This window comes from Aliikangiella marina (assembly GCF_007004765.1).
GTDB lineage: Bacteria > Pseudomonadota > Gammaproteobacteria > Enterobacterales > Kangiellaceae > Aliikangiella > Aliikangiella marina.
The window spans coordinates 115,344-311,392 of sequence record NZ_VIKR01000007.1 but is presented as its reverse complement, the minus strand read 5'-3'; the positions used below and the strand labels follow the sequence as shown (position 1 = coordinate 311,392).

The window sequence follows — 196,049 nt, the reverse complement described above, 5'->3', positions numbered from 1 at the left end:
CAACGAATATTACAGCTCGCTACTATCTTCTCTATCGAAGTTTACAGTTATGCCGTGATGCATAACCATTATCATCTAGTGATTTATTCTGACCCTCTCGGACCGTGTCAGTGGAGTGATTTAGAAGTCGCAGAGCGCTGGCTACAACTATTTCCTGGTAAACTAGATAACCCTCAATTTAAACTCCAGCGAGAACTCAAACTACAAGCTATAGCCAATGATGAAACACTGTTAGCTGAGTATCGACAACGCTTGGGCTCAATCTCATGGCTCATGCGCTGTATAAATGAGCCTATTGCTAAACGCAGTAATCAAGAAGACTTTGTCAAAGGACACTTCTGGGAGTCTCGGTTTACCTCTCAAGCCTTATTAGACGAATCGGCTGCTTTGACGTGTATGGCCTATGTCGACCTTAACCCCATTAGAGCAGGGATAACCGATAAACTGGAAGAGAGTGACTATACCAGTATTCAATCACGAGTAAGCTCGATGACTGAAGAAACATTAAACCAAGCATTAAAATCACTTGCAGGTAAGGTCAGGCAAAGAACCATGGTAATGCCGCTAAAAGACTATATTGAACTGGTTGAATGGACCGGCCAATCAATCAAACATCCGGATAAAGCCACAATTCCCACTCACTTAAAGCCGATATTTCAACGGCTCAATATCAACCAAGATAATTGGCTCAATCAAGTTAATCATTATGGTCGTAACTACTACCGCGCTGTTGGGCCCCTTCATCTTATTCAATCGTTTGCTGATAAACTGAAATCACAATGGGTTAAAGGCGTTTCGAGTATTCGGAGCTTGTACCTCTCCACTACCTGAGTACCAACGATAACATAACCTTGGATTTATTCTTAAACGAGAAGGTTATCGATTACCTGAAAATCGACCAGTTCGCTAAGTCAAGCTTTAAACCAATAAGTTTTTCACTCGCGTAGTTTAATTTAAATCGCCTTGATACTGTCGCTAAGGAATATTCGCAAGTTTGTGTAAGTCTTTTGCCTAATAGTGACTGTCTTTAATTATTAAACTAAAGTACCCAAAATAATAATAATCAATTATTTATATCCTAACGGCTGCTTTTTGCCGTTATTACTATGTTAACAATATATTGAGCGTCCATTCTGTGATGAACTGCGCCAGCCAAGCCTAGTTTCGAACTGCATTATCAAAATCAAAAACCTGCTCAATTTCACCTATATTTATCTGACCACGTCCTTCCAGGATTTCTTTCGTTCCAACGTGCAGAATTACTTCTCGAACTACTCTATTAGTAACAATAGCTTGGCTATTAGAGGACCAACGCTCTTCATCTACCTTTTTCCAATCGTGGTGATAGTTAGTGGTTCCGACAACTCTACAATCACTGTTTTCAGAGGACCATATAACTACGGTTATCCAGCCATCATTTCCTGTTGCTCTCCATCTGAACTCATGTTCATCGACAACTATTTTTCTGCTTCCCTTCTTGTTTACAGCCATAATTAATATCCAAGCAACGAACTATTAAAGTTGAGTAAGTTGAAGTTCCATTGTATGAGCTTCATTAAAACCTGAAATTCTAGGCTCTTGAGTTGCGTAATGATAAGCCATTTTCATTTGTTGAGCACACCTTTTCGGAGGCAAGCTTCCCACACCTGTTCCGAGCCCAGGACAGACTAATGAGTCAATCTTGCGAGACGAGCTTGATAAGTTATGCTTGATGACCGAAGTTAATATCGCTCTAAAGGCCAAATAAGCATTTAATGTGTTAGATATATTTTTTGGAACTCGCATAGTCGGAGCACATATTAAAAATGGCCAATCATCGTGTTCTGTTTCGACAATTTCCGCCAAACCGACTGGTAACTCACCATAATGTTTATCAAGAATCATATTCTGAACAATTGTTTCTATTTTTTCTCCAAGTTCATATCTAATGGCTAAATCTAAACCGCCGTCCATATAGCCGAAACTATTGGCAGGACTAACCATAGCATCTGTTGGAAATGAAAAGAAATCACCGTGGAAAACCTCAACTTCAGACCACTCCAAAAATGCTTCTTTCCAAGCAGATATAAGTTCAATATTTGCGTCAATTAGGTATATTTTACTGGGTAAGTTACTCATATTTATTATCAATGACCGCTTTTAATTATGGGTTGGTATTATAACAAATTATGAGTGGCTTTTTTGTGATGTTTAGAGTCTAACTTTCCTGTGTGTTTGTAGCATCAACAGCTATATTCTTGTTATGTCCCTTAAAATCCCAGTCATCTTTCTCGTTGAGTTCAGTAGGTTCGTCATCGTCAAACCAAGTACCTGGTATAGGTGTTCCAAATACTTCATCATATAAACAAGAATATCCACCACCAGTATCGCAGCATGACTTAGTTAAAATTGCTTTGTAAAATTTAACACTAGACTGTCGATGTTTCATCAGGCCGCAGTTCTCATTTGGAGCTTGATCCATAAGAACCCTAAACTCCTGCCCTTTTTTAAAGAGATTATTTTTATAATTAGTATTTAGAGGCTCATTCGCACTAAATAAATATAGATCCTTAATTGAAACAGCTAACAAGAGCCTGCTTTCTTTTACTCCATCCCATTTTGTAACGTCTACTACTTTGCATGCAGAAACTTGCATATCAGCTATAGCCTTTGGCCAGCTTGGACATTCAGCTAGAACTGAAAATGGAAATAATAGTAATACGAAAATAATTTTCATGATATCAATTACTTTATAGTTAAGTTTGGCCTCTTTGAGCCGACAATTGAAGGATGTTTTTATTTATTAATACCAACTTCTGATAGTGCATTTAATGAGGCGATTTCTCTATGATCGGTGGCTAGGTAATGCTAAGAGCCACTGAGACAGCACTATTTTACTTTACAATTTAAGTGTTAGTTGAAATCGTTCTCACCAAAAATTCCACCATGTTTTCTTTTTATCTCTACCAGATAGGTTTATCTTAATGCTTTTCTCAAGGTTTAAAAGCTGCAATCTGATTTTCGACAGTGGATGGTCTGGAAATAGTTCATCGTATTCCTCATCCTCAGAGAGGTTTCTTAAGCACGGACCATCGTGCTCAGGAAAGTATGGATCTTGAGCCCACCCAATCATTTTTCCAGTAGATTCTTCAGTTTCAAATTGTTTACCTTCTGACATAAGTTTAGTTAGAATCGCTGTATCACGAATTCCTGTTACACCTATCTCTTGAGAAAATAATGAGAAAACGAAAGACTGGTCTTCTAGTGGTACAGCTATTGTTCCAACATATAGTCCAGGCTGACCTTGTTCGATTTTCTTACCGATAGCTTTAGCAGAAGGAATATCATCAATAGTCGTACTTATGCATTCAACAAGCCCCATACCCTGTTCAGTAAAGTTAGCTCTGTAATACTCACGAACTTTATTTACATCAGAAAGCCTCTCTCTAAGCTCAGCATCCACTCCAATTTGGTGGATAACTAGTTTTACACCGTTTCCGTCGTGAAACTCGACGAGCCCACTATCATTTTCCGGAAGCTGTTTCCATACACTTTCATCTATCTCAATCAACTCTACATATCCTTAGAACCTTTACATTCTTATACCTAAGTCACATCACTGTTTACTTCAGCGTCCGCTTTTTAAGGACTTTTAATAAAATATTTGGTTGTGAGTGTCGGCAAAGTGATGATTTCGAACTCTCGACTATCTATCTAAAGGATCTGCTTGAATTACAACGGTAATTTCATCTCGTGTAAAAGGCCCTGAAAAATAAACTCCATTCTGCAATTTGTAAAAACCTTTTAAATCACTCCAAAACGAGCTCTTACTTTCAGTTATGATTGTAAAATACACAAAGTTATTATCGCTACAATTAATTTTTATTTTTCCGAAACCGAAATCCACTTTTTTCAATATCCTTTCTAATTGCTCGATATTAGTACCTAACTCAATCCTGGGAAACTTGTTAAAATCAAAAATCTCGTCAAAAGTACTTTTCTGCTTAACAATATCAGCTCCGACTCTTTTAGTACTGAACTCAGCACAATTGTCATCGCTAGCAAAAGAGGCTGAACTGAAAGCTAGTATAGCTAATGTTAGGTACGAATTAATTTTGTTCATATGATAATCTCATACACTAAAGCCACCCTTATACACATTCGAGTAAATTAGGGTCAGAGTCAAATTAATCTCATAGCGCTTTTTAAGCTAAAAATAAATTGACTGTAGAATAATCTGAATCTAACCCTAATTTCTAGTCTCTGCTCGTTGATAAAATTCAGAATCATACTTACCTATCTCTTTATAACCAAGCAGCAAGCAGGTAACAATAATTGCTATTGCAGTCCAAGTCATTGCACTGCTATCTAGCGCAAGAAAATACTCTAACGCCAAATAAGTAATTAGTACAAAAAGCCCACCGTATATATAAGTGTTCACTCTTCGATTTATTTTAAGGACTGGAATGTTATTTAATAAGCCATCGCAATTCGGACAATAAAATTCTGAATATGATTCAAACTTCGTTAATCGCTCCAAGCGCAAATAGCCAAACTCTTCATTACAGATAGGGCATTTCATTGGTATTCCTTTAATTCAGGGTTAGCAAACCAGGGTCAAAATCTCGTTGATTTTATCACACACATCACACTCAAAATAATTTGACTCTGACCCTAAATTCATACGCATTAAAATAACGTGATCGTAGTCTTTCATTATAATGACGCTTCTCATAAACCGCTATTGAACAATGAAGTAAATTAAGAGTAGTATTATTCAGTAATTTTAATGGTTCTAGCGAGTAAAATATTATATGCGCGTTCTAATTATTATCAGCACTCTAGCATGCTTATTAACTTCTGCGAAAGATGCCAATGCCCAATCCCAAATCAATAACAAACTCAACAAGACGATTTCCACAAAAAATATAAAACTACAAGCATTACCACAAGGGAAGAATGCTTATGCAGACGCAGTAGTACGATTTAACAATGGCAAGCCTGCCTCTGCACCTGAATTCGCTGATCCTAAAAACGTTATAGGTGCTCCAGATTATAATAAGAAAAAAAGATCTGGCTTTTTATCGATGGGCTGCAATGGCGAGCTGATCGTAAAGTTCACCGATAACGTTTTGTGGGATGGCCCCGGAAAAGATTTAGCAATTTATGAGATTGGTCCAGTCGCCGAACAAACTTTAGTTGAGCTCTCTACTGATGGAAATGACTGGGTTGAAGTCGGCCAGGTGAAAGGAAAAATCAAAAACCTGGATTTTTCCGGTAAGGTCGATCCAGCGGAAAGATTCCGTTATCTTAAGTTAACCGATATGGGAGTTCGATGTGATGGTAGAACGCCCGGCGCAGATATTGATGCCATCGCTTCACTATCGCCTCCTGCAACGCCTAATAACAATGCTACTAGTCGCACAAGTCCTCAACTCAGAGATAACAGAATTAACAGGCCTCTTTTACCGATAAAAGCGCAACTCGCCAGCGCTTCACAAAAAGCAGCGCAAGATAAGTATCTGATCAATGTAAAGGCTAATAAACCGCTACCTTCACGTAAAGACTCTTACAAACTTAGACTCACTCAGATTTTACCTGCCAATGAACGCTCTGTTGATCTACCAATATCTTCTTGGGGGGGTAAAAACCTCATTGCTGACATTAATCAGAGCCGCTTTAACAGTCCGTTCTCAACCCTAGAAGGAAACTTTCGCGTCGCGATAGTCGATACGGCCAATCAAAACTACCTAAGTAATTTTATCAATGTCAGATCAGCACCTGGCAAACTACAAAGTAAGGTTAATCAATTTACGGCTCATTTGCTGGCTATTGATAATCGGTTAGCCCTACACATAACCGGTAAAGATTTACCTTCAAGAATTGGCGGCAAATTAAGAATTCTCGATGGGTCCACTCAACTTGTCATCACGACTACCGCAACATATCGAGCAGATGACTACAGATTTAGATACGAGGCTAGCGCCGAGAACTCACGACTAATGCAACTCAACAGAGATAAAATAAGGATAGAGCTAGAATCACCCGATCTTAATAATCAAACGCTGAGTACTGGCATTACAGTTTTTGAAGCGCGCGATGCTGATGGTGATGGCAGTATTGACGTGACCCAGGGTGGTGATGATTGCGACGATAGCGATCCTAACCGCTTCCCTGGAAACGTAGAAGTAGCAGACCGTGAAGGCCATGATGAAGATTGCGATCCAAGTACTTTCGGTTTTGCGGATAGTGACGGCGATGGATTTCATGCCAGCTGGGCATTTAACCGCGATGAAGCCGGAAACATTATCGCTGGTCGTGATTGTGATGACTCAAGAGCTAATATCAATCCAACTTCAGTTGAAGCTTGTGATAATATCGACAATAACTGCGATGGTCAGGTAGATGAAGGCTTGTTAGTCACTTATTATCTTGACGCAGATGGAGATTTATACGGCAACCCTGCTAACACAAAAATGATGTGTCCTGGGCGTGGAATGGTTGATGGCCAGAGCTGGGTCACTAACAACCTTGATAGTGACGATACTGATCCCACTAAAAATCCTAGAGCATGTGATCAGTAGATAATCCGGTAAAACAAGGTCAGAGTCAAATTAGTCTCTTAGCGCTTATTCATGCTAAATATATAGACTCTAGGTTAATTTGACTCTGACCCTAATTTCAAGCTACGAACTAATAACCTAATACGTATATTTATCGACACTCTGACTTAAGCATCATCATCTTTTTTGTTATTATCTCTAGTCGGTGCTTTTTTCAGTAATCCACTATTTGGGTTAGCCACTATAATAGCCTTAATAATCTTATCCGAAAAAGGTCCAGACCTATATTTTTCGCCAACTATTCTATAAAACCCTTTAATTTCACCAGTTTCTGTAGATATAGAAAAATGTAATGCATTTTCTTCCAAACAACTTATAGTTACATTGTAAGGGCCGGACATGTCCCTTAAAGTTTCGACCATATAGTAGTAACCTGTGGTTGAATCGAACAAAGGCATTTGGTAGAAACTGTTTAACCATTCATCAAACTCTCCACCCAATTGAACTTCCTTTGCTTCCATCCTTTCAGTATGAAGCGCACTGCAATCTTGAAACCTAATTCGTTTGGATATGACCTCTGTATTGTCACACGCAGCCAAAATTAACAACAAAATAATTAGTTTAAAATAACGCATATATTTCATTTTGACCATAATTGTTCAGTCTGCAAAGGATTCTCTCCCCAGCTAATGGTAATGCTTTCAATTTTTTCTTTAGACTTAGCTAAACCGCCGAAACGCATAACTAATTTATCATCAAAACAACCGCCGATTAACACTGATTGATAAGTGACGTTTATCGATTTAAAATCAAAACCTACTAATTCAGGGTAGCTTTTGTCTGCTTCTTCTTTGCTAATTGAATAACTATTGCTCTCTTTGAATACTTTTGACATCTGCAGGTATAAAACACGTAACCTTTTATCAGAAAGATTCTTATAAGTGCTAAGTTGCTTTTGATATGAACAGTTTCCGAAGAACAAAAAATTAAATACGAACACAAAAGCCATAATACTCAGGGCACCTATCGCTATCGTTCCACCGGTTACTTTCAATATTTTAATAATTATCATCGAAATAACGAACGGGAAAAAGAAAATGGTGGGGTCAGAATAAAATACTTAGCCTGAACCGTGATCGACAAAACCTAACCCCAAATGACTGTTGTTTTTAATTGCTTCTTAACACTGAATATCATACTTCTCCGACCAAACCCGCAGGTCTTCTAGAATTTTCAAAGCGCTGCGACCAAATTCGGTTAATTCATAAGTTACCGCCACCGGGCGATCATTGATCACTTTACGAATCACCATCCCTTGCCCTTCGAGTTCCTTTAGCCGCTGGTCGACCATTTTTTTACTCGCACCGCCTAACATTCGGGTTAAGTCATTAAATCTTACCGGCTCATCTTTCAAGTGATAGATAATCGATCCTTTCCATTTACCGCCAATTAAGCGCATTCCTTTCTCAATCGAGCAGGGTTCTGTACACGCATTGAAAACTTTTTTCCGGCCGTTAGCCTCTGTTTTTATTACACTTTTCACGGATTCACCATCAAAAGTAACCAGGTTACTAAAAGTATACTAATTGATTTTTTGATTTAGGTTACCAAAATATACCACATCACAGGGTTTAAACGAAAACCAAATTTTCAGTGAACTATCGCTACCTAAATCACCCCGAATCGATTTAGGTATCATTTTAATAGCAGGATTAACCATGAAAAATATATTAGTGATAAATGCCCATCACCCCTACCCGTTTTCCGAGGGAAAGCTGAATCAAACCTTTTCCAATAAAGCTGAATCACTTTTAAAGAACAAAGGCTATCAAGTGAGAACGACACAAACAGCAGACTCGTATGATGTTGAACTAGAGCTCGACAATCATCAGTGGGCAGATGCGATCATTTTACAAACTCCGGTCAACTGGATGGGTGTGCCCTGGAGTTTCAAAAAGTATATGGATGAGGTCTATACTGCAGGTATGGGCGGTCAGTTATGTGAAGGCGATGGCCGCAACAGCACGCAGCCTAAAAAGAATTATGGTTCCGGCGGTACTCTTACTGGTAAGAAATACATGTTATCGTTAACTTTTAATGCGCCCGAAGAAGCTTTTAATGATCAGGCAGAATATTTATTCAAAGGCAAAAGCGTTGACGATTTGTTCTTTCCTATGCATATGAATTTTCGTTTTTTTGGTATGGAACCGCTTGAAACATTTGCCAGCTACGATGTGATGAAAAATCCTCAAATTGAATCAGACTTACTCCGTTTTGAAAAACATTTAAATACTCACTTTTAAATCAAGGATCTCATAATGTACACTCAAAAACTCCATGCAGGTAGCAAGTTTCCCGACATCACAGCGACTACTCTGACAGGTGAGCAGTTAAAGCTCTCAGATACAGGGCCCGATGCCGATTGGAAGCTGGTTGTAGTTTATCGTGGTAAGCACTGTCCTCTCTGCACGAAATACTTAAATCAACTCGAAGGCTATCAAGACAAGCTCATTTCATTGGGAGTAGAAACGATTGCCGTTTCGGGTGATAGCAGAGAGCAACTTGAGCAACATCTCGCGAAGCTTAATATTAGTTTCCCAATTACCCACGGCTTATCCATTGAACAAATGAAAACCTTAGGCTTATATATTTCAAACCCTCGTTCACCTGAGGAAACCGACCATCAATTTGCCGAGCCTGGCCTTTTTGTTGTAAATGAAAAAGGGAATATTCAAGTCGTCGATATTTCTAACAACCCGTTTGTACGTCCCGAGCTAGAGGCATTAGTATCAGGCATTGCTTGGATCCGAAATCCGGAAAACAACTACCCTATTCGGGGAACTTACGCGGATTAAAAGCCGTTAGCGCTTTTTACTTGCCAGGTTGGAGAGACTTGATCATTCCAACCTGCTTGTAAACTTTTAATGGAAGCTGAGCCAATAAAAGATACCTTACCAGTTAAGGATTGTTTACCACTTTACAATTCCGCGAGTGACCTTTATTCCACCAACTAGCATTGATCCACCATAATCTTTAGCAAGCCGCAGTAAAGTGTCATGAAACCCTAAATTTGGAAAGGCCGCTTCAACCTCCTTAATCATTGACCTACTAAGTCCTTTTCGAATCAAACCTTTAGAAGCATCAACCCAATCGGCCTTTCTGCACGCCTCAATGACTTTTTCATGAGGCCCTTTGTAAGACAATATTTTGTGATGCCAATGAATTGCGCCTCGCAACGCTTCAGGATCTAACCCCCAGTTAAATTTTTCATTGTCTGCTAAAGCAACCGCTTCTGAAGGCTCCAAATAAGCTAATTCACGATCGGTCCAAAGGCCTATATCATGATAAACAAATGCAGTTTCAACGAGTTTCTCTTGGCTTAAATCGCCATTTAAAAAATGCATTGCATAAGTAATGGTTCGATAAACATGATTTCGATAACCTGGGAAATCCTTGCCTATGACTGCTTGATAAGGTTTAAACAATACTTCAACATTGGGCCGTTGTAATTTGATTTCAATCTCTGCCATTATTCTAATTCCTAGCGTATCGAAACTTTTATAAAGTCTTATTTGTTTCTTATCGGTCGCTGATTAATTTTTTCCACTTCGACGACTTTTGCCACTGAGCCCCCGCCAAATAATAATTTTTGCAAAGTGATTCTTGCTTTGATCGTATATTGTTTCCGTTCCATATCAAAAGGACTTTCGGGCCAGAGCTTCTTCTTGTCCTTCTCCGATACGAAAAACATCCCTTTGTCGACCAGTCTTATTGGTTTATTCCCGAGAATTCCTTCAAACAAACTTCTATTGTTTAAGGTAACTTCGACCATTTTATATTGCACTTCTCCGACAACTTCATATCGACTATCAACATTAACCAATCGATAGCGCACAGCACTAAAAACAAACCACAACAACAATGCCAGAAAAAGCAGTAAAGTAATCCCGTTAATCATCTTGATAATTAAACTCATGTGAATCAACTCGCAATAGAATAGTATTGATGAGCGACTAGATGACTATGAAAAAGAGTGGCAATAACTATCAACGATTACTTCTCCTCTTAGTATGCACCACCCAAGCGAGTATCCACCTTGGCCGTCTGGCTCATCAAACCACTCCCATTCCCATAGCTCGTCTTTGGCTTCCATTTGCGAAACAAGTTTGCAGAACGCTTCCTTTAATTCTTCATCTGTTATCTCTTGTCGAGCCAAATGAATATTCACAAGACGTCGAGTAAGATAGTCTTTTAAACCTTGCATCTGTTGATGTTCATTCATAAGAGTATTGCTAGTTGACTTTATCCCGATTACTTTTCAGACTCAGCTGAAGTCTTAGTCATGCTTATTCGCTGTGACTTCACCTAAATTTTACTTACTTTAATTTAACCTTATCACAATTGGGTGAGCTCTGCTTTCACCAGCGTCTTATAAACCCAACGGTTCTTCTGACATTCGACTTTTAAGGGGAAAATTAGTGTTACGGTTCACTGTTATTTTAGCTTTTATTTTAACCACAACAGGCTGCGGAATAATCAACAGTATTAAACTCCGCAACTCTAACGATCACCTAAAGCCTCTATGGCCAACTGGAATACAAACAGTGGGAATTGAAACTCATTATCTCGGAGAAAAGCCCTACATTGATGTGACTTTAAATGGTGTCGATGGGTTTAAGTTTTTAGTCGATACAGGAGCGTCGGTTACCATCGTTATGGATACCCCTAAAATAAACGCATTAGGCTTAACTCGCGGCTATGATCTAGCTATGGCCGGATGGGGTGAGGAAGAAAAATCTCCCGCCTATCAAACTCAAGTGGACACATTGTCTCTTTCGGGAATCGGTTTCACTAATGTGAATTTAGCATTTCTTCCGACCTCAACAACCAAATATTTTTTAGACCCATCAGAAGCGATCTATGATGGTGTCATTGGTCATGACATCATGCATCACTTTAGTTGGCTGTTTGATAAAAAAGCAAATAGGATAGCGATTAGCCAAACACCTCACACGCCCTCTGATGAAGCAATCGAAATCCCATTTGATACTTTTTTTAGTAAGATTGATATTGAGGGTAAAATTGATTTTGGTAATGGTCAGACAATCAGTCATAAAATTATTATCGATACTGGTAGTCGGCATTATTTAAAAGTAGCCAGTGCATTAATTGATAATGAAGGTATAGTCCTGCCAGGTAAGCCTATAACTGCTGCAGATTTTGGACTAAGCGGACGAGATGTTCACCAAAGAGTAACCCTTCCGTCGCTCAGTTTAGGTGAATTAAAGTTAACCAATATTAAAACCAACTTAATTGGTGGTGATTTTGAAGATGACTTTTCTGTTATTGGGAGTGCGTTGCTTAATCAATTTGTGAGTGTGATTGATTATCATCGCGAAAAGCTGTACCTAATTCCCTACAGCGATCAACCTTTTAAAACCAAATATAACTTACTGGGATTAGAGTTACGAAAACTCGTCTCTGGAAATTTTATAGTAAGATTCGTTTTTCCAGACATGGTCACAGCACATCAAGATTTTCAAGAAGGCGATCTGATTACCAGTATTAATGGAAAACCCAGTCAACAAATCAGCTTAGCCGACTGGTTAAATCTATCGGCTTCACCAGACACTTATACTATTTGTCGCTTGAGACAACAAGAACTTTGCGTAACCTTAACCTCCGGACAGATCGAGGGTTACTCTATTCCGGTTAGTTCTGCTAAGCCAACTATTTCTTCTACTCCATCACTTTGACACCATCAATGAAACATTTTCAGCGTGTCTTGGTTAATCGGTTACGCATCAACAAGAGAGTAATCGATATCAGTAATAAAACCCAATAGCTCAATCCTCCACCGCCGCCGGTACCTAATTGCGGCGGTGGTGGTGTCGCCACTCTAATGGTTACAGAATTAGTGACCGAAAGGTTTGGTGTACCGTTGTCCGTTACAGTAGCAGTAATCGTGTAATTACCAATTTCCATATTTGTAGGATTAAATGCGACACTCGAACCATTTACTGTAGGGTTAACTAATTGGTTCACATCCCATGTGACTTGGTGAGTGTCTGAGGCATTTTCATCAAAGATTTCGACGGTTATTGTGACGGGTCCGCCTTCGTCTTCAACAATCGTGCCTTCAACACCTTGTTGAGTGACTATAAATGAAAATTCTGGCGCTTCATTGAGTTCTTGTGAGACGGAGCAACCATTAACATCAACACTTTGACCCGGCGGCGTATCAGGACAAAGATCATCATTATTGTTTACGCCATCGCCATCATCATCGTTGGTCGTTGAGACTGAGTCATTACAATAAAACCTATCATTGGCGCTGGTTGTTGAGCAGTGAGCAACATAATCGATTTCTAGCACGGCTTGGGTGAGGTTAGGATCAATTGCGCCGCCTAAGTTTCCTCCCATAGCAACATTAAGCAAAACAAACATAGGCTCTTTGTACTGAGTGCAACTACTAACATTATGCGAAACGACTAAAGTATCATCGACATAAAAACTAATATCATCTTCATTCCACTCGATTGCATAAGTATGCCATTGGGTTACATCAACAGGTCCATTGGGATAAGTGTATCGCACCTCGCTTCCGCAACCACTGGTATTAAAAAAGTTGGTAATGTAACTATTGGGACCGTTACCAAACCATTCCCATACATCAATCTCACCAGCACCTGGATTTGGCCAGTTTACGAAATCATTATCTCCGGCAATCGGCTGCTCTGCGATACGATTTTCTAACATCCAAAATGCTGGCCAAGTCCCACCTTCTAAATTCAGGAATCGTAAACGTGATTCAATTCGGCCATACAAAAACTCTTGTTTATCTTTACTGTTCAGGCGACCGGAAGTCCAAGTTTTAGTCTGCCCACCTAGGGTGGAGCAACTCAATGTCTTTTTGCGCGCGATTATTTTCAAAGTCCCTTCGGAAACATCGTAGTTACGCTCAGACGAACTATCATCGTCGGTATAACACTGAACTTCATTGTTGTAATTTGCTTGGGTTTGCGCCGTCCAATTGCTCCAGTTAACGCCGTTGCCATCAAAATCATCAATCCACTCCAACTGCCAACCGGCATGTACCTGGTGTACCGATAAAGTAGCAAGACTAATCAAAAGATACTTGATGGCCGAATTAAATTTTGCAATAAACATATTGAGCCGCTAGATAAGACTATTTGACCTCACTATACCCACTAACAGATAAAATGACAACGCTGTCATTTATTGACAGCATCAATGGCGTTAATTGGCAGATCTGATCTTAATTACTGGCCTCATCGAGTTGCTTAATCAGCGCCTGTTTCATCCAGTCGACGAATACTCTGACTCGTGTTGACATCAGTTTGGCGTGAGAGAATACGATATTGATGGGTCGGGGCGAAGGTTCAAACTCTTGAAGAATGACACTTAAAGAACCATCTCGGATAAGATCATTGACTTGATAGGCTAAGAACCAACCGACTCCGACCCCAGATGCCACCATTCGCTTAGTGGTTGCTAATTGATTACAGGTCAAAGGGCCAGAGACTGGTACTTTAAAAGCGCTACCTTGGCGGTAAAAAGTCCAATGATTTCTCAGCCCAAATCCACTAAAGCGAATGCAAGGCAGTTCACTCAAGGCTTCTGGTTCGTTTACTGGCGGATACGCTGCCAGCAACTCCGGCGAAGCACAAGTAATTCGCCGTGTTTCCGCGACTTTAATAGCCACCATTGAAGAATCAACTAAATCGCCAATTCTAAAAGCAACATCAATACCTTCTTCAATCAGATCGATATTACGATCTAACAACAGCATTTCGACTTCCATTTGAGGATTTTCTTTCAGAAATTGCGCAATCAACGGCGTAAGAATAAAGTTCCCAAAAGTCGTCGATGCGGTAATTTTAAGTTTGCCTGTTGGTTTTACCTGTTGCTCAGAAAGTGCAGATTCGGCTTCATCGATGTCTAGCAGTATCTTTTTACAGCGCTCGTAGTAATTACGGCCCTCAACGGTCAAGGTTATTTTACGGGTGGTGCGGTTTAACAGTCGGGTGGTTAAATGCTCCTCAAGATTGGCTAAGGTTCTGACCACAGTAGGCAAGGAGGTACCAAGCGCCTCAGCTGCTTTGGTTAAACTGCCGGTTTCTACGATGCGAACAAACATATTCATTGCGACTAGTTTATTCATATGGTATCCCAATATTAATCAATACCACCCTATTACTCCATTATATGAAATAGTCTTGTTTATTTTAGTCTATTTATTCAACAATATAAAACTTCGATAATGACATTCAGACGGTACATCGTCGCTCTTACTAACCCCAAAAGACTTATTTAAAGATGAAAGGAGAATGTCATGAAAGCAGCAATTTTAGTTTTATCCGATCCCAATCACGGTCAAGAAGAAGCACTAGGCCGCGTATTTAATGCGTTAGCCACAGCCTTTGACTACAAACAGGCGGGCGCTCAAGTTCAAATCGTGTTCAATGGTACGGGCACTCGCTGGATTGGCGAGTTAAGTAAACCAGAAAACCCAGTTCACGAATTATTTGAAGCCGTGAAAGACTCGATCGCAGGCGTTTCTTGCGGATGCGCTGATGTATTTGGAGCCGCTGAAGCAGTCGAGAAGTCGGGATTTGATTACCTCACAGAAAACGCGATTCCAGGTACCAGAGGCTTACCAAGTGTTCACCGACTTGCTAGTGAAGGTTACTCAGTATTGACCTTTTGAGTCAGTCCCCTAAAACGACCAATGCTCGTCTCATTAACCTCATTGAGGAGGCGGGCGTTGATCTTCCAATTGAATCGGAGGTTTAAGATGAATAGTCTATCGCTCTCAGCTGATACTTCACCCTTTCACAAAGGTGAGAAGATCGTACAATCTAAGGCCGGTGAAGTTGAAAGCGGCAATCGCAATGGAACCGTAATCTCTAACCAGATTATCCCCGGAGCGATTCCTTTTATCGCTCAACAATCAATGATTGTTGTAAGCCACATTGATCCAACGGGAAATGTTTGGGCATCGGTGCTTTTTGGCAAGCCGGGTTTTATTAAAGCGATCAATCGCAGCCTCATTGAATTGGATAGTTCAATAATTGTTAGTCACACTGACGATTCTTTTTGGGGGAATATCGATATAAACCCCACTATCGGATTGCTAATTATCGAATTAAGTACACGCAGACGTTTGCGTATTAATGGAAAGATCGAGAAAATTGACAATTATCGGTACCAGATAATGGTTGAACAAACCTACCCCAATTGTCCTAAATATATTCAGCGTAGAAATTTATCACTCGATACTGACAACAATCGATCGTTGCTACCAAAAGTGGAAAGCGGTAATCAACTTAAACCTGACCAAGCTCAGTTAATCGCTAATGCTGATTCATTTTTTGTCGCCAGTGCTTGTCAACTTTTGGAATCAAATGCTAGTGCCACTGACTTTTCTTCACCCTTCACTGCAGACGCTTCACATCGTGGTGGATTTCCAGGTTTTGTCGAAGTAAAAGGCAATCGGTTGAGAATTCCTGACTATCCCGGCAATAGTATGTTTAATACGCTAGGCAATATCGAAATGTATCCGCATGCAGGCTTAGTATTTATTGATTTCGACAATAGTAAACTGATTCAAGTGAGTGGCAGTGCCAAAATACTTTGGGACGAGGAAGATCTCACCAATCAAAGTGACGGTACGCAACGTTTTTGGGAATTGTACATTGAACGTTGGCAAGAAACGCCAATACCGGCTTCAATAAGCTGGCAGTTTTTTGATTACTCTCCCCACAATCCTCGTTCCAATAAAGCTGAGTCAAACAATACTGAAACTTTAACATTGCAAGTTAGTAAGGTAGTCGAGGAAACAAAAGCGATTAAAACCTTCACCTTAGTGTCAAATGATCATGGCATTTTACCTGCTATTGAAGCGGGCTCTCATTTACCAATCGTTCTAACTTTGCCCTCTGGCAAGCAAATAGAAAGGCACTACTCAATTATATCTTCTAGTGACGAAAATCGCTTTTATAAAATCGCCGTGCAAAAACAAAGTCGGAGTCGGGGTGGTTCTGAGTTTATTCATAATCAGTTAGTTGCAGGTAGTTTATTGTCGGCAAAAGCACCAAAGAATGCATTTCCACTTGGCAATCATAGTGGCTGCACCCTTCTGGTAGCCGGTGGAATTGGAATCACGCCAATCTTATCAATGATTCAAACATTGAAATCACGCAATCGGCCATTTGAGGTTCACTATGTAGCAAAAACCCAACAAGATATGGCTTTTTATGAAAAGGTAAAAAAAATTGCTCAAGGTCGCGCTTATTTCTATTTTTCGAAAGAACCAAGTTCACCTAAGTTAGATGTCGTTGCGTTAATGAAATCAGCGACTGAAAATACGCATCTTTATGTATGCGGACCGACAAAGCTAATCAACGCAATTCGCGACACTGGCAATATACTTGACTGGAACCCCGAAAAAATTCACTTTGAAAGTTTCGGGACAAACAACAAAGATAATAAAACCTTTCAAGTCAATCTAACTAAAACTAACGCTGTAATTACCGTGAAACCTCAGGAATCAATATTGGATGTATTGATAAAGAAAAAAATTAATGTTGCCTACGATTGTAAAAGGGGTGAGTGTGGTATGTGTGCGGTCGATATCATCAAGGGCGACGTCGAACACCGTGATTTTTACTTAAGTAAATCGGAACAAAACGCTCAAATGTGTATTTGCGTTTCTCGGGCGAAAGACAGCAAATTGGTGTTAGCAATATGATATTGTGTCGTACACAAATGCTATCTAAACAGATACTCAATAAATTATTTTTTCTTAGCGAGTTTTATGATTTTGATTTTCATTATTACTTTTTTCGATGAATACCTATATTCAAGAAGTCAACTCAACAGAAATTGGAGCGACTTTAAAAGGCGCTCGTTATTAGAAATAACTAAGCGCCTTTTAAATATTTGTTTATAAATCCGCTGGCACTCGGCCTGGTGTCCAAGGCGCTTTGATTTGTTCCATCTCACTCTCTAACAGTTGTAGTTCCTGATCAAGCTGTTGCATTTGATTTGCAACTCGCTGATACTCGGCCTCAGCAATTGACAGTGAAGCTAAATGATTACCTGAAACATCAAATTGACTATTAGCAATGCTTCGATAAATAAAAGTGGTTCTTGCACTAACTGACCAAGGCACTGGTTCTTGTCGCGAACTAATGGTTCGATCGCCTCTTAGTAGCGTACTAATACTGGTCAATTTTTGGCTCAGCACTCTTACTTTTTGCGCTTGCTGTTCAGTCGAATCTACCGTTTCACTAATCGCTTGTTTCACATGATCGATGCGCGACTTAAGTTCAGCATAAGCCTTTGTTGCACCTTGAACTCGACGATACAAATCTCCAGCTCTCATTTGCGCGGCTAACAATGCCTCTCGATCAGTTGCAATTTCAGGGCTGTTGTTTAATAACTTCACAGTAAACTTTTGTGGTTTACTGAGATCTTCCACTTTGCCAAACTGTCTTTTCTTTAGTGTTGCGGTATATTCACCGGGCAGGGCGATCGGACCTTTCGGAGGATGTCCCCATGGCGGAATATAACCACTCGATTTTTTCAATTGAATGGGGGCCAGCGAAGGATATCGCATATCCCATGCAACTCGGTGAAAACCTTTTTTGGTACTTGCTGAAACACGTCGAACGACTTTCCCTTTACTGTCTTTAACCTCTACATAAACGCTAGGGGATTCCTCATTGTCTTCTTTGCGTAAGTTTTCCCAACTTGGATAAGGGGTATCTTTTAGTTGTTTTTCTAACTCCTTCTCTTTTTCTCGACGCTGTACTTTTAGCGTTTTAAACCCGTCTCTTAGGTAGTAAGAAAAGACCGCTCCATAAGTTGGATTATCGGCGGTAAACAACTCATTGCCATTTGCGCCTTTTTTCTCATTACCATATTGATTTCTTTCTAGATACAACCAAGGGTCTTTCACCGGAAATAAGGTTGCTTCAAACGCTCGCAACTCCTTAGGCTTAGTTCTTAATGGACTATAATCATCAACGATATAAATGCCACGCCCAAAAGTACCGACAACTAGATCGCTCTCTCTTCGTTGTATTTCAATATCACGAACAGAAATTGTCGGCAAACCTCCGGTCATTTTCGACCAGTTTTTACCACCATTTTGCGTTACAAATAATCCATATTCGGTTCCCACAAATAAAAGGTTAGGATCTATATGATCTTCCGCAATCGTGTGTGCCGATCCCCATTTAGGTAAATCGTTGCTGATCAGTTTCCAACTTTTACCTTTATTAGTGGTTTTAAACACATAGGGCTTATAATCACCTCGCTTGTGATTATCGAAAACTGCATAAGCAACATTTTCATCATGCAATGAAGTGATAATGTCTTCAACCAACGACATATCAGGAACACCTTTAAAACTATCCTCTTGGCGCCAGTTTTTACCATTGTCTTCTGTGACACTAATCACGCCATCATCGCTACCTACATAAATTAACCCTTCTCTTAGCGGACTTTCACTGAGCGCAATGATTGAACCCCATTTAGACGTTGATACGTTCTTGGCAATTGTATCAACGCTCCAAACTCTTCCCATCACCTTAAGTTTATTACGATCAAGTTGACGCGTTAAATCCGGACTAATCGCCTGCCAATTTTCGCCACGATCATCAGACTGAAAAACTTTTTCAGCGGCGTAAAACAGTCGAGTGGATTTGTGCGGGCTTATTAATAAAGGCGTATTCCAATTCCACTTATATTGATTTTCACCACTTTTAGGGTGAGGCGTTATCGAAATCAGCTCTTTAGTCCGTTTGTCATAACGGGCCAAACCACCATATTGGTATTGAGCATAAATGGTATTGTGATCGGTCGGATCGATTTGCGGTTTGTATCCATCACCGCCGATAACAATTGTCCAGTCCGCATTAGTAATACCATGAATTACCTCAGTTCGAGAAGGTGCGCAAAGCGAGTTATTGTCTTGAGTTCCGCCACAGACATTGTAAAAAGGTTCGGCATTATCGGGTTGTATTCGGTAGAACTGAGCGAGGGGTAAATTCTGCGCATGACGCCATAGATTGCCGCCATCCCAACTTTCGTAAACACCACCATCTCCACCTATCACTAAATGGTTAGTATTATTTGGATCTATCCAAAGCGCATGATCATCCACATGACGAAACTCGCTGGATAACGGAGTAAAAGTTTTTCCGCCATCTTCAGATACCTTAGTGTAAGTATCGAGTGAGTAAACCTTATTAGAATTTTTCGGGTCAACGACTAGTTCATTATAATACTGAGGACTGCTTGTCATGTGGCTTGAACGTTTCTTCCAGGTTTGACCAAAGTTTGTTGAACGATAAACACCTTGTTCTTTTTTACTACCTTCAATAATTGCATAGAGAATATCAGGCGCTGAAGGTGCCATGGCGAGACCAATTCGTCCCATATCTTCAGTAGGCAAACCTGCGCTAATTTTTTTCCAGGTTTTACCACCGTCAGTCGTTTTATGGATATCACTACCCGGTCCACCATTGATCAGTGTCCACACATGTCGCCGCCGCTGATAACTGCTAGCCACAATATTATTGAAGTTTCTTGGATCGACGACGAATTCATTAACGCCAGTGTATTGATCAATCTCTAGAATGAGCTTCCAATTTTTACCACCATCCTCAGTCTTATATAAACCGCGATCGCCGCCATCACTCCACAGCGGTCCTTGGGATGCAACCAAAACTTCATCGTGATTAGTTGGATTAATCCATATCTGAGAAATATGCCCGGAATTTTTTAGTCCCATATTTTTCCAGCTCTTTCCGCCATCTTCTGATTTATAGACACCATCACCATTAGCAACTGAGCGCTGTGAATTATTTTCTCCGGTACCAACCCATAATAAATGCTTATTACCTTGAGCCATTTCGATAACACCTAACGCGTAAGCGCCTTCTTTCTCAAATAGCGGTGTCCAAGTTGTCATATTATTTTCAGTTTTCCATAAATTACCTGAAGAGGTTGCAACATAGAATTCTTGGGGACTTTCAGGATTAAACGCGAAATCCGAAATACGACCTGAGATCATCGCCGGACCAATGCTTCTCATCGGAATAGAAGCCAGTGGACTTGCATCATTCTTTTTATCCTTTTCTTTAGCGACTATGGGTTGCGAAAGCGCCATAAGAAGACTACTCAATAAAAATACTGTTTTTCTAAAATTCATATTAATGCCTGCATGAAGTACAGTGATGATTTGACAAATGATCACTATTATTGATTTATGGCCTCACGTTAGCCGACCATAATATTGATTAATCTGGGCTGCTACTGATAAATCGAGCAATTAATCATGGGGTTAATACTGAGCCTTATTTATTCGAACTCAAATATATCACAACTTGATACCTCAACAAGTAGGTTTGTCAATTCTTTCTCATTGTGTCTATATCTCAAAAAAACCAATGTTTAAGCTAGTTTAGCACCGTTACCAATTTCGCTATCCGGCACAGCCAAAACAACGTTTCCATCTGTTCTATGGAAGCCGGTAATAAGACACTCTGACATTACTGGTCCGATTTGTTTTGGTGGAAAGTTGACTACCGCAATCACTTGTTTTCCCAGTAGCTGTTCCTTCGAGTAAAGTTCGGTAATTTGCGCACTCGATTTCTTAATACCAACGTCGCTGCCGAAATCCACTTTCAATCGATAAGCAGGCTTTCGCGCTTCTGGAAAATCTTCGACATCAACTATCGTTCCAACTCTCAAATCAACTTTCTCAAAGTCTTGCCAATCTATTATATTCATCTGTAATACCTTAAGAATTTATAGTTAATCATTCAATTTTTTAATCACCACCACAACCGGAACCACAGTCAGAATCAAAATCGAATTCTATCCCGTTAGTCGATATATCTTCATAAGCCTGGAATCTTTCTTTGTCTTCTTTGCTGTATCGACAACCATCTTTTATTTCTAACCACTCATCAATGGCAAATAATAACGGTAAAGTGGCCGCGGCTTTAGGATCGATTCCATTATTCAAACAGGAGTAATGCCAGGCGTTGCGGGTTCCTAACTGGTTTGAATTTGATGACGCCATCGCTTCTGTTGGAGTATGATGCAAAAATCTGCCAAAAGCGTTTTGACAAAAACTATTATACTGTTTTGTGAAAAGAATAAATTCATGCCATGCTAAATCGACAACTCGAGAGGGCATTGATGCTTGATAGTTTTTAGATTGGCGACAAATTATAAAATACTCCTTTAAGCCGTCTAGTACTTTTTCAATTTGTCGCTCTGAGAGGTGAGAATATTTTTCTTTTATTTTTATCCTAACTTTTTCTGGAAACAAATAATTATCGATGTAAGCTAACTGGCTTGCTTTTTTATTTCTCAAAAACAAGAGCACAAAAAAGACAAGAAGGGTGGCCGTCAAAATGACGATAAAAACCCAATACGATTCCATAAACATTCCTTTTTTGATTACAACTTTCCCTGTTAGCGCTTTGCCTTATACAAAATTCCTTTGAATCATATCAGAGATATTCACCGTAATTAGCGAAGTTATTGTATAGATTAATAGCGACTCAAGTCTTTTTTATTTGGTGACTTTACAACGCTTAACACTACTAATCAATTCCAATCAATTTAATAACTGTATTGGAATATAGATGTCAGTTCTTAAATTTTGCGCTATGACTTCTTCGGGGTCATCTAAATAATGAAACAAACATTGACTATCTGCAAGAGACACCAACTCTTGGGTTAGTATATTTCGATAGGCTTCATCGAGTGTCTCATCGAGTCCCTCAAAGGCACCATTGTGTCTAACGCGAATAAACTGGCCGCCCGAAAATTGTTTGTCGACAATCGACTTATCCTTAGGCGTCCAACCATTTTCAAGTAATAGACCACAATCAAATAGGGCCCCCGGACCATTCAGTTGACCGGCATTACAATCCGGTATACCGAGAATCGCTCGAACCTCATTCGGATCCCCCACACTATTGAATAACTGATGATAAACTTGGTTAAGCTCAGGGTAAGCGCCCTTAGTGGGGATCGCAATATATTGAAAAGGATCTAATGAAGTGAGTTCTAAAGCAATTAGACCAACCGCCGTTTTCTCGGGATTGGGTAGACTAAAAAAGGCTATCGCTTGGGTTAATCTGTCTGGTTCGTTTTTGAGTTGCGTCGCCGTTACTGAAACCTCTCTTTTTAATGCTTTAGCCAACGATTGGCTCGATTCAAAACCTGCATTCATCGCAGCCTCCGTAATAGAAATCCTTTCTTTGGCCAACTGATGAGCGGCGATTGATAATTTAATACGGCTAACTGTTTGTTGAAGTGTTTCCCCAGTCACTAATTTAAAAACACGATGAAAATGATATTTAGATAATCCTGCAACGCGTGAACAGCGCTCTAGGTTGGGTGTTTCTCCGTTTGCTAATGTGTCAGCGATGAATTCAATCGCCGTTTCAACTCGATTTTGATAGTACTTTGTCGCTTTCATTGAGAAATTCTCCTTTGTTTTTTCTCAATAGTACCCAGTCATTAATCGTTATTCGTGTCCCGGCTTGCTGTTTAGACTATTAATTAATCTTGGTTTGTTGCCTCACCATACTCGATACAGCCTGCTTAGCAATCTTCTCCAACTGCGCTTTCGGCGCTCCAGTTCTTGCCATCACGGCGAGTCCAAACTGTTGCACCATTAAATAATCCGCCAATTCCTCTGGAGAAGATGTTGCTGTGACGTTTAGTGACTCTTGGTTAAAAAACTCGACCAAAGCTTCTTTAGTTTGTTGGTTTATTTGCACTAAGCGGTCTACCGCTGACGAAGGCAGACAATCGCTACCCGCTTCGCAGGTCGTCCCGGTAATAAAACATCCACCAGGTAACATCTGATCAGAAACCATATCAGAAATGGAAAGCAGATAGCCTTCTAACCGCTCATCAAGTGGCATATTCTTGACGTTCAACTGTTCGGCATGAACTTTCCCAAAGTTTTCTAAATAATAATCCAGGGCTTTAGTAAACAATGCTTCTTTGTTACCGAACGCTGCATACATGCTCGGTTTGTTAATATTCATCGCAGCCGTTAAATCTGACAACGAAGTCCCGCTATACCCGTTCTTCCAGAAGACCTCCATCGCCTTTTTTAATGCGGTTTCTTTATCAAAACTTCGATTTCTACCTGCAGCCATATCCAGTTTCAAACATCTTTATCGAGTCATGCTTGACATTATATACCGATTGGTACAACATTCACAATATATACCGATCGGTACAATATTAATTTTATTAGAAGAGGAAAGTAAGCATGAGCGATTTATCAAATAAAAATGTTGTAATAACTGGAGGAAATAGCGGGATAGGGCTTGCCTCGGCCAAAAAATTTAAGGAATTAGGCGCAAATGTCATCATCACCGGACGCAACCCTGAAGCAGTCAACCAAGCAGCGGAGTCTTTAGGTGTGACAGGATTGGTCGCTGATCAAGGGGATTTAGCGGCAATCGACGGTTTAGTGGAGCAAGTTAAAAAAGAGTTTGGCAAAGTCGATGCATTATTTATTAACGCGGGTGTAGCGGCGTTTGCACCCATTGAGCAGCTCGACGAATCGTCATTTGATAACATGATGAACATCAATTTCAAAGGTGCATTCTTTACCCTGCAAAAGTTTATACCGATTTTGGCTGACGGCGCCTCTGTCATTAACCTTTCATCAATCAATGCCTATACAGGAATGCCCAACACCTCGGTTTATGCTGCTAGTAAAGCCGCTTTAAACTCAATCACGCGAACTGCAGCAACAGAGCTGGCTCCGAGAAAAATCCGAGTTAATGCGGTGAATCCTGGTCCAGTCAATACATCGATATTCGGCAAACTGGGTATGCCAGAAGACGCTATCAACGAATTTGCTGGCGCAATGCAAGAAAGAATTCCGCTTAAAAGATTTGGAGAGTCGGAGGATATCGCTAATTTGGTAGCATTTTTAGCTTCAGATGATGCCAGTTTTATCACGGGCGCTGAATACAACATCGACGGAGGTACGAATATCAATCCTATTCTTGCTTAGGATTGAACGATTCGTTGAGTTGAAGTGAGTTTTTCAACTCACTTCGACCCGAATCAGTGCTGAATATTTTGGAGACTAGTTGTTTGAGCTTGTAAAATAATTAATCCGAGTGTGTCACTCATCGTTATTCACTCATATCAATAAAGTTTAATGGATCTAAGTGAGTATTATCGATTAAGACTTCCATGTGAAGATGTGGCCCAGTTGATTTACCAGTGTTACCCACTAAACCAATCGACTCTCCGGTACTCACAGTATCACCAACTGCGACAGTAATTTTTGAAAGATGAGCATAAAAAGACCGCACACCATTTGCGTGTTGTAAAACCACAACATTACCGTAATTCGGGTTCATCGTTGTGTCGTCTGCAACCAGTACTCTACCATTAATCGGCGCTATTATTTTTGTTCCAAGCTTTGCATTCAAATCGACCCCGAGGTGCGGTTTATGATTTCTAATTGCATGAACGGCTTTAAAATAGGAGTTTACTTTTTTTGTGTTTGTCTCAAGCGGATATACCCAAGGTTTTTCCGATACCGGTTCTGCTTGAACGCTCATCATATAGATTGGCCAGCATATAATCGCAAAACTCCAACACACTAAAGCCTTTATTTGTTTTCTGTTAAGTTGAGAAGGGTTACTCATAATTTCTAAGATCCTATGTTTGACGAGTTGATGTTGATGAGACTGAACACTGCCCACGAGAATCCTATGGGGTAATGCGATACGGGCACTTTTAAAAACACTTATTAGTGTTTCAGCGTATTCATTTGGACTCACCTTTCGGATTATCTGACGGTCAACTCGCAGCTCCATTGCTTGTGTCATTTTAGTAAGATAAACCCAAAAGATAGGGTTGAACCAGAACAAACAATTGATAAACTGTATAAATAGGATCACTTGTGGATCTTTATAACGAATATGAGTCAACTCATGCTCAATAATGAGACGTCTCTGTTTTGGTGGTAAATTGTTTATATAACCCGGTACAACAACACACGGTTTAATTAAGCCAAACGCAAAAGGTGAAATGGCTGTATCACTTTGAAGAATTGAAATATTTTTTGATTTAATCGTTTTGCTTAATTTGCAACCCAACTCACTATCGATTTCATAGGGTTTAGCTTTACTAATTAATTGTTTTAGCGAGACAATTTTTTTAGTGAAACCGAAGAAGCAGTATAAAGTCCCGCCAAGATAGATAAGCCAAAGAAAGATAGCCACTATAGAAAACCGTTCAGAGAGAACCGATTTTTCTTCCACCACTTTTGAACTTTCAACACTCATTGGATTTAGCCAACTGGACGGCATAAGAAAATTGTCTTCGGGTAAAACTGAAATCGTAAGCGGTGCTAAGGCTAATAAATTTGCCACTACCAGCAACTGCCAAAACTCGGGGCGTTTAAAAATACTTCGATCGCTATAAAAAATGACGACGAGAATGACGGCTAAACCTAAACTAACCATCACAAATTGACTAAGCATGTTCAATAAATCCCACTCAAAATTTATCATTAGCTTTCCCAGATTAACCTTTATTGAGATTGTTTTTTACGCTTCGCGTTATTAAGCAGTTGTTCTAGTTCTTCTACTTCCTCTTTCTCTAGAATTTGACTGCCAGTAAACATCGCTGCGGGAATAGGGCCATCAATTTCAAGTACTCGCTTAGCAAAGTCTTGCGCAAATTTTGCCAACGTTGCGACCTTACTCACCTTGGTTGCGTAAATATTTTTATTTTCTTGCAAGCTAATGCTCACAAGTTTTTTCTCTCCCATTCTCTCTAGCGTTTTTCGTGTTGAAGAATAACTCCAATTGACCGTTCCACTTAATTGGGTATGGATTTCTTTCGCGGTCAAGGGTTGCTCTTTCCATAACAACTTTAAAATTTCTAATTCAGGATTGGTCAGTTGCATTATTAAGTCCAGGGTTTGTCTCTTGGGGTTATATTGCGACACTTGTCGCACCACGTCAACCATTTTATGCGACACCAGTCGCACTTTGTATCCTACTGAACTTTGCCTGGTGCTTGAATTGGACTGGAGCTAGCACTGAAACCATTACTGGAACCAGTACCGATATTAGAATTGTGAGGGAGAATTTCGTTACTTTAGTAATCAGCACAGACTAGTATGCTCTATATAAAACGACCCACTACAAGTAGAATAAATTTTTATTATTCTGCTTATAATCATTATTTAACGATGGCGCGTTAATATCGATTTTAAAACAAATGCTTTATCTGTCTGGTTTTACCTTCTTTTGCAAGGACTGCCATAAATGTCGCACCGAGGCTATTTGCAGCGCCTAATGGACAGGTATCTGAACGATCTACCCTGTGACCTTTTAGTATAAGCTCTGCAATCTCATCATGATTAAAATCAGCTAGAACAATGGTGTCAATCTCCAGATAATCTTCAACTTTGCCACATTCTAGTTTTTTTGTCGCAATAACGATTTCAACTCGATCGAGATAGGTTGATACTTTATGCAACCTCAAGTCTTTCAGTCGTTTGTCTTTAACTAATGTATCTCGCTTTCTTTGGGAAGTTTTCCAAGATTCATCACTATAAACACCTCCTGAAATGGGAATTATCGTTGCCGGTAAATCTTGCCACCAAGTCTTATTATCTAACACAAAATAACTCTTTTTCGGCGTTTGAGTATTTCTCAGTTTGTTAAGTTCTAGACAGTTATCAGAGTACCGGCTTTCTGATCGCATTGCTGCTGTCGAATAACCATAACAACCCTGTTCTCTCAATATTTCAAAACTACGACAATCTGCAAAAGCGGTTTCACTATTTTTATCTGGACAATAAAGATTACCCCCTCTTTTTTCTAAAACTAACAACGCCTCTTTATATTCTTTTATCGAAATATGTTGATATCCATCACTCCAAGCCAAGGCGAATGGTAAAAACAAAAAGCTTGTTATGCTTCCTAAAAACAATCTTTTTAAAACAGCCATTAGTCCCTCATCTCAACTGATTTTGTTTTTTATCTGATTTAAACAGACTCATTAATTTCTTCTTGCAACGTTTCAAGCTGATCAAGAATGCGGATAAATTTTTCACCAAATGGTGTCACCTCATACTCAACTCTTGGCGGTAATTCGTTGTAAGTAATCTTATCGATTATTCCAAACTCAATATTGCGCTTTAAGCAAGAATTAAGAACTTTGGTTGTCAATCCATCGACACTTTTTACCATTTGACCTGGTCGGTTAATGCCATTTGCAATCAGCTGATAGACAGTTAAAGACCATTTACATCCATAAATCGTCTCCACCATACGAGCAGATTGAGCTGGCGCCACTTTTTTTGAAAATTTTTTATCGTTATCAATCATAAAGATGTACCAAAAAGTACCTACCCTACCATTTTGTGCTTACTGTTTTTAATCACAGACAATCCATATGATAAGCACCAGTTAATCATATATTTTTAGGAGAAATTGTAATGAAATTCAAGTATTCAGGTCTAGCAGTTATTGTCGGTGGATCGAGCGGAATGGGATTTGAAACAGCGAAGCTACTGGCTGCTGAAGACATCGAAGTCGTAATCATCGGTAAAGACGAAACAAAATTAGAATCAGCAGTCGCGCACCTCAATAGTATCGGTAAGGCGACAGCCCTACAAGGCGATCTATATGATCAAGGCGATGTTTCAAGAATTATCGAATACATCCAATCACTCGATACCCCTCTGAATTATCTCGTTAACGCCGCTGGTTATTTTAATCCAAAAGCCTTTTTAGAGCATACTCTAGATGACTATGAGATTTATATGGGACTCAATAAAGCGACTTTCCAGATCACGCAAGCTGCTGCAAAAGCGATGGTCGCAGCTAAGGGCGGGAGCATTGTGAATGTCGGCTCTATGTGGGCCAAACAAGCAATTAAAACAACTCCTTCTTCTGCTTATTCGATGGCTAAAGCAGGGCTTCACTCGTTAACCCAACATTTGGCAATGGAGCTAGCTGATTTTAACATTCGGGTTAATGCCGTTTCGCCAGCGGTTGTGAAAACCCCGATATATGAAGCTTTTATAGCACCAGAAGAAATTGATACGGTAATCGACGGTTTTAACGACTTTCATCCAATTGGTCGTGTTGGTACGCCTCAAGATATCGCTAAAACCATTAGTTTCTTACTATCAGATGATTCTAGCTGGGTAACCGGTGCAATTTGGGATATTGATGGTGGAGTAATCGCGGGTAGGAATTAATAATTGCTAAGTTGGAGGACCGACTAATAGCTTTTCATCGATAATATTTTTCGTCCAGAAAACTTTATCGCTATTTTTCACGAAGCCAGGTTACTTCATAACCTGGCTTTTATTATCAACCGTCAACAGCTATAAGCAGCAGCTTTGCGATACCATAGCTGAGTAGTATTAGTCCTAGATTAATCAATCCCCGTATTACCAAGGGAAATGTTGTGTATGTGATTTTTAAACGACTCAAGCTTACAAGAACAGCCCCCATGATAGAAAACCAGATTGTGATAATAAATGAGAGCTTTTGTGTCAGCAACACAATGGCGAGATCATGAAGCGCGCCACTAATCGCAAAAGTTAGAATAATTGACAACCATACTGGGAATATTTTTTTTAAAGGAAGAAAGCTATATTTCGCTAAATAATAACTCCAGATTGGGTTCCAGAATTTCCAAAAATCCTGAAAAGAGCCCGCGCCCAAAGAACGATACAGCATCTCTCTTAAGGCGCCTTTTCCGCCCAGCGGAACACCATTACGGCGTTTAACATATTGAGCAAGCGATGTTTTAAGTTGCTTAGATTTTGCTAGAAACAAATCCTGGATACTCGCTTAGTAACTATAATTAATTGCCTAAAACAAGGATAGATCTTAATTTGGCTTAAGTTTGAGTCTAATTTCGTTCTCTTAAGTCTCGCAAAGCTATCCCCTATCTTAGTCGAAACAAAAATTATTTTATTACAGATTTACTCAAGTTATCCGAAACCGCTCACTATCTATTTCGCCGTTTCCAGACTAGCCTCTGATTGAACAGCAAAAGTCGATAAGTGACGTTTGCCAGCATACCAAAGCGTAAACATTGTTGGCGTAAAGTAAAAAGAAACAACAGTCGACAACAAAACGCCACCCGCAATCGCCATTGCAAACGGCGGCCAAAATCCACCACCAGCAAGTATTAATGGAAGAAAACCACCAAATGTGGTGGTCGTGGTCGAAATGATATGTCTCGAAGACTGAAATACCACCCGTTGAATCGCGTTTCGATCACCCGCCATAGCACCTTCATCGGCTTGCAGCGCCGTTAAAATAATAATCGCCGCATTTATTGAAACGCCAATAGAACCAATCACTCCTATCAAAGCTTGAATACCAAACGGATAATTCATAACCGCCAGCGATAACATGCTTAGACCAGCGGACAAAATACACACTACGAAGGTAATTATTGACAACCGATAAGAACGAAAGGTTAACACGATGGTCGCGATAGTTAAGGTAATGATTAAGCCCATTGAAGCCATAAGATTGTTAACGGTTTCATTTCTAGCGTCCGCGTCTCCACCAACAACAAATCGATATCCCGGCGGTAAATTAACCGGATCATCAGCCATAACTTGTTGCAGTTGCTTAAGCACCTCTTGGGGTAATAATCCTCGTTGAATATAACCTTGAACCGTATTGATACGTTCTCCATTTTCTCTAACGATAGCATTTTCACTCGGTTGCAAAACTGCTTCCCCAAGCGCAGATAGTGGCACTAACCTTTCACCTTGTTCTGCCGAACGAACCGGCAAGGTTAAATGACGAAACCAATCCATTTCGGTTCTCAAATCATCAGTCAATCTGACAATAATTGGTAACTCTTCAGTTTGCTCTAATATGCTACCTGACCGAATTCCAGTTAAACTCGCATTCATTAAGTCAGCGATTTCAGTTAATTGATAACCAGCTCTTTGTACCTTTGCTTCATCTAGTTTGAAAACAAACTTTGGCGCGCCAGCATTGAGTGAGTGACGCGTGTGAGTGATATCGTCAATACGGCTCATTCTCTCTCTCACTTCATCGCCTAGCATTGAAAGTTGCTGCAAATTTGGTCCGACGATTTTTATTTCGACTGGTGCATTGACCGGTGGGCCTTGGACCAAGCCTCTCACTAAAATCTGCGCTTGCGGAATCGCTTGGTCTAACTGTCGCTGTAAAATAGGAATTAGATTTTCAGTTGTTTCGGGCGATCGTGTCGTAATTAGCCCCTCAGCAAAACCAGGATCACTATCCCTGTTTCTGATCATGTTGTAATAAAATGCTGGTGCATTTTGACCGATAACCCATTGATGATCCTTGACTCCCTCTTGCTGGTCTAAAATATCCGAGATTTCAGTTACCGCAGTTTTAGTTTGCTGAATTGAGACCCCTTTACCCATATCGACTTGAATATAAAACTGATCTCGGTCGACGCCGGGAAAAAATTGCGCCGTCAAAGTTGGAAATAATAAAAAGCCTAACACAGGCAAAATCAAGGCGACCGCCACCGCGGACTTTGGATACTGCATCGACCAAGATAGCGATCTTTTAAACTTCTCCGCTAAACCAGGCATGCTGACTAACGGATTAGAGGCTTGATGAAGTAACCAACCAGCTAAGCTTGGCGTCACAGTTAATGCGAGCACAAATGAGCTCACCAACATAATCACCACACTAATCGCTATCGACCCAACAAAATCACCAGCTGGACCGGGCAATAACACCATCGGAATAAATGCCAAAGCTGTAGTAGCTGTCGATGCCAAAAGCGGTATTTTGAGACGATCAATCGCACCTGATATTGCCGATAATTTTGCTTCACCACGCGCAATCCGCTTACCAATATCATCAGTCATAACAATAGCGGCGTCGACCAATAGCCCGAGCGCTACAATTAGCCCTGTTACTGACATTTGATGGATCGGAATACCCATAAATTGTAAAACGCTTAACGAAAGGAGGCTGGTTAGCGGCAATACAATTGCAACCACTAAAGCTGCTCGCCACCCCATAGAAATTAACAACACGGCGACAACCAGCGAAACACCGATCAGCATATTAATAAAAACTTCTGTCAATCTTTGTGAGGTATAGCTCTGTTGCGAAAATACCAACTGGTGTTCAATATCAACCGGTAATTGTGATTTGAATTCATCAATTTTACGATTTATTCGTTGAGTCCAATGATCAACCCGTAGATCGGGTTTCATTCGAGCGGCAATTAATACAACTTGTTCGCCATGACTCAGCCCTATCGAATTTTCCGGATTAGCAACGGTTTTTTCAAACTCTGCAATATCGCCTAATAACAACTGTTGTTGATTAAAGGTCTTGATCGGAATGGATTTCAGACGTGAGAGACTTTTCGCTTCTCCATCTATTTCAATAACTAAAGAAGACTGTGCTGTATCGGCTTTACCTGCCGAGTTTTTTACGTCGGCTTGTTGAATGATTCTCGCCACTTCTGGCGCAGTAAGCTGAATCGCATTTAATTTAACCGGGTCTAGTTTGACATAAACCACTTCCTCGGGCTCACCGAAGAGTTCGACGTCTTTCGTTCCAGAAACTAACCTAAGTTGATCTTGAAGCTGTTTTGCATATCGGCCCAGAATAGCTGGACCGATTACATTCCCTTCTGCTGGTTTTATCAGACTTATTGAGGTAAAGGCGCCGGTACGATCATTGTCAAACTCTGTTGGTCCAACACCCGCAGGCATACCAGTTCGAGCATCCTCGATTGCATCGCGGATTTCCGCCCAGGCTTGCTCTATTTCTTGATCATTAATAAACTGCGAAAGCTCGACATTGACGATAGAAATACCCGTTCTTGAATTTGACTTGACCTCTTTAATTTCTGGAATCGTTTTTAATTCATCTTCTAACTTTTTACTCACCAAAGCCTCCACTCTCTGCGGATCTGCCCCTGGGTACGGCGTAATTACCGTGGCGAACAGGTTTGTGATGGTGGGATCTTCTTGTTTACCGATAGTCAGGTAAGAGGATAAACCAAGCACCATAATGGTGCCGACTAACAGAGCAAAGAGGCGCGGCTCACGATATAAAAGTGTTTTTAATGAAGCAGCATTTTTCACTGGCTTGCTCCCACGCTGAGCGATTGAGATGAGTCTAGGTCAGCCTGGTTGGTATTTTTTGAAGCAACGTTATTTGAATTAAGATTGAAAGTTTTTTCTTCGATAACAGCCACTCGGTTAGCCAATCGATGTACGCCATTAATCACCACTTTCTGACCGCTTTTGATATTCGCTTGGACAAAGCTATTGGGATTACCCGGGTAAATAATCGAAACGGTTTGTTTATTCACTCGACCTTCATTATCGATCACGAATATTTGCCAAAGACCTTTTTCGCCCTCGATTAAAGCCGTATTTGCAACCCATAAACCTTCTGTTTCCTGGTAACTCGGTAGCTTGAGTTTGACAAAGTCACCCGGAACTAACTGGCTATCACTTGGTAACGTAAATTTAACGCCTTGTGTTTGAGTAACACTATCAATTCTAGGCAAGATTGCGATAGCTTTGGCGGTAATAGTTTGGTTTGCTTGAATAAATTGGTATTGGCGCGATATTTCTATCTGTTTCACCAGTTGGGTTGGCAATCCTACTTGAATTTCTAAAAGGTTATTGTCGACCAGCTCAAAGGTGTTTAATCCGGCATTGATTACAGCCCCAATATCAATATTACGCTTTTGGATTTGCCCAGCGAAAGGTGAATAGATGGTTGATTTATCAATTCTTATTTGAATATCTTTAGATTGCGCTTTGAGGCTTGCAAGCGATGCATTTAACTGGGCGATCTGTGACGCCAGAGCATCGATCGTATCCTCCGAGCTGAAGCTATTCTGATTGAGATTTTTTTGCCGAGTCAGTCGCTTCTCTGCTAAATCAATATCCGCACGCACCGATTCCTGCTGCGCAGCGAACCTAGCTAGTTGTTGCTCCAAAATGAGCGTATCTAGCTGAAAGAGCTTCTGTCCCTGTTCTACCCTTTCTCCATCATCAACAAATATTGCGGTAACTTTTCCAGCGACTTCGCTTGCCACAGCAACGCTTTGCTGAGGTAAAACTTGAGCTGAAAAATATCGATCAATATAGTAACCGGGCAAAACCTCAACCACTTGGCTATTAACAACTAGCTTGCGCTCGGCGGGTTCGATATCTGTCTGAGAGAATGCTTTTAACGCAATACCACTGGCTAAAAATACTAGGCCCGCAAGAAGATAAATAACGATACGCCGACTTGCATCGCTCATTATCAGCTTTCCTGCATTATTTGGAATATTCATGATTTTCCTCTATTCCTGATAGTTCGTTACACGTTATTCACTAATTAAAACGCGATTGGTCAGAATTTAAACCATGTTAACACCGTTAACATAACATGTAAACCATGTTAACATTATCTATTGTATACGTCTTTAATTACGATTAAGATCGGGTATCAGCGGGAGATTACTCATTTGAACAAGTCAGACTCTGTAGCAGCAGCAAAACAACAGCGAGACCACTATCACCATGGCGATCTGCGGGAAAGTTTAATTAGTGCAGCGACGCAGCTTGTTAGAGAGAAAGGACCAGATAAATTTTCAATGGCCGATGCTTGTAAACTAGCCGGTGTGAGTAAGGCCGCCCCGTACCGACATTTCGCTAATAAAGAAGATTTACTCAAATCTGTAATTGCGGTTGGCTTTGAGGAAATGCGCCAAGATATGCTGGCTGCTTCTAATGGGCTCGTATCGGGTAGTAATCAACGCATAACGGCTATCGGTCTTACCTACATCGCATTCGCTATTAAAGAGCCCGCCATCTTTAAACTCATGTTTGGCAATAGCATGAATATTAAAGAGCCTGACAGTGAAATGATTGGTAAACCGACGTTCCAAATCTTGCTTGATGAAATCATCGCCAGAACTCAGCTGCACGATGTCGACAAATTAATGGCTATCGCATTCCCGTTGTGGACTTTAGTACATGGCGCTTCTATGCTGACTATCGACGACAGCTACAAGCGAATTTATCCTGGCAGTAATACTGATCAAATGATTATCGACTCAACAGAATTACTACTCTCAAGCTTTCCGGAGCCAGTATAAAGTTGAGAGTTCTGTCTACTGGTTAAGACGCTGATAGCGCAACAATTAGACTAGAAAAACCTATCAAAAAGAAAATGACCCACGCGTAGTGCTTGCCTTTTGAAGCCACAACAGTAATAAAACCAGATATTAAGAAAGTTATCGCGATAACCAGTAGTACATTCGTAGAGTTTAAGGCGCTCTGTGCAGTCAAGACTATTATGCCCGCCAACCCCCACCAAGCGATGGTGGTTATATGCCATGCAAACCGCAAGGTTTTGATAGTAAAGTCGGCACTGCCGAACAAATGGGGAATATTGTCCCGTCTAAACAGCCTTATCAAGATATACTTTTCGCCAAGGTACGAGTGTGTAATCCCAATAAGAATGGTCAAAAAAGCAGCCGCGTACAACAATAAATCCATTCGTTTTAAACCCTTTTACTGATGACATTCATTCAGCGTTTTAATATGTTCATCAAATCCTGGAAATTGTGAATGTCGTTCAGCATCTAAATTTGACGCTTCCCAGTCGGCTTTATCCGCTAAAAATATATGAGAAACGATTTCCATTTTTTCATAGCCCTCTAATAGCCCTGCGGGGATCCAAATATACCCAGTATCTCTTAAAGGATTAGGAACCGGTGAACCGCATTGACAACAAAAGTCTGATCGAAACCCGGTGTCTTTTACCCAGCTTTTAATAAAGTCGTGGCCACGAGTAAACTTAAACGAATCATCAGAAACTATCGAAGCCGCATTCGAATAGGTACCACTCTGTTTTCGACAAAGTGTGCAATGACATTGATAGAGCTTTAAATAACTTTTATCAATTTCAAACGCTACTTCTCCACACAAGCAAACACCTTTCATTTAATACTCTCCAACTAAGAATTTTCAAGCGAACGAATAACTATCATGAAAACCGGAAACATTAGATGTTATTTTCGATGTTGCTAGAGCAACCCCTTAAAAAAATCATAGTTATTCTGACTCATACAAACTTAAGCCACAGTTTTGACAGTTATCTTTACCAACACTTATCACATATTTTGATTTGCTGCCAAAAGGCTGTAAGCACTTTGGACACGGGGAATGAGCAGCTGAATGTAATTTTCGATAAAAAATAATAAATGCGGTGACGACCAAAATAGGTGTCATAAACGGGACATAAGTCTGACTAAAACCAGCGAGCAAGATCAGCACAACGATAGGCATGTCTAGTCGATAAACCGCTTTTCTTTTTTCAATTATCTCATTACGTTCTTTTGCAAACTTCATCTGACTATTCTATCTACCGTTAAGTTCTTTGATATTATCGGACAAACGATATTTATTGAGCGCATTTACGCGCCCTCAATTACCCCCTAATCTAAAGAGGCAATTCCTGCATAGTTAACCCCTGATAGCAGCGCCATCTCTCTATTCCAAGTGGCGAGATCCTGTTTATTAAACTGGGCCAAATCGTCATGCCCACATGCCCTCGCCATAACTTGCATCAGTTCAACCGAAGCTTGGAAAAAGTTGCTCAACTGCGATGCTGACTTTTCAACATTAAGCCGTTGTCTTAAATCCGCTTTTTGCGTTGCTATACCAGCAGGACAATTATTGGTATTACACATACGAGCGGCGACACACCCTATAGACTGCATTGCACTATTTGATACCGCAATCCCATCCGCGCCCAATGCCATAGCTTTAACAAAATCCATAGGAACTCGTAAGCCACCAGTTATGATTAAAGTCACGTCTCCGCTGACGCCTTGCTCATCGAGATAACGTCTTGCACGAGCTAGCGCGGGGATAGTTGGTACACTGATATGATCGCGAAACATTTCCGGTGCTGCACCGGTTCCACCACCGCGTCCATCCAAAATGATGTAATCTGCACTAGCATCTAATGCAAATTGAATGTCTTCCTCAATGTGATTAGCGCTTAACTTAAATCCGATTGGTATTCCACCCGTGACTTCACGAACTCGGTCAGCAAACCGTTTAAAATCTTCAGCGGTATTCAAATCGCTAAAAGTTGGAGGAGAAATCGCGGGTTCACCGGTTGGTATACCTCTAACTTCAGAAATTTTACCGATATTTTTTGTTCCCGGTAAATGTCCACCAGTGCCAGTTTTTGCGCCTTGTCCACCCTTGAAATGAAATGCCTGAACATTGGCAAGCTTTGCTTCATCATAACCAAACTGAGCACTCGCTAATTCATAAAAATATCTCGAATTGGCTTGCTGCTCTTCGGGTAACATTCCGCCTTCACCCGAACAAATTCCAGTTCCTGCAAGCTCAGCGCCTTTTGAGAGGGCAAGCTTTGCTTCTTCAGACAGCGCACCAAAACTCATATCAGACACAAACAACGGAATTTTAAGTTTCAATGGTTTTCGAGCTTTTGGACCAATAACGAGTTCACTATTAACCACAACATCGTCCATTAATGGTTTTGTCGCCATCTGCGCCGTCATGATTTGAATATCATCCCAATGAGGCAATAAATGGCGGGGAACGCCCATAGAGGTCATCGGACCATGATGACCCATTTTAGAAAGACCTTCTCGAGCAAGTTGATGAATAAACTCTACGGTCGGTTCCTCTTTGGTAACCTTAGCTGTAGGCGCGCTATCGCTACTGGTTTTAACACCAGGTCCTTCTTTGCCGATTAATGACGCATCAAATTGTTTGTGGGTACCATCACAAAATGGTAGGTTTTGAGAATGTTTACACTGACAGAGATAAGCCTCTCCGGACTCTTCAGCTTTAAACGGTTTAGGTTTAAATTCAGTGCCAGCATGAGATCCATCGCAAAATGGCTGTTTACTTGAACGACCACACGCACAAAAATAATATTCCTCGCCCTCTTTTAATTCAACTTTCGCTGGTTTGTTATTCGCAATAACAGGGTTCATCATCAAAACTCCAATTACTCATTTAACATTATCAATAAGAGAGGCCAAGGGATGCACCTCTGTTTAGTGGTGACTACAGACTTGCTCGAGATATTCGCTAAAAACGATACCTTATACCAATCGCTCCATCGACTTCAAACCCTTCGTCATTATTAAAATCATAATTGGGGACTGCTTGAATGTAGGCTTGCAATTCTCTTGTGATACCTAAAGTTATGCCAACAGGCGCTCTTAACCCGACTCTGTCATCACGTGTTGAATCATTTCCGTCATAGTTTTCTATAAAACCGCCGAGATCAATGTAAACATGGAGAGACTTTTTATCATTAGTAAAGTTTTCTAATCGCCAGTCGATTGCTAACGCATCACCATTGATAAAAAAACTATATCCCCGATATTGCGCAGTGATTCCACCGTCCAAATCGTAGCCTAGACCCAGTTTAAAGTTCGAGCTGCTACTTGCATCGGCTGGCGAAGGCATAAAAAGCGTTACGGTTAATACGATAAAAAGGAACAATCTAAAAAATTTCATTTATTTTCTCACATTTCATTAAAAGTCGATTCGTTGCCAGTTCGAACAACACCGGCAGAGTGTTAATCAAAAACATCTCAATTGTAGCGGATGCTAATTTTAGCGCCCGTTAATTAATTTTGTACCAGTGTAAGGATTGTAATTATAGTTTCCCGGAAACTCCTCCTTCGTATTAGGGTCAAATTTTGCTGGCATCAAGCTAGCCAAAGGTAATCGCCAACTAAAGACCTCGCCAAATGACTCAAAAGTAAAACTCCCCTTTTTACTCGCATCGATCAAGTATCGGTCAGCAGATTTATTGGGATAAACGACAAAATGCATACTTTTTCCAAATTCACCAAGCATTTGTCCCATTAACGGCTTCATTAGATTAAAGAAAGCTCGCGCATCGGCATTCAAAGAGTCAAGCGCGATGCTAGGAATTTCCTCTCCATCGATGAATAACTGAGTATTCTGATCCACCTGCTGCTTAGTTTTAGCCGACAACCCCCCAAAAACATCTGTATCAGCATTGATAACAGCGAAAACCATATACACCTCAAGTACATCAACAAATTGATTTCGTTCTTTGTCGCTAATCTGTTGGTCTTGTTTTAAAGTCTCACCCCAAAATTCTTTGGGAATCCACCAGACCATATTGATATTTTCACTCGTTTGTTTCGCCTTTTGTGTTTCAATGATTAACCTATTGATATCAATTGCATAGGCGTTACTCAATTGGGTCCATAGAAGAATGATGCCGATTAGTTTTTTCATTTATTTTTCCTTATTATTAATACGTAAATCTTAACATATTCGCCCATAAAGCGATTTCTAGACGATATGAGTTTTATCCTTTCTCAGGTAAATGATATATTGTTCCTTTCAGGTTAAACATCATTTGGGGACTCTAGTTCGACTAGTCTTTAATCTCCCAAAGGTTTCTATGACAACAATTGAAAATACACTCAAACACGCAGAAGAGCATTGTCGAATTAATGGCTCTCGACTTACCGAGAAGAGAAAAAGCGTATTAACCGGCTTATTACAGTCTGAAAAAGCGCTTTCGGCATATGAACTGGCGGATTACTGCGCTAAAGAACTCGATCAACCACTTCCCGCAATGTCCGTTTATCGTATTCTTGATTTCTTACAGGAAGAACAGTTGGTTCATAAGCTAAGCTTAGCCAATAAATACGTCGCTTGTTCGCATATAACCTGTGATCATGCCCATGATGTTCCCCAATTCTTAATTTGTAGTCATTGTCAAAAAGTGACTGAAATTGGGGTAAATAAAGCGATGATTCAAGATCTAAAGTCTAATGTCGAAAATGCAGGGTACAAACTCCAAAGTCCTCAGCTAGAGATGAACTGTATTTGCGAGTCCTGTGCGCAAAGTACCAGCTAGCAAAAGCGACTGGTCCATTCGGCAGTTTGCAAAGTTTTATTTCACAAGTTGATGCTTAACGGATTGAAATTTAAATCGTCGCTACAAAAACACTCAAATATATCAGCCGTCGCCTATTGATTGATAAACGACGGCTTCTCATCACTATTCAAAGTTTGTTGGAGCGGGAGGAGCTTGAATTGATTTACGCGGGTTAGCGGGTAAATTTTTCAAGAGTTCAGTAACGGCTCTCTCGAGAGATGGATCTTTCCCCGCATGAACAAGTTCTGGTCGATCGATCACTTCGATATCCGGCGAGACGCCGACATTTTCAACGACCCAATTCCCTTGTGTATCCATCGTTCGGAAAGTCGCTGCTAGTAAAAGACCGCCGTCGGCAAGACTGGGATTACCACTGATACCAATCAGCCCTCCCCAGGTTCGAGTACCGATTAATTTCCCTAGTCCAAGCTTACGAAAGTAGTAAGGTAATGCATCGCCACCGGAACTGGAATAACCATTAATCAACATGGCTTTTGGTCCATCGTGGGCAATGAGCGGAGTCGCATTGGGTTTTAATCCTCGGAATTTCCAATAGTTTAAGGTCTTACGCGATAACAGCTCAATCATTCGATCAGGTATAAAGCCACCGCCATTGTATCGATCATCAATTATCAGTGCGTCCTTAGTGATTTGCGGTAAGAATCGCTTGAACAGTTCACGATTACCGTCCGTGGCAGTATTCGGTAAATGCAAATAACCGATGCGGCCATTAGACAATTTTTCTACCATGGCAGCGCGTTGGTTTACCCATTCTAAATAACGAAGGTTGTGCTCTCGAGCAATGGGTTTTACCAGCGCAGTCCAACTTCCTTTCATGCGCGGCCTAGAGTTTAAAGTTAATGTGATTGTTCGGTTTTGGGTATCCTCTAACAATTGGTAAATGTTTTTGACTTGCTGAGTCGACTTACCATTAATGGCTAGAATGAAATCACCTGGTTTCGCTTTTACACCGGGCTCAGTAAGTGGTGACCGAAATGCTTCATGCCAATTTTCTCCTGGTAAGATTTTATCGATTCTAAAGTAACCCGACTGATGATGAGAAAGCTCAGCACCTAATAAACCATGTTGTCTAGGTTCTACGCGCGGCTGATCACCGGCATTAACATAAACATGCCCAGCATTGAGTTCGCCCGCAATTTCTCCAAACACATAATCTAAATCCGTTCGATGGGTTGCAGCATCCACCCAAGGTTGGTATTTCTCGCGAACTTGTTGCCAATCCATTCCATGGGTATTTGGGTCGTAAAACCAATCTCTTAAAATTCGCCAACCATCAACATACATCTGTTGCCATTCAACCATTGGATCAATTTTTAAACTCAAATTTTTGAGATCGAGCTTTGCTTCTTTAAATTTTTGATCCGCCTTAGCGTCAACTATCGCAAAATCATTTCCGCTGCGCAGTAACAGTTTTTTACCATCATCCGATAAAACAAAATCTCTAATATTCTCTGCAACTGTTTTTGGCTTATCATCTTTTTCAAGACTGATGACCTGCAAGTCGTTTTGATTATTTTGATTCTTCAAAACAAAAACCTGAGCACCATTGGCTTGTAGATTATTATAATTCCCCGCTTCGCCGGGTAACGCAATAACTCGCGAATCAAAGTTCGTAAAGTCGATATCAACCTTTACGGTTTTAGACGCATCATCTTTGTTATCGTTTTCTTTAGAAAAGGATACTTCATCACTTTTATGAGGGTATAACGCAGGAACTTTGTCATTTAGCTGAGCTGCATAAACCCGAGTAGCCTGGTGATAGAGATAGTTAAATTCGTAACTACTAAAGGATAAGTTGTAATCTCGATTTGATAAAAAGAAAAGGTAATGACCGTTTGCGCCAAAAACAGGCTCCTGCTCACTTGTATCCGCTGAGGTTAACTGTCGCGCTTTTTTGGTTTTTATGTTGGCAACCCAAATCGAACCATAACCACTATCTTCTTGTTTGGTATACGCAATCCATTGACTATCGGGCGACCAAGCGTAATCTTCAATATCATTAGTCTCTGAACGATCGAGTTTAGTCAGTTTTTTAGTTTTTACATCAAGCACCCAAAGCGTTTGATTTTTATCGCTGAATGCTATTTTCTTGCTATCTGGTGACCATATTGGGGTAAATCGCCAAATTGCTCCATCAGTGGTTAAGCGCTGCTCATCGCCTTTACCACTTTGCGCTTTAATATAAATTTCATACTCCCCACTTTTATCACTGAGATATGCGACATTTTTTCCGTCTGGCGACCAACTTACGGAGATTTCTCGCGCAGTCGGTGTGTTCGACACATTACGAATTTCTCCATTCTTCGCAGGTACCGTAAACAACTCGCCTCTGGCACCAAAAACCGCACGACTGCCATCTTTCGCAATATCCATCGATTCGATTTGTGCAGCGACATTTTTAAATTGAGGCATTCGATATTTAGCATTGCCCGCTACATCTATATTTAATTTTGTCGATTGATTGGACTGCGGATCAAAGCGCCATAGAAACCCGTTTTGTTCATAAACAACGGCTTCTGGACCTGCTGAAGCCCACAGTGCATCATGATCTTTATGTTGCGTCAGCTTTTTGGGGGCAGAATCTTTTTGATATTCAAATAGGTTCAAAGTGTACTCCCGATCGCTTAAGAAAAAGATTCTATCGCCGACCCAAACCGGCTGATTATCCGTCGCATTATGTGTGGTTAATTGCTCGCTGGTATTTTTTTCTAGATCGTAGATCCAAACATCTTGAGCTCTCCCACCGCGATACCGCTTCCAAGTTCGGAATTCTCGATCAATTGGTGTATACAAATATTTGGTACCGTCCGGCGATAGCATGCCACCGCCCGTTTCAGGTACCGCTAATGGCTCTGCCAAACCACCATTTACAGGCACTAGGTAAGGTCGACCCATTCGCACGCCCCAAGGCAATCGATTACCACGAACCAGTACGTGCTTGTCATCTGCTGACCAATCCATCACCCGATAGTCATAACCACCTCTGGGCGGCATCGGCCCAACATCGTTATAGTAAGTAATTTGCTGAATATCACTGCCATCGATATTCATCGTGTAAACTTGACGACTACCATTAAACTCGGCAGCGAAAGCAATTTTCTCCCCATTACGCGAAAACTTTGGGAAAGTCTCCAGACCTTCATGGGAAGTTAGCCTGGTTGACTCACCGCTATTGATATCCGCTACATAAATATCGCCTGAATAAACAAAAGTCACTTTATCCTTGTGAATATCCGCAAACCTTAGTAACCGAGTCGAGTCTTCGTTTGCCGAAACAGATGTCGACAAAAAAGCAACTCCCGCTATCGTCGACCAAAGCTTTTTATTCAGCTTGAAAGTAGAATTTTTTTTCATACATGTCGCCTTTAAATAGATTATTTAAAATTAATGTTTAACTTTTTCTTTTCATCTAACGATTAAGCTTTCGCTTTGCTGTAAGCCTTCATTGAAGGGATAATCGCAATGAGTATTGAAGCGATGATTATTCCTCCACCAAAATACAAAGCACTTTGCGATAAAATATTACTGCTAATGTGCAAGCCAAATTGCGATACCAAAAAGTCCTGCGATACTAGTAGAGCAAACACTAATAAGCTGGCCCCTAAAACCAAACTTAAAATTGTAATAAACAATGCTTCTAACTGGATCAATAAAAATAAAAAGTACGGTGGTGCGCCTATTACTCGCAATAACTTTATTTCATGTTCTCGGTCTCGAATTGATGATAAGAGCATGGCACTTAAGCCAAGTAAGGCAGCAACAAATACCAATAAAGCAACTAACAGTAAAGTATTCTCTAGTACTGCCATCATCTGCCAAAGCTCGGATAAAACAACACCGGGTAAAATCGCTAATAATGGCTCTTTGGTAGAATCATTAATTTGGCGCTGTACGCGAAAAGTTGCCATTTTAGCGTTTAACCCGACCATTAAAGCGGTAACACTTTCAGGTACGAGTTCGAGCTGATTAATTTGCTCGACGGTAACATTTCTCCCGGGTATTTTAACCCCTTGTTGCCAATCAATATGAATTGCTTCTATGCCTTGCAAGCTGACATAAAGTGATTGATCGATGGGGGTTCCTGTACGAGCTAAAACCCCCACTATACGGAATGGCTTATCATCGTGACGACTAAAACTCGTGCTCGCCACCCCGTGCGATAAAATAATTTCATCACCGATAGCATAAGACAGTTTCTCAGCAACATCAGCACCTACAACAACATCAAATATTTCGCTAAAGGCACGACCTTGTTTAAATGCTAACTTATGTTTATTCCCATAGCTGAAATACTCAAAAAACTCTGCCGTCGTACCCGTAACTCGATAGCCTTTATGCGAATCTCCAAGCGCAATAGGAACTACCCATTTTACATTCGGGTTTTGGGTAATTTCTTCGGCTGTGTCCCACGATACATTGTTAGTCGGCGAGCCTATATGAAAAACGGAATAAAGTAATAGATTCAAACTACCGGTTCTCGCACCCACAATAAGATCAACGCCGGAAACCGTATTGGCAAAATTTTCCTTAGCTTGATAGCGAATATGCTCAACGGCGAACAATGTAAACACACTTACCGTCATTGCCATGAGGGTTAACAACACTGAACCTTTGCGACTTAATAAACTTTTAATGGCCAAATTAAAAAACATCAGCTTGCCTCACTTCCGCAATTGATATCTGACAGAGCGTCTATTCGAGAAAAGTACTGTGACAGGGACTTGTCATGACTGACGAACACTAAAGTCGCTTTGTTTTCGTCAACTAATGACATTAAAACCGACATAAAGTTATCTCTGTTATCTTGATCCAAAGACGATGTCGGCTCATCAGCAATTAATAATTCTGGTTTATTGATTAAAGCTCTAGCAATGGCTACCCGTTGCTGTTGTCCGCTACTTAAGTGGATAGTTTTTTTGTGCCAGTGCTCACTGGATATATTTAATTTTGCTAATAGCGCTTCTATTGCATTGAGCGTTTCATTTTTCTTCCCATGCTTAGCAAAGTGAGTTGCTAACTCAATGTTTTCCACCGGACTTAAATAAGGGATCAAATTAAACTGCTGAAAAACATAGCCAATATGCGCTGCTCGGAACTTATCGCGCTGACGACCACTCATTTTGTCTAATTTTTTTCCAAGTATTGATACCTCTCCACGGGTCGCAACAGACATGCCACTGAGTAAATTTAATAGTGTTGATTTCCCGCCGCCCGAAGGGCCCTGAACGAAAACATGCTCTTGTGGTGCAACCGACCAACTCGGTATATCGAGAACCGGCTTGTCAGGTGAATCCGGATACTGGAAACGAACGTTTTTAAGGTTTATTGTCATTTTTTTTCTATGCTTTGTTTTGCTTTATTCGTATTAAATTAGAGGGTACAAATTGTCTTCTACGCTCGATATAATGTATCATTTTCCTATTAAACTTAAAATCTTTGCCGTCTATGAAACTTGTAAAAATAAGTAACACACGATTATTGCTGCTTACCTCATTCTTAGTGCTTACGATTACCGCCTGTAACGATTCTAGTCAGAGCGTTGAAAATGACGCTCAAGTCGCTAATGGGGTTGAAGACAAAAGCAGTGCTTCTTCAAAAGCGCAATCAGTCAAACTGGATAAAGAGGCATACACAGAAGTCGAATGGATCGATCTGATGCCAGAAGATGATTTAGAAGCACTCTCTAACCCCCCAGGCTATCTTGATGAAATTGAAGACGGTTCACCTGAAGATCAAATTAGTAGCCATATACAAAGTACAATTGCTGCGGCAACCGATGACCGCTACCAACAAGCTTTAGTATCGACCAAAGTGAAGTCAGAGATGAACGGCCAACCAATTAAAATTCCCGGTTTCATTGTACCGGTCGAATTTAACGATGAGCAAATCGTCACTCAATTCTTCTTAGTACCATTTTTTGGTGCTTGTATTCATGTTCCACCACCACCGCCCAATCAAATTATTTTTGTCGAATATCAAGAAGGCCTGAAACTTGAATCACTCTATGAGCCCTTCTGGCTATCCGGGGTTCTGGAAACAACATTAGTGGAAAATGATATTGCTACCTCAAGCTATTCATTAAAACTTCATCATTACGAGAATTACTACGATTACTAAATAGACGTTTATAGGCTAAAATACTGACTCAGATACATTAGAAGCGACAGAACATACTCATGAAAAAGATAAATGGTCATGGCCACTTATTGCCTTACCCAAAAGACATTCCACAGTTTATGCAAGACCAAAAGCACTTTTGGGTCAGCGAAGATGGAAAGTTTATGTGCCAAGGTGATTGGACGAGACCAATAACTGACGAAAGTTTTTTTCTCAACGAAAAGCTTGCCTGGATGGACAAACACGAAATTGCTCATGAGGTTGTTCTTACCTTATCACAACTCTATTGCAATGGGCTTAATGAACAAACTTGCTATGATATTATTCGATTTCAAAACGATTTCAATGCTAAAGTTCAAGCGGAACACTCAGATCGCTTTACAACAGGGTTTGTCGTTCAACCCGCTTACATCGATCAGTCGCTCAAAGAAATTGAGCGATGTGTGGCGCAACACCAATTAAAATTATTGTGTTTATCAACGCATTTTTTAAATCAAGATGGTGAGTGGGTCTCTGTTGCAGACGATTCAGTGGCGCCTATTTTCGAGCTTGCCGATCAGTACCAGCTCGCTATAGAAATTCATCCTTATGACGCAGACAAGCTTGTTAATATGAAGAATACTTTCTGGCGTCATCACTTGGTATGGATGATGGCCCAGACTGCCGACACTTACATGATGTACGTTTTTAACGGTCTCGCGCAAAAGTATCCCAATATTAGAACATGTTTTGCTCACGGTGCCATGCTGGCACAAGCTAATCATGCTCGAGTTATACAAGGATTAGAGGGCCGTCCCGATCTTTTTCCGGGTGCCCATCATCCCAATGAAGTACTCGGCCATAAAAATATTTATTTCGATACCCTCGTTCACGATCCTTATACCTTGCAGCTGATGATTAACCGACACGGTTCCAATCAAATTTTATGCGGAATCGATGATCCGTATCCTCTGGGTGAAATGGAGACTGTACCCGGCTGGTATCCAGGCAAACTCTTAGATGAAGCGGTAGATAAGGAGATTATTAGTCAAAAGCAGCGAAGTGATATTTGGTGTGACAATGTTCTGCGCTGGATTGGTGGCTAATACAAACCTTTTAAAAATAGACTATCTAATCTATCCATGCGATCGAAGAGTCATATCGAGTGACGTTAATTTGAAACTCGCTGACTGTATCGGAAATTTTTGAAATGTCCGTATGCGATAACGAGAGAGCCAATTGTAGTCAGAATTACTTCACCGGTTTTCCCTAAAAATAACGCTCCAACGGAAAGTGCTAGCACTAAAAAAAGAAGCCCACAACCAACCACTCCCATGAGATAGAATTTCTTATGCTTTTTGCATCCTGATGTCACCGCATAGATACTAATCGGCAGCACCGCTAAAACCATCCACAAATGAAATAGTTCATCATTTAATTGGAGTATTGCGATACTCGGGGCGATAACCAATAATAGTGGGATCCCCAAACAGTGTAATAAACAAAGCAATGACAGTCCAATTGCGGACTTATCACTTAATGACTGAAACGATTTCATTATTTTTTCCTAATTAGTATTTTTTGAAAATTGACAATTCGATAAATCGACATTGCTTGAGTTTTCTACTCGGCAAATACTTACAAAAATCAAACTACTCTTCACTATCAGTGCTATCGCTAGGTTTCACCCTATTGATTAATTCAACGAAATAACATTATCTTTTGCAGTAATCAGTTTCGCGCCTTGTGTGTCATTATTTATCCACATCACATTTATTTCTTCAATTCGCGGGAAGTAAGCAAACAAATTTATCGAGATTGATTCCAGTCGCTGAGTTGATTGGCAGTCGTATAAATAGCCAACCACAATGTCTTTGTGTTTGTGTTTGTGTCCACGAGCATCATGTGTGTGAGTGTTATTTTTTTCATGCGAATAGTGTTTTTCGTGACTGTGGTGATCTGTGTTTTTTGGGTTACGATTGATAACGAAAGACGATAGGTTGACTCTTGCTGTTTTTAGTGCGCACGCTTCATTTTGAAAAGTAAAGAGTTGGTCAGGTTTATTAAGTAGCAACTCTGTTTGATTTAATTTGCTTTTATCTTCTTCTGTACGTACTTGATGTTCAAACCCAAGTAAACTGTCCGCAGGTGACTCGACTTCTATCTCTAGTAAGTTATTTTCAATAACAACCGTTATAGATGCTAACCCATGAACATGAGCTCTTTGCTCTACTGCTAAAATATTTTTTTGACTCAGACTTAAGCCAATTAAAACAATAAAAATCAACCTAATCATTTTATGCCCATCATAAAAACTTTAACTAAACAAAATCCATTGTTAACAACAATCGTTTGTCGCCCTCCGACAAAGTTGGCGATCGATGAATAAGCCCTGCGTTTTCATTACCGGGCCAAAGCTCACCTTTCAATAATGCAACATCACCGCTGGTTAGTTGTTGTATGCGATTAATATTATCAAATAATCCGGACTCATGATCAGCTAACCCACTACTACCATGACCGAGTTTAGCGCGATCAGCAAACTCATTGGCTAACCATTCTGTTGCCTCACCATAATAAGTGCAAATTAATCGAGTTGGTACCCTATCGACATGAAATTTGGGACACATTGCTTTATCTAACACGGTTAATCTCAGACCCACGCGTTTTAGATCAAATAAACAACAATACATATCAACAAGTTCAACGATATCCTTATTTAAATTTTGGTAATCGTTTGTGCCAAGAAATGACCGAATAGCTAACCCCATATTTTGCAGACCAAGTGTCATGGATTTTTGAAATTGGGGTCTATGTTTTAAGAACTCTCCGACTTCTGATTGAGTGTCACTAGAAAGTTCTCTTTGCCAAACAACTAAATTGACCTCGTCTCGATAGATATCGGCAAGGACCTCTATATCTTCGCTTTGTACCGACTGCCGAGTTATAGTTTGCTTGTTAATAATAACAGGTTCATTTTCACTTGAATTAATTGCCTCAGCTATCATTTTGCTTGCTCCCAAAGTGGAAAAGGATCACTTAATGTTTTCCAGTGCGCCTTGCCAAGTAAAACCTCATCTTCTTCAAGCAGACAATAGTCGAGCGCACTACAAATACTTTCTTGCTTTAAATCTTGACCAATAAACACTAGTTCTTGGCGCATATCACCAAAAGGTTCTTCCCAAACATCTTGTATTGATGCGAGGTAGCTTTTGTCTTCTGGCCACTGTTCTTTCGGCACCGCTTTCCAAAACATTCCACCAAAACCATAATGAGCGATTCCACCCGCTTGACTCCACTGGCCAGCAAACTCTGGACGCGATGCTAACCAGAAGAATCCCTTTGATCGGAGTAGCTTGCCGTACTGTTTTAAATTGTGCAGAAATTGGTAAAACTTTTCTGGGTGGAAAGGTCGTCTCGCTACATAGCTAAAACTGCTTATGCCATATTCTTCAGTTTCAGGGATATGCTCTCCACGCATTTCTTTGAGCCAACCAGGCGCTTGTTGCGCGCGTTCAAAATCAAATAGCGCTGTATTAAGAATCGCATCGATCGCTACTTCTCCCTGAGCGATCGGATAAATACGAGCGTGAGTGTTGAGCGTTTTTAAAATCACCGTTAACCGCTCTAGCTCTCTTTTTTCGACTAAGTCGGTTTTACTGATCAACAACACATCTGCAAACTCAACCTGATCAATCAACAAGTCAGCGACACTCCGCTCATCATCATCACCTAAAGATTCGCCAGCTTCTTGTAAAGACAATGCTTGATCATAATCTTTTAAAAAATTAACGCCATCAACCACAGTCACCATTGTGTCGAGTTTAGCGACATCAGATAACGAGATACCATCCTCATCAGAAAAAGTAAAAGTTTCTGCAACCGGCAGTGGTTCTGAGATCCCTGTTGACTCTATAACTAAATAATCAAAAAGCTGGTCTTTTGCGAGTCTCGTAACCTCTTCGAGTAAATCCTCACGTAACGTACAACAGATACAACCATTACTCATTTCTACTAGTTTTTCTTCGCTACGATTAAGAGAAACTTCGTTTTGAATCAACGAGGAATCGATATTTATTTCACTCATGTCATTAACGATCACAGCAACCTTCTTGCCTTGGCGATTGTTCAAAACATGACTCAAAACGGTGGTCTTGCCCGCACCGAGGAATCCCGACAGTACAGTGACTGGTAATCTATTGAAGTTCGTCATTCGCTTTTCTCAACTTTACTCACTATTAATCCAATAAACCTGTTTAATCCCGTCAAGCTAGTTAATCCTGTAAATCTTGCAAATCTTGTAAATCTTGTAAATCTTGTAAATCTTGTAAATCTTGTAAATCTTGTAAATATTTAGATATGATACAACATATCATATAATCATCAAACTATTACCGATTAAGTAATAGTCGATGCTACAAATTGATGGTCTTTTGGGTCTGGTTTGACAATAGCGCTACCGAGCGGGATTTTTCGGTATCTATTCCCTCTACATTGATAATATTTCTTTGCGCTGGCCAAATATCCATCAAGGCATCAAACTTTACTGATACTCGCTGAGGTATTTGGGCGTACTTTACTTCTTGATAAACCCAAAAGAACTTGCCTTTGACTTCCTGTCCCAACAATTCCAGTATCAATGGAGAGTCACTATTAAACTGAAGTGAAAAACGCTTTTGAACATATTGTGCAAAAGCGGATTGAGTTTGACTCTGTTTAATTAAATCGGCTTGTTTTCCGAGGATCTGTTTTATCGCGTGCTCTGCATCATGAATATAGAAGCGGTGCGCTACTTCCACATTACCCGTTCTTTCGTTAAACAAAATGGTTGTGATCGATTCTTTTTGCTGGTGAGCTTGAACTTGCCAAACAGCACCAGCCACAAGAACAATAAGAAAACCTAAAAAATACTTTGATGTGCGAATCATTTACTTCTTTCTTTTTTTCTTTTTAGGTTCTTTAACCTTGGTTTTAATGTCTTGCATAATATCTCTTCGTACTGGCTCTTCACTACGCTTTTGCTTAAAAGCTTCGATTCGAGATGGAATAATCCGCCGGGGATAATAATTATTTTCAATATCAACATCAGCAGTTTCCCATTGAGGATCCAGTGTTAAGGATTTAATTTCTCGATCGGTTACGATCAATTTACTTACACTGTGAGGCGAGCGTCGCCAAGTTTCCGCGGGGAAATGCATCAATTCTTTTTCATCATCAGCATAGGTTACCTCCAACAAAATCGGCATAACCAAACCACCAATGTTACTAAAATCGACAACATAATAATTTTTATCTTCTTTGATCGCCCGCTCGAGTGCTTCTCTTTCTTTCACTTCCAAGTCAGCTAAGAATTGTTGATACTTATTTCGCTCTTTGTTGGTAACTGTAAAACGATCATTCTCATCGTAAAAATCTCTGACATCTTTATTTTTATCAATCCAAAGCTCGCGACCTTCTTTTCTGTTTCTCTCAACAAATAGTGAAGTCGGTTTGTCTGCTTCTTCTTGGCGGAGGCGTTCAAAATCAATATCTGGATTTTTCGTATCTAGTCTGAGTTTATAAACTTTATCAATTGATATATCTACGTGATCGGTTGTATAAAACCAACCATGCCAGAACCAGTCTAAGTCAACACCAGAGGCTTCTTCCATGGTCCTAAAAAAATCTGCTGGCGTCGGTCTTTTAAATTTCCAACGTTGCGAAAACTCTCTTAACGCGAAATCAAACAGTTCCCGTCCAAGTATTACTTCTCGCAATATATTTAGCGCCGCGGCCGGCTTCGTGTAAGCGTTAGGGCCAAGCTTAAGAACACTGTCTGATTGCGTCATTATCGGCACTTGAATATCTGACTTCATATAATCAACAATATCTCTCGGCTCTACTCCCCAAGGGATATCGGGATCCCATTCACGGCCGGCGACACCATCAAGAAAACTATTAATCCCTTCATCAATCCAAGTCCATTGACGTTCATCGGAATTCACCACCATAGGAAAATAGATATGCCCTATTTCGTGGATAACAACCCCGATTAAAAACCGTTTTTCAGCAAGAGTGTAGGTTCGACTACCATCTTCTTGCCAAGTTGTTCTTGGACCATTGAAAGTAATCATTGGGTATTCCATACCGCCGACGGGACCGTTCACACTCTGAGCAACAGGATAAGGATAATCGAAAGCAAAACGACCGTAGACTTCCATCGTATGAATCACCGCTTCAGTGGAGTACTTTTTCCACAGATCTCCCCCTTCTTTTGGGTAGAATGACATCGCCATAACAAAAGGGACTTCATCACCACCTTGTTGATAGCCTTTTGCATCCCACATAAATTTTCTTGACGAGGCCCAAGCAAAATCGCGGACGTTCTCTGCAGCAAACCTCCAAGTTTTCGTCTTATTAGTACCTGCTTTTTCGTTTTCTAACGCTTCCTCCGCAGTGACAACAAATACCGGTCGTTTTGCCGTCTTTGCTTTTTCCAATCGATCTCTTTGTTGTTTGGTCAATACTTCATTGGGATTCTGTAATAGACCTGTCGAAGAGACAATATGATCAGCTGGCACTGTTATATTGACTTCATAATTACCAAACTCCAGCGTGAATTCTCCTCTGCCTAAAAACTCTTTGTTGTGCCAAGCTTCATAGTCGCTGTATGCTTGCAGTCTTGGAAACCACTGCGCTAGTAGGAATATATCGTTACCGCCTTTGCGCGCATCGTCTGGAAAATGTTCGTAGCCCGCTCGCGCAGACACCGCATTTTCTTCGAGAATGTTGTAGGCATACTGCATTTTAAATTGAGTCTTTTCTCCCTGCTTTAAAGGAGCCGGCAAATCAATGCGCATTTGCGTACCGACTACCGTGTAAGGTAATGGCTTGCCGTTTTTATCACTCACTTCTAAAATTTTATAGCCCGGATCATTGTCAGCTAACCACTGTTGCCGTCGCAGCTCTCCCAAACTGATACCCGCCGGTTTGTTATCGGTGACTTTTTTGGTCGAGGGTCCGCGACGACCAAGTCCGCCAAATTCAACTGAGCGCTCAGCCAATGAGTCTGCTTTAAATCGATTTTGGTCTAGTTGTAACCACAAATAGCGTAGGGAGTACGGTGAATTATTATGGTAAGTGACTGATTGCTCAGCTTTTAACGATCGCTTATCTTCATCCAAAGTCACATCAATTTGATAGTCTACTTGTTGCTGGAAATAAGCAACTCCGGGTTCTCCGGCCGCGTTACGGTATCGATTCGGTGTCGGTAGAATTTCATCCAACTGGCGGAACTTATCCACAAAATCGCCTTTGGTTTGCTTTACAGCCGCCCAAGACTGCGGCAATGGCAACATCCCCACGAGAATAATCAAAGTGATTATTTTTTTCATTCTTATCTACCCTTAATAACTGCGCAACCTAAGTGTTATGCCTAGGATTACCGATTTCACCCAAAACGACCAAAATGTTACAACATATCATTTAATAAAAAAACCGATCACCAATTAAACTTTGTTTCAGACTTTTTCCGATCGGAATTAAACCTGAACTGAATTAAATATGATCCGCTTCAAATTTCAGTTTCCCCCTTTCAATCAATTCCAAACCGGTCATCCAACCCACCATTCCGACCCACCATTCAAGCGGATAGTTAGTTGATTAGCCAGACTATGTACTGATTCCGTAAAGGGGTTTTACGAAATCGAACACTATAACACTTTCTTGATTAGCAACAAATTCGTAAATAGGAGAATTTTATTATTAAAAACAGTAACTTAATAATTTTTTTCTTTTTTGGCACAGGATTCGCAACTGTCGTTAACAAATCAACAAAAGGGTCGGGTCTAACTATCATCCGACGACCGGAGGATTAACATGGACATTCCTGTAGTAAAAACTAAAAAACGTATCGTTACACCTTCATTGAAAAAAGGTCTACTAATTGGAGGGCTACTTATTGCGGTACTTTTTTCAACCCGTTTCTTGGATGTTGCTGTACCAACCGTAAACCAAACCGATGTGTGGATTAGCCAAGTTAAACAAGGAGAGTTCGTTCGTGAGGTTCGTGGTGTTGGTGTGTTGGTCCCTTCAGAAATTCGCTGGATTGCCGCTGCGTCTGCCGGACGAGTAGAAAGAATCTTGGTCAAGCCAGGCGCTTATGTCACCAATGATACTGTGATAGCAGAATTATCGAATCCAGAGCTGGTTAGCCAGTTACAACAAGCCATCTGGGAACTCGATGCTGCCGAAGCAAATTTACTCGCCTTGGAAGCGCAATTGCAAGAACAAACACTCGAACAGGAGCTCTATGTTACTCAAGCTAAAATGGCTTTGGAATCTGCAAAACTTAAAGAAAAAGCAGAGCGACCATTAGCGGAAAAAAATATTGTTTCTGCTATCGACTTCGCCAATACACAACTGAGTACACAGCAAAAACAAACAGAGTTGGCCATTAGACTAAAATCTCAAAAACGCCGAGCCGATGTGGTAGAAGCGAAATTGATTGCGGAACGCGCTAATGTGCGTAAATTTAAAAATATGGTTAATCTTTTTCAAACTCAGATCCGCGCACTGACAATTACCGCGGATATTGAAGGGGTACTACAGCAAATTTCAGTTGACGTTGGCCAAAGAATTAATGTCGGCGGAAATATTGCCCGTGTGGCACGTCCGGACTCACTGATGGCAGAGTTACAAATCCAAGAAAATATGGTTCAAGATTTACAACTCGATTTTCCGGTAACAATTGATACAAGAAATGGGTTGGTTGATGGCCTAGTGAAACGCATTGATCCAAGAGTACAAAATGGCAATGTTTTAATTGATGTAGAATTAATTGGTAAATTACCCAAAGGGGCTCGTCCTGATTTAAGTGTAACCGGCACGATTATTGTCGAAAATATTCCAAACACTTTATACATTGATCGACCTGCCGGAACTGCAGCGTTGAGTGAAACACGACTATTTACTTTAAGCGCTAATCAAGACTTTGCAGAACTACGCAAAATTCAACTAGGAAAAGCCTCTGTTTCTTCTATTCAAGTAATTGCAGGTTTACAAGATGGCGACGCAGTGATCGTCTCTGATATGTCAGAATTTGATCAGCATAGTTCAATCAAAATAACACAATAGTTTTAGAATTCAGGAGAACCTCATGACAACTTCACATCCGATTATCTCTTTACAAAATGTCGGCAAAATTTTTCGCACTGATGAAATTGAAACTCATGCACTATCTGAAATCCAATTTGATATTAAAGAAGGCGAGTTTATTTCAATAGCGGGACCTTCGGGGTGCGGAAAATCTACGTTACTTTCTATTCTAGGGTTACTTGACGTGCCTACTGTTGGTAGTTATCGAATTAACGGAGAATCAACAGAAGACTTAGATCTCGATCAACGAGCGTTGTTGCGCTGTAAGTCAATCGGCTTTGTGTTTCAAGCTTTTAATCTGATAGGCGACCTTAGTGTTTTTGAAAACGTCGAGCTACCCCTAACTTATCGCAACGACCTCAGTCGAGAAGCGCGTAAACGTAAAGTCGAAACCGCGCTTGAAAAAGTCGGTATGGCGCATCGGCAAAGACACTTTCGTGGTCAATTATCAGGTGGCCAACAACAACGTGTTGCCGTTGCACGGGCTCTCGTCTGTGAACCCACATTATTGCTGGCTGATGAGCCTACCGGAAATTTGGATTCAAAAAATGGTGAAGCTGTTATTCAATTGTTGAACGAGTTAAATGAGCAAGGAACAACGATTTGTATGGTCACCCATGATACGCGATATGCGGATCTCGCTGATCGCGTCATTCAGCTGTTCGACGGCAAAATGGTCGATGAACAAATTCCTATGCACCCAATGGCGGCAAATCAATAGGAGATTATTATGGAACGTTTATTTGAAGACATTCGTTTTGGATTTCGGAGCTTAAGAGCCAATCCAACATTCTCATTTATCGCGATATTGACCCTAGCGATGGGGATCGGAGTGACAACAGCTATGTTTACTTTGGTCAATAGCGTGTTGTTAAAACCGCTGCCATTTGTCGATGCCCATGAGTTAGTTTATGTGACTTTAGAGAACAAAAAAACCGGTGAACTAAGCGGAAGAACAGATATCAGTTTTGTTGAAAGAATTGAAAAGCTTGATAGTCCATTGCAAGAACTTGCTTATTACGCCTACAACCAAGTAACTCTTGGCAAAGGTGATATACAAACACCTTATACGGTATTGATCACCAGTCAAAACTTTCTGTCTATGCATGGCGTTAAACCAATAATCGGACGCTGGTACGAAGCAAAAGATTTAAATACTCAATCCGTCGTAATCAGCTATAACATGTGGCAAAAGGAGTTCGCTGGCGACCCAAATATTTTGTCACGCGTGATCAAGTTGGATAACAGAGACTATAACGTTTTAGGTGTGATGCCACTAAATTATTCTTCGACTGGATTTACCTCTATTGAAGTTTGGAAGCCAATAAATAAACTTGATCGCCCTGTACAAATCGTCGGTCGTCTTAAAACAGGCCTGAGCACCGAACAAGCCAAACAACAATCAATGGCTATTGAACGAATCGTAGATGAGATATTGGGTGAGAAAGACAGTGTATGGGAAATCAAATATACAACGGTTCTCGAGAGTATCGTAGGAAATTCAAAGCAATCTTTGTACTTATTACTGGCAGCGGTTTTAGCAGTATTTTTAATAGCGGTATTAAATGTCGCTAACCTGACCTTCGCACAATACACCAATAGAGTCCAAGAGTTTGCTGTACGTGTTTCGGTAGGCGCTTCCCGAGGTCGTCTTTTACGTCAGTTAATTACTGAGAGTGCATTATTTTGTCTCATTGGCGGATTAGCCGGACTTTTATTGGCCGCATGGTCGTTAGAGTGGATTCGAGAATTAATGGGATCTCGTTTACCAAGACTGCATGAAATTAGCTTAGACCAAACCGCGGTTCTTGCTGCTTTAGCACTAATCAGTATTTCAGCCTTAACAACTGCTTTAATTCCGGCTTATTCATTGGTTAACCCTAACAAGTTAACGGATGCCATTAAGCAAGCGGGCCAGAAAATGACGGGGGATAAAAATAGTCAGAAGGTGCGTCGTTTTATGGTATCGAGTGAAGTTGGCATCGCTGTTGTTTTATTGGTCTGTGCCGGTTTGTTAATTCGCAGCTATATCAATCTGGCCGATCAAGATACAGGTTTTAACACACAAAATATTGTCACTGGACATGTATGGTTACCTGATAACTTTAAACCTCAACCCAATCGTCATAGCTATTGGTTAGATCTAGTTGAAACCATTAAAAATCAACCAGAAGTGATCGCCGTGGCAGCAAGCTCTACAATGCCGATGGGTATGACAGGTATCGATTACCCAGTAAATTACTCCTATCAAGGCGCCCCAGTTGTTCCTCGAGGTGAAGAGCCAACTGCATCAGTTCGCTCGATAACAGCCGACTATTTTTCACTTTTGGAAGTACCTATTTTGGCGGGTCGCGAGTTTGATTACCGAGATACTGCAAACGGCCCTAAAGTTGTCGTCATTAACGACTATTTAGCTAAAACGATTTGGCCAAATGAAGTCGCAATCGGCAAAACGTTAACTTTACCAAAATGGATGGGCGGTGATCATCGAATCGTGGGGGTTGTCGGTAATGTTAAACATAGAGGACTACGGGCCGTCCCATTACCAGAATTCTTTTTACCCGTTACACAACATAATTACCCGGGAATGTCCCTATTGGTCAAGACTAATAGCAATGCGAATGTCGCTACAATAAAAAGTATGATGCTTAAAACATCTATCGAAAAACAAGCAACAGCACCGATGATATTGCTTGAAACCATGCAAGACTTAACTGAAGGCTCAATCGTTGGGGAAAGATTAATATTAATCGTGTTAAGCGTTTTTGCAGGCGTGGCATTACTACTCGCCAGTATTGGTGTTTATGGCATTAGTGATAATATGGTTAGTCAAAGAACCAGCGAGATAGGGATTAGAATGGCTATTGGCGCCCGCCCTGCGCTAATCCGACGTTGGATAGTTTGGAATGCGTCAAAGCCTGTTATTATCGGCGCGGTCGTCGGCGTTTTAATGGCATTTATTTTCGGTCAGTTTCTTGCTAGTGTGTTGTATGGCGTGAAGATTTTTGATCCGATAACATTTGCTGCGGTACCTTTAGTTTTAGTATTCGTCGGTATTATTGCGACCTGGCTTCCAGCGCGTCGTGCAACAAGAATACACCCACAGCAAGCGCTGCATTACGAATAATGAAGGATAAAGATATGCCCGCAAGCCGGATTTTGATTGCAGATGATCAAGCACATATTCGCGACTCACTCAGTTTGCTCCTTGAACCAGAGGGCTATCAAATAACTGAAGCTGAGTCACCGAATACGGTTATCTCGTTAATCGAAAATGAAAGTTTTGATGCCTTCATTATGGATATGAATTATGCCAAAGACACCACGTCGGGTGACGAAGGCATAGAACTTATCCAGCAAATTCGAAAGCGTGACACGGATGTTCCTATTATCGTCATGACCGCTTGGGCAAATATTGAATTAAGTGTCAAAGCGATGAAGTTAGGCGCGAATGATTTTATTGAAAAGCCATGGAACAATAGCAGGTTACTTTCATTACTCGACAATCAGATTTCACTGGCGCACGAAAAACTCACTAATCAGCGATTATCTGAATTAAACAAACAAGATAATAGCTCGACCAGCGTAATAGCCAATGCCCCCAGTATGCGACCAGTTATGCAGATCATCGAGCGTACTGCAGCGAGTGACGCGAACATATTGTTAACTGGCGAGAGTGGTGTTGGTAAAAGTTTGTTCGCGAGTCTCATCCATAACTTGAGTTTACGAAAAGAGGCACCATTGGTCAGTGTTAATATGGGAGCATTGTCTGACTCCTTGTTTGAGAGCGAATTATTTGGACATCAAAAAGGCGCATTTACCGATGCCAAGGCCAACAGAATGGGCCGCTTTGAAATGGCTGACAAGGGTACATTGTTTCTTGATGAAATCGCTAATATCCCAAAAGCGCTTCAGGCCAAATTACTCCGAGTTCTCGAATCGGGTGAATTTGAACAACTAGGCTCTTCAAAAACCAAACGAGCCGATGTTCGGGTGATATCAGCCAGTAACGTTGATTTTGATAGTGAAATTGAAGCAGGTCGATTTAGGCAAGATCTACTCTATCGACTCAATACTATTTCGATTGAAATCCCCGCCTTGAGAAATAGAGCCGAAGACATTATTCCAATATCAGAACTTTTTTTACAACAGCTTAAAGCAAAGTACCGACGATCTGAGCTGTCTTTATCTGAACCCGCCAAAAGAGCATTAGAAAAATATCATTGGCCAGGTAACGTACGCGAATTGTCCCATTCAATTGAACGCGCCGTTTTAATGGCAAACGATACCAAAATAGCTGTCTCGGATCTTGGTTTAGACTCGACATTACCAAAAGTCGAGCTAACCGATATGACCCTTGAACAAGCCGAGCATTTATTAATTTCTACAGCATTAGAAAAAAATAACGGCAATATTCAACTAGCTGCAGATCAACTAGGTATATCTCGAGCTGCTTTATATCGACGTTTAGAAAAGTATGGTGACTCGATCCAATATGATGTAAAGGGATAACCGACAATTAGTCCATTGAATAAAACTAAAACATCAACCAGTTTGGAAGCAAAAGTCTTTCGTTGGGTATTTGTATCCGGACTTATCTTTGTTGCGATTATTATCTTTCTATTATGGAAGCTTGAAGTAAGTCGTCTCGCATTTTTGACCGCTATCCCTTTTCTGATAACGATTTGGTTATATGTTGCTTTTCATGTAAAAAACGAACTAGTTCGACATTTTTTCAGCCTGGCGAATGTAATCGAAAGTTTGAGACTCGGCGATTATAGTCTACGTATCGCTTCTAAAGATGAAAATAGCGCATGGAGCGAAGTTTATCGAGAGGTTAATTTATTCGCTGAACAACACCAACAAAAACGCTTACTCGATGTAGAGGCCAATATTTTACTCGATAAGTTACTCGCTGAGTTTGATGTTCCCGTTTTCATATTCGATCGAAACAATATTCTAAAAAACTGTAATGAAAAAGGTTGTCAGTTATTCATCAAACCAAAAACTGATTTAATTGGCTTAAACACCACCCAACTTCACCTTGAAAAACTCCTACAAAATCAGTCAGGCACGGTGGTTCAGCATTGGTTTCCGAGTCAAGTGGGTCGTTGGGAGTTGCGCAAGAATTTCTTTATTCAAAATGGAAAACGTTTCTCACTGGTATTGATTAATGATTTATCTCGTACTTTAAGGGAAGAAGAAAGAAATGCTTGGAATCGTTTAATTAGAGTTTTGGGGCACGAGCTCAATAACTCATTAGCCTCATTAATCTCAGTCAGCCAAACCTTACTTACTCGACTAGATGATGAAAAAGACGACCAGTGGCATAACAGGTTTGAAAAAGCCTTAAACTTAATCCACGAGCGAAGCGATAGTTTACTGCGGTTTACCGACTCTTATACCCGCCTAGCTAAACTCCCCCCCCCAAATAAAAGTTCAATAGAACTTTCCTCGATGATAAAAAAACTCACCGAATTAGTCGACGGTCAATTTGAGCTCAATAACTCACACCCCATACAAATTAATGCTGACCCTGACCAGCTTGAGCAAATGCTAATAAACCTGATGAAAAATGCCTTTGAGGCTAGCGCGATAGATAACCCCATCAAAATTGAGTGGCAAAAATTTCAACAAGGTATTCGAATTCAAATTATCGATTCGGGAATCGGTTTACCAAGTTCTGATAATTTGTTCGTGCCTTTCTATACAACCAAAGAACACGGTAGTGGCATAGGCTTGTTTCTATGCCGGCAAATTGTCGAAGCTCATGATGGCACACTACAATTAGTTAATAGAAAAGACGAGCAAGGTTGTATCGCTGAATGTTGGTTGCCATTTGACACAAAAAATAACTAAAACCAAATAACGCAAATTTTTGACCTTTGAAGCTACCAATCGTTAAGAATTCTAAAATTATCTAGAAGCAGAAAGAGTAGTTTTTTATAAGTTAGTACTCACTACCATAAAATACATTAATTTCAAACTTATATAAAAAAGGGCTCGTAAAAGAGCCCTTTTAATTTTATTGCGATTAACTACACATCCAAATTTGCCACAGCCAAAGCATTTGACTCAATAAAGTCTCTACGCGGTTCAACCTGGTCACCCATTAAGGTAGTAAACAGCTGATCAGCGGCAACCGCATCTTCGATAGTCACTTGCAACATTCTGCGTGCCTGAGCATCCATCGTCGTTTCCCAAAGTTGTTCTGGGTTCATTTCTCCCAAGCCTTTATAACGCTGAATTGAGAGCCCTCGACGAGATTGTTGCATTAGCCACTCGAGCGCTTCTTCGAAGCTAGAAACTTCTTGTTGGCGAGCTCCTCGCTGTATGTAAGCACCCACTTCCATCAAACCCTTCAAGGTATCGCCGAGTGTCACCATCTTGGTGTATTCGCCAGATGAGAAGAATGGTTTATCCAACGTATAATAATTTGATAATCCGTGATGGGTGACTTTTACCTGAGGAAGATAACGATCTCGCTCTTCATCTTTGACAACTTCAACCGCATAACGAGTAGCGCCAGCTTTTAAATCACCTTGAATCGCTTCATTAAGCAAATTAGCCCAAGCTTCTACTTTTTCTTTATTAGAAAGCTCATCGACAGATAAACGATCAAGATAAATAAGTTCTTTCAATACTCGAGGATCGTAAAGCTGTGCTAATCGACGAATATCTGCTTCAACAGAGCGATACTCACTGACCAATTTCTCCAATGCAGCTCCTGACATAGCCGGCGCATCAGGGTTTACGTGTAACGATGCTTCATCCAATGCCATGCTCGTTAGATATTCTTCAAGCGCAACATCGTCTTTTAAATAAGTTTCTTGCTTACCTTTTTTGATCTTATATAAAGGCGGTTGAGCGATGTAGACATAACCGCGCTCAATCAGCGGCAACATTTGACGATAGAAGAATGTCAGTAATAAAGTCCGGATATGTGCACCATCAACATCCGCATCGGTCATAATAATGATTCTATGATATCGGGTCTTGTCTGCATCAAACTCATCCCGACCGATCCCGCAGCCTAGCGCGGTAATCAAAGTGCCGACTTCTGCAGAAGAAAGCATCTTATCAAAGCGAGCTTTTTCAACATTCAGGATCTTACCCTTTAGTGGCAAAATAGCCTGGTTCTTACGGTTACGTCCTTGCTTAGCTGAACCACCCGCAGAATCACCCTCCACGATATATAGTTCAGAAACAGCCGGATCTTTTTCTTGGCAGTCGGCTAATTTACCCGGTAAACCAGCAATATCAAGCGCACCTTTACGACGTGTCATATCGCGAGCTTTTCTTGCCGCTTCGCGCGCACGGGCTGCATCCATCATTTTAGTTACAATGATCTTAGATTCTTGAGGATTTTCCAAAAGGTATTCATTCAAGTTTTGCGACATCGATTGCTCTACCGCACTCTTTACTTCCGAAGACACTAATTTATCTTTAGTTTGAGAGGAGAACTTCGGATCTGGAACCTTAACTGAAATAACCGCAGTTAAGCCCTCCCTCGCGTCATCACCCGTTGTAGAGACTTTGTTCTTAGCGCTCGCTATTTCCTTCTCAATATAAGTATTCAAAGTACGGGTTAATGCTGCGCGGAAACCTGCTAAGTGAGTACCGCCGTCTCGCTGAGGAATATTATTGGTGAAGCAATAAATATTCTCTTGGAAACTGTCATTCCATTGCATGGCGATTTCAACAGTAATCCCATCATCTTTTTCAGCGGTAAAGTGAAACATCTTTTGGTTGATTGGCGTTTTGGCTTGATTGAGGTAACCGACAAAAGCTTCGATCCCCCCTTCATACATAAAGTGATCTTCTTTACCACTGCGCTCATCTTTTAAACGTATACTCACTCCTGAGTTAAGAAATGATAATTCTCTAAGACGCTTCGCTAAAATGTCATAATGAAAATTAATATCACTGAATATTTCTGGACTTGGGTGGAACCTTAACTCTGTACCGGTACGCTGCGTGTCACCTGTCACCGCAAGTGGTGCTTGAGGTTCTCCAAGAACATAGCTTTGTTCATGGACTTTACCTTCGCGCCGGATTGTTAGTGTCAGCTGATCGGATAAAGCATTAACGACTGAAATCCCAACACCATGCAATCCACCCGAAACTTTATACGAGTTATCATCAAATTTACCGCCCGCATGCAGTACCGTCATGATAACCTGGGCAGCTGACACCCCCTCTTCAGGATGAATACCAACAGGTATTCCTCGCCCGTCATCAGTGACGGATACAGAATTGTCAGGATGAATGATGACATTAATGTCATTACAGTGGCCGGCTAGCGCTTCATCAATTGAGTTATCGACAACTTCGAATACCATATGGTGAAGACCAGTTCCATCATCGGTATCACCGATATACATACCCGGACGTTTTCGGACTGCATCGAGACCTTTTAGGACTTTAATACTGGAAGAGTCGTAACTATTGTTTTCAGAACTTGAGTTATTATCAGTGTCATTAGTATCAGACATTCAGTGATCTACCTTCTATTTCTTCTCAATTCTTGTTCGTAAAGCACACGCATCTTTAGTGATTATATTCAACCACATTCGATTTAAGAGTGCTCACTTGAAGTGTTGTGAAACTGTTCGATTGTTCCATGTTTCACGTGAAACATATGAGCCATATTATACCTTGTTTTCAACCAGTTGAGTGAGTCTAGATGCAAACAAGAAACAATAATTTGCACATTCTCTTGCTGGAACAAGGTAGTTAATAAAGCCTGTTGATTATCGTTATCCAATTCCGAAGTAAAGTCATCAATTATAAAGAGACTATCCTTACCGGTCGCATTTTTAAGCAGCAATGTTTGAGCTAAATACAACAGGTTAATTAATACCTTTTTTTGGCCTCTTGATAAATAATCCTTGGCGAGATGCCCTTCTATCTTTATTCTTAAATCAGCTTTATGAGGTCCAGCGCGAGTATTACCAGATTTAATATCTAGTAACCGGTTATCTAATAATTTCGCTTTGAGGTCGTTCGAGTATCCGGGGTAATACTCAAGCGAAATCAATTTACTAAAATCTACAGTTAAGCTTTGAAGAATTGACTCTAACGCAAGGGATAGTTGCTTTAATACGTCCCTTCTATACTCTGAAATCGCTTCGGCGGCCTCACATAATTGCTTATCCCATATATCAAGTTGCGTTTCGATCTCTGGAATAAGCTTACCTTTCGCACTTCTGAGTAATGCATTTCTTTGCTTTAAGATGCTCGAGTACGATTTCCAGACGGGATGAAACATATGTTCCACGTGGAACAAACACCAATCTAAGTATTTTCGTCTCTCACCGGGACCAGAATCTATCAGGTGGTAACTTTCGGGACTTAAAACTTGCGTTGGGTAATACTGAGTAAGTTTGGATAGGCTGTTAACGACCTCTCCATTTATCTTTATCGCCTTTTTTTTGTCTTTCTTGAAGTATCCCAAGCCAAACCTTTGGCCGTCATCAGATCCAGCAAAAACAGAAAAACTATCAATAGCTTCATTAACCACAAACTCTAAGCGACTAGTTCTAAAAGAACGCCCGGATGTTACTAAACCGATAGCCTCTAATATGCTTGATTTACCCGCGCCGTTATCGCCAAAAAACACGTTGAGTTGCGACGATAAATCGAACTGGCAAGTACTTAAATTACGTACCCCTTGGCATTTAAAGTGCTTTAAATACATTGAATGTTTGTACTAGCAGTACCTATAGTCTCATCGGCATTACGACATACAAACAATCGTCTGAATCAGCATTTTCAATGAGCACACTACTATTGGCATCACCAAGATTAAACCGGACATTTTCGGACCGGATAACGTTGAGCGCATCAAGGAGGTAGCCAACATTGAAGCCAATTTCTAAATCTTCGTCGTTGTAATCGACATCAAGCTCTATTTCAGCTTCTTCTTGCTCTGGGTTGTTTGCGTGTATGCAAAGCTTATTGGCATTAATATTTAGACGAACCCCTCTAAACTTTTCATTACACAAAATCGACGCCCTCGAAAATGCGTCTTTTAATCTATCTTTTTCAGCAACCAACAATCGTTGAGAGTTTTTGGGTAAGACTTTATCGTAGTCGGGGAATCGCCCGTCGATAAGCTTTGAGGTGAATACATACTGCCCTAGCGTAATTCTCATGTGATTATTACTCATTTCTAAAACACAGGAGTCTTGTGCTGAAGACAGTAGTTTACCTGCTTCGAGTATGCCTTTGCGGGGAACGATAGCTTGAATAAGCTCATCATTGACCTTTTCATCAAGTTTTAACGTCGCTAATGCTAGACGGTGGCCGTCGGTTGCTACTGAAGAGAGCTTGTCACCATTAAGCTCGAGCAACATTCCGTTAAGATAATATCTGACGTCTTGATGCGCCATTGCAAACTGAGTCTTATCGAATAGACTCTTTAACTCTAGCGAATCGATGTTTAACTTGAGGTTAAACATTGCTTCTTCAATGTTGGGAAATTCTTGCGCAGCGATTGTCGAAAGCGAAAACTTACTTCTTCCTGAGGATACCTTTAAACGATTTTCATCGAGAGAAACATTGATAGGATTTTGTCCTGATAGGCTCTTACAAATATCAACAAACTTGCGCGCAGGTACTGTGATATCCCCTTCGATATACTCGCCTTCAAGCGCAATATTAACGGCCATTTCAATCTCGAGATCGGTTGCCGTAATCACCAATACCCCATCGTTAACTTTTAACAGTAAATTACCAAGTACAGGTAACGTTTGGCGCTTTTCTACAGCACCAGAAACCAGTTGCAAAGGTGTAACTAAATCATCTTTACTAACCGAAAATTTCATCGTTATTAGCTCCTATTATGGGTTTATCGCCCTTTAACTTGATAATGTTCTCATTAAATTAGTGTAATCCTCATTGATATCTTGCGATTCTTCTTTTAAGGATTTTACTTTTCGACAGGCGTGTAACACGGTTGTATGGTCCTTGCCGCCGAACGCTTCGCCTATTTCTGGAAGGCTATGATTAGTCAGCTCTTTCGCAAGCGACATTGCTAGTTGTCTTGGTCTTGCTATTGAGCGATTTCTTCGCTTAGATAATAAATCAGACACTTTGATTTTATAATACTCAGCGACCGTCTTTTGTATATTTTCAATACTAACTTGTTTGTCTTGTGCCGCTATAAGATCTCTTAGTGCATCTTTAACAAACTCTACAGTTATTTCTTTACCAGTGAACTGAGCGTTCGCTATTACTCGCTTGAGTGCACCTTCTAATTCTCTGACATTTGATCGAATACGCTTTGCGATAAAAAATGCGACCTCGTGAGGTAACTCTATACCTGATTCTTCCGCTTTAGAGATCAAAATGGCAACTCGTGTCTCTAGCTCAGGTGGGTCGATTGACACGGTTAAGCCCCACCCAAATCGCGATTTCAAACGCTCTTCAACCCCGTCAATCTCTCGTGGATAACGATCACATGTTAGTATAACTTGTTGATTTCCTTCAAGTAATGCATTAAACGTATGAAAAAACTCTTCTTGGGAGCGCTCTTTATTTGCGAAAAATTGAATATCATCAATAAACAGCGCATCGACACTTCGGTAGAACCGTTTAAACTTTTCTATCGAATTAGTTTGTAGTGCTTTAACCATATCGGCGACAAACCGTTCTGAATGTAAGTACACTACCTTACCTTCTGGTTTATTCGCTAAAATCTGATTACCAACAGCCTGCATCAAATGGGTTTTACCTAGCCCTACTCCGCCATAGATAAATAAAGGGTTGTAGGCAGTTCCTGGATTTTGAGCGACTTGCTTAGCGGCGGCCATAGCCAGTTGATTACTCTTACCTTGAACAAAACTATCGAAAGTGAAATTTCTATTTAAATTACCTTTACGAGTATTATCAGTGACGACATTGGTGTTGTTGCTGTGAGGCTCAACTGGTGTCGTTGGTGTCTGAGGTTTATTAATTCTATTAACTGGGGTATTGTTATTTTCTTTAGTTTCATAAAGTGGATTAACTGAAACTATACCTAGTTGTATTTGAATTGGATCGTCACCTTCGGTAGCGAGTATTTCGCGAATTCTTGGTAGATATTTTTCTCTTACCCAGTCGAGTACAAAGCGGTTAGGTGCTTTAATGTGAAGTTGCTGATTTTCGAGTGTGGCTTTTAGTGGACGGATCCAGGTACTGAATTCCGTTGGCGGCAACTCATCCTGGAGATATCTTTGACACTTATTCCACATCTGCAATTAATAAATATTTTTGTTTGACTGTTTTTTAGGGCAAGTAATCTTTCACACTTACTGTTGTCTTTTAGATTTATTGTGAAAGAGTTGAGAATTTTAGATCGAATTAAAAAATTGATCCACAGATTTCGAAAATAAATTTTAAATGTCCTACTTTAGTCGTATTTTCTATCCGGGGAAAAATTGGTCAAGAATTTGCTTTTTTACCGTTATTTGCGCTTTCCTTGTTAACTAATTGTATAAAAATGTGTGATTATCTTTTTAATCTTAAATTATTCTTCTTTTGTACAGGTTTGATCACGTTTTATAACGACCTTTTTCGGTCCTTTTAAACATACTTATAAACCGAATAAATTACTGTTTTTATTCAATAAAAATGACTTACCCACAGAATATAGCTTGACTAATATCTATAATAATAAGATCTTTTTATTTATTATTATTATTTTAGGCTTGTAGATAACTTTTAATCTAAAGTTACTTAGGTTGCTTGTACTTTTTAGCATCATCGGTTCAATTTTAACCATAATCGTTATTTTACTAACTTTTGTAAAATATTTTAGGAATTTCACTTATCCACAAACCGTACCGCTAAACTTATCATAAATAGAACATATAGTGGTAAAAGGCTAACCGTATCCATATATATAGTGATCATATTTAAGGTTTGATAAATCACATTGAGCGGATTTGCTCAATTAGTCTAAAATGTAGCCACAAAAGGCGTTGACACTATATTTTGGATGACATAGAATTTGCGCCCCTTGGAGCAGGCTGTTACCGAATATGCCCGCCTTGATTAACATTAACTGATAACGGATAGACTGATGAAACGTACATTTCAGCCTAGCACTTTAAAGCGTAAGCGTCGTCACGGTTTTCGTGCACGTATGGCAACTAAAAATGGTCGTCAAGTAATCAACCGTCGCAGAGCGAAAGGTCGTAAGCGTCTTAGCGCTTAATTACTCGATAGCTGCTTTATTGCTATTTAAAAGAATTTGTTGCTCTTGTTGAGAATTGTGGATGAATACGCCATCCTTCGGTTTCCAACAAGAGCTTCGTCTTTTAAGCGCTAAAGATTTTAGTCACGTCTTTGATCAAGCGTTTAAAGTCAATAATCGAGCCTTTACCCTCCTGGCGAGAGAGAATCAACTAGGACATCCGCGTCTTGGGTTGGTCATAGCAAAGAAAAATCTACGATTCGCCTATCAACGCAATTATGTAAAAAGGATTCTTCGGGAAGGTTTTAGGCTACAACAGTCTACACTGAATTCTTACGACTTGGTTATTCTTACCCGGCGGGATATTGCTGTATTACCTAAAACAGATATAATCCGTCATCGTGACAATTTATTCGATAGATTCCGAAGAAAATGCAGACAATCCTGATAGGTTTTATCAAGCTGTACCAAAAAACTTTGAGTAAGTTTATTGGCGGATCCTGTCGTTTCTATCCAACTTGTTCCAGTTATGCGATTGAAGCTATACAAACCCACGGTAGTATGAAGGGATCATGGCTGATGATTAAGCGCATTGGTCGTTGTCATCCGCTAAATCCAGGAGGAATCGATCCTGTGCCTCCCACCCATCAATGCCAGCATAAGCATCATTAAGAGAAAACTAATATTATGGAATCCGCCCGTACCTTTTTATTTATTGCTTTTGCAGTACTGACGTTTTTGCTTTATTTGGAGTGGCAAGAATACAATGCGCCCCCTCCGGTGGAGAAAGCGCCTATAGTCTCTTCACTTAACACGCCAACAACGATTCCAACAACTGCTGATCCGGTGGCTTCATCCTCATCGACTGATGATATTGCAGGCGAGTTGCCTACTTCATCATCAACTCCAGAGATTAAGCCGAGCAATACGAATAACCGAGCGCTTATTATGGTAACCACCGATGTACTTCGGGTTACCATTAATCCCGTTCAAGGCGATCTAGTTTCAGCCGAGCTATTGAATTACAAAGAAACGTTGGAAGAAAACTCTCAACCGATCAATATCTTAGAGAACCGAAATGGCCGAGTTTACGAAGCTTTATCGGGTCTTTATGGTGAAAATGCGCCGAACTTTCCCGGTAATGTTGCTATCTTTGATTCGTCGCAGCGTAATTATGAGTTGACTGAGGGCGATGACTCAATCGATGTGGATTTAACTTGGACTAACGCGAAAGGCGTTGTTTATACCAAACGTTATACCTTCTCCCGCGCGAAATATAATGTTGAAGTGAAGTATTTGGTTAATAATCAAAGTGGTGAAAAGATAGCAAATCGAATGTTTACTGCGTTGAAACGTGACATGCGCGAGCCAGAAGGGCAAAAGTCTGAGGGGATCGGTATGACTTCTTACATTGGCCCAGCTTACTCAACAGAAGAATCTAAATACGAAAAATATGATTTTGAGGATCTTCAAGAGGCTGATCTCAATACCCAAACCCAGGGTGGTTGGGTCGCGATGTTGCAACATTACTTTGTCTCCGCTTGGGTGCCTCGCAACAATGATGTGAATAAAATTGATACAACAACAGATAACCTCGGAAAATCAGGTTTAGTTCAAATACGCATTACCCAGGATTGGCAGTGGATAGAGCCTGGTCAAACTGGTGAATACGCGGCGACTTTTTATGTCGGACCGAAAATTCAGGCAGAATTAGAGCAAATAGCGGATGGATTAGAATTAACCGTTGATTACGGCTTTTTGTGGTGGATTGGACAACCAATTTTCTTCCTACTACTTTTCTTCCAAGGATTTGTGATCAACTGGGGGGTTGCGATTATATTGGTAACGTTTGCGATAAAAATGTTGTTATATCCTTTAGCACGCGCCCAATATCGTTCATTTGCCAAAATGCGGTTACTTCAACCCAAATTAACCGCAATGAAGGAGCGATATGGCGATGACCGTCAGCAATTCTCAATGAAAATGATGGAATTGTACAAAAAAGAGAAAGTAAACCCACTGGGTGGCTGTTTCCCGCTTTTAGTTCAAATGCCGGTATTTATCGCGCTCTATTGGGTACTCATGGAAAGTGTCGAGCTTCGCCACGCCCCATTTATGTTGTGGATAGATGATCTAGCGGTTAAAGATCCTTACTGGGTTCTGCCATTGTTAATGGGCGCGAGTATGTACCTGATGCAAAAAATGCAGCCGACTTCGCCAACGATGGATCCAATGCAGCAGAAGATTTTTCAAATGATGCCCGTATTTATGACGGTTTTCTTTGTCTTCTTCCCTGCTGGTCTGGTGCTTTACTGGTTAATGAATAACTTGATCTCAATTGCTCAGCAGTTGTATATCACTAACCAATTTAATAAAGAGCAAGAAGCGAAAAACTTAGCCAAAGGTAAGTAACACTTTGGTGTTTGCTCGAGTAAGCTAAATGACTGAGCCCAGACAAACCACAATCGCCGCTTTAGCGACTCCTCCGGGAAAAGGCGGCGTATCTATCATTCGAGTCTCTGGCCCTCTTTGCCAACAAGTCGCACAAAAAATCTTGGGAAAGCCCCTTAAGCCGCGATACGCTAATTACCTCCCTTTCTTTGATTTACAAGGTACTCAACTCGATCAAGGGATAGCCCTATTTTTTGAAAATCCGAATTCTTTCACCGGTGAAGATGTGCTGGAGTTTCAAGGACATGGCGGCCCTGTCGTTATGGACCTAATACTGGAAAATATTCTTCAATGTGGGGTCCAACTTGCCAAGCCAGGTGAATTCTCCGAGAGAGCGTTTTATAACGATAAGTTAGATTTAGCACAGGCCGAGGCAATCGCAGATTTGATTGATAGCGGATCGAGACAAGCAGCGCGCTCTGCACTGCGCTCGTTAACCGGAGAATTCTCTGAGCGAATTAATGAAATAGTTGAGAAAGTCGTCTATCTGCGAATGTATGTAGAGGCCGCAATAGATTTTCCCGATGAAGAGATAGATTTTCTGGCTGATGACAAAGTTACTTCCCAACTCAAGGAAATCCAAGAGTTGGTGGATAAATTATTAACCAATGCGCATCAAGGCAGTCTCCTGAGAGAGGGAATGAAGGTTGTCATTGCTGGCAAGCCAAACGCTGGCAAATCGAGTTTGCTAAACGCGTTATCCGGCAGAGAGTCAGCCATTGTCACTGATATTGCTGGAACAACACGCGATGTACTATCGGAGCAAATTAGTATTGATGGATTACCTTTGCACATTATTGATACTGCTGGTTTGCGACAAGCAACGGATAAAGTGGAACAAATTGGCATCGCCCGTGCCTCAAAAGAAATTGAACAAGCGGACAGAGTGTTGTTGGTGGTTGATTCCACCGATGGTGAAATCAACCAAGTCGCCCAAGAAATAAAACAATACATCGACCCCGCAATTCACCTACCACCGATAACTCTCGTGAAGAACAAGTGCGATTTGACTAACCAAGCACCTGAACTTCAGGCAACCGACTCTGAGGTTGTTGTCACCCTGTCTGCTAGCAATGGCGATGGGTTGGGGTTACTCAAGACACACTTAAAAGATGTGGTCGGCTATCAAGCATCAGAGTCGGGAACATTCATGGCTCGGCGTCGGCATATCGACGCGATGCAGCGAGCACAAGCGCATTTAAGGACGGGGTTTGAGCAATTAACGGAAATGGCTGCGGGTGAAATATTGGCTGAAGAGCTAAAATTAACCCAAGATTGTTTGAACGAAATTACCGGCGAGTTCACGTCCGATGACTTACTAGGGAAGATATTTTCGAGCTTCTGTATCGGTAAGTAGCCGTTAATTAGTTTTATTTGTTCTGTTATAAGTCCTATCGATTACCATTATCTAACTCAATAAAACTAATATCTGTAAAGTTATACGGTAAAACAGATCTTCCACCAAATTTATATTCACTTAGAAAGATTCTTTTCGGCGTTAAGCGAGCAATTTCGCCACCGACTTGCTTGCGATTTTTAAAATGTAGTATGACTTGGCTGCCGATAAAACGTCGTAATCCCTGATAGTTCACGGGCAGATAACTGGTCGTTGCGACCGGTGTAGACTCTTCTTCTTGGGTTTTACGGTCCCGTTCAAAACCTAAGTAATCGACAGAGGCGATTAGTTTGTCGACCTCAGACTGGTTTAAGCCCAGGGTAATTGTCGATTTTTGAGTAATTTCGTGGAGCGGCAGTTTTTGAATACTCTGCCAGGATTGGTCGATTGCTGGTGAAAAAGCAAGGCTAATTCGCTCGGGTAGGTTGATGAAATCACGATATTGATTCACCAAATTATTACTCAGCACATAGTGATTGTCGTTAGCCACTTGATTGAGTTGACTGACGAAAGTCCTCGCCAACTGTCCTATCTCTGATTGTCCGGTTGTTTCTCGGCAGCGATTAAGAGCTTGTTGTAACCAGACAAAATCGTTTATCTGAAATTCGATTTGTTCTAAAAAGCCCGACATGAATATCTCATTCTCAATATCACTGATCAGCCCTTTAACGTTTAAATCTGCCAAAGCAATGGTGTCGACGTTGATATCAAATAGGAACTGACGGTTGTTGTAGTCATATTTAAATTCTGCTTCGCCATTAAATCCGACTGCAGCAGGCGTTTGAGTGAGAATATTTTTACAGGCGTCAGGTATGATTTCGGTGTTAAAAGGCAAATTTAGCTTTTTCAATCGAGAAAATAACATAAAAGTGTCGCTGGTTTGGACTGCTTCTACTGTCAGGTTTAGCTTAGGTGGGAACACTTGATATGCTGCGTATTCAGACAAATCGATAAGATTGCTTGTTGAGTCAAAGTCTGCATGAAGACTTCCAACTGTGACCACTGGATATTCGCCTTCTTCATAAAACTCAATTTCGCTAATGTACAAATTACCACTTAAATCGGCCCAGGCTCGACCGTATTCAATGTCGAAATTATTACTCATTCTGTCGAAGAATTGATCGACGCTACGATTGACATACCAGATAAAACCAAGGTAAACGGCCATTCCTGCGAGGAAAAGCATCCGCAAGACTTTTTTGACCATTTTTTTAGCTTTAATTCTGTTCATTAAGATGTCGATTAAAGGAACATTTTTCCTGTAAAATCCATAGGATAGCTCAATAATGGCACTATAAACCTTATTGCGCGAGAAGTTTGGCATAAAAGTCTCAAATTTCCTAACAAAGATCGTTCATTTATTAGCCACTTTTAGGTAAGATCCCCCTCCTTTTTAGATTCAGCGGTACAAAGCATGTTATTTGATGAAAGTTTTGATGTGATAGTGGTTGGTGGAGGCCATGCTGGTACGGAAGCGGCCCTAGCTTCTGCACGTAAGGGTGCCAGCACATTATTGGTTACTCACAATATCGAGACTTTGGGTCAAATGAGTTGTAACCCAGCAATCGGCGGCATCGGCAAAGGTCATCTCGTTAAGGAAGTCGATGCTATGGGCGGTGTGATGGCTAAAGCGATCGATCATGCCGGCATTCATTTCCGAAAACTCAATGCCAGTAAAGGGCCCGCCGTTAGAGCGACCCGTGCTCAAGCCGATAGAACTTTGTACAAGAATTTTGTGAGAGAAGTTTTAGAGAACCAACCTAACTTGAAGTTATTTCAGCAAGCGGTTGATGATTTGATTATTGAAAACGACAAAGTGGTCGGCGTGATGACTCAAATGGGATTGCGCTTTAATGCTAAAACGGTGGTTTTGACCGCTGGAACTTTTTTAGACGGCAAAATTCATATCGGCTTATCAAATTATTCTGGTGGTCGCGCGGGCGATCCGCCGTCAGTTGGTTTGTCACAGCGATTGAGGGAGTTACCGTTTCGCGTCGAGCGACTTAAAACCGGAACACCACCACGCATAGATGGAAGAAGCATTAACTTCGACGGTTTGGAGGAGCAACACGGTGATACGCCCGTGCCGGTTTTTTCATTTACTGGTAATGCATCTCAACACCCGAGACAGATACCTTGCTATATAACTCACACTAACTCGAATACGCATGACATTATCAACAGTGGCTTAGATCGTTCACCCATGTTTAGCGGCGTTATCGAGGGTGTCGGTCCCCGATATTGTCCTTCGATTGAAGACAAAGTGACTCGTTTTGCTGAGCGAGATTCCCATCAGATTTTTATTGAACCGGAAGGACTGAACACTCACGAGGTCTACCCCAATGGGATTTCAACGAGTTTGCCTTTTGATGTACAAATGGAGTTCGTTCGCTCGATTAAGGGATTTGAAAATGCGCATATCACTCGTCCCGGATATGCGATTGAATATGATTATTTTGATCCGCGCGAGCTAAAAGCTTCACTCGAGACCAAACACATAGACGGCTTATTCTTTGCCGGTCAAATCAATGGTACCACGGGATATGAAGAGGCTGCAGCGCAAGGATTAGTTGCTGGATTAAATGCGGCGCTTAAAGTTTTTGGTGAAGAAGCTTGGGGGCCGAGTCGGGAAGATTCCTATATGGGGGTGATGATCGACGACTTAGTAACACGTGGAACTCAAGAACCTTACCGAATGTTCACGTCTCGCGCTGAATATCGTCTCATTCTACGAGAAGATAATGCCGATCTGCGGTTAGCAGAAAAAGCTCATCAAATGGGATTGTTGAGTGACAGTCAGTGGAAAGTCACTGCTGAGAAGCGAGAGTCGATTGAGCGAGAGTTACAAATCATGCGCTCAACCTGGATTCAATCCAATTCAGAGGCCGCAACTAAATTAAACGCGCATTTAGACAAACCGCTCAGCAGAGAATATAGCTTAATGGACCTATTAAAACGTCCGCAATTAAACTATCGGTTGATTGAAGAAAGTGTTGATAGCATTGGAGAATCAGTTTCTGACGATGTGAAGGAGCAAGTTGAAATTCAGGCGAAATATGCCGGATATATAGATCGCCAGAAAGACGAAATCGCCCGGAATAAGAAACAATTGAATATGCCGATTCCAGCCTCGATAGACTATAAAACCATTGGCGGATTATCGGCAGAGATTGTGCAAAAGCTAGAAACCGCGCAACCGGAAACCATTGGCCAGGCAAGTCGAATATCGGGGGTAACGCCGGCGGCGATATCAATGTTGCTGATTACGATTAAAAAGCACAAAGTAAAATTGGCTAAGCAAGCTTAGGTTTTAAGGAATATGTTGAAATCTATTGATCTGCTTAACCAAGGGATCGCGACTTTGGGGCTTAATCTTGAATCGAACCAAGTTGATCAGTTGGCGGAGTTATTGAGTCAGCTCCTTAAATGGAATAGTACTTACAATCTGACAGCGATTAAAGATGAAGAAGAAGCACTCAAACTTCATTTGCTTGATAGTTTATCGATAGTGCCACACTGGTCGTTTTCGAAAACGCTGGATGTCGGCACCGGACCTGGATTCCCCGGGCTGCCACTTGCCATAGCGCTACCGGAGCAAACTTTCCATTTACTTGATAGCAATAGTAAAAAAGTCCGCTTTATTCGACAACAGATCCACCATTTAGGATTAACTAATGTTACTGCCTGGCATAGCCGAGTTGAACAACATCAAATAAACAGCGATGAAAACCAGAAATATGATGCAATCGTATCTCGAGCTTTTGCTTCGTTAGCGGATATGGTGAAGTTAAGCGAGCACTTACTTAGTGATGATGGCCGATGGATGGCGATGAAGGGGGCGTACTTAGAAGACGAAGTGGCCGAATTGCCGGAATGGGTGGAACAAGTTGGCGTTACGGAGTTAGTCGTTCCCGGCGTACAAGCTGATCGATGTTTAATCGAATTGAAACGAGGAAACCGTTGATCCCTGTGTCGATCAATCTATAATGGATCGCTCGCCCTGAGATTACAGCACTGGGTGAGCGCGTAGAACAACCGATAATAAAGCGCTAGAAAACAGCAGAGTTTTTAAAATTTTATTGAATTCAAAATGTTAGCCTTACTTTAGTAGACACCATACCGTCAATTGGCGAACTTAAAGAATATAGACCGGTAAATAATTAGAGGTATCTTGTGGGAAAAATCATCGCAGTAACCAATCAAAAAGGTGGCGTTGGCAAAACAACCAGCAGTATTAATATTGCTGCTTCGCTTGCTGCGACAAAACGCAAGGTTCTTCTGGTTGATATGGATCCGCAAGGTAATGCCAGCAGCGGTTGCGGTGTGGATAAAGATGAATTAGAGCTTCAAGTTCTGGATGTGCTTTTGGGTGAGAAAAGCGCGCGCGAATGTATGATTAACGCGGAACAAGCCGGAATTTATGTGTTACCCGCTAACTCTGATTTGGCGGCGGCAGAAGCGCATCTATTAAATGCTGATAGTAAAGAGTCTCGCCTCAAAGATGCCCTTGCTCCCTTAGTCGAAGAGTTCGATTACATCTTTATTGATTGCCCGCCTTCGCTCAGTATTTTAACGGTTAATGCGTTAGTCGCAGCGAATAGCGTAATGATACCGATGCAATGCGAATATTATGCTTTGGAAGGATTGAGCGCTTTATTACAAACCGTCCAGCAAATTACCGAACACGTCAATCCAGAACTGGAAATTGAGGGAATTTTAAGAACGATGTATGACCCGAGAAACCGTCTAGCGGTAGAAGTATCGGGCCAGCTCCACGAGCATTTCGGCGAGAAAGTCTACCGTACGGTGATTCCTCGTAATGTTCGATTAGCGGAAGCTCCGTCATATGGCCTCCCCGCGTTACTTTATGATCGATTGTCACGGGGCGCAAAAGCTTACTTAGCGCTTGCCGGTGAAATGATCCGCCGTCAGGAAGCTTACGCTGAGTCAGCGTAGAATACTCAATAATAAAAGAGGCTCGCTTTAGCGCCTTTACGACTAGCAATATTTTTAATCGAGAAACTTCATGAAGAAAAAACTGGGCCGTTCACCGTTAGACGCTTTCCTCAGCAAGCCAAAGGCGGGAGAAACCGGAGATTCAACCGAATCGAGCATTCCAAAAGGCGAACTCCGCAAGCTACCAGTAGAAATGCTCCAACCTGGACAGTATCAGCCGCGTAAAATTATGACCGACGAAGCGCTGGAAGAGTTGGCTAACTCAATCAAAGCGCAAGGTGTCATTCAACCGGTAGTTGTTCGCTCTGTTGGAAAAGACAAGTATGAAATCATTGCTGGAGAGCGACGTTGGCGAGCTTCGCAGCTAGCTCAACTCGATGAAATTCCGGTTTTAGTCAAAGAGATCCCTGATGAAGCGGCCATCGCGATGGCGCTGATTGAGAATATTCAACGCGAAGATCTTAATGCGATGGAAGAAGCAACGGCGCTTCAGCGTTTGATGCAAGAGTTTAGTCTGACTCACCAGCAAACAGCAGATGCAGTCGGCAAAAGTCGTACGACTGTCACCAACCTCCTAAGATTACTCACATTAACGGAACCATGCCGAGTCATGCTTGAGCGAGGTGATTTGGAAATGGGACATGCTAGAGCATTGTTATCGTTAGGAAATGAAGAACAAACCTTGGTCGCCAGAACGGTTGTCGCTAAAGACCTAACGGTACGCGAAACTGAAAAGCTGGTCCGTAAGCACCTTTCTCCCGTAAAAGCTAACGCCAAGGAAAATAAAGTCGATCCTCATATTGAACAGTTGGAACGAACAATTGCGGATAAACTGGGTGCAACTATCGACATTCAGCATGGTGCAAAAGGCAAAGGTAAAATTGCTATTCAGTACAATAGTTTAGATGAGCTCGATGGAATTTTACGACACATGGGGATCGAGCAGCTTTAGTCTGTGTGATGGTCAAATGATGGCTTTAGCCACCGAATAAGCAACTCTTCAATTCGTATTCATCAATTATAGGGACTCTTTGTTTGTTACTGAGTCCTTTAAATTAAACTTAATAATCATGTTAATTACCGATCTCAATCAACTTCAAGCCCTCGAGTCATGGTCAACCCGTAAGACAAAAGCGGTGTGCGTAAATGTCATTCAAGAAACCCACGATGTTAAAACTTTTCAGTTTAGAGCGGAGCCGCAACATCTATTCCATTTTAAACCAGGACAGTTTATTGGAATACAGTTAGAGATTGATGGTGAGAAACACAACCGGTCATATACGATCGCTTCGTCGCCGACACGCCCTCACCTCTTGGATTTGACCATCAAGTTAGACCCAGCTGGCTCGGTTTCGCCATGGCTACACGCCAATATTTCGATTGGTAGTGAGTTAGAGTTACGTGGCCCAGCTGGCAGGTTTAATTGTTTTGATATTCAATCGGAAAAAGTGTTACTGATTTCCGCGGGTTCAGGTATTACGCCGATGATGTCGATGGCGCGTTTTTGGTGTGATCAAGCGGCCGATAAAAACATCCAGTTTTTAAATTGGGCGCGTTCAACCCAAGATATTATTTTTCGTCGAGAAATTGGCTTGTTGGATCACCAATATCATCAGTTTGCGGCAGAGGTTATTTTGACCCAGCCAGGGTTGAGCGAAAACTGGTTAGGTCGTCGAGGCCGAATAAACGCAACGACCTTGAGTGATATGGTACCGGATCTCAATGAACGCACTGTTTTTTGTTGCGGGCCTGATGGTTTTATGGCGCAAGTTAAATCCTGTTTGGCAGAGTTGGGTTTTGATATGGCTAACTACCATGATGAAACTTTCGATCCAGGCGGTAAGAAAAAAGCCAAAGTAGCCGCATTAAAAGCAGAAGCTGAAAAAACGGTAACCGCGGAAACTAAAGGTCCATTTCAACTGACTTTTAAAAAAACCGGTAAGATAGTGGATGTTGAAGCGAATGAAATCCTGTTAGAACGCATTGAAGCAGAGGGAATCGCTATAGAGTCAGCGTGCCGAGCTGGAAATTGTGGTGCCTGCCAAGTGAAGAAACTAACCGGCGAAACAAAATCTGCTAATGAAATTGGCTTACATGAAGATCGCCGCGATGAAGGATACATTTTGACTTGCACGACACATATTGAGTCGGATGTAGAGCTTGATATCTAAGCCTTTCAATTTAAAAAAGGGAGCGATTGCTCCCTTTTTAATCGCACGACATTAAATACTCCAATCGCTCTGGTATTTAATCCTTGTCCTCGCCGACCAAGGTGTAATCAGCGGGTATTTCGAGTGAGAATAGAGACTCCTCAATCGAAATGTTAAGTTCCAGGTCTGCTTGCATCGTGAATATTGGTTGGTCGCCCCCGTTATCACTGGACATCGCAAACCTTACTGGCATATTAGTCTCAGTATTTGCCCATATAGATATAACAATATCATTGTTCGCAAATCGAAACCCTTCAACATTTTGTGCATTAACGACGTCGGTTCCAAGATATTCAGCCTCGCCCTTGAATTCTTTTGCTAATTCAAACCAGTGTAAAGGATTCTGTTCAATTGACTGTGCGGCTTTATCGACCGAGAAAGCAAAAGGTATCGCGAACTTTTGAGCGGGGATCAAAGTTAATCCCTTACCGTGTTGAGAGTGAATAATATTAATCATTTGCGCGCCGGCAGGGTTATGCTGGTCTGTTTGGCTTGCAGGTGTGGTTTCCACGCGGACTTTATCAGGTGTTTTATACAAAACTTTTAAAGACATTAACGGGTTACCGTTAGCAATCATATTAGCTTGGTATTGCATTGTATTAATATTTTGCAGGTGACTAATCACCTGGGCAAACGCCGATTGCGTGTTAGAGGTAAATAAAAGTAAGCTCGAAACTACAAATGCTAAGGTTGCAAGACCTCCCGCGAGAATCCTTTGCGGCTGAAATATCGCTTTGAATACTTCGAAAAAAGTACGCTGATTTGCATCCGTGGTATCGTTTTCAATATTTGAGTGACTGTGAGCGTGTTGTTCGATTGCACTCAATAGCCTATCTTCCATTGCTTGGTAGGTCGCTTCATCAGGTTCAAGTGCTTTCATTTGTTGCAATGTGCTGTCCAGTTTAGGATCAAGTGGTTGGTTCTGATTCATTTTAAGCTCCTGCTAATTGGGGGTTAGCCACTTTCAGATTAATTTTTTCTATGCCACGTTTCAGTGTCACGCCAACTAGACTCGAACTAATCTCGAGTTGTTCGGCAATTTCCTGATAAGTGAATTCATGGAGAAAGCGTAGAATGATTACTTGGGCCTCTTGGGATGAAAGCTCAGAGAGATGATGTCGAAAAACTTCGATATCCTGGTTTAATGAAAATTGCTGTTCAGGGTTAAGCGTTGTGTCTATTGCTTCAGTTGGCTCATATGCTTGTCGATTATTATCTTCATGACGCACTTTGAGTTTGCGTAAAAGATCAAGTGAAGTTCGGGTTGTTAAAGTGGTTAAGTAAGCAGCCCAATTCCTCACGTTGCCTTCAAGTAACGCTCTGTTGCTAAATAATTTGATGAAGATATCTTGTGTAATATCCTCCGCTCGTTGAATATCACCAATCACTCGGTAAGCGGTGTTAAATACCAACCTACCGTGGATTTTGGCGAGTTCAGCAATTTTGTTTTTGACCAAAATGGGATCCAATGTCCTTCTCCTTACGTCGTTCTCATAAGGTTGACGTGCGAGCGGTCAGAAATCTTACAAGGTTTTTATAAAAAACAGAATTTCTTGGTTAAAACCAATCTGTGGTCGAGGGTGAAGGGATTGAAAGAAAAGTCGATGGAGTTGTTTCAGGTATACAGCTCAAAATAGAAGGAGAGTTTTTCAATCATTGTGTCTGTATTGATTGGTTTAACGATATAGTTGGACACGCCGGCTTGGATTGCTTCTTTGACCGCTTCGGCGCTCGAATTACCGGTACACATAAAAAAGGTAATATCTTTATTTAACTCAGATTTTCTCACCTGTTTTAAAATTTCATTGCCGGTGGCACCAGGCATATCCCAATCACAGACAATCAGATCATAGTGCTCATCGAGTAGTTTTTTGAGTGTCGAGTCACCCTCTTTCGTCGCTGTGATATCGGTAAAACCGACTTCTTCTAATATCGCTTGGAGCATCTGTCTCATTGTGCCTTCGTCATCAGCGACAAGGACTTTCGCTTTGCTAGCTGCTATCGGTTCTTGGGTGTCTGTGGTCAAAATACTCATAATGGCCGTGGTTATTTTCTTGTTAGTCAATGATTGATGAGATTATTCATCATTAACTCTAAGCTTAGATATTTATTGGCGTATTGCCAGTAAATCGGCTCAAAACTTATTATTGAGGAGGTCTTGCCTTAACTGTCCTGGGAGTTTTTCTATTGCGGTACGTAATAAAGTTCGCGGCATGTCACCATATCGCGGCTTAAGATAGTCGAGTAAACAAGACTCATTTTGTTGACCGACCAATTTGAGCATCCAGCCCACAGCTTTGTGAATCAGATCATGGTGATCATTTTGTAATAAGTTTGCAATCGCGAGGGTATCTTTAAAATCCCCTGCCTTGATAAAGTGATAGGTTGCAACGATGGCAATCCGTCGTTCCCAAAGATTGTTAGACTGGGCCAACTGATAAAGCACATCGCGGGGTTTATCTTCAAGAAAAGGACCGACTATTTTATAACAGGCACAATCGACCAAATCCCAGTTATTGATGTACCGTAAATTAGCCATATAGCTTTGGTAAACTGCTGTCCTCCTGTCGTTTTTTTTGCAATTAAAAATCTCGACCATAGCGAGTAGCGCAAACATTCGAACTTCGTGGAATGGAGAACTAAGCAGTTTTTCACAAACGGATAAAGGAACGGGTTTAAATTGCTTAACTTGCTGACGAATAACCGGCACTCTGATCCCGATAAATTGGTCACCTTCTCCATAGCCGCCCGGTTCAGTCTTAAAAAAACCGCTGGCTGACTGAGCTAACGCGTGATTAGCCAAGTTGTGCAGCGATTTAAGTATTTCAGATTCCATGCTATTGAGAGGCTCGGTCATTAAGTCGCTGAATCGTTGCTATCAGTTGGTCAGGATCAGAAAAAGGTAACAAATGTTCTTTGCTGTCGAGATGAATGTATTGACCGTTGACTGACTCATCTGCTAACTGTTGATAAAACTTGGCGGCCTCCGCCTTCCAGCGTCGTAAACCTTGCTTATCAGCGTCTTTCTCAGTTTGAGCAATATAGTTATCCTCAAAATCGGTATCGAAAACCACTAATGGTATGTCTTTAGGCAATGTCTGCTTGGCTGCGATATCTAAATCCTCACCGTAACGCGCGATTTCTTTAAATAGATTTTGCAAGCTGATAATCGATAATCGAGATTGAAATGTTTTCTCGACATAACGCCAATCCGTCTCGGGATCCTTTGCATTGATTGACTGCAGGTGCTTATATTCAGTGTCATTCTTTTGTTTAGCCCGGGCCGCGTATTTACCAGCACCAATATATTCGATGTATTTTTCAAGATTATCTTTAAAAGGCTTAGCATCTGATTTATAGCGGTTAATTGAGTATGGTAGCAGCACGTCCGGATCAATTAAGGTGATCGACAAGGTTTCGGTGCTAAGCGTGCCTGACAATAACTGATTGATGGCAATATTAGCGCTCGCAAACCCAATGATATGCATTTTTTTGATCGCTAGTTTGGGGATCAACTGTTGAAGATCTTTACCGAATTGAATATAGCCAAGGGGGGCATTGGGATTATCGGTTTGTTGGCCCGCTCGGTCAATTGCCACGACCCGGTAATGCTTGGCAAGTTTGGGGGCTAATCGAGCAAACCAAGCAGAGTCAGAATTCCAGTTATCGGTCGGTCCAGAAAGGAGTAAAACCGTACTAAGTTTGGGGTCATTGGTGGTGGGCTGCCGGTTATGAGATGAGGAATACCATTCGGTGATTTGTAATTTATGGCCATTAATTTCCATGTATCTGCTTTGATGCTCCGCGAAAACATCTGATATAAACCACGAACTCAGCATAAATAATAGAATTAATCTATTTTTCATCGTTTTTTTTCCCTTCTGGTAAAAATCACACTCTACTGTGAATCACCTGATGACGACCAATCGAAAATGTAACATTTCCTTAAATAACAGCAAGTTATAATCTTGCGAGATTAGCTGATGAATTAAACCTCAGGATAGACCGATGATATGCATAAGGTTTGTTCGATGGATTACAGAATTTGCCTTGAATTAAGCCGATCGATCACTTGCTTATAGAGGCATTGATCACTATAATTTGCGCCGCATTTAGGTGGTTGTTTTTTGCCCGTAGTAAAGCACTGCAGCAAGGGTCATCCATATTCTTCGATTGGATAATGCGAAACACAATTTTAGGCAACTGATTTCAAATAAGTTCGCACAATGAGTCAAGCTTTGATCCAACGAGGACATCAGCAAGCTAAAAAGCTGCTATTGATACAAGCAATCATCATTATGGTTGCGGCGGCAATTGGGCTTTTGAAAGAATTGAAGGTAGCACTAGCATTGCTATCGGGCGGAGGCGCTATATTCCTTGCGAATAGTTTCTTCGTTTATAAGGCATTTTCCAAGTCCGGAGCACAACGCAGCAAACAGGTTGTTCGTGCTTTTTACTTTGGTGAAACGGTCAAAATCGTATTATCGGCAGCACTTATGGTGGCGGCCTTTAAATTTTTACCGGGATTTGAGGTTTATGTCTTGATTGGATTTGTGATTGGGTTGCTAGGTCAATGGTTAGCGCCCGTCATTATCAAAACGAACTAGATCGACTTAATTAGATTATAGGACTAATAAGTTTATGGCAGAGACAAGTACGGGTTATATCAAACACCATCTGCAGAATCTTCAAGTTTGTTCAACGGAAAATGGTTGGGCATTCAACACTGCAGATAACCCACTTCTTTGTAAAGGTGAATTCTGGGCTTTCAATGTTGACACATTGGGCTTTTCAATCGGCCTTGGCCTTATCTTCTTGTGGATTTTCCGCCGCGCAGCGAAAAAAGCTACCACTGGCGTTCCTGGAAAATTTCAATGCTTCATTGAGCTAATCATCGACTTTGTCGACTCTAACGTGAAAGATACTTTTCACGGAAAGAACAAGTTAATTGCACCACTCGGTCTCACTATTTTCGTTTGGGTATACCTCATGAATTTGATGGACTTGATTCCGGTGGATTGGATCCCAGGTTTGGCACACGCTATGGGTATCCCGTATCTTAAAATCGTACCAAGTACTGACGTAAACATTACGTTTGCCATGTCACTATCGGTATTCGTACTCATCATATTCTATAGCATCAAAGTAAAAGGTATCGGCGGCTTTACTAAAGAGTTGACGATGAATCCTTTTAACCACTGGGCTGCTATACCACTGAATTTAGTGCTGGAAGGCGCAGCATTGCTGGCCAAGCCAATCTCCTTGTCTCTCCGTCTTTTCGGAAACATGTACGCAGGTGAACTGATATTTATCCTTATCGCATTGATGGGATGGTTCCAGTTACCACTGCATTTTGGCTGGGCGCTATTGCACTTGTTGGTTATCTTCCTGCAAGCATTTATCTTCATGATGTTGACTGTGGTTTACCTCAGCTTGGCTCACGAAGATCACTAATTAAAAATTAACTTAAATAATTTTAACTTTAAACTTAACTATTCCTAATTAGGAGAACACAATGGAAACAGTAATCGGCTTTACCACAATCGCAGTGGCTATCCTTATCGGTCTTGGCGCTCTAGGCGTTGGTATTGGTATGGGTCTTTTAGGTGGTAAATTCCTAGAAAGTGCAGCTCGTCAACCAGAATTGGCGCCAATGCTTCAAGTTAAAATGTTCATCGTGGTTGGTCTTCTTGACGCAGTTGCAATGATCGGTGTTGGTATCGCGTTGTTCTTCACTTTCGCTAACCCATTTGTTGAGCAATTAGCAGCAGCTACAGCAGGTTAATCATCCCGAGTCTTTTCATTAACCGACTATTAAGAGGAGATTGCCGTGGATTTTAATGCAACCCTATTTGGCCAAACGTTTGCGATGATCGTATTCGTTTGGTTCACTATGAAATACATTTGGCCTTTGCTAGATGAAGCGATTACTGAACGTCAAGAAAAAATCGCTGAAGGGTTAGCTGCAGCCGATCGTAGCCAGCAAGATTTAGAGCTGGCTCAGAAGAAAGCTGCGGAAACCATGCGAGAAGCCAAAGAAAAAGCGGCTGAGCTACTCGATCAAGCTAAAAAGCGTCACGCTGAAATCGTAGATTCAGCAAAAGATGACGCGCGTGCAGAAGCAGATAAAATTAAAGCCGGTGCACAAGCTGAAATCGAACAAGAAGTCCATCGAGCACGTGAAGAGTTGCGTAAGCAAGTATCTGTATTAGCAGTTGCTGGCGCAGAGAAAATTCTTCAACGCAATATCGATGCATCTGCACAAGCAGACATTCTTGACAAATTAGTTGCTGAACTTTAATCAATAAATGAAGGTGGCCCATGGCTGAATTAACAACCCTAGCTCGACCATACGCCAAAGCTGCGTTTGAGTTCGCTTTAGAAGCTAAAAAACTGGCTGAATGGTCAGATATGATTGGCTTCGCGTCTCAGGTAGTGAGCGATGAGTCGATGCAACAGCTATTAACAAGCCCTCATTTTACTAAGGAAGACCAACGAGACGCGATGTTAAAAGTGTGTGAAGATAGATTGGATGCGAACGGCACCAACTTTATCAAGCTTTTAGCACAGAACGGTCGTCTACTGGCTTTACCTGAAATTGAAGTGTTATTTAATTTCTTGCGCAGCGAGTTTGAAAAAACCGTCGAAGCGCATGTCACTTCAGCAACAGAGTTAAATGAGCAGCAAATTACCCAAATTAAAGAGAAGCTAGCGGCGAAATTAGGTCGTGAAGTTGAAGTTGACGTCGAAGTTGATGGCGACATTTTGGGTGGTTTGATTATTCAAGCAGAAGATTTAGTCATCGACGGTTCGGTTCGCGGAAAGCTAACCAAGCTGTCTGATACTTTAAACGTATAATAAAGGAACACAGAGCATGAGCGTGCAACTGAATCCATCAGAAATTAGCGAGCTAATCAGACAACGCATCAATGATTTTGAAGTTGTTTCTGAAGCCCGCAATGAAGGTACCATCGTAAGCGTATCTGACGGTATCTTAAAAATTCATGGTCTTGCAGAAGTAATGCAAGGTGAAATGATTGAATTGCCAGGCGGTAAATACGGTTTGGCACTTAACCTTGAGCGCGATTCAGTGGGTGCGGTAGTGCTTGGTGACTACTCAGACATCGTTGAAGGTCAAAAAGCAAAATGTACCGGTCGTATTCTTGAAGTACCGACTGGCGAATGTATGCTTGGCCGTGTTGTTGACGCTTTGGGTAATCCAATCGACGGTAAAGGCCCTATTGAAGGTGCTACTTATTCTCCAGTAGAAAAAGTTGCTCCTGGTGTAATCTCTCGTCAATCGGTAGACCAACCAGTACAAACTGGCTATAAGTCTGTTGATGCGATGATTCCAGTCGGTCGTGGTCAACGTGAGTTGATTATCGGTGACCGTCAAACGGGTAAAACAGCATTAGCAATCGACGCAATCATCAACCAAAAAGACACGGGTATTCGCTGTGTTTATGTTGCGATTGGTCAAAAAGCGTCGACGATTGCAAACATCGTACGCAAGCTAGAAGAGCACGGCGCAATGGCGAACACTATTGTTGTTGCTGCATCGGCTTCTGACTCTGCGGCACTACAATTTATCGCACCTTTCGCTGGTTGTACTATGGGAGAATACTTCCGAGACAATGGTGAAGATGCGCTAATCGTTTATGATGATTTAACCAAGCAAGCTTGGGCATATCGTCAAATCTCATTATTGCTTCGTCGTCCTCCAGGTCGTGAAGCCTATCCTGGTGACGTATTCTACTTGCATTCACGTCTTCTTGAGCGTGCTGCAAGAATCAATGCAGAGCATGTTGAGAAAATCACCGATGGAAAAGTTAAAGGTCAAACAGGTTCTTTAACTGCACTTCCGATTATCGAAACGCAAGCGGGTGACGTATCGGCTTTCGTACCGACAAACGTAATCTCTATCACTGACGGTCAGATCTTCCTAGAAACTGATTTATTCAATGCTGGTATTCGTCCTGCGGTTAACGCTGGTCTTTCAGTATCACGTGTTGGTGGTTCTGCACAGACCAAAGTTGTTAAGAAATTGGGTGGTGGTGTTCGATTAGCACTTGCTCAATATCGTGAGCTAGCAGCGTTCGCGCAGTTCGCATCGGATCTTGATGACGCAACTCGTGAGCAGTTGGAACATGGTCAACGCGTGACTGAATTAATGAAGCAAAACCAATATGCGCCAATGTCAGTAGCGCAAATGGCGGTATCATTGTTTGCTGCTGAGAAAGGTCACTTGAAAGATGTTGAGTTGAGCAAAATCTTAGACTTTGAAGCAGCATTACAAGATCACATGAACAGTAACGAGCAATCGTTAATGGCCAAAATCAACGAAAGTGGCGGCTACGATAAAGATATCGAAGCTGAGCTTGATGCGGCTATCAACAAGTTCAAAGAAACTGCTACTTGGTAGTATTTGTGTCCCTCTTCCTCCTAGGGAGAGGGGACTTTAAAAGAATATTAATTTAACTAATTACTGGAACAGTCTATGGCGGTCGGAAAAGAAATTCGTACCAAGATTGGAAGTATTAAAAATACTCAGAAAATTACCAGTGCAATGGAAATGGTTGCTGCGAGTAAAATGCGTAAAGCGCAGGATCGTATGGAAGCAACCAAGCCTTATGCCGAGAAAATCCGCGGTGTAATCGGTCACTTGGCAATGGGGCACACTGAGTATAAGCACCCTTATATTATTGAGCGCGAAGTAAAACGGGTTGGATTCATTGTTGTTTCAACTGACCGTGGCTTATGTGGTGGCTTAAATACTAACCTTTTCAAAAGCGCATTAAAGTCAATGCAAGATTGGCAAGAGAAAGAAGTCGAACTCGACTTATGTTTGATTGGCTCTAAAGCAGCGGCTTTCTTTAATCGTTTTGGTGGCAATGTTGTCGCTAAAACTTCAGGCTTAGGTGATACACCAACAGTTACTGATTTAATCGGTACGGTTAAAGTCATGTTAGATGCATTTGATGAAGGTCGAATTGATAGACTTTATTTGGTTCACAACGAGTTTGTTAACACCATGACTCAAGAGCCAAGAGTTCGCCAATTATTGCCCGTTGAAAAGCAAGAAGAAGACGAATTAAAACATCACTGGGATTATATTTACGAACCAGATGCTAAAGAGCTATTAGACGTATTACTAGTCCGTTATATCGAATCACAAGTCTATCAAGGCGTTGTAGATAATGTCGCTTGTGAGCAAGCGTCAAGAATGGTTGCGATGAAAGCAGCAACTGATAACGCTGGCGATATCATTGACGACTTACAGTTGATATACAACAAAGCACGTCAAGCGGCTATTACCCAGGAAATCTCCGAGATTATTGGTGGTGCAGCTGCTGTATAGCGCACTCGTCATTGTGAGATTAGTTAAAGAATTTTAAAGATTAAAAATTAAATAGAGGAACAAACAATGAGTAACGGTAGCATTGTTGAGATTATCGGCGCTGTCATCGACGTGGAATTCCCACGTACTGATGTACCGAAAGTGTATGATGCACTTGATATCGAAGGTAGCGAGTTAGTACTAGAAGTTCAGCAACAGTTAGGTGACGGTGTTGTCCGTTGTATCGCGATGGGTTCCTCTGAGGGAATGAGCCGCGGCATGAAGGTAACCAACACAGGCGCTCCTATTTCTGTGCCAGTTGGCCAAGAAACTTTAGGCCGAATCATGGATGTTCTTGGTAACCCAATTGACGAAAAAGGTCCAATTGGCGAGCAAGAAAGAATGTCTATTCACCGTGAAGCGCCTTCTTATGAAGATCAAGCTGCGGCTAACGAATTGTTAGAAACTGGTATCAAAGTAATCGACTTGGTTTGCCCATTTGCTAAAGGTGGTAAAGTTGGTCTATTCGGTGGTGCGGGTGTTGGTAAAACCGTCAACATGATGGAGCTTATCCGTAACATCGCAACAGAGCACAGCGGTTTCTCTGTATTCGCCGGTGTTGGGGAGCGTACTCGTGAAGGTAATGACTTCTATCACGAAATGACTGACTCAAACGTAATCGATAAAGTATCGCTAGTTTACGGTCAGATGAATGAGCCTCCAGGAAACAGACTTCGTGTTGCTTTGACTGGTTTGACTATGGCGGAAAAATTCCGTGATGAAGGTCGTGACGTTTTACTTTTCATCGATAACATCTATCGTTATACACTTGCAGGTACTGAGGTATCAGCACTTCTAGGTCGTATGCCATCGGCGGTAGGTTACCAGCCTACACTTGCTGAGGAAATGGGTGTACTTCAGGAGCGTATTACTTCGACTAAGACTGGCTCTATCACATCGGTTCAAGCGGTATACGTACCTGCTGATGACTTGACTGACCCGTCTCCAGCAACAACCTTTGCTCACTTGGATGCGACTGTTGTACTTTCTCGTCAGATCGCTGAGCTTGGTATCTACCCTGCGGTTGACCCGCTCGATTCAACTTCACGTCAGCTTGACCCATTGGTTATTGGCCAAGAGCACTATGATGTTGCACGTGGTGTTCAAGGTGTTCTTCAGCGTTATAAAGAGTTGAAAGATATCATCGCAATCTTGGGTATGGATGAATTATCAGAAGAAGATAAGCAAACTGTTGCTCGCGCTCGTAAGATTCAACGTTTCTTATCACAGCCATTCTTCGTTGCTGAAGTATTCACCGGTTCTCCAGGTAAATACGTCTCATTGAAAGATACTATTGCTGGTTTCCAAGGCATTCTTAACGGTGAATACGACCACTTGCCAGAGCAAGCTTTCTACATGGTTGGTTCAATCGAAGAAGCGGTTGAAAAAGCAAAATCAATGTAAGTTGGTTGTAGTTAATATTAACTACAAGCTCTCGAGCATAGGAAATTGGATATGTATACATTTCATTTAGATATCGTTAGTGCTGAGAAGTCGATCTTCTCTGGCACTGTCGATTCACTTGTTGCCACTGGTGAATTAGGAGAGTTAGGGATTGTCCCAGGACATGCCCCATTGCTCACGTCTTTGAAGCCTGGAACAGTAAAAGTAACTGACCATGATGGAAATGTAGAACTTTATTATGTGTCTGGTGGAACGCTTGAAGTTCAGCCACACGTAACCACGATTTTGGCGGATACGGCGGCACGAGCTGATGATGTTGATGAAGCGGCTGCTATTGCAGCGAAAGAAGCAGCAGAAGCAGCAATGGCCGATCAGAGTTCAGAAATTGAATACGCTGAAGCAGCTGTTGAATTAGCTGAAGCGGTCGCTCAGCTGAGAACAATTCAAGCAATCCGCAAAAAAGTCGGCAAATAAGTTTCGCTTTGGTCGATACAGAATGAAGAAAGCGGCTTAGGCCGCTTTTTTTGTCCATTTAAATCAAATCATTCCCGCCAAATTGTTTTTTTAGGGTTAATGCAAACCAAAATCATCGTTTGATCGTCTATTTATTAAACAATTGATGATTATAGCGTCTACACGATGAAGCTCACCTTCTTAAAACCATTAATGGCATTCATAGCAAGCATTGTTATGTGCATGGTTTTTGTATTGACGTTACCCGCTAAAAGCGACTTTCAAACGACCAGCCAACAGTGCGAAAAAACCGTACTGATCAAATAACACTTTAGGTTACTTTTAGGTAACATCTCCCACACAAATTTGGGGTATCTTATCGCCCTACTTCTGCTAAAATCTTAAAATCCACGCAAAAAAAGGACGATAATGGCTAATCGACTGCATTTTGGGGAAAAACTTCTATCAGTAGCAACCCGCATCCGACCAGGTGAAGGTCCTTCAACCTGGATGTTGATTGGCAACGCTTTCTTCCTGCTTTATTCTCATTATCTGTTAAAAGTCGTTCGCGAAACACTTATCCTAACCAACGGCTCAGCGATGGACAAGAGTTTGGCCAACGCCATTTCTGCACTAACTATCGGTTTCGTCGTCTTTGTTTACGGTATCTTCTATAAGCATTACCAAGATAAGTCTCATCGCTATGGACTGACCGTCATGGTGAATGGATTTTTCTTTGTTAATATTCTGATTTTCCTGGGATTAATCGCCATAGATATCAAAACCCCGATGGTGTTTTATGTTTGGCAGAGTATTTACGGTGTTCTCTTAGTTTCCCACTTTTGGTCTTATTGTGCGGATTTAATGAATCAAAAAACGGGACAAAGGCTTTTTCCTCCCATTATGATTGGAGCCACATTAGGGGCCTGGTTTGGATCGCTTTCTGCTGATTGGGTTTATGGACAAGCGGGTATTAACTCAGTGTTATTTGCTGCGGTTATTTGTCTGGTAGGCGCTACCTACTTATCAATGCGTGCAGAATTAAAGTTACCGGAAGAGTCTAAAAACCACAAAATTGATGTTGAAGACCAAGAAGAGCATATTTCCGCGCTCGAAGGATTCCGATTAATTTTTAGTAAAAAGTATCTTATTTATGTCGCTGCTTTTGTACTTTTAATGAATTGGATTAATACAACTGGAGAGTTTATTTTTGCCTCCTATGTTAAAGACACCGCCGCAGCGATTGCCGCAACCAGTCCGAACCTATCGGAAGCAGATTTAATTACTCGTTATTATTCAACCTATTACACTTGGGTTAGCTCCCTCGGTTTTTTGTTGCAAACGTTTCTTGTTGCCCGTTTATTTCGATGGATAGGCATCAAGGGTAGCGTACTTATACTCCCAGTGGTGATGATTTTGGGTTACGGATTGCTTGCGTTAGTCCCGATTTTTATCGTCGCGTTTTTAACCATGATTGCTGAAAATTCAGCGAGTTACTCCATTGCTAATACGACTCGCAATGCGTTGTACTTACCCTTGGATAGGGACGATAAATACCTGGCAAAAACAACCATCGATACCTTTGTTTGGCGTTTAGGCGATCTACTTCAGTTTGGCGTTATCTACGTAGGGCTTAATTCTTTTAATTGGGAAACGATGGAGTTTGTGTGGCTTAATTTGGCGCTATCGGCATTGATGTTATTGATTTGCTACAAAATTTCTAAGACTTATGGTCGCGATTATGAAGATAGTCAGACCGGCAATGCGCCGCAAATTATCGGTGAAATAGCAAACTTTGAGCTAAGTTCTGGTTTTCGGATGCGCAGTAAAATTCCAGAGGATCTTTTCTATGATCCCGATCCAGGCGATGCACTGCGTTATTTCTTAACCACGGTGCAAAATACTAAGCTACCTGAATGGATTGTTTTTGATAAACACAACCTTCACATCACCTTTCATCCACCAAAAGGAACAAGTGGTGAATTGAAATTGAAATTGCGAGTGACAGATGCTGATGAGTTGGGATGTGAAGTTGAGTTTGATGTTCGCTGGTCTGACTCTTTACCCATGAGTCCTCATTTAGAAAGAATTTAAAAAACAGCAAATCCAAAACAAGACGGCGATCAGGCTCACCTGATCGCCGTTTTGTTTTAATCATCTAACGGATCAAGGTTTAAAATTAAGTCTCGTCTTTTCATCAGCGCATTAATCTGATTTCGATTGAGTAAATCCCCCATTGATTTTTTTACTTTATCTTTAGTCAGCTCGGTAAGCGCTTTTCTAACTTCTGGAGTAAGTTTAATGTTCGAGCGATCGATTTCTCTCGGTAATTTCCGTCTAAACGAAAAACTACGGGAATGATCAATCCAGACAAGCTGGCCTTGGTTTTCTTCGATTAAAATATTCGTTGGATTTCGGTCGAAGTTATGAATTAACAGATCAAATACTCGCATCATATTCATTTGTGCTTCATAACTACAATGTCCGTCATATGCCCAGCCTTTTTCATTGGCCTCGTACTCGGTGTAGGAATTTTCAACCCAGTATTGAACCAATCCTCTACCCTCATCCATCGGTCTAGTGGTTGAGATAGGAACAAGTTTGAACCCCATCAGCTCGCTCAAACGGTAAGCGGCAATATCATTATGATAGCGGTCGGCATACATATCTTCAGGCTTTCGTTTGCGTTCATTTTGCAAATTTGGACTGTCGTCAATGTACTTTGATAACGCGCGTATTTTATTGCCATTTACATTGAAGGTTAATCGAGACGGTCGTGTGATTCCGGTCTTGAGTTTTTCGGTTTTGTCAGCTTCTTTCGTTTCCAAGAGTTTGACTAATTCATCGTGGCTTAGGTTGGTTGGATAATTTATTGCCGTGTGATAAGCGGTTTCAGGCTGATAGACTTCTCCCGAAGAATTTAACACTGATAGTTTGTCGTCGATAATTTGAATAATATTACCGCTGCCCCCGTACACATCGCCCAACATGCCGGTATCCATTAGAATGGCTTGATTGTTTAACCTTTGATTGACTCGCCGAGTCGGGGTAACCGAATGACCTAGTAATACTTGTTTGGCGTCAAAGCTAGCGAGGATATTTCGCAACGACTCATTTTCATAAAAAGGATGGCAATAAATCGCGCCACGATACCAAGTGGGGCTTTGGGTTGAAAAGAGAAAAGCATTTTCCTGGCTGTTAAACTGAGTCACAAATTCTTCTTTTTGGTTGATTATGCTCTTTGCTCTTTGGCGAAACGGAATGCCATGAGTGAGTGAGCCGTCCGATAATAGATCGTGCCAAGCATTGACATAGGTTAATAACTCGCCTTTTAGTTGTGCATTCACCTCGTTTAAGGTTTTACCAACTAGTTCTGGCGACAACCCACCATGGGTAAAAAGTCTATCGTTAACTTTGTTAATAAAATCCTTGTTTAACAACCATTTTCCGTATTTACCTTGTGGGGAAAATGCTTCATAACGCGCGAAATAACCCTTCGGAAATGCTTCATCGAATTTTATGCGGACCTTTTTCTTATCTATCTTTAGGCGTGAATTTTTTTGTTCTTTGCGGAGCTTAGTTTGGTGATAGTTGACGAAACGTTCAAAATATTGGTCTCTCAAAGCTTCGGTTTCATCTTCTTCGAACTCAGCATATTCTGCAGGTGCGACATAACGCAGATCGCCAACGAGAATCATGACTTCATGATTACCTAGAGAAAAAAGCAGTTTACCGCCTGCTTCTGTAGCCTGTTGCTCGAGCTTTATCAGTAAGTCGAAAATCTTGCGAGGGCCCGGTCCACGGTCCAGTACATCACCCGTGGAAACTAGAATCGATTTACCAGCACGCCAATTATTGTCTTCGTCGATTATTTCAGCTGTTTTGAGGAGCTTGGTTAATTCTTGGTAATCCCCGTGAGAGTCTGCAAAAGCCCACACAGTTTCAGAGGTGTGGACTTCAGCAGCCAGAGCCAGATTAGATACGGGCTTTAATGTGATTAATACAGCACTTACTAAAAAAGCTAATAACCACCTATTTAATGAAATCAGCATAGCAAAGGTCCTTGGTTTGCTAAAATAGATTGAGATATCGTCGCGATTTACTAGTATAACCTATAATAAATCAGTTACCTCCCCAGTAACGGCTTAATCGATCGGCTGCCGGTATTTAAAAATGACAAATCGATGAAAGCGAGCCAAACTTAACCGATATAAGCGTTTAATATTGATCTGAAAGGTTTATCTCACTGGATGATCTGCGTAAAATACGACACTTGATTCAATTTTTATGGATTTAGCTTAAGAATGGATATCCAAGTTATTATTCTTGCTGCCGGCAAAGGAAGCCGGATGAAGTCTAAATTACCCAAAGTTCTTCACAAATTAGCCGGTAAGCCTCTCGTTCAACATGTCATCGATAATTGTCGCTCTATGGGGGCTCAGCATTGTCATTTGGTTGTTGGTCATGGTGGTGATCGGGTCCGTCAAACTGTCGTTGGTGAAAAAATCGAGTTGTCTTTCGTCGAACAAACTGAACAGTTAGGCACTGGGCATGCGGTGAAGATGGCACTTGATGGTTTAATTGATGATACACCGACGCTTATTCTATACGGTGATGTCCCTTTAACGCATCATGATACATTATCACAACTTATTGATATTCAAAGAGAAGATCCAAGAGGGATCGCTTTAATGACTTGTCTATTAGACGATCCGACCGGTTATGGTCGAATCACCCGAGATAGTCAAAACCAGGTAACTGGTATTGTTGAGCATAAAGATGCAAGTCCAGAGCAATTGAATATCAATGAAGTGAATACTGGCATTATGTGTTGTAACTCAACCCAGTTAAAACAGTGGATTGGACAGCTGAATAATAACAACGCTCAGGGCGAATATTACTTAACCGATATTATTGCAATGGCCGTCGCTGACGGACAACAAGTAACCACCGCTCAACCACTAGCGCTTTTTGAAGTCGAAGGTATCAATACGTTAGCTCAATTGGCCGAGCTCGAGCGCGTTTGGCAAATTGAAATGGCCAAACAGCTTATGGCAGGCGGTGTTACTTTTATGGACCCCACACGCTTTGATTTGCGTGGTACGCTGAGTTGTGAGAGTGACATTGTAATCGATATAAATTGCGTGATTGAAGGTCGCGTTGTAATAAAAGAAGGCGCTCAAATTGGTCCCAATGTTTACTTGAAAGATTGTACCATCGGCGAAAATGTTGTGATAAAGCCAAATACCGTGATCGAAGGCGCTATAGTTGATAACGACTGTTCAGTCGGTCCATTTGCACGCTTAAGAGAAGGCACCCACCTGCATAATGACTCGCATATAGGCAACTTTGTCGAACTCAAGAAGTCAGTTATTGGTGAAGGGACTAAAGCGGGTCACTTAGCTTACCTCGGTAACAGTGAAATTGGTAAACGAGTGAACGTTGGTGCGGGTACGATAACTTGCAATTACGACGGTGCGAACAAACATTTAACCGAGATAGGCGATGATGCTTTTATTGGTTCCGATAGCCAGCTAGTTGCGCCGGTTAAGATCGGTAACAATGTCACCGTCGGCGCTGGTACAACGGTCACCGGCGACGTTGATGACGATATGCTTTGTATCAGCCGAGTTAAGCAAAAACATATTGAAGGTTGGAAAAGACCAACCAAAAAGAAGTAGCTCAAGGAGTAAACGAAGAAAATGTGTGGAATTGTAGGCGCAGTGGCGCAAAGGGATATTGCTGAAATCTTAATTGAAGGATTAAGACGCCTTGAGTACCGAGGATACGACTCTGCGGGCTTAGCGGTCATCAGCGAGGGGCAAATCGCGCGCTTAAGGAGAGTGGGTAAAGTTGCTGAACTACAAAAAGCAATGGAAGAAGCGCCTATCGATGGGAATATCGGTATTGCTCATACCCGTTGGGCAACTCATGGCGAACCCAATGAAAATAATGCACACCCCCACTTTTCGAATGATCGAATTGCGATTGTGCATAATGGGATTATCGAAAATTATGAAGTGTTACGCGAAGAATTAAAGTCTCAAGGCTATGCATTTAGTTCTGATACTGATACTGAAGTTATGGCGCACCTTATTGAGCGCGAGCGTAAGACGACCGAATCGTTACTCGAAGCGGTACTTAAAGCAACGCAATTGTTAGAAGGAGCCTATGGTACCGTTGTTATGGACCAGCAGAACCCAGAGCAACTTGTTGTCGCTCGTTCTGGAAGTCCGCTTGTGTTAGGTAAAGGCATTGGTGAGATGTTTATTGCGTCTGATCAGTTAGCGCTGCTTCCTGTTACACGCCAATTTATGTTTTTAGAAGAAGGTGAAGTGGCTGAAGTCTCTCGTCGAGAGGTGCGTATTTTAGATGCGAATGGTGCGTTAGTTGAGCGAGATTTTGAAGAGTCGAGTGTCCAACATGATGCCGGTGACAAAGGTCAATTCCGTCACTTTATGATGAAGGAAATTTTTGAGCAACCGACGTCGATCTCCAATACTTTAGAGGGTCGCTTGACCAATGATTCGGTCGTTGTTGAATCTTTTGGTAATAAAGCGCCTGAATTATTGACCAAGGTTAAATCTGTCCAGATTATTGCGTGTGGCACCAGTTATCATGCTGCAATGGTTGCTAAATATTGGATTGAGGCAATGGTTCAGATCCCTTGTCAGGTCGAAATCGCGAGTGAATACCGTTATCGTAAATCGGTTGTGGTACCCGACTCATTATTTATTAGTATTTCTCAGTCGGGTGAAACTGCTGACACCCTTGCGGCCTTAAGACTTGCCAAAGAGCAAGGTTTTATGGCGAGTTTGACCATATGTAACGTGCCTGGGTCGTCGCTCGTTAGAGAGTCTGATATGGCATTTATGACTCGCGCCGGTGCAGAGATTGGCGTCGCCTCAACAAAAGCTTTCACCACCCAATTAACAGGTTTGTTAATGTTGGCTACCGCGATGGCCCAGTCAAAGCAGACATTACCTGCCGAAGAGATTGCCAGTATTGTCGATCAATTACGTCAAATTCCTTCGGAAATTAATGAAGCTTTGGCGATGGATAAAACGATTGAAGATATTTCTGAAGAGTTTACCGAAAAAGAGCATACCCTGTTCCTTGGCCGTGGTGAGCAATACCCTATTGCAATGGAAGGTGCACTCAAACTCAAAGAAATCTCTTATATTCATGCCGAAGCTTATGCTGCGGGTGAACTAAAACACGGACCGCTCGCACTCATTGATCAAGACATGCCGATTGTTGTTGTTGCGCCCAATAATGATTTAGTAGAGAAACTAAAATCAAATATGGAAGAAGTGCGTGCTCGAGGTGGTCAGCTGTATGTCTTTGCTGATAAAGAGAGCGAAATTAACGAGAATGATGGCATAAAGATCATTCACTGTAGCGCCAAAAGTCATTATACAGCGCCAATTATCTTTACTGTGCCGCTCCAGTTATTGTCGTATCATGTTGCGGTTATTCGCGGAACAGATGTCGACCAACCGCGAAATCTGGCGAAGTCGGTTACGGTAGAATAAGTTATCTCAGTACTATCGTTATCTTAGTACTGTCATTATCTCTGTACTATCCCATAAAAAACCCCGGTAGTGTTTGGTTACCGGGGTTTTTATTTTCCTAAGAGAAGTTCGCTTTCTAGAAGCTATCTTCTGGCATTGCCATCATGCTTTCGCCACCATTTTGAATCACGGCAAAATAACCATCGACACGAGGCAACAAATGGTCAAAGTAGAACTGGCAGGTGATAAGCTTAGCTTTCAAGAAGTCCTCATGGCCTTCGCCAGCGGCTAACAATTTATCTGCTTTAATTGCTGACTTGCCCATCATCCAACCGCCGCACAAGAAGCCCATCATCATCATCATATTGACACTGATAGCTCCTGCTGCAGAGCGATCTTCTTTCGCATTGTCTAGTAACCATTGTCGAGCTTGAGCGGCTTTATCGAGCGCACTCGATAATTTTGCTGCGTGACTCGCGAATTTATCAGATGCCTTTAACGCTTCAGCCGTTTCTGCAATATCGTTGAGTAGATCTTGTAAAAATTCGCCGCCGTTAACCAAGGTTTTTCGACCCACCAAGTCAAGGGCTTGGATACCTGTGGTTCCCTCATAGATCGTTAAAATACGCGCATCACGATAATGTTGTGCGGAACCTGTTTCTTCGACAAAGCCCATACCGCCATGGATTTGAGTTCCGAGATAAGTAAGCTCTTGGGCAAACTCTGTTAGCCAACCTTTGACAATCGGAGTCATCAATTCAACACGATTATGGTGTTTGACCTTGGCGCTATCGTCAGCGGCAAAATGAGAACGGTCAATTTCTGCTGACGCATAGTATGACAGCGCTCGCATAGCTTCTGTGCCGGCTTTCATAAGCATCAACATACGTCTCACATCAGGGAAGTTAATGATAGTAAAACGAGAACCGTCTTTATTGGTGCCCTGAACTCGCTCTTTTGCGTAATCGCGTGCTTGCTGATAAGAGCGCTCAGATATTGCTAAACCTTGCAATCCAACATCTTGGCGCGCATGATTCATCATGGTGAACATGTACGACAAACCTTTGTTTTCCTCGCCGACCAAATAACCAACAGCCCCGCCGTTGTCGCCGAAACTCATGGTACAAGTTGGGCTAGCATGAATACCCAGTTTGTGTTCTGTCGAGATACATTTCACATCGTTTTGTTTGTCTGTGGTATTACCGGCTTCGTCCAACATGAATTTAGGAACGATAAATAAAGAAATACCCTTAACACCGGCCGGTGCATCAGGGGTTCTTGCGAGAACTAAATGGACGATATTTTCCGTCATTTGGTGATCGCCCCAGGTAATAAATATTTTTTGTCCTGAGATTAAATAGTGATCGCCGTTAGGGACCGCTTTAGTTTTAACCGCTGCGAGGTCGGTACCCGCACTTGGTTCAGTTAAATTCATGGTGCCAGTCCAAGTACCATTGATCATATTAGGCAACCAAGTGTCCTGCATCTCCTTTGAACCGTGATTGGTGAGAGATGAGATTGCTCCATGAGTGAGCATGGGACAAAGCGCAAAAGCGAGGTTGGAGGTATGCCAAACTTCATTAACGGCAGTTCCCATCACGTGCGGAAGGTTTTGACCACCAAACGCTTCTGCTGCAGTCAGCGAAGGCCAGCCACTTTCAACAAACTGCTGATAAGCCTCGGCGAATCCTGGAGATTCTTGAACACCTTTTTCGGTCATGGAGGTACCGTTTTGATCACCCTCCCAATTCAGTGGCGCTAATACATCGGTACCAAGTTTGGCAGCTTCAGTAAGAATCGCCGATGATAATTCGGTATTAATGTCTTCTAATCCAGCCTGTTGGCAAAGCTGATTAAACTCCACAATATGCTCAAAAACAAAGTCGGCATCATTGTGGGGGTGGGTATATGCACTCATGATAATTCCTCAATAATTTAACCGGTCAATTAAACCTTCTGTGGTCGTGATTTGGAATAACCAAATCAGTCCAATAATTGATATAATCGGACAGCAATAACAAAATATGCTAAATTCTAGCCATAAATCGAGACTTATTCGGTCAGGACAATATTAATCAGGCTGAGAATACATAGATCATTGTTAGATATGAAAACCCACCATCACACGATAGCGATTCATTTTGTCCATACGATTTTGCGTTCTGCTGAAAAGCTAGGTCTTAACACCAACCAATTGTTAGAAACTGCAAACATCGATGCAAAACTGATTGATAAACCTGATATTCGAATTACTCCTATTCAGTTTAGTCGTCTTATGCAAACCATGTGGATATACGCGGATGATGAATTTCTGGGAATGGCAAAGACTCCAGTGAGATATGGTGTTTTCACTTTAATGGCGAAACAAGCCGTTCACTATCAGAAGCTGCGATCGGTGTACCGACACTTAACCAACTTTTATAACTTGGTTAACGATGCTTTAGATCTCAAGTTTACTGTTGATGGTGATCAAGCCGAATTCACCATGAAACTACATACCCCTCACCGCGATAAAGACAACGCTTTGCGTGAATTTTTGTTATTGTTGTTTCATCGGTTTCCGAGCTGGTTAATTGGTCAACGAATTCCGTTGAAAGGCATATTGTTTGATTACTCCAAACCGAGACACTTCTCGGAATATCGGTTGATGTATCCGTGCCGTGCTGAGTTTGATCATGCGCAATGTGGATTCAGTTTTGCGAGACCTTGGTTAGACGCCGAGGTTGTTCGAACACCAAGAGAACTGAGAGACTATATGCGCCGCGCGCCCCTTGATTGGTTTTTACGTCAAGAGTATCACGCGGTTTACACTCAAAGAGTGGCCCTACTTCTTGAGCAAGCAGACAGTCCTGCAGATATATCAATGGAACAAGTGGCGGAAAAACTTCATCTCACCTCGCGGACATTACGCCGAAAACTGGTCACCGAGGGAGCAAGCTTTCAAAAGATTAAAGATCATATTCGACGCGATCTTGCTATCAATTTACTCAGTAACCGCAAAACATCGGTTTCTCAAATATCGCAGCAATTGGGTTTTTCCGAGCCTGCGGCTTTTTCCAGAGCGTTCAAGTTGTGGACAGGCTTATCACCAAAAGAGTACCGTGGTTAGCGAACCAATTATCGCCTTAGCAGTCTCATATTTCATTAGGCATATCGGGTTTATCGACTTAAGGTCTCGGCAGGTAACGAAATCTTGCCCTTGAATCTGGTAATGCCGGCAGAGTTTATTTAGTATATAAGCCAATTTTTTAGCCGAGAACGGCGACGGTGAATCACTCAAATAAGCGAATCTGCTGTTGGGTGATGAACACAATAAGACTAACGAACAAATTTAGATTAAAAAGTATTGAGGATATTATGAAGTTAATTAAAGGCTTGGTTCTAGCATCGGGTTTATGGGCAGCAGCATCAGGCTTACCTGTTTTGGCAGCTCAAAGTCAGTTTGTTGCTGGAGAGCACTACGAAGTGACGACTCCTAAAGGTACTGAAGAGCCATTGCTGGAAGAGTTTTTCAATTATGCTTGTGGCGCGTGTTATTCGATCGAAGCGTTTATGAGCGATTTCAAATCTAAAAATCCCAATATCCCCGTTAAAATGGTCCCGTTAGAGCTCAATCCAGCGTGGAAGATCTATGTTAAGGCTTATTTTATTGGCGAAAAACTCGGTGTTTTGGATAAAAGTCATAGCAAACTATTCCATCGAATTCACGTGGAAAAACGACCATTAAAAGGTGAAGACGATATGAAAGCTTTCTTCGTTTCATTAGGTGTTAGTGAAAAAGCCTATGACGATGTGGCAAAATCATACTGGTTAAATACTCAACTGCGTACTTCTCGACAGTATGCGATGAAAAACCGTGTCATGAAGACGCCAACTTTATTGGTCAATAAAAAATACAAACTTGATAACGCAAAGATCGGTACTTACCCAAAAATCGAACAGGCTATTATTGAGTTATCTGGAGTGAATAAGGCTGCTAGCGCCGCTCAATAAAGTCAGTTAATAGAGAAAGGACAAAATGAAAGGGTGATGTTTCACCCTTTTTTTATGTCTTAAGGAATAGAAAATCAGTAAACTGACACAAATTCTTACATCCGTCGCTAAAACTATCCAAACTTTCTGGTTAACCTGAGCGACATGATTAGTGTTGCCAGTGTTTGGGGCTGGTTTTGCTAGCGATTATTTGGAGGAAGCAATGAAGAAAACGTTATTAACCTTGGCGCTCTTGGGGGCAATGGGTAGCGCTCAGGCACACGACAGTGAATGTCGTTTCTCAACAAATTACGATGTTACGGTTGAGGAAAATGAGGTGGTATTTGCCAAGAAGAGTGGAGAGACAATCGCCTTTGTTGGTGACGAGTTACTAATTAATGACGAAAAAGTTGAGCTGACTGACGAGCAACGAGAAGCGGCTGAGGCTTTGCGAGAAAACACCAAAGCAATGGTCCCTAAAATTGCAGAGATCGCCGTCGAAGGCGCTGAGCTTGGGTTGAAAGCGACGACTGTGGTCATGACTTCATTGTTTGGCGATGACATGGACATGCAGAATGAGCTTATCAAACCAATCGAAGAAGTCACTGAAAAGATCAAGGCGAATATAACGCCAAAGAGCTTTAATTCAGAAGCGTTGGAAGTATCCTTCAAGGAAGCGTTTGACGAAGAGTTTGAGGAAGCAATCGAAACCGCTGTTTCCAAATACTCAGGCCAAATTGTGAGTAATGTGTTGTCAGCGGTTTTTTCAGGCGACAGCGAAGAACTTGAAGATTTTGAGTTTCGTATGGAGAACTTAGAACGGGACATAGAAACCTATGTCACTGATAACGCAAAAGATATTGAAGTGAAAGCGGAAGCGCTATGTGGTGATTTAGCGATCCTGGAAAAATTTGATACGCAACTCGAAGGCATTGACGGTTATCCAACCAATGGTGTTTTCGACACAGATGGCGACGGTAACTTAAACTTCACTAATTTGAGTTTTAGCGATTAGTTAATAGATCAATTCAAGATTTAAAACGGCTGACCGATTTGTCAGCCGTTTTTTTATGCCAATTAAGTTTGTCGAAATTTTGCGCTGTATGGCGAATTTGATTATCATCGCACTTTTTCTGGCCTCAAGAGCTTGGGTAACACGGCTATGGCAACTATTTGGCAAAATTTGTTGGGAAAAATGGAGAAGCTAAACAATAGTAAGCTTTTCCAAACGGTAGTGATCTTAGTTATTGTTTTATCGGCCCTTTTGATCGGTGCAAAGACACATGAGTTACCAGAAAAAGCGGTTGGTATTCTCCAAATTTTAGATTTTTCTATTACGATATTTTTCGTTATTGAAATTACTATTCGCTTTCTCGCAATCAATAACGCGCGTAAATTTTTCTCCTCAGGATGGAACATTTTCGATACGATCATTGTCATCGGTAGCTTGATTCCAGATGGTGGCTCAGGGGTGTTACTTGCGCGTTTACTCAGGGTTTTCAGAGTATTGCGTTTAGTCTCTATCATTCCCGAACTCCGTATGCTGATTAATGCGCTGCTTCGGGCAATTCCTCAGATGGGCTATATTGCCTTACTCATGTTCGTTATTTTTTACATCTATGCTGCCGTTGGAAGTATGTTGTTTAATCACATTAACGAGAAACTTTGGGGTGATGTTTCGATATCAATGCTGACCTTGTTCCGGGTAGCGACATTCGAAGATTGGACTGATGTAATGTATGAAACGATGGAATTTTATCCAATTAGCTGGATTTATTATTTATCGTTTATTTTCCTGACAGCATTTATTTTTCTCAATATGATGGTGGGGACAATTCTTGAAGTGATGTCTCAAGAACATGAAAAGCACCGTGCAGATTCCCACGGTGAGACTCAAGAAGGCGGCGAACCGGCAAGTCGAGCACAAATTGAAGCGCTTCATCTTGAGCTTAATGAGATTAAAGCGATGCTTGCAAAGCGAGAAAGCCAGTAAGCTATCATTAAATTATCGAATATAACGTCATCAAAAAAGTGCGGTAAATAGATTTGAGTAAGCCCAAAAAAAAGAAAAAGCAACAATCCGGTTGGACTATCACCGGAATGATCCGCATAACTCACTGGTTGCCTGGTTGGTTTATCCGTTCGTTAAGCCGAATGACGGCTTATGCCAACTTTTTGCTGGATTGGCGTACGACCAAGGTTATGCGCAAGAATTTCCAAATGTGCTACCCGGATTTAGATGAAGCGGCAATCAACGTAAAATTAAAGAATAGCATCCGTCATAACTCGTGTTTAACCAAAGAGTTTGCTACTGCTTGGTTAGGCGGTCGCAGCCAAATTGCTAACATGTTCGATCAGGTGGAAGGTAGCGCCTTAATCGACAATATCTTAGACGAAAAAAAGCCACTGATTATGGCGGTGCCACACATAGGTAACTGGGAGTTCTTTTGGCATTGGTTGCAGTTTAATTACCGAATTATAGGTATGTATCAGCCAGCAAAGTACTATGGCGTCGAAAAATTAGTACTTGATGCCAGGCAGCGATTTGGAGGCCAGGTTTTCCCAACAGATACCAAGGGGATCATGAATCTGTTTCGAGCGCTTAAACAAGGTAAAATTATGATGATTTTGCCTGACCAAGTTCCGCGTATGGGCGCTGGAATTTACTCGCCGCTTTTTGGTCATCAAGCCTATACCATGACGTTGCTGCATAAAATGCTGAATAAAACCGGCGCAGAGATGTTATTTGGCTGTTGCCTACGAAACTCAAACCAGTCGGGTTTTAACGTTCATATAGAAGCACCAAGCTTTGAGATCCGAAATAGAAATGTCGAAGATTTTAATGCCGATATGAATCGCCAGTTAGAATCCATTATTAATCGGTGGCCCAATCAATACCAATGGACCTACAAACGCTTTAAACGCCAGCCAGAGGGTAATGACCCATATAGCTTTAAGTAAATCAGTTGTCTAGAGAGTTTACCGGTGGGGAACCAAGGTCGTTTAAATGGCCAATACCAATCGTTAACTAATGGAAACAGGCATCCATATTTTCTAACCAAACTGCGGCTTCTTGTTTACCTGGCAGATTGAACAGCACCATCATGACGACCCATTTAAGTTGGTCTAAATCTACTGGTTTGTTAGATTCGAGGGCGAGCACCCTGTCAATGACAGCTTCGCGGCTATGTGAGTCCAAAACGCCAACTTGCTCGAGGAAATATAAAAATCCACGGCATTGAATCGAGAGAAAATGTTGTTCGTAGGGATGATAGATTCGAGTAGTGATGTCTGAATCTTGTTTGAGTGCAAAATTTTCAGAGCTGGTGTCGACTAAGCCGTCAAGCCAATCGAGCGCTGATTGAATTTCGACGGTTTGAAAACCGACTTCTTCTAATTCGCTTACCAATGCTTCAGCTTTTTCGATGGGTACGAATTCGTCATCTTGAAAACGCTCAAAGATATACAAGAGTACATCCATCACTTCTGCTTTCATGTAGTTCCCCAAAGATCGAGAGATCAATGATAGGTCAGTTGCTCGACCCCTATTGGCGAATATAACCGCCGACGCTGTTAATTACCCAGCCTTGTAATTCTAATGCTAGTAGTTTATTGGTCACAGCTTCCACTGTCAAACGACTTCGAGTGACGATGGTATCTAGGCTAGTAACCTCATAATCAATACATTTTAAAAACTCAGCCGACTCAAAATCGAGTGGCGGTTGTTTGTCAGGTGTCGATTGGTTAATCAATGTTCGTTCGAAATTGGGCAATTCCTCAACGATATCATTGATGGATTCAGTGAGTTTAGCGCCTTGTTTTATCAATCGGTGGCACCCCTTACTCAGTGGATTATGGATTGAGCTGGGGATTGCAAAGACCTCCCTCCCCGCTTCCATTGCTTGTCTCGCGGTTACTAGCGTCCCACTTTTTTCTGCGGCTTCTACGACAAGAGTGCCCAGTGACAATCCGGCAATAATCCGGTTTCTGTTGGGGAAACTGGCAACACTTTGCTTTTCATTCGGGAGCATTTCTGACACTAGCAAGCCCTCTTCGGCTATCTGGTGTGCCAGCTCACGGTGATGCGCTGGATAAACTCGGTTGAGACCAGTGCCACAGACGGCAATTGTTTTACCACCGGCATTAAGTGCCGCGCGATGAGCTTCGCCATCGATTCCTGAGGCGAGCCCGCTAGTGATAGTGAGCCCTAAATCCGCTAATTCGCTACAAAAGCTTTGTGTATGATTGATTCCGGAAACTGTGGGTTTTCTTGAGCCGACGACGGCGAGTTGAGGTGTGATGAGCAACTCGGGATTTCCGATAATAAAAAGTATCAGCGGCGGATCATACGTTTGTGCAAGTAGTGGTGGATAAAATGGAGAATCGAACGTAATGATGTGGCGATTGGCTGTGCTGACCCACTCAAGGGCTGACTCGATGTCCGCATCGAGTCTAAACGCTGAGCTCTGGTTGACCAGTTGTTCGATGATAGGGGGTTTTAAGCCGGCCTCAGCGAGGCTTTCCGCAGAAGCATTAAAAAGGTTTGTCGCATTGCCAAAATGACAAATGAGTTTGTGGGCGGTAACTTTGCCAACGCCTTTAATTTTCCTTAGGGCGAGCAAATACTCGATTTCTTGGTGTTGCAACCGGCACTCCTTGCCTGTTTTGCTTGCAAAAGCCCCGAATTATCGAGGCATTTTGACTTTATCTAGAACGTGAATGGTTTTCTCTGCTTCCAATACTAAACCTAAACTCACTTTTTCAAAAGTTCTAAAAATCATCAATCGACCAGCGAGTTCATCTGGCAAAGTCACTTCTTGCTTGTTGTTGGTGACTGCGTCGCCGATTTTAGACCAAGTACTGACTGATTCATCATTTCGTCGACGTTCGGTAGCGACCTCATCAACAATTGTCTCACCGCGTCGGTAAATCGATAATACATGGCCAACTTCCATTTGTTCTCGTTCACCTCGGTTGATAACCACAATGTCGAACTGGCCGACCATTTGCACGCCGCCGTAGACTGAAATGATTTGACCGCCTTCAAACCCTTGTGGAGAATGCGGAAAGTAAACCGGTCTTAGTTGCTCATCATTGGTCGGCCACGCTCTGTCTCCGCGGCGCAACTCTTGAACGGATTTTTTCAACAGCATTACCGATGGATCACCCGGTTGAGTTTTTAATCCTTCGGCAATATGGATAGCCTCGACGCCGAGTAATTCCCCGGTTACTGGATCGATATAAGGTTGGCCCTGTCTAAAAAAGGTGTATTTAGTGGGAGCTTCATCTTGTATGCCACGCACATATACCTTGTTCGCTTCCGCTGCAAGTAAGCGGTCACTGTCGCTGCCTACCACATAAGGTGCTGTATCCAGCTGTTCTTCAGAGACTACTTGAGCCGACGTAAGAAATGGTGATATTGCATCGAGAGGTAAGGTTGAAATCGCTTGATCGGCGGTCAACTCTCTCACTTTAGGGCGCAGCTTGATCACGCCGTTAGGCATCTGATTGGTTTTGGTGATTCTGGGTTTGCCGTCAACGTAGACTAAAGCAATGATATCACCTGGAAATATCAAGTGAGGATTATCAACTTGGTCGTTCACGTGCCAGATTTCAGGCCATAACCAAGGAGAAAGCAGAAATTTTTCAGAAATGTCCCACAAAGTATCTCCCGGTTGAACGACGTGAAATTCCGGGTGGTTTTGTCTTAATTCTGCTGCACTCGTGCACAAAGCTGATAAACTAAGCAGCATAGACAAAATGCCAATGGTCAGTTTTTTCATTGTACTGTTCCCTTTTGGTATTATCTGACGGCTAAAATTTGAACTTATTGTAGCCATTTTAGCCTAAGTTTTGTTGAAATACCCAGTGTAATTCCAACAAATTTTCCAGTATGATCATTATCTTAGCAGTATTTCTTATGAAATTACTAGAACTTACGTCACAGAGTTAACCGCTTCATGTCATTATTAACCATTCTTGAATACCCTGATAAACGACTTAGGAACCAGGCAAAACCCGTCGAAGATTTTGGCGATTCGCTTCAAAAACAAATCGACGATATGTTCGAAACCATGTACGCAGCCCCTGGTATCGGCCTAGCGGCAACCCAGGTTAACATCCACAAACAACTTTTTGTTATTGATGTCTCAGAAGACAAAGACTCTCCGCTGGTGTTTATTAACCCTGAGATCGTTGAGTTAAGGGGCGTTGAGGAGATGGAAGAAGGCTGTCTTTCGTTTCCGGGGGTTTATGCCAAAGTCGAGCGTGCCGACGAGCTAACCATTAAGGCGCTTGATAGAAACGGTGAACCTTTTCAAATGGATGCAGACGGTTTATTAGCAGTTTGTATCCAACATGAACTCGATCACACCCAAGGTAAGTTATTTGTTGATTACCTCTCGCCGCTCAAGCGTCAACGGATCCGCAAAAAGCTTGAAAAAGAACAAAAGGCCAAAAAATCAAGGATGTAAGGCTCGATGAGCGATCAGAAATTGAAGATTATTTTCGCTGGAACACCAGAATTTGCCGCTGTCGCATTAAAAGCGTTAATTGATGAAGGGCACGATATTTGTGCGGTTTATTGTCAACCGGACAGACCTTCTGGACGGGGCAAAAAGCTCCAGGCTGGACCGGTTAAACAATTAGCACTCGATAATGATATTCCAGTAGAACAACCGGTTAACTTTAAAGACCCAGCAGCAGTTACTCAATTAGCGAGTTATCACGCTGACCTAATGGTTGTGGTTGCTTATGGACTACTGTTACCCAAGGCGGTATTAGATATCCCTCAATTTGGCTGCGTTAATATCCACGGCTCAATTCTTCCCCGTTGGCGAGGTGCAGCGCCAATCCATCGAGCAATTGAAGCGGGCGACGAGACCACAGGCATTACGATCATGCAGATGGATGAGGGCTTAGATACAGGCAATATGTTGTTAGTAAAACAGCTCCCCATCGATGCAACGGAGACAGGTTCGAGTCTCCACGACAAACTTGCGCAGCTTGGCGGTGAAGCCATTAATCAGTTTCTCGCGAATTTCAATCCAAATAATTTGGGCGAAGTGCAGGATGACGACTCAGCAAACTATGCGCATAAACTTCATAAAGCAGAAGCTGAAATCGATTGGCAGCAAGCAGCCGTCACCATTGAAAGAAAAGTAAGAGCCTTTAATGCTTGGCCAGTGTGTTTTAGCTACGTTGGCGAAAAGCGTCTCAGAGTCTGGCAGTCTGCGTTGCTCGACCAAGCTTCGAACAAGACGCCAGGCACAGTAGTCGAGCTCAGTAAAGCCGGCATCGATGTAGTCTGCGGAGATGGCCAGTTATTGCGGTTACAAATTTTGCAACCTGATGGCAGCAAAGCAATGAACGCTGAGGCGTTGCTTAATGCGCGCCGAGACTGGTTTGAGACTCATCCGGTTCTAGGGCGCCATGACTAATCCAAGATTAATGGCTGTGCGCTGGCTTACCCAAGTCGTCAAAGACGGCGTATCGGTTAACCAGCTTATGGCACGAAAAGATGACAAGCTAGATCCGAAAGACAAAGGACTCGCCAAGCAGTTGTTGTTTGGTAGTTTGCGTTTCTTCCATCAGCTGAATACGCTAGCCACTAACCTACTAAATAAGCCTTTAAGGACAAAAGATACCGACGTGTTGATGGTTTTAATTAGTGGGCTTTACCAGTTGAAATACCTTACTATTCCCGACCATGCCGCGATTAGCGAATCGGTGGAGCTGACCAGAGCCCTCGACAAAAGCTGGGCGTCAGGTATCGTCAATGGTGTGTTACGGACTTACCAAAGAGAAGCGAAAAGTTTAGAGACTCAACTAGCCAAGTCGATTCAATTTCAGTTTTCTCATCCCGGTTGGATGGTGAAGCGCATTCGTCAAGATTGGCCAGATGAAGCCGAAAACATTTTGGCAGAGAACAACCGCCAAGCGCCGATGACGATACGGGTCAACAATTTAAAAACATCTAAAACTGAATATTTAACCAAACTGAGTTTACTGAATGTAAACACTGCGCCCCACCCGCTTGCACAGGATGGACTGGTACTTGAGAATCCAACGGATGTTGCTCAGTTACCGGGCTTTAATGACGGTGAAGTGACCGTACAAGATGCGGCTGCTCAATTAGCAGTGGAATTAATGGATTTACAACCCGGATTTCGGGTACTCGATGGGTGTTCAGCACCGGGCGGTAAAACAACTCACCTCATTCAAAGACAGCCAGATATCGCGTTAACGGCAGTAGAAATGTCGGCAAAACGCGCCGAAAAAATTTCTCAAACACTCGAGCGTTTAGGCATGAATTGCCAATTGAAAATTGCTGACATCACCCATGTTGATGACTGGTGGGATGGTCAGCAATTTGATCGCATATTAATTGATGTGCCGTGCAGCGCTAGTGGCGTAATTCGCCGCAATCCGGATATCAAGGTGCACAGATTAGCAACTGACATTGCGCCTTTAGTTAGTCTCCAGCAGACCATAATGGAAAAATGTTGGCCGCTATTAAAACCAGGCGGACGGCTCGTGTATGCAACCTGTTCGATTTTTAAAGCGGAAAATGAACAGCAGGTTCAAGCATTTTTAGAAAACCACTCTGCTAAGGTTGAGGTAATGCCGGAGCCCATCGCACGACACCTTTCTTCGCGAGCTTCGGTCGGTTATCAAATTCTGCCGGGAGAATATCAAATGGATGGTTTTTATTTGTGCGCTTTGCAAAAGTCTTGATAAAACGAATTTAGATTAGGTATTTTTAACGAATTAGGTGTATGGTTAGCAGCAAGCACAAAGCTTGTATAACACATTGACATATAATGAAAATAATCATTCTTGGTGCAGGTCAAGTTGGCGGTACATTGGCAATTAGTTTGGCTGGTGAAGACAACGATATAACCGTCGTGGATACAAATCCTAAAAAATTACGGGCGTTGCAAGATCATCTCGATTTGCGGACGATCATCGGCTATGGCTCTCATCCTCATATTCTTAGGCAAGCCGGCGCAGAAGACGCCGATATGATCATAGCGGTTACCAACAGCGATGAGACCAACATGATTGCCTGCCAAGTCGCTTATTCAATTTTCAAAACCCCCACTAAAATTGCCAGAGTGCGCAGCGCCGAATACTTTCAAGAAAAGAAACTATTTGACTCAAAAAACTTACCGGTTGACGTAGTTATTTCTCCAGAGTTGTTGGTAGTTAAGTATATTCGTCGCTTGGTGGAAAACCCGGGAGCGCTCCAGGTGGTGGATTTTGCTGATGGCAGAGTCCGGTTGGTTGCAGTAAAGGCGTATTATGGTGGTTTACTTGTCGGCAATGCGCTTTCAGCGCTCAAAGACCATATGCCAAATATTGAGACGCGAGTCGCCGCGATCTTTAGGCGTGGTAAGGCGATTATGCCCACTGGTGATACCGTCATTGAAGCCGATGATGAAGTCTTTTTTATTGCTGCAAGTCATCATATACGCCAAGTGATGGGCGAACTGCAAAAGTTAGAAAACCCCTACAAGCGCATAATGATTGCTGGCGGCGGAAACATCGGTAAAGGGTTGGCAAAATCACTCGAGGACAATTACCACGTGAAACTGATTGAGGCCGATCCGACTCGAGCTTTGTCAATTAGTGATGAGTTAGAAAATACGATTGTTTTGCATGGTGACGCTAGTAATCAAGAGTTACTGATCGACGAAAATATTGATCATATGGATGTCTTTATCGCCGTGACCAATAAAGATGAAGCGAACATTATGTCCGCCATGTTGGCCAAAAGATTAGGTGTCCGTAAAACCATGGTGTTGATCAATCGAGTCGCTTACACGGATTTACTGCAAGGCAATGAAATTGATATTGCTTTATCACCCCAGCACACAACGACCAGTAGTTTGCTGACTCATATACGGCGTGGTGATGTTGCAAACGTTTATTCTTTAAGACGTGGCGCTGCTGAAGCAATGGAGGCTGTTGCACACGGTACAGAAGATACATCAAAGGTCGTAGGTAAGGCCATTGGCGAAATCGAGCTGCCAAGAGGAACGTCGATTGCTGCCATTGTCCGAGATGAAAAAGTTATCATTGCCCATCACAATATCGTGATTCAGTCGAATGACCACGTTATTTTGTTTTTGGTCGATAAAAAATATGTGGCTGATGTAGAGCAACTATTCCAAGTTGACCTAACGTTTTTCTAGTTTGAAAAAACACCGGCATTTACGCTCATTTAACAGTTAGCCAAAACTTTAAACTTAACTATTAAAATCAAGATCCAACTAAACCAATTATGCAAAGCCAACTAATCATCCGAATATTGGGAATCTTATTGATGATCTTCAGCATCACGATGGTTCCCCCATTGGCGGTTGCGGTTATTTATGGTGATGGTGGTGGCGGTGCTTTTTTCTCTGGTTTTTTGATTAGTTTGGTAACCGGTTTATTTTTATTTTTACCGCGTAAGAAAGTTCGCGGTGAACTAAGAACGCGCGATGGTTTTTTAGTGGTGGTTTTATTTTGGGCCGTACTCAGTCTTTTTGGTGCTATTCCCCTATATCTCAGCTCAATCGATAATTTTGGTCTTGCCGATGCGGTATTCGAATCCTTCTCCGGTTTGACAACAACTGGGGCGACGGTCATTGTTGGTTTGGATGATCTGCCACACTCGGTTTTGTTTTATCGTCAGCAACTGCAATGGCTTGGTGGCATGGGGATCATTGTTTTAGCGGTTGCAATTTTACCAATGCTAGGAATTGGTGGTATGCAGCTTTACCGAGCGGAAACGCCCGGACCGGTGAAAGACTCAAAATTAACCCCAAGAATTGCCGGAACGGCAAAGGCGCTTTGGTATATTTATCTGGGTCTAACCATTGCCTGTGCTCTGGCTTATTGGGGCGCTGGGATGAGTATTTTTGATGCGATTGGCCACAGCTTTTCTACGGTAGCGATTGGTGGATTCTCAACCCACGACGAGAGCATTGGTTACTTTAACAACTCACAAATTGAGTTAATTTGTATCGTTTTTATGATCATTAGTGGCGTTAATTTTTCGCTTCACTTTGCGGCGGTCAGGGGGCTTAGTATTGATCCCTACAAGCGGGACCCCGAGTTTAAAGTTTATTTAGGTATCATTGGAGTAGTCGCTTTAATCGTCACCCTGGTTTTGGTCTTTCAAGGCGGTTTAGGGTTTTCGGAGGCAGCCCTTGATGGATTATTTCATACGGTTTCAATCGCGACGACCACTGGCTTTGCTACGGAGAATTTTTCGACTTGGCCGATATTTGTCCCGGTGTTGTTAATCTTTGCCAGTTTTATTGGTGGCTGTGCTGGGTCCACTGGTGGCGGAATTAAAGTGATTCGTTTTCTCCTATTATTTAAACAGGGAGCGCGGGAGATTAAAAAGCTGATTCATCCCAATGCGTTTTTTAGAATTCGCGTCGGTGAAACCGTTTTATCAGAAAATATAATTGAAGCCGTCTGGGGATTTTTCGCAACCTACGTGGTATTGTTTTTTATCTTCATGTTAATTTTAATGGCAGATGGACTGGATCAAGTCACCGCTTTTTCAGCCGTCGCTGCTTGCATGAATAACCTTGGTCCTGGATTGGGTGAGGTCGCTGCAAACTATGCCGGGATTAGCGATTTATCTAAATGGGTATTGTCAATAGCGATGTTATTTGGCCGGCTAGAAATTTTTACATTATTGGTTTTATTCACGCCAGATTTTTGGCGTAGTTAGCGCCAATGAGTAAGTAATTAATTGCTAGAACCAGCGACCGAACAGTTGAATCTAAAGAGGTGATAATAATGAAAAAAACGACTTTATTTTTACTGCTAACGTTGTTAATTGTCTTGCCTTGCAAAGCTGAATCTTTACTGGATGAAGCGGCTAAACAATATGTTCAATTAGCATTGGCTTTAGGCGAGCACGATCCCAATTATGTTGATGCCTATTATGGTCCAGATGCATGGAGAGAACATGCCAAACAAAAAGCGATCGATTTAAAAAGTATCGTGATAGCGGCCAAGAATGTGCAAGACGTTGTCAAACAACACACTAGTGATGATGAGATGATTCAACTGCGCATTGCTTATCTTGATGCACAGCTCACTGCTTTATCGTCAAAAGCGTTGATGCTTTTGGGAAGTGCTAAGTTTGATTTTGACCAACAAAGCCAAGCGCTTTATGGAACGCAAGCCCCCCAAAACGATTTAAAGTCCTATCGAGAGGTACTTTCGAAACTCGATAAATTATTGCCGGGCGATGGAAGCTTGAGTCGTCGAGTGGAAAAATTTAAAAGCCAGTTTGTGATTCCGAGAGATAAACTCAAAACAGTGTTCGACGTTGCTATTAAAGGGTGTCGCGACCGAACTAAACAATTTATTGAGCTGCTCGAAAACGAAAGCTTCGAACTTGAATTTGTCACTGACAAACCCTGGAGTGGATACAACTGGTATAAGGGTAATGCTTTCTCGCTCATTCAAATGAATGTTGAGTTACCGATTGATATATCGCGAGCAATTGATTTGGGTTGCCATGAAGGCTATCCAGGACATCATACTTACAACGCCCTTTTAGAGGACAACCTGTATCGTAAACGAGGTTGGGTTGAGTATTCAGTGTATCCGCTTTACAGCCCCCAGTCTCTTATCGCCGAAGGATCGGCCAATTATGGAATCGAGATGGCTTTCCCTGGAAAAGAGAAACTCGATTTTGAACGTAACGTGCTATATCCGCTAGCTGGACTTGATCCAAAACTTGCTGATCAATATGACGCTGTTTCACAACTGTTGAGCCAGTTAACTTATGCGAGTAACGAAGTTGCGCGCCTATATATTAACGGGAAAATCGATGGTGAAACGGCAGCCAAAATGCTTCAAGAATATACCCTCGCCAGTGAAGCTAAGGCCAAACAACGAGTTAAGTTCTATGATGCTTATGGCGCTTATGTGATCAATTACAACTGGGGAAAAGATTTGGTTAAACAATGGGTTGAGTCGGGACCCGACCAAACGCGCCAAGGCCGCTGGGCCCGCTTTGCTAAACTGCTATCCAGTCCTCGTTTGCCTGCTACGTTAAACTAACGAAATTGCGCGTAAATCCTAATATTTTCTCAAAAATAGTCTATATTTCAATAGACTAGCCTGAAACTTGCAAGTGCTTGTTGTTGGCGGTCGGTGGCCAACAACAAGCCAAATCGCTCTACCCAAATTTTAAAAAGGTATTGCAATCAATTGTGAGTAAAGGGTTTTTCAGTGCAAAAAACTTCGACGCTGCTATCAAATATCAGAACTCGTTATATCGCGGCAATTGCCCTTGTCGCGATTTTAGTCGCCGTGTCTACCTATTTTTTACAACAATTGATCGCGACCAAAGCGGAAGACGCCAGTATTGTGAATTTAGCTGGACGGCAGCGTATGTTGTCGCAAATGGTCAGTCGGCTGGCGATAGAACATCAAAAATATCTTCTAAACGCTCAACCGAATGCGCAGGTCGCTGAACAATTAAAATTTTCTGCAGCGCTCATGTTAAGCAGTCACCAACAACTCGTTTCGGTGAGTGAGACTAACCGTGAAGCGCACCAATTGATGTTTGAGCAGTATTTTTCTCCTTCCCATAATTTAGACAAGCGAGTCATTGAGTTTACCCAAGCTGCGCAACAACTAGCTGCGGCTCAAACGAGTCAGCAAATTAATAATGATTGGTTGGCGCAGTTTCAGTTAGACAATACTAATCGGTTGCTTGCTGATCTCGACCAAATGGTCACACACTACGAAAGTGCCGCTATTCAACGAACAGAAAGGGTCCAAAACCTTATTTACATGTTCGGCGGATTTATTTTAATTATCTTGGTACTAGAAGTGTTTATCATTTTTAGACCTGTAGAAAAAATGATTCAGCTCTCATTTGAGCAGATCCGTTCATTAGCTAGAAAATCAAAAAGTCGATCGGACAGAATGAGTCTGGCAACTAACTCCGCCGGAATTGGTGTTTGGGAGCTTGATATCAAAACCAAGCAAGTCACTTGGGATGATTGGATGGTAAGGCTCTATGGTCTAACAGCGGAAACCTTTGAGAATCCCCGCGCTGCGATGGCGAAAGGGATCCATCCCGAAGATCTCGATAGATGCGTTAACCAAATTAAAGCCGCCATTCGCGGTGAAGCAAAATTCGATACTGAAATCCGAGTGATCCACCCAAACGGTGACCTTCGTTATCTTAAAGTCGCTTCAATGGTGGTTAAGGATTCAGTGGGTCACCCTGTGCAGATGGTGGGGATCAATTACGATATTACTGATTTAGTTGAGTCTGAAAAAAAGGTGAAAGCCGCCAACCAAAAAATGCAATTAGCGGCCGACTCTTCGGGTATTGGAATTTGGGAGCTCGATTTAAAAACCAATGAGCTGATTTGGGATGATTGGATGATTCGCCTTTATGGTTTGACTCGGGAAAACTTTAAGGGCGCTATCCAAGCCTGGGAAGAAGGTGTCCATCCTGATGACATTGAACGGGCTGTTGCTGATTACGAAGCAGCGGTACGGGGCGAGTCTAAATTTAATACGGAATTTAGAGTCAGACACCCTAATGGCAATGTTCGTCATATCAAAGCCGACGCGATTGTAGAAAGAAATGAACAAGGTGAGCCGATCAGAATGATTGGGACTAATTACGATATTACCGAGCGCGTTGAATCGGCAGAGCAAGCAAAAAAAGCAATCCAACGAATGCAACTAGCGGCAGACTCATCGGGGATCGGTATCTGGGATTTTGATATCAAGTCTGGAGAAGCGGTTTGGGATGATTGGATGATTCGGTTGTACGGATTAACCCGAGAGTCTTTTAAAGATGGGAATACAGCCTGGCAAAAAGGGGTTCATCCTGATGATATCGACCGGGTAACAGAAGAAATTGCGGAGGCTATTCGAGGCGGTAAAAAATATGATACTGAATACCGCGTCATATTACCCAGTGGCGAGATCAGGCACGTTAAAGCGGATGCAATCGTGGTTCGCGATGAGGCAGGCGACGCGATCCAAATGATAGGGACTAATTATGATATCACTGAGCGAGTTGAGTCCGAGCGGTTGTTGAGAAAAGCGAATGAAAGAATGCAACTTGCGGCCGATTCGGCAGAGCTAGGTATGTGGGAGCTTGATTTAAATACCAATCAACTCACATGGGATGATTGGATGTTCAAGATTTTTAAAGTTAATCCGGAAGAGTTTTCTGGGGCTTATGAAGCCTGGGCAAAAACAGTTCATCCGGACGATTTGCAGGAAGCAGGCAGACAATTACAAGAGGCGCTCACACAAGATAAAAACTTAGACAATGAGTTTCGGATCATATGGCCCAACGGAGAGGTCCGTCATATTAAAGCTGCAGCCTTAACTCGAAAAGACAAAGCGGGTAATCCCGTTAAACTGACAGGGATCAATTATGATGTGACCGATTTTAAACGCACTGAAGAAGCGCTTATCGCTGCCAGAGATCAGGCTGAGCAAGCGATTCATGCGAAAAGTGCGTTTCTTGCAAGTATGAGCCATGAGATCCGAACTCCAATGAATGGTGTTTTAGGAATGCTTGGATTATTAGCCAATAGTCACTTAACTGAAGAGCAAAGACACCGCACAGAGGTCGCCAAAAGCAGTGCTGAGTCTCTATTGGTTTTAATCAATGACATTTTGGATTTTTCCAAAATAGAAGCCGATAAAATGGATCTGGAATTTATCAATTTTGATATTCGGCGGATGCTCGATGAATTTGCGGAAGGGATGGCGCAACAAGCGCAGAATAAAGGGTTAGAACTCATTCTTGATATTGTTGGTTTAAATCAGAGTCGTGTCATTGGCGATCCCGGTAGAATTAGACAGATAGCTTCCAACCTAGTGGGTAATGCGATCAAGTTTACAGAGCAAGGCGAAGTACTAATCAAAGCCGGTTTAACTGAACTTGATGAAGACAATTGGCGGTTAGATTTAATGGTTTCAGATACCGGTATTGGCATTAAACAGGCGGATCAAGACAAACTGTTTAATGCATTTGAGCAGGTTGATGCTTCAACTACTCGTCATTATGGCGGTACCGGATTGGGGTTAGCAATCGTCAAGCGGTTGTGCCGCCTAATGGGGGGCGATGTCAGCATGAGCAGCACCCTAGGAATGGGGAGCGAATTTTCCTGTCACATCCAACTTGGTAAATCAAAGCGCTCGGAAAGAATCTTGCCGCGAGTTGATATTCGAGATCTGGAAGTATTAGTCGTTGACGACAACAAAACCAATCGAGAAGTTTTGCAGGGGCAACTACTCAATTGGGGCGCAAATGTGACTTTAGCCAGTTCCGCTGAAGAAGCTTTAACCATTTGCGAAAAACGTTTCCAAGATGAGCAACAGCAGAATTTTAAAATTGCCTTGGTCGATTATCAAATGCCAAAAATGGATGGAGTTGCCCTCGGGAAAAAGTTGCGAGACGAAAAGCGTTACCAATCAATGAAATTGGTCATGATGACGTCAATGAGTTTTCAAGGTGACGCGGCTCGTATGGCAAAAATAGGATTTAGCGGATACTTTCCAAAGCCGGCGACAACCTCCGATTTGTTTGATGCACTCAATGTTATCGTCGAAGATGGAGAGGCTTTAGCCGAGGCCGAACCATTGCTGACTCGGCATTACTTAAACTCTTTAGCACGCGAAGAAACCGATCATTTAAGTGCTGACGGCGAAATTGATTGGCCACCTGATACTACGATACTGATTGTCGAGGATAACCGAACCAATCAAATGGTCGCTCAAGATATTTTAAAATTATCCGGACTGGAATCCGACGTTGCCGCTAATGGTCAATTGGCGTTAGAACAACTGCAAAGCTACTCAAACCCTTCTGGATACACCATGGTTTTAATGGATTGCCAAATGCCTGTAATGGATGGGTATGAAACGACCAAAAATATTCGAGATGGCCATGCGGGTGAGAACAATCGTTCAATTCCAATCATCGCGATGACGGCTGGGGCGATGAAAGGTGATAAAGAAAAATGTATTAAAGCCGGTATGAACGACTACTTAACCAAACCGGTGGATGCAGATGCATTGATCAATAAAATTGTTAGCTGGGTATTTCATCAAGGTAAAGCAAAAGAAGTTCCCTTCTTTGAGAAAGTCAAGGTTGATGATAGGGTTAAGGAAGGTGCTGAAGAGGAGCTGTCCGTAGACTGGGACCAACCCAGTGCATTAAAACGGGTAAAACAGCAAACGCTGATATTGGTTCGATTAGTGGAATCATTTATCGAAGATCACGTTACCCGATTAGAGCAAATTCGTGCTGCGATTGCTCAGAGAGATTTTGCCACTCTCAAAAAGATCGTCCACACAGAAAAAGGTGTCGCTGCTAACTTGTCAGCCAACAAATTGCATAAACTGTGTGTCGCATTGGAAAATGCGGTTGAAGCTCAGAATGAAGCGGAAACCAATCGTCTATTTGAACTAATAGAAGAATCGTCGGTGGTTTTGTTGCAGCTTTTCAATCAGTTTTTAGCAGACAATCTGGATGCAAGTGCAGAAATACAAATAACGGCAGATGAATCTTTAGCGAGTTTACTTGAAAGTATTAAACAGAAATTAGACGATTCGATGTTCATTGAATTAGAAGAGCTTGAGAAGCTAAAGCGCTTCGCCCAGGGCTCGCAAGGTGATAATCGGTTAATCGAGCTGTCTGATTTGATCAGTCGTTTTGAGTTTCAAGAGGCGAAACAAGCGATAGAAGTCATTATGAAGCAAGTATGAGGACTGCAAAAAGCATTATCGAGTCACCCATTCGCTTGAACCGGTTGTTTTTAGCGAGCTAAGTTGTATTTAACTAGACAGAGTGCTGAATTTCACCGTAAGTTATAGGGTCAGATTTAAATCAATGGTAAACTCCAGCAATTATTTCGGGTCAAACTTAAAATACGATGTCAACAGATCAACTTCCCATTCAATCGCCTTGTATCAGTTTGTGTACCCTCAACGAAAACGATATCTGTGTAGGGTGTTATCGGCATATCGATGAAATTACTGGATGGCATAGCGCTGATGATCGCCGGAGAACGGAAATTCTCAATAATTGCGCGACGCGTAAATCCGACCTAACCAAATCAAAGCACACCTTATAAATTCGAAACTATAAATTCGAAACTCCTGCTAATTCGCTGATATTTAAGACAAATATCGGTCTTTATTCAAATCCTAGAAACGTTATTTGTCGCTAACCAATAAAAATTTCTTGCTTTTTATTGATACCTATAGGTATCATTTGTAACTCAAAGGTTTCATTTGTGTATTTGAGGTATCATTTGAAACCTTTTGGTATCAGATATCGAATTTATTAGCCACAACTGACTTTTAGGAATTTTGAATAAGGAGCCATAATGTCACCAAACAATTCTCCAAACCCGCACACAGAACAAGATTATCTATTGAGTAGTGCTGTATTGTCGCTTTCCATTGGCTTTATCTTAACGCTCAATTTCTGGAGTTGGTTATTGGCTGATGTCTCAACAAATTCAACGATTACAACAATAGTGCAATTTGCTGTATTTGCCTTGTTTATTGTGACACTAGTTTACTTGTCGCGTACTTCTAGAGGCGCATTTACCTTTAACCGCAGAGCATTTTGGTTAGGCCAGTTTAGTGATGAGTTTTTAAATCATATTAACCGTAAGGGTTACCAATATGCTTTTAATGTGACTTGTTTTGTTTTGATTTTATTGATGTTGTCCGATTTCGGTGGATTTGCGGAGGCAATGGCAGGCGTGTCAGCGAGTACTTTAGCGAAGAGTATTTTAGGTGTGATGTTTATTAGCTATGCGCTTCCGGTATTATTTCTGTTGCGAGCAGAAGATGAATAGCGAATTAGAAAATAATATCGCAAAATTGCGGAGTAAGCGAAAGATCTCCCAACAAGAATTAGCTGACGCTATTGGCGTTTCAAGAAAAACCATTAGCACGGTAGAAACAGGCCGGTTTACACCCTCAGTTGTAATCGCATTGAAGCTATCGCATTACTTTGAGATTCCTGTTGAGAGAATTTTTTATTTAGAAGCCGAAAGCTAAGCCAAAATCTCATTGAGTTCTTGTTGGCGCCTTTTGGCTGACTCTTTTATCGTTAGTGCCATTTTGTGAGCAGTCTCATCTTCTTCGAGAAGCTCCAAAATTGGCACTTGAGTTGGCATTCGCTGATAATCGAAGGCCACAAAATTTAAAAATGCACTAACGCATTTCATTAATTTGTTACCACCAATATCACGATAAACATCAGTTTTAACCATCATTGAGGTGTTGCCTACAAGCACGACTTTAGCGGTGGTTTTAATGTTGTCGCCAACCATAATCGGTTTGGCAAAGTGAACGGCTTCAACCGTAACGGTAGAAACTTGGGTTTCGCTAAATCGTTTGGCTGCCATCGCGGCGGTAGTATCCATAATAGCGAGAACGTCGCCGCCAAACATATTTCCGCTGGGGTTAGCTTGATTCGGGAAGACGATATTCCAATTCACCATTTCTTCGGCGCGCTTAACAGGTCGACTATCTGACATTATTTGATCCTAATAAAACAAAGGGACTAATGAAGTCTAGTCCCTTTTGCACGATGATAGCAGTGTTATGCTCGAAGTGTTATCTGTTTCCTAGCGTTGCGCTAAAAAACGCCGGCTACCTTAAAAATTAGCAAGCATAGACAGCCAAACTTGTCGCCCGGGTTCATTCACTCTGACGGCTTGAGGATTAAACGGATCTAAGTTTGCCCGACTGACATGGTAGGCATAAGTTTCATCGAACAAATTATTGATACCGACTGATATTTGCCAAGATTGATTGAGGTTGTAACGCGCTTTCAAATCAATTGCTTGCCAAGAATCTGACGGTCCGGCATCGAGCGCGCTGCCAGTCATCATGTTATCATCGACTTTGTCTTGCGAATCAGCGAATCGGATATCAATAAAATAGGCTAAATCGGCATGGTGATTAACCAGTTGAATCAAACCTTCGACAGGCGGAATTTGATATAAAGGGACGTTTGTGTCGTCGTTATCGCCTTTAACATAAGCAAGGTTTGCGTTGAAAGACCAGCTGTCAGTAATATCGCTGCGCAAAGTCCATTCGAATCCGGACAAGGTTACATCTGCATTGCGATAGATTGTTGCCCCATCCATTAGTAAGATATCAGTCTGCATGCGAGCGCGGTCGCGTAAAATAAAATCATCGACTTGATTGTAGTAAATGCTGAGTTCATGCCAACCGCTGGCAAAATTCCATTTACCCCCGAGTTCAATTTGGTTGTGTCTTTCTGGATCGATATTTGGATTACCGATCCAACGCATCATAGGGTTGATATTACCGGCACCGAGATAGCGTTCAGTTGCATCGGCAGTGCGGACCGTCGAACTTAAGCCGAGCCAATACAATGATTGGTCACTAATTGAATAAAAACGAGTAAAACCACTCCAATTATCCTCGTTAGATCGGGGTTGAACTTGGCCATAATAATTCTCATAAAGCGTGCCAATTGTTGGGTCTAATAATCCATTTGCTTCAGCCGTCACTTGATCAAACCTAACACCGGCTTTAATTCTGGCTGAATCAGAAAAACGGTATTCATTTTCTACCGCAATACCAAAAATTTCTAAGGTATTATCAGGCCAAATTCTCGCTTGCAAAATATTTGGTATACCCATCATCCCCATGAATCGGTTCGCGTCCCTTTCGATGTTTTGCCAGTCGATTACCGTTTGCCACACACTTTGTTCTGTAGACCAGCGCTTGAGCCATTTAGCACCGGTTGTCTTAGAGTTAGAATCAGTTAGCATGCGCATGGGCGCTGTTTGTTGCCGCAAACTAAAATTATCCATCACATGATGCGCATCATTCCAATAGATTTGGTACTCTGAGTAGTTGTCTGCTAGTTCATCTCCATCAATAAAAATCAGCTGAGCCGCATCCATATCTGTTGTTGGTCCATCCATCATGGTGCCAGCGAACAACGCGTCACTGCCACGGTTTGCCATGAGTGATAACCGAAGCTCTTGGTTGTCGCTGAATTGATAGCCGCCGATTAAGGTATTGGAAACTGTCTCGAAGGCAGTACGGGTTAAGTTGCCATCGCCATCCTCGTAGCTCTCCTGATCCATAATTTGACTTACCAAGCGAAAGTAACCTCTGTCATCACCAATCGAGAGATCGCTAGCGATCTTGTAATAGTCCTCAGCATAAGCGGCCATTAACTTTCCGGAAAAATTACCGTTGTCGAATTCGGGCGCATGGCGTTTAAAGTTAATACTACCGGCGGGCCCGCCGGAACCCAGAGTCAATGTTTCAATACCTTTGATGATTTGTACTTCATCCCAGCCAAACGGTTCTGTGTAAGCGCCGGGTGAGTCCATTCGATTCGGTCCAGCGCCATGTAAAAATGCTCCCTGTTGCAAAAGATTTATTCTCGTTTGCGCTTGTCCTCGAAGCACGGGGTCAGTAGCATGCCCTCCGGCTCTGATCGCCGAAATACCCGCTATTCGGGTGAGTAGATCGCCAGCATCGATAATGGCTTGGTTATCATATTCATCTAACTGCTCGCTGCTCCCTTCAATACTTCTCTGGATGGGCGATCCGGTGATGACGAGTTTTGTTGAGCCATCCGGAGAGGTGAGCGTGTTGTTATTTGCTTGCACGCTGGTGGGAGTTGCTAGAATCGAGCCTTTCAGCAAGGCTAAGCTGATACAGGATGCGAATTTACATTTAGGGGTAGTCATTAGGTTCTCTTTTAGAATATTAAGACATTATCAGAGTGTTTTGTTTTGCGTAAAACGCCGCGGGATCTTACCCGTAATGTTGGTGGGGTGCGATGCGACTAATTGTCGCAGTGGCTTTCTCAGTGAGATTCTTTAAAATGTAATCGTTATCATTAAACAAGTTAGTTCTGTGAAAAACATCTCAACCAATTTAGAAAACCTTGGGATTCTTAATCGAGTCCGCTTTGTCGCGATTATCAGCCAGTTAAGTTTGTTGGTTATTGCAACGGTACTCTTGGAAATCCTACTGCCCTTACATCGTATTTTTATCTTAATAACCTTTGAGATCCTTTTTCAGTTGCTCAGTTGGCATCGACTAAAGAATGCTAAGCAAATCTCTTCAAAAGAGGTAATGATTCATATTTTCTTCGACTCGCTCATCTTGGCCGGACTCATCTACTTCACCGGTGGAGCGAATAATCCGTTTATTTACCTCTTATTATTGCCAGTTGCGCTGGGAACCATGATGCTCAGATTTAGAGAACTGGTTATTTTGGCTTTAGTGCAAGTCGCGCTTTATTCTCTGTTGAATCTTTATCAACGACCTTTTGAATTGGGAGAATCGAGTCCTCTCGCCTCTTTCCATCTGCATTTATTAGGGATGTGGGTAAACTTTGCTTTGACCGTTTTGCTAATCGTGATTTTCGGATATCTAGCACGACAGTCGCTTTTAAAAAAAGAGAAACAAATCCAGCGGTTACATGCTGCGCAAATGAAAGATGAGCAAGTACTCAGTTTGGGAATTATGTCTGCTAATGCGGCTCATCAACTCGGAACCCCCCTGTCGACAATGGCGATAGTGGTGGACGACTTGAAACATGAAACGACCGATCAAGAGACCCAAAAGGAACTCTCATTAGTTGAGCAACAAATCGATAAATGCCGGGTAATTATTCAAGAACTCGGTGAAAAGAGTCAGTTATTGAGGCGTTCGAGTGAGGAAAAAGAATTAACCGAGTCTTCCAGTCAGTTGAAAGTGCAGCTCGAAGAAAAACTGAATCAATGGTTAGTCTTTAGGCCGCAAATTCAATTAAACGTTAAGTGGTTAAATCAGTCTGACCTGCTTTGTTACTCAATGACCACGAGCTTGACCCAAGCCATCCTTAATTTGTTGGATAATTCCGCCGATGCGAGTATTGCTGCTGATGATCCCCATCTCGATTTATCCGTTGACCAAGACTCAACAACATTAGTTCTAAAAATTATCGATCGAGGTTCAGGGATCTCTGAGTCACAGCTTAAATCGATTGGAGACCAAGTGGTGGATTCAACCAAATCGGATGGTTTAGGTTGGGGGTTGTTCTTATCTAATGCCAGTATTCAAAGAGCTGGTGGAGAAGTTTATCTGAGTAAAGCATTGCCCAAGGGGACCATCACTCAAATACGTTTACCGCTCAACCCTACAGTTTTTACCGAGGAGAAATTAGATGACTAGACTGACGGTTGTTGTCATTGATGATGAATCGGTTTTTAGAAGTGTTTTGACTAGAAGCCTCACTAAACTCGCGTGTGAAGTTTATGATTTTGACCATCCGAGGAGTGCACTACAGACAATCAGTGAATTGAAAAAGCCAGTGGTTTTATTGGACCTTAAATTAGACGACGATTCGGGGCTACGTTGGATCCAAGCAATTAAACAGGCTAACTCGCAAGTATCAATTATTTTGCTTACGGCTTATGCGAGCATCTCGACAGCGGTCGAGGCGATTAAGTTAGGTGCCGATGATTATTTAGCCAAACCGATAACCGCCCGGGAAATATTAACCCATCTGAATAAGCCGACTCAAAATCCCGATATGGCGATTGAAGAAAAACCAATGTCGGTTGATCGTCTCGAGTGGGAGCACATTCAAAAAGTATTAACCGATAATCAGGGAAATGTTTCTGCAACGGCGCGAGCTTTGGGTATGCATCGAAGAACTTTGCAAAGAAAGCTGGCTAAAAAGCCAGCTAAATGTTGAGCTTTGTTAATATTTTGGTGCGCTAGCTAAAATTCTTTTATTCCGTTCTCAGTCGCAAGAATCAGGTGATCGGCTGGGCGTTGTGCAAACAAACCGTTGGTAACGACGCCAGTGATCTGATTAATCTCAGCTTCAAGAATTTTCGGTTGGGTGATTTCCAAACTATGTACATCCAATATAACGTTACCGTTATCAGTAACAAAACCAGTGCGATAGCAAGGATCGCCACCCAGTTTAACGATTTGACGAGCAACATAACTCCGAGCCATGGGCAATACTTCAATCGGTAACGGGAATTCGCCGAGGGTCTCAACGTACTTTGATTCGTCAGCAATACAGACAAATTTTTGTGCGGCCGCAGCAATTATCTTTTCTCGACTCAATGCACCCCCTCCTCCTTTGATCAATTGAAGTTGGTGATTTGATTCATCAGCACCATCAACATAGACCGGAATATCATGGGCATCATTGAGGTCAATGACTTCAATACCAATCGCTTTTAATCGTTCAGTTGACGCTACGGAACTGGATACTGCCGCTTTAATTCTATGGGTATGTTCTTTGAGCAATTCGATAAAGCAATTAACCGTCGAACCCGTGCCAATCCCAATGATTTCGTCGTCTTGAATATACTTGAGTGCCGCTTTTGCGGCTTCCATTTTTAGTTCTGTTTGTCGATCCATTTGCGTCCTCTGGCATGCAGAATTTGTCGGATAATGTGAGTGGGTTTGGCCATCACTGATACCGTGGGTGATGAGATTATAACCGTATTAAATATCCCTAGAAACGAAACAGCGAAATAAAATTCTGTGACTTGTTCACATTTTGGCCATTTTTTTCTTAGACCGGGTTGATCACCGTCTAAAACAAGAGTATGTTTATTTTCCTTCTGAAAACGGTGTTTTGTTTTCAGGCAAAAGGGACAAGGGATAATGAAATAATATTGGCACGGACTCCAATTAATAAAAATAAAAATTGCCTTCAGGGGCTATTTGGAGAACCACATGAAACGTAAACCAGATATATTAGTTGTACTGGCTGCGTTACTTGGGATCGGCATGATTTTGTCGAGTTTTAGCGGAGTAAGTGTCGCAGAGACACCCGAAGAAATACAAGTATCGTCAGTAAAGCAGTAACAAGCGACATTAAGATCGCAACCCAGCAGCCTTCGCAGTATGAAGGCTTGTCGCTTCCTTATATTCTCTCAATCTAAATATCTATCATCGAGATTTTTCCTTCGAAAAGTGCATCGATTTAATGCTACTGACCATTCAATCCAATCAAGGAACTAAAACCAATAAACTTGTTTTTCGGTTATGACGCCGTCGAGTTGAAAATCCCAAGGCTCTGAAGGTAGGTCGGCAACTTTTTGTACCTCGTAAGCGAGTCCCAAACACAGTGGTTTGATATTTGATTCTTTCAAATGGGCCAGACTCGCGTCATAAAATCCGCCTCCCATTCCTAACCGATTACCCCTCGTGTCAAATGCGACCAGTGGCATAAGTAATATATCAAGGCGCGAGGGTCTAATGGCTTGGCTAACGGGCAAGTCGACCTCGGGAATGTTGAATTGGTTTGTTGTCATTTTTACGTCTGGATAAAAAGGCATAAACCATAGTCTGTTGGGCGGCCAAGGCTTTAGCTTAGGCAGATAAAAAATCCTTTTATCGTCGAGTAAACGTTGATTAATAATTCGCGTACTGACTTCGCCATCAAAAGACAAAAAGCTCGCGATGTTTCGACTGGCTGTGTAGTGCTCAATGCTGAGTAAATTTTCACAAATCTGATTAGCCGCGTTGAGCGACTCAGTTTGGTTGATCGTTTGCCTGATTTGGCGGATCGATTTTCTAATTGTTGCTTTGACCGATTGAGCAGAATCATTCATGGGTAGAGTTGTTTTTATATTAGGAGGGAAATAAAGTCATCACCCGCTTTGCCGTTTGCTGGTCTCGCCCATGAACCCGGAGGTTCAGGGGGGAATTCCGTAATTAAATCAGGCTTTCCGATATCCAAGATAAAATACCTTGGCCGGACGTGCACACCATTAACTAACAAGAATTCCCAGAGATAAAATTATCGGCTCAAGGACTACAACAGCTTGGCGCACAAAGCAGGCGATGGCGGGCTCACAGGTATTACCTGGCGGTATTGAATACCCGGTAAAAAGTGCGAACCAGCAGTTATGTTAACTCTAATTGTGCGTCAGACGCTAGTACAGAATCGATATCTTGTACTAACTGGTTGATCTTACTCTCAATTTTTTCAGCCGATTCGGAATCAACTTGACTCGATTGGAGTAATTCGTAGGAAAGGTTGAGTGCTGCCATCACCGCAATTCGCTCTATACCGACAATTCGGCCGCCGCTTTTGATTTCCCTCATGCGCCTATCGAGTTCGCGAGCGGCTGTTTCTAACTGTTCGGTTTGATCTTCGGGGCTGGATACATGGTATTCATTGCCCATAATATGAACGGTAATCGGCTTTACTTCAGACATGGTCTTAGGCCATTTCCTTGAGTTTGCTGATCATGGCTTCTATTTTCTCGCTGGCGAGTTTATTTTTTTCAACCAGACTGTCACGGTCGTGGCGAAGTTGGCGGTTCTCTTTCTGTAAAGTCTCAAACTTTGACAATAACTTGGAAACGCTACTCTCAAGTTGTGAAAGATTTGAAGTATCCATGGCAAATCGTTGTTTTTTGGAATGATTTCAATATAGAGCGCAGAACCTTTGCGGTCAATGGTATAATCGTAAAATTGTTAATTAAATAGCCATTTTAAAGTGTTTTGAGGATAAAACAGTGAATTTTCATGACGATTCTGGTGACGAAGTCTCCCTCGATTACGAAGAAATTGAGAGCATTCTAGCGGACGCCGACTGCGAAGCCAGTGCCGCTGAAATTCAAGGGTTTTTCTGTGGCATGATATCCGCGGGAGCCAAGCCAGCAGAGAATAATTGGCAAGACTTTTTCGTCGATATTATTAATGACGGGCGACCGATAACTGATGATATTGCAAATTTACTTGCTGCACTCTATTTGTGGACTGCTGAAGAAGTTAATCAGCACGAAACCCTCGCACCCGTATTGTTACCAGATGATGGTTATCCTGTGATTGACCAGCTGGAAGCCATTATTGAATGGAGCCAAGGCTTTTTGCTCGGCTTTGGATTGCAGACGGATAATCAGAAAGTGAATAACCAAGAAGTGAGCGAAGCACTGGCTGATTTGGCTGAAATCTGTCGTCTCGAGCATGAGGCTGACGAGTCTGAAGAGAGTCAAGAGGCACTAGTGACCTTGATTGAGCACATCAAGGTGGCGGTGCAAATTATTCATTGGGAGATGGTCGCCAAGACTGCTACCCAAAGTATCGCGACTGATGATGGTAAGCCGACAATTCATTAACCTTGACAGATATCATTTAAAATTAAGTTTTAGCTATACGCCAAGTAGTTTCACTTGGCGAATTCCTCTAGAATGTTCCCTCGATACAGTGTGCAACTCCTTTTGATCAGTTTCAGGGCCAAACTAAAAAGATGATTTCAAGACAAGAATTTGCGCGTCGCCGCCGAGAATTAATGGACTTGATGGGAAACAATTCCATCGCAATTTTACCTTCAGCTTCAGAAATCGTGCGCAGTCGAGATACTCATTTTTCATTCCGCCAGGATAGTGATTTTCACTATTTAACCGGTTTTCCGGAGCCTGATGCGGTATTGGTTCTGTTGCCTGGTAGAGAACATGGAGAATATGTCATGTTTTGCCGCGAGCGCGATCCTGTTATGGAAACTTGGCATGGTCGACGCGAAGGACAAGCGGGCGCAAAGAAAAACTATGGCTGCAACGATGCCTTTCCCATTGATGATATCGATGACATTTTGCCGGGCTTAATGGAAGGACGAGAGCGGATTTATTATGAGTTTGGCAATCAGGCAGAGTTCGATGATGCCATTATGGGATGGGTGAATAGTTTGCGCGCGCAAGTTAAAAAAGGTGCACATCCCCCAGGAGAACTCATCGATTTGAGTCATATTTTGCATGATATGCGCTTAATTAAAAGTAAAGGCGAACTCAAAGTGATGCAAAAAGCGGCAGAGATAAGCGCGGATGCACACATTGCTGCGATGAAAGTCTGTCAGCCTGGAATGAATGAACTACGCATAGAATCCGAACTCAAATATCAGTTTGCAAATCGTGGCGCTCGACACGAGGCATACTCATCAATTGTCGCTGGTGGTGAAAATGCCTGCATATTGCATTACGTGGAAAATAATTGCGAACTTAAAGATGGCGACTTGTTATTAATTGATGCAGGTGCGGAGCTTGATGGTTACGCCGCCGATATCAGTCGAACGTTTCCGGTTAATGGAAAATTTTCAAAGGAACAATTAGAGGCTTATAACTGGGTCTTAAAAGCGAACGTTGAAGCCATCAAAGCCGCTAAGCCGGGCAAACCATGGACAGCGCCTCACGATACAGCAGTTAAAATATTGACCGAGGGTTTAGTTGCAATGGGGATTCTCGAAGGTGATATTAAGACCTTAGTAGAAGAAGAAGCTTATAAGCCCTACTATATGCACAAAACGGGTCACTGGATTGGTCTTGATGTTCACGATGTAGGCGACTACTTACAAGACAGAGATCCGCGATTACTTGCCGAAGGCATGGTTCTTACCGTCGAGCCTGGCCTTTATTTTGCGCCTAAAACCAAAGGTCTCGACAAAAAGTGGTGGGGAATCGGCATACGAATTGAGGATGATGTGGTGATAACCGCCAAAGGAAACAAAGTTATGACCAAGAAAGTGCCAAAAGAAGCTAAAGCAATCGAGGCCTTAATGGCCGAAGCATAATGGGCTGGTTTTAGGAGCAATCACTTGGCAGAGTCGCAAATATCGCAAACTCAATTTGACATTACCATAGTTGGCGGCGGCATGGTTGGTGCGACAGCAGCATTCTGTTTTAGCCAATTGGGTCTTAAAGTCGCTTTAATCGAAGCGATTGAGCCAAATGGCGAAGATAGCTCGAGTTTTGACTCGCGAGCCGTTGCGCTATCCGCATCATCAATAAAAATATTTGAATCATTAGGACTTTGGCCGTTAATACGCTCGCTGGCGTGTCCGATCAACCATATTCATGTTTCCGATCGAGGAAACCCTGGGTTTACGCGACTTCACGCAGTTGATTACGCGGTTGATGCACTCGGCCAGGTGATTACCTTGGAGCAAGTTGGGCCCGTTATCTGGCAAACCATTAAAAAGCAGAAATCAATCACGACTTATTGCCCGGCAAAAGTGCAAGCGGTAAACCATTACAACGACTGGTGCGAACTCACCCTGAGCCAGCAAGATAAGGTATCGATTATCCAGTCGCGGCTTGTGATTGCTGCCGATGGAACCTTTTCTCAACTTGCGGCTGCAAGCGACATTGAAGTCGCGAGAACTTCCTATCAACAGCACGCGGTTATCGCGAACATTCAAACACAGAAAAACCACGAAAACTGGGCTTATGAGCGGTTTACTGCGCAAGGCCCGATTGCGTTATTACCGCTATCCCGCCATCAAATGGGATTGGTATGGTGTCAATCAGAAGCCGAAAAAGAGACGACCCTCGGTCTTGCTGATGAAGCGTTTTGCCAGGCGTTGCAAAAGGCTTTTGGCTATCGTTTAGGCAAGATAGAGAAAGTCAGTCGTCGCAGCGATTATCCATTGAGTTTGCATCTTGCTGAAAGGCATTTTGAACAGCGAATTTTATTGATGGGCAATGCCGCTCACACGTTACATCCAATCGCTGGACAAGGTTTTAATTTGGGACTGCGAGATATTGCGGCGCTCAATGACTGCTTAATTTCGGCGATTGAAAATGATCAAGATATTGGCTCAAAAGCAACCCTTGCGGGCTATGTCGATTCACGACAGCAAGATTGGCAGCAGACCGTGTTAGCGACTGATTCACTGACGCGCGTATTTAGTAACGATTTTCTACCATTGGTGATGCTGCGTAACAAAGCCATGAGCTGTCTCAATTTGCTGCCTTTTGCCAAGCGTCAGTTAGCGGATGCGGCAATGGGACGTAACCTCAAATCTTCGAGATTAGCTTGCGGGATCTCAAACAAATCCATGATTAAAGAGGCAAGTTAATGGCAACTCAGTATGATGTCATTATCGTCGGTGGCGGTATGGTTGGTCTAACTATGGCTGCAGCGTTAGCCAAGACTAATCTGCAAATCGCGGTGCTGGAAACTGGCAGTTTTCGGCATTTATCGACGGGTAATTGGTTGGATATTCAGGCTTGTGAGCCATCTGACTATCAGAATCGAGTGAGTGCGATTAGCCCTGGCAATCAGGCGTATTTGAGCAAGCTTGGAATTTGGCAAAGTATTCCAGAGTCCCGTAAAGCGAATTATCAGCGGATGAAAGTATGGGACGGTGATGGCGATGGTAAAATCGCATTCGATGCTGCCGATCTAGCAGTTCCTTTTTTAGGAACAATTGTTGAAAATCAAGTGATTCGTGCCGCTGCGCTTGCAAGCTTGCAAGCCTTTACTAATGTCGAGACCATTGAAAATAGCCAAGTTGCGGCAATTAGCGAAAGCAATCAAATAGTCACCATCAATCTTGATTCGGGAGAGCAACTTGCTTGTCAGTTGCTGATCGGCGCGGACGGTGCGTTGTCAGCGGTTCGACAGCAGTTAGGCATTAATAGTCAAGCACAATCTTATGACCAGACAGCATTTGTTGCTAATGTGAAGACTGAGTTCGCTCACCAAGATACCGCTTGGCAACGGTTTACCCAAAGTGGACCAGTAGCTTTTCTGCCATTGCCGGACCCTAACTTGTGTTCGATTGTTTGGTCAATCGACTCCGATCAAGCAGAAGCACTCAAGCCATTATCAGAAAGTGCATTTGTGTCTCGCTTGTCTCATGCCATTGAGAATCGGTTTGGTAAGTTGAGCCCAATTTCTAAGGTTGCCAGTTTCCCCTTGATTAAGCGCCATAGTGAACGGTATTTGACGCAACAATGCGTTTTGATTGGTGACGCAGCTCACACCATTCACCCATTAGCGGGTCAAGGAGTCAACTTGGGGTTTCAAGATGTGGAGTGTCTAAGTCGGCTGATGCAATCGTTAATCGAAAACAACAGAAGCTGGACCTTGATGGCGAACTTAAGACCTTTTGAAAGAGAGAGAAAAGCCGAAAATGCGCTGATGCAAAATGCAATGACGGGTTTCAAGTGGCTGTTTGGCCATACAGCGATGGTGCCGACTTTGTTAAGAAACAGTGCGCTTAACTTTGTCGATAATGCTGCCCCGATTAAACACGAAATCATTCGTCGTGCTATGGGAATATAAAGATAATTGGCTAGGCTTATTGTGCCAAAATGATGTTGAGAATAGATCGAATCGAGATTATAAAGGATTGTGTAGTTGACGAAGTTACACTAAACTGAAGAGCTGGAGTTTGTAATGTTCTCCTGAATTCCGATCGACGATCGTTATATTATTCAAGACTAACACTGGAATAATTCAAAAAAAGCTTAACCGCTAAGCAATAATAAATATCTAGGGATAGTTACTAAATTAATTTGGGGGCCTGGACGCTTATTTTAAAATCGACTCGAGTTATAGTTGTTACTTAAAGAGGAACTCGGCTTGTCAATAAAGTCTGGACGTCAATTTAGAAGTTATATCATCAGCTGGTTTTTGATGATCGTTGGACTCATCGTCGCCATTGGGTCAACAAATATATTTCAACGTGCAGAAGCTTATCTTTTTGAAAACTTTAATAACAATAAAATATCCCAGTTAAATAGTATTGCTCAACTCATTGATCCGAGATTACATCAGCAACTTGACCAGGTAAGCAAAGCAAAGCTGCCAATTTTTGAGCGATTAACCAATAGTTTCAAAGCTCAGGCTCTCACGCAAAACCAAGGTATTACTTTTTCGTTAAACTTAAACCCAGACAATGAAACACTGACTTATGGGGCTTCTTATCAAAGATCACCTCAAGAGGGTCTGCTAGTTGTAAGTGACCTATTTAAAGTTTTAATCGTCCCTAAAAATGAAAAGCTCGAACTGGTGAAGCTTAGATTGCCCGGTCAACCGCGAATTACTCGACCACCCCAAGTTGAATTGCGATTCCGCAATCGTCCAGAGCTAGTTGTAAACGGGCAAATTATTCTCAGAATTTTGGATATCAAGAATCTGACGGCGACTTACAAAGAGATTAAACTCAACCGTTGGAGCAAAAAAGCACAGGTTGCGACCATCAATCTACCCTCTGCTGAAGAAGTGACTTATCGGTTTGTTCCTAAGGATGGATTATTGCAACCACCGGGTTCTTTGTTTTATGCCGAGAAAGGCTTAAAGCGAGAGATTCTCAAACGCATCGTTGTGGGAGAAACGGCACAAATTTCATTAGATAGTCAAAATTTGAAAGCCGATCGTTATTTAGTTTCTCCATTATTTAGCGAGGATAAACCGCTTGGCGCAGTGGTAATGCATGTTTTTCAAGAAACCTACCATGGTATAAGCCGCGAACTTCTGCAATCTGTTTGGTTGATTTTTAGTTTAATGTCTGCAGCGATTTTATTAGCTGCTATGTTTTTTGCGAGAAAAATTACCAGTCCGCTCGAGCAGCTTAATTTAGCAATAACTCGACTGATTAAAAATGATTTTAACTTTAAGTTACCACCAAAAGGTTTTGGTAGTTTTAAGTTTCTAGCAGAACAGTTTAATCAAATGCTCGCACATATTCAAAAGAGCCGTGGAGAGCTTATTCAACTTAATAAATCCTATCATCGTTTTGTCCCTCATGGATTGCTCAAGCAATTAGGTGTTGCAAGTGTTGATGAAATTTCTTTGGGCGATTGTTGTGAGCGAGAAATGACGGTTCTATTCTGTGATATTCGTGGCTTTACCACTTTATCAGAATCGATGACACCGCAAGCGAATTTTAATTTTATTAATCGATATTTATCACAGATCGCACCCGTAATTAATAAGCATGGTGGAATAATTGATAAGTACATGGGTGACGGAATTATGGCGTTGTTTCCAAATCGCGCAGACGATGCCGTTAAAGCTGCGATTGAAATGCTTGCTTCGTTAGATAAATACAATGAAAAACTTCGCCAGAAAAAACTACCTATTGTTGAAATTGGTATGGGTATTCATTATGGAAAAATGATGCTGGGCACTGTTGGGACCACACAGAGAATGGATGCCACCGTAGTATCTGATACTGTAAATGCTGCGGCAAGAGTTGAAGCATTAACCAAGGCATTTGCAACTAAAATTCTTATTACGGAAGAGACTAAACGACACTTGAGCGACCTGACACAATATCGATTACGTTATATCGCAGCCTGCCAAATTCGCGGCAAGTCTAAACCTGTCACTCTTTATGAAGTATTCGACAATGATACGGTCAGTATACAAGAAGAAAAAGCAGCCAACCAACCAACGATGATTCGTGCTTGGAAAAAATATCGAGAAGGCGATATAGCAACAGCCGTTGCACTTTACCGCCGCCAAATTGAAAAAAGTCCTAACGATAAATCGCTATTTGCGTTAATTGAGCGCTGTCAGAGTGGACGTTTGTAATCGATTAAAGACTTTTAGCGAGGGTGCTGACATAGTAAATCGGTCTTTGAAGTTTTCAGTGTCATGCTAGAGTATTTAAAAAAACCGAGACAAAACATTTTTATCAGCGGTATGTTGCGAAAGTCTAAAGTTATTAAATTTCGAATCATCACTTTTCTAACATTTTCTATTTTTATGACTGGTTGCTCGGTCTTAAACCAACATAGTGTGTTCTACAATATGGCGTTTCCGCCAAGTGACTTCTCGGAAATATTATGCGATATCGAATTTACTGCTGAATCGGAGGGGTTGTGCTCGTTCACTCACAAATATCCAGGAAGGTATTTGGTAATGCTTGTACTGCCTGAGCCGAAATTGAATGCGGATGACATGCTGGCTTTACAAAATATAAAAATTCCTATCGAGGGAGAATATCGTATTTATAAAAATGCTGATGTAGTCTTAAAGGAAAATTTTATAAGTGGCGTTTCAAACTATAGTTCACATTATGATGGTAAAGGTGGAACTGTCACAGGAGTTAAGCTGAGTTCGTACCAAATTCCTAGTGGAGCGAGAGGGAGAGAAGTTAAAGTGAAAATCGTAATTACAGATCTTTTGGTTGACAGTACACACTATCGAATTATTATAAAAAAAACGAATGATCAATAATTAACTAAAACTATGCGGTTTTCTAAAGTTATATTAGGCTCTAAGCTTGTGCGCATAAGGCGAAATACGCCAATTAACCTGTTGATGATCACTCTTTTAGTTTTTAGCTTTGATACTTTTTCTCAATGTAAAGTCTTAACTGAAAATGGCGGATGGTCTGCACAAGGATCGCGCGGTATTGTGGAGTTGGAATTCTATCCAGATAACACGTTATCGATTCACTTTATAAAAGGTGATCAAGAAGATCCAATTGTTATCGATTCCATAGCGAACTGGATTTGCATTAACGCTAACGTAACTGTCGAGACGGATGGTGTTGAATTAGTCGGCGTCCTTGAGAAGTCAATTAAAACTGGAATATGGTCCTTAACATTTGAAAAAGGCGGAATAGATAGTCTTTCGGATAGAAAGCTTACTCAATTTAGATATTGAACGCATAACCAGAACCTCAAAGTTTTAGACAAAGGCGCTGAATTTTAATATTAATACAATCGTTTTAGTATTTGTAAATAAACCATCCAAAAAGTTTATTGATAAGCCCAGTGAAAAAACTAGTTAGCTAATCATAGAAGCCATTTATATTAAAGTGAATGTTGTGGAAAATAAAAAGTATAGTGTTTACCGTTTCATCGTAGGGTTAAACTTCCCTCCAATTGTAGGAGCATTGATATACTTTATGCTGTTGGAGTTAAATTCTGACCCGAGTGTCGTCGCTTCTAATCCTAATGCACCGATGCCGGATCAGCTTTTACCTTTTAGAGCTTTAATTGAATTAATCGGTTTTGCGTATATTTTTGTAGGAGTGCAATCTATCATTTCGACCATTATTATGGAGTGTTTAGTGTTTAAACAGACCAAACTCAACCAATATTGGTTGGGGTTTGGAGTTCTACTTGGTGGATTAAGTGGTACGACTCTTTTAGGCTTTGGGTTTACTATGATTGGTATAGGAATTGTAGTCGGTGCTTTATGTTCCTTCTGGCTGAATCAATTAGTCTTAAAGCAAAAGAACAGCTTACTGCAACCTGCAGTATCCGAAGGATGAATCGCTTATCAAGTTGGTGTTTAAAGCTGCTTTAACAAAGTTTTATTTCCCGATACTTCGAAAATCACAATGCCAGCTTCGTGATAACTTACGACAAATAGTGAAGGTGGGATTTCAACCTATTGATATGTGTTTTGTAGGACAATATTTAACTTTGATTTTTCACTGTTCAGATAAAGCAAAAACTAAGTCAACTGAACCAAAGTCTCTCCAAGCCGAACAACTTTTTTCACCTGGAGAGACGATATTCCTGACAACTTTTTTAGTTAAATCTTATCGCACTTCAAATCATAAATCGGACCAACGCCTGTCATATGAAAATTCATATAGTTACTTCCGTCGTAGTCCTGTCGGTAACTGACATATTGAAAGCGACACCGGCCATCAGGGTGTTTCATTGTGATATAGCCTCTAGCGACCTTACCAGTGATTACACCGGTGAGTCGATTTCGAGTAATTGCCCAATCGTTACTGGTAAAGTAGGCCGCATTGATAGTTTCTTTCCAATTCCAAGCTTTAGCCCAACGAATTGACGCTTCTAACGCCTGTTTTTGTTGTCCGCTGTCCTGTATTCCTTGAGCCGGTAAGTCTCGAGTAGCAACTTTTGCTAACCGTTCTTCCTCGGCTCTTTTTTCAAATTCGGTTTTAATCATGGCAAAGTATTCAGCCATCATCTTATCGATCGTATCTTGCTTTTCCTTGCTTGCAAGAATTTGTCGAATGTAGGCCTTATTGTTTGACAAAACATTGTAGTTATTGCCCTTACCCCATAATGTTTTACCGAGGCCTGAGGCATTCGCAAAAGTTGTAATCAAAACACCATCTTGTAAATCAAAGATATAGTAACTGGTCGCATGACGATAAATATCAACTCCCGCGATATCGCTCTCTTGAGGAAGGTGCTGGTATTGATCAACGGAGCACTTATCACATGGTTTGATATTGATAGCTTTTTTGGCATCTCGGTTGAACTCAACTTGGTAGGATGACTGCGCACGACCCATATGATTTACTGGTACAGCCAGATGATAAGTGCCACCTGAATGGCTCATTTCGCCGACTTCTTGATTCATGATCTTGCTTGATAATCCAATCGCGAATTTTTCAATATCGGCGCGCGCAACGGATTTCGCTTTATTGGCATCTTTAGAATAGATATTCGCATGACCAATCTTGTTCCATACTTTACGACCGAGTTGACCATCAGGTTGAACGACAACCCAACTATTTTCGTCATACTGGAAAACATAAAGGCCTATGGTGTTAAAAAAAGTAGCGACGCCAAGGGTTGAGCTCTCTTCTTTGAGAAAAGAATAAGTTGCCGTTGGACAGCCTTTACAGCCGACTGCGAGTACAACTTTGTTTCCCAGGTTGCCAAAGTCCATTTCTACCTTAGTTTTGCCCCGCTCTGGAGTACCCAAGAAATAGCTACCTTTGACTGCTTCTCTAGTTAGCTCTCCAGCATTGAGAGCGCTAGTCAACGTTATTAGTACGACTACCCAAATATGTTTCATCATGATCCTTTGAATTTGTTATTGATATTCTGTTTATTGATGTTCTATTTATCGATATTCTGTGGCTATTTTAATCAATTGCTTGATTGTCTCTATCACAAAAATACCTTAGTTTTTTCTTAGAATAAAATTATTAATCGTCTTTGTCGACCGGTTAATTCGATTGACTCAATAAAATTATGGTTTAAATTATCTTTCAGATATAAGATAAGTAAAAGTCAGCAAGACGTCAGGTGTTTTTTGAAAAATTAGCCTAGATTTTTCCTCAGAATGTTTATAACGGTCGACTTGATGTCAGCCGCATACGATAAATAACCTGAGGTTTATTATGCGAAAAATAGTTAAACTCCTTTTAATAAGTGCGCTTTTGCTTTCTCGGACCAGCCCCCTTAACGCTTCAAATGTAATACCAATCAACTGGACCAATCAGTCGGTATTACTGGATGGCCAATGCGAAGACGATGAGTGGCGAGATGCGACAAAAATTAGATTACCGGCACAAGCATCTATCTATTTATTGCATGATCGAGATTCCTTTTATATCTGTGCTAAAGGTATTAAGGGAGATACCACGGTTTTAGACCTTTATATAGAAAATACACAAACTGGCCATCTTCATAAGTTTCATCTTTCCGCACAAATGGGCGAACAAATAAAGACGGAAAAAGGGTGGCAAAAAACAGGCTCCTGGAAGTTAAATAATTGGACAGGTTTCTGGGTTCCCTATTTCGGTTATGAAGAGACAGAGGAAGGAAAGCGGCCTAAGTTTTTTAGAGGACTTCACCGACAAGTGCAGATATTGCGTAAGAAATTTCCCGGGGATCAATGGAATATTATGTTTGGAGTACACATAAAAAGAAATGGTGAATGGACGGAATATTCTTATCCAGAAAAAGCGAGCGCCGAAGAAAAGTCAACTTGGGGTAGCTTTTCTTTTTCCAAAAAGGATGGTTAAAAGTAGTAGCTATTATTCGATCTGAAGAATCAGACGCATGATTTTGACCTAATCGTAAAATTCATGGTCTCGCAATTGGTCAATATCGGATATTACTGAACGGCGCAAGTTGCCATAAAGGAGACAGTCGCGGGTTAAAGTTTTGAAGCTATTTTTGTTACCCGAAAGTGGACGTTCAACAAGTCGAACAGAGAAAGCATATGAGAAGCATGTCCGATTCTAACCGTATTGAGATTAACTTATTAATAAAGTCAGGTTAATAAGTTCACGACCCAATCTCCCCAGACCTGCGTGCGGAACAGGGTATGAATTAAAGCTGCTAAAAGAGTGAATAGTCCAAAAGATAAAAGAGTACTCCACTGAACTCGGTTCTCAATTTTCCAATCATATGCCAAGACAGACAAATAAACTAAAAATATAGTGAGTAACATCGCATCACCAGGAAGGCCCAGAGTATGAATGAGCCGATTCAATCCCTCTGGCATCATTTGAATGGCTGCGGCTATCATAAATCGCTTATGATGCGATGGAGCGCGTCTGTTGAGCAAACCCAAAATGTACAATATTAAAAATACTGCCCATTGCAAAAACGTGCTTCCTATAAATCCACCTGCCCTTAGTCTTGCGGCTGCATCTGTGGGATCAAACACACCGAAAGAAACAAGACGCTGGTATAAATCCAACGCCGTAACGACACCAGTAATTAAGATGGCTACGACAAGCAGCACACTGAGCTTGCCCAAAGTTTTATGTTGTACGATTTTCCCAATTCTTGAAAGTCGTAATTGATAAATGAGCAAGAGGTACCAAGCAGCACTGAAAAAACCATGTAATCCAACCCAAAAAGTGATATGCCCAAGTTTCTCTGGATTATTTATCCAATTAAGCGCAAATCCGCCAAATACTGCAACAGTAATAAAAAATGTTAATCGAGAGAAAAAAAGTGAGTCTTGAGTTGAAAATACGTTGTCTGTTCTATTTTGTTGACTTGCCGCCGTATACATTAAAACATCCCTTGATAATTATGTTTATTATTATAAATGTCTGCTAAATTCTACGATGAAAGAAAGCAGAACTATCGGCCTATCAATTGACCGCTTTTTATGCCTATTTCTTAATCAATTACTTTTTGAACGACTGAAGTGTGATGACCAGAGACTATCGAAGCATTCTTTTCACACACATCTGTGATATAAACAGCCTTAACATTCTACAACCATTAAAACTAACTGGCGAGATGAATATGTTTCTCTATCCTTATATCAGCTTTTTTAGGTACGGATTTATATTTTGAGTAGTCATCCCCACTTCCTTCTAAACCCCACCAAGCACTTGGCTGTATCTCTAGATTAAACTCTAAGAACCATTTAGGTTTCTCAGACTCAAGGTATTCGAACAACAACTCTTTAAATCGATTGAATGCTTGCTCGCCATCTCCTTTTTCCTCAATTATTTTGGCAGCCCATCCCTTTGTAGGAAAATGATCTCTTTCTCTTAACCATTCAATAAACTCGGACCAACCACCTTCCCAGTCATCTAAATCTGCATCTAAAAGGCATTGCGAATAACCTCGAACATACAAGTCCAGATCTTCGAGACTGGGATAAAGACCCACTTTACCAAGAATACCAACAAAACCGATTCCAGGGTGTTCAAGTGACATAATGTAGATTCTACGAAGCAACATAAGTAGACCTATTTTTAACTGAGCTTTAGTTCTTATTTTACACTCTCAATCATAAGAGTATCTGACTTGCTGACTGTCCGCTTTTATTTTGCTATTTAATCATTACAAGAGGCGGCTTTGTGATGCTTGTCAAACGCTTATTTTAATAGTGAGCGATTTCCGCCGAATCAGCTTTCAAAAGTTTGTTAAATAAAGGGTTGCGTTGTATTACCAGCCGTTTCGTTTTGCGAGCTTTTTAAAGCTAAAATAAAATATTCCGTAATATAAGATACTTAAAAATACACTGACAGTAAATTCTATTCCATAGCCTTTTAACTTTGCTACTCCAACGCAAACACCGACAACGCCGAAAAGCCCCATGACACCTTGCATAGTAATGGCATACAGCAGCGGGTTCCTAATACTAAAACCAAACCTGTATATTAAATAGCAAATCATAAAAAACAACGACCCGACTAAAAAAAGGATAAGTGCAGTATAAGGTTCACTCTTTAGAAAATAAGTTAAAGAAGATACAATATATAGCATGAACGAGAGCATGGCCGCCCCAAAAGCAGAAGCTAGTAACACTTCCTCCTTATTCTTGGTATTCATCAGTTTGCTCATACTAATCACGACTAGATGAATTGTAACGTCCTAAATAGCGGTATATTCCGCGTTTAACTCTAATCACAATTGAGGCGCCCTATTATCGCTAAATTGAAGGATGACGTTATTTGTGAACTGCCGTTTTTGTGCAGGTTAATTGCTATAAATTACACGGTCAACGACAGCAAAGTGATGAAATTTGTATTACCGCTAATTTACTCCGTAAATATCTGCATGTAAAATTCAGCTGCCGATTTAGTTACAGACTGTTCTAAGCATTCTAATTCTTTTAGTTCAGCACTTTCAGATATATCTATTAATTGTTCATGGTCAAACCAGACAACACCTCCATCATGTTTTATGCAAATTGGCCCCCAACCAGGTCCCATTTCAGCAATAGGTAAATACTCTAATTTCAATAATAGCTTCCAACCTTCTAATAGTTGCTTCATTGGACCTAATGGATCATCAGAGGGAATATGTGGAATAAATACATTTGTTGTTTCATCAAGCCCTAGTTCGTCCAGCATATGACAATCGGAAAGTAGATATTCAACTAAGACTTCGGGAATGTTTTTGGAATAGTATTTTAAGAATTCTAAAACTTCAGACTCAGATAGCTTAGACGGAACCGTTTTCCAAGAAGCCCAGTCATCTTCGACAATGCTATCCACCATATCTGGTGGGATTCCTCCATCTTCAGGGTCATAAGGAGGTGACTTAACTGTACTGATATTAAAATCTTGCACACAAAAATTCTTGTATGCGCGATTAAAGTCGTTCGACTTCATCAATAACGTTTCCCTTTATATCTAATCAGTTAAAAATCTCTATTCAATGTCCACTTTTGACACTATTCTCAGTTCCGAGTGGTTGACGACTGTCCAAAATGTGATGGTTAGAACCTTATGACTATACAAGAAAAGCCAATATCACCGTTGCGCCCAATCTACATAAACTCCTGAAAGGTTACACTTTGGACACATCCCACCAACATAAACTCAGCGCACATCCTCGCTGTCTTGATAAAAAGCCTTACCAACAAGCACATGTAACTCTTCCGAGCCGCAAGTACAAATATTTTGGCCTATATCTTCCATATAGTCAGCAGAGTTTTCAATTGATATTCCTTTATCACACTTAGCACAAGTTATGCCACAGCCGCCCTCATCATCATCAGAATACATTTGAAAGAGATCGTGGCCACACGAACATATTACGTACTCAAATGAAGTTGGTACGTAACAATTGGACTTTCCGTAGTCAATAACCTCAGTTTTAATTTCATTAATATCCACTAATTAATCCTGTATTGTGAGTGTCTGCTTTTTTCATTGAAAGCAGGTACCTTACTAAACGGACAACCCATCCATTTCCAATAAGAATTTTAACTCCATGAGTAGACATTAAATCCGATAGTTCTTTAGTTAGCGATATTTTCTCCATTAAACCCCTATTTATCATTAGATCTAAAAAAACGGTGACCGCTTTAAATGATGGATATTCAGTCTAATACAATGTTGAACAACTGGTATGTGATGGATCTTGCCGAACCCCAGCTAAATTGAATGCGTTTTTGGGTACTTCGAACTCCTACTCATAGTTACTTATGAACATACTAAATTGAAGAACACTATCGTCCATATCTAATGACTCTTAAGATTACGTCTTCATCAAGTAATTTAAAAGCTCGCATAAGCCATACCCATATCGCATTGCTAATAGCAATAAAAATCAAAATTCCAGAACATAGAGCCACAACTGCAAGCAAGTCACTTCCGAAACCTCTCGTTGAATTCTCTTTCAAAAAATCAAAAGGAAGATGTTCAACTAGTGCGAAAAGAAAAGCCAAGAAACTGAAAAGCACAAGATAAAGACGGTATCGAGCTAACTTGTTATCGTTTTGATTCTTTTCATTTGACAACTCTTCATATGTTGGATGAGGTATAAAAAACAAATAGCCAAAATATAAACTTAACTCTTTAATGATTTTATGCATCATATCCATCTGCGAAACTAACTCTAACCATAACTCAGGTGTTCTATTATCAATCAATTGACGGGTATTCTTTATATCTTTCAATGACTGTTTTTTCATTAGTCAGGCTCTTTCACCTAATGAAAGTTAAGTGATAAATAAAGCCAGATCTTGATAATCATATATTCCAGGCCTTGCATTATTAATATGGAAAGTCCCGGTGCCTAGTTACTTCATCGATCTCACTATCATCTTCTAGAATATTTGATGCTTTGTCCATAATACTTAGTACATTCTCTGAGACATCGATTTTACGAAACTTTGACCAAGACCATTTCTTGGCATTATGTATTGAAGGCATGATTGCATAGCTTGTAGGATTTCCATCTGCATCTGGGTCAGAATAAACACAAAGCCCCATCGCAAAATCTTTATCTTTGACCTCAAGCCACCATCCCCAATCTTCACAACAATAAAATGGTACTTCAATGCCTTTCGTAGGCAAATTTTCTTGAAGATACAAGCAAAGCGCTTTTCCATACATATTCTCATTCACAAGCGCTTCTTCTTCACCCGCTAGTATCGGAAATTTATTAGTTTTAATTTTTATGCAAGAATCCGGGATCATAAATTTCTTTACTCTAATTTTTTGAGTGTCCAGTTTTTAAGTTTCACTCTGGTAAAAATGGCTAGCCAGAAGCTGGTATATGTAGTCTAGAAACTTTCATTTGAAGTACAAGATAGCAAATCTCAGCTGAAGTGTCAGATTGGAATAAGTTTTCACTGGAAAATAGATGAGCTCGAGTCTGAGCGACTAGAGGTTGATCTTTTGGCTTCGATGTTAATAGAGAGTTAGTCAATAAAAAAAGCTCTCTTCAAGCGGAGAAGAGAGCTTACCCAATAGACAATCTGGACTGTAAATCTATCCTGCGTCTAAAATTTCAATAACCTGGTCAATATTTTTATTCATTTCCTTTTCAAATAGACGAGCATCTTTGTGGAGTGCACTTTCCATTTTTCGAAGTTCTTTCTCCTTGGCTAGCATCAGTTCTTGATGCTCTCGCATCGCTAACTCCTTTTGTTTCATCTTAAGCTCGAGCTTTTTCATCTTGCTTTCTAATTCGCGGAGCGATTCTAAGTCGATTTTTGCTGCTTCAGTTTCGATTGATAGTGCTTCTCTCTCGACCTCGCGAGCTTGTAATTCAATCATTCTAGCCTTCTCTTCTAACTCTCTGACAACAGGTGCAAAAGCGATTTCATGGGCTTTGAATTTTGACTCGACTTCTAGCATTCGTTTTTCGATGACGAGTAGTTGCTCTTGCTGAGCTGAAGTCAGGTCTTCCCATTGATAGGTTTTTCCGTCGAGAACATAGACCGGTCGTTTTCCGGTATGTAAGTGGCGTATTGATAGTGAACGACCATTGTGATCATTCACCGAAATTTGGCTGTGCTGCTGACTAGCGTTTTGGGTCGTAGCCACAGTGGTTTGACAAGCCAAGAGAATACCCAGCATAAAAATTGAACCGAGCGCTGCAATTAAAGGCTTTGTAAATTGGGTGGACATGTTAAAAGTACTCGTTGTTTATTGGGGTTGCTCTTTATGTCGATGGCCAAACCCAAAAAGTTTGCTTAGACGCGTAAAAAACGAGTTTTTTGTCAACTTTAGGGTAATTGGGGCGTTTTAAATGCAGCCCGTCAGCAAATTTACCTAAATTTACACTTCACCTGATTGAATTTTGATCACATTTATTATTTGATTAATCAATTGATTAACTAAATAGGTCTGGATAAATGAACAAGCGAGGACGCCCTGTCGATCCTGATAAACAGGCTGAGCAAAAGCAGCGCCTTCTAGAATCAGCCCGTGAACTCTTATCTGAAAAGAGCTATCGGAGTATTACTATCCGCGAACTCGGTGACAGAGCGGGAGTCAATTCTGCCATGGTGCGATATTACTTTGAAAACAAAGAGGGGCTATTTGTTGCTTTGTTGGACAAAATGTCAGCCGAGCATTTTTCGGAAGTGCAATCGCTCGCTGTTAGTAATGATCCGATCCGCGGATTAATTGAAAAATTATTGCAAATACTGTCTGAAAATAGCGGCTTGGCTCGCATGATTCATGACGAAGTCTTATCAGATGACTCGCCATTACAAACGGCATTTATCGAACGATTTCCAACAAAAATGGCCCAATTTTTACCGCTTCTTGTGGCCAAACACTGCCAGATTGATGATCCTCAGCGAGCCAAGTACCTCGCTTTCAGTTTGATGACCTTAATCATTATGCCGTTTGTGGGCGAACCTGTACGAAAACTTGCCTGGCACATTTCAGACAAAGAACTCACTGACCCCAGATGGGCCAACCACGTATATTCGCTTTTTATGTACGGCTGCAAACAGGAGCTTAACTAATGTTAAAACGATTGAAGACCAGATTTGCTTTGCCAGCTGTTGCCGGTATCGGATTAATATTATTGGTACTAGTTGTTCAATTGCAACCAGACTTACAACACGATATTCAAGCTCGGCCGAGTGTCCCCGTCAACTATATTACACTGGAGCGTCACTCAATCCGACCAGAAATCATTGGCTTTGGCACCGTAAAGCCGGACCTTGCTTTGCAAGCGAAAGCCGAGGTTACGGGTAGAGTCACCTTCATCAATCCCGCATTAAAAAAAGGTGAAATCTTCGCCAAGGATACCTTGTTACTCAAAATTGATGACAAGGATTATCAGCTCGCCTTAAAACAGGCAGAAGCTGACGTATTAGCTAATCAAGCTAACCTCGAAGAAATGAAGCTGGTTATTCAAAATAATGAAGTTGAACTCCAGCTTGCTCAAGAGAAATTGAAAGTCAGGGAAAACGAATTCGCCAGATTGTCGCAATTAAGAAAAAGCGGCTCGGTATCGCAGAGTCAATTAGACTCAGAGCGACAAAACTTACTTCAACAGCAACAAGAAGTTCAGCAACTCAAAAATAAACAAACAACCTTACCATCAGATCTCGAAGTGATGAAAGCGCAGCTGGCAATTGCCGAGGCAAAACTTGAACGAAGTCAGCGAGACTTAGCAAGAACCGAGGTTCGATTACCGTTTAATGGAAGAATCAGCAAAGTTCATGTAGAGCTTGATCAATATGTTGCGACAGGTGCTCAATTGTTTGACGCCTCAGGCCTCGATAAAGTCGTTATTAATGCGCAATTTACGATGGAACAATTTAGTTTGTTTGCACGAGGTTTCAATCAACGAGAAATCAACTTAGATGATCTTCAAAATTTTTCTAATATGAAAACGATGTTGGCCTCTTTAGGTCTTTCCGCGAAGGTAGAGCTAGCGAATGGAAAGTTTGCATCTTGGCCGGCTAAAGTAGAACGATTTAGCGATGATCTTGATCCTCAGTCAAGAACCCTGGGTGTGACTGTGAGTATCGAAGATAATTATCGGAATATAGAACCCGGGACCAAACCACCGTTGCTTGAAGGCATGTATATGAAAGTCTCACTGATGGGGGCGCCAAGAGATTTTATTGCTTTACCGCGGTTCGCCATTAGAGACAATCAGGTTTTAACGATTACGCCTGAGAATAAACTAAAGCGTGTTCGATTGTCAGAAATACAAACTCAGGGCAATTTGGCTTTAGTCAATAACTTGCTAATGCCTGGCGATAGAATCATAACCTCGGATCTATTCCCTGCTGTTCCAGGAATGGACTTAACGCCAATCGTCGATCAAGTCAGTCAAAAGCAGATGACTCAATGGATATCATCGAGTGAGCAGAAAGGAGACTAACCATGATTCGATTTTTTGCGGCCCACCCTACTGCGGGCAATCTCTTAATGTTGTTGCTCATGGCTATTGGCATCGTCACGTTACCAGAAATTAATCGAGAGACCTTTCCAGAGATCAAACCATATTCAGTAGAAATTAAAGTTCCTTACCCTGGGGCTGCGCCTTTTGATGTAGAGCAAGGAATTTGTTTAACTTTGGAAGATGCTTTAGATGGAATTAGTTTTATTGAAGAAAAAAGTTGTGAAGCGCGACAAAACTTAGGACTAATGACAGTAAAAATGTTCGAACAAGGCGACTTCCCCAAGTTTTTTGATGATGTTAAGAGTGCGATTGATAGTATTAGCGATTTTCCTGATGAAACTGAAGTCGCAACGGTCACTGAAAAAGGACGAACTCAAAATGTTATTTCTATTGCATTAACCGCCGACATACCTCGATCTGAACTTAAGACACTTGCTGAACAATTAAAACAAAAATTGCTGAAAGATCCGGCGATCCCGCTTGTCAGTATTCAAGGATTTTCTGAAAGACAGCTCAGAGTTGAAGTCGCAGACTTTAATCTGCGCCGGTATGGATTAAGCTTACAAGATCTTGCGAATATCATTAGTAAACAAGATTTAGATTTACCCGTTGGTTCGATAGAAACCAACTTTAGCGAAACTCAATTGAGATTTAATGATGAACGACGTACACCGGCAGAACTTGCTGAAATACTTATCATAAGCGGTGAACAAGGCAATGATGTGCGATTGGGAGATATCGCTCAAATCACAGATACCTTTGAATTAGCAGAACAAAAAGTCAGCTACAATGGCAAATCAACTGCGCTGCTCAAAGTGAATAAAAATTCAATCGATGACAGTTTGAGAGTGCTTTCTGCGGTCGAACGAATTGTTGCAAGAGAACAAGCATTGCTGCCCAGGGGCGTTGATTTGTCGTTGACTCAAGATGCAACCAGTATTGTTAAAGATAGAATATCACTACTGGTTACCAATGCATGGCAAGGATTGTTGTTAGTGTTTGCGGTGATGTGGCTATTTTTTACTATCCGCTATGCATTCTGGGTTGTTATGGGATTGCCGGTATCGTTTTTGGCAAGTTTTTTTGTTCTCGGAATGATGGGCATAACAATCAATATGATATCAATGGTGGCGTTGTTGCTGGCGCTTGGTATCTTGATGGACGATGCCATTGTAATTTCAGAATCAATTGGTAGCCAAATTAAAAAAGGTGCATCGCCGTTGAAGGCTGCTGTTGATGGTACCAAAATTGTCGCAAGGGGCGTTGTATCCTCTTTTGCAACCACACTCTGTATTTTTATTGGTTTGGTTTTTATTGAAGGTGATCTTGGGCAAATATTAAAAGTCATACCTATCGTATTAATTGCCGTAATAACCGTCTCTTTGATAGAAGCTTTTTTTATTCTACCAAGTCATTTACATCATTCTTTAGCTCACGCGCACAACAAGCCTTTAGCGAAGTTTAGAGAACAATTTGATAGCAAATTTGAACAAACTCGCCAGAAAGTGTTTAACTTTGTGGAGAAGCTTATCGTGTATCGATATGCATTTATCGGTGGCGTGTTAGCATTATTTTTCTTTTCTTTATCGATGCTTGTTTCAGGCGTACTCAAATTTTCGGCTTTCCCAAGTATTGAAGGCGATATGGTTCAAGCGAGGATCTTAATGCCGGCTGGAACTCCCTTAAAACAGACGGAGTTAGTCGTTGATAAACTACTCGCATCTCTCGAAGAAACCAATCAAATTTTTCAAGTTGAAGAATCACAAAAACTGATCAAAGCCATTACCGTCAGTCATAACGAAAATGCAGATGCATTTGAAACAGGGGCGCATTTAGCAACGATTACCGTTGATTTGCTCACGGCTGAAGAACGAAACACAAGGCTGCAAAGTTTTATTAATCGTTGGCGAGATAACTCTGGTGTGATACCCCAGGCGCAAGTCATTTCGTTTAAAGAGCCCGCAATTGGGCCGAGCGGTCGAGCGATCCAAATACGGCTAATGGGTGACAGCTTTGAGATGTTATCCAGGGCGTCGTTAGATCTTCAGTCTTGGTTGAGTGGTTATACGGGGGTTTACAATTTAATGGACGATCTTCGTCCAGGAAAACCAGAGTTTTCGATTTCGCTAAAACCAGGCGCCTTGAGCCTTGGTATTGATGCGCAAACCATTGCGAATCAACTGAGAGCTGCCTTCCAAGGGGTTAAAGTGTTAGAGACCAATGTTGATTTGGAAACCTTTGAAGTGACGGTAATGTTGGCGGAGGAGTCGCGTGACGAGTTTATCGATTTTGATACTTTCGCGATTATTCATCCAACTTCTAAAGTGGCTATCCCTCTATCCTCAGTTGCTAACATCGAGCAAGCGCGAGGCTTTTCGAGAATTAGTCGGGTTAATAATCAACGCGCACTGACTGTTTATGGTGACATTGATTCTAATGTTAGCAATACCAATGAGGTGCTTAACGACTTAAAAAATCGCTGGATTCCCCAGTTTAATGCCAAATATCCAGAGCTAACCTATTCATTTGAAGGCGAAGTAAAAAACGCAGGTACGACGCAACAGTCTATGGTTAAAGCATTCGTCTTAGGCCTGTTCGGGGTATTTATCTTGCTGTCCTTCCAATTTAAAGGCTATTTAGAACCATTTGTGGTCTTAATTGCGATTCCCTTAGCGTTGATTGGTGTCGTATGGGGACATTTAATTATGGGATTACAATTTACAATGCCGTCGATGCTAGGGTTTGTTTCGCTATCAGGGATTGTGGTCAATGATTCAATTTTGTTAGTTGAGTTTGTTAAAAAGCGTGTTGCCCAAGGTTTTAACGTTCATGATGCAGCGGCTAAAGCAAGTTACGATCGATTTAGAGCAGTATTTTTAACCTCGGTAACCACCATTGCAGGTATGACGCCGCTGTTATTTGAAACGAGTTTGCAAGCACAAGTATTGATACCACTTGCGACTAGTATTGTGTTTGGCATAGCAACTTCGACGTTACTGGTGCTTTTTGTGATTCCGTGTCTATATGCGATTTTGGAAGACTACGGGCTCGCTAAAGCACAAGAACACGCTGAAGAGCTTACTCAAGTGACAGCCTGATTCACGAGATTGAAGTTATTACCTAAATAAAGTCATTATCTGCAAAAGGTTATCACTTGAATGCACTGCGGATATTATTGATTTAAAAGGCCATCATAAACGCGTAGATTTCTCAAATAGATAAAAAATTCTTGCTCAGCGTCTTTGTGGGATTCGTAAGGTCCACGTTCACCATTTTCGCGGGTCATAAACCACCAACCCTCAGTCGTGTGGTAGTAACGTTCGGTGCGGAACCAAGACTTAGATTCTTCGCCTTGTCGTACGATCATCTTAATTGCCTCCATGCAATCGTTGGGTATATGAACTACTCTACTTCGAATATAGTGGAATTTGGCTTATTTTTTAAATATTTATCGCTATTTAGTAATTTATTGTCTAAAAATTTTATATTTCAGTCTATTTAAGTGATAAGCCTAAGTCGGCCTAAAGAAAATGTTCAATCAATATTTTCGTTTAGTTGATTTGACTGATTTAGGTGATTTGTGACCAGGTAAGCCAGAATTGAATAAAACGATACATAAAGTGAGAAACAAACACGGCGATAATCAAAAGAACCGTTTTAAGGGAGGTTATTACCCATTGGGTTTCATAAAAGTTTTTTTGCGACAGCCAAAGATAAATCAATAAACCGGCTTGTAACCAATAAAAGTAATGGTCAGAAAATATCGCAACAGATAAAAGCCAATCTAGCGAGTTAGATATTAGTTTGAGTAGTGTTGGCCAGATTAAAATAAAACTATAGATGTTAAGCGAAAAAATAAAATGATCTTGAGCAAAATAGCGTCGATCGATATTAATCAACCATACTAAAAAAGCCAAAAAAGGAATGCTAATGATCACCGTAGATTTTGCGATGGTTGGTGATACCTTGTTGTATTTCTCTGCCAATTCTTCTTCAGATATTTGATGATCAACAAGATACGCTTCAATCGTTGGTACGATTAAAGCCGCATGCGGTTGTAGATATTGTTCTTTTAATGACAGGTTAAAATCGGATAGTGGTGCAGAGAAAAAATAAATTAAATTGAAGATGAAGAATAGCGTAATTGGCGATAAATAGGGTTTGCGAGCGCCGCGTCGGAATTCGCGACAAAGAAAACCAGGTTTAATAAAAAAATATTTGATTGTCTTAAATAGTTTGCCATCTACAGAAGTGAGCTCTTCGACTAAGTGTGAGACCAGAACAAGTAAGGATCGTTGCTCAGCATCGAGTTTTTGCTCTCCACAGGCATCACAAAATTTTCCGTTAAATTGGTTGCCACAGCTTGGACACTGACTCTTATTCATGAGTTAATCCTTACTTTTAGCTACTTTTCCACGATACGCCTTTGACTCGCCTTGATGTGCCAAATAAACAACCCAATATTCGACATGTGGCGAACGTCGATCTTTAAAAAAGCCAACGCCTATTTCATCTTGTAGTAAGTAAAACTCATGTTCGGCCAGTAAGTGAGTACGATGAGTTTCAGAAAGCTTAAACTGTTCCCACATTTCATTGGCGTCGCTAATCCCTCCGGCAATAGCTTCAACGTTGTTTTCAAATAGTCGAGGATAAATTTTTGACAAAGGATAGCCCGCATCAATAAGTCGTTTATTCGCAGAAGAGCGACCGACATGAGTGACCCGCCCTAGCTCAGCCATTTCCTTTGCTTTTTTATCGGCGATCTCAGTGAGTAGTGAATTACAGGAAAGTTTTTGTCTTGGTTGTCTTGGGTCGAGAATAATTAATTTAGCTAATTGTCTCGCATTTTCATTGTTGCCACACTCGCTAAAGGCTAGTGAGCTATTTTCCGGTGATGATTTTTCTACCGAGTGCTTTTCAATTGCTCTCGATTCTGAGGATGCATTGGCGATTCCGTTGTTTAACACTAGTAAAGCTAGAGATGTTTTTATGGTTAAAGCTAAATATTTATACACAGCGATTTCCTTATCAAGTCTTGTTGGCGAACAAAGTTGCGTCGAGGTGATGCTTCTCAGATTGGAGAGCAATCTGGCTTCCATCGATGGCACGCATTGTCGCAACAATGCCGTTAAGGTGATCGAGTTCGTGTTGTAAAAGTTCTGACATTGCTCCTTCAATAAGTCTCTCTTGCGTTTGCCAGTTTTCATCGAGATAATGTATTTTGAAGGATTCATGACGTTTCACCTTAACCATCAAATCTGGAAAGCTCATACAGTCATCCCAAATTTCTATCATAGAATTACTCGAATCGATCACTTCAGGATTGATCAATAGTATTTTCTCAGGGGCTGCCATATAGATTACCCGTTTGGCGACACCGATTTGGATTGCCGATATGGCTCTTCCCCAGCCATACTGCCGGTTAAAAGCCCTCGCAGTATCCGCCAGGTTTTGTTTGAGTACTTTAATTAGTTGGTTATCTCCTATTTCAACAGGGTCTGATTTTTGGAGAAGTTTCGGATTTCCCAACTTAATAATTTCTTGAACAGCCATCGATCAATATCCTCGATAAGTCCTAATTACTAAAGCGCTGTGCCAATAATATTTTGGTATAAAATAGGGTCAGTATCACCTTCTGTTGAGAACAGTAATACTTTCGATTGTTTATTTAATGCGATTTGTTGGCGAATCTGTGCAAATCTTTTTTGTTCCATTAATGTCTTTAATAAACCCAAGGTGACGGCGGCTGACTCGCCAGATATGATGGCTTTATCGTTTCCCATGGGTTTCGCATAAAGACGCATTCCTTGCTCGCTAATGATATCTTGACACTTAATGGTGCCAATCGAACTAGCGTTCAAAATATCCCAGGCCGTCTTGCTGGGCAAACCACAAGCGAGTCCTGCCATAATCGTGTCCATTTCACCATCGTAAAGATGTGGCTTGCCATCATTAATTTTCATCGAGTCATAAAAACAAGGAGCTTTATCAGGCTCAACGATAATTAGGTGTGGCGTTGGTTTCGGGTGCTTGACCAAATAAGCGGCAATTGCCGCAGCCATTGAGCCGACACCGGCTTGTAAAAAAACGTGCGTTGGCCAATCATCAACGCATTGTGAATCAAATTCAGTAAGTAAACTAAAATAACCCCGTTTTATGTCCGCCGGAATGACTTCATAACCATTCCAGGCAGTATCTTGGATAAGTACCCACTCATTTTTTTGCGCCAATTGGTTAACCATTGCAACCGTCTGATCATAATTTAAGTCGGTAATTTCTGCTTGTTCGGCATATTTTGCTATTGCAGCTAAGCGAAACTCTGATGAACCATGTGGCATAAACACATGTGCTTTGCAGCCCAGCATTTTTGCACACCAGGCAACTGCTCTACCGTGGTTACCGTCGGTCGCGGTTGCAACATGAATATCTTTGGTTTGCGCGAATTCCTTCAAGGTTGCAAATTTTAAAGGAAGCTCAGCAGGTAGCGCGAGACGCTGAATTTGTTTGGCGATTGCATAGCTCGCTCCGAGCACTTTAAAGGCTTTTAAATCAAATCGAGTACTCTCATCTTTGACCCAAATCCGAGCCAATCCCAAGTGAGTCGCTAAATCGGAGAGCTCAACCAAAGGCGATTGATTAAATTGAGGAATACTGTGGTGAAAATTCGTTACTGCCTCACCGATATTGTCTGCTACTAGATCGTCAATGATTGAATTCGACTCAGTAGCCGCAATCACATTGGTGTTTAAGCGATGGTTTTTCGCGAATGTAATGGTATCACTCAACGAACAGCTCTCTTTTTTGACTGACAAGCAAAAGTGGCTTCAAATCTCCCTAACCACCCTAGGTGAATTGGTTAATGGGGAGCTTAAGGAAAGAAACTCCCGAGCTGCTTGGCTCAGGAAGCCTCCCCGCACGCATGTTGATTTGTAGCGCAGGTAATATGAGCTTTGGCACACTCAGCTGTTGATCGCGAGTTGTGCGCATTTCAACAAACGCAGTCTCGCTGATAGTGTCATTAATATGAATATTTTTCGCTTTCTGTTCTGCAACCGTTGTTACCCACTGTAATTCCCTACCGCCAGGCATATAGTCATGGCACATAAATAGCCGAGTATCCGCTGCGAGTGCAAGGGTTTTTTGGATGGATTGGTACAAGGTTTGGGCATCACCCGCAGGAAAATCGCAGCGAGCAGTGCCGTAGTCAGGCATAAATAAGGTATCGCCAACAAATGCCGCGTCATCAACAAGGTAAGTGCAACATGCTGGAGTATGTCCGGGAGTCGCCATCACCTGGATCGTTAACTCACCTAAGGGTAACGTATCACCATCTTTAAGCAGCATATCAAAATCAGATTGGTTACCTGCAGCAGAACCCTCAAGTTCGTAAATTTGATTAAAGGTTTCTTGTACTTGCTTAATGCCCTCGCCTATCGCGGTTGGGGCGCCGGTCTGTTGTTTTAGCCAATGGGCTGCTGTTAGGTGATCAGCATGAACATGGGTCTCTAGTAGCCATTTTACGGTTAACCTGTTGGCTTCAATATAATCTAACAGTTTCTGGGCACTTTGCTGGCTAATATTGATTGCAGCGGCATCATAGTCTAGGACTGGGTCGATAATTGCGGCTTGACCCGTAGTCGGATCAGAGACGACATGGGTAAAAGAAAAAGTCGGCTTATCAAAAAACGTCTCTACATTAGCTTGCAAAGTGATTACCTTTCGAGGTTAAGGAATGGGTTAGTGCCTCACTGATTGTAATGCAAATTCAGCATTGGCAAAAGGTGTGATCACGAGCAAATTGGATTAAGATAAAGGAATTAAATCTTTGCCTGAACCGCCTCATCCAGTAAAATTCGGGCATTGGATTTAAGGCGTTAACACCATGAATAAAAATAACGCGAAGGGAAGCTGGTGTATAAGAAATTTCTCCTGATTTATGGCTTAATGAATCAAGCGGATAAGCGGCGCTTACTGCTGATAGTTGTATTGTCGCTCGTCAATGGCGTACTTGGCGTTGCCGGTATTGCCTCAATTGTTCCTTTTATTGGTTTAATCTCTGAACCAGAGTTAATTGAAACCAACGAGTATCTAATCGCTTTTTCCTCTTACACGGGTATTTCAGAGTATTCAGAGCTAGTTGTCGCTTTTGCGATCATCTCGTTTATATTGGTGCTCGCCGGTAATGTCTTAAGTGCATCCGATGTTTGGGTTTCAGCGAAATTTGGCTATTTTAAAGAACGCCAGCTAAGTGGTCAGTTACTAACAAACTATTTGCAAGCCGATGACCTTGAGTTTGCCAAGCAAAAACAGTCAGAACGAGTCAAATCGGTACTAGCCGATGTTGATCGAGTGATTTTAGATACGCTATTTGCACAGATTGATATGTTCGCTAGCATGGTTATGGCAAGCTTAATTTTCATTTTGTTATTGGTCGTTGATTATCAAGCAACTTTAATCGTTAGTGCCGCAATTATTGCGGTATATCTGTTAGTTTACCAAATTGCTTCGAAAAGACTCGATAGACTAGGTAAAGAGTTTGCCGATATTGAAACCGATTTATACAGCGATGTTTTAGAGGCTTTAAAATTACATCGGGAAATAAAGCTTGCAAGAATTCAAGCTTTTTTCGTTGATCGTTATTCGGAGACCTTCCGAGATATGATAACCAATCGATTGAAATATGAGCTCATTAGTTTAGTTCCCCAAAGGGTGATTGAAACGATTGGTTATGCCAGTATTTTGATGATAGCCATTTATTTTGCCTTAGAAGAAAGTTTAGGGGCATCGTCATTAACGCTAATCGGTGTATATGCTTTTGCAATGTATCGATTAATGCCTGCAGTTGAAGAAATTTTTGATAGCTTTGAGCAGATTCAATTTGGCTCAGCAATATTGCGGCGTTTAGTTAAACAGTTAACAAAAGAACAGCCGACTCAGATTTTCGAACCCATTGAATTAAAATCGAGCTCGGTCTTGAAGTTAGCCAACATCAGTTTTGCTTATCGAAGTAATCAACCCTTGTTACTCAATAATATTAACTTAGCGTTCGAATTAGAAAAATTTCATTGCATCATGGGTAAGACAGGCTGCGGAAAATCGACGCTACTCAATATTATTTGTGGATTTTATCGACCGAATAAGGGGACGATAACCTTAGATAATCAAGCAATTGATCTGTATGAGAATAATGCTTGGCAAGATCAAGTCGGTTATGTCCCCGCTAAGGTCAACTTAATGGATGTTTCGCTCGCTGAAAATATTGCACTTGGTTTTGATGAGCAGCAAATCGATAATAATCGCCTTCAGTCGCTACTGGAACTTGTTGAGCTTGACTCTTTGGTGGGGTCATTAAAAGAAGGTGTCTCAGCTATTGTCGGTGACAACGGCTTAAGTTTTAGTTCGGGACAAATTCAAAAGATTGGCTTGGCTCGAGCGCTATACCGACAACCAAAACTACTGATTCTTGATGAATCTACCGATGCATTAGATCTTGCTTCAGAAAAACGAATTTTAAGTAAAATTAAAAAAGAATTTCAATTAACGATAATTTTTGTAAGTCATCGACCTTCAGTGACCGAGTTTGCGGATCAAATTATCGATCTCGAACAAACTCTAGTGAGAGATTAATGGCTAGTCGGTTTCATTTAACTAAAGTTAATTTCTCTGACCTGACCGAATCCCTCATTGCTGAATGGGAAGCACTACTTCCGCAGAGTACGCGACCATCAATCTACGCTAGCTTTGATTATATTGATTTGTCAGTCCAGCATTATGTTGACGAGGAGACAAAATCGGTATTTATATTATTTTTACGCGATCTCAGCTCGCAGAAATTGGTTGCCGTATTTCCGATGAGTCGAGGCGAACGACCTTGCTATAAAAAAAATGTGAGAATGATTGAACATGCGGTTACTACGCATAATAGTGATGTTGATAAACCCTACCCGATTATTCATCGTGATTATGAAAAAATAGCTTGGGAAAGCTTTCGCGATTTTTTTAAGCGCGAATACACCGACTGGGATTGGATTGAGTATGCTGAAGTTATTCCAGAATCCCGATTAAACCATGCGTTGAAGACTTTATTTTCATTACCCTATTTTTACACTAAACAAAATTCTGGGCCCGTTTCACCGATTGTCGATTTAACCCAAAATAAAGATCAGTATTGGGCTGCTCATCGAAATATGAGAAAAAAATATCGAAGAATGCAGCGGGTGCTTGGAGACAACTATTCGTATCAAGTATTCACTCAACCCGACGACATGGAACAATGTCTTCAAGAATATATTCAAACAGAAAGGTTAAGCTGGAAAGTTAATCAGGGCTTATCAGAGGAAACGGGCGAAGCATTTTATCGTGGGTTGATATCGCGACTAGCGCCAAAAGGACAAGCATGTTTTGGTATCTTGTACGATGGTAATACGCCGGTGTCAGTCGAACTAAGTTTTATCTATTTAGATACCGTATACTTCGCCCATGGCACCTACAATAATGAATATAAAAAATTATCTCCCGGTAGTGTCAGTACTTCCAAGTTTATCGAATACTTTCTCGAAAAGAATTATCGTAGAGGTGATTTTTTAGCCGGGTTTGCCCATTATATTAATGCTTGGTCTTCAGAAATATACCCAACTAAAGATACTGTTGTTTTTAAAATTAATCCGCTTTTTTTCTATTACGTTTTTATGTGGTCAAAAGAAAAGCTACGTTTATTGATTAAACGTAACTGGAATAAGATAGTCAATAATGCAAGTCAAAATTCTTAACAGTGACCAGATCGATCAAGTTGATCGGCAGCAGTGGGATCGGCTTGCTCAAAAAAGTGCCACAACCAACCCTTTTTACGAGTCTTGGAATCTAATTCCTGCACTAAAATACTTTACAAAAAACTCGGATGTAAAAGTGGTGGCCGCCTATAAAGCGGAAGAACTAATCGCCTTGTTCCCTATTGAATTGGGTAATCGAAAGTTTGGAATCCCTTATATTGATGTATGGAAGCATCACCATTGCTTTCTCACCGATCCTTTATGCAGTCAGCCAGATGAATTAGCAAAAATTGTTCAGTTTACTATCCGCAATTTAAAGATGTTAGCGTTCAGAATCCGTGATCATTCATTCTGTTCATTTGGGCGAGATATCAACCAAAACAGCGTCATTGTCGAATATTCGCGGGGTGCTATTCTTAACCTTAATGGCGTAGCGAAACATTTAATCAACCTGCCGCGGAAGATTCGGTCTGAAAATAACCGGATTACTAAACGATTTTCGGAAGCAACCAAAGCTGAATATGTCACTTCTGATACTCACCCTAAAGTAGATTGGCTGAAGGTCTTTTGCGAATTAGAGGATAGCGGTTGGAAAGCGAAAGCAAAGACTTCCATTCTATCGGACGATGATACGCTTAACTATTATCAAGCCATGCATGAAAACGCTGCCAAATTGGGAAAAATACAGTACCAGGGATATCGCAATCAATCGACTTGGTTTGCGGTGGCTTTTCGGGTGATATCTAACAATCAAGCATTCGATCTAAAGACTTGCTATAACGAATCGTATAAACAGGTCTATCCCGGGGTGAACCTCGAGTTGGCTAATTTAAAGGCATTAGAACAATATGGCTATCAAAGCTTAGACTCTTGTACGATGTCGGAGAATTATTTGATTAACCGAATTTGGCCTGATCAGAAACCCCTATTTACATCCTTTTATTTCCATGGCGGGATATTGAGTACAGTTTTTAAGTTGATTTATCGACTCAAAAAGCGATAGACGAATGAGGTTTGCTTCATCACTGACAGAAGTTTCTTTCATCGATAGCACAGGCTTCTCTCATCGGTAGCTTATAGGGGATGTCGACTATCATTCGCGGGTTGGAGTTCTCTATTGTTCTTATTCATGTTAAAAAGCAATAATCACCCATTCGACTCTGGAGCAGGAGCGCACCATGCAATATCTACATGCGATGATCCGAACTAATTGTCCGCAAGAATCAATCGACTTTTACGTGAAAGGCTTAGGTTTAAAACTACTCAGCGAGAAGAAAGTTCCGGCCGGTAAGTTCACCCTGTATTTCTTGGGTGAGTCTGAGGATGGCCCAATGATTGAGTTAACTCACAATTGGGATGAACGCGAATACACCGGTGGTGACCAATTTGGCCATCTCGCTTTTAGAGTTGATGATATTTATCAGCTTTGTCAGCATTTACAAGATATGGGCGTCACCATCAATCGGCCGCCTAGAGATGGTCACATGGCCTTCGTGAAAGATCCCAATAATATTTCAATCGAGTTGCTGCAAAAGGGAGATAGCCTACCGCCGCAGGCACCTTGGTCCGAAATGGAAAGCGTTGGCAGCTGGTAGTTGGTCAAATGGTCAAGATTCGCATTAGTTTTTTTGATGCAAATATCGGCTAATATCTAAGTCATCTGAGTTCTCAATAGCCGTCTTGACGGGTATAATCCACGCTCATTTTTTGACCCTTGGAAGCGACACTATGGGAAAACAAACTCCTTTTATCGACTGTCACAAAGCAGCTGGCGCAAAAATTGTCGATTTTGGCGGCTGGGATATGCCTCTTAATTACGGCTCACAGATTGAAGAACATCATGCTGTGCGACAAGATGTGGGGATGTTTGATGTCTCTCATATGACGATTGTCGAAGTTTCCGGGGATGATGCCAAAGCTTATTTGCAGAAGTTACTGGCTAATGATGTTGCTAAACTCACAGTTTCCGGTAAGGCCCTCTACAGCGGCATGCTGAATGAAAAAGGCGGCGTGATTGATGATTTAATCGTCTATTATTTATCGGATACCCATTACCGTGTGGTTGTGAATGCCTCGACACGAGATAAAGACTTGGCTTGGATGGCAGAGCAAGCAGAACATTTTGCTGTGGAAGTCACTGAGAATAACGATTTTGCCATGTTGGCCGTGCAAGGACCCAATGCATTAGAGAAAGCGAATAGCGTATTCTCTCCAGCTCAACAACAAGCAGTTGAGGGCTTAGGCGTGTTCGTTGCTGTTGACAGCGAGGGTTATTTCATTGCTCGCACCGGTTACACGGGAGAAGATGGTTACGAGATTATGGTGCCAGCGAACCAGGCAGAGAGCTTTTGGAACAAGTTAATGGCAGCTGGTGTTAAACCCTGCGGTCTCGGTGCCCGTGATACGCTCCGTTTAGAAGCCGGAATGAACCTTTATGGTAATGATATGGATGAATCAATTTCACCTTTAGAAGCTAATATGGGTTGGACAATCGCTTGGTCAGACGACAGAGATTTCATTGGTAAAGCTGCCCTTGCAGCACAAAAAGAAGCCGGCGTGGCCAACAAACTTGTCGGTTTAGTGCTTGAAGGTAAAGGGGTTATCCGAGCCCACATGAAAGTAGTTATTGATGGCGTAGGTGAAGGCGAAACAACCAGTGGCACCATGTCGCCGACGCTCAAGAAAAGTATTGGCATGGCGAGAGTTCCCAAAGCGACAGGTGAATCGGTTATGTTGGATATACGTGGCAAGCTAGTGCCAGCCAAAGTAGTTAAACCGTGTTTTGTTCGCAAAGGTGAGCCATTGGTGTAAAATGTGCGCCAATTTCATCAATGTCGAGAATTTGGACAACCTAATTTGAGGAAAAAACGATGAGTAATGTCCCAACCGATTTAAAATATGTCACTTCGCACGAATGGCTCAGAATGGAAGACGATGGCACAGTGACAGTTGGTATCACTGACCATGCGCAAGAGCTGCTCGGTGACGTTGTTTATGTTGAACTGCCAGAAATTGACAGCGAAGTTGCCCTGGAAGATGAAATCGCAGTAGTCGAGTCGGTCAAAGCAGCGTCAGACATTTACGCGCCGATTTCAGGAACAATTATTGCCGTCAACGAAGATTTGGAAGACGCGCCAGAAACAGTTAACTCATCGCCCTATGATGATGGCTGGATGTTCAAGATGAAACCTTCTGAAGAATCGGAAATTAATAATCTTCTTGACGCAGAAGCTTACGCTGCTGAAATTGAAGACTAATTTAACTGAAGACGCGACAGTCAGTTAAGTTAGCGAAAAGGGAATGGTTTAGCCTCGGCATGCGTCGGGGCTTTTTCAGTTTTTTCCCAAGTGAAAATTGCTAGTTAGATTTTAGAGAACCCATATGAAACAGAGCCTACACCAGTTATCAAATCACCAAGAATTTATTTCGCGCCACGTTGGTCCGGATGCGGAAGAAACTCGTCAGATGCTTGAGTACCTTGGGCTATCTTCTTTGGATGAGCTGCTAGAGCAAACCGTGCCAAAGAAAATTCGCTTGCCTGAGCCACTAAATATTCCGAGTGCCCGCAGTGAACAACAAGCATTAGATGATATTCGTCGCTATGCAGACTCGAATAAGGTGTTCAAGTCATATATTGGTATGGGCTACTACTCAGTGAAAACACCGACGGTTATTTTGAGAAATGTTTTAGAAAATCCTGGCTGGTACACGGCATACACGCCCTATCAACCAGAAATTGCCCAAGGTCGTTTAGAAGCAATTTTAACTTACCAGCAAATGACGATTGATTTAACCGGCATGGAGTTGGCGAGTGCGTCACTGCTTGACGAAGCAACCGCCGCCGCTGAAGCGATGGCTATGGCTAAGCGTGTTTCCAAAAACAAAAAATCGAACCAATTTTTTGTTGATGAAAATGCCTATCCTCAAGTTATCGACGTGATTAAGACTCGCGCTGAACACTATGGTTTTGAGTTGGTTATTGGGCCAGTTTCTGATGCCGTTAATCACGACGTTTTTGGTGCTTTTGTTCAATACACGGATCGAACCGGTGAGGTGATTGACCTAGAAAACATCATCAAAGGGCTACAAGAAAAGAAAGCGATCGTTGCGGTTGGTGCTGACATTATGAGTTTAGTGATGTTAAAAGCACCCGGTGAAATGGGAGCTGATATTGTTTTAGGATCGTCGCAACGATTTGGGGTACCGGTAGGATTTGGTGGTCCACATGCGGCATTTTTTGCAACTCGCGAAAAGCACAAACGGGCAATACCAGGACGAATCATTGGCGTATCAATCGATAGCAATGAGAAAACAGCTTACAGAATGGCGATGCAAACGCGGGAACAACATATTCGACGTGAAAAGGCTACCTCGAATATCTGTACTGCGCAGGTTTTACTCGCGAATATCGCGGCATTTTATGCGGTCTATCATGGTCCAGAAGGATTAAAGCAGATCGCTTATCGCATTCACCGACTGGCAGGAATCTTAGCTCATGCGTTAAAAGATGCTGGCGTCTCGGTGGTTAATCAATCTTATTTTGATACCTTGACTTTAGATGTTGCAGACAAGCGTGATGACATCATTGCGCGTGCGACAGAAGCGGAAATTAACCTGCGAATTGATACCAACGGTCAAGTCGGTTTGAGTATCGACGAAACGACTAACCCTGGCGACATTCAAACACTCTACTACGTATTGACGGGTGATGATGCCAAGCTCGACATCGCGGCACTTGATACTCGTGCGCAGGAGCATGAGTCATTTGAAGTTGGTTTGCTGAGAACAAGCGAGATTTTGCAGCACCCAACTTTCAATACCCATCACAGCGAAACTGAAATGCTTCGTTATTTGAAGCATCTAGAAAACAAAGATCTGTCGTTAACGCACGCGATGATCGCCTTGGGAAGTTGCACCATGAAACTCAATGCAACTTCAGAGATGTTACCAATCACCTGGCCTGGTTTTAGTCAAATCCATCCGTTTGCGCCTTCGGATCAAACCCTTGGGTATCAGCAAATGATTGAAGAGCTCGAAGGTTGGTTAGTTGAAATTACTGGGTATGATGCGGTATCTATGCAACCTAACTCGGGCGCACAAGGTGAGTACGCTGGTCTATTAGCCATTAAAAAATATCATGAAAGTCGTGGTGAGGGTCATCGTAACATTTGTTTAATTCCAAGCTCCGCACATGGCACTAATCCGGCGAGCGCGCAAATGGCGAACATGAAAGTTGTTATTGTTAATTGTGACGACCAAGGTAATGTTGATTTTGATGACTTAAAAGCGAAAGCTGAAGAAGTTTCTGAAAACTTATCGTGTTTGATGGTTACCTACCCTTCTACTCACGGTGTTTATGAAGAAGCTATCAAAGATATTTGTGCTTTGATTCATGAACATGGCGGCCAAGTTTATATGGACGGCGCTAATATGAATGCACAGGTGGGCATTACTTCTCCAGGCTTAATGGGTTCTGACGTGTCTCACTTAAACTTGCATAAAACCTTTGCGATACCGCACGGTGGCGGTGGTCCAGGTGTTGGTCCGATCGGTGTAAAAGAACACCTAAAACCATTCCTGCCGAATCATTCGGTTCGTAAAGTTCTCAATACTGACGAATCAAATGGTGCAGTATCAGCCGCACCTTATGGATCGGCGGGAGTATTACCCATCTCTTGGATGTATGTTGCAATGCTCGGGCAACAAGGGCTCGAACATTCAACAAAAGTCGCTTTATTAAGTGCTAATTATCTGACGAAAAAATTAAGCGATCACTATCCGATTCTTTATACCGGCCGCAATAATAAAGTGGCGCACGAATGTATCGTTGATCTGCGACCAATCAAGGCTGAAACTGGCGTGACTGAAGTGGATATTGCCAAGCGTTTAATGGATTATGGTTTTCATGCGCCGACAATGTCATTCCCAGTAGCGGGAACACTCATGATAGAGCCAACCGAAAGTGAGCCACTATGTGAAATTGAACGATTCGCAGAGGCAATGATTGCGATTAAAGCTGAAGTTGAAAAAGTGCGCTCTGGTGAGTGGGCTGCGGATAACAACCCGCTTTGTAATGCGCCACATACCCAAGTCGATTTACTCAACTGGGATAAACCTTACTCCATTAAAGAAGGTATTTATCCGGTTGAAGGACAAGAAGATCGCAAACTATGGCCACGGGTTAACCGTATCGATGATGTTTATGGTGATAGGAACCTGATGTGTGCCTGTCCTTCTCCGGAAGATTATCGGTAATATAAGTCACTGTAAAATTAGGCGGTACTCCGCCTTTTTGAATAAAAAACAAGTAGTTATAACATTCTATCAGGGGCTGATCGCCCCTTTTTTGTTTCCACAATTCCCACTTTTAAAATGACTAACCGTTCGTTTTTTAATCTTAAAAACAAAAAAGAGTTGACTGGGAGAGATTATTAATTTAGCTTAATGTAAGCGCTTACAAAAAAACCAGGAGTCGATCTTGGTTTTTTTTGAAGTAGGACTGAAAGCGCTTACATTTACGAAAATAAAAGAGTATAGTCACAGATAACGGGATGGAGATCGGAGGAAAATAATTAGATGAAGAATAATAAATTCAGTAAAACCCCCATCGCTGCAAGTTTGTCGCTCATTCTCGGCACAATGGCCATGAATCCTCTCTATGCCGCCGAGTCAGATACCGAAACCGGGGAAGAGCAAGATGCAGGCGAAGTCGTTTTAATCACGGGGATCCGCGGGAGCTTAATGAGCTCCATGAACAAGAAAAGAGATGCAATCGGTGTCGTTGATGCAATAACAGCGGAAGATATTGGTAAATTTCCAGATACTAATCTCGCAGAATCATTACAGAGAATATCTGGCGTGTCTATCAATCGGCAAAACGGAGAAGGTAGTCAAGTGACGGTTAGAGGGTTTGGCCCTCAGTTTAATATGGTTACCTTAAATGGACGTACGATGCCGGGGTCTTCACTCCCAAGTGGCGGGGGCGCTTCTGATACTCGAGCTTTTAGTTTCGAAAACTTGTCATCTGATGCTGTTCAGTCGATTGAAGTTTTTAAAACGGGTAAAGCGAATATTGCTTCAGGTGGTATGGGATCAACGATAAATATCGTGACGGCGAAACCACTGGATAATCCGGATTTTGTCGCGAGTGTCGGCGCAACGTTAGTGCATGATACGACAGTATTCGAAGGATCAGATGTTACTCCAGAGGTTTCTGGAATTGTCAGTTGGGCAAATCCGGAAAAAACATTTGGAATGTCTTTAAATGCGAGTTTTTCGGAAAGAGACAGCGGTGTTGCAGGCGCCACCATTGACCAATGGCGTTCTTCTCCTTGGGATGGAACGGTCCCAGATATCGATCCTAACAACCCGACTGTTTTCACCAATGAGCCTGCAATCGGTGATACGCACGCTCTACCCTCTAACCTAATTTACTATATGGCAGATCGAGAGCGGGAAAGAACGAATGCGCAGTTAACAATGCAGTTCAAGCCGAAAAGTAATATGACGGCAACTCTCGATTATACCTACGCAAACTTAGATCAAAACGAAGAGCGATCTGAGTTGTCTATTTGGTATGCCGAATACAAAAGTGCTTTAACTTTCGATAATGGTGTTAGCCGGACGCCGATTATTTATCGCGAGGATCGGTTTGATTTAGCACCGAGAGATATTGCCGTTGCACAGATCAATCAAAATGCTGAAACGGTCACTGATTCAATTGGCTTCAATTTCGAATGGGATGTTAATGATCGTTTTCGTCTGGCATTCGATTATCATGATTCCTCCGCAGAAACGACACCGACTCAAGGCTATGGTAATTTCTTGAAAGTTGGTTTAGGCGCTAATGTGGTCGCTGCTCAGGGGGCTAATTATAACAACGGGTTGCCAACCATGATTGTCGAGTTTGATGATTGCGACCCACGAATTGGATTGAACTGTAATAATCAATTTGATCAAGATGATGTCGGAACGTCTATTCAACAGCGAGCATTTTCAGAAAATTATAGTGATATTCAACAAACGCGAATTGATGGTACCTTTGATTTTGATGATTTCAGTGTCGATTTCGGTATTGAAATGCGCGACATGTCAAACCATACCATTCAATCAAATATCAACGACACTATGGGCAACTGGGGAGTAGAAAACCCGGGCGAATTACCTGCTGGTTTCTTAACGCCAGTCAACTTTGCCAATGTTTACAGTGATTACAGTACCGCTGGCGCTTGGACACAAGGATTTCGTGGAGATGCTGCAATGATTGGCGCGTGGGCCGCAAATTTGTATGGCTTTGCGTTTAATCGAAACCCTGATGAGCAGACGAATCGTTTGATCGAAGAAGAAGTCACTTCTGTTTATACGCAATTTCGATTTGAAGGTGATTGGAATCGAAAGCCCTACAATTTAGTCATTGGGTTCCGCTATGAAGATACGACGTCAAAATCTACAGCTAACATTGCGATACCCCAAGAAGTGCTTTGGGAATCTAATAATGATTTCCGAGTAATCGCAGGCTCGTCTGATAACAAAGAAAACTATACTTTGTCGAATGACTATGATCATTTCCTACCAAATCTCGATTTTGATATTGAACTTGCTGAGGATGTAATTGCACGTTTTTCTTATAGTAAAACAATTGCACGACCAAGCTTTGGTAACTTAAGTTCTGCTGCCACAGTGACGGGCGGACCTTCAACACCGACAATACTAGGCAATGCTCAGCCCGGCAGTGCCACAAGTGGCAATCCGGCTCTGGTGCCTTTAGAGTCGGAAAATTTTGATCTATCAGCCGAGTATTACTTTGATGAATCAAGTTACTTTTCTATTGGTTATTACTTAAAAGACGTGAGTAATTTCATCGGCACCGCACCAATAGTTCAAAACTTTTATGGTTTGAGAGACCCTAGTGCCGGACCGAGAGCTCAACAAGCGATTGCTGATTTGCAAGCGATTGGCGAAACTGTTAATGAAACCAATTTATTCTCGATGATGGCTGCTAATCAGCTAGGCGTAGATTATTTCTCAATGACAGCGAATGAGTTTGAAGCCGCAGTTGATATTTCTGCTAATGCTGACGATCCTTTGATGCAATTTTTATATCAAGCGCCAGTTAACAATAAAGAAGCACAAATCGATGGATTTGAAATCGCTGTCCAACACTTCTTTGGCGAGTCTGGTTTCGGTATTCAAGCGAACTACACAACCGTCGATGGAGATGTTGGTTTTGATTTGTCTGCAGCACCGGATGTTACTCAGTTTGCATTGCAAGGACTTAGCGATACCGCAAACGTGGTCTTTATGTATGAAAAATTTGGTTGGAATGCGCGCTTGAGTTACAACTGGCGAGATGACTTTCTTAACAGTGCCGCTCGATATGCCTCCGAGCCAGGATTTGTTGAGGAATATTCGCAAGTTGATCTGAGTGTTGGTTATGAGTTTAACGAAGATTTGACCATTCAATTTGAAGGCATCAACTTGACCGAAGAAAACTTTAGAGTCCATGGGCGAACAAGCGTTCAAATGTGGAATCTAGAGGAATATGGCGCTCGCTACAGTTTAGGCGTCAGATACTCTTTCTAACATCATTCAACATGCAGTTAGAATTTAGGCCGCCGAATACCTCCCTATTCGAGCGGCCTTTTTTTAAACATTTTTTAAATACTAGGGCTTTTGAGTAAGATATTTTTAAATTATGCTTAGTGAGAGAGTAATTTGGGGAATTCATTATGGCTAACATAGAAGTTTTAAATAATGTGACGCACAAGAATTTAAGGGTTGTAACCCACCAGTCCAAGGTACTTGGGGATGACGTAGGAAGCGCCCTCACCTTCCCGACTGAATATGGTAGCGTTATGCTCGAATACCCCATTTTTTTTCGTAAAGATCCTGACACGGGAGAATTTTGCTCAATTTTATTATTGGGGTTACGAGAAGATGAAAACTTATTTTTAGATAATCAAAGGTGGAAGGGAAATTATATTCCTTTAGCGTTTGCCCGAGGACCTTTTGTGATTTCTTATCAAGATCAACGACCAATTGGTAAAAGTAAACAAGAACCAATTATTAGTATTGATACTTCGAGTCCTAAAATAAGTGAGCTTGAAGGCGAGTCGCTATTTGATAGTGATGGCCAAGCGACTCAGTTCACTCAGAAAATTAACCGATATCTACTTGCCATACACAAAGGCATCGAATTTAGTAAGGCGATGTTTGAGAGTTTCAATCGTTTTGGTTTAATTGAGCCAGTCAATCTAGACATTCAACTGGATAGTGGGCAAGCGATTAAAATACCGGGTAACTACACGATCCATGAGGATAGACTGTTGAACCTTAAAGGCGATGCGTTAGAGGAGCTCAACAAGAATGGCTATCTACAAGCCGCTTATTCAGTCGTTGCTTCCTTAGGCAATATGAGAAAATTAATTGAAATGAAAAATCAGCGAATTTTTTTGCGACAAGAATAATCAATACTAAGGAGCTGTTTTGTCCAATAACAGAATTCAAAAAGTTGTAATTGTTGGTGGTGGTAGTGCTGGCTGGATGGCAGGTGCGGCATTAGCCAAGCTGTTGGGAAAAAATCTTGATATCTCGCTGATCGAATCCGAAGAGATCGGTCGAATTGGTGTGGGTGAAGCAACAATACCGCCGTTGAGAGTATTCAATCAATTATTGGGTATTAATGAACAAGATTTTATGCGTTCATGCCAGGCAACTTTTAAGTTGGGTATTGAATTTCAAAACTGGGGTGAGCGTGGCGACAGTTACATTCATTCTTTTGGCGCAACAGGAAAAGTTTGTTGGGCTGGAGAGTTTCAGCATTTTTGGTTAGGCGGTCTAGAAAGAAATATACAAAATGAATTTGGCGACTACTGCTTAGAGCTCAAAGCTGCGAAAGCGGGTAAATTCGGCTTTAACAAAGATATACAGCTTAACTATGCTTATCATATTGATGCTGGACTTTATGCCGCTTATTTAAAAAGGTTTGCGATGACTAACGGGTTAAAATGGATTGAAGGTCGAATTACCCAAGTTCATCAAAATACTGAAAACGGATACATAGAATCTGTCGAATTAAGCAATGGACAAAAAATAGCTGGTGATTTTTTCATTGATTGTAGTGGCTTCGCGGCTAAGCTAATTGAAGAAACTTTAGAGGCTGGATTTGAGAGTTACCAAAGCTACCTCCCTTGTGATTCAGCAGTTCCTGTGCAAACCGTTAAGCATGGTGACCCAAAACCTTACACCCAGGCAATTGCGCATGATTTTGGTTGGCAATGGCGAATTCCACTGCAGCATCGTGTGGGTAATGGCTTGGTTTATTGCAGTGAGTTTGCCTCGGATGAAACTGCCCAAGAAACCATTATGAGTAATTTGGAAAGCGAAGCGATTACCGATCCCGTAGTTTTAAAATATAAAACAGGAACCCGCAAAAAAGGCTGGGTTAAAAACTGTGTCGCGATTGGGTTATCAAGTGGATTTTTAGAGCCAGTCGAGTCGACCGCGATTCATTTAATTATGTCTGCTGTTTTGCGCTTGATGCGTTTATTTCCTCACAACGAAATCAGCCAATCGAATGTTGACGAATATAATCGTCAATATATTGAAGAAATGGAACGGATTAGAGACTTTATTATTTTGCACTACAAGGCGACAGAAAGAGAAGACTCTTCATTCTGGCAATATTGTAAGCACATGACAGTACCTGAAACGCTCGCTCATCGTATGCGATTGTTTAAAGATACCGGACGAGTCTGTATTACTGACACGGAACTATTCAAAATTGACTCCTGGACTCAAGTGATGCTCGGTCAGCGAGTTAGGCCGGATAATTACCATCAAATTGTAGATATGATGCCCGATGGTGAGTTGGACAGGTTTTTAATGATCCTCCGAAATCAGGTCGATAGTCAGCTAACCAATATGCCGACACATCAGCAGTTTATTGACCATTACTGCAAAGCAAATCCGATTTAAATTTCTAACACAGTTGTTTCAAAAATCACAGCGACAAAATGAAAGCGCTTACTACTAATGAATTTTTTTAATAACAACGTAAAACGATAAATTATGCAGCAAAAAATCAGATTAAAAGAAAAATTGGGTTATGCCTGTGGCGATATTGCATCAAATTTTTACTGGCGAATTTTTGATGTCTTTTTGTTTATTTTCTTTACTGATGTGTTTGGAATCTCCGCTGCTGCGGTTGGCACAATGATGTTAGTAACAAGATTAATCGATGCGTTTAGTGATCCTATGATGGGGGCCCTCGCCGATAGAACCAATACTCGTTTTGGTAAATTCCGCCCCTATTTAATTTGGGGTATCATTCCGATGGTAGCTGCAGGTATTTTAACCTTTACTGTGCCCAACTTAGATGAAGATGGAAAGTTAGTCTGGGCCTATGCCAGTTATATTTTTATGATGTTGGCCTATACCTTTATTAATGTGCCTTATGGCGCGTTGTTGGGTGTTGTAACCGACAATACTCAAGATAGAACCAGTCTTACAAGCTTTCGATTTATCGGCGCCTTTGGCGGTGGTACCTTGGTCGCGTATTTTACGCCGGAACTGGTCTCATGGTTAGGTGGTGAAGATGAGGCTAGGGGGTGGCAGCTAACCATGGCTGTTTATGGTTTGATAGCCGCACTGTTATTTATTACCAGCTTCTTAACAACGCGAGAGAGAATTAGTCCGCCTAAAAACCAACAGTCGAGTATTGGCCAAGACATCGCCGACTTGCTTCATAATCGACCATGGGTTGTTTTATTTTCGCTTGCGCTGATCATTATGTTAACGATTACGTTGCGTGCAAGCAGCGGTACTTTTTATTTTAAGTATTATGTAGGTAGAGAAGATCTAATCGGTGCTTTCGCGACGGCCTATATGATCGCCTTAGCAATTGGCGCAGCTGTCACTCCTTTATTGACTCGTTTGCTCGACAAAAGACAGTTACTCCTCTATTTGATGTTGGCTGTCGCGGTTCTTTCCTCCGCGTTTTATTTTATTCCGAAAGATCAAATCGGATTAATGTTTACTTTGCAGATCTTAATTGGTCTATGTCTTGGTCCTAAATCACCCTTAGTATTCTCCATGTATGCCGATACGGCCGATTATTCTGAATGGCAAAATGGTCGTAGAGCAACAGCAATGGTTTTTTCTGCCGCTGCTTTTTCTCAAAAAGTCGGTGGTGCAATTGCTGGTGCGATTATGGGTTATGTCCTTGCATCTTTCGGGTATGAAGCGAATCAAGTTCAGAGTGGTGCGTCAGAACAAGGAATTGTTTGGTTACTCACCGTCATTCCTGGTGTGTTTGCATTTATTGCTGTTTGGATAGTTAGTTTATACCCGCTTAACCAATATAAACTTGAAAGCATCCAAACAGAATTGTCTGAGCGACGAATAGCGGAAAAGGAATCTGCAAGTGTCTCAACAATCTGATCTATTTTATTCTACAAAAGAACGTATAACGCTTACTTCGCCAACTGAGTTAGATCAAGCGAGTGGATATTTATGGAATAAAAAAATGTTGCTTCAGGTGAATTGTGCGGGCTATGTCAAAAGCCAGTATATGCAACATGATGCTTCTAAATATTCCTATGGCCCAAATATTGAAGCGAAAACTTTTATGATGCCCGAGCAAGAATTTTATGCGCATCATCCGGGACGTTTTTTTTATATCAAAGAAGAAAATAAGGATTCTTTGATATCAATACCATTTGCTCCGGTCAAAAGTCAGTTAGAGTCTTTTGAGTTTTCTGTTGGTCAAAATGATATTTGTTGGCGAATTAAACACGGTGGACTGAAATATAAAATCAGTCTTCAATTAGCCAAAGAAGACGTAGTAGAATTATGGTCGCTGAAGATAATTAATCAAACGAATAAAGTCAAAAAGATAAACGTATATCCTTATTTTTCGATCGGCTATATGTCATGGATGAACCAGTCAGCGAGTTTCTCTAGTGAATTGAATGGCATTATTGCCTCGAGCATTGCACCCTATCAAAAAACAGAGGACTACTACAAACAGAAAGATTTTAAGGACCTTACTTTTCTTTTATCGAATAAAAAAATAGATTCGTATTGTGCTCAGCTTGCGGCATTTGAAGGGACAAATGGATTACATAATCCAGAAGCGCTTAAGCAAGAAATTTTAAACAATGATTCGGCGAATTATCAGACTCCGGCAGCCATATTGCATCATCATATCGAAATCAATCCAAAAAAAGAAACTCAACTTAACTATCTTTTTGGTCCGGCGAAAGATATCGAAGACGTAAAGCAATTTAAGCGATTCTATTTTGAACAAAACGAAACGGCTTCTTCAAAGCTAAAATTTGACGCTTTTAAAACTGCTAGTATGACAGGGCCTGATGTATTACAGATTGAGACGCCAGATCCGGATTTCGATCGTTTTGTCAATCAATGGCTACCTCGACAAGTTTATTACCACGGCCGAGTCAACCGTATGACGAGTGACCCACAGACCAGAAATTATTTACAAGATAATTTAGGTATGTGTTATCTCGACAGCAATGCAACTCGTCATGCGCTAGTCAAGGCATTAAGCCAACAATTTAGAAGCGGCGCGATGCCCGATGGAATCCTGTTGAACCCAAAAGCTGAGCTTAAGTACATCAATCAAATTCCACATACTGATCATTGTGTTTGGCTACCGTTATTGTTAGAGGTTTATTTAGATGAAATGAATGATTATCAGCTACTAGAAGAAAAAATTCCGTATGCAGATTGCAGTGATAGGCATACCGTCAGAGAGCACATCGAGCGTTCAATCATTTGGTTGGTGAATGCAAGGGACGAGCGCGGTTTAAGTTATATCGAGCAGGGTGACTGGTGCGACCCCATGAATATGGTCGGTGTAAAGGGCATCGGTGTCTCATCTTGGCTTTCGGTTGCAACAGCATATAGTCTGAATGTTTGGGCGAAAATTTGTAGACAATCCGGTAAAGAAGACAAAGCCGAAGATTTGATTGAGAAGGCTCAAGAAATTAATAAAGCAGTTAATGACTATTGCTGGATTGATGGATGGTATGCCAGGGGGATCACTGATAACGGCCGGGTATTTGGTACTAGCGACGATGAAGAAGGAAAAATCTACTTAAATCCACAAAGCTGGGCGATGTTAAGTGGAGCCGCAGATTCAGTCAAAATGAATCAACTGTTAGAAGCAATCGAAGCCAATCTCGAAACACCAGATGGTGTTATGATGTTGGCACCGAGTTATACTCAAATGGTTGAGGATATCGGTCGAATTACCCAAAAATTTCCCGGTGTTGCTGAGAACGGTTCTGTCTATAATCATGCGGCCGCTTTTTATGCTTATAGTTTGTATCAACAAAATTATAGTGATAAAGCGTTTCGAGTGTTGCGGACTATGATCCCTGACGGTTCCAATATTGAGCGTCGAGGTCAACTACCGCTATTTGTACCTAATTATTATCGAGGTGCTTATCATCAATTGCCAGAAGTTGCGGGTCGCTCAAGCCAACTAATCAATACCGGTACAACGGCTTGGTATTATCGTTGCGTGATAGAAAACTTGTGTGGCTTAAAAGGTTCTCAAGGCGATCTGTTAGTTAATCCTCAACTTCCCAGTCATTGGAATATTATGCAAGTGACAAGACGATTTAAAGAGGCGACTTTTAACATGCAAGTTGAGCGGGACGAAAATGTAGTTTCTCAACAAGTTTATTTGGATAATAAATTACTAGACACGGCCAAAGTGACTAATATTCAGCCGGGTAAGGAATATCAGCTGCGGGTTCTCATTCCGATAGTCAATGAAAACAAATTCGTATGAAGGACTCTCGATTAATTGTCGTTATGGGTGTCAGTGGAAGCGGTAAAACTTCATTGGCGCAAGCAATTGCGAATACACTTAATTGGTCTTTTGTTGAAGCGGACGACTTCCACAGTGAAGTGAATAAGCAAAAAATGGCGAAAGGGATAGCTTTGAATGACGCTGATAGATTGCCATGGATAAACATGATATGTCGTGAATTATTTTTAAAGGCGGATAGTGGTAGTAATTGTGTTTTATCATTCTCTGGTCTTAAATCGACTCATCGTCAAATGTTAAGAGAATTAAATGCTATTGTTGCTTTTCTTTACATCGACCTATCACAAGCCGTCATTGCATCAAGGTTAAATCAGCGAGAAAATCATTTCTTTAACCCAAAGTTATTGGACTCCCAATTTAAAGCAATGGAAGATCCCAGTAATGAAGCAGATATCATTCGGTTAACCGATGATCTTGAACTCAATGATTTATTGGCATTATCATTTAAACAACTAAAACAAAGCGAATTTATACAATGAAAAAGCTCGTTAACCTATCGTTGTTGCTTATTGCGGCTAATTTGCCTGCTCAGGAAGTACCTAAGGCAAAGGTTGCGCCAATCATTGATGGTATTGCGGAACAAACGCCATGGCAAGGAGATGACTGGTATCTTATAGATAAAGCGATTATTGGTGATCTCCCGGATAAAAGTGATTTTAGCGGGCGTTACAAATTGCGTTGGGATGAAAACTATTTATATCTGCTGGCTGAAATCCAAGATGACGTTTTATTTGATGCTCGTCCCGATCCCTTAAAACAATACTGGGACGATGATTGCTTAGAGGTATTTATTGACGAAGATGCATCAGGCGGTGATCATTTATATAACTATAATGCTTTTGCCTATCATATCGCCCTAGATAATCAATCAGTCGATATTGGTGAGAAAGATGCCAATGGCAATGAACAATTCCTTTTGTTAAACGACCATGTCAAAAGCCAATGGAAAAGAGGTGAAACCGCACCACATACCATTACCTGGGAAGTCGCCATCAAACTTTTTAGTGACAAATTCTCACCTGAAGAAGAAAAGAATGCTTCTCGCGTATATCTAAGCAAAGATAAAAAAATCGGTTTTATGCTGGCTTACTGTGATAATGACGGCTCTATGAGAAGAGAGCATTTTGTGGGTTCCCATGAGATTACACCTGTCAATGGCGATAAAAACCTTGGTTATAAAGATGCGAGTGGTTTTGGGAAAATTCGGCTTATTGACTAATTTGAACCAAGTATGAGATGAGTTAAAAATAGTTGTTCGTCTGGATGATGGCTTGCGGTGATAGAAAATCCGTTAATACCCATTTAAACGCTTTGCATTCCATATTTTAATATCTTATTGATCAATTCTCGATTACTCGGTAATGCATCTAAATATTGATGGGTCGTTTGTTGAGTCTCGCGGAAGAAATTAATCGCTTTTTCGTAGTCACTGGTTTTCCGATCGGTATGGCTAGGAAGTGTTTCAAACCCCATACCATATAAAATATATTGCCAGCTTGCTGACGGAAAGACTTCGTTGATATGTGTAAAATCATGTGGGCTTGGCGGTTGGTGCTTCCAGAAAGTTAACATCTCTTTGAGTGAATCAGGGATTGTTTCAGGTTTACAATTGTCGCACCAATAACTGGTATCTTCTCGTTTGGTCAATACATAATGTAATTTTAAAAAGTCGATAATTCTTTGCCAGCGATATAAAAAGAGCTTGTTAAAACGCTTTTCTGCAATTGCCATTACTTCGCGGTTTGCCGGTAAATCTAAACTAATTTTAGCAATAGCCAGCTCAATTAAAACTAAAGCTGAAGCTTCGAGGGGTTCAAGAAAACCGGCAGCCATACCAATTGCCACACAGTTTTTATGCCAGAATTTTTCTCGATGACCGGGATTAAATTGAATTTTCCTAACGGTAAGTTCATCAACACGATCTCGGTCGAGTTTTTCTGCAATATAGGCTCTTAATTCCTTTTCAGCATCTTCGTCTGAAATATAGTCACTGGCATAAGCGTAACCGACACCACGCCTAGTCGGTAATCCAATATCCCAAATCCAGCCGGCGCTTTGAGCGGTAGAGATGGTGTGGGAAGCGATTGGGTCGTCTTCATTCTGGTAAGGCACTTGAATAGCTAAAGCACTATCATTAAATAGAATATCTTTTTTTGACTGAAATGGAATTTGATAGTGTTGTCCTAGGAGTAAAGATTTCAAACCGGTACAGTCAATAAATAGGTCGCCGAAAAGTCGACCATTTTGTTGAGTAGTGAGTGATTCAATATAGCCATCATCATCATTGTTTATGTCGATAACATGATCAACAATCAATTCTACATTGAGTTTTTCAGTACAATGTTGCTTTAAGAACTCTCCTAACTTCGGCGCGTTTAAGTGATAAGCATAGTTGGCAACTGATGCATATTCTGGTGTAGAAATCTGTTTAGGTGCTTTACCTTGCTCACATAAATGACCTTGGTAACATACGGCATCGGCAAAGGCGATTTTATCTTTGTGGTGTTGCCAAGCATGGACTAAGTTTGTTTTAGTGTAGCCGTTAGGAATCACCAATGGATGGTAATACGCATCATCGTCTTTGCCATCTACCCATTTACAAAACTTGGCTCCTTGCTTAAAAGAAGCATCACATGAACGAAAAAAATCAGTTTCACTAACGCCAATTTTATCGAGTGTTTCTCGCATCGTTGGCCAAGTTCCTTCGCCGACACCGATAGCAGGTACGTTGGGTGATTCAATCAAGGTTATTTTGATACCGTTTTCAGCACAAGCATTGTGCTCAGCAGCGAGTAATCCGGCAGCTAGCCAGCCGGCTGAGCCACCACCAACAATTACAATTTTTTTAACTAATGGCTGTGTCATAAGTATAAGTAGCTTAGTTTATCGACATTCAATGACATTTTTGGACTTAGTCGTGGTTATTTCTAGTTTAGCAATCTCAACAATTTGTGGTTTATTCGTTGATAGAACGAAGGGAGCGATGATTTTATCCATTGTTGCTCCTTTATTCGAAAAACAGGCTAACGCTATTTGAACAGTTTGCCAAGCCTTACGCTCTGCGGTTTTAAGTAAGTTTGATAAATCGATAGCTGGATTACACTCCTGCTCGCAACGCATCGATAAATATAATGGCAGTTCCTCTGCATGGTTTCTTCTAATGTCAAATGATAGTGCAGCATTTGCATCGGCATATCCACGCAAGTCGAAAACAAAATTATCTTGTATCTCAAACATCACTCTGGCGTCACCGGTAAACTCTATTCGTCGCGCATCTTCCTGAGTATCTCGATCGATCGTTTGGTATTTAATACTGGTACCGCTAAAATTATTACTTGTGATTAGCTCAACATCGGATTCGTTGACAATTGCCGGTCGCCACGGCGCGTTAAAAAGATTGAGCGCAATTAAGTCGCTATTGAGCGTTTCTATTTCTTCATCTAGGTTATCAGCAATAATATTGGTGTCGCTATAACTTAATCCAAAACCATAGGGTAACAATGGATTATATTGTGTGTCATATCGATTGACTGTTGTCTGAATAGGAGAGTTTGGCCAAGAAAAAGAAAGCTTGCCGGTAAAGTCAAAATCTACTTCTCCATTTCTTTTGCGGAAAATTACATCTGCTATCCCCTGCCCTTCAGTTCCAGGCAGCCAAGCCGCAACAAATGCATCAGATGCATTGAGCTCTGGATTAACCCACATGGGTCGACCGCTAATGAAGATAGCGATAACCGGAATATTATCGCGTTTAAGCTTTTTTAGGAGTGCCAAATCGCGTTTGTTACCCCGTTGATACTCGAGGTTATCGAGGTCGCCATTACCTTCTGCATAAGGCTCCTCTCCAAAAACCACGATAGCTACATCGGGTTTGGTTTGGTAATTGCCTTGTGGACTAAACTCAATATTCGCGTCGCTATCGGCTAGCTTATTTTTAATACCATCAAGAATAGAAGTTGCTCCAGGAAAATCATTGTTAGTATTGCCTGTACCTTGCCAAGTAATAGTCCATCCGCCAGATTGCTTACCAATATTATCGGCTGCATCGCCGGCGATTAAGATATTTTTATTTTGTGGCAAAGGCAGGAGATTATTTTTATTTTTGAGCAAAACCAATGATTCTCTAACCGCTTGGCGAGCAATAGCACGGTGATCTGGATGCCCAATCAATTCAGTTTTCCCAGAGAGAAGCCGTTTCGCTGGACTGGGTTTATCAAATAGTCCCGCCCGAACTTTAACCCTGAGTATGCGTGAGACAGCATCATCTATTCTACTCATTGGAATTTCGCCTGACTTAGCTTGCGCAAGCGTATTGTAGTAGAGTGGTTTCCAACTATCGGTTGGTGCCATAAACATATCGAGTCCGGCATTGATACTTTGTGAGCAGCTTTCATTACTGCAGCCTTTCACCTGTCCATGACCGTTCCAGTCGCCGACAATAAAACCGTCAAACCCCATTCGATCTTTCAAAACTTGAGTGAGTAAATAGTAACTACCATGATTTTTTTTCCCATGCCAGCTATTGAAAGAGGCCATAACAGTTTGTGCGCCAGATGTTAATCCACCGATGTAGCCCTGAGCATGCACTTTATAGAGTGCTTCTTCGCTAGCGATGTTGTTTCCTTGATCGTCGCCTTTTTCAGTTCCCCCATCACCTAAAAAATGCTTCACCGTGGCAATCACTTTATCATCACCTAAAAACTGATTACCTTGCCCTTGAAGTCCGCGGACGATTGCTGCTGAGTAGGCTTTGACGATCTCCGGATCTTCGGAGTAGCCCTCATAAGTCCTTCCCCAACGGTCATCTCTGACGACAGCAACCGTTGGTGCGAAAATCCAGTCAATTCCAGTTACCATGACCTCAGTTGCAGTTGCTTGAGCAATTTGCTCGATAAGCCGCGGATTATTAGCTGCGCCTAAACCTATGTTATGTGGAAACAGTGTTGCGCCGATAACGTTGTTATGTCCATGGACAGCATCTGTGCCCCACATTGTCGGAATGGTTGAGCCATCCATCGATGCGTCGATGGAAGCCAGATACATTTGTTCGGCAAAATCTATCCAGTCGGATATGGAAGATTGTTTTTTTTGATTGGGAAATGAGCCCCCGCCATTTAGGTAGGAACCAAAACCATATTTGCGCATGTCTTCTGGGGTTATCGAGCGAATCTCAGGTTGAATCATTTGTGCTATCTTTTGCTCGATAGTCATGCTTTGTAAAATTTCTTGAACTCGTTTTTCAGTCGAACGATCCGCTTGAATGGGATTAGCCACAACTGGCCAGAACGCCGGGACGGTTTTTGACACTTCAACATGTTGTTCAGCTTGGTCGATATTTGCGTCGGGCGCTTTCTCTTGGGAGCAGGACACTAACGCAAAGCTAGTCGCGATCAAGGGAGTTAGAATTTTCAGTTTATTGTTAAGAGATTTGAGTTCCATAAGCTATTTTTGATTATTTTGAAAAGAGGGTTTGTGTCCGAGTAGTCCGTAGTAAGCGATATACAGATAACACATCAACGGAATGAAAAATGCCATTTGGATGCCGATACTGTCAGCTGTTATTCCCTGAAGTAGTGGCAAAAAGGCACCACCAACAATCGCAAGGCACAAAATACCCGAGCCTTGGCTGGTGTAAATTCCTAGATGAGCGATTGCTAATGTAAAAATTGTTGGAAACATAATTGAGTTACAAAGTCCGACCAATAAGATCGACCACATTGCGACAAAACCTTGAGTGAATATTGCGATGGTGATCAAGATGCAGGCGCATACTGAATTAAACGCTAACGCCTTCCCTGCAGGAATTTTCTGCATGACAGCTGCGCCAATAAATCGGCCAACCATAGCACCGCCAAAGTAGTAAGTAACATAGTGGGCGGCTTGAGACTCTTCTATTCCGGCAATTGAGCGCAGGCTAATAAAGTTAACTAAAAAGCTGCCTATGCCGACTTCCGCGCCAACATAGACGAAAATCGCGACTGCACCCAACACGAGATGGCGATATCGCCATGCCGATTTATGCGGTGACTTAGCCTGGTTTGAATGAGTATCATGAGCAATCTTGGGAAGCTTAAGAAACGCAAACACAATTGCTAAAATCAGCAGAGCGCCTGCTAGCAAAAGGTAGGGAAATTTGACCGCATCTTGAGAACCAACATCACTAGAAATGCCATTAGATTCTCCCATTGTTGATAAGATGAGGATTGCGCCAAATGATGGCGCTAGTGTTGTTCCCAGCGAGTTAAAAGCTTGCGTTAGAGTTAGCCGTGAGGAAGCCGTTTTGGGATCGCCTAGTATCGTCACATAAGGATTGGCTGAGACCTGCAAAATAGTAATTCCTGATGCCAGCACGAATAATGCGAGCAAGAATATTCCATAGATCCCAATTGATGCCGCTGGATAGAAAAGCAAGCACCCAATTCCGGCGATGATTAAACCGAATACGATGCCACTCTGGTATCCGATCCGCTGGACCAATGCGCCCGCAGGGAGTGACACCAAAAAATAGGCGCCAAAAAAACAAAATTGGATAAGCATTGCCTGGGTATAACTGAGAGAAAATTGAGATTTGAGGTAGGGGATCAAAATATCATTGAGTGCCGTTAAAAATCCCCACATAAAAAATAGAGATGTTAAAGCGACTAAGGCAAATCGGAATGTCTGTTTGCTCTCTGATTGCGCAGGTAAACCCTCTGATGCGATAGGTGAGTTTGGCATATAGTTTTCCATTCACTTTGTTGCTTTAAACGCAGGTTTTCTCAATTTCTAGACTCATTAGATTAAATGGTTGACCTTTATCTTTTTTACCTCTAACCTAATGTAAGCGCTTTCATTTATATCACACTGATTGTTAAAAGCAATGTATTTTGCGACAAAAAGTAAGCGCTTACATGTTTTTGGGGAAAAACAAAGAAATTATCGCCTTGTGCTGGTGTGATCTAGCTTGCTGATTTTAATGGTTTATGGCGGTTGTTAGTACTTACTGACTATGGGCCGCCTTTTGAAATTTAAATAGGGATTTAAAAGAAGAACGATGAAGATTTCACTACCGAATGACTCAAAGTTGCTATCGCCTGAGTTTACCTATGGTGTCGCAACGGCCTCGTTTCAAATTGAGGGAGGGGTTGATGAACGCCTCCCTTGTATTTGGGATACTTTCTGTCGTGTTAAGGGAAAAATAAAAGATAACTCTAATGGTGATATTGCTTGCGACCACTACAATCGCTGGCAACAGGATATCGATCTAATTGAAACATTGGGAGTTGATGCTTATCGACTCTCGATTTCTTGGCCAAGAGTCCTCAAAATGGATGGCTCCATCAATCAAAAGGGGGTCGATTTTTATAAGCGTATTCTTGATCGATTAAATGACAAACAGATCAAGCCATTTGTCACTTTGTATCATTGGGATCTACCTCAACACCACGAGAATAGAGGTGGCTGGCTAAACCGGGAAACTGCTTTCGAGTATGCCGATTACGCCGATAAAATTAGTCGTGCCCTCGGTGATAGAGTATTCAGTTATGCGACATTAAATGAGCCATACTGTAGTGCTTACCTTGGGTATGAAGCGGGCATTCACGCGCCAGGACTGGCGAGTAAAAAATATGGAAAACGTGCTGCGCATCATTTGTTATTAGGTCACGGGCTCGCGATGAAAGCTTTACAGGCGAACAGCCCCAATACTCAGAATGGTATTGTTCTAAACTTCACCCCTTGTTATCCGTCAACGAGCGCTTCGGCAGATATCCAAGCGGCAAAAATGGCTGATGCTCATTTCAATCAGTGGTATATCAAACCACTCTTCGACGCCGAGTATCCTGAGATTATTGAGACAATTCCCAAAGATGAACGTCCGGAAATTTTTGCAGGCGATATGGAAATTATTGCCGCGCCACTGGATTTTATGGGCGTCAATTTTTACACTCGGCAGGTTTATCAAGCAGATACTGAAAATCAATTTGTATCTTTGCCACCAAGTGAACCTGTTACGGATATCGGATGGGAAATTTTTCCGCAAGCGTTTGTTGATTTGATGAGCGATCTCAATCAACGATATGATCTACCGCCAATCTACATAACCGAAAATGGCGCAGCGATGGCCGACGATTATCAAAATGGCGAAGTGATTGATTATGATAGAACTCGATATGTGCAAGACCATTTAACTGCGCTGGATAAGATTATTAATTTAGGTATCGATGTTAAGGGATATTTTTACTGGAGTTTGATGGATAATTTCGAGTGGGCAGAAGGTTATGCTAAAAGGTTTGGTATCGTGTATGTCGATTATGAAAATCAAAAAAGAGTGTTAAAACACAGCGCGTTAGCCTATAAAGATCTTATCAGTAATCGCTCTACGGTCTCGAGTAACTAAATGAGTAACAACTTAGACTTAGCCAAGCATCAATTACCCTTTCATGAAAAAATCGGTTATGCATTGGGTGATGCTGCTTCAAATTTAGTTTGGCGTGGTGCACTCGCCTATATGGCGGTATTTTATACCGATGTTTTTGGGATTTCCGCAATTGCTGCGTCTTTACTGTTATTACTGGTGAGACTTTCAGATGGTGTGACCGATATCATGATCGGAATGATCGCCGATCGAACGGAAACGCGGTGGGGAAAATTTAGACCTTGGATTCTTTGGTCAACGCCCTTTCTAGGTCTTTTTATGGTGCTTAGTTTCACGACGCCCAATTTGAGCCCCGAAGGTAAATTGGTTTGGGCTTATGTAACTTATATTGGCCTAACCTTGGCTTACACGGTTAGTAACGTGCCCTACTCTGCCTTAATGGGCGTTATGACAGCAAATCCCACAGAAAGAAATATTCTTTCCGGTTGGCGGTTTGCCGGCGCTTTTTTAGGTGGCGCATTAATCATGGGATTTCTCCCGGCAATCGTCTCGTTACTTGGAAATGGCGATGAACAACAAGGCTATCAATATGCAATGTTTTTATTTGCTGGGCTCTTGGTGGTTTTATTTTTAATTACCTTTATGACCACCCGAGAACGAGTTAAGCCGCCCATTGATGTGACGTTAAACCTAAAAGCACAGCTAGTCGACTTTTCTAAAAACCTACCCTTTATACTTTTGCCCTTGGTTGCGATAACTTTATTTTTTTATTATCGCGATATTTATACTGGTCTATTCTTTTTATTCGTTATTGGCATCACTTATTATCTTGCAAAACGCTTAATAAAACGAGGCAGTGAAAACCTCTCCCACACTCAACAAGACCTTGTAGACTTGATTACCAACAAGCCATGGTGGATTTTGTTAGCAATTGGGTTTTTATTTATGATGTTTAATGGCATCAAGATGGGAACGATTATTTATTATTTTAAGTATTATACCGGTAACGAAATATTGGCTGGCGCTTACTTTATCGCTTTGCTAGTTATATCAATCATTGCTGCTTTGTCTGCAGGATATATTTGTAAGTTTGTCAGCAAAAAAGCACTATTCATCAATGCTTTGTTTTTCGGTGGGTTGACGACTGGAACATTGTATTTTTTAGAGCCTGATCAGGTAAAACTATTGTTTTTTATAGGTTGTTTGTCAGAGGTTTTTGCCGCGTTTATGCCAGTATTATTTTTTAGTATGTTGGGAGATGCTGCAGATTTTTCAGAATGGAAAAATCATCGAAGAGCGACTGGCCTGTTCTATTCGGCGGGAACTTTTATCAATAAAACTGGTGGTGGTTTTGCCGGTGCACTCATTTTATTAGTGTTGGCAAGTTATGGTTACGACGGGATGGATGCTACTACTGTTGAGCAAAGTTTACCGGGTATCAAACTACTAATGAGCTGGGTGCCAGCAGCGTTCTCATTTATTGCTGCGGGAATCATGCTGTTTTATCCATTAACCGAGGATGCAATGATGCAAATTGAGTCTGATTTATTAGCCAGACGTACCAAGTAAGAAGTTGAAAAAATAAATCATCAGTAACCTGATTACTAGGCATTTATGGTAAAGTAGCATTATAGGTATATAAGGTGTTTTTAAAGATATGGCTACAATTTACGATGTTTCTGTACTCGCGGGCGTCTCTTTAGCGACTGTTTCTCGAGTAATGAACAAGAATGCTAAAGTTAGCGAAAAAACCTGTAAAAAAGTATTGGATGCTATGGCTGAGTTGGGCTATCGGCCTAATGCGGTTGCCCAATCTTTAGCCTCAAATCGTTCTAACAGCGTTGGAATTTTAGTCTCGGAGTTAAAGGGGCAGTTTTACGGTGCTATGTTGAGTGGGATTGAGGCAGAGCTTAGAGAAGCAGGCAAACATGTCATCATTACTGCCGGACATGCCAATGAGGCAGACGAGATTGATGGCATCGAGTTTCTCATCGATAGAAGTTGTGACGCACTGATATTGCATGTTGAGGCGGTGTCCGACGAATACTTGGTAGAGCTGAGTAAAGGAGCGGTTCCGTTTGTGCTTATCAATCGAAATATAAAAGAATTAGCGGATAATTGCGTAAGTCTGGATAATGAAAAAGGTGGTTATGTTGCAACAAAAACATTAATTGATAAAGGCCATAAAGATATTGCCTATATCGCTGGTCCAATGTGGAAATCTGATGCATTAGGGCGTCTTGCTGGACATAAAAGAGCCTTGGCAGAACACAATTTAAATTTTTCCGATGAACTATTTTTTGAGGGAAATTATCGACAATCAGGCGGTGTTGCAGGAATGAATCACTTGATTGAATCGGGTAAATCATTTTCTGCAGTAGTATGTGCAAACGACGAAACTGCAAGTGGAGCAATGACAGTTTGCAGAGAAAATAATTTAAAAATACCCGAAGAAGTTTCGATTGTTGGTTTCGATAATATTATATTTGCAGGTCACCTGTATCCAAAACTTACCACTTTAGACTACCCCATTATTGAGATGGGTCACATGGCTGCTAAATTGACTTTGCAAAATAGTTATCAGGCAAACAACTTAAAGATAAAACATCTATTTGACCCCGAGCTAATAGTCAGAGATTCGGTCTCTAAGATTAACTAAAGCGACAGCACTCTTACGCTCAAAGGTTGAAAATATATTAAGAAATTTAAAAATTTTCCAGCGAGTCGAAGTCAAAATTGATGTCGCAATTGATGAGCAATAAAAAAAGCGAGCCTCATATTCGGGCTCGCTTTTTTGTTGGCCTAATACTTTTTTGAGTTTCTAAAATCCTAGTGGAATACCGAAGGCAAAAAATGCTACCAATAAACCTGTCCATGCGACTAAGAAAACCACAGAGTACGGCACCATCATAATAATCATATCACCAAAAGTTAAATCAGGTTTATATTTACGCATGAAGGCTAAGATGACGCCCGCGTAACTCATCATAGGCGTAATAATATTAGTTGAAGAATCTGCCACCCGGTAGGCTGCTGCAACTAAATCAGGTGTCATTTGAGGATTAACCTGATAGAGCATTGGAATAAAGATTGGACCGAGTAACATCCATTTCGAGGTGAGCCCGCCGACAAATAAATTTATTAATGCGGTGGTTAAAATAAAACCGATAATTAATAGAATTGGGAACTGCTGTAAACCTAACCACTCAAGAAAGCTAGCACCAAGAAAAGTGACGTAAGTTCCAAGCCCAGAATAGCCGAGCAAACCAAGAAAGTTGTAACAGAAAAATGTTAGCACCAGAATGTAGCCCATCGTATTCATTTGCGCGACCATCGCTTGGACAACATCCATCAGGCTGGAGAATTTTTTTGAAGCGTAACCAAATGCCGCACCTACAATAGTAAACACCAGTGCAATCATCAATATAATATTATTAAGAAAAGGTGAAACGGTTTTACCCGCTTCGTCGGTATAACTGGCGAGTGGTCCCATGGCTAAAAACACTAGGATACCAATGGCGATCAACAATCCCCATATTGAAGCTTTCAAACCGCGCTTTTCGTCCTCGGTAACTTCAAAGTCGGAAAAACTAACTTCCGCCGGTAGTTGATAGTCGACTTTTTCAAGCCTTGGAGCGACAAACTTTGTTGTTACCCATGCTCCCAGCCCAGCAAGTAAAAAAGTGGAGACGAAAATGAAATAATAATGCATGGTTGCTGGCGTTAACTCACTGCCATCTGCTCGGGTAAAGGGAACACTCTGTGCTTCAGCAAAAACCTTTGCATTCAATCCGATAATGACGTCCACTGGCGTGGCCGGAATTAAGTTAGCACTGAACCCGGCTGAGACGCCCGCGAAAGCGGCAGCCATGCCGATTAACGGATTTTTACCGAGACCAGCATAGAGTAAACCTGCGAGCGGAATTAATACCAAGTAGCCAGCGTCTGTGGCAATGGAACTCATTATGCCGAGAAATACAATCGCTGGTGGTAAGAACTTATCGCTTAAGTGAGTCCCGAGTTTTTTAATAATTGCCGTTAACAATCCTGAGTTTTCCGCGACTCCTACACCTAACATTACGATCAAAATGACACCTAGAACCCCGTTTCCAAAGGCCAGCCAATTTTTAACTAATGCGTTATCAAAAAGCCAGCGAACGTTTTCTGTGTCGGTCATATCCTTAATAACATGAGTGGTTAAGCCGCCATCCATGCTTTTAGTATGAAAGGTTAAATCACCGATAAGCGATGTTAAAACTAAGCAAAAAGCTAATAAAAACATAAAAATGATTACGGGATCGGGAATACTTTTGCCGATTTTTTCCACTAACGATAAAGTCGCGTTAGTTTCAGTTTTACTGCTCATTAATGATTTCTCCTTATTCGCCGATCGAATCGGTAAAACGATCAGTATTATTTTTATTTACCAACTTGCCAGTATACACATGCGCTGACAACACTCAAGGTAACCGTAAAATCATCGGTAACTTACTGAGTTTATTAAAGATGTTAAGCTGAATTTGACTTAAATCATTGGGTTTTTGGTGGGTTTAGGTCTAGACTTATCGATATGAACAAAGTCATTCTCCGTTCCATTCAGGCTGCCCTCTTTGCGGCAGGTGCTCCCTTAGGTTGGTTGTTTATTCAGTTTTTGAAGGGAGTTGATCTGGCGCAAGAGATCCTCAATAACTGGGATCTCTATACCTATATGTTGTTTGGAACCATGACAGTGTTTGTCTTGTTTGCTATTTATGTGGCGCGAAAGGAAACCCATATGACGCAAATTGCCTCTCGAGACGCACTGACTAATATTTATAATTTGCGTTACTTTATAGAACGAATGCAACAAGAAACCGATCGAGCGCGCCGTTATGAGACGCCGGTGTCTTTAATCTATTTCGACTTGGATCATTTTAAAAAAGTAAATGACACTTATGGCCATCCAGTCGGTGATAAAGTCTTGATTGAAGTTGCTAAGACTGTGAAAGATCTCGTGAGATCCTATGACATTTTTGCGCGAGTCGGTGGAGAGGAGTTTGCCATTCTCCAACCAACTTGTGGAATTGAAGATTCTAAAAAAAGCGCTGAAATGATCCGAGACGCGATCGAGAATTTAACTATCCAGATAAATGACGGAAAAACGGTTCAAGTCACTTTGTCCTGTGGAGTGACGGAATGGGTTGTAGGTGAAGATGTTGATGCGTTTTACAAAAGAGCGGACGGATTTTTGTATCAAGCAAAACAGACTGGACGAAACAAAGTTGTGAGTGGATAAAGAAGTTACTTTTAAATACTACTGATAAAAAAGTTGAAAAATCGGCAAGAATTAAACAACCTTCTATGAATCTAGAAGGCTGTTTTTGATGCGAATTACTTTAAACCTTTATAGACTTGACGAGTCATCCTTTCAGTTGTGATGAAACCCCAGTTTTGTTTAGCATATTTATTGAGAGGATTCATTTTTACCACATCATCTTCGCTTTTTCCGTCGGCAATCAGTTTACCAATAATAGATTTTACATCTTTCAACATAGCAATTGATTGTTCTAAATCCTGCTTAGAGGCAAGTGGACCATGACCAGGAATGATCTTGGTTTTTTCATTGGATAACGATAAAACCCTTTCTTGCGCCTTGATATAACCATCGATTGTTCCACCACTATCTAAGTCGATAAAAGGGAAGCGCCCATTAAAGAACGTATCGCCCATATGGATGATATTGGCATTTTTGAATACGATAACAGCGTCACCATCAGTATGTGCGTCAGCAACGTGAATGAGTTGTGCATCTTCCCCATTTAAATGAAAGCTCATTTCATGAGAAAAGGTGATTACGGGTAACATGCCTTTTGGGGCGGGTTTAGTGCCCTCTTGGCCACGGATCCCTTTGGTTAAGAGGTGAGTCCTTAAATTTTCATGAGCGACAATGTGAGCGCCATTTTTGGCCATCACTTCGTTGTTACCGATATGATCACCATGCACGTGAGTATTAATCAAAAAGTCGATAGGTTTTTTAGTTACTCCACTAATTGCTTCTTGCATAATATTTAAGGTACTGGGCATCGCATCATCAATCATCACGACGCCATCTTCACCAATTGAAAGTCCAATATTGCCTCCAGCGAATCCATTCTCGCCTTCGAGCATATAAATGCCTTTAGTGAGTTCAGTGGCTTTAAATTTTAGTTTTGGTTTATCTTCGGCAATAGCGCCAAAAGACATTGAAAGTAGACTGGATAACACCAGGTATTTTGTAATTTTATTCATGGGTTGGTTTCTTCCTATTCGTTATTAGATAGCCAGAGGTTAGAGCTCTTATTGTTGTGACCTTCTTATCATGCTACTTTGGCACTGACACTTTATGGTGTAACTGTGACACTATCATTGAAAACAAACAGCTACAAGTTATCCGCAAAGCGACATTACCAAGCCGTTCTAAATATTGGTTTTTGAGATTAGCCAATTAGGACGACATACCGACTATACGCAGGTCTATGACAAACCGATTACACATTACTAATGGCAGCTCCACCGTCTCGCTACTAAGGGCTGCAGGCATTGACGATCCAGCATTCAGCTGGGATGATATTTTACATGAAGGGCCCGTGCCTAATGGACTGGGCTTATCCCGGTTGAGTGAGGTTCGTGCCAAATACATCGCTTCTTTAGGATTTGACGGCAACCAAGAGATTTTAGCTCAATTCGTTGAACGCGACTTGCAATTGCAACGCTCACTTGATTATCAAGAGATAATTCTCTGGTTTGAGCATGATCTCTATGACCAATTGCAGCTGATCCAGTTATTAGATTGGTTTAATCGACACGCCTTAAAAACATCAGAAATCTACTTAATTAACCCTAACCGTCACCTGGGCTATCACTCGCCAGAGGAAGTTCCTGGTTTATTCTCTACCAGAAAAATTGTTTCAAACAATCAATACAAGACAGCGCAACAGGCCTGGTTGGCTTTTACCGCTGATACGCCAGAGCGATTTAATCAATTACTCAATTCGGACTTGAGCGTATTACCTTATTTGAGCGATGCGCTGTTGAGGATGGCTCGAGAATATCCTTCAGTCGATTCGGGTCTTCCGTTAACAGAGAAAATGATCCTCGACTGTCTGAGCCGTGATCCCGTCCACCCTGGCCAGTTATTTAGAAAATATAGTGAGAAAGAGCGTGATCAGTTTCTTGGGGACATGACCTTTTTTGCCAAAATTGAACAAATGGCCGAAGGGTCCAAACCATTGCTGATCATCGACCCATCACAGAAAATTGAGCCTCCTATCGCTAGCGAGGTGAGAATCATTGCGACTGATTACGCCCAATTGGTGCTTAAATCCAAAGGGAATTGGTTTGATGACAACCAAATGTGTAAATGGATCGGGGGGTGTCAGGTGACTCCACAAAACCGTTTGAGATGGGACTCAGCGAGGCAGCAAATCATTTACCATAAATGATTGAATATTAATGACTCAGCGTCGTTATCCTGGCTCTTCATAGAAATCCAATTGACATAATATGTCTATATTTGTTAAGCTTTGACATATTATGTCTTCTGAGTGCGGAAAGATAGTATTTCTGTTCTTGGAAGTCGCTTTAGCAAAGAGGACAGAATTATGGATATTATCAATAAAATGTTAACTGCAATTCGTGGCGGTGCAAGGGAGTTGGGTGAAGCTGTCGTTGACGCTCAATCGATTAGAGTATTTGAACAAGAAATTGTGGACTCAAAGGAAAACCTAGAACGCGCCAAAGAAGGACTGACCGAATTAATGGCGAGGAAGATTGCGACAGAGAGGAAGCTGACCTCATGTGGCAGTCGCATTAAAGAAAATGAAGAATTTGCGCTAAAAGCCATTGAGCAAGGCGATGATTCATTGGCACTTGAAATCGCCGCGAAAATCGCTCAATTAGAAATCGAAAAGGACCAAACTGTCGCAGAACTCGAAAGCTATAGTCAGAACGTAGAAGCGTTAAAAGTTCAGATTAAGACGGCACAAAAGGTTATTGCCGAACATGAAAGAGAGCTTTCTGTGGTTAAAGTGAAAGAATCGGTGCAACAGGCCAGTCATTCTGTCACTCAAACGGTAACTTTCGATCAGTCATCAATCGGGAGCGCGAAGGAAACTCTCCAACAAATCAAAGATAAACAACAACTGGAACAAGACAAAATTGACGCAGGTATCGCTTTGCGCAAAGAGCTGGAAGGAGATGATTTGGATACAAAGCTTAAAGCGGCTGGAATTAAACAGGATGCTCACAGTGCTGATCAAGTTTTAGCCAGATTAAAAGCTAAAACTCAAGTCGCCTCATAGGGACAAGCCTAAACTTTTTTAATTTTTGTTTGTAAAACTACAAATGGTGAACATAACAGCGGTGCAATCTTTACTTCCGTGGTATTCTTGAATGCTGTATTTGGATTCATCTCAACAGCATTGTAAATAGACTGAATAACGATTTTAGGGATTAAAAGGACTAGCAGCCGTTGGATACTAAGACAATTAAAGATTATCAGTACCTGTTGTTTTTTGTTGCCATTATTTGGCTAATTGAATTTATTAATATCTACCTCGGTCATAGTCTCAATCAATATGGGCTCGTGCCGAGGAACTTCGACCGATTATATGGCGTTGTGACCATGCATTTTTTGCACTCGGGAATGACACATTTAATAGCCAATACTCTGCCTTTATTGGTTCTCGGCTTTTTGGTGAGTGCCACGCATAAAGGATTACCGGTGACCGGTACTATTGCGATCATTACTGGCTGCTTGGTATGGGCCGCTGCCCGAAATGGTCAGCATGTCGGCGCCTCTGGGTTAGTGATGGGATACTTCGGTTTTTTGGTCAGCTCGGCATTTTTCGAAGGAAGTTTCAAGAACATACTACTGATGTTGCTAACGGTGTTTTTGTATGGCGGTTTGATTTTTACATTAATAGATTTCCGACAGTATATTAGTTTTGAAGGTCATATCTTCGGTTTTATTTCGGGCATTGCCAGTGCCAAAATTTGGCAAAAGAAAATAAAGACCAGTTCGTATGGTCACAGAAATAGTAATACATAAGAATAAATGAGCTGGAGGTTATAACAATGGATGCGTTTTTAGATTTAGTGACAGCTTATCCAACGTCAGTTTTTACTACGATTAACCTGATTATCGTGGGTATCTGGTTGATCATGGCTTTAGGTTTGTTAGATATTGAGATATTTGATTTCGATATTGATACAGATATCGATATTGATGTCGATGCACCGGATGCTGATATTACTGGCGGGACAACTTTTTTAAGCACTTTGGGTTTACAAGGTGTGCCATTTTTCATTGTTTTAACCATTATCTTTTTTGTGAGTTGGCTAATTACTTACTTCAGTGTTAAGTACTTATTATTTTGGAATAATTTCGAGTCTCTACGTTATATATTGGGTTCTGGTATTTTAGTTGTGAGCTTCTTAGTCTCTATTCCTATTACCGCTCGACTGATTCGGCCACTGCGAAAACTATTCACAAAGCTTAATCACGCTGGTGCTACCGCAACCGATATGATGGGCAAACAGTGTAAAGTTAGAACATCTAAAGTGACTCCAAGCTTTGGAGAAGGTGAATGTAATAATGAAGGTGCTAGCCTTATCTTAAAAATACGGGCTGATGAAAAGTACCAGCTGTCAAAAGGTGATTTGGTAAGAATCATCGATGTTGATAAAGAACAATCAGTTTTTCAGGTAATTCCTGAGGATGAATTTGGAATAAATAATATTTAGTTAATTAAAGAGGGAAATCAATGGAACTCATCATGTTTATCGTCGGCGGTGCTATTGCCTTAATTATTATTTTGGCAATTTTTATCTCGTCAGTTTATAAGAAAGTACCCCAAGGGTACGCTTTAATCGTTAACAATTTGCGAGCACAACCCAAAGTTAGTTTTACGGGATCAACCGTTATTCCTGTTATTCATAAAATGGAAATTATGAAAATCTCTTTAATTACTTTAGAGATTGACCGACGTGCTAACGATGGATTGATTTGTAAAGATAATTTAAGAGCCGATATAACGGTCGCCTTTTATCTAAGAGTTAATGAGACTCGTGATGACGTATTAAGAGTGGCTAAATCCATTGGTGTTGACCGTGCTTCAGACAAAGCGGCGGTTAATGAGCTCTTTAATGCTAAATTCTCAGAAGCGCTTAAAACCGTTGGTAAACAAATGGATTTTCTTGATCTATTTGAAAACCGCATTCAATTCCGAGAAAAAATTATTGAAGTTATCGGTGATGATTTAAATGGGTACGTTTTAGAAGATGTTGCGATTGATTACTTAGAGCAAACACCAAAAAATCAACTCGATCCAAATAATATTCTTGATTCAGTCGGTATTCGCCGTATCACTGAAGTTACTGCGACTCAAAATATCGAAACCAATCGTCTAGAAAAAGATGAGTCTTTAGCAATCACTAAAAAGAACGTTGAAACGAAAGAAGCCTTGTTGGCGCTAGAGCGTCAAGAAGTGGATGCCGAGTCGAAACAAAAACGTGAGATTGAGACAGTAAGAGCACGAGAAGAAGCTGAAACAAAAAAAGTTCAAGAAGAAGAGCGCTTAAAAGCGGAGCAAGCTCGAATTGAAACTGAAGAGCAGATTGAAATTCGTAATCAAGTGAAACAGCGTCAGGTTGAAGTGGCTGAACAAAATCGAGAACGCGCTGTAGTAATCGAAAAAGAAAAAGTCATTCGTGCACAAGAAATGGAAGAGGTCAACCGTCAACGCGAAGTAGAACTGTCAATTATCGACAAAGACAAAGCGCTGGAAGAAGAAAAGAAAATTATTGCCAATACGATTAGTGAACGAATTGCGGTAGAGAAAAAAGTTGCTGAAGAACAAGAAAATATCAAAGAAGTTCAAGAAGTATCTGAAGCAGAACGACAAAAACAAGTAACAATTTTGGCGGCAGAAGCAAGCGCTCAACAAGATTTAGTACACACAGTTAAGAAAGCCGAAGCGGAAGAGCAAAAAGCACAATTTAAAGCGAGAGAAATAAATTTAATTGCTCAAGCAGAGCTTGAAGCTGCGGCGAAAAAAGCCGAAGCAGAAAAGAAAATTGCTGAAGGGGCACAAGCAACTCAAGCGGCGAGTGGATTAGCGCAAGCGAAAGTAATGGAAGCTAAAGCGGATGCCTTTGAGAAAGAAGGGTTTGCACAGGCCAGAGTACAGGAAGCCAAAGCTGTCTCTCTAGAGAAACAAGGCTTAGCAGAAGCACATGTTATGGAAGAGAAGCTGACCTCTGAAGCTCGCGGTAACGAGCAGTTAGGTAAAGCCGAGGCAATAGCTGAAAAAGAAATTGGTTTAAGTCAAGCTGAAGTACTTCGTGAGAAAGGTAAAGCCGAGGCCGATGCGTTAGTTGAGAAGTTTGCAGCGATGAACAACATGGACCCGGATTCGCGAGCATTTGAAGAGTTCCGTTTGAACCTCGAGTACCAATTGAAAGAAGTATTAGCGTCGATCGAAGCAAACAAAGAAATCTCTAGTGATCAAGCTGAAGTACTCGCGTCTGCTTTGAAAAACGCCAATATCGATATTGTTGGTGGTCAAGGAGACTACTTCGATAAATTAGCCAAAGGAATGGGCGCTGGAAATGCAGTAAACGGCTTTATCGAAAAAAGCCCGATTGTTCAAGCATTAATGGAAAAACTGTTAGGTGGCGCTAGTATCCCTAAATCGATTCCCGCGTCAAATGATAAAGACGATGCATAATCGATAAACTCGATTTGAAATTAGCGCCTTTTTGAACTGAGTTTCTTAAGGCGTAATTTACTAAAAATGAGTAATTAATCGAGTTACCAAGTAACGCTGCAATTTATAGGGAATTACGAGTGATTGATCAGAATCAAAATGTAGTAGAACAAGCAGTTGCTGAAGGGGGTGCATATGAAGTTATCCGTCAGCGCTTGACTGAACAAGGTCGTAGTTTAAAAACACTAACGTCCGAGATTAACACTGCGCGTCAAGATGAATTCGGCTCAACAGAGATGAAGGTGTTGGGTCGATTAAGATTGAGAACTGAAAATAACTGTCAAGCAAAAGACTTGGTCATTGTTGGTGATCAGGTACTATTTGGCTACAATGTTTTTATTGGCTTAAAGAAAGAAACTCGCGTAGAAGATGTCTTTTCTTTGTACACCATGAATGAACAAGATGGTCAGTACGAATTAAAACCCGTTGCAGTGAAGGATTCTTTCCTATCGGACGCGCGATTTCAGAGTGAATTTCAAGAGCTCTATGCGTATTACAAAGACACCTTTCTTTCACAACTAGTATTCAAAGAAGGAAAATTGTTAGCGTCTTTTCAGATCGGCGATAAACTGACTGATATTCGCGTCTTTCGTTGGGAAGTTTCTGCCGACGGAAATCGAATTGACTATATTGATAATCGTGGTGAGCGTGATTTGAGATTGCCCTCTACTCATGATTTTGAGTGGGTAGAGTGTCGTCGAGATGATGTTATTGACGGCCGTTATTCTCATATTAACATACTAGACACACTGTTTGTTGATTGTCTTCGCGGCGATATTACTATCAAGGTGGAAAATAACACGAATAGTGGCAAAGGGATCTATTCTGAGCCGGTAGAGGAATTGAACCAATCATTAGACGACGCTGAGTTTTACTATGCAGATTTAAACCAGATCATTCTAATTAAGGTAAAGCCTTACCAAGAAGAAAGCTTTCGCTACTTAGTTTATAACCGAAATAACCAATCAATTACTCGAATTGATGCGATCGGAGATGCTTGTCAAAGATTACCGGAAGACCATGGAATTATATTTCCTGGCGGTTATTTTCTTACGACAGGCGAATACAAAACGTTTGAAGACAACCTAGATAACTTGGTATTCAAGCGCGTTTTACGCTCACCTAATGGGGAGGACGTACTGTATATCTTCTATCAACCAACGACTAACATTATCGCCCTTTATCCTTATAATCTTATTGAAAAATCATTGCAAAATCCTATCTTTGGCCATGGATATGGCTTTTACGAAGATGGGCGCATGATTATCTTTTATGCTGAAGACGAGCCGACCCGAGTGCATCCGCTTCAAGTGTGGCAGACACCCTTCTTCTCGGAAGTCTTTGCAAGTGCCCAACCAACGTCAACAACATTTTACGGCAAGATCGGTAACTCAGAATTAGTCCGAGGAATATCTGAACTTTTTAGTATCAGTAAGTCAATCATGGTCGATGATGTTTCAGCGGAGCACTATCATGAGCTTTCTAAGCAAACCAGCAAAGTCTTCGATAGTTATTTCTGGTTAGATTCTGAGGAGCTTGCCGACGTTGCAAAATTAATAAAAGCCATCGGAGAAACGGCTGAATCGGTAATTGATGAATATGAAAAAGTAGAAAGTATTCGTAAACAATCTAGTAAGGCATTGAATGATTCAGTTGCACAACAACAAGAAATTATTCGGCGTGTAGAACCAGATAGTTGGCATTCACCGCAAGAGTTTGTTGATGCATTACACGCCATCCGACAACATCGAGGTCACTTACTGACTGTTCGAGATTACCGCTACATTGATATTGATAAAATTGACTCGCTTGAATCTGAAATCAATCAAGTTGAAGAAACACTCAATTTAAAAACAGTAGAGTTTCTAGCCTCTGATGATGCACTGACCAGTTACTACAAACAACTCGATAA

General features: G+C 41.5%; 176 protein-coding genes and 1 other RNA gene (1 of these 177 only partly in view). 94 read left to right on the top strand and 83 right to left on the bottom strand.

Features of this window, described 5'->3' with window-relative positions; all coding sequences use genetic code 11:
- A partial coding sequence (locus FLL45_RS22865) for a transposase (protein ID WP_185964597.1) occupies window positions 1-831 on the top strand: 831 nt, incomplete at its 5' end.
- Window positions 832-1,158: 327 nt separating this feature from the next.
- On the opposite strand, the gene FLL45_RS22655 is transcribed toward FLL45_RS22865, so the two are convergent.
- The 6 genes from FLL45_RS22655 to FLL45_RS22630 all read right to left on the bottom strand — a co-directional run bounded on the left by FLL45_RS22655 (window position 1,159) and on the right by FLL45_RS22630 (window position 4,561).
- Window positions 1,159-1,491 carry a hypothetical protein gene (locus tag FLL45_RS22655; protein ID WP_142944346.1) on the bottom strand — a complete coding sequence of 111 codons (333 nt, stop codon included), beginning with the start codon at window positions 1,489-1,491 and terminating at the stop codon, window positions 1,159-1,161.
- A 24-nt stretch (window positions 1,492-1,515) separates the two neighbouring features.
- Window positions 1,516-2,118, bottom strand: a complete 603-nt coding sequence (locus FLL45_RS22650) for a macro domain-containing protein (RefSeq protein WP_142944345.1) — start codon at window positions 2,116-2,118, stop codon at window positions 1,516-1,518.
- A 79-nt stretch (window positions 2,119-2,197) separates the two neighbouring features.
- Window positions 2,198-2,716 carry a hypothetical protein gene (locus tag FLL45_RS22645; RefSeq protein WP_142944344.1) on the bottom strand — a complete coding sequence of 173 codons (519 nt, stop codon included), beginning with the start codon at window positions 2,714-2,716 and terminating at the stop codon, window positions 2,198-2,200.
- A 192-nt stretch (window positions 2,717-2,908) separates the two neighbouring features.
- Window positions 2,909-3,550, bottom strand: a complete 642-nt coding sequence (locus tag FLL45_RS22640; protein WP_142944343.1) for a hypothetical protein — start codon at window positions 3,548-3,550, stop codon at window positions 2,909-2,911.
- A 135-nt stretch (window positions 3,551-3,685) separates the two neighbouring features.
- Window positions 3,686-4,102: a hypothetical protein gene (locus tag FLL45_RS22635; protein ID WP_142944342.1), complete on the bottom strand. Its 417-nt coding sequence runs from the start codon at window positions 4,100-4,102 to the stop codon at window positions 3,686-3,688.
- 126 nt (window positions 4,103-4,228) lie between these two features.
- Window positions 4,229-4,561, bottom strand: a complete 333-nt coding sequence (locus FLL45_RS22630; RefSeq protein WP_142944341.1) for a hypothetical protein — start codon at window positions 4,559-4,561, stop codon at window positions 4,229-4,231.
- Window positions 4,562-4,793: 232 nt separating this feature from the next.
- Between FLL45_RS22630 and FLL45_RS23065 the strand changes: the two genes are divergently transcribed.
- On the top strand, window positions 4,794-6,563 hold the full coding sequence (locus tag FLL45_RS23065; RefSeq protein WP_246075871.1) for a putative metal-binding motif-containing protein: 1,770 nt from the start codon (window positions 4,794-4,796) through the stop codon (window positions 6,561-6,563).
- A 146-nt stretch (window positions 6,564-6,709) separates the two neighbouring features.
- Here the strand turns inward: FLL45_RS23065 and FLL45_RS22615 are convergent, their stop codons facing one another.
- The 3 genes from FLL45_RS22615 to FLL45_RS22605 form a co-directional block, all read right to left on the bottom strand.
- The gene (locus FLL45_RS22615) at window positions 6,710-7,186 is read right to left on the bottom strand and encodes a hypothetical protein (RefSeq protein WP_142944340.1); all 477 of its coding nucleotides are present in this window, start codon (window positions 7,184-7,186) and stop codon (window positions 6,710-6,712) included.
- Window positions 7,183-7,614, bottom strand: a complete 432-nt coding sequence (locus FLL45_RS22610) for a hypothetical protein (RefSeq protein WP_142944339.1) — start codon at window positions 7,612-7,614, stop codon at window positions 7,183-7,185. The genes FLL45_RS22615 and FLL45_RS22610 overlap by 4 nt, the downstream gene beginning before the upstream one ends.
- A 108-nt stretch (window positions 7,615-7,722) precedes the next feature.
- Window positions 7,723-8,085, bottom strand: a complete 363-nt coding sequence (locus FLL45_RS22605; RefSeq protein WP_142944338.1) for a winged helix-turn-helix transcriptional regulator — start codon at window positions 8,083-8,085, stop codon at window positions 7,723-7,725.
- 175 nt (window positions 8,086-8,260) lie between these two features.
- On the opposite strand from FLL45_RS22605, the gene FLL45_RS22600 reads away from it, so the two are divergent.
- A complete protein-coding gene (locus FLL45_RS22600) occupies window positions 8,261-8,845 on the top strand; it encodes an NAD(P)H-dependent oxidoreductase (RefSeq protein ID WP_185964596.1) in 585 nt (194 codons plus the stop codon).
- Window positions 8,846-8,860: 15 nt separating this feature from the next.
- Window positions 8,861-9,397 carry a peroxiredoxin family protein gene (locus tag FLL45_RS22595; RefSeq protein WP_142944336.1) on the top strand — a complete coding sequence of 179 codons (537 nt, stop codon included), beginning with the start codon at window positions 8,861-8,863 and terminating at the stop codon, window positions 9,395-9,397.
- 114 nt (window positions 9,398-9,511) lie between these two features.
- Here FLL45_RS22595 and FLL45_RS22590 read toward each other — a convergent pair whose 3' ends face one another.
- The 3 genes from FLL45_RS22590 to FLL45_RS22580 are packed head-to-tail and all read right to left on the bottom strand — an operon-like array spanning window position 9,512 to window position 10,824.
- Window positions 9,512-10,072, bottom strand: a complete 561-nt coding sequence (locus FLL45_RS22590; protein WP_142944335.1) for a phosphohydrolase — start codon at window positions 10,070-10,072, stop codon at window positions 9,512-9,514.
- Window positions 10,073-10,110: 38 nt separating this feature from the next.
- Window positions 10,111-10,518: a hypothetical protein gene (locus FLL45_RS22585; RefSeq protein WP_142944334.1), complete on the bottom strand. Its 408-nt coding sequence runs from the start codon at window positions 10,516-10,518 to the stop codon at window positions 10,111-10,113.
- A 45-nt stretch (window positions 10,519-10,563) separates the two neighbouring features.
- A complete protein-coding gene (locus tag FLL45_RS22580; protein ID WP_142944333.1) occupies window positions 10,564-10,824 on the bottom strand; it encodes a hypothetical protein in 261 nt (86 codons plus the stop codon).
- Between the two features lie 196 nt (window positions 10,825-11,020).
- Here FLL45_RS22580 and FLL45_RS22575 point away from each other — a divergent pair, with 196 nt between their 5' ends.
- Window positions 11,021-12,298 carry an aspartyl protease family protein gene (locus tag FLL45_RS22575; protein ID WP_185964595.1) on the top strand — a complete coding sequence of 426 codons (1,278 nt, stop codon included), beginning with the start codon at window positions 11,021-11,023 and terminating at the stop codon, window positions 12,296-12,298.
- A 19-nt stretch (window positions 12,299-12,317) separates the two neighbouring features.
- Here the strand turns inward: FLL45_RS22575 and FLL45_RS22570 are convergent, their stop codons facing one another.
- Together FLL45_RS22570 and FLL45_RS22565 are read right to left on the bottom strand one after the other, a co-directional pair.
- A complete protein-coding gene (locus FLL45_RS22570; RefSeq protein ID WP_142944331.1) occupies window positions 12,318-13,712 on the bottom strand; it encodes a glycoside hydrolase family 16 protein in 1,395 nt (464 codons plus the stop codon).
- 109 nt (window positions 13,713-13,821) lie between these two features.
- Entirely contained in the window at window positions 13,822-14,727 is a 906-nt protein-coding gene (locus FLL45_RS22565; RefSeq protein ID WP_142944330.1) for a LysR family transcriptional regulator, read from the bottom strand.
- 171 nt (window positions 14,728-14,898) lie between these two features.
- Here FLL45_RS22565 and FLL45_RS22560 point away from each other — a divergent pair, with 171 nt between their 5' ends.
- Window positions 14,899-15,273 (top strand): DsrE family protein, encoded by a 375-nt coding sequence (locus FLL45_RS22560; RefSeq protein ID WP_142944329.1) that lies wholly within the window; start codon window positions 14,899-14,901, stop codon window positions 15,271-15,273.
- A gap of 87 nt (window positions 15,274-15,360) precedes the next feature.
- Window positions 15,361-17,316 (top strand): 2Fe-2S iron-sulfur cluster-binding protein, encoded by a 1,956-nt coding sequence (locus tag FLL45_RS22555; RefSeq protein WP_185964594.1) that lies wholly within the window; start codon window positions 15,361-15,363, stop codon window positions 17,314-17,316.
- 195 nt (window positions 17,317-17,511) lie between these two features.
- Here FLL45_RS22555 and FLL45_RS22550 read toward each other — a convergent pair whose 3' ends face one another.
- From FLL45_RS22550 to FLL45_RS22530, 5 genes are all read right to left on the bottom strand, one after another.
- Window positions 17,512-20,787: a VPS10 domain-containing protein gene (locus tag FLL45_RS22550; RefSeq protein ID WP_142944327.1), complete on the bottom strand. Its 3,276-nt coding sequence runs from the start codon at window positions 20,785-20,787 to the stop codon at window positions 17,512-17,514.
- Between the two features lie 242 nt (window positions 20,788-21,029).
- A complete protein-coding gene (locus FLL45_RS22545) occupies window positions 21,030-21,368 on the bottom strand; it encodes a tRNA-binding protein (protein ID WP_142944326.1) in 339 nt (112 codons plus the stop codon).
- A 40-nt stretch (window positions 21,369-21,408) separates the two neighbouring features.
- Window positions 21,409-22,029: a glycine-rich domain-containing protein gene (locus FLL45_RS22540; RefSeq protein ID WP_142944325.1), complete on the bottom strand. Its 621-nt coding sequence runs from the start codon at window positions 22,027-22,029 to the stop codon at window positions 21,409-21,411.
- 177 nt (window positions 22,030-22,206) lie between these two features.
- The gene (locus tag FLL45_RS22535; RefSeq protein WP_142944324.1) at window positions 22,207-23,076 is read right to left on the bottom strand and encodes an AraC family transcriptional regulator; all 870 of its coding nucleotides are present in this window, start codon (window positions 23,074-23,076) and stop codon (window positions 22,207-22,209) included.
- Window positions 23,077-23,155: 79 nt separating this feature from the next.
- On the bottom strand, window positions 23,156-23,767 hold the full coding sequence (locus FLL45_RS22530; protein ID WP_142944323.1) for a TetR/AcrR family transcriptional regulator: 612 nt from the start codon (window positions 23,765-23,767) through the stop codon (window positions 23,156-23,158).
- A 116-nt stretch (window positions 23,768-23,883) separates the two neighbouring features.
- Between FLL45_RS22530 and FLL45_RS22525 the strand changes: the two genes are divergently transcribed.
- Entirely contained in the window at window positions 23,884-24,639 is a 756-nt protein-coding gene (locus FLL45_RS22525) for a glucose 1-dehydrogenase (RefSeq protein WP_142944322.1), read from the top strand.
- A 124-nt stretch (window positions 24,640-24,763) separates the two neighbouring features.
- On the opposite strand, the gene FLL45_RS22520 is transcribed toward FLL45_RS22525, so the two are convergent.
- The 4 genes from FLL45_RS22520 to FLL45_RS22505 all read right to left on the bottom strand — a co-directional run bounded on the left by FLL45_RS22520 (window position 24,764) and on the right by FLL45_RS22505 (window position 27,985).
- Complete coding sequence (locus tag FLL45_RS22520; protein ID WP_142944321.1) at window positions 24,764-26,155, bottom strand: M23/M56 family metallopeptidase; 1,392 nt, start codon at window positions 26,153-26,155, stop codon at window positions 24,764-24,766.
- A gap of 20 nt (window positions 26,156-26,175) precedes the next feature.
- Window positions 26,176-26,553 (bottom strand): BlaI/MecI/CopY family transcriptional regulator, encoded by a 378-nt coding sequence (locus tag FLL45_RS22515; RefSeq protein WP_142944320.1) that lies wholly within the window; start codon window positions 26,551-26,553, stop codon window positions 26,176-26,178.
- A gap of 308 nt (window positions 26,554-26,861) precedes the next feature.
- Window positions 26,862-27,605 (bottom strand): hypothetical protein, encoded by a 744-nt coding sequence (locus tag FLL45_RS22510; protein WP_142944319.1) that lies wholly within the window; start codon window positions 27,603-27,605, stop codon window positions 26,862-26,864.
- Window positions 27,606-27,643: 38 nt separating this feature from the next.
- A complete protein-coding gene (locus FLL45_RS22505; protein ID WP_142944318.1) occupies window positions 27,644-27,985 on the bottom strand; it encodes a winged helix-turn-helix transcriptional regulator in 342 nt (113 codons plus the stop codon).
- A 110-nt stretch (window positions 27,986-28,095) separates the two neighbouring features.
- Here FLL45_RS22505 and FLL45_RS22500 point away from each other — a divergent pair, with 110 nt between their 5' ends.
- Window positions 28,096-28,863: an SDR family NAD(P)-dependent oxidoreductase gene (locus FLL45_RS22500; protein WP_142944317.1), complete on the top strand. Its 768-nt coding sequence runs from the start codon at window positions 28,096-28,098 to the stop codon at window positions 28,861-28,863.
- 115 nt (window positions 28,864-28,978) lie between these two features.
- On the opposite strand, the gene FLL45_RS22495 is transcribed toward FLL45_RS22500, so the two are convergent.
- From FLL45_RS22495 to FLL45_RS22485, 3 genes are all read right to left on the bottom strand, one after another.
- Window positions 28,979-29,449, bottom strand: a complete 471-nt coding sequence (locus FLL45_RS22495) for an MBOAT family O-acyltransferase (RefSeq protein WP_210247268.1) — start codon at window positions 29,447-29,449, stop codon at window positions 28,979-28,981.
- Between the two features lie 179 nt (window positions 29,450-29,628).
- Window positions 29,629-32,745 (bottom strand): efflux RND transporter permease subunit, encoded by a 3,117-nt coding sequence (locus FLL45_RS22490; protein WP_142944316.1) that lies wholly within the window; start codon window positions 32,743-32,745, stop codon window positions 29,629-29,631.
- A complete protein-coding gene (locus FLL45_RS22485) occupies window positions 32,742-33,956 on the bottom strand; it encodes an efflux RND transporter periplasmic adaptor subunit (RefSeq protein WP_142944315.1) in 1,215 nt (404 codons plus the stop codon). The genes FLL45_RS22490 and FLL45_RS22485 overlap by 4 nt, the downstream gene beginning before the upstream one ends.
- Before the next feature lie 174 nt (window positions 33,957-34,130).
- On the opposite strand from FLL45_RS22485, the gene FLL45_RS22480 reads away from it, so the two are divergent.
- On the top strand, window positions 34,131-34,763 hold the full coding sequence (locus tag FLL45_RS22480) for a TetR/AcrR family transcriptional regulator (protein WP_185964593.1): 633 nt from the start codon (window positions 34,131-34,133) through the stop codon (window positions 34,761-34,763).
- 22 nt (window positions 34,764-34,785) lie between these two features.
- Here FLL45_RS22480 and FLL45_RS22475 read toward each other — a convergent pair whose 3' ends face one another.
- The 6 genes from FLL45_RS22475 to FLL45_RS22450 form a co-directional block, all read right to left on the bottom strand.
- Window positions 34,786-35,166, bottom strand: coding sequence for a hypothetical protein (locus FLL45_RS22475; protein WP_142944313.1), 381 nt, complete (start codon window positions 35,164-35,166; stop codon window positions 34,786-34,788).
- A 15-nt stretch (window positions 35,167-35,181) separates the two neighbouring features.
- Complete coding sequence (locus tag FLL45_RS22470) at window positions 35,182-35,613, bottom strand: GFA family protein (protein WP_142944312.1); 432 nt, start codon at window positions 35,611-35,613, stop codon at window positions 35,182-35,184.
- Between the two features lie 111 nt (window positions 35,614-35,724).
- A complete protein-coding gene (locus tag FLL45_RS22465) occupies window positions 35,725-36,021 on the bottom strand; it encodes a hypothetical protein (RefSeq protein WP_142944311.1) in 297 nt (98 codons plus the stop codon).
- A gap of 86 nt (window positions 36,022-36,107) precedes the next feature.
- A complete protein-coding gene (locus FLL45_RS22460) occupies window positions 36,108-37,652 on the bottom strand; it encodes a glutamate synthase-related protein (protein ID WP_142944310.1) in 1,545 nt (514 codons plus the stop codon).
- A 94-nt stretch (window positions 37,653-37,746) separates the two neighbouring features.
- Window positions 37,747-38,181 carry a hypothetical protein gene (locus FLL45_RS22455; RefSeq protein WP_142944309.1) on the bottom strand — a complete coding sequence of 145 codons (435 nt, stop codon included), beginning with the start codon at window positions 38,179-38,181 and terminating at the stop codon, window positions 37,747-37,749.
- 99 nt (window positions 38,182-38,280) lie between these two features.
- Window positions 38,281-38,937: a hypothetical protein gene (locus tag FLL45_RS22450; RefSeq protein ID WP_142944308.1), complete on the bottom strand. Its 657-nt coding sequence runs from the start codon at window positions 38,935-38,937 to the stop codon at window positions 38,281-38,283.
- 169 nt (window positions 38,938-39,106) lie between these two features.
- Between FLL45_RS22450 and FLL45_RS22445 the strand changes: the two genes are divergently transcribed.
- Window positions 39,107-39,568, top strand: a complete 462-nt coding sequence (locus tag FLL45_RS22445; RefSeq protein WP_142944307.1) for a Fur family transcriptional regulator — start codon at window positions 39,107-39,109, stop codon at window positions 39,566-39,568.
- A gap of 144 nt (window positions 39,569-39,712) precedes the next feature.
- On the opposite strand, the gene FLL45_RS22440 is transcribed toward FLL45_RS22445, so the two are convergent.
- The 3 genes from FLL45_RS22440 to FLL45_RS22430 all read right to left on the bottom strand — a co-directional run bounded on the left by FLL45_RS22440 (window position 39,713) and on the right by FLL45_RS22430 (window position 44,942).
- The gene (locus FLL45_RS22440; RefSeq protein WP_142944306.1) at window positions 39,713-42,964 is read right to left on the bottom strand and encodes a S41 family peptidase; all 3,252 of its coding nucleotides are present in this window, start codon (window positions 42,962-42,964) and stop codon (window positions 39,713-39,715) included.
- 62 nt (window positions 42,965-43,026) lie between these two features.
- Window positions 43,027-44,262, bottom strand: a complete 1,236-nt coding sequence (locus FLL45_RS22435; protein WP_142944305.1) for an ABC transporter permease — start codon at window positions 44,260-44,262, stop codon at window positions 43,027-43,029.
- Entirely contained in the window at window positions 44,262-44,942 is a 681-nt protein-coding gene (locus FLL45_RS22430; RefSeq protein ID WP_142944304.1) for an ABC transporter ATP-binding protein, read from the bottom strand. The genes FLL45_RS22435 and FLL45_RS22430 overlap by 1 nt, the downstream gene beginning before the upstream one ends.
- A gap of 113 nt (window positions 44,943-45,055) precedes the next feature.
- Between FLL45_RS22430 and FLL45_RS22425 the strand changes: the two genes are divergently transcribed.
- Complete coding sequence (locus FLL45_RS22425) at window positions 45,056-45,727, top strand: DUF3299 domain-containing protein (RefSeq protein WP_142944303.1); 672 nt, start codon at window positions 45,056-45,058, stop codon at window positions 45,725-45,727.
- Between the two features lie 59 nt (window positions 45,728-45,786).
- Complete coding sequence (locus FLL45_RS22420; protein ID WP_185964592.1) at window positions 45,787-46,812, top strand: amidohydrolase family protein; 1,026 nt, start codon at window positions 45,787-45,789, stop codon at window positions 46,810-46,812.
- 65 nt (window positions 46,813-46,877) lie between these two features.
- Here the strand turns inward: FLL45_RS22420 and FLL45_RS22415 are convergent, their stop codons facing one another.
- From FLL45_RS22415 to FLL45_RS22390, 6 genes are all read right to left on the bottom strand, one after another.
- A complete protein-coding gene (locus FLL45_RS22415; protein ID WP_142944301.1) occupies window positions 46,878-47,264 on the bottom strand; it encodes a MerC domain-containing protein in 387 nt (128 codons plus the stop codon).
- A 138-nt stretch (window positions 47,265-47,402) separates the two neighbouring features.
- Window positions 47,403-48,002: a DUF2796 domain-containing protein gene (locus tag FLL45_RS22410; protein WP_142944300.1), complete on the bottom strand. Its 600-nt coding sequence runs from the start codon at window positions 48,000-48,002 to the stop codon at window positions 47,403-47,405.
- Window positions 48,003-48,027: 25 nt separating this feature from the next.
- Window positions 48,028-48,714 carry a DUF1826 domain-containing protein gene (locus tag FLL45_RS22405; protein WP_142944299.1) on the bottom strand — a complete coding sequence of 229 codons (687 nt, stop codon included), beginning with the start codon at window positions 48,712-48,714 and terminating at the stop codon, window positions 48,028-48,030.
- Complete coding sequence (gene zigA, locus FLL45_RS22400; protein ID WP_142944298.1) at window positions 48,711-49,919, bottom strand: zinc metallochaperone GTPase ZigA; 1,209 nt, start codon at window positions 49,917-49,919, stop codon at window positions 48,711-48,713. The genes FLL45_RS22405 and zigA overlap by 4 nt, the downstream gene beginning before the upstream one ends.
- 202 nt (window positions 49,920-50,121) lie before the next feature.
- Window positions 50,122-50,634 carry a DUF6702 family protein gene (locus tag FLL45_RS22395; protein ID WP_142944297.1) on the bottom strand — a complete coding sequence of 171 codons (513 nt, stop codon included), beginning with the start codon at window positions 50,632-50,634 and terminating at the stop codon, window positions 50,122-50,124.
- Window positions 50,635-53,079 (bottom strand): M1 family metallopeptidase, encoded by a 2,445-nt coding sequence (locus tag FLL45_RS22390; RefSeq protein WP_142944296.1) that lies wholly within the window; start codon window positions 53,077-53,079, stop codon window positions 50,635-50,637.
- Between the two features lie 484 nt (window positions 53,080-53,563).
- On the opposite strand from FLL45_RS22390, the gene FLL45_RS22385 reads away from it, so the two are divergent.
- The 5 genes from FLL45_RS22385 to FLL45_RS22365 are packed head-to-tail and all read left to right on the top strand — an operon-like array spanning window position 53,564 to window position 60,700.
- Complete coding sequence (locus tag FLL45_RS22385) at window positions 53,564-54,820, top strand: efflux RND transporter periplasmic adaptor subunit (protein WP_142944295.1); 1,257 nt, start codon at window positions 53,564-53,566, stop codon at window positions 54,818-54,820.
- A 22-nt stretch (window positions 54,821-54,842) separates the two neighbouring features.
- The gene (locus FLL45_RS22380; RefSeq protein WP_142944294.1) at window positions 54,843-55,562 is read left to right on the top strand and encodes an ABC transporter ATP-binding protein; all 720 of its coding nucleotides are present in this window, start codon (window positions 54,843-54,845) and stop codon (window positions 55,560-55,562) included.
- Between the two features lie 9 nt (window positions 55,563-55,571).
- Entirely contained in the window at window positions 55,572-57,968 is a 2,397-nt protein-coding gene (locus FLL45_RS22375; protein WP_142944293.1) for an ABC transporter permease, read from the top strand.
- Between the two features lie 14 nt (window positions 57,969-57,982).
- Window positions 57,983-59,353 carry a sigma-54-dependent transcriptional regulator gene (locus FLL45_RS22370; protein ID WP_210247267.1) on the top strand — a complete coding sequence of 457 codons (1,371 nt, stop codon included), beginning with the start codon at window positions 57,983-57,985 and terminating at the stop codon, window positions 59,351-59,353.
- A 15-nt stretch (window positions 59,354-59,368) separates the two neighbouring features.
- Entirely contained in the window at window positions 59,369-60,700 is a 1,332-nt protein-coding gene (locus tag FLL45_RS22365; protein WP_142944291.1) for a sensor histidine kinase, read from the top strand.
- Between the two features lie 179 nt (window positions 60,701-60,879).
- Here FLL45_RS22365 and gyrB read toward each other — a convergent pair whose 3' ends face one another.
- The 4 genes from gyrB to dnaA all read right to left on the bottom strand — a co-directional run bounded on the left by gyrB (window position 60,880) and on the right by dnaA (window position 67,077).
- The gene (gene gyrB, locus FLL45_RS22360) at window positions 60,880-63,336 is read right to left on the bottom strand and encodes a DNA topoisomerase (ATP-hydrolyzing) subunit B (protein ID WP_142944290.1); all 2,457 of its coding nucleotides are present in this window, start codon (window positions 63,334-63,336) and stop codon (window positions 60,880-60,882) included.
- 83 nt (window positions 63,337-63,419) lie between these two features.
- A complete protein-coding gene (gene recF, locus FLL45_RS22355) occupies window positions 63,420-64,541 on the bottom strand; it encodes a DNA replication/repair protein RecF (protein WP_142944289.1) in 1,122 nt (373 codons plus the stop codon).
- A 22-nt stretch (window positions 64,542-64,563) separates the two neighbouring features.
- On the bottom strand, window positions 64,564-65,670 hold the full coding sequence (dnaN, locus tag FLL45_RS22350) for a DNA polymerase III subunit beta (protein WP_142944288.1): 1,107 nt from the start codon (window positions 65,668-65,670) through the stop codon (window positions 64,564-64,566).
- Window positions 65,671-65,703: 33 nt separating this feature from the next.
- Window positions 65,704-67,077: a chromosomal replication initiator protein DnaA gene (gene dnaA / locus FLL45_RS22345; protein WP_142944287.1), complete on the bottom strand. Its 1,374-nt coding sequence runs from the start codon at window positions 67,075-67,077 to the stop codon at window positions 65,704-65,706.
- 830 nt (window positions 67,078-67,907) lie between these two features.
- Between dnaA and rpmH the strand changes: the two genes are divergently transcribed.
- From rpmH to mnmE, 5 genes are all read left to right on the top strand, one after another.
- The gene (gene rpmH, locus FLL45_RS22340) at window positions 67,908-68,042 is read left to right on the top strand and encodes a 50S ribosomal protein L34 (protein WP_142944286.1); all 135 of its coding nucleotides are present in this window, start codon (window positions 67,908-67,910) and stop codon (window positions 68,040-68,042) included.
- Between the two features lie 61 nt (window positions 68,043-68,103).
- Complete coding sequence (rnpA, locus tag FLL45_RS22335) at window positions 68,104-68,469, top strand: ribonuclease P protein component (RefSeq protein WP_142944285.1); 366 nt, start codon at window positions 68,104-68,106, stop codon at window positions 68,467-68,469.
- Window positions 68,454-68,693: a membrane protein insertion efficiency factor YidD gene (gene yidD / locus FLL45_RS22330; protein ID WP_142944284.1), complete on the top strand. Its 240-nt coding sequence runs from the start codon at window positions 68,454-68,456 to the stop codon at window positions 68,691-68,693. The genes rnpA and yidD overlap by 16 nt, the downstream gene beginning before the upstream one ends.
- Window positions 68,694-68,708: 15 nt before the next feature.
- Entirely contained in the window at window positions 68,709-70,433 is a 1,725-nt protein-coding gene (gene yidC, locus FLL45_RS22325) for a membrane protein insertase YidC (RefSeq protein WP_142944283.1), read from the top strand.
- A 28-nt stretch (window positions 70,434-70,461) separates the two neighbouring features.
- Entirely contained in the window at window positions 70,462-71,829 is a 1,368-nt protein-coding gene (gene mnmE, locus FLL45_RS22320; protein WP_142944282.1) for a tRNA uridine-5-carboxymethylaminomethyl(34) synthesis GTPase MnmE, read from the top strand.
- A gap of 34 nt (window positions 71,830-71,863) precedes the next feature.
- Here mnmE and FLL45_RS22315 read toward each other — a convergent pair whose 3' ends face one another.
- Entirely contained in the window at window positions 71,864-73,099 is a 1,236-nt protein-coding gene (locus tag FLL45_RS22315) for a hypothetical protein (protein WP_142944281.1), read from the bottom strand.
- A gap of 183 nt (window positions 73,100-73,282) precedes the next feature.
- Here FLL45_RS22315 and mnmG point away from each other — a divergent pair, with 183 nt between their 5' ends.
- The 5 genes from mnmG to FLL45_RS22290 all read left to right on the top strand — a co-directional run bounded on the left by mnmG (window position 73,283) and on the right by FLL45_RS22290 (window position 78,995).
- Window positions 73,283-75,175 carry a tRNA uridine-5-carboxymethylaminomethyl(34) synthesis enzyme MnmG gene (mnmG, locus tag FLL45_RS22310; protein WP_142944280.1) on the top strand — a complete coding sequence of 631 codons (1,893 nt, stop codon included), beginning with the start codon at window positions 73,283-73,285 and terminating at the stop codon, window positions 75,173-75,175.
- Between the two features lie 12 nt (window positions 75,176-75,187).
- Window positions 75,188-75,832 (top strand): 16S rRNA (guanine(527)-N(7))-methyltransferase RsmG, encoded by a 645-nt coding sequence (rsmG, locus tag FLL45_RS22305; protein WP_142944279.1) that lies wholly within the window; start codon window positions 75,188-75,190, stop codon window positions 75,830-75,832.
- 209 nt (window positions 75,833-76,041) lie between these two features.
- Window positions 76,042-76,824: a ParA family protein gene (locus FLL45_RS22300; RefSeq protein ID WP_142944278.1), complete on the top strand. Its 783-nt coding sequence runs from the start codon at window positions 76,042-76,044 to the stop codon at window positions 76,822-76,824.
- 70 nt (window positions 76,825-76,894) lie between these two features.
- Entirely contained in the window at window positions 76,895-77,776 is an 882-nt protein-coding gene (locus FLL45_RS22295) for a ParB/RepB/Spo0J family partition protein (RefSeq protein WP_142944277.1), read from the top strand.
- 118 nt (window positions 77,777-77,894) lie between these two features.
- Window positions 77,895-78,995, top strand: coding sequence for an FAD-binding oxidoreductase (locus FLL45_RS22290; RefSeq protein WP_142944276.1), 1,101 nt, complete (start codon window positions 77,895-77,897; stop codon window positions 78,993-78,995).
- A gap of 76 nt (window positions 78,996-79,071) precedes the next feature.
- Here the strand turns inward: FLL45_RS22290 and FLL45_RS22285 are convergent, their stop codons facing one another.
- From FLL45_RS22285 to FLL45_RS22265, 5 genes are all read right to left on the bottom strand, one after another.
- Complete coding sequence (locus tag FLL45_RS22285) at window positions 79,072-79,965, bottom strand: LolA family protein (protein WP_142944275.1); 894 nt, start codon at window positions 79,963-79,965, stop codon at window positions 79,072-79,074.
- Window position 79,966: 1 nt separating this feature from the next.
- Window positions 79,967-80,503 (bottom strand): RNA polymerase sigma factor, encoded by a 537-nt coding sequence (locus FLL45_RS22280; RefSeq protein WP_142944274.1) that lies wholly within the window; start codon window positions 80,501-80,503, stop codon window positions 79,967-79,969.
- Between the two features lie 146 nt (window positions 80,504-80,649).
- Window positions 80,650-81,069, bottom strand: coding sequence for a response regulator (locus FLL45_RS22275; RefSeq protein ID WP_142944273.1), 420 nt, complete (start codon window positions 81,067-81,069; stop codon window positions 80,650-80,652).
- A 99-nt stretch (window positions 81,070-81,168) separates the two neighbouring features.
- Window positions 81,169-81,891, bottom strand: coding sequence for a DNA alkylation repair protein (locus FLL45_RS22270; RefSeq protein ID WP_142944272.1), 723 nt, complete (start codon window positions 81,889-81,891; stop codon window positions 81,169-81,171).
- Window positions 81,872-82,900 carry an alpha/beta fold hydrolase gene (locus FLL45_RS22265; RefSeq protein ID WP_142944271.1) on the bottom strand — a complete coding sequence of 343 codons (1,029 nt, stop codon included), beginning with the start codon at window positions 82,898-82,900 and terminating at the stop codon, window positions 81,872-81,874. The genes FLL45_RS22270 and FLL45_RS22265 overlap by 20 nt, the downstream gene beginning before the upstream one ends.
- A gap of 360 nt (window positions 82,901-83,260) precedes the next feature.
- Between FLL45_RS22265 and FLL45_RS22260 the strand changes: the two genes are divergently transcribed.
- From FLL45_RS22260 to FLL45_RS22215, 10 genes are all read left to right on the top strand, one after another.
- A complete protein-coding gene (locus FLL45_RS22260; RefSeq protein ID WP_142944270.1) occupies window positions 83,261-83,641 on the top strand; it encodes an ATP synthase subunit I in 381 nt (126 codons plus the stop codon).
- Window positions 83,642-83,675: 34 nt separating this feature from the next.
- Window positions 83,676-84,488, top strand: coding sequence for a F0F1 ATP synthase subunit A (gene atpB, locus FLL45_RS22255; protein WP_142944269.1), 813 nt, complete (start codon window positions 83,676-83,678; stop codon window positions 84,486-84,488).
- Between the two features lie 61 nt (window positions 84,489-84,549).
- Window positions 84,550-84,819 (top strand): F0F1 ATP synthase subunit C, encoded by a 270-nt coding sequence (atpE, locus tag FLL45_RS22250; protein WP_142944268.1) that lies wholly within the window; start codon window positions 84,550-84,552, stop codon window positions 84,817-84,819.
- 45 nt (window positions 84,820-84,864) lie between these two features.
- Window positions 84,865-85,335, top strand: a complete 471-nt coding sequence (locus FLL45_RS22245) for a F0F1 ATP synthase subunit B (RefSeq protein WP_142944267.1) — start codon at window positions 84,865-84,867, stop codon at window positions 85,333-85,335.
- A 20-nt stretch (window positions 85,336-85,355) separates the two neighbouring features.
- On the top strand, window positions 85,356-85,892 hold the full coding sequence (locus tag FLL45_RS22240) for a F0F1 ATP synthase subunit delta (RefSeq protein ID WP_142944266.1): 537 nt from the start codon (window positions 85,356-85,358) through the stop codon (window positions 85,890-85,892).
- Window positions 85,893-85,908: 16 nt separating this feature from the next.
- On the top strand, window positions 85,909-87,456 hold the full coding sequence (atpA, locus tag FLL45_RS22235; protein WP_142944265.1) for a F0F1 ATP synthase subunit alpha: 1,548 nt from the start codon (window positions 85,909-85,911) through the stop codon (window positions 87,454-87,456).
- A gap of 75 nt (window positions 87,457-87,531) precedes the next feature.
- Entirely contained in the window at window positions 87,532-88,392 is an 861-nt protein-coding gene (gene atpG, locus FLL45_RS22230) for a F0F1 ATP synthase subunit gamma (RefSeq protein WP_142944264.1), read from the top strand.
- Between the two features lie 66 nt (window positions 88,393-88,458).
- A complete protein-coding gene (gene atpD / locus FLL45_RS22225) occupies window positions 88,459-89,835 on the top strand; it encodes a F0F1 ATP synthase subunit beta (protein ID WP_142944263.1) in 1,377 nt (458 codons plus the stop codon).
- A gap of 51 nt (window positions 89,836-89,886) precedes the next feature.
- Complete coding sequence (locus FLL45_RS22220) at window positions 89,887-90,309, top strand: F0F1 ATP synthase subunit epsilon (RefSeq protein WP_142944262.1); 423 nt, start codon at window positions 89,887-89,889, stop codon at window positions 90,307-90,309.
- A gap of 408 nt (window positions 90,310-90,717) precedes the next feature.
- The gene (locus tag FLL45_RS22215; protein ID WP_142944261.1) at window positions 90,718-92,382 is read left to right on the top strand and encodes a putative Ig domain-containing protein; all 1,665 of its coding nucleotides are present in this window, start codon (window positions 90,718-90,720) and stop codon (window positions 92,380-92,382) included.
- Between the two features lie 56 nt (window positions 92,383-92,438).
- On the opposite strand, the gene FLL45_RS22210 is transcribed toward FLL45_RS22215, so the two are convergent.
- The gene (locus tag FLL45_RS22210) at window positions 92,439-94,340 is read right to left on the bottom strand and encodes a metallophosphoesterase (protein ID WP_142944260.1); all 1,902 of its coding nucleotides are present in this window, start codon (window positions 94,338-94,340) and stop codon (window positions 92,439-92,441) included.
- Between the two features lie 252 nt (window positions 94,341-94,592).
- On the opposite strand from FLL45_RS22210, the gene glmU reads away from it, so the two are divergent.
- Together glmU and glmS are read left to right on the top strand one after the other, a co-directional pair.
- The gene (glmU, locus tag FLL45_RS22205) at window positions 94,593-95,969 is read left to right on the top strand and encodes a bifunctional UDP-N-acetylglucosamine diphosphorylase/glucosamine-1-phosphate N-acetyltransferase GlmU (protein ID WP_142944259.1); all 1,377 of its coding nucleotides are present in this window, start codon (window positions 94,593-94,595) and stop codon (window positions 95,967-95,969) included.
- Between the two features lie 21 nt (window positions 95,970-95,990).
- The gene (glmS, locus tag FLL45_RS22200; protein WP_142944258.1) at window positions 95,991-97,823 is read left to right on the top strand and encodes a glutamine--fructose-6-phosphate transaminase (isomerizing); all 1,833 of its coding nucleotides are present in this window, start codon (window positions 95,991-95,993) and stop codon (window positions 97,821-97,823) included.
- Window positions 97,824-97,938: 115 nt separating this feature from the next.
- Here the strand turns inward: glmS and FLL45_RS22195 are convergent, their stop codons facing one another.
- Window positions 97,939-99,720 (bottom strand): acyl-CoA dehydrogenase family protein, encoded by a 1,782-nt coding sequence (locus tag FLL45_RS22195; protein WP_142944257.1) that lies wholly within the window; start codon window positions 99,718-99,720, stop codon window positions 97,939-97,941.
- Window positions 99,721-99,909: 189 nt separating this feature from the next.
- On the opposite strand from FLL45_RS22195, the gene FLL45_RS22190 reads away from it, so the two are divergent.
- From FLL45_RS22190 to FLL45_RS22170, 5 genes are all read left to right on the top strand, one after another.
- Complete coding sequence (locus tag FLL45_RS22190; RefSeq protein ID WP_142944256.1) at window positions 99,910-100,911, top strand: AraC family transcriptional regulator; 1,002 nt, start codon at window positions 99,910-99,912, stop codon at window positions 100,909-100,911.
- 248 nt (window positions 100,912-101,159) lie between these two features.
- Window positions 101,160-101,795 (top strand): thiol:disulfide interchange protein DsbA/DsbL, encoded by a 636-nt coding sequence (locus FLL45_RS22185; RefSeq protein WP_142944255.1) that lies wholly within the window; start codon window positions 101,160-101,162, stop codon window positions 101,793-101,795.
- Between the two features lie 202 nt (window positions 101,796-101,997).
- Complete coding sequence (locus tag FLL45_RS22180; protein ID WP_142944254.1) at window positions 101,998-102,789, top strand: DUF2884 family protein; 792 nt, start codon at window positions 101,998-102,000, stop codon at window positions 102,787-102,789.
- A 147-nt stretch (window positions 102,790-102,936) separates the two neighbouring features.
- Window positions 102,937-103,767, top strand: coding sequence for an ion transporter (locus FLL45_RS22175; protein WP_142944253.1), 831 nt, complete (start codon window positions 102,937-102,939; stop codon window positions 103,765-103,767).
- A gap of 53 nt (window positions 103,768-103,820) precedes the next feature.
- Window positions 103,821-104,735: a lysophospholipid acyltransferase family protein gene (locus tag FLL45_RS22170; protein WP_142944252.1), complete on the top strand. Its 915-nt coding sequence runs from the start codon at window positions 103,821-103,823 to the stop codon at window positions 104,733-104,735.
- Window positions 104,736-104,802: 67 nt separating this feature from the next.
- Here the strand turns inward: FLL45_RS22170 and FLL45_RS22165 are convergent, their stop codons facing one another.
- The 3 genes from FLL45_RS22165 to FLL45_RS22155 are packed head-to-tail and all read right to left on the bottom strand — an operon-like array spanning window position 104,803 to window position 107,557.
- Window positions 104,803-105,270, bottom strand: coding sequence for a Smg family protein (locus FLL45_RS22165; RefSeq protein WP_142944251.1), 468 nt, complete (start codon window positions 105,268-105,270; stop codon window positions 104,803-104,805).
- Window positions 105,271-105,319: 49 nt separating this feature from the next.
- A complete protein-coding gene (dprA, locus tag FLL45_RS22160) occupies window positions 105,320-106,420 on the bottom strand; it encodes a DNA-processing protein DprA (RefSeq protein ID WP_142944250.1) in 1,101 nt (366 codons plus the stop codon).
- Between the two features lie 39 nt (window positions 106,421-106,459).
- Window positions 106,460-107,557 carry a LysM peptidoglycan-binding domain-containing protein gene (locus FLL45_RS22155; RefSeq protein ID WP_142944249.1) on the bottom strand — a complete coding sequence of 366 codons (1,098 nt, stop codon included), beginning with the start codon at window positions 107,555-107,557 and terminating at the stop codon, window positions 106,460-106,462.
- A gap of 177 nt (window positions 107,558-107,734) precedes the next feature.
- On the opposite strand from FLL45_RS22155, the gene def reads away from it, so the two are divergent.
- The 10 genes from def to FLL45_RS22105 all read left to right on the top strand — a co-directional run bounded on the left by def (window position 107,735) and on the right by FLL45_RS22105 (window position 120,857).
- Complete coding sequence (gene def / locus FLL45_RS22150; RefSeq protein WP_142944248.1) at window positions 107,735-108,247, top strand: peptide deformylase; 513 nt, start codon at window positions 107,735-107,737, stop codon at window positions 108,245-108,247.
- A 6-nt stretch (window positions 108,248-108,253) separates the two neighbouring features.
- A complete protein-coding gene (fmt, locus tag FLL45_RS22145; RefSeq protein ID WP_142944247.1) occupies window positions 108,254-109,213 on the top strand; it encodes a methionyl-tRNA formyltransferase in 960 nt (319 codons plus the stop codon).
- Window positions 109,206-110,510 (top strand): 16S rRNA (cytosine(967)-C(5))-methyltransferase RsmB, encoded by a 1,305-nt coding sequence (gene rsmB, locus FLL45_RS22140; protein ID WP_142944246.1) that lies wholly within the window; start codon window positions 109,206-109,208, stop codon window positions 110,508-110,510. The genes fmt and rsmB overlap by 8 nt, the downstream gene beginning before the upstream one ends.
- A gap of 86 nt (window positions 110,511-110,596) precedes the next feature.
- Entirely contained in the window at window positions 110,597-111,970 is a 1,374-nt protein-coding gene (trkA, locus tag FLL45_RS22135) for a Trk system potassium transporter TrkA (RefSeq protein ID WP_142944245.1), read from the top strand.
- A gap of 89 nt (window positions 111,971-112,059) precedes the next feature.
- Window positions 112,060-113,508: a TrkH family potassium uptake protein gene (locus FLL45_RS22130; RefSeq protein WP_142944244.1), complete on the top strand. Its 1,449-nt coding sequence runs from the start codon at window positions 112,060-112,062 to the stop codon at window positions 113,506-113,508.
- A 68-nt stretch (window positions 113,509-113,576) separates the two neighbouring features.
- Window positions 113,577-114,854 (top strand): hypothetical protein, encoded by a 1,278-nt coding sequence (locus FLL45_RS22125; protein WP_142944243.1) that lies wholly within the window; start codon window positions 113,577-113,579, stop codon window positions 114,852-114,854.
- A gap of 171 nt (window positions 114,855-115,025) precedes the next feature.
- On the top strand, window positions 115,026-119,549 hold the full coding sequence (locus tag FLL45_RS22120) for a PAS domain-containing protein (protein ID WP_142944242.1): 4,524 nt from the start codon (window positions 115,026-115,028) through the stop codon (window positions 119,547-119,549).
- A gap of 167 nt (window positions 119,550-119,716) precedes the next feature.
- Window positions 119,717-119,917, top strand: a complete 201-nt coding sequence (locus tag FLL45_RS22115) for a DUF1289 domain-containing protein (RefSeq protein ID WP_210247266.1) — start codon at window positions 119,717-119,719, stop codon at window positions 119,915-119,917.
- Window positions 119,918-120,172: 255 nt separating this feature from the next.
- Complete coding sequence (locus tag FLL45_RS22110) at window positions 120,173-120,652, top strand: hypothetical protein (RefSeq protein WP_142944241.1); 480 nt, start codon at window positions 120,173-120,175, stop codon at window positions 120,650-120,652.
- Entirely contained in the window at window positions 120,645-120,857 is a 213-nt protein-coding gene (locus FLL45_RS22105; RefSeq protein WP_142944240.1) for a helix-turn-helix transcriptional regulator, read from the top strand. The genes FLL45_RS22110 and FLL45_RS22105 overlap by 8 nt, the downstream gene beginning before the upstream one ends.
- Here FLL45_RS22105 and FLL45_RS22100 read toward each other — a convergent pair.
- A complete protein-coding gene (locus FLL45_RS22100) occupies window positions 120,854-121,339 on the bottom strand; it encodes an acyl-CoA thioesterase (protein ID WP_142944239.1) in 486 nt (161 codons plus the stop codon). The genes FLL45_RS22105 and FLL45_RS22100 overlap by 4 nt on opposite strands.
- Window positions 121,340-121,459: 120 nt before the next feature.
- On the bottom strand, window positions 121,460-123,544 hold the full coding sequence (locus tag FLL45_RS22095; protein WP_142944238.1) for a TonB-dependent receptor: 2,085 nt from the start codon (window positions 123,542-123,544) through the stop codon (window positions 121,460-121,462).
- 169 nt (window positions 123,545-123,713) lie between these two features.
- Here FLL45_RS22095 and FLL45_RS22090 point away from each other — a divergent pair, with 169 nt between their 5' ends.
- Both FLL45_RS22090 and FLL45_RS22085 read left to right on the top strand, forming a co-directional pair.
- Window positions 123,714-125,018: an ATP-binding protein gene (locus tag FLL45_RS22090; protein WP_142944237.1), complete on the top strand. Its 1,305-nt coding sequence runs from the start codon at window positions 123,714-123,716 to the stop codon at window positions 125,016-125,018.
- Window positions 125,011-125,544, top strand: a complete 534-nt coding sequence (locus FLL45_RS22085; protein ID WP_142944236.1) for a response regulator transcription factor — start codon at window positions 125,011-125,013, stop codon at window positions 125,542-125,544. The genes FLL45_RS22090 and FLL45_RS22085 overlap by 8 nt, the downstream gene beginning before the upstream one ends.
- A 26-nt stretch (window positions 125,545-125,570) precedes the next feature.
- Here FLL45_RS22085 and rpiA read toward each other — a convergent pair whose 3' ends face one another.
- A complete protein-coding gene (gene rpiA / locus FLL45_RS22080; protein ID WP_142944235.1) occupies window positions 125,571-126,227 on the bottom strand; it encodes a ribose-5-phosphate isomerase RpiA in 657 nt (218 codons plus the stop codon).
- 321 nt (window positions 126,228-126,548) lie between these two features.
- Here rpiA and FLL45_RS23155 point away from each other — a divergent pair, with 321 nt between their 5' ends.
- Window positions 126,549-126,680, top strand: coding sequence for a hypothetical protein (locus tag FLL45_RS23155; protein WP_281282227.1), 132 nt, complete (start codon window positions 126,549-126,551; stop codon window positions 126,678-126,680).
- A 152-nt stretch (window positions 126,681-126,832) separates the two neighbouring features.
- Here FLL45_RS23155 and FLL45_RS22075 read toward each other — a convergent pair whose 3' ends face one another.
- From FLL45_RS22075 to FLL45_RS22060, 4 genes are all read right to left on the bottom strand, one after another.
- Window positions 126,833-127,429 carry a 5-formyltetrahydrofolate cyclo-ligase gene (locus tag FLL45_RS22075; RefSeq protein WP_142944234.1) on the bottom strand — a complete coding sequence of 199 codons (597 nt, stop codon included), beginning with the start codon at window positions 127,427-127,429 and terminating at the stop codon, window positions 126,833-126,835.
- 36 nt (window positions 127,430-127,465) lie between these two features.
- Window positions 127,466-127,664: non-coding RNA, 6S RNA (gene ssrS / locus FLL45_RS22070), on the bottom strand.
- A gap of 60 nt (window positions 127,665-127,724) precedes the next feature.
- Entirely contained in the window at window positions 127,725-128,039 is a 315-nt protein-coding gene (locus FLL45_RS22065) for a cell division protein ZapA (protein WP_142944233.1), read from the bottom strand.
- Window positions 128,040-128,043: 4 nt separating this feature from the next.
- Complete coding sequence (locus tag FLL45_RS22060) at window positions 128,044-128,223, bottom strand: cell division protein ZapB (RefSeq protein WP_142944232.1); 180 nt, start codon at window positions 128,221-128,223, stop codon at window positions 128,044-128,046.
- A gap of 118 nt (window positions 128,224-128,341) precedes the next feature.
- Between FLL45_RS22060 and FLL45_RS22055 the strand changes: the two genes are divergently transcribed.
- The 8 genes from FLL45_RS22055 to FLL45_RS22020 all read left to right on the top strand — a co-directional run bounded on the left by FLL45_RS22055 (window position 128,342) and on the right by FLL45_RS22020 (window position 136,836).
- Window positions 128,342-128,944, top strand: coding sequence for a UPF0149 family protein (locus FLL45_RS22055; RefSeq protein ID WP_185964591.1), 603 nt, complete (start codon window positions 128,342-128,344; stop codon window positions 128,942-128,944).
- 131 nt (window positions 128,945-129,075) lie between these two features.
- A complete protein-coding gene (gene pepP, locus FLL45_RS22050; RefSeq protein WP_142944230.1) occupies window positions 129,076-130,389 on the top strand; it encodes a Xaa-Pro aminopeptidase in 1,314 nt (437 codons plus the stop codon).
- 24 nt (window positions 130,390-130,413) lie between these two features.
- On the top strand, window positions 130,414-131,676 hold the full coding sequence (ubiH, locus tag FLL45_RS22045; protein WP_142944229.1) for a 2-octaprenyl-6-methoxyphenyl hydroxylase: 1,263 nt from the start codon (window positions 130,414-130,416) through the stop codon (window positions 131,674-131,676).
- Entirely contained in the window at window positions 131,676-132,887 is a 1,212-nt protein-coding gene (locus FLL45_RS22040) for a UbiH/UbiF/VisC/COQ6 family ubiquinone biosynthesis hydroxylase (RefSeq protein ID WP_142944228.1), read from the top strand. The genes ubiH and FLL45_RS22040 overlap by 1 nt, the downstream gene beginning before the upstream one ends.
- Before the next feature lie 300 nt (window positions 132,888-133,187).
- Window positions 133,188-135,143 carry an adenylate/guanylate cyclase domain-containing protein gene (locus tag FLL45_RS22035; protein ID WP_142944227.1) on the top strand — a complete coding sequence of 652 codons (1,956 nt, stop codon included), beginning with the start codon at window positions 133,188-133,190 and terminating at the stop codon, window positions 135,141-135,143.
- Window positions 135,144-135,473: 330 nt separating this feature from the next.
- Complete coding sequence (locus FLL45_RS22030; protein ID WP_142944226.1) at window positions 135,474-135,791, top strand: hypothetical protein; 318 nt, start codon at window positions 135,474-135,476, stop codon at window positions 135,789-135,791.
- A 48-nt stretch (window positions 135,792-135,839) separates the two neighbouring features.
- Window positions 135,840-136,223: a hypothetical protein gene (locus FLL45_RS22025; protein ID WP_142944225.1), complete on the top strand. Its 384-nt coding sequence runs from the start codon at window positions 135,840-135,842 to the stop codon at window positions 136,221-136,223.
- Between the two features lie 163 nt (window positions 136,224-136,386).
- The gene (locus FLL45_RS22020; RefSeq protein WP_142944224.1) at window positions 136,387-136,836 is read left to right on the top strand and encodes a hypothetical protein; all 450 of its coding nucleotides are present in this window, start codon (window positions 136,387-136,389) and stop codon (window positions 136,834-136,836) included.
- 266 nt (window positions 136,837-137,102) lie between these two features.
- On the opposite strand, the gene FLL45_RS22015 is transcribed toward FLL45_RS22020, so the two are convergent.
- A complete protein-coding gene (locus tag FLL45_RS22015; RefSeq protein WP_185964590.1) occupies window positions 137,103-138,350 on the bottom strand; it encodes a hypothetical protein in 1,248 nt (415 codons plus the stop codon).
- A 328-nt stretch (window positions 138,351-138,678) separates the two neighbouring features.
- Here FLL45_RS22015 and FLL45_RS22010 point away from each other — a divergent pair, with 328 nt between their 5' ends.
- Window positions 138,679-139,305, top strand: a complete 627-nt coding sequence (locus FLL45_RS22010; protein ID WP_142944222.1) for a hypothetical protein — start codon at window positions 138,679-138,681, stop codon at window positions 139,303-139,305.
- Window positions 139,306-139,556: 251 nt separating this feature from the next.
- On the opposite strand, the gene FLL45_RS22005 is transcribed toward FLL45_RS22010, so the two are convergent.
- The 8 genes from FLL45_RS22005 to FLL45_RS21970 all read right to left on the bottom strand — a co-directional run bounded on the left by FLL45_RS22005 (window position 139,557) and on the right by FLL45_RS21970 (window position 145,122).
- Entirely contained in the window at window positions 139,557-140,309 is a 753-nt protein-coding gene (locus tag FLL45_RS22005) for a hypothetical protein (protein WP_142944221.1), read from the bottom strand.
- A 221-nt stretch (window positions 140,310-140,530) separates the two neighbouring features.
- Window positions 140,531-140,968, bottom strand: coding sequence for a hypothetical protein (locus FLL45_RS22000; protein ID WP_142944220.1), 438 nt, complete (start codon window positions 140,966-140,968; stop codon window positions 140,531-140,533).
- A gap of 231 nt (window positions 140,969-141,199) precedes the next feature.
- Window positions 141,200-141,598 carry a hypothetical protein gene (locus tag FLL45_RS21995; RefSeq protein ID WP_142944219.1) on the bottom strand — a complete coding sequence of 133 codons (399 nt, stop codon included), beginning with the start codon at window positions 141,596-141,598 and terminating at the stop codon, window positions 141,200-141,202.
- 197 nt (window positions 141,599-141,795) lie between these two features.
- Window positions 141,796-142,329, bottom strand: a complete 534-nt coding sequence (locus tag FLL45_RS21990; protein WP_185964589.1) for a hypothetical protein — start codon at window positions 142,327-142,329, stop codon at window positions 141,796-141,798.
- Window positions 142,330-142,581: 252 nt separating this feature from the next.
- Window positions 142,582-142,878 (bottom strand): hypothetical protein, encoded by a 297-nt coding sequence (locus FLL45_RS21985; RefSeq protein ID WP_142944217.1) that lies wholly within the window; start codon window positions 142,876-142,878, stop codon window positions 142,582-142,584.
- Window positions 142,879-143,213: 335 nt separating this feature from the next.
- Window positions 143,214-143,678 carry a hypothetical protein gene (locus FLL45_RS21980; RefSeq protein WP_142944216.1) on the bottom strand — a complete coding sequence of 155 codons (465 nt, stop codon included), beginning with the start codon at window positions 143,676-143,678 and terminating at the stop codon, window positions 143,214-143,216.
- Window positions 143,679-143,760: 82 nt separating this feature from the next.
- On the bottom strand, window positions 143,761-144,186 hold the full coding sequence (locus tag FLL45_RS21975) for a hypothetical protein (protein ID WP_142944215.1): 426 nt from the start codon (window positions 144,184-144,186) through the stop codon (window positions 143,761-143,763).
- 294 nt (window positions 144,187-144,480) lie between these two features.
- The gene (locus tag FLL45_RS21970; RefSeq protein WP_142944214.1) at window positions 144,481-145,122 is read right to left on the bottom strand and encodes a hypothetical protein; all 642 of its coding nucleotides are present in this window, start codon (window positions 145,120-145,122) and stop codon (window positions 144,481-144,483) included.
- Between the two features lie 227 nt (window positions 145,123-145,349).
- On the opposite strand from FLL45_RS21970, the gene FLL45_RS21965 reads away from it, so the two are divergent.
- The 3 genes from FLL45_RS21965 to FLL45_RS21955 are packed head-to-tail and all read left to right on the top strand — an operon-like array spanning window position 145,350 to window position 150,465.
- A complete protein-coding gene (locus FLL45_RS21965) occupies window positions 145,350-145,970 on the top strand; it encodes a TetR/AcrR family transcriptional regulator (RefSeq protein WP_142944213.1) in 621 nt (206 codons plus the stop codon).
- Window positions 145,970-147,346, top strand: coding sequence for an efflux RND transporter periplasmic adaptor subunit (locus tag FLL45_RS21960; RefSeq protein ID WP_142944212.1), 1,377 nt, complete (start codon window positions 145,970-145,972; stop codon window positions 147,344-147,346). Before FLL45_RS21965 ends, FLL45_RS21960 begins: the two co-directional genes overlap by 1 nt.
- Window positions 147,347-147,348: 2 nt before the next feature.
- Entirely contained in the window at window positions 147,349-150,465 is a 3,117-nt protein-coding gene (locus FLL45_RS21955; RefSeq protein ID WP_142944211.1) for an efflux RND transporter permease subunit, read from the top strand.
- 74 nt (window positions 150,466-150,539) lie between these two features.
- Here FLL45_RS21955 and FLL45_RS21950 read toward each other — a convergent pair whose 3' ends face one another.
- The 6 genes from FLL45_RS21950 to FLL45_RS21925 all read right to left on the bottom strand — a co-directional run bounded on the left by FLL45_RS21950 (window position 150,540) and on the right by FLL45_RS21925 (window position 155,074).
- Entirely contained in the window at window positions 150,540-150,734 is a 195-nt protein-coding gene (locus FLL45_RS21950; RefSeq protein ID WP_142944210.1) for a DUF6316 family protein, read from the bottom strand.
- Window positions 150,735-150,936: 202 nt separating this feature from the next.
- Window positions 150,937-151,752: a DUF3667 domain-containing protein gene (locus FLL45_RS21945; protein WP_142944209.1), complete on the bottom strand. Its 816-nt coding sequence runs from the start codon at window positions 151,750-151,752 to the stop codon at window positions 150,937-150,939.
- A gap of 3 nt (window positions 151,753-151,755) precedes the next feature.
- On the bottom strand, window positions 151,756-152,382 hold the full coding sequence (locus tag FLL45_RS21940) for a CAP domain-containing protein (RefSeq protein ID WP_142944208.1): 627 nt from the start codon (window positions 152,380-152,382) through the stop codon (window positions 151,756-151,758).
- A 13-nt stretch (window positions 152,383-152,395) separates the two neighbouring features.
- Complete coding sequence (locus tag FLL45_RS21935; RefSeq protein WP_142944207.1) at window positions 152,396-152,920, bottom strand: peptide deformylase; 525 nt, start codon at window positions 152,918-152,920, stop codon at window positions 152,396-152,398.
- Window positions 152,921-152,949: 29 nt separating this feature from the next.
- The gene (locus tag FLL45_RS21930; protein ID WP_185964588.1) at window positions 152,950-154,152 is read right to left on the bottom strand and encodes a diaminopropionate ammonia-lyase; all 1,203 of its coding nucleotides are present in this window, start codon (window positions 154,150-154,152) and stop codon (window positions 152,950-152,952) included.
- A 58-nt stretch (window positions 154,153-154,210) separates the two neighbouring features.
- Complete coding sequence (locus tag FLL45_RS21925; protein ID WP_185964587.1) at window positions 154,211-155,074, bottom strand: MBL fold metallo-hydrolase; 864 nt, start codon at window positions 155,072-155,074, stop codon at window positions 154,211-154,213.
- 204 nt (window positions 155,075-155,278) lie between these two features.
- Here FLL45_RS21925 and FLL45_RS21920 point away from each other — a divergent pair, with 204 nt between their 5' ends.
- The 14 genes from FLL45_RS21920 (at window position 155,279) to FLL45_RS21855 (ending at window position 175,214) form a co-directional block, all read left to right on the top strand.
- Window positions 155,279-156,994 carry an ATP-binding cassette domain-containing protein gene (locus FLL45_RS21920; protein WP_142944204.1) on the top strand — a complete coding sequence of 572 codons (1,716 nt, stop codon included), beginning with the start codon at window positions 155,279-155,281 and terminating at the stop codon, window positions 156,992-156,994.
- Window positions 156,994-158,136, top strand: a complete 1,143-nt coding sequence (locus FLL45_RS21915) for a GNAT family N-acetyltransferase (RefSeq protein WP_142944203.1) — start codon at window positions 156,994-156,996, stop codon at window positions 158,134-158,136. Before FLL45_RS21920 ends, FLL45_RS21915 begins: the two co-directional genes overlap by 1 nt.
- Window positions 158,117-159,139, top strand: a complete 1,023-nt coding sequence (locus tag FLL45_RS21910) for a GNAT family N-acetyltransferase (protein WP_142944202.1) — start codon at window positions 158,117-158,119, stop codon at window positions 159,137-159,139. Before FLL45_RS21915 ends, FLL45_RS21910 begins: the two co-directional genes overlap by 20 nt.
- Window positions 159,140-159,314: 175 nt before the next feature.
- Window positions 159,315-159,731 carry a VOC family protein gene (locus FLL45_RS21905; RefSeq protein WP_142944201.1) on the top strand — a complete coding sequence of 139 codons (417 nt, stop codon included), beginning with the start codon at window positions 159,315-159,317 and terminating at the stop codon, window positions 159,729-159,731.
- Between the two features lie 133 nt (window positions 159,732-159,864).
- Window positions 159,865-160,947 carry a glycine cleavage system aminomethyltransferase GcvT gene (gene gcvT / locus FLL45_RS21900; protein ID WP_142944200.1) on the top strand — a complete coding sequence of 361 codons (1,083 nt, stop codon included), beginning with the start codon at window positions 159,865-159,867 and terminating at the stop codon, window positions 160,945-160,947.
- Window positions 160,948-161,006: 59 nt separating this feature from the next.
- Complete coding sequence (gcvH, locus tag FLL45_RS21895; protein WP_142944199.1) at window positions 161,007-161,393, top strand: glycine cleavage system protein GcvH; 387 nt, start codon at window positions 161,007-161,009, stop codon at window positions 161,391-161,393.
- 124 nt (window positions 161,394-161,517) lie between these two features.
- The gene (gcvP, locus tag FLL45_RS21890) at window positions 161,518-164,391 is read left to right on the top strand and encodes an aminomethyl-transferring glycine dehydrogenase (protein ID WP_142944198.1); all 2,874 of its coding nucleotides are present in this window, start codon (window positions 161,518-161,520) and stop codon (window positions 164,389-164,391) included.
- A 321-nt stretch (window positions 164,392-164,712) separates the two neighbouring features.
- Window positions 164,713-167,718 (top strand): TonB-dependent receptor, encoded by a 3,006-nt coding sequence (locus FLL45_RS21885; RefSeq protein WP_142944197.1) that lies wholly within the window; start codon window positions 164,713-164,715, stop codon window positions 167,716-167,718.
- 146 nt (window positions 167,719-167,864) lie between these two features.
- On the top strand, window positions 167,865-168,602 hold the full coding sequence (locus tag FLL45_RS21880; RefSeq protein ID WP_142944196.1) for a SapC family protein: 738 nt from the start codon (window positions 167,865-167,867) through the stop codon (window positions 168,600-168,602).
- Between the two features lie 19 nt (window positions 168,603-168,621).
- Complete coding sequence (locus FLL45_RS21875; protein ID WP_142944195.1) at window positions 168,622-170,112, top strand: tryptophan halogenase family protein; 1,491 nt, start codon at window positions 168,622-168,624, stop codon at window positions 170,110-170,112.
- 93 nt (window positions 170,113-170,205) lie between these two features.
- Window positions 170,206-171,576 (top strand): MFS transporter, encoded by a 1,371-nt coding sequence (locus FLL45_RS21870; RefSeq protein ID WP_142944194.1) that lies wholly within the window; start codon window positions 170,206-170,208, stop codon window positions 171,574-171,576.
- Window positions 171,560-173,956, top strand: a complete 2,397-nt coding sequence (locus FLL45_RS21865) for a GH36-type glycosyl hydrolase domain-containing protein (RefSeq protein WP_210247265.1) — start codon at window positions 171,560-171,562, stop codon at window positions 173,954-173,956. The genes FLL45_RS21870 and FLL45_RS21865 overlap by 17 nt, the downstream gene beginning before the upstream one ends.
- The gene (locus FLL45_RS21860) at window positions 173,953-174,474 is read left to right on the top strand and encodes a gluconokinase (RefSeq protein ID WP_142944193.1); all 522 of its coding nucleotides are present in this window, start codon (window positions 173,953-173,955) and stop codon (window positions 174,472-174,474) included. Before FLL45_RS21865 ends, FLL45_RS21860 begins: the two co-directional genes overlap by 4 nt.
- Window positions 174,471-175,214 carry a sugar-binding protein gene (locus FLL45_RS21855; RefSeq protein WP_142944192.1) on the top strand — a complete coding sequence of 248 codons (744 nt, stop codon included), beginning with the start codon at window positions 174,471-174,473 and terminating at the stop codon, window positions 175,212-175,214. The genes FLL45_RS21860 and FLL45_RS21855 overlap by 4 nt, the downstream gene beginning before the upstream one ends.
- Window positions 175,215-175,297: 83 nt before the next feature.
- Here FLL45_RS21855 and FLL45_RS21850 read toward each other — a convergent pair whose 3' ends face one another.
- From FLL45_RS21850 to FLL45_RS21840, 3 genes are read right to left on the bottom strand one after another with little or no spacing between them, the layout of a single operon-like run.
- Entirely contained in the window at window positions 175,298-176,860 is a 1,563-nt protein-coding gene (locus FLL45_RS21850) for a tryptophan halogenase family protein (protein WP_142944191.1), read from the bottom strand.
- A gap of 18 nt (window positions 176,861-176,878) precedes the next feature.
- The gene (locus FLL45_RS21845; RefSeq protein ID WP_142944190.1) at window positions 176,879-179,434 is read right to left on the bottom strand and encodes a glycoside hydrolase family 3 protein; all 2,556 of its coding nucleotides are present in this window, start codon (window positions 179,432-179,434) and stop codon (window positions 176,879-176,881) included.
- Window positions 179,435-179,437: 3 nt separating this feature from the next.
- Window positions 179,438-180,712 carry a sugar MFS transporter gene (locus FLL45_RS21840; protein WP_142944189.1) on the bottom strand — a complete coding sequence of 425 codons (1,275 nt, stop codon included), beginning with the start codon at window positions 180,710-180,712 and terminating at the stop codon, window positions 179,438-179,440.
- Window positions 180,713-181,028: 316 nt separating this feature from the next.
- Between FLL45_RS21840 and FLL45_RS21835 the strand changes: the two genes are divergently transcribed.
- The 3 genes from FLL45_RS21835 to FLL45_RS21825 all read left to right on the top strand — a co-directional run bounded on the left by FLL45_RS21835 (window position 181,029) and on the right by FLL45_RS21825 (window position 185,010).
- Window positions 181,029-182,372 carry a GH1 family beta-glucosidase gene (locus FLL45_RS21835; RefSeq protein ID WP_142944188.1) on the top strand — a complete coding sequence of 448 codons (1,344 nt, stop codon included), beginning with the start codon at window positions 181,029-181,031 and terminating at the stop codon, window positions 182,370-182,372.
- Complete coding sequence (locus FLL45_RS21830; protein WP_142944187.1) at window positions 182,373-183,920, top strand: MFS transporter; 1,548 nt, start codon at window positions 182,373-182,375, stop codon at window positions 183,918-183,920.
- A gap of 88 nt (window positions 183,921-184,008) precedes the next feature.
- On the top strand, window positions 184,009-185,010 hold the full coding sequence (locus FLL45_RS21825) for a LacI family DNA-binding transcriptional regulator (protein ID WP_142944186.1): 1,002 nt from the start codon (window positions 184,009-184,011) through the stop codon (window positions 185,008-185,010).
- A 162-nt stretch (window positions 185,011-185,172) separates the two neighbouring features.
- On the opposite strand, the gene FLL45_RS21820 is transcribed toward FLL45_RS21825, so the two are convergent.
- Entirely contained in the window at window positions 185,173-186,717 is a 1,545-nt protein-coding gene (locus FLL45_RS21820; protein ID WP_142944185.1) for an AbgT family transporter, read from the bottom strand.
- 204 nt (window positions 186,718-186,921) lie between these two features.
- On the opposite strand from FLL45_RS21820, the gene FLL45_RS21815 reads away from it, so the two are divergent.
- On the top strand, window positions 186,922-187,626 hold the full coding sequence (locus tag FLL45_RS21815) for a GGDEF domain-containing protein (protein WP_142944184.1): 705 nt from the start codon (window positions 186,922-186,924) through the stop codon (window positions 187,624-187,626).
- Between the two features lie 95 nt (window positions 187,627-187,721).
- On the opposite strand, the gene FLL45_RS21810 is transcribed toward FLL45_RS21815, so the two are convergent.
- Complete coding sequence (locus tag FLL45_RS21810) at window positions 187,722-188,618, bottom strand: MBL fold metallo-hydrolase (protein ID WP_142944183.1); 897 nt, start codon at window positions 188,616-188,618, stop codon at window positions 187,722-187,724.
- 227 nt (window positions 188,619-188,845) lie between these two features.
- Between FLL45_RS21810 and FLL45_RS21805 the strand changes: the two genes are divergently transcribed.
- From FLL45_RS21805 to FLL45_RS21780, 6 genes are all read left to right on the top strand, one after another.
- A complete protein-coding gene (locus FLL45_RS21805; protein WP_142944182.1) occupies window positions 188,846-189,811 on the top strand; it encodes a DUF1835 domain-containing protein in 966 nt (321 codons plus the stop codon).
- Window positions 189,812-189,970: 159 nt separating this feature from the next.
- The gene (locus FLL45_RS21800; protein WP_142944181.1) at window positions 189,971-190,669 is read left to right on the top strand and encodes a PspA/IM30 family protein; all 699 of its coding nucleotides are present in this window, start codon (window positions 189,971-189,973) and stop codon (window positions 190,667-190,669) included.
- 170 nt (window positions 190,670-190,839) lie between these two features.
- Window positions 190,840-191,418 (top strand): rhomboid family intramembrane serine protease, encoded by a 579-nt coding sequence (locus FLL45_RS21795; RefSeq protein ID WP_142944180.1) that lies wholly within the window; start codon window positions 190,840-190,842, stop codon window positions 191,416-191,418.
- A 26-nt stretch (window positions 191,419-191,444) separates the two neighbouring features.
- Window positions 191,445-192,113, top strand: a complete 669-nt coding sequence (locus FLL45_RS21790) for an OB-fold-containig protein (protein WP_142944179.1) — start codon at window positions 191,445-191,447, stop codon at window positions 192,111-192,113.
- A 20-nt stretch (window positions 192,114-192,133) separates the two neighbouring features.
- The gene (locus FLL45_RS21785; protein ID WP_142944178.1) at window positions 192,134-194,098 is read left to right on the top strand and encodes a flotillin family protein; all 1,965 of its coding nucleotides are present in this window, start codon (window positions 192,134-192,136) and stop codon (window positions 194,096-194,098) included.
- Between the two features lie 119 nt (window positions 194,099-194,217).
- On the top strand, window positions 194,218-196,049 hold the beginning of the coding sequence (locus FLL45_RS21780) for a DNA repair ATPase (RefSeq protein WP_142944177.1). Its footprint extends 3,505 nt past the window's final position; only the first 1,832 of its 5,337 coding nucleotides appear in the window; it begins with the start codon at window positions 194,218-194,220; its stop codon lies beyond the right edge, outside the window.

What these genes read in the sequence shown, in the direction of transcription:
- FLL45_RS22655 (WP_142944346.1), bottom strand. Translation starts at nt 1,491, where the DNA reads ATGGCTGTAAACAAGAAGGGAAGCAGAAAAATAGTTGTCGATGAACAT.
- FLL45_RS22650 (WP_142944345.1), bottom strand. Translation starts at nt 2,118, where the DNA reads ATGAGTAACTTACCCAGTAAAATATACCTAATTGACGCAAATATTGAA.
- FLL45_RS22645 (WP_142944344.1), bottom strand. Translation starts at nt 2,716, where the DNA reads ATGAAAATTATTTTCGTATTACTATTATTTCCATTTTCAGTTCTAGCT.
- FLL45_RS22635 (WP_142944342.1), bottom strand. Translation starts at nt 4,102, where the DNA reads ATGAACAAAATTAATTCGTACCTAACATTAGCTATACTAGCTTTCAGT.
- FLL45_RS22630 (WP_142944341.1), bottom strand. Translation starts at nt 4,561, where the DNA reads ATGAAATGCCCTATCTGTAATGAAGAGTTTGGCTATTTGCGCTTGGAG.
- FLL45_RS23065 (WP_246075871.1), top strand. Translation starts at nt 4,794, where the DNA reads ATGCGCGTTCTAATTATTATCAGCACTCTAGCATGCTTATTAACTTCT.
- FLL45_RS22615 (WP_142944340.1), bottom strand. Translation starts at nt 7,186, where the DNA reads ATGAAATATATGCGTTATTTTAAACTAATTATTTTGTTGTTAATTTTG.
- FLL45_RS22610 (WP_142944339.1), bottom strand. Translation starts at nt 7,614, where the DNA reads ATGATAATTATTAAAATATTGAAAGTAACCGGTGGAACGATAGCGATA.
- FLL45_RS22600 (WP_185964596.1), top strand. Translation starts at nt 8,261, where the DNA reads ATGAAAAATATATTAGTGATAAATGCCCATCACCCCTACCCGTTTTCC.
- FLL45_RS22595 (WP_142944336.1), top strand. Translation starts at nt 8,861, where the DNA reads ATGTACACTCAAAAACTCCATGCAGGTAGCAAGTTTCCCGACATCACA.
- FLL45_RS22590 (WP_142944335.1), bottom strand. Translation starts at nt 10,072, where the DNA reads ATGGCAGAGATTGAAATCAAATTACAACGGCCCAATGTTGAAGTATTG.
- FLL45_RS22585 (WP_142944334.1), bottom strand. Translation starts at nt 10,518, where the DNA reads ATGAGTTTAATTATCAAGATGATTAACGGGATTACTTTACTGCTTTTT.
- FLL45_RS22580 (WP_142944333.1), bottom strand. Translation starts at nt 10,824, where the DNA reads ATGAATGAACATCAACAGATGCAAGGTTTAAAAGACTATCTTACTCGA.
- FLL45_RS22570 (WP_142944331.1), bottom strand. Translation starts at nt 13,712, where the DNA reads ATGTTTATTGCAAAATTTAATTCGGCCATCAAGTATCTTTTGATTAGT.
- FLL45_RS22565 (WP_142944330.1), bottom strand. Translation starts at nt 14,727, where the DNA reads ATGAATAAACTAGTCGCAATGAATATGTTTGTTCGCATCGTAGAAACC.
- FLL45_RS22560 (WP_142944329.1), top strand. Translation starts at nt 14,899, where the DNA reads ATGAAAGCAGCAATTTTAGTTTTATCCGATCCCAATCACGGTCAAGAA.
- FLL45_RS22555 (WP_185964594.1), top strand. Translation starts at nt 15,361, where the DNA reads ATGAATAGTCTATCGCTCTCAGCTGATACTTCACCCTTTCACAAAGGT.
- FLL45_RS22550 (WP_142944327.1), bottom strand. Translation starts at nt 20,787, where the DNA reads ATGAATTTTAGAAAAACAGTATTTTTATTGAGTAGTCTTCTTATGGCG.
- FLL45_RS22545 (WP_142944326.1), bottom strand. Translation starts at nt 21,368, where the DNA reads ATGAATATAATAGATTGGCAAGACTTTGAGAAAGTTGATTTGAGAGTT.
- FLL45_RS22540 (WP_142944325.1), bottom strand. Translation starts at nt 22,029, where the DNA reads ATGGAATCGTATTGGGTTTTTATCGTCATTTTGACGGCCACCCTTCTT.
- FLL45_RS22535 (WP_142944324.1), bottom strand. Translation starts at nt 23,076, where the DNA reads ATGAAAGCGACAAAGTACTATCAAAATCGAGTTGAAACGGCGATTGAA.
- FLL45_RS22530 (WP_142944323.1), bottom strand. Translation starts at nt 23,767, where the DNA reads ATGGCTGCAGGTAGAAATCGAAGTTTTGATAAAGAAACCGCATTAAAA.
- FLL45_RS22525 (WP_142944322.1), top strand. Translation starts at nt 23,884, where the DNA reads ATGAGCGATTTATCAAATAAAAATGTTGTAATAACTGGAGGAAATAGC.
- FLL45_RS22520 (WP_142944321.1), bottom strand. Translation starts at nt 26,155, where the DNA reads ATGATAAATTTTGAGTGGGATTTATTGAACATGCTTAGTCAATTTGTG.
- FLL45_RS22515 (WP_142944320.1), bottom strand. Translation starts at nt 26,553, where the DNA reads ATGCAACTGACCAATCCTGAATTAGAAATTTTAAAGTTGTTATGGAAA.
- FLL45_RS22510 (WP_142944319.1), bottom strand. Translation starts at nt 27,605, where the DNA reads ATGGCTGTTTTAAAAAGATTGTTTTTAGGAAGCATAACAAGCTTTTTG.
- FLL45_RS22505 (WP_142944318.1), bottom strand. Translation starts at nt 27,985, where the DNA reads ATGATTGATAACGATAAAAAATTTTCAAAAAAAGTGGCGCCAGCTCAA.
- FLL45_RS22500 (WP_142944317.1), top strand. Translation starts at nt 28,096, where the DNA reads ATGAAATTCAAGTATTCAGGTCTAGCAGTTATTGTCGGTGGATCGAGC.
- FLL45_RS22485 (WP_142944315.1), bottom strand. Translation starts at nt 33,956, where the DNA reads ATGAATATTCCAAATAATGCAGGAAAGCTGATAATGAGCGATGCAAGT.
- FLL45_RS22475 (WP_142944313.1), bottom strand. Translation starts at nt 35,166, where the DNA reads ATGGATTTATTGTTGTACGCGGCTGCTTTTTTGACCATTCTTATTGGG.
- FLL45_RS22470 (WP_142944312.1), bottom strand. Translation starts at nt 35,613, where the DNA reads ATGAAAGGTGTTTGCTTGTGTGGAGAAGTAGCGTTTGAAATTGATAAA.
- FLL45_RS22465 (WP_142944311.1), bottom strand. Translation starts at nt 36,021, where the DNA reads ATGAAGTTTGCAAAAGAACGTAATGAGATAATTGAAAAAAGAAAAGCG.
- FLL45_RS22460 (WP_142944310.1), bottom strand. Translation starts at nt 37,652, where the DNA reads ATGATGAACCCTGTTATTGCGAATAACAAACCAGCGAAAGTTGAATTA.
- FLL45_RS22455 (WP_142944309.1), bottom strand. Translation starts at nt 38,181, where the DNA reads ATGAAATTTTTTAGATTGTTCCTTTTTATCGTATTAACCGTAACGCTT.
- FLL45_RS22450 (WP_142944308.1), bottom strand. Translation starts at nt 38,937, where the DNA reads ATGAAAAAACTAATCGGCATCATTCTTCTATGGACCCAATTGAGTAAC.
- FLL45_RS22445 (WP_142944307.1), top strand. Translation starts at nt 39,107, where the DNA reads ATGACAACAATTGAAAATACACTCAAACACGCAGAAGAGCATTGTCGA.
- FLL45_RS22440 (WP_142944306.1), bottom strand. Translation starts at nt 42,964, where the DNA reads ATGAAAAAAAATTCTACTTTCAAGCTGAATAAAAAGCTTTGGTCGACG.
- FLL45_RS22435 (WP_142944305.1), bottom strand. Translation starts at nt 44,262, where the DNA reads ATGTTTTTTAATTTGGCCATTAAAAGTTTATTAAGTCGCAAAGGTTCA.
- FLL45_RS22430 (WP_142944304.1), bottom strand. Translation starts at nt 44,942, where the DNA reads ATGACAATAAACCTTAAAAACGTTCGTTTCCAGTATCCGGATTCACCT.
- FLL45_RS22425 (WP_142944303.1), top strand. Translation starts at nt 45,056, where the DNA reads ATGAAACTTGTAAAAATAAGTAACACACGATTATTGCTGCTTACCTCA.
- FLL45_RS22420 (WP_185964592.1), top strand. Translation starts at nt 45,787, where the DNA reads ATGAAAAAGATAAATGGTCATGGCCACTTATTGCCTTACCCAAAAGAC.
- FLL45_RS22415 (WP_142944301.1), bottom strand. Translation starts at nt 47,264, where the DNA reads ATGAAATCGTTTCAGTCATTAAGTGATAAGTCCGCAATTGGACTGTCA.
- FLL45_RS22410 (WP_142944300.1), bottom strand. Translation starts at nt 48,002, where the DNA reads ATGATTAGGTTGATTTTTATTGTTTTAATTGGCTTAAGTCTGAGTCAA.
- FLL45_RS22405 (WP_142944299.1), bottom strand. Translation starts at nt 48,714, where the DNA reads ATGATAGCTGAGGCAATTAATTCAAGTGAAAATGAACCTGTTATTATT.
- zigA (WP_142944298.1), bottom strand. Translation starts at nt 49,919, where the DNA reads ATGACGAACTTCAATAGATTACCAGTCACTGTACTGTCGGGATTCCTC.
- FLL45_RS22395 (WP_142944297.1), bottom strand. Translation starts at nt 50,634, where the DNA reads ATGATTCGCACATCAAAGTATTTTTTAGGTTTTCTTATTGTTCTTGTG.
- FLL45_RS22390 (WP_142944296.1), bottom strand. Translation starts at nt 53,079, where the DNA reads ATGAAAAAAATAATCACTTTGATTATTCTCGTGGGGATGTTGCCATTG.
- FLL45_RS22385 (WP_142944295.1), top strand. Translation starts at nt 53,564, where the DNA reads ATGGACATTCCTGTAGTAAAAACTAAAAAACGTATCGTTACACCTTCA.
- FLL45_RS22380 (WP_142944294.1), top strand. Translation starts at nt 54,843, where the DNA reads ATGACAACTTCACATCCGATTATCTCTTTACAAAATGTCGGCAAAATT.
- FLL45_RS22375 (WP_142944293.1), top strand. Translation starts at nt 55,572, where the DNA reads ATGGAACGTTTATTTGAAGACATTCGTTTTGGATTTCGGAGCTTAAGA.
- FLL45_RS22370 (WP_210247267.1), top strand. Translation starts at nt 57,983, where the DNA reads ATGCCCGCAAGCCGGATTTTGATTGCAGATGATCAAGCACATATTCGC.
- gyrB (WP_142944290.1), bottom strand. Translation starts at nt 63,336, where the DNA reads ATGTCTGATACTAATGACACTGATAATAACTCAAGTTCTGAAAACAAT.
- recF (WP_142944289.1), bottom strand. Translation starts at nt 64,541, where the DNA reads ATGTATTTAAAGCACTTTAAATGCCAAGGGGTACGTAATTTAAGTACT.
- dnaN (WP_142944288.1), bottom strand. Translation starts at nt 65,670, where the DNA reads ATGAAATTTTCGGTTAGTAAAGATGATTTAGTTACACCTTTGCAACTG.
- dnaA (WP_142944287.1), bottom strand. Translation starts at nt 67,077, where the DNA reads ATGTGGAATAAGTGTCAAAGATATCTCCAGGATGAGTTGCCGCCAACG.
- rpmH (WP_142944286.1), top strand. Translation starts at nt 67,908, where the DNA reads ATGAAACGTACATTTCAGCCTAGCACTTTAAAGCGTAAGCGTCGTCAC.
- rnpA (WP_142944285.1), top strand. Translation starts at nt 68,104, where the DNA reads ATGAATACGCCATCCTTCGGTTTCCAACAAGAGCTTCGTCTTTTAAGC.
- yidD (WP_142944284.1), top strand. Translation starts at nt 68,454, where the DNA reads ATGCAGACAATCCTGATAGGTTTTATCAAGCTGTACCAAAAAACTTTG.
- yidC (WP_142944283.1), top strand. Translation starts at nt 68,709, where the DNA reads ATGGAATCCGCCCGTACCTTTTTATTTATTGCTTTTGCAGTACTGACG.
- mnmE (WP_142944282.1), top strand. Translation starts at nt 70,462, where the DNA reads ATGACTGAGCCCAGACAAACCACAATCGCCGCTTTAGCGACTCCTCCG.
- FLL45_RS22315 (WP_142944281.1), bottom strand. Translation starts at nt 73,099, where the DNA reads ATGAACAGAATTAAAGCTAAAAAAATGGTCAAAAAAGTCTTGCGGATG.
- mnmG (WP_142944280.1), top strand. Translation starts at nt 73,283, where the DNA reads ATGTTATTTGATGAAAGTTTTGATGTGATAGTGGTTGGTGGAGGCCAT.
- rsmG (WP_142944279.1), top strand. Translation starts at nt 75,188, where the DNA reads ATGTTGAAATCTATTGATCTGCTTAACCAAGGGATCGCGACTTTGGGG.
- FLL45_RS22295 (WP_142944277.1), top strand. Translation starts at nt 76,895, where the DNA reads ATGAAGAAAAAACTGGGCCGTTCACCGTTAGACGCTTTCCTCAGCAAG.
- FLL45_RS22290 (WP_142944276.1), top strand. Translation starts at nt 77,895, where the DNA reads ATGTTAATTACCGATCTCAATCAACTTCAAGCCCTCGAGTCATGGTCA.
- FLL45_RS22285 (WP_142944275.1), bottom strand. Translation starts at nt 79,965, where the DNA reads ATGAATCAGAACCAACCACTTGATCCTAAACTGGACAGCACATTGCAA.
- FLL45_RS22275 (WP_142944273.1), bottom strand. Translation starts at nt 81,069, where the DNA reads ATGAGTATTTTGACCACAGACACCCAAGAACCGATAGCAGCTAGCAAA.
- FLL45_RS22270 (WP_142944272.1), bottom strand. Translation starts at nt 81,891, where the DNA reads ATGACCGAGCCTCTCAATAGCATGGAATCTGAAATACTTAAATCGCTG.
- FLL45_RS22265 (WP_142944271.1), bottom strand. Translation starts at nt 82,900, where the DNA reads ATGAAAAATAGATTAATTCTATTATTTATGCTGAGTTCGTGGTTTATA.
- FLL45_RS22260 (WP_142944270.1), top strand. Translation starts at nt 83,261, where the DNA reads ATGAGTCAAGCTTTGATCCAACGAGGACATCAGCAAGCTAAAAAGCTG.
- atpB (WP_142944269.1), top strand. Translation starts at nt 83,676, where the DNA reads ATGGCAGAGACAAGTACGGGTTATATCAAACACCATCTGCAGAATCTT.
- atpE (WP_142944268.1), top strand. Translation starts at nt 84,550, where the DNA reads ATGGAAACAGTAATCGGCTTTACCACAATCGCAGTGGCTATCCTTATC.
- FLL45_RS22240 (WP_142944266.1), top strand. Translation starts at nt 85,356, where the DNA reads ATGGCTGAATTAACAACCCTAGCTCGACCATACGCCAAAGCTGCGTTT.
- atpA (WP_142944265.1), top strand. Translation starts at nt 85,909, where the DNA reads ATGAGCGTGCAACTGAATCCATCAGAAATTAGCGAGCTAATCAGACAA.
- atpG (WP_142944264.1), top strand. Translation starts at nt 87,532, where the DNA reads ATGGCGGTCGGAAAAGAAATTCGTACCAAGATTGGAAGTATTAAAAAT.
- atpD (WP_142944263.1), top strand. Translation starts at nt 88,459, where the DNA reads ATGAGTAACGGTAGCATTGTTGAGATTATCGGCGCTGTCATCGACGTG.
- FLL45_RS22220 (WP_142944262.1), top strand. Translation starts at nt 89,887, where the DNA reads ATGTATACATTTCATTTAGATATCGTTAGTGCTGAGAAGTCGATCTTC.
- FLL45_RS22215 (WP_142944261.1), top strand. Translation starts at nt 90,718, where the DNA reads ATGGCTAATCGACTGCATTTTGGGGAAAAACTTCTATCAGTAGCAACC.
- FLL45_RS22210 (WP_142944260.1), bottom strand. Translation starts at nt 94,340, where the DNA reads ATGCTGATTTCATTAAATAGGTGGTTATTAGCTTTTTTAGTAAGTGCT.
- glmU (WP_142944259.1), top strand. Translation starts at nt 94,593, where the DNA reads ATGGATATCCAAGTTATTATTCTTGCTGCCGGCAAAGGAAGCCGGATG.
- glmS (WP_142944258.1), top strand. Translation starts at nt 95,991, where the DNA reads ATGTGTGGAATTGTAGGCGCAGTGGCGCAAAGGGATATTGCTGAAATC.
- FLL45_RS22195 (WP_142944257.1), bottom strand. Translation starts at nt 99,720, where the DNA reads ATGAGTGCATATACCCACCCCCACAATGATGCCGACTTTGTTTTTGAG.
- FLL45_RS22190 (WP_142944256.1), top strand. Translation starts at nt 99,910, where the DNA reads ATGAAAACCCACCATCACACGATAGCGATTCATTTTGTCCATACGATT.
- FLL45_RS22185 (WP_142944255.1), top strand. Translation starts at nt 101,160, where the DNA reads ATGAAGTTAATTAAAGGCTTGGTTCTAGCATCGGGTTTATGGGCAGCA.
- FLL45_RS22180 (WP_142944254.1), top strand. Translation starts at nt 101,998, where the DNA reads ATGAAGAAAACGTTATTAACCTTGGCGCTCTTGGGGGCAATGGGTAGC.
- FLL45_RS22175 (WP_142944253.1), top strand. Translation starts at nt 102,937, where the DNA reads ATGGCAACTATTTGGCAAAATTTGTTGGGAAAAATGGAGAAGCTAAAC.
- FLL45_RS22165 (WP_142944251.1), bottom strand. Translation starts at nt 105,270, where the DNA reads ATGAAAGCAGAAGTGATGGATGTACTCTTGTATATCTTTGAGCGTTTT.
- FLL45_RS22155 (WP_142944249.1), bottom strand. Translation starts at nt 107,557, where the DNA reads ATGAAAAAACTGACCATTGGCATTTTGTCTATGCTGCTTAGTTTATCA.
- def (WP_142944248.1), top strand. Translation starts at nt 107,735, where the DNA reads ATGTCATTATTAACCATTCTTGAATACCCTGATAAACGACTTAGGAAC.
- fmt (WP_142944247.1), top strand. Translation starts at nt 108,254, where the DNA reads ATGAGCGATCAGAAATTGAAGATTATTTTCGCTGGAACACCAGAATTT.
- rsmB (WP_142944246.1), top strand. Translation starts at nt 109,206, where the DNA reads ATGACTAATCCAAGATTAATGGCTGTGCGCTGGCTTACCCAAGTCGTC.
- trkA (WP_142944245.1), top strand. Translation starts at nt 110,597, where the DNA reads ATGAAAATAATCATTCTTGGTGCAGGTCAAGTTGGCGGTACATTGGCA.
- FLL45_RS22130 (WP_142944244.1), top strand. Translation starts at nt 112,060, where the DNA reads ATGCAAAGCCAACTAATCATCCGAATATTGGGAATCTTATTGATGATC.
- FLL45_RS22125 (WP_142944243.1), top strand. Translation starts at nt 113,577, where the DNA reads ATGAAAAAAACGACTTTATTTTTACTGCTAACGTTGTTAATTGTCTTG.
- FLL45_RS22115 (WP_210247266.1), top strand. Translation starts at nt 119,717, where the DNA reads ATGTCAACAGATCAACTTCCCATTCAATCGCCTTGTATCAGTTTGTGT.
- FLL45_RS22110 (WP_142944241.1), top strand. Translation starts at nt 120,173, where the DNA reads ATGTCACCAAACAATTCTCCAAACCCGCACACAGAACAAGATTATCTA.
- FLL45_RS22105 (WP_142944240.1), top strand. Translation starts at nt 120,645, where the DNA reads ATGAATAGCGAATTAGAAAATAATATCGCAAAATTGCGGAGTAAGCGA.
- FLL45_RS22100 (WP_142944239.1), bottom strand. Translation starts at nt 121,339, where the DNA reads ATGTCAGATAGTCGACCTGTTAAGCGCGCCGAAGAAATGGTGAATTGG.
- FLL45_RS22095 (WP_142944238.1), bottom strand. Translation starts at nt 123,544, where the DNA reads ATGACTACCCCTAAATGTAAATTCGCATCCTGTATCAGCTTAGCCTTG.
- FLL45_RS22085 (WP_142944236.1), top strand. Translation starts at nt 125,011, where the DNA reads ATGACTAGACTGACGGTTGTTGTCATTGATGATGAATCGGTTTTTAGA.
- rpiA (WP_142944235.1), bottom strand. Translation starts at nt 126,227, where the DNA reads ATGGATCGACAAACAGAACTAAAAATGGAAGCCGCAAAAGCGGCACTC.
- FLL45_RS23155 (WP_281282227.1), top strand. Translation starts at nt 126,549, where the DNA reads ATGAAACGTAAACCAGATATATTAGTTGTACTGGCTGCGTTACTTGGG.
- FLL45_RS22075 (WP_142944234.1), bottom strand. Translation starts at nt 127,429, where the DNA reads ATGAATGATTCTGCTCAATCGGTCAAAGCAACAATTAGAAAATCGATC.
- FLL45_RS22065 (WP_142944233.1), bottom strand. Translation starts at nt 128,039, where the DNA reads ATGTCTGAAGTAAAGCCGATTACCGTTCATATTATGGGCAATGAATAC.
- FLL45_RS22060 (WP_142944232.1), bottom strand. Translation starts at nt 128,223, where the DNA reads ATGGATACTTCAAATCTTTCACAACTTGAGAGTAGCGTTTCCAAGTTA.
- pepP (WP_142944230.1), top strand. Translation starts at nt 129,076, where the DNA reads ATGATTTCAAGACAAGAATTTGCGCGTCGCCGCCGAGAATTAATGGAC.
- FLL45_RS22040 (WP_142944228.1), top strand. Translation starts at nt 131,676, where the DNA reads ATGGCAACTCAGTATGATGTCATTATCGTCGGTGGCGGTATGGTTGGT.
- FLL45_RS22030 (WP_142944226.1), top strand. Translation starts at nt 135,474, where the DNA reads ATGCTTGTACTGCCTGAGCCGAAATTGAATGCGGATGACATGCTGGCT.
- FLL45_RS22015 (WP_185964590.1), bottom strand. Translation starts at nt 138,350, where the DNA reads ATGAAACATATTTGGGTAGTCGTACTAATAACGTTGACTAGCGCTCTC.
- FLL45_RS22010 (WP_142944222.1), top strand. Translation starts at nt 138,679, where the DNA reads ATGCGAAAAATAGTTAAACTCCTTTTAATAAGTGCGCTTTTGCTTTCT.
- FLL45_RS22005 (WP_142944221.1), bottom strand. Translation starts at nt 140,309, where the DNA reads ATGTATACGGCGGCAAGTCAACAAAATAGAACAGACAACGTATTTTCA.
- FLL45_RS22000 (WP_142944220.1), bottom strand. Translation starts at nt 140,968, where the DNA reads ATGTCACTTGAACACCCTGGAATCGGTTTTGTTGGTATTCTTGGTAAA.
- FLL45_RS21995 (WP_142944219.1), bottom strand. Translation starts at nt 141,598, where the DNA reads ATGAGCAAACTGATGAATACCAAGAATAAGGAGGAAGTGTTACTAGCT.
- FLL45_RS21980 (WP_142944216.1), bottom strand. Translation starts at nt 143,678, where the DNA reads ATGAAAAAACAGTCATTGAAAGATATAAAGAATACCCGTCAATTGATT.
- FLL45_RS21975 (WP_142944215.1), bottom strand. Translation starts at nt 144,186, where the DNA reads ATGATCCCGGATTCTTGCATAAAAATTAAAACTAATAAATTTCCGATA.
- FLL45_RS21970 (WP_142944214.1), bottom strand. Translation starts at nt 145,122, where the DNA reads ATGTCCACCCAATTTACAAAGCCTTTAATTGCAGCGCTCGGTTCAATT.
- FLL45_RS21965 (WP_142944213.1), top strand. Translation starts at nt 145,350, where the DNA reads ATGAACAAGCGAGGACGCCCTGTCGATCCTGATAAACAGGCTGAGCAA.
- FLL45_RS21960 (WP_142944212.1), top strand. Translation starts at nt 145,970, where the DNA reads ATGTTAAAACGATTGAAGACCAGATTTGCTTTGCCAGCTGTTGCCGGT.
- FLL45_RS21955 (WP_142944211.1), top strand. Translation starts at nt 147,349, where the DNA reads ATGATTCGATTTTTTGCGGCCCACCCTACTGCGGGCAATCTCTTAATG.
- FLL45_RS21950 (WP_142944210.1), bottom strand. Translation starts at nt 150,734, where the DNA reads ATGATCGTACGACAAGGCGAAGAATCTAAGTCTTGGTTCCGCACCGAA.
- FLL45_RS21945 (WP_142944209.1), bottom strand. Translation starts at nt 151,752, where the DNA reads ATGAATAAGAGTCAGTGTCCAAGCTGTGGCAACCAATTTAACGGAAAA.
- FLL45_RS21935 (WP_142944207.1), bottom strand. Translation starts at nt 152,920, where the DNA reads ATGGCTGTTCAAGAAATTATTAAGTTGGGAAATCCGAAACTTCTCCAA.
- FLL45_RS21915 (WP_142944203.1), top strand. Translation starts at nt 156,994, where the DNA reads ATGGCTAGTCGGTTTCATTTAACTAAAGTTAATTTCTCTGACCTGACC.
- FLL45_RS21910 (WP_142944202.1), top strand. Translation starts at nt 158,117, where the DNA reads ATGCAAGTCAAAATTCTTAACAGTGACCAGATCGATCAAGTTGATCGG.
- FLL45_RS21905 (WP_142944201.1), top strand. Translation starts at nt 159,315, where the DNA reads ATGCAATATCTACATGCGATGATCCGAACTAATTGTCCGCAAGAATCA.
- gcvT (WP_142944200.1), top strand. Translation starts at nt 159,865, where the DNA reads ATGGGAAAACAAACTCCTTTTATCGACTGTCACAAAGCAGCTGGCGCA.
- gcvH (WP_142944199.1), top strand. Translation starts at nt 161,007, where the DNA reads ATGAGTAATGTCCCAACCGATTTAAAATATGTCACTTCGCACGAATGG.
- gcvP (WP_142944198.1), top strand. Translation starts at nt 161,518, where the DNA reads ATGAAACAGAGCCTACACCAGTTATCAAATCACCAAGAATTTATTTCG.
- FLL45_RS21885 (WP_142944197.1), top strand. Translation starts at nt 164,713, where the DNA reads ATGAAGAATAATAAATTCAGTAAAACCCCCATCGCTGCAAGTTTGTCG.
- FLL45_RS21880 (WP_142944196.1), top strand. Translation starts at nt 167,865, where the DNA reads ATGGCTAACATAGAAGTTTTAAATAATGTGACGCACAAGAATTTAAGG.
- FLL45_RS21870 (WP_142944194.1), top strand. Translation starts at nt 170,206, where the DNA reads ATGCAGCAAAAAATCAGATTAAAAGAAAAATTGGGTTATGCCTGTGGC.
- FLL45_RS21860 (WP_142944193.1), top strand. Translation starts at nt 173,953, where the DNA reads ATGAAGGACTCTCGATTAATTGTCGTTATGGGTGTCAGTGGAAGCGGT.
- FLL45_RS21855 (WP_142944192.1), top strand. Translation starts at nt 174,471, where the DNA reads ATGAAAAAGCTCGTTAACCTATCGTTGTTGCTTATTGCGGCTAATTTG.
- FLL45_RS21850 (WP_142944191.1), bottom strand. Translation starts at nt 176,860, where the DNA reads ATGACACAGCCATTAGTTAAAAAAATTGTAATTGTTGGTGGTGGCTCA.
- FLL45_RS21845 (WP_142944190.1), bottom strand. Translation starts at nt 179,434, where the DNA reads ATGGAACTCAAATCTCTTAACAATAAACTGAAAATTCTAACTCCCTTG.
- FLL45_RS21840 (WP_142944189.1), bottom strand. Translation starts at nt 180,712, where the DNA reads ATGCCAAACTCACCTATCGCATCAGAGGGTTTACCTGCGCAATCAGAG.
- FLL45_RS21835 (WP_142944188.1), top strand. Translation starts at nt 181,029, where the DNA reads ATGAAGATTTCACTACCGAATGACTCAAAGTTGCTATCGCCTGAGTTT.
- FLL45_RS21830 (WP_142944187.1), top strand. Translation starts at nt 182,373, where the DNA reads ATGAGTAACAACTTAGACTTAGCCAAGCATCAATTACCCTTTCATGAA.
- FLL45_RS21825 (WP_142944186.1), top strand. Translation starts at nt 184,009, where the DNA reads ATGGCTACAATTTACGATGTTTCTGTACTCGCGGGCGTCTCTTTAGCG.
- FLL45_RS21820 (WP_142944185.1), bottom strand. Translation starts at nt 186,717, where the DNA reads ATGAGCAGTAAAACTGAAACTAACGCGACTTTATCGTTAGTGGAAAAA.
- FLL45_RS21815 (WP_142944184.1), top strand. Translation starts at nt 186,922, where the DNA reads ATGAACAAAGTCATTCTCCGTTCCATTCAGGCTGCCCTCTTTGCGGCA.
- FLL45_RS21810 (WP_142944183.1), bottom strand. Translation starts at nt 188,618, where the DNA reads ATGAATAAAATTACAAAATACCTGGTGTTATCCAGTCTACTTTCAATG.
- FLL45_RS21805 (WP_142944182.1), top strand. Translation starts at nt 188,846, where the DNA reads ATGACAAACCGATTACACATTACTAATGGCAGCTCCACCGTCTCGCTA.
- FLL45_RS21800 (WP_142944181.1), top strand. Translation starts at nt 189,971, where the DNA reads ATGGATATTATCAATAAAATGTTAACTGCAATTCGTGGCGGTGCAAGG.
- FLL45_RS21790 (WP_142944179.1), top strand. Translation starts at nt 191,445, where the DNA reads ATGGATGCGTTTTTAGATTTAGTGACAGCTTATCCAACGTCAGTTTTT.
- FLL45_RS21785 (WP_142944178.1), top strand. Translation starts at nt 192,134, where the DNA reads ATGGAACTCATCATGTTTATCGTCGGCGGTGCTATTGCCTTAATTATT.